The sequence below is a fragment of the Janthinobacterium sp. SUN137 genome (genome assembly GCF_030587265.1).
Taxonomy (GTDB): Bacteria; Pseudomonadota; Gammaproteobacteria; order Burkholderiales; family Burkholderiaceae_D; genus Janthinobacterium; species Janthinobacterium kumbetense.
In genome coordinates this window covers 1-230,686 of sequence record NZ_JAPWHZ010000002.1, presented here as the reverse complement: position 1 = coordinate 230,686, position 230,686 = coordinate 1, and the positions used below count along the sequence as shown (strand labels likewise).

The 230,686-nt window shown below is 64.2% G+C and carries 194 protein-coding genes, 6 tRNA genes and 2 pseudogenes; 70 read left to right on the top strand and 132 right to left on the bottom strand.

Translation table 11 applies throughout. The annotated features are described in order from the left end of the window. Nucleotides 1-100 precede the first annotated feature (100 nt). Complete coding sequence (locus O3298_RS09085) at nucleotides 101-712, top strand: hypothetical protein (protein ID WP_305059072.1); 612 nt, start codon at nucleotides 101-103, stop codon at nucleotides 710-712. Nucleotides 713-1,038: 326 nt separating this feature from the next. After that, nucleotides 1,039-6,081, top strand: coding sequence for a diguanylate cyclase domain-containing protein (locus tag O3298_RS09080; protein ID WP_305059071.1), 5,043 nt, complete (start codon nucleotides 1,039-1,041; stop codon nucleotides 6,079-6,081). A 44-nt stretch (nucleotides 6,082-6,125) separates the two neighbouring features. Here O3298_RS09080 and O3298_RS09075 read toward each other — a convergent pair whose 3' ends face one another. The 17 genes from O3298_RS09075 to O3298_RS08995 form a co-directional block, all read right to left on the bottom strand. Next, nucleotides 6,126-7,625, bottom strand: a complete 1,500-nt coding sequence (locus O3298_RS09075) for a nucleobase:cation symporter-2 family protein (protein ID WP_305059070.1) — start codon at nucleotides 7,623-7,625, stop codon at nucleotides 6,126-6,128. 591 nt (nucleotides 7,626-8,216) lie between these two features. Further along, nucleotides 8,217-8,441 (bottom strand): hypothetical protein, encoded by a 225-nt coding sequence (locus O3298_RS09070; protein ID WP_289914262.1) that lies wholly within the window; start codon nucleotides 8,439-8,441, stop codon nucleotides 8,217-8,219. Nucleotides 8,442-8,524: 83 nt separating this feature from the next. Beyond that, entirely contained in the window at nucleotides 8,525-8,839 is a 315-nt protein-coding gene (locus tag O3298_RS09065; RefSeq protein WP_305059069.1) for a hypothetical protein, read from the bottom strand. 8 nt (nucleotides 8,840-8,847) lie between these two features. Further along, nucleotides 8,848-9,345 (bottom strand): glycoside hydrolase family 19 protein, encoded by a 498-nt coding sequence (locus O3298_RS09060; protein WP_305057499.1) that lies wholly within the window; start codon nucleotides 9,343-9,345, stop codon nucleotides 8,848-8,850. Nucleotides 9,346-9,359: 14 nt separating this feature from the next. Then, nucleotides 9,360-9,788, bottom strand: a complete 429-nt coding sequence (locus O3298_RS09055; RefSeq protein WP_099667445.1) for a hypothetical protein — start codon at nucleotides 9,786-9,788, stop codon at nucleotides 9,360-9,362. A gap of 67 nt (nucleotides 9,789-9,855) precedes the next feature. Beyond that, nucleotides 9,856-11,706: a hypothetical protein gene (locus O3298_RS09050; RefSeq protein ID WP_289914258.1), complete on the bottom strand. Its 1,851-nt coding sequence runs from the start codon at nucleotides 11,704-11,706 to the stop codon at nucleotides 9,856-9,858. Beyond that, complete coding sequence (locus O3298_RS09045) at nucleotides 11,706-12,536, bottom strand: hypothetical protein (RefSeq protein ID WP_305057501.1); 831 nt, start codon at nucleotides 12,534-12,536, stop codon at nucleotides 11,706-11,708. The genes O3298_RS09050 and O3298_RS09045 overlap by 1 nt, the downstream gene beginning before the upstream one ends. 7 nt (nucleotides 12,537-12,543) lie before the next feature. Then, nucleotides 12,544-13,305, bottom strand: coding sequence for a hypothetical protein (locus O3298_RS09040; RefSeq protein WP_289910552.1), 762 nt, complete (start codon nucleotides 13,303-13,305; stop codon nucleotides 12,544-12,546). Then, nucleotides 13,302-13,592, bottom strand: coding sequence for a hypothetical protein (locus tag O3298_RS09035; RefSeq protein WP_289910553.1), 291 nt, complete (start codon nucleotides 13,590-13,592; stop codon nucleotides 13,302-13,304). The genes O3298_RS09040 and O3298_RS09035 overlap by 4 nt, the downstream gene beginning before the upstream one ends. Beyond that, nucleotides 13,580-14,611 carry a hypothetical protein gene (locus tag O3298_RS09030; RefSeq protein ID WP_305059068.1) on the bottom strand — a complete coding sequence of 344 codons (1,032 nt, stop codon included), beginning with the start codon at nucleotides 14,609-14,611 and terminating at the stop codon, nucleotides 13,580-13,582. The genes O3298_RS09035 and O3298_RS09030 overlap by 13 nt, the downstream gene beginning before the upstream one ends. Further along, nucleotides 14,608-16,077, bottom strand: coding sequence for a hypothetical protein (locus tag O3298_RS09025; RefSeq protein WP_305059067.1), 1,470 nt, complete (start codon nucleotides 16,075-16,077; stop codon nucleotides 14,608-14,610). Before O3298_RS09025 ends, O3298_RS09030 begins: the two co-directional genes overlap by 4 nt. After that, nucleotides 16,074-19,361 carry a hypothetical protein gene (locus O3298_RS09020; protein ID WP_305059066.1) on the bottom strand — a complete coding sequence of 1,096 codons (3,288 nt, stop codon included), beginning with the start codon at nucleotides 19,359-19,361 and terminating at the stop codon, nucleotides 16,074-16,076. The genes O3298_RS09025 and O3298_RS09020 overlap by 4 nt, the downstream gene beginning before the upstream one ends. 51 nt (nucleotides 19,362-19,412) lie before the next feature. Next, the gene (locus O3298_RS09015; protein WP_289904549.1) at nucleotides 19,413-19,616 is read right to left on the bottom strand and encodes a hypothetical protein; all 204 of its coding nucleotides are present in this window, start codon (nucleotides 19,614-19,616) and stop codon (nucleotides 19,413-19,415) included. Between the two features lie 140 nt (nucleotides 19,617-19,756). Further along, the gene (locus O3298_RS09010; protein WP_070289666.1) at nucleotides 19,757-20,200 is read right to left on the bottom strand and encodes a hypothetical protein; all 444 of its coding nucleotides are present in this window, start codon (nucleotides 20,198-20,200) and stop codon (nucleotides 19,757-19,759) included. Nucleotides 20,201-20,275: 75 nt separating this feature from the next. Further along, entirely contained in the window at nucleotides 20,276-21,481 is a 1,206-nt protein-coding gene (locus tag O3298_RS09005) for a phage tail tube protein (RefSeq protein WP_099667434.1), read from the bottom strand. Between the two features lie 333 nt (nucleotides 21,482-21,814). Beyond that, nucleotides 21,815-22,357, bottom strand: a complete 543-nt coding sequence (locus O3298_RS09000; RefSeq protein ID WP_289897415.1) for a hypothetical protein — start codon at nucleotides 22,355-22,357, stop codon at nucleotides 21,815-21,817. Nucleotides 22,358-22,381: 24 nt separating this feature from the next. Then, entirely contained in the window at nucleotides 22,382-22,792 is a 411-nt protein-coding gene (locus O3298_RS08995) for a hypothetical protein (protein WP_289897414.1), read from the bottom strand. Between the two features lie 149 nt (nucleotides 22,793-22,941). Between O3298_RS08995 and O3298_RS08990 the strand changes: the two genes are divergently transcribed. Then, the gene (locus tag O3298_RS08990) at nucleotides 22,942-23,655 is read left to right on the top strand and encodes a S24 family peptidase (RefSeq protein WP_289910559.1); all 714 of its coding nucleotides are present in this window, start codon (nucleotides 22,942-22,944) and stop codon (nucleotides 23,653-23,655) included. Between the two features lie 44 nt (nucleotides 23,656-23,699). Here O3298_RS08990 and O3298_RS08985 read toward each other — a convergent pair whose 3' ends face one another. The 7 genes from O3298_RS08985 to O3298_RS08955 form a co-directional block, all read right to left on the bottom strand. After that, a complete protein-coding gene (locus tag O3298_RS08985; RefSeq protein ID WP_305059065.1) occupies nucleotides 23,700-25,586 on the bottom strand; it encodes a propionate--CoA ligase in 1,887 nt (628 codons plus the stop codon). Nucleotides 25,587-25,728: 142 nt separating this feature from the next. Continuing rightward, the gene (gene prpF, locus O3298_RS08980) at nucleotides 25,729-26,934 is read right to left on the bottom strand and encodes a 2-methylaconitate cis-trans isomerase PrpF (protein ID WP_305059064.1); all 1,206 of its coding nucleotides are present in this window, start codon (nucleotides 26,932-26,934) and stop codon (nucleotides 25,729-25,731) included. Nucleotides 26,935-26,995: 61 nt separating this feature from the next. Further along, a complete protein-coding gene (gene acnD / locus O3298_RS08975) occupies nucleotides 26,996-29,590 on the bottom strand; it encodes a Fe/S-dependent 2-methylisocitrate dehydratase AcnD (RefSeq protein WP_305059858.1) in 2,595 nt (864 codons plus the stop codon). Between the two features lie 11 nt (nucleotides 29,591-29,601). Continuing rightward, nucleotides 29,602-30,756, bottom strand: a complete 1,155-nt coding sequence (gene prpC, locus O3298_RS08970; protein ID WP_289914249.1) for a 2-methylcitrate synthase — start codon at nucleotides 30,754-30,756, stop codon at nucleotides 29,602-29,604. A gap of 81 nt (nucleotides 30,757-30,837) precedes the next feature. After that, the gene (gene prpB / locus O3298_RS08965) at nucleotides 30,838-31,725 is read right to left on the bottom strand and encodes a methylisocitrate lyase (RefSeq protein ID WP_034783951.1); all 888 of its coding nucleotides are present in this window, start codon (nucleotides 31,723-31,725) and stop codon (nucleotides 30,838-30,840) included. Nucleotides 31,726-32,090: 365 nt separating this feature from the next. Then, nucleotides 32,091-32,339, bottom strand: a complete 249-nt coding sequence (locus tag O3298_RS08960; protein ID WP_034783948.1) for a hypothetical protein — start codon at nucleotides 32,337-32,339, stop codon at nucleotides 32,091-32,093. A gap of 122 nt (nucleotides 32,340-32,461) precedes the next feature. After that, nucleotides 32,462-32,698, bottom strand: coding sequence for a hypothetical protein (locus tag O3298_RS08955; protein ID WP_099667425.1), 237 nt, complete (start codon nucleotides 32,696-32,698; stop codon nucleotides 32,462-32,464). Nucleotides 32,699-32,875: 177 nt separating this feature from the next. Here O3298_RS08955 and O3298_RS08950 point away from each other — a divergent pair, with 177 nt between their 5' ends. The 4 genes from O3298_RS08950 to O3298_RS08935 all read left to right on the top strand — a co-directional run bounded on the left by O3298_RS08950 (nucleotide 32,876) and on the right by O3298_RS08935 (nucleotide 37,306). Beyond that, on the top strand, nucleotides 32,876-33,733 hold the full coding sequence (locus tag O3298_RS08950) for an MBL fold metallo-hydrolase (RefSeq protein ID WP_305059063.1): 858 nt from the start codon (nucleotides 32,876-32,878) through the stop codon (nucleotides 33,731-33,733). 202 nt (nucleotides 33,734-33,935) lie between these two features. Further along, on the top strand, nucleotides 33,936-34,163 hold the full coding sequence (locus O3298_RS08945) for a hypothetical protein (protein WP_305059062.1): 228 nt from the start codon (nucleotides 33,936-33,938) through the stop codon (nucleotides 34,161-34,163). Between the two features lie 208 nt (nucleotides 34,164-34,371). Continuing rightward, nucleotides 34,372-35,700 carry a hypothetical protein gene (locus tag O3298_RS08940; RefSeq protein WP_305059061.1) on the top strand — a complete coding sequence of 443 codons (1,329 nt, stop codon included), beginning with the start codon at nucleotides 34,372-34,374 and terminating at the stop codon, nucleotides 35,698-35,700. Nucleotides 35,701-35,860: 160 nt separating this feature from the next. Next, complete coding sequence (locus O3298_RS08935) at nucleotides 35,861-37,306, top strand: MFS transporter (RefSeq protein ID WP_305059060.1); 1,446 nt, start codon at nucleotides 35,861-35,863, stop codon at nucleotides 37,304-37,306. Between the two features lie 110 nt (nucleotides 37,307-37,416). Here O3298_RS08935 and O3298_RS08930 read toward each other — a convergent pair whose 3' ends face one another. Together O3298_RS08930 and O3298_RS08925 are read right to left on the bottom strand one after the other, a co-directional pair. Continuing rightward, a complete protein-coding gene (locus tag O3298_RS08930; protein ID WP_289914244.1) occupies nucleotides 37,417-38,322 on the bottom strand; it encodes a LysR family transcriptional regulator in 906 nt (301 codons plus the stop codon). Between the two features lie 56 nt (nucleotides 38,323-38,378). After that, nucleotides 38,379-39,827, bottom strand: coding sequence for a M20/M25/M40 family metallo-hydrolase (locus tag O3298_RS08925; RefSeq protein ID WP_305059059.1), 1,449 nt, complete (start codon nucleotides 39,825-39,827; stop codon nucleotides 38,379-38,381). Between the two features lie 173 nt (nucleotides 39,828-40,000). Between O3298_RS08925 and O3298_RS08920 the strand changes: the two genes are divergently transcribed. The 3 genes from O3298_RS08920 to O3298_RS08910 all read left to right on the top strand — a co-directional run bounded on the left by O3298_RS08920 (nucleotide 40,001) and on the right by O3298_RS08910 (nucleotide 42,204). Then, on the top strand, nucleotides 40,001-40,531 hold the full coding sequence (locus O3298_RS08920) for a GNAT family N-acetyltransferase (RefSeq protein WP_099378762.1): 531 nt from the start codon (nucleotides 40,001-40,003) through the stop codon (nucleotides 40,529-40,531). Nucleotides 40,532-40,651: 120 nt separating this feature from the next. Further along, nucleotides 40,652-41,104: a glycine zipper domain-containing protein gene (locus O3298_RS08915; RefSeq protein ID WP_099667421.1), complete on the top strand. Its 453-nt coding sequence runs from the start codon at nucleotides 40,652-40,654 to the stop codon at nucleotides 41,102-41,104. 149 nt (nucleotides 41,105-41,253) lie between these two features. Beyond that, on the top strand, nucleotides 41,254-42,204 hold the full coding sequence (locus tag O3298_RS08910; protein ID WP_305059058.1) for a PP2C family serine/threonine-protein phosphatase: 951 nt from the start codon (nucleotides 41,254-41,256) through the stop codon (nucleotides 42,202-42,204). On the opposite strand, the gene O3298_RS08905 is transcribed toward O3298_RS08910, so the two are convergent. Next, nucleotides 42,185-42,604 carry a DUF2177 family protein gene (locus tag O3298_RS08905; RefSeq protein ID WP_305059057.1) on the bottom strand — a complete coding sequence of 140 codons (420 nt, stop codon included), beginning with the start codon at nucleotides 42,602-42,604 and terminating at the stop codon, nucleotides 42,185-42,187. The genes O3298_RS08910 and O3298_RS08905 overlap by 20 nt on opposite strands. Nucleotides 42,605-42,950: 346 nt before the next feature. On the opposite strand from O3298_RS08905, the gene O3298_RS08900 reads away from it, so the two are divergent. The 5 genes from O3298_RS08900 to O3298_RS08880 all read left to right on the top strand — a co-directional run bounded on the left by O3298_RS08900 (nucleotide 42,951) and on the right by O3298_RS08880 (nucleotide 49,820). Beyond that, on the top strand, nucleotides 42,951-44,546 hold the full coding sequence (locus tag O3298_RS08900) for an FHA domain-containing protein (RefSeq protein WP_305059056.1): 1,596 nt from the start codon (nucleotides 42,951-42,953) through the stop codon (nucleotides 44,544-44,546). 486 nt (nucleotides 44,547-45,032) lie between these two features. Beyond that, nucleotides 45,033-45,635, top strand: coding sequence for a metal-dependent hydrolase (locus tag O3298_RS08895; RefSeq protein WP_305059055.1), 603 nt, complete (start codon nucleotides 45,033-45,035; stop codon nucleotides 45,633-45,635). Between the two features lie 105 nt (nucleotides 45,636-45,740). Then, nucleotides 45,741-46,259 (top strand): sigma-70 family RNA polymerase sigma factor, encoded by a 519-nt coding sequence (locus O3298_RS08890; RefSeq protein ID WP_289897401.1) that lies wholly within the window; start codon nucleotides 45,741-45,743, stop codon nucleotides 46,257-46,259. Beyond that, on the top strand, nucleotides 46,235-47,227 hold the full coding sequence (locus O3298_RS08885; RefSeq protein ID WP_305059054.1) for a FecR domain-containing protein: 993 nt from the start codon (nucleotides 46,235-46,237) through the stop codon (nucleotides 47,225-47,227). The genes O3298_RS08890 and O3298_RS08885 overlap by 25 nt, the downstream gene beginning before the upstream one ends. A gap of 115 nt (nucleotides 47,228-47,342) precedes the next feature. Continuing rightward, nucleotides 47,343-49,820: a TonB-dependent receptor gene (locus O3298_RS08880; protein WP_305059053.1), complete on the top strand. Its 2,478-nt coding sequence runs from the start codon at nucleotides 47,343-47,345 to the stop codon at nucleotides 49,818-49,820. 7 nt (nucleotides 49,821-49,827) lie between these two features. On the opposite strand, the gene O3298_RS08875 is transcribed toward O3298_RS08880, so the two are convergent. From O3298_RS08875 to O3298_RS08855, 5 genes are all read right to left on the bottom strand, one after another. Continuing rightward, nucleotides 49,828-50,730 (bottom strand): pirin family protein, encoded by a 903-nt coding sequence (locus tag O3298_RS08875; protein WP_305059052.1) that lies wholly within the window; start codon nucleotides 50,728-50,730, stop codon nucleotides 49,828-49,830. After that, on the bottom strand, nucleotides 50,727-51,125 hold the full coding sequence (locus O3298_RS08870; protein ID WP_289910574.1) for an OsmC family protein: 399 nt from the start codon (nucleotides 51,123-51,125) through the stop codon (nucleotides 50,727-50,729). Before O3298_RS08870 ends, O3298_RS08875 begins: the two co-directional genes overlap by 4 nt. Nucleotides 51,126-51,203: 78 nt before the next feature. Then, nucleotides 51,204-51,950 (bottom strand): SIMPL domain-containing protein, encoded by a 747-nt coding sequence (locus tag O3298_RS08865; protein ID WP_305059051.1) that lies wholly within the window; start codon nucleotides 51,948-51,950, stop codon nucleotides 51,204-51,206. A 38-nt stretch (nucleotides 51,951-51,988) separates the two neighbouring features. Beyond that, entirely contained in the window at nucleotides 51,989-54,316 is a 2,328-nt protein-coding gene (locus O3298_RS08860; RefSeq protein WP_305059050.1) for an SUMF1/EgtB/PvdO family nonheme iron enzyme, read from the bottom strand. Nucleotides 54,317-54,335: 19 nt separating this feature from the next. Further along, nucleotides 54,336-56,657 carry a hypothetical protein gene (locus O3298_RS08855; RefSeq protein ID WP_289910577.1) on the bottom strand — a complete coding sequence of 774 codons (2,322 nt, stop codon included), beginning with the start codon at nucleotides 56,655-56,657 and terminating at the stop codon, nucleotides 54,336-54,338. A gap of 322 nt (nucleotides 56,658-56,979) precedes the next feature. Here O3298_RS08855 and O3298_RS08850 point away from each other — a divergent pair, with 322 nt between their 5' ends. The 3 genes from O3298_RS08850 (at nucleotide 56,980) to O3298_RS08840 (ending at nucleotide 59,269) form a co-directional block, all read left to right on the top strand. Further along, nucleotides 56,980-57,216, top strand: a complete 237-nt coding sequence (locus O3298_RS08850) for a hypothetical protein (RefSeq protein ID WP_099667411.1) — start codon at nucleotides 56,980-56,982, stop codon at nucleotides 57,214-57,216. A gap of 199 nt (nucleotides 57,217-57,415) precedes the next feature. Beyond that, nucleotides 57,416-58,114, top strand: a complete 699-nt coding sequence (locus O3298_RS08845) for a YXWGXW repeat-containing protein (protein WP_251348214.1) — start codon at nucleotides 57,416-57,418, stop codon at nucleotides 58,112-58,114. A gap of 126 nt (nucleotides 58,115-58,240) precedes the next feature. Continuing rightward, complete coding sequence (locus O3298_RS08840; protein ID WP_175444840.1) at nucleotides 58,241-59,269, top strand: transporter; 1,029 nt, start codon at nucleotides 58,241-58,243, stop codon at nucleotides 59,267-59,269. Between the two features lie 65 nt (nucleotides 59,270-59,334). Here the strand turns inward: O3298_RS08840 and rnk are convergent, their stop codons facing one another. Then, a complete protein-coding gene (gene rnk / locus O3298_RS08835; protein ID WP_162835757.1) occupies nucleotides 59,335-59,742 on the bottom strand; it encodes a nucleoside diphosphate kinase regulator in 408 nt (135 codons plus the stop codon). A 738-nt stretch (nucleotides 59,743-60,480) separates the two neighbouring features. On the opposite strand from rnk, the gene O3298_RS08830 reads away from it, so the two are divergent. Continuing rightward, nucleotides 60,481-62,373 (top strand): bifunctional diguanylate cyclase/phosphodiesterase, encoded by a 1,893-nt coding sequence (locus O3298_RS08830; RefSeq protein ID WP_305059049.1) that lies wholly within the window; start codon nucleotides 60,481-60,483, stop codon nucleotides 62,371-62,373. 47 nt (nucleotides 62,374-62,420) lie between these two features. Here the strand turns inward: O3298_RS08830 and O3298_RS08825 are convergent, their stop codons facing one another. After that, nucleotides 62,421-64,109 (bottom strand): peptide chain release factor 3, encoded by a 1,689-nt coding sequence (locus O3298_RS08825; protein ID WP_369811518.1) that lies wholly within the window; start codon nucleotides 64,107-64,109, stop codon nucleotides 62,421-62,423. A gap of 174 nt (nucleotides 64,110-64,283) precedes the next feature. Here O3298_RS08825 and O3298_RS08820 point away from each other — a divergent pair, with 174 nt between their 5' ends. Both O3298_RS08820 and O3298_RS08815 read left to right on the top strand, forming a co-directional pair. Continuing rightward, nucleotides 64,284-66,341 carry a methyl-accepting chemotaxis protein gene (locus O3298_RS08820; protein WP_305059048.1) on the top strand — a complete coding sequence of 686 codons (2,058 nt, stop codon included), beginning with the start codon at nucleotides 64,284-64,286 and terminating at the stop codon, nucleotides 66,339-66,341. A gap of 226 nt (nucleotides 66,342-66,567) precedes the next feature. Continuing rightward, the gene (locus O3298_RS08815) at nucleotides 66,568-67,377 is read left to right on the top strand and encodes a Crp/Fnr family transcriptional regulator (RefSeq protein WP_034783188.1); all 810 of its coding nucleotides are present in this window, start codon (nucleotides 66,568-66,570) and stop codon (nucleotides 67,375-67,377) included. Between the two features lie 77 nt (nucleotides 67,378-67,454). Here the strand turns inward: O3298_RS08815 and O3298_RS08810 are convergent, their stop codons facing one another. From O3298_RS08810 to O3298_RS08755, 12 genes are all read right to left on the bottom strand, one after another. Then, a complete protein-coding gene (locus O3298_RS08810; protein ID WP_305059047.1) occupies nucleotides 67,455-68,876 on the bottom strand; it encodes a CHASE3 domain-containing protein in 1,422 nt (473 codons plus the stop codon). Nucleotides 68,877-69,020: 144 nt separating this feature from the next. Then, nucleotides 69,021-69,653: a response regulator transcription factor gene (locus tag O3298_RS08805; RefSeq protein ID WP_034783185.1), complete on the bottom strand. Its 633-nt coding sequence runs from the start codon at nucleotides 69,651-69,653 to the stop codon at nucleotides 69,021-69,023. Between the two features lie 210 nt (nucleotides 69,654-69,863). Beyond that, entirely contained in the window at nucleotides 69,864-70,268 is a 405-nt protein-coding gene (locus O3298_RS08800; RefSeq protein WP_099667408.1) for a MerR family transcriptional regulator, read from the bottom strand. A gap of 10 nt (nucleotides 70,269-70,278) precedes the next feature. Then, nucleotides 70,279-70,626, bottom strand: a complete 348-nt coding sequence (locus O3298_RS08795; protein WP_010399205.1) for an integration host factor subunit alpha — start codon at nucleotides 70,624-70,626, stop codon at nucleotides 70,279-70,281. Nucleotides 70,627-70,796: 170 nt separating this feature from the next. Continuing rightward, on the bottom strand, nucleotides 70,797-73,223 hold the full coding sequence (gene pheT, locus O3298_RS08790; RefSeq protein WP_305059046.1) for a phenylalanine--tRNA ligase subunit beta: 2,427 nt from the start codon (nucleotides 73,221-73,223) through the stop codon (nucleotides 70,797-70,799). A 78-nt stretch (nucleotides 73,224-73,301) separates the two neighbouring features. Next, on the bottom strand, nucleotides 73,302-74,318 hold the full coding sequence (gene pheS / locus O3298_RS08785; protein ID WP_305059045.1) for a phenylalanine--tRNA ligase subunit alpha: 1,017 nt from the start codon (nucleotides 74,316-74,318) through the stop codon (nucleotides 73,302-73,304). Nucleotides 74,319-74,465: 147 nt separating this feature from the next. Then, nucleotides 74,466-74,825: a 50S ribosomal protein L20 gene (gene rplT, locus O3298_RS08780; RefSeq protein WP_010399214.1), complete on the bottom strand. Its 360-nt coding sequence runs from the start codon at nucleotides 74,823-74,825 to the stop codon at nucleotides 74,466-74,468. A 26-nt stretch (nucleotides 74,826-74,851) separates the two neighbouring features. Next, nucleotides 74,852-75,049 (bottom strand): 50S ribosomal protein L35, encoded by a 198-nt coding sequence (rpmI, locus tag O3298_RS08775; RefSeq protein ID WP_038493025.1) that lies wholly within the window; start codon nucleotides 75,047-75,049, stop codon nucleotides 74,852-74,854. A 227-nt stretch (nucleotides 75,050-75,276) separates the two neighbouring features. Beyond that, a complete protein-coding gene (gene infC, locus O3298_RS08770; RefSeq protein WP_205711303.1) occupies nucleotides 75,277-75,837 on the bottom strand; it encodes a translation initiation factor IF-3 in 561 nt (186 codons plus the stop codon). A 12-nt stretch (nucleotides 75,838-75,849) separates the two neighbouring features. Further along, the gene (gene thrS / locus O3298_RS08765; RefSeq protein WP_102294334.1) at nucleotides 75,850-77,757 is read right to left on the bottom strand and encodes a threonine--tRNA ligase; all 1,908 of its coding nucleotides are present in this window, start codon (nucleotides 77,755-77,757) and stop codon (nucleotides 75,850-75,852) included. A 210-nt stretch (nucleotides 77,758-77,967) separates the two neighbouring features. Next, nucleotides 77,968-78,044, bottom strand: a tRNA-Val gene (locus O3298_RS08760). An 89-nt stretch (nucleotides 78,045-78,133) separates the two neighbouring features. Continuing rightward, nucleotides 78,134-78,210, bottom strand: a tRNA-Val gene (locus O3298_RS08755). 137 nt (nucleotides 78,211-78,347) lie between these two features. On the opposite strand from O3298_RS08755, the gene O3298_RS08750 reads away from it, so the two are divergent. Next, entirely contained in the window at nucleotides 78,348-78,812 is a 465-nt protein-coding gene (locus O3298_RS08750) for a hypothetical protein (RefSeq protein ID WP_289910581.1), read from the top strand. Between the two features lie 3 nt (nucleotides 78,813-78,815). On the opposite strand, the gene O3298_RS08745 is transcribed toward O3298_RS08750, so the two are convergent. After that, the gene (locus O3298_RS08745) at nucleotides 78,816-79,928 is read right to left on the bottom strand and encodes an acyltransferase (protein ID WP_305059044.1); all 1,113 of its coding nucleotides are present in this window, start codon (nucleotides 79,926-79,928) and stop codon (nucleotides 78,816-78,818) included. Nucleotides 79,929-80,078: 150 nt separating this feature from the next. Here O3298_RS08745 and O3298_RS08740 point away from each other — a divergent pair, with 150 nt between their 5' ends. Beyond that, entirely contained in the window at nucleotides 80,079-81,041 is a 963-nt protein-coding gene (locus tag O3298_RS08740) for a succinylglutamate desuccinylase/aspartoacylase family protein (RefSeq protein WP_369811517.1), read from the top strand. Nucleotides 81,042-81,202: 161 nt separating this feature from the next. On the opposite strand, the gene O3298_RS08735 is transcribed toward O3298_RS08740, so the two are convergent. Next, the gene (locus tag O3298_RS08735; RefSeq protein WP_305059857.1) at nucleotides 81,203-81,532 is read right to left on the bottom strand and encodes an SMR family transporter; all 330 of its coding nucleotides are present in this window, start codon (nucleotides 81,530-81,532) and stop codon (nucleotides 81,203-81,205) included. A 23-nt stretch (nucleotides 81,533-81,555) separates the two neighbouring features. Further along, complete coding sequence (sugE, locus tag O3298_RS08730; RefSeq protein WP_034783172.1) at nucleotides 81,556-81,876, bottom strand: quaternary ammonium compound efflux SMR transporter SugE; 321 nt, start codon at nucleotides 81,874-81,876, stop codon at nucleotides 81,556-81,558. A gap of 208 nt (nucleotides 81,877-82,084) precedes the next feature. Between sugE and O3298_RS08725 the strand changes: the two genes are divergently transcribed. The 5 genes from O3298_RS08725 (at nucleotide 82,085) to O3298_RS08705 (ending at nucleotide 85,995) form a co-directional block, all read left to right on the top strand. Further along, on the top strand, nucleotides 82,085-82,447 hold the full coding sequence (locus O3298_RS08725) for a DUF1304 domain-containing protein (RefSeq protein WP_077406232.1): 363 nt from the start codon (nucleotides 82,085-82,087) through the stop codon (nucleotides 82,445-82,447). A 158-nt stretch (nucleotides 82,448-82,605) separates the two neighbouring features. After that, entirely contained in the window at nucleotides 82,606-83,181 is a 576-nt protein-coding gene (locus tag O3298_RS08720; RefSeq protein WP_305059043.1) for a hypothetical protein, read from the top strand. 73 nt (nucleotides 83,182-83,254) lie between these two features. Beyond that, the gene (locus O3298_RS08715) at nucleotides 83,255-84,427 is read left to right on the top strand and encodes a helix-turn-helix transcriptional regulator (RefSeq protein ID WP_305059042.1); all 1,173 of its coding nucleotides are present in this window, start codon (nucleotides 83,255-83,257) and stop codon (nucleotides 84,425-84,427) included. Nucleotides 84,428-84,565: 138 nt separating this feature from the next. Beyond that, nucleotides 84,566-84,862, top strand: a complete 297-nt coding sequence (locus O3298_RS08710) for a helix-turn-helix transcriptional regulator (RefSeq protein ID WP_305059041.1) — start codon at nucleotides 84,566-84,568, stop codon at nucleotides 84,860-84,862. Between the two features lie 68 nt (nucleotides 84,863-84,930). Then, complete coding sequence (locus O3298_RS08705; RefSeq protein ID WP_099667401.1) at nucleotides 84,931-85,995, top strand: alkene reductase; 1,065 nt, start codon at nucleotides 84,931-84,933, stop codon at nucleotides 85,993-85,995. Nucleotides 85,996-86,158: 163 nt separating this feature from the next. On the opposite strand, the gene O3298_RS08700 is transcribed toward O3298_RS08705, so the two are convergent. Then, nucleotides 86,159-86,380 carry a hypothetical protein gene (locus O3298_RS08700; RefSeq protein WP_077406246.1) on the bottom strand — a complete coding sequence of 74 codons (222 nt, stop codon included), beginning with the start codon at nucleotides 86,378-86,380 and terminating at the stop codon, nucleotides 86,159-86,161. 249 nt (nucleotides 86,381-86,629) lie between these two features. Between O3298_RS08700 and O3298_RS08695 the strand changes: the two genes are divergently transcribed. Next, the gene (locus O3298_RS08695) at nucleotides 86,630-87,241 is read left to right on the top strand and encodes a 1-acyl-sn-glycerol-3-phosphate acyltransferase (RefSeq protein WP_305059040.1); all 612 of its coding nucleotides are present in this window, start codon (nucleotides 86,630-86,632) and stop codon (nucleotides 87,239-87,241) included. Here O3298_RS08695 and O3298_RS08690 read toward each other — a convergent pair. From O3298_RS08690 to O3298_RS08640, 11 genes are all read right to left on the bottom strand, one after another. Further along, on the bottom strand, nucleotides 87,238-87,798 hold the full coding sequence (locus O3298_RS08690; protein ID WP_305059039.1) for a HupE/UreJ family protein: 561 nt from the start codon (nucleotides 87,796-87,798) through the stop codon (nucleotides 87,238-87,240). The two genes, O3298_RS08695 and O3298_RS08690, sit on opposite strands and share 4 nt — an antisense overlap. Next, nucleotides 87,795-88,433: an urease accessory protein UreG gene (ureG, locus tag O3298_RS08685; protein WP_251348200.1), complete on the bottom strand. Its 639-nt coding sequence runs from the start codon at nucleotides 88,431-88,433 to the stop codon at nucleotides 87,795-87,797. Before ureG ends, O3298_RS08690 begins: the two co-directional genes overlap by 4 nt. Nucleotides 88,434-88,456: 23 nt before the next feature. Then, nucleotides 88,457-89,137, bottom strand: a complete 681-nt coding sequence (locus tag O3298_RS08680) for an urease accessory protein UreF (RefSeq protein WP_305059038.1) — start codon at nucleotides 89,135-89,137, stop codon at nucleotides 88,457-88,459. Beyond that, nucleotides 89,137-89,661, bottom strand: coding sequence for an urease accessory protein UreE (ureE, locus tag O3298_RS08675; protein WP_305059037.1), 525 nt, complete (start codon nucleotides 89,659-89,661; stop codon nucleotides 89,137-89,139). Before ureE ends, O3298_RS08680 begins: the two co-directional genes overlap by 1 nt. Before the next feature lie 13 nt (nucleotides 89,662-89,674). Next, nucleotides 89,675-91,375 (bottom strand): urease subunit alpha, encoded by a 1,701-nt coding sequence (gene ureC, locus O3298_RS08670; protein ID WP_099667397.1) that lies wholly within the window; start codon nucleotides 91,373-91,375, stop codon nucleotides 89,675-89,677. 1 nt (nucleotide 91,376) lies between these two features. Then, nucleotides 91,377-91,706, bottom strand: a complete 330-nt coding sequence (locus O3298_RS08665) for an urease subunit beta (RefSeq protein ID WP_251348197.1) — start codon at nucleotides 91,704-91,706, stop codon at nucleotides 91,377-91,379. 94 nt (nucleotides 91,707-91,800) lie between these two features. Then, nucleotides 91,801-92,103, bottom strand: a complete 303-nt coding sequence (locus O3298_RS08660; RefSeq protein ID WP_034751936.1) for an urease subunit gamma — start codon at nucleotides 92,101-92,103, stop codon at nucleotides 91,801-91,803. A gap of 25 nt (nucleotides 92,104-92,128) precedes the next feature. Then, entirely contained in the window at nucleotides 92,129-92,995 is an 867-nt protein-coding gene (locus O3298_RS08655) for an urease accessory protein UreD (RefSeq protein ID WP_289910591.1), read from the bottom strand. Nucleotides 92,996-93,131: 136 nt separating this feature from the next. Continuing rightward, a complete protein-coding gene (locus O3298_RS08650; RefSeq protein WP_289910592.1) occupies nucleotides 93,132-95,354 on the bottom strand; it encodes an EAL domain-containing protein in 2,223 nt (740 codons plus the stop codon). Between the two features lie 175 nt (nucleotides 95,355-95,529). Beyond that, complete coding sequence (locus O3298_RS08645) at nucleotides 95,530-97,695, bottom strand: HAMP domain-containing sensor histidine kinase (RefSeq protein WP_289910593.1); 2,166 nt, start codon at nucleotides 97,693-97,695, stop codon at nucleotides 95,530-95,532. Continuing rightward, nucleotides 97,692-100,754, bottom strand: coding sequence for a PAS domain-containing hybrid sensor histidine kinase/response regulator (locus O3298_RS08640; protein ID WP_289910594.1), 3,063 nt, complete (start codon nucleotides 100,752-100,754; stop codon nucleotides 97,692-97,694). The genes O3298_RS08645 and O3298_RS08640 overlap by 4 nt, the downstream gene beginning before the upstream one ends. A 260-nt stretch (nucleotides 100,755-101,014) precedes the next feature. Between O3298_RS08640 and O3298_RS08635 the strand changes: the two genes are divergently transcribed. Beyond that, nucleotides 101,015-101,494, top strand: a complete 480-nt coding sequence (locus O3298_RS08635; protein ID WP_289910595.1) for a GNAT family N-acetyltransferase — start codon at nucleotides 101,015-101,017, stop codon at nucleotides 101,492-101,494. Nucleotides 101,495-101,498: 4 nt separating this feature from the next. Here O3298_RS08635 and O3298_RS08630 read toward each other — a convergent pair whose 3' ends face one another. The 6 genes from O3298_RS08630 to O3298_RS08605 all read right to left on the bottom strand — a co-directional run bounded on the left by O3298_RS08630 (nucleotide 101,499) and on the right by O3298_RS08605 (nucleotide 104,999). After that, complete coding sequence (locus O3298_RS08630; RefSeq protein ID WP_289904496.1) at nucleotides 101,499-101,666, bottom strand: hypothetical protein; 168 nt, start codon at nucleotides 101,664-101,666, stop codon at nucleotides 101,499-101,501. Beyond that, complete coding sequence (locus O3298_RS08625; RefSeq protein ID WP_289910596.1) at nucleotides 101,659-102,036, bottom strand: DUF2750 domain-containing protein; 378 nt, start codon at nucleotides 102,034-102,036, stop codon at nucleotides 101,659-101,661. The genes O3298_RS08630 and O3298_RS08625 overlap by 8 nt, the downstream gene beginning before the upstream one ends. After that, nucleotides 102,026-102,310, bottom strand: coding sequence for a hypothetical protein (locus tag O3298_RS08620; protein ID WP_305059036.1), 285 nt, complete (start codon nucleotides 102,308-102,310; stop codon nucleotides 102,026-102,028). The genes O3298_RS08625 and O3298_RS08620 overlap by 11 nt, the downstream gene beginning before the upstream one ends. Before the next feature lies 1 nt (nucleotide 102,311). After that, nucleotides 102,312-102,701: an Imm1 family immunity protein gene (locus tag O3298_RS08615; RefSeq protein ID WP_289910598.1), complete on the bottom strand. Its 390-nt coding sequence runs from the start codon at nucleotides 102,699-102,701 to the stop codon at nucleotides 102,312-102,314. Then, nucleotides 102,698-104,350, bottom strand: a complete 1,653-nt coding sequence (locus tag O3298_RS08610; protein WP_305059035.1) for a SulP family inorganic anion transporter — start codon at nucleotides 104,348-104,350, stop codon at nucleotides 102,698-102,700. Before O3298_RS08610 ends, O3298_RS08615 begins: the two co-directional genes overlap by 4 nt. 67 nt (nucleotides 104,351-104,417) lie before the next feature. Continuing rightward, the gene (locus O3298_RS08605; RefSeq protein ID WP_305059034.1) at nucleotides 104,418-104,999 is read right to left on the bottom strand and encodes a TetR/AcrR family transcriptional regulator; all 582 of its coding nucleotides are present in this window, start codon (nucleotides 104,997-104,999) and stop codon (nucleotides 104,418-104,420) included. A gap of 127 nt (nucleotides 105,000-105,126) precedes the next feature. On the opposite strand from O3298_RS08605, the gene O3298_RS08600 reads away from it, so the two are divergent. Together O3298_RS08600 and O3298_RS08595 are read left to right on the top strand one after the other, a co-directional pair. Further along, nucleotides 105,127-106,116, top strand: a complete 990-nt coding sequence (locus O3298_RS08600; protein ID WP_305059033.1) for an SDR family oxidoreductase — start codon at nucleotides 105,127-105,129, stop codon at nucleotides 106,114-106,116. Between the two features lie 155 nt (nucleotides 106,117-106,271). After that, nucleotides 106,272-108,590, top strand: coding sequence for a PAS domain S-box protein (locus tag O3298_RS08595; protein WP_305059032.1), 2,319 nt, complete (start codon nucleotides 106,272-106,274; stop codon nucleotides 108,588-108,590). Here the strand turns inward: O3298_RS08595 and ligD are convergent. Beyond that, nucleotides 108,574-109,482, bottom strand: a pseudogene (gene ligD / locus O3298_RS08590) (non-homologous end-joining DNA ligase); the annotation flags it as partial. The gene O3298_RS08595 and the pseudogene ligD overlap by 17 nt on opposite strands. A 293-nt stretch (nucleotides 109,483-109,775) precedes the next feature. On the opposite strand from ligD, the gene O3298_RS08585 reads away from it, so the two are divergent. The 6 genes and pseudogenes from O3298_RS08585 to O3298_RS08560 all read left to right on the top strand — a co-directional run bounded on the left by O3298_RS08585 (nucleotide 109,776) and on the right by O3298_RS08560 (nucleotide 113,042). Continuing rightward, a complete protein-coding gene (locus O3298_RS08585) occupies nucleotides 109,776-110,087 on the top strand; it encodes a hypothetical protein (protein WP_099667384.1) in 312 nt (103 codons plus the stop codon). 223 nt (nucleotides 110,088-110,310) lie between these two features. After that, nucleotides 110,311-110,664: a hypothetical protein gene (locus O3298_RS08580; protein WP_305059031.1), complete on the top strand. Its 354-nt coding sequence runs from the start codon at nucleotides 110,311-110,313 to the stop codon at nucleotides 110,662-110,664. Nucleotides 110,665-110,705: 41 nt separating this feature from the next. Continuing rightward, nucleotides 110,706-111,038 carry a hypothetical protein gene (locus tag O3298_RS08575; protein ID WP_289904483.1) on the top strand — a complete coding sequence of 111 codons (333 nt, stop codon included), beginning with the start codon at nucleotides 110,706-110,708 and terminating at the stop codon, nucleotides 111,036-111,038. Beyond that, nucleotides 110,992-112,266, top strand: a pseudogene (locus O3298_RS08570) (serine hydrolase domain-containing protein). The gene O3298_RS08575 and the pseudogene O3298_RS08570 overlap by 47 nt, the downstream one beginning before the upstream one ends. A 115-nt stretch (nucleotides 112,267-112,381) precedes the next feature. After that, entirely contained in the window at nucleotides 112,382-112,720 is a 339-nt protein-coding gene (locus O3298_RS08565; protein ID WP_099667380.1) for a hypothetical protein, read from the top strand. Nucleotides 112,721-112,775: 55 nt separating this feature from the next. Next, nucleotides 112,776-113,042 (top strand): hypothetical protein, encoded by a 267-nt coding sequence (locus tag O3298_RS08560; protein WP_152257397.1) that lies wholly within the window; start codon nucleotides 112,776-112,778, stop codon nucleotides 113,040-113,042. Between the two features lie 55 nt (nucleotides 113,043-113,097). Here the strand turns inward: O3298_RS08560 and O3298_RS08555 are convergent, their stop codons facing one another. From O3298_RS08555 to O3298_RS08530, 6 genes are all read right to left on the bottom strand, one after another. Then, complete coding sequence (locus O3298_RS08555) at nucleotides 113,098-113,574, bottom strand: fasciclin domain-containing protein (protein ID WP_257219082.1); 477 nt, start codon at nucleotides 113,572-113,574, stop codon at nucleotides 113,098-113,100. A 265-nt stretch (nucleotides 113,575-113,839) separates the two neighbouring features. Next, complete coding sequence (locus tag O3298_RS08550; RefSeq protein ID WP_305059856.1) at nucleotides 113,840-115,267, bottom strand: efflux transporter outer membrane subunit; 1,428 nt, start codon at nucleotides 115,265-115,267, stop codon at nucleotides 113,840-113,842. Nucleotides 115,268-115,311: 44 nt separating this feature from the next. After that, nucleotides 115,312-118,512: an efflux RND transporter permease subunit gene (locus O3298_RS08545; RefSeq protein ID WP_099667378.1), complete on the bottom strand. Its 3,201-nt coding sequence runs from the start codon at nucleotides 118,510-118,512 to the stop codon at nucleotides 115,312-115,314. 2 nt (nucleotides 118,513-118,514) lie between these two features. Further along, nucleotides 118,515-119,759 carry an efflux RND transporter periplasmic adaptor subunit gene (locus O3298_RS08540; protein ID WP_289904479.1) on the bottom strand — a complete coding sequence of 415 codons (1,245 nt, stop codon included), beginning with the start codon at nucleotides 119,757-119,759 and terminating at the stop codon, nucleotides 118,515-118,517. A gap of 271 nt (nucleotides 119,760-120,030) precedes the next feature. Further along, the gene (locus O3298_RS08535) at nucleotides 120,031-120,891 is read right to left on the bottom strand and encodes an alpha/beta hydrolase (protein ID WP_251348172.1); all 861 of its coding nucleotides are present in this window, start codon (nucleotides 120,889-120,891) and stop codon (nucleotides 120,031-120,033) included. Further along, on the bottom strand, nucleotides 120,888-121,058 hold the full coding sequence (locus tag O3298_RS08530) for a hypothetical protein (protein WP_171985059.1): 171 nt from the start codon (nucleotides 121,056-121,058) through the stop codon (nucleotides 120,888-120,890). The genes O3298_RS08535 and O3298_RS08530 overlap by 4 nt, the downstream gene beginning before the upstream one ends. Before the next feature lie 190 nt (nucleotides 121,059-121,248). On the opposite strand from O3298_RS08530, the gene O3298_RS08525 reads away from it, so the two are divergent. From O3298_RS08525 to O3298_RS08515, 3 genes are read left to right on the top strand one after another with little or no spacing between them, the layout of a single operon-like run. Next, entirely contained in the window at nucleotides 121,249-122,211 is a 963-nt protein-coding gene (locus O3298_RS08525; protein ID WP_099667375.1) for a LysR family transcriptional regulator, read from the top strand. After that, nucleotides 122,208-123,185 (top strand): D-2-hydroxyacid dehydrogenase, encoded by a 978-nt coding sequence (locus O3298_RS08520; RefSeq protein WP_305059030.1) that lies wholly within the window; start codon nucleotides 122,208-122,210, stop codon nucleotides 123,183-123,185. The genes O3298_RS08525 and O3298_RS08520 overlap by 4 nt, the downstream gene beginning before the upstream one ends. Then, nucleotides 123,182-123,637, top strand: a complete 456-nt coding sequence (locus O3298_RS08515) for a hypothetical protein (protein ID WP_305059029.1) — start codon at nucleotides 123,182-123,184, stop codon at nucleotides 123,635-123,637. The genes O3298_RS08520 and O3298_RS08515 overlap by 4 nt, the downstream gene beginning before the upstream one ends. Nucleotides 123,638-123,640: 3 nt before the next feature. Here the strand turns inward: O3298_RS08515 and O3298_RS08510 are convergent, their stop codons facing one another. The 7 genes from O3298_RS08510 to O3298_RS08480 form a co-directional block, all read right to left on the bottom strand. After that, nucleotides 123,641-124,153 carry a DUF1993 family protein gene (locus O3298_RS08510; RefSeq protein ID WP_305059028.1) on the bottom strand — a complete coding sequence of 171 codons (513 nt, stop codon included), beginning with the start codon at nucleotides 124,151-124,153 and terminating at the stop codon, nucleotides 123,641-123,643. Then, complete coding sequence (locus O3298_RS08505) at nucleotides 124,150-124,626, bottom strand: hypothetical protein (protein ID WP_099667372.1); 477 nt, start codon at nucleotides 124,624-124,626, stop codon at nucleotides 124,150-124,152. Before O3298_RS08505 ends, O3298_RS08510 begins: the two co-directional genes overlap by 4 nt. An 89-nt stretch (nucleotides 124,627-124,715) precedes the next feature. Continuing rightward, a complete protein-coding gene (locus O3298_RS08500) occupies nucleotides 124,716-125,591 on the bottom strand; it encodes a PHB depolymerase family esterase (protein ID WP_305059027.1) in 876 nt (291 codons plus the stop codon). 72 nt (nucleotides 125,592-125,663) lie between these two features. Beyond that, on the bottom strand, nucleotides 125,664-126,887 hold the full coding sequence (locus tag O3298_RS08495; RefSeq protein ID WP_305059026.1) for a HAMP domain-containing sensor histidine kinase: 1,224 nt from the start codon (nucleotides 126,885-126,887) through the stop codon (nucleotides 125,664-125,666). After that, a complete protein-coding gene (locus O3298_RS08490; RefSeq protein ID WP_305059025.1) occupies nucleotides 126,884-127,594 on the bottom strand; it encodes a response regulator transcription factor in 711 nt (236 codons plus the stop codon). The genes O3298_RS08495 and O3298_RS08490 overlap by 4 nt, the downstream gene beginning before the upstream one ends. Next, a complete protein-coding gene (locus tag O3298_RS08485; RefSeq protein ID WP_369811514.1) occupies nucleotides 127,591-128,022 on the bottom strand; it encodes a GNAT family N-acetyltransferase in 432 nt (143 codons plus the stop codon). The genes O3298_RS08490 and O3298_RS08485 overlap by 4 nt, the downstream gene beginning before the upstream one ends. A 174-nt stretch (nucleotides 128,023-128,196) precedes the next feature. Next, a complete protein-coding gene (locus O3298_RS08480; RefSeq protein WP_099667367.1) occupies nucleotides 128,197-128,760 on the bottom strand; it encodes a GNAT family N-acetyltransferase in 564 nt (187 codons plus the stop codon). 139 nt (nucleotides 128,761-128,899) lie between these two features. Here O3298_RS08480 and O3298_RS08475 point away from each other — a divergent pair, with 139 nt between their 5' ends. The 4 genes from O3298_RS08475 to O3298_RS08460 all read left to right on the top strand — a co-directional run bounded on the left by O3298_RS08475 (nucleotide 128,900) and on the right by O3298_RS08460 (nucleotide 132,665). Beyond that, nucleotides 128,900-130,492, top strand: a complete 1,593-nt coding sequence (locus O3298_RS08475) for a sensor domain-containing diguanylate cyclase (protein ID WP_305059023.1) — start codon at nucleotides 128,900-128,902, stop codon at nucleotides 130,490-130,492. Between the two features lie 8 nt (nucleotides 130,493-130,500). Further along, nucleotides 130,501-131,268, top strand: a complete 768-nt coding sequence (locus O3298_RS08470) for a CPBP family intramembrane glutamic endopeptidase (RefSeq protein WP_305059022.1) — start codon at nucleotides 130,501-130,503, stop codon at nucleotides 131,266-131,268. A gap of 41 nt (nucleotides 131,269-131,309) precedes the next feature. Next, nucleotides 131,310-131,966: a hypothetical protein gene (locus O3298_RS08465; protein ID WP_305059021.1), complete on the top strand. Its 657-nt coding sequence runs from the start codon at nucleotides 131,310-131,312 to the stop codon at nucleotides 131,964-131,966. 192 nt (nucleotides 131,967-132,158) lie between these two features. Beyond that, nucleotides 132,159-132,665 (top strand): ATP-binding protein, encoded by a 507-nt coding sequence (locus O3298_RS08460; RefSeq protein WP_305059020.1) that lies wholly within the window; start codon nucleotides 132,159-132,161, stop codon nucleotides 132,663-132,665. Here the strand turns inward: O3298_RS08460 and O3298_RS08455 are convergent. Together O3298_RS08455 and O3298_RS08450 are read right to left on the bottom strand one after the other, a co-directional pair. Beyond that, on the bottom strand, nucleotides 132,662-133,807 hold the full coding sequence (locus O3298_RS08455) for an alpha-hydroxy acid oxidase (RefSeq protein WP_305059019.1): 1,146 nt from the start codon (nucleotides 133,805-133,807) through the stop codon (nucleotides 132,662-132,664). The genes O3298_RS08460 and O3298_RS08455 overlap by 4 nt on opposite strands. Nucleotides 133,808-133,901: 94 nt before the next feature. Further along, nucleotides 133,902-134,858, bottom strand: a complete 957-nt coding sequence (locus tag O3298_RS08450) for a phytanoyl-CoA dioxygenase family protein (RefSeq protein WP_305059018.1) — start codon at nucleotides 134,856-134,858, stop codon at nucleotides 133,902-133,904. Between the two features lie 114 nt (nucleotides 134,859-134,972). On the opposite strand from O3298_RS08450, the gene O3298_RS08445 reads away from it, so the two are divergent. After that, a complete protein-coding gene (locus O3298_RS08445) occupies nucleotides 134,973-135,848 on the top strand; it encodes an AraC family transcriptional regulator (protein ID WP_305059016.1) in 876 nt (291 codons plus the stop codon). Between the two features lie 55 nt (nucleotides 135,849-135,903). On the opposite strand, the gene O3298_RS08440 is transcribed toward O3298_RS08445, so the two are convergent. Beyond that, a tRNA-Arg gene (locus O3298_RS08440) sits at nucleotides 135,904-135,980 on the bottom strand. Nucleotides 135,981-136,250: 270 nt separating this feature from the next. On the opposite strand from O3298_RS08440, the gene O3298_RS08435 reads away from it, so the two are divergent. Continuing rightward, a complete protein-coding gene (locus O3298_RS08435) occupies nucleotides 136,251-138,419 on the top strand; it encodes a hypothetical protein (protein ID WP_305059015.1) in 2,169 nt (722 codons plus the stop codon). Between the two features lie 113 nt (nucleotides 138,420-138,532). Here O3298_RS08435 and O3298_RS08430 read toward each other — a convergent pair. The 3 genes from O3298_RS08430 to O3298_RS08420 all read right to left on the bottom strand — a co-directional run bounded on the left by O3298_RS08430 (nucleotide 138,533) and on the right by O3298_RS08420 (nucleotide 138,922). Further along, nucleotides 138,533-138,609, bottom strand: a tRNA-Arg gene (locus O3298_RS08430). A gap of 77 nt (nucleotides 138,610-138,686) precedes the next feature. Beyond that, nucleotides 138,687-138,763: transfer RNA gene (locus tag O3298_RS08425), tRNA-Arg, on the bottom strand. Nucleotides 138,764-138,845: 82 nt separating this feature from the next. Beyond that, nucleotides 138,846-138,922 (bottom strand) — tRNA-Arg (locus O3298_RS08420). A gap of 427 nt (nucleotides 138,923-139,349) precedes the next feature. Between O3298_RS08420 and O3298_RS08415 the strand changes: the two genes are divergently transcribed. Next, nucleotides 139,350-141,839: an ATP-binding protein gene (locus O3298_RS08415; protein ID WP_305059014.1), complete on the top strand. Its 2,490-nt coding sequence runs from the start codon at nucleotides 139,350-139,352 to the stop codon at nucleotides 141,837-141,839. A gap of 306 nt (nucleotides 141,840-142,145) precedes the next feature. Next, entirely contained in the window at nucleotides 142,146-143,129 is a 984-nt protein-coding gene (locus O3298_RS08410; protein ID WP_077406388.1) for a diguanylate cyclase domain-containing protein, read from the top strand. 73 nt (nucleotides 143,130-143,202) lie between these two features. Here O3298_RS08410 and O3298_RS08405 read toward each other — a convergent pair whose 3' ends face one another. Then, on the bottom strand, nucleotides 143,203-143,598 hold the full coding sequence (locus tag O3298_RS08405) for a hypothetical protein (RefSeq protein WP_077406391.1): 396 nt from the start codon (nucleotides 143,596-143,598) through the stop codon (nucleotides 143,203-143,205). Between the two features lie 282 nt (nucleotides 143,599-143,880). Here O3298_RS08405 and O3298_RS08400 point away from each other — a divergent pair, with 282 nt between their 5' ends. Beyond that, the gene (locus O3298_RS08400) at nucleotides 143,881-144,594 is read left to right on the top strand and encodes a sensor histidine kinase (protein WP_099667356.1); all 714 of its coding nucleotides are present in this window, start codon (nucleotides 143,881-143,883) and stop codon (nucleotides 144,592-144,594) included. Between the two features lie 27 nt (nucleotides 144,595-144,621). Here the strand turns inward: O3298_RS08400 and O3298_RS08395 are convergent, their stop codons facing one another. Then, nucleotides 144,622-145,221 (bottom strand): hypothetical protein, encoded by a 600-nt coding sequence (locus O3298_RS08395; RefSeq protein WP_305059013.1) that lies wholly within the window; start codon nucleotides 145,219-145,221, stop codon nucleotides 144,622-144,624. A gap of 147 nt (nucleotides 145,222-145,368) precedes the next feature. On the opposite strand from O3298_RS08395, the gene O3298_RS08390 reads away from it, so the two are divergent. Further along, on the top strand, nucleotides 145,369-145,884 hold the full coding sequence (locus tag O3298_RS08390) for a DUF6265 family protein (protein WP_305059012.1): 516 nt from the start codon (nucleotides 145,369-145,371) through the stop codon (nucleotides 145,882-145,884). Nucleotides 145,885-145,940: 56 nt separating this feature from the next. On the opposite strand, the gene O3298_RS08385 is transcribed toward O3298_RS08390, so the two are convergent. From O3298_RS08385 to O3298_RS08310, 16 genes are all read right to left on the bottom strand, one after another. Next, a complete protein-coding gene (locus O3298_RS08385) occupies nucleotides 145,941-147,239 on the bottom strand; it encodes an NAD(P)/FAD-dependent oxidoreductase (protein WP_251348150.1) in 1,299 nt (432 codons plus the stop codon). 15 nt (nucleotides 147,240-147,254) lie between these two features. Then, the gene (locus tag O3298_RS08380; RefSeq protein WP_289914187.1) at nucleotides 147,255-147,761 is read right to left on the bottom strand and encodes a hypothetical protein; all 507 of its coding nucleotides are present in this window, start codon (nucleotides 147,759-147,761) and stop codon (nucleotides 147,255-147,257) included. Nucleotides 147,762-147,854: 93 nt separating this feature from the next. Further along, nucleotides 147,855-148,628, bottom strand: coding sequence for a transporter (locus O3298_RS08375; protein WP_305059011.1), 774 nt, complete (start codon nucleotides 148,626-148,628; stop codon nucleotides 147,855-147,857). A gap of 78 nt (nucleotides 148,629-148,706) precedes the next feature. Next, nucleotides 148,707-150,362, bottom strand: coding sequence for a methyl-accepting chemotaxis protein (locus tag O3298_RS08370; RefSeq protein WP_289914186.1), 1,656 nt, complete (start codon nucleotides 150,360-150,362; stop codon nucleotides 148,707-148,709). Nucleotides 150,363-150,558: 196 nt separating this feature from the next. Next, a complete protein-coding gene (locus O3298_RS08365) occupies nucleotides 150,559-151,941 on the bottom strand; it encodes a multicopper oxidase family protein (RefSeq protein WP_305059010.1) in 1,383 nt (460 codons plus the stop codon). Between the two features lie 2 nt (nucleotides 151,942-151,943). Further along, on the bottom strand, nucleotides 151,944-153,302 hold the full coding sequence (locus O3298_RS08360) for a TolC family protein (protein ID WP_305059009.1): 1,359 nt from the start codon (nucleotides 153,300-153,302) through the stop codon (nucleotides 151,944-151,946). Between the two features lies 1 nt (nucleotide 153,303). After that, on the bottom strand, nucleotides 153,304-153,645 hold the full coding sequence (locus tag O3298_RS08355; protein WP_289910635.1) for a hypothetical protein: 342 nt from the start codon (nucleotides 153,643-153,645) through the stop codon (nucleotides 153,304-153,306). Nucleotides 153,646-153,772: 127 nt separating this feature from the next. Next, the gene (locus O3298_RS08350; RefSeq protein WP_305059008.1) at nucleotides 153,773-154,207 is read right to left on the bottom strand and encodes a hypothetical protein; all 435 of its coding nucleotides are present in this window, start codon (nucleotides 154,205-154,207) and stop codon (nucleotides 153,773-153,775) included. A 45-nt stretch (nucleotides 154,208-154,252) separates the two neighbouring features. Next, on the bottom strand, nucleotides 154,253-154,786 hold the full coding sequence (locus O3298_RS08345; protein ID WP_251348143.1) for a hypothetical protein: 534 nt from the start codon (nucleotides 154,784-154,786) through the stop codon (nucleotides 154,253-154,255). Beyond that, complete coding sequence (locus O3298_RS08340; protein WP_306558458.1) at nucleotides 154,786-154,878, bottom strand: DUF2474 family protein; 93 nt, start codon at nucleotides 154,876-154,878, stop codon at nucleotides 154,786-154,788. The genes O3298_RS08345 and O3298_RS08340 overlap by 1 nt, the downstream gene beginning before the upstream one ends. Nucleotides 154,879-154,916: 38 nt before the next feature. Further along, complete coding sequence (cydB, locus tag O3298_RS08335) at nucleotides 154,917-155,924, bottom strand: cytochrome d ubiquinol oxidase subunit II (protein WP_289914182.1); 1,008 nt, start codon at nucleotides 155,922-155,924, stop codon at nucleotides 154,917-154,919. Further along, nucleotides 155,914-157,347, bottom strand: a complete 1,434-nt coding sequence (locus O3298_RS08330; protein ID WP_099667343.1) for a cytochrome ubiquinol oxidase subunit I — start codon at nucleotides 157,345-157,347, stop codon at nucleotides 155,914-155,916. Before O3298_RS08330 ends, cydB begins: the two co-directional genes overlap by 11 nt. Before the next feature lie 154 nt (nucleotides 157,348-157,501). Continuing rightward, nucleotides 157,502-159,052 carry a sensor domain-containing diguanylate cyclase gene (locus tag O3298_RS08325; RefSeq protein ID WP_305059007.1) on the bottom strand — a complete coding sequence of 517 codons (1,551 nt, stop codon included), beginning with the start codon at nucleotides 159,050-159,052 and terminating at the stop codon, nucleotides 157,502-157,504. Nucleotides 159,053-159,228: 176 nt separating this feature from the next. Continuing rightward, on the bottom strand, nucleotides 159,229-159,786 hold the full coding sequence (locus O3298_RS08320; protein ID WP_099667341.1) for an NADPH-dependent FMN reductase: 558 nt from the start codon (nucleotides 159,784-159,786) through the stop codon (nucleotides 159,229-159,231). Nucleotides 159,787-159,874: 88 nt separating this feature from the next. Continuing rightward, nucleotides 159,875-160,984: an alanine racemase gene (alr, locus tag O3298_RS08315; RefSeq protein ID WP_305059006.1), complete on the bottom strand. Its 1,110-nt coding sequence runs from the start codon at nucleotides 160,982-160,984 to the stop codon at nucleotides 159,875-159,877. Between the two features lie 13 nt (nucleotides 160,985-160,997). Continuing rightward, nucleotides 160,998-162,287 carry a D-amino acid dehydrogenase gene (locus O3298_RS08310; protein WP_099667339.1) on the bottom strand — a complete coding sequence of 430 codons (1,290 nt, stop codon included), beginning with the start codon at nucleotides 162,285-162,287 and terminating at the stop codon, nucleotides 160,998-161,000. A 106-nt stretch (nucleotides 162,288-162,393) separates the two neighbouring features. Between O3298_RS08310 and O3298_RS08305 the strand changes: the two genes are divergently transcribed. The 3 genes from O3298_RS08305 (at nucleotide 162,394) to O3298_RS08295 (ending at nucleotide 164,057) form a co-directional block, all read left to right on the top strand. Continuing rightward, nucleotides 162,394-162,894 carry an Lrp/AsnC ligand binding domain-containing protein gene (locus O3298_RS08305; RefSeq protein WP_070222192.1) on the top strand — a complete coding sequence of 167 codons (501 nt, stop codon included), beginning with the start codon at nucleotides 162,394-162,396 and terminating at the stop codon, nucleotides 162,892-162,894. 147 nt (nucleotides 162,895-163,041) lie between these two features. Then, nucleotides 163,042-163,389: a hypothetical protein gene (locus tag O3298_RS08300; RefSeq protein WP_099667338.1), complete on the top strand. Its 348-nt coding sequence runs from the start codon at nucleotides 163,042-163,044 to the stop codon at nucleotides 163,387-163,389. Between the two features lie 101 nt (nucleotides 163,390-163,490). Further along, nucleotides 163,491-164,057, top strand: coding sequence for a carboxymuconolactone decarboxylase family protein (locus tag O3298_RS08295; RefSeq protein ID WP_289897335.1), 567 nt, complete (start codon nucleotides 163,491-163,493; stop codon nucleotides 164,055-164,057). A gap of 22 nt (nucleotides 164,058-164,079) precedes the next feature. Here O3298_RS08295 and O3298_RS08290 read toward each other — a convergent pair whose 3' ends face one another. Next, entirely contained in the window at nucleotides 164,080-165,027 is a 948-nt protein-coding gene (locus O3298_RS08290) for a DMT family transporter (RefSeq protein ID WP_305059005.1), read from the bottom strand. Nucleotides 165,028-165,085: 58 nt separating this feature from the next. Next, nucleotides 165,086-165,850, bottom strand: a complete 765-nt coding sequence (locus O3298_RS08285) for an AraC family transcriptional regulator (protein WP_289914179.1) — start codon at nucleotides 165,848-165,850, stop codon at nucleotides 165,086-165,088. A 154-nt stretch (nucleotides 165,851-166,004) separates the two neighbouring features. Between O3298_RS08285 and O3298_RS08280 the strand changes: the two genes are divergently transcribed. After that, nucleotides 166,005-166,865 (top strand): tetratricopeptide repeat protein, encoded by an 861-nt coding sequence (locus O3298_RS08280; RefSeq protein ID WP_305059004.1) that lies wholly within the window; start codon nucleotides 166,005-166,007, stop codon nucleotides 166,863-166,865. Here the strand turns inward: O3298_RS08280 and O3298_RS08275 are convergent. Next, nucleotides 166,848-167,840, bottom strand: a complete 993-nt coding sequence (locus tag O3298_RS08275; protein ID WP_305057575.1) for a GlxA family transcriptional regulator — start codon at nucleotides 167,838-167,840, stop codon at nucleotides 166,848-166,850. The genes O3298_RS08280 and O3298_RS08275 overlap by 18 nt on opposite strands. 112 nt (nucleotides 167,841-167,952) lie before the next feature. Between O3298_RS08275 and O3298_RS08270 the strand changes: the two genes are divergently transcribed. Beyond that, a complete protein-coding gene (locus O3298_RS08270; RefSeq protein WP_305057576.1) occupies nucleotides 167,953-168,600 on the top strand; it encodes a cysteine hydrolase family protein in 648 nt (215 codons plus the stop codon). Between the two features lie 9 nt (nucleotides 168,601-168,609). Here the strand turns inward: O3298_RS08270 and O3298_RS08265 are convergent, their stop codons facing one another. Beyond that, the gene (locus tag O3298_RS08265) at nucleotides 168,610-169,119 is read right to left on the bottom strand and encodes a hypothetical protein (protein ID WP_289914175.1); all 510 of its coding nucleotides are present in this window, start codon (nucleotides 169,117-169,119) and stop codon (nucleotides 168,610-168,612) included. Between the two features lie 151 nt (nucleotides 169,120-169,270). Here O3298_RS08265 and O3298_RS08260 point away from each other — a divergent pair, with 151 nt between their 5' ends. Continuing rightward, nucleotides 169,271-169,831: a YdcF family protein gene (locus O3298_RS08260; RefSeq protein WP_305057577.1), complete on the top strand. Its 561-nt coding sequence runs from the start codon at nucleotides 169,271-169,273 to the stop codon at nucleotides 169,829-169,831. Nucleotides 169,832-169,850: 19 nt separating this feature from the next. Here the strand turns inward: O3298_RS08260 and glpK are convergent, their stop codons facing one another. The 8 genes from glpK to glpD all read right to left on the bottom strand — a co-directional run bounded on the left by glpK (nucleotide 169,851) and on the right by glpD (nucleotide 179,041). Beyond that, on the bottom strand, nucleotides 169,851-171,344 hold the full coding sequence (gene glpK, locus O3298_RS08255) for a glycerol kinase GlpK (RefSeq protein ID WP_305057578.1): 1,494 nt from the start codon (nucleotides 171,342-171,344) through the stop codon (nucleotides 169,851-169,853). 88 nt (nucleotides 171,345-171,432) lie between these two features. Beyond that, nucleotides 171,433-173,160 (bottom strand): ABC transporter substrate-binding protein, encoded by a 1,728-nt coding sequence (locus tag O3298_RS08250; RefSeq protein WP_034779106.1) that lies wholly within the window; start codon nucleotides 173,158-173,160, stop codon nucleotides 171,433-171,435. A 63-nt stretch (nucleotides 173,161-173,223) separates the two neighbouring features. Further along, nucleotides 173,224-173,526: a DUF2160 domain-containing protein gene (locus O3298_RS08245; RefSeq protein WP_369811512.1), complete on the bottom strand. Its 303-nt coding sequence runs from the start codon at nucleotides 173,524-173,526 to the stop codon at nucleotides 173,224-173,226. Nucleotide 173,527: 1 nt separating this feature from the next. After that, on the bottom strand, nucleotides 173,528-174,334 hold the full coding sequence (locus O3298_RS08240; protein ID WP_369811511.1) for a carbohydrate ABC transporter permease: 807 nt from the start codon (nucleotides 174,332-174,334) through the stop codon (nucleotides 173,528-173,530). Continuing rightward, complete coding sequence (locus O3298_RS08235; RefSeq protein WP_034754965.1) at nucleotides 174,331-175,215, bottom strand: carbohydrate ABC transporter permease; 885 nt, start codon at nucleotides 175,213-175,215, stop codon at nucleotides 174,331-174,333. Before O3298_RS08235 ends, O3298_RS08240 begins: the two co-directional genes overlap by 4 nt. After that, the gene (locus tag O3298_RS08230) at nucleotides 175,215-176,315 is read right to left on the bottom strand and encodes an ABC transporter ATP-binding protein (protein WP_289910655.1); all 1,101 of its coding nucleotides are present in this window, start codon (nucleotides 176,313-176,315) and stop codon (nucleotides 175,215-175,217) included. Before O3298_RS08230 ends, O3298_RS08235 begins: the two co-directional genes overlap by 1 nt. Before the next feature lies 1 nt (nucleotide 176,316). Then, entirely contained in the window at nucleotides 176,317-177,411 is a 1,095-nt protein-coding gene (locus tag O3298_RS08225) for an ABC transporter ATP-binding protein (RefSeq protein WP_305059003.1), read from the bottom strand. A gap of 106 nt (nucleotides 177,412-177,517) precedes the next feature. Next, on the bottom strand, nucleotides 177,518-179,041 hold the full coding sequence (gene glpD, locus O3298_RS08220; protein ID WP_289910658.1) for a glycerol-3-phosphate dehydrogenase: 1,524 nt from the start codon (nucleotides 179,039-179,041) through the stop codon (nucleotides 177,518-177,520). Between the two features lie 225 nt (nucleotides 179,042-179,266). On the opposite strand from glpD, the gene O3298_RS08215 reads away from it, so the two are divergent. The 3 genes from O3298_RS08215 (at nucleotide 179,267) to O3298_RS08205 (ending at nucleotide 181,886) form a co-directional block, all read left to right on the top strand. Beyond that, entirely contained in the window at nucleotides 179,267-180,025 is a 759-nt protein-coding gene (locus tag O3298_RS08215) for a DeoR/GlpR family DNA-binding transcription regulator (protein ID WP_180278743.1), read from the top strand. Between the two features lie 355 nt (nucleotides 180,026-180,380). Continuing rightward, the gene (locus O3298_RS08210) at nucleotides 180,381-180,884 is read left to right on the top strand and encodes a MarR family winged helix-turn-helix transcriptional regulator (RefSeq protein ID WP_077406479.1); all 504 of its coding nucleotides are present in this window, start codon (nucleotides 180,381-180,383) and stop codon (nucleotides 180,882-180,884) included. An 84-nt stretch (nucleotides 180,885-180,968) separates the two neighbouring features. Then, nucleotides 180,969-181,886, top strand: a complete 918-nt coding sequence (locus tag O3298_RS08205) for a pyridoxal-phosphate dependent enzyme (protein WP_289910660.1) — start codon at nucleotides 180,969-180,971, stop codon at nucleotides 181,884-181,886. A gap of 7 nt (nucleotides 181,887-181,893) precedes the next feature. Here O3298_RS08205 and O3298_RS08200 read toward each other — a convergent pair whose 3' ends face one another. The 7 genes from O3298_RS08200 to O3298_RS08170 all read right to left on the bottom strand — a co-directional run bounded on the left by O3298_RS08200 (nucleotide 181,894) and on the right by O3298_RS08170 (nucleotide 192,665). Further along, nucleotides 181,894-183,897 carry a diguanylate cyclase domain-containing protein gene (locus tag O3298_RS08200; RefSeq protein WP_305059002.1) on the bottom strand — a complete coding sequence of 668 codons (2,004 nt, stop codon included), beginning with the start codon at nucleotides 183,895-183,897 and terminating at the stop codon, nucleotides 181,894-181,896. Next, nucleotides 183,894-184,424 carry an adenylyl-sulfate kinase gene (gene cysC / locus O3298_RS08195; protein WP_289910662.1) on the bottom strand — a complete coding sequence of 177 codons (531 nt, stop codon included), beginning with the start codon at nucleotides 184,422-184,424 and terminating at the stop codon, nucleotides 183,894-183,896. The genes O3298_RS08200 and cysC overlap by 4 nt, the downstream gene beginning before the upstream one ends. 62 nt (nucleotides 184,425-184,486) lie before the next feature. After that, nucleotides 184,487-187,156, bottom strand: coding sequence for a nitrate reductase (locus O3298_RS08190; protein ID WP_289910663.1), 2,670 nt, complete (start codon nucleotides 187,154-187,156; stop codon nucleotides 184,487-184,489). Between the two features lie 22 nt (nucleotides 187,157-187,178). Beyond that, complete coding sequence (locus O3298_RS08185) at nucleotides 187,179-188,417, bottom strand: NAD(P)/FAD-dependent oxidoreductase (RefSeq protein ID WP_305059001.1); 1,239 nt, start codon at nucleotides 188,415-188,417, stop codon at nucleotides 187,179-187,181. Beyond that, nucleotides 188,414-188,767 carry a nitrite reductase small subunit NirD gene (nirD, locus tag O3298_RS08180; RefSeq protein ID WP_099667321.1) on the bottom strand — a complete coding sequence of 118 codons (354 nt, stop codon included), beginning with the start codon at nucleotides 188,765-188,767 and terminating at the stop codon, nucleotides 188,414-188,416. Before nirD ends, O3298_RS08185 begins: the two co-directional genes overlap by 4 nt. 12 nt (nucleotides 188,768-188,779) lie before the next feature. After that, nucleotides 188,780-191,344, bottom strand: a complete 2,565-nt coding sequence (gene nirB, locus O3298_RS08175) for a nitrite reductase large subunit NirB (RefSeq protein WP_305059000.1) — start codon at nucleotides 191,342-191,344, stop codon at nucleotides 188,780-188,782. 10 nt (nucleotides 191,345-191,354) lie between these two features. After that, nucleotides 191,355-192,665: an MFS transporter gene (locus tag O3298_RS08170; RefSeq protein ID WP_251348120.1), complete on the bottom strand. Its 1,311-nt coding sequence runs from the start codon at nucleotides 192,663-192,665 to the stop codon at nucleotides 191,355-191,357. A gap of 324 nt (nucleotides 192,666-192,989) precedes the next feature. Here O3298_RS08170 and O3298_RS08165 point away from each other — a divergent pair, with 324 nt between their 5' ends. Continuing rightward, a complete protein-coding gene (locus O3298_RS08165; RefSeq protein WP_305058999.1) occupies nucleotides 192,990-194,702 on the top strand; it encodes a CehA/McbA family metallohydrolase in 1,713 nt (570 codons plus the stop codon). On the opposite strand, the gene O3298_RS08160 is transcribed toward O3298_RS08165, so the two are convergent. After that, nucleotides 194,686-195,618, bottom strand: a complete 933-nt coding sequence (locus O3298_RS08160) for a LysR family transcriptional regulator (protein ID WP_305058998.1) — start codon at nucleotides 195,616-195,618, stop codon at nucleotides 194,686-194,688. The genes O3298_RS08165 and O3298_RS08160 overlap by 17 nt on opposite strands. A 128-nt stretch (nucleotides 195,619-195,746) precedes the next feature. On the opposite strand from O3298_RS08160, the gene O3298_RS08155 reads away from it, so the two are divergent. From O3298_RS08155 to O3298_RS08140, 4 genes are all read left to right on the top strand, one after another. Next, nucleotides 195,747-196,175, top strand: coding sequence for a RidA family protein (locus O3298_RS08155; protein ID WP_289911466.1), 429 nt, complete (start codon nucleotides 195,747-195,749; stop codon nucleotides 196,173-196,175). A 118-nt stretch (nucleotides 196,176-196,293) separates the two neighbouring features. Then, the gene (locus tag O3298_RS08150) at nucleotides 196,294-196,938 is read left to right on the top strand and encodes a DUF4304 domain-containing protein (protein ID WP_305057588.1); all 645 of its coding nucleotides are present in this window, start codon (nucleotides 196,294-196,296) and stop codon (nucleotides 196,936-196,938) included. Between the two features lie 3 nt (nucleotides 196,939-196,941). After that, nucleotides 196,942-197,601: a hypothetical protein gene (locus O3298_RS08145; RefSeq protein WP_305058997.1), complete on the top strand. Its 660-nt coding sequence runs from the start codon at nucleotides 196,942-196,944 to the stop codon at nucleotides 197,599-197,601. Nucleotides 197,602-197,780: 179 nt separating this feature from the next. Continuing rightward, nucleotides 197,781-199,886 (top strand): prolyl oligopeptidase family protein, encoded by a 2,106-nt coding sequence (locus tag O3298_RS08140; RefSeq protein ID WP_305058996.1) that lies wholly within the window; start codon nucleotides 197,781-197,783, stop codon nucleotides 199,884-199,886. 86 nt (nucleotides 199,887-199,972) lie between these two features. Here the strand turns inward: O3298_RS08140 and O3298_RS08135 are convergent, their stop codons facing one another. Further along, nucleotides 199,973-200,596 (bottom strand): glutathione S-transferase family protein, encoded by a 624-nt coding sequence (locus tag O3298_RS08135; protein WP_289914157.1) that lies wholly within the window; start codon nucleotides 200,594-200,596, stop codon nucleotides 199,973-199,975. A 252-nt stretch (nucleotides 200,597-200,848) separates the two neighbouring features. Here O3298_RS08135 and O3298_RS08130 point away from each other — a divergent pair, with 252 nt between their 5' ends. Together O3298_RS08130 and O3298_RS08125 are read left to right on the top strand one after the other, a co-directional pair. After that, on the top strand, nucleotides 200,849-203,542 hold the full coding sequence (locus O3298_RS08130) for a M1 family metallopeptidase (protein ID WP_305058995.1): 2,694 nt from the start codon (nucleotides 200,849-200,851) through the stop codon (nucleotides 203,540-203,542). Next, complete coding sequence (locus O3298_RS08125; protein ID WP_305058994.1) at nucleotides 203,514-203,783, top strand: hypothetical protein; 270 nt, start codon at nucleotides 203,514-203,516, stop codon at nucleotides 203,781-203,783. The genes O3298_RS08130 and O3298_RS08125 overlap by 29 nt, the downstream gene beginning before the upstream one ends. Before the next feature lie 239 nt (nucleotides 203,784-204,022). Here O3298_RS08125 and O3298_RS08120 read toward each other — a convergent pair whose 3' ends face one another. The 3 genes from O3298_RS08120 to O3298_RS08110 are packed head-to-tail and all read right to left on the bottom strand — an operon-like array spanning nucleotide 204,023 to nucleotide 220,126. Further along, nucleotides 204,023-205,117 (bottom strand): OmpA family protein, encoded by a 1,095-nt coding sequence (locus O3298_RS08120; RefSeq protein WP_305058993.1) that lies wholly within the window; start codon nucleotides 205,115-205,117, stop codon nucleotides 204,023-204,025. Nucleotides 205,118-205,125: 8 nt separating this feature from the next. Next, nucleotides 205,126-208,431 (bottom strand): hypothetical protein, encoded by a 3,306-nt coding sequence (locus tag O3298_RS08115; protein ID WP_305058991.1) that lies wholly within the window; start codon nucleotides 208,429-208,431, stop codon nucleotides 205,126-205,128. A 52-nt stretch (nucleotides 208,432-208,483) separates the two neighbouring features. Next, nucleotides 208,484-220,126, bottom strand: a complete 11,643-nt coding sequence (locus O3298_RS08110) for a hypothetical protein (RefSeq protein WP_305058990.1) — start codon at nucleotides 220,124-220,126, stop codon at nucleotides 208,484-208,486. 588 nt (nucleotides 220,127-220,714) lie between these two features. On the opposite strand from O3298_RS08110, the gene O3298_RS08105 reads away from it, so the two are divergent. After that, nucleotides 220,715-221,449 (top strand): YceI family protein, encoded by a 735-nt coding sequence (locus tag O3298_RS08105; RefSeq protein WP_305058989.1) that lies wholly within the window; start codon nucleotides 220,715-220,717, stop codon nucleotides 221,447-221,449. Here O3298_RS08105 and O3298_RS08100 read toward each other — a convergent pair. Further along, complete coding sequence (locus O3298_RS08100; RefSeq protein ID WP_305058988.1) at nucleotides 221,412-222,041, bottom strand: LysE family translocator; 630 nt, start codon at nucleotides 222,039-222,041, stop codon at nucleotides 221,412-221,414. The two genes, O3298_RS08105 and O3298_RS08100, sit on opposite strands and share 38 nt — an antisense overlap. A 156-nt stretch (nucleotides 222,042-222,197) precedes the next feature. On the opposite strand from O3298_RS08100, the gene O3298_RS08095 reads away from it, so the two are divergent. After that, nucleotides 222,198-225,092 (top strand): hybrid sensor histidine kinase/response regulator, encoded by a 2,895-nt coding sequence (locus O3298_RS08095; protein WP_305058987.1) that lies wholly within the window; start codon nucleotides 222,198-222,200, stop codon nucleotides 225,090-225,092. Here O3298_RS08095 and O3298_RS08090 read toward each other — a convergent pair. Then, nucleotides 225,077-225,988: an alpha/beta hydrolase gene (locus O3298_RS08090; protein ID WP_305058986.1), complete on the bottom strand. Its 912-nt coding sequence runs from the start codon at nucleotides 225,986-225,988 to the stop codon at nucleotides 225,077-225,079. The genes O3298_RS08095 and O3298_RS08090 overlap by 16 nt on opposite strands. A gap of 46 nt (nucleotides 225,989-226,034) precedes the next feature. Then, the gene (locus O3298_RS08085) at nucleotides 226,035-229,172 is read right to left on the bottom strand and encodes an FAD/NAD(P)-binding protein (RefSeq protein ID WP_305058985.1); all 3,138 of its coding nucleotides are present in this window, start codon (nucleotides 229,170-229,172) and stop codon (nucleotides 226,035-226,037) included. Between the two features lie 200 nt (nucleotides 229,173-229,372). Here O3298_RS08085 and O3298_RS08080 point away from each other — a divergent pair, with 200 nt between their 5' ends. Continuing rightward, nucleotides 229,373-229,651, top strand: coding sequence for a hypothetical protein (locus O3298_RS08080; protein ID WP_289914148.1), 279 nt, complete (start codon nucleotides 229,373-229,375; stop codon nucleotides 229,649-229,651). Nucleotides 229,652-230,686: the final 1,035 nt, after the last annotated feature.

The following is a 230,686-nucleotide window of genomic DNA, read 5'->3' as shown; positions in this document are numbered from 1 at the left end:
TATTAATAAATGAAAATTTTCGGTGCAATATCTGTAGCCCTCAATGAGGTATGGAGCCCCAGCGCAACATAGGGAAAATCACACTCACTCATGGATTCATATGTCAATTCGTAAATTTCACCGCCTGTCGGCATGTGCCCTGGCGGCCTATATATTGCTGCATATTGTCAATCACCTGATGGCCATTACCGGCGCCCATGCGCACATCGCCTTCATGGAGGCGACACGGCCACTCTATCGAAATGCCGTCGTCGAGCCGGTGCTGTTGGCGTGCGTGCTGTTTCAATGTGGCAGCGGAATATGGATGGTGCTGCGGGGATGGAAAAAACGCTGCGGGTTCGTAGCGTGGCTGCAGGCCGGCTCAGGGATCTATCTGGCCCTGTTCCTGCTTTTTCATGTCGGCGCGGTCCTGTTCGGCCGCGCCGCGCTCAAGCTCGACACCAATTTTTACTATGCCGCAGCCGGTTTTGTGCTGATGCCATATGAATTGTTCTTTGCACCGTATTATTTCTTCGCAGTGTATGCCCTATTCACGCACCTGGGCTGTGCCGCATATTGGCAAGTCGAAGCGCACTCCCGAACGGTGCGCAGACTCGCCGTTGGCGTTCCGGCAGGAGTCGGCCTGGTGGTCGCCCTGCTGATCAACCTGGCGCTGGCAGGCATGCTCCACCCACTCGACATTCCCGCGAAATACCTGACTATTTACCGGTAAGCGGGGCGCGAGCACGCTGAGCCAGAACACGCATGAAAAAAGGAAACCGAACCATTTGCTTGTACGAATTAGCCTGCACATTCTTTTTCCGATGGCGTACAAAGTGCGCCATCATGCTCGTTATCCAGTTTCCACGTTGCGCTGGTGCCGCATCCCCTCATCGCTCCCCCTCAGTGCCTGCCGCCGCTGACGTTTTTACAACAGCCCCCATCGCCCCGCGCCCTCCCCCGCGACTCCCTACTGATATAATACTAACAATCAACTAGTACTCCGAAATGTGCGCCTCAAGGCTCCCGCAACCGTCTGTGTACCGCTAAGCCCAGCCCATGCGCTCCCTTTTCGACCACGAGATCATCAAACAGCTGCACAGCGGTACGCGCTCGCGGGTTTACCGCGCCCGGGCCGCCGATGGCACTGCGCTGATCGTCAAGATGCCGAATCAGCCGTTCCCCTCCTTTCAGCAGCTGGGACAATTCAAGCGGGAATTTGCGATTGCGCGCCGCTGCCGCCATCCGGGCGTGGCGCATCCGCTGGCGCTGCAGCTGCACGGCGGGCGCTGGACGATGATCCTGGAAGATACCGGCGGCCTGGCGCTCGACCAAGTGTTGCGCGCGCAGGTGGCGGGGCGCAGTACTCCGTCGCAGCCCGCATTGACGCTGGACGATTTTTTCGACATCGCGCTGCAACTGTGCGCAGCGCTGGACGAGGTCCATCGTCAGGGCGTGATCCACAAGGACATCAATCCCTCCAATCTGGTGTGGAATGCCGAACGGCGCCTGCTGCAGCTGACCGATTTCGGCATCGCCTGTGAACTGCCCTGCGAAAGCCATGGCATCGTCAATCTCCAGCCCCTGGAAGGCACGCTGCGCTACATGGCGCCGGAGCAGACGGGGCGCATGAACCGGCGGGTCGATTGGCGCGCCGATTTCTATGCGCTCGGCGCCACCTTGTACGAAATGCTGACCTGCCAGGCGCCGTTCGAGACGGGCGACGAGATGGAACTCGTGCATTGCCACATTGCGCGCAGCCCGGACTGGTCGCACCCGGCGCTGGCCAGCTTGCCTGGCCAGCTGCTGCCGATCATCCAGCGGCTGCTGGAAAAAAATGCCGATCAGCGCTACCAGAGCCTGCAAGGCTTGCGCAGCGACCTCGAAGCCTGCCGCGCGAACAAGCCAGCGCAGGCGCTCAAGCTGTCCGACCACGACGGCCGCTTCCTCGTGCCACAAACGCTGCACGGGCGCGAGAATGCCATCGCCACGCTGCTGGCGGCGTTTGAGCGCAGTGCCGCCGGCACCTGCGAGATGCTGCTGGTGGCCGGCCATTCGGGTATCGGCAAGTCGGCGGTCGTCAACGAAGTGCAAAAGCCCATCATCGCCCGGCGCGGCCGCTTCCTGTCCGGCAAATTTGACCAGCTCCAGCGCGACGTGCCGTATGCCTCGCTGATCCAGGCCTTCCAGGGGCTGGTGCGCCAGTTGCTGGACCAGCCAGAAGAAACCCTGCGGCAATGGTCCGAAAAACTGCACGAAGCCCTGGGCAGCGGCGTGGGCGTGATCGTCGAGCTGATTCCCCAACTGGCCTTGATCGTCGGCCCCACCGACCCGCTGCCCGCGGCGCCGCCGGCACAGGCCCAGCTGCGCCTGGACCGCCTCTTCCCCCGCTTCGTCGAAGTCTTCGCCTGCGCCGGGCATCCGCTGGTGCTGTTCCTCGACGACCTGCAATGGGCCGATGCGGCCACGCTGCGGATGATCGAGCTGCTGATGGTCTCCTGCGACAAGAGCTGCATGCTGTTCATCGGCGCGTACCGCGATAATGAAGTGGGCCCCGCGCATCCGCTCAGCGCGCTGCGCGACAAGCTGCTCGCCCGTGACGTGCGCCTGTCGACGCTGTTACTGAGCGCACTGACCGAGCCGCAGGTGGCGCAAATGGTCTCGGCCACCGTGCGCGTGGCGGCGCCTTACTGCGCGCCACTGACCAGCATTTGCTACCGCAAGACGGCCGGCAATCCCTTCTTCCTCAACCAGTTCCTCGCCGCGCTCAACGAGGCGGGCCACCTGCGCTACCGGCCCGCCGACGATTGCTGGGACTGGGACCTGCCCGCGATAGAACAGGCCGGATACGCCGACAACGTGGTCGAGGTACTGCTGGAGAAAATCCGCCGCCTGCCCGGCGTGACGCAGCACCTGCTGCAACTGGCCGCCTCCAGCGGCAACCGCTTCACGCTCGACACGCTCACCCTGGCAGTGGACCGCGCTCCCCGGCAAACGCAGCAAGACCTATGGCCGGCGCTCAGGGCAGGCTTGATCCAGCCGCTCGACGAACGCTATAAATACGTCAATGGCGACACCGCCGCGGGCAACAGCGGCGTCAGTTACCGCTTCCTGCACGACCGGGTGCAGCAGGCAGCCTACCTGGTCGCCGATGCCGGCGCGCGCGCGGCCAACCATCTTCTCATCGGCCGCCTGCTCCTGTTGCATACGCCGCCGGAGCGCCAGGACGAGACGCTGTTCGACATCGTCGAGCAGCTCAACGCCGGCCGCGCGCTGATCGACGAGGCGGGCGAGCGCGTGCATCTGGCGACGCTCAATCTCCAGGCCGGCGTCAAGGCACGGCGCTCCGCCGCGTTCCAGTCGACCCTGGAGCACATGCGCATCGGTCTCGACCTGCTGCCGGCGGAAGCATGGAACGCCCACGCCGGCCTCTGGCTCGAGCTGCAGCTGGGCGCCGCCGAAGCGGCCTACCTGTGTGGCCAGTTCGATGCCGCCGAGACGATCTATCCACTGGTGCGCTCCCATACCTTGAGCCCCTTGCAGCAGGTACGCTGCATTGCCATCCAGGCGCACCAGTATCAGTTGCAGGGCCGCCTGCTCGACGCCATCGCCGTGCAGCGCGACGGCCTGGCGCAGCTGGACATCGACATTCCGCACGAGGTGGCGCGCATGAAGACGCGCTTCGCCGACATTCTCGCCGACATTGGACGGCAGCCCGGCGCGCATGCGCCCGAGACCTTGCTGGCGGCGGCCGACATGTGCGAGCCGGACGCGGTGGCCGCGATGCAGATGATGCAGGGCCTGTGGATGGCCAGCTACTACGCCGGCCAGCAGGATCTCAGCGCGCTGATGGTGGTGTCGATGACGCGCCTGTCCATGCAGCGGGGGACCAGCGATTTCAGCGCTGTCGCGTATGTCGGCTACGCGATGATGCTGGCGCTGTACAGCGGCGACATCGCGCGCGGCTACCACTTCGGCGCGATGGCGATGGCGCTGGCCAGGCGCCGCGCCAACCTGCAGACGCGCACGCTCACGGGGCTGATGTTCGGCGCGCTCTGCAACCACTGGACGCAGCCGCTGCGCAGCTCCGACGCCCTGTACGAGGAAGCGTTTGGCTGGGCGCTGGAAATCGCCGATTTCGTGCAGGTCGGCGTGGTAGCCGCCGTGCGCGCCACCGACCGGATCATCCTCGGCGACTACCTGCCGCACCTGATGCACGACATCGAGCACGACCTGGCGCTGATGCGCGCCAATGGCCAGCAGGCGATGGCCGATTGCTGCGTCGCCGCCGCGGTCCAGCCGATCAAGTGCCTGACGGGCCTCTTGCCGCGCCATGACAGCTACGACGATGCGGCGTTCAGCGAGGCAGGCTTCCTTGCACGGTATGGCGACTCGCACCTGTACCGCGCCTATTTCTTGCAAGGGAAGATCCGCAACGCCTACCTGTTCGACAACGCCGACGCCGAACCGCTGGCCGGCCAGCTCGGCATCGTCACGCAGATCATGCGCGGCCAGGCCAAGGTGGCCGAGTGCAGCTTCTACGCCGCGCTGATCCTGATCCGCGCCTTGCGGCGCGCTCCCGCGCGCACCGATGCGGGCGATCTGTGCGCCGTGATCGGCACGCTGCAAGCGAGTCTCGCCGAGTGGGCCAGGCAAGGCTCGGACAATAGCGCTGCCAAGCACCTGCTGGTGATGGCCGAGATGGCACGCTACCGGGACGATCTGCAGCTTGCCACGCGCCTTTACCAGCAGGCGATCGACGCGGCTGGCCTGGCAGGTTACGTCAACATGCAAGCGCTGGGCAATGAACTGTGCGGCGAATGCTGGTGCGACCAGGGGCAGCCGCGCGTGGCAGCCGTCTTCATCGGAGACGCCATCGCGCATTACGGCCAGTGGGGCGCGGAGGGCAAGGTGGCGCAGCTGCGGGAGCGCCATGCCGCGCTGCTGTCAAGGATGGATGGCCGCGGCACGCAGCGGCATTCCGTCTCCCACACGCACGGCAGTTCCGCGCTCGACCTGGTGTCGCTGCTGAAGGCGGCACAAATCCTGTCGAACGAAGTCGGCCTGCGCAATGTGCTGACACGCCTCATTGCCATCGTGTGCGAAAACGCCGGCGGGCAGGTAGCGCGCCTGCTGCTGCTGTCCGAAGGCAGCTACCAGCTGGAGGCCAATATAGACGGCGATGGCGTCACCGTCCTGCAAGCGCGCCCGCTGGACCTGAACGCCGCCAGCGACCCGCAATTCCCGCTGTCGCTGCTGCGCTACGTCATCCGCACTGGCGCGGAGGTGATCGAAGACTGCATCACGGGCGGTTCTCGCTTTGCCGCCGACCCGTACGTGCAGCTGCACCTGCCGCGCGCCGTCATGTGCCTGCCGATCCGCCACGGCGGCCGGATCGACGGCATCCTATACTTCGAGAACCGGCTGGCCGACGCCTCGTTTACGGAAGAACGCGTCGCATTCCTGCGCATGCTCGGCGCGCAGGCGATGATCTCGATCTCCAGCGCCCGGCTGCATGACAGCCTGGAACGGCGCGTTGCCGAGCGCACCGGGCAACTGGAAGACGCCAACCGCAAGCTGGCGACCCTGTCCATCACCGACGGCCTGACGGGCCTGTCGAACCGGCGCCATTTCGACGACGTGCTGCGCACCGAATGTGCGCGTGCCACGCGCGTCGGCCAGCCGCTTGCCGTCGTCATGCTCGATGTCGACTACTTCAAGCTCTTTAACGACCGCCACGGCCACCAGGCCGGTGACGCATGCCTGATCCGGATCGCGCAGGCGCTGGCGGCCGGCATGCGGCGCGCAGGCGACCTGACGGCGCGTTACGGCGGCGAAGAGTTTTCGATCGTGTTGCCGAACACGGGCGCGGACGAAGCGCGCCAGATCGGCGAAGCGCTGCGGCGCGCCATCGAAGACCTGGGCATCGTCCACGCGAGTACGGAAGCGCAGCAGGTGACGATCAGCGTCGGCATCGCTGTCCAGTCGGCGCCGGGCGCCGCCGATCCGGACGCCCTGTTGCGGCTGGCCGATGCCGCGCTGTACCAGGCCAAGGATGCGGGGCGCAATTGCATGGTGCTGAGGATTCTGCCGCCTGGCTGAGCCGTATGCGGCACCCGCCTTTTTTCATGGCGCGGGGCGGCGATTCACTCGCTGCCATGGGTGTGCTCGCGCGCCTGCTCCCGCGCCTTTTCCTGCGATGCCAAGCCGTTGAAGAACAGATTGAGCAGCACGGCGACGATGGCGGCCAGCAGGATGCCGCTGTGCAGCAGCGGTGACAGGGCCTTCGGCATGTGCTGCGCGTACTGTTCCGCCACCAGCGGCAGCATGCCGAAGCCGATAGCCAGGGCCACGATGAACAGGTTGTTGCGGTTGCTCTTGTAATCGACGCCGGCTAGGATGCGGATGCCGGTGGCGGCGACCATGCCGAACATCACCAGCCCTGCCCCGCCCAGCACGAACGCCGGCACGGCTTCGGCCGTCTGCGCGATCTTCGGAATCACCCCCATGACGAGCAGGATAAGGCCGGCCGCCACGCAGACCCAGCGGCTGCGCACGCCCGTCACCCCCACCAGGCCCACGTTTTGCGAAAACGAGGTGTAGGGAAAGGTATTGAAGATGCCACCGATCAGGGTGCCCAGGCCATCGACGCGCAAGCCGCGGCTGATGTCGTCCTGCGTGATGCGCTTGTCCGTCATCTCTCCCAGCGCCAGAAACATGCCCAAGGACTCAATCATGACGACGATCATCACCAGGCTCATGGTGACGATGGCGACCACGTCGAAGGTCGGCATGCCGAACTGGAACGGCGTGACGATGGCAAAGGCCTTGGCGCCGGCCACTTTGGCGAAATCGGCCTTGCCCAGCGCAAACGACAGGGCCGTGCCGGCAATGATGCCGATCAATACCGCGATATTCGACAGGAAACCGCGGCCATACTTGGCCACCAGTAAGATGACGGCCAGCACGAAGAAGGCGATGCCCATGTTATCCAGCGCCCCGTAGCCGGGATTGGCGATCAGGGGTGCGGGACCGGCTGGCGCGGGCAAGCCGGCCGCCGTGGCGGCAGCGGCCATCTTGAGGAAGGCGGGATCGGCGATTTGCGCCATGGCGGGCGGCCCGCCCATGGTCCAGTTGACGCCCACGCGCATCAGCGACACGCCGATCACGGCGATGATGCTGCCGGTGACCACGGGTGGAAACAGGGCCAGCAGGCGGCTGATGAAGGGAGCGATCAGCATGGAAACGACGCCGGCGCCGATCACGGCGCCAAAGATGCCCGTGATGCCCAGGGCAGGATTGTTGGCCATGGCCAGCATGGGACTGACGGCGGCAAAGGTCACGCCCATCATGACGGGCAGGCGGATGCCGAAGTACTTGCCGATGCCCAGGGACTGGATCAGGGTGACGAGGCCGCAGCAGAACAGGTCGGCACTGATCAATGCCGCCACCTGCTCGGGCGGCAGCTTGAGGGCGCGGCCGACGATCAGCGGCACGGCGATGGCGCCGGCATACATGACGAGCACGTGCTGCAAGCCCAGCGTAAACAGTTTGCCGGCAGGCAGGATTTCATCGACGGGCGATGGCGCGGCAGGCACGGTGCCGGGCACGCTGCGGTGGATGGATTTCAGACGGGGAGTGGCCATTTACGCTCCATTTCCTGGGTTACCGCGGCCCGGATGGACGCAGGTGAAAGGGAAAAGCAAGAGAGAAACGGGACGACAGGAAGACACTGGCGGCGGACGAGGCATACGAAGCTCCTTGGATGGGACGACCAAGGTATGCCATGCACGCATCGTGCCAGGTGGATTGTATACAAGAATCGTGCCGAAAATCGCCAGAGATCAGGCAATTTGACGATGGATGCACCGTTTTCTCGCATGCCGCCACCCGCCTGCACCACAAGGCGGCACAAGGCGGCGGGGCTGGCAGGCCGCGGATTGGGGATGGCGGATGGCGGATGGCTGGAGTTGGAGTTGGAGTTGGAGTTGGAGTTGGAGTTGGAGTTGGAGTTGGAGTTGGAGTTGGCGTTGGCGTTGGGAACTGGAGTCTGAAACTGGAACCTGGCGATTGGTGCTGAGAGCCTATCCCAGTAGAGGCATACATCCCCTGCTGGTGCCTCTCGGAAGTGAAGACTACATTGATCGTCGTGGCGTGGCTCGCCACGCGTCCCCCTCAGCCTTGTCCGCGCTCCTGATGCGCTGCCAGCAGAAGACGCTCCCTGCCGGGATAGGCGCTTAGCCACCGGAGCAGGCATCAAGCAGCGTTTCCAGCTGGCGCACATGGGCGGCACGCAATTGCTCGCGCGCCAGCAAGGCTTGCACTTGCTCGAAGATGCCGTGGGATGGCACCGTCGGCAAGGCGGGAGCGGCGGGACGCGTGGCAATGCATGGCGCGCTGACCGGCCAAGTTTCCAGCTTTGATGCCGGCACCCATGCCGCACAGCCGGTTAATATACTCATCAGCAACAGCGCGGCGGCGCACCTGGCACACCGCCCCCCTGCCGTCCTCCTGGCCCGCCACCCCGCACTCGCACGCGACGGCCTCATGGCATTTCGCTGGCGATCAGCGCCTCGGCGGCACGGCAGGCGTCACCTTCGGGCTGCAGCGCCAGGATGCGCGCCGCTGCAGCTTGGGCGTCTGCCTGCCCGGCCTGCGCCGTGGCTAGCGCCTGCCGCACCCGTGCCGACCGGCGTGCGCCCTCTTCCCGCATCGCATTCAGCGCCTGGGTCTGGCGCCCCAACAGGCCCTGCACCTCCTGCACTTGCGCCGCGCACGCGGCACGGCCAGCTTCGCGGCCCCAGCGCTGGGCGCAAAACACGGCTGCCCCCAACAACAGCAGCATGGCCATAATGCTCAACGACGGCTTCATTCCAGCACCTTGCGCGCTGCTGCATACAAGGCCAGGCGTTCGGCCAGGCCGTTCACGCCGCCGTTGATGCGGCGCGTCACCCTTTCCTGGTCGCCCGCGTCGGCTAGGCGGTTCAAGCCGCGCGATTGCCAGAACCAGCCCGCCGAGCGACACGCGAACATCGTTTGCTCCAGCAACTGCGGCGCCGCCAGCAAGTCCAGGCCCAGCGACACGCCGCATGCCGCATAATTGGCGCGCCCCGTCACCTGCAGCAAGCCGCGCCCCTTGAAGCGCACGCCGTCGCCGGCAATCACATTGCCCAGATCCGCCCTCCCCTCATAAGCCGCGCCGCTGGCCAGCTCGCGCACATAGCGCAGCTGTCCCGATTCGTGGCCCACCTGTGCCAGGAACGCTGCCTGACGCAGCGGCGTATCAATACCGAATTCGGCCATCGCCGCATTCAAGGGCGCCAGAAACAGCATAGCGCGGCGGCCGGCCAACGGCATGATCTGCATCAATTGGGCGCCTGTCACAACATGCCCCGCACATCCTTGACGGTCGCGGCCGCATCGGCCGCCAGTTCGCCGATATCCTTGCCACGCCGTTTGTCGAACCAGCGCACGCAGGCGCCCAGCACCCACCAGGCTGGCAAGCCGGCCGCCACCATCAACGGCGCGGCGATGAACAAAAAACCCGTTGCCGGATCGCCGCCATACAGCCCCGCCACGGTCTTCGCGCTGTCAAACAGGCTGGGCCACCACGACAGCACGGCGGCCACGAGCACGGGGCCGAGAAAGGTGGAAATGATGATGCTGGAACAAAAACGAATGAATGCCTCCTTGGTGGACTGGGGCCACATGAACATGAAGCCCAGCGACGTGGCGGCGGCGCCGGCCAGCACGGGCACGCCAAACAGTTTGATCAATGCGCCGCCGGCGGCGGTGGTTTCGAGGGCCATGATTGCCTTTCAGGTGGTGGAAATGAAAAAACCCGCCGAAGCGGGTTTAAGGTGGACAACTGATTTGCTACACGGCCTTGACCATCACGTAAGCCCTGCCATCGGGCTCGGCCGAGATCACGCGGCCGACTGCATGCAGGTACTGCTTCATGCTGAGATCGTCCTCATGCACGGCGATGCCCTTGATGCCGGCGCCGTCCTGCACCGGCACGATGTAATCACCAGGCTGGGTACCCAGCACGTTGACCGGCACGCGGCCGGCGATGGCGATGCGGTCGACCTTCTGGCGCTCGACTTCCAGCGCCGCGTCGAAGGCGGCCATGGCTTCGGCATCCTGCAGCACGGCGGTGTTGTGGGCGGCCAGTGCGGCGGCGTAGATGGCCTGCTTTGCTGCCCACTCGTCATCAGTGTCGCCGGGTTCGGCTATGACGTCCTCGAATTCCGGTGGCTCAATACCTGGAACTGCCTGCGACGTGACTACATCTGCACGGCGCACGGGCCGGGTCGGCGCTACCCCGGCCTGGGCCGACGGGCGCGGCCCAACCCCATGGCTCCAGGTATCACCGCCCACGAACGACGGGGCCGTTGATTTGATCGAAAACATCACGGCGTCGGCCCACATGTCGGTGACCTTATTCTCCGCGGTGATACCGACAATCTGGCCAGGAGCTACGATGCCGCACATCGAGCTTTTGAAAATATACTCGGCATAATCATTGCCATTTGTGTTCACCGTGCCGGTGACATTAATACTACGGCTTGTCGTACTGTTCTTTCCAACAGTCAATACTGCGGGCGAAAACGACCATCCCGCCTGGCCATTCGACGCAACCACCCATACAGAGGGATTGGCGGCGGCATCGGTGCCAACGTACAAAATCGGATCGCCCTCGGCAGCGCCGCGACTGATGCTATGCTGAAGGCCAGTATTGGTGCTGCCTGCTTTCAGCAAGGGCACATACACTTGGCCATTGCCCTGAAATCTCGCCAAATCTGCGGAAGTTGTATTGGAATTTTTGTCGTATGCCCGGAGAATAAGACGGAACCCCTCCTTCCCAGCCAGGGAGTTTGCACCGCCTGAAACATACCAGACAAACTGTCCAGTCGAGTAGCTGCCGGCAAGCCCGCCTACACCCAGTGAAAGTACGTCATTTACTACGCCCGCTGCCGCCCCTGCAGAGCAGGGTCTAATATACCCGCCCCCCGTAGTCCAATCCCCGAAGAATAACCCGTTGTTGACCTGTACTGCACTGTGCAGGCCTGCGTACGTGCCTGAATTGGATATACCGCGCATGCGCGGTGGATATACAGCAGCATTTCCTGAGTCATAGACAACTGCTCCAGCAGGAGTTGCTGTCACTGATACTGGCTGTGCGTATGTCGTAGTGGTATAGCCCAGCAGACTAAATGATGCCGAACCAAACGTCCCGGCTCGGAAATGCAAGTACACCTCAAAAGTTCCGTTCACTTGCTGAAAAACCTGTATTCGCGCGTTTATCGAAACGGCGCCATTAAACGTCGCATCGTAATAAAAGCCGTTCCGCACACCCAGCATGAGGACGAACGGGGTACTGGCGCTTGCAGCCCAATCGCTGTTGACTACACCATCAATTCGCAGGTGCTGTGCATTGCTGCCGCCGTCAGCTGCAAATGTAGCGATCCGATACCAGATACCCGTCGGGGGATTTTGGCCAACGTAGCTATAACCGTACTTATTGGTTATGCCCACCGCCACAGGAAAGGCCGTTGCAATTGGGATGCCCGGATCAAGCCACGCCGGGCTCATATAGCCATTCGGCCCGCCCAGTGGCGACCGCCCCACTGCTGCAGCATACGACGCCACCACGGCGCCGCGCCCGGCCAGCTCATTCAGGCGCTGGATCGTATCCTTCTGGCCATAGTAGAAAAAGTCACCCATTACATTTCCTCGATTTCGATGTTAGTGGCATATGCCAGGTAATACGGTGTGGTGATGGCGGAATTGCTGGCAATGCGACCATACACCTGATGCGCCTGCTCGAGCTCGCCGTCGTCGCTCTCTGGATAGAGACTGACCAGCAGCGGGCGCGACAAGCCGTTACCGCGCACGATGCGCCACACCTCGGCCCGGTCCAATGGCGTCATATGGTCGAGCGCCAAAGACAACTTGCGGTACAGTGCGCCGCGCGCCACAGTCTGGCCGCCAGCGCCGTCCCGGTTCTGGGTGCTGGTGTCGACCGACATGACACCGGCACCATATGACGCGTTCTGCTCCGGGCTCCAGTAGGGGCCGGCCACCAAGCGCGCCGCCTCGATATAGCCTGCCGGATTGTCCGGATCAGCAAGCTCGATCACCAGTTTCTTGACGCTGACCATCGGCAGCCAGCAGCGCGCATACGTGCCGCCGCCGTAGCTGAAGGCGTTCACACCGAGCGGCAGCGCGCCCCAATCCCACATACCCAGCACAGCGTATTCGCATGCCGATACGATGCCCGTATCGAAATCAGGCACGGCGTCACCTGGCTCGACGTAGCCGCGTACACGGATCGTCGCCGTCGGCGTCAGGTTGCAAAATGGCAGGGCCACGCACCCAATAATCTCGGGCGTGGGCCAGGTAGCGGTGATGGTTAGGGCCAGGCCGAGCGAGCGCAGCACGGAAAACTTGCCTTCTCGCTGCAGATTGGCCGGCCCCAGCGCGTCGGCCTGGCTCGATGCGGTCAGCACAGCCCGGTCGCCGGCGTTGTCGTAGATGATGCGGAGGTTGGTCATGTCAATCCTATTCGTAAAGTGAAGCATCTATGACCGGCAACACCAGGCCGCTGGTATTGCCGTAGGTCTGGTCTTCAAAATAACCATGGGTGTTTCTAGGTGGAACATTGGAATTACTCGTCTCGACCATTCTCGCTTTGACGTTCCCGTCAGTTCGCCGATAACAGGCAAGCCACTCGGTGAAGCGCGCAGACGAGCCTCTAGTACTGTAGGACTCCCTGTTACGCATAATTGACGGCACTAGAAAAGCGGGCTTCCTCGGCAACGATGGCAGTGCCAGGCTTGATTCTGTGCTGCTGACGTTGATTCCTGCCGCAATTTGCTGTATCGCCAAATGCACCTTTCCGCTGTCGAATAGCAAGCGCCCGGAGGTATCCCACAGGCGAGTAGCCATCCGGGCAGTTGATATCTCGACTGGGCTCAATGAGAATACATACGCCTCGGGAAGAACGGGCGGCAACGCAACGGAGGGGGGAAAAAATGCATGAACTCCCGTGTGGACATAGGTAACTCCCGCAAAGCCATACTGATTCTGCGGCCACCACCAGATATTTTCGTCGGAGACTGGCAGCGTCCAGAAGACCATGAATCCCCGACCGTTCGTTGCCGGTAAGACACCGCTATACCCATGCGAAAGAAAGCCGGATTCGCCACCGTCATTCGAAATGATGGGCGTCGGATTAAGTGTCACCTTGCCGATAAACTCGGGCACCAGATTGACGTTGTCGATCAAGCGATGGCCAGCATCCGTGTTGAAAAAGAGGCTCATACGGCAAATACCAATAAAAGAATGGGACCGCCGTTAAAAGTTGCGGGTTGAACGGTAAAAATAAGCTGGGGGTTACCAGCGCCGTCCTGACCAACAACCCAGGTAAAGCTGCCGCCGTGTACTTGGTAGATACGCAGCGCCAGGCCTGCAGCGCCGTAGAAGGTCCGTACCAGCGGATCGCCGACCTTTTGCTCGTGCATGCCCAGGAAGACACCGCCAGCAACAGTGGGTGTGATGACCGGCGTGCCGTCGGTTTTAAAGGTCCAAAGGCCGATCATCGCGGCCACTTCCCACAAGCCATGGCGATGCTGCCATCGGAGTTGTAAAAATACAGCCCAGTTCCTGTCTGGTCGTACCCTTCATTGTTACCGGCAACGCGATTGGGACTCTGGATCAACTGAAAGGAGCCGACAACGCCCGACAGTACGCCGGAGAACTTTGCAACCGGGGGAGCTACCGCAGATCCAGGCGTCACGGTAAGTCCTGGCATCTCAAAATAGCCCGTACTCGACAGCTGAAAAAAACCACCTGGCACATTAATATTGCCAATAAGCAATCCTTTGTCGCTCAAATGAAAGCCGCTGCGGCCGTTGCTGGGCCATCCGTAGTTATTGGTCGGATACCCGGCGCCTCCATGCAGCGTCGCGCTGTAGATATCGCCCGCCGTGACCTTGCCAAGGTCGGCACTGATTGCACTCAACTGACCTACTTTAAGTGCGTTCAGGTACGGTGCTGCCCACTTGGTGGTGCCGCTGGCCGGATTAAAAATGCCATCCGAACGGTACAGCGATTCGCCGGCGCCAAACAGCGGCGGCGAACCCTCCCACACGGTGCCGGCGCCCCAGGTATCAATCGGCGGATAGGATGTTGCCCCCTCCGTGCTGAGCGTCTCCGGCGCGCTGCCCAGGGACAGCAAACTGGTCTTGCTATAGCAGATCCGTGCCGAATTGCCCGTCACGCCGTCGAAGATCTTGCTGACCGTCTGGCTGGCCGTGTAGGTCAGGCCGTCGACCACGATGCTGGCCGTGACCGTCACGCTGTCGCCCACCATACCGGCATACGCCATGCTGGCAACATTACCGACGCGCGTCAGCACGCTGGCGTTGCTGGCGGTGAATGTCACCTGACCCTGCATGTTCACCAGGCCCGCCGTGAAATCGATGCTGGCAGGCGCGGCAATTGTCGTGGCCGCCACCTTGAACGCCTGTGCCGTAGCAGCCAGCAGCAGCACGCGGTCGTTGGCCGGCGCGAAGCGCGGCACGGTATTCATAATCAGCCTGTCGCGTTCCCCCACAATCGCGCTCATGCCAGCACCCCCACCGTCACTCTGCCCGTCAGCCAGAAGCGCGACAGCAGCACCACCACGCCCGGTACGCCATCCTGCAAGCCAAAGCGTTCAGCGCGCAGTTGTACGGGCTGTCCCAGTTCCAGCATCATCATCTCGGGTTCTCCATCGAATTCGTAAATGGTGCGCGGCACCTTGTTCAAGGCCAGGCGCCGCTGCGCTTCCGCACGGGCGTCGGCCCGCGTCTTCAGGCACGTATCGATCTGCACCGGGTCGTCGCTCAGGCGATAACGCGTGCGCACCGCTGCGTCGACGGCCGTCTCCGTCAGCCATTCCGTGGCGTACAAATCCGCATGCGCGGGCGGAATGCTGGTCGTCAGGTTCGCCTGCAGCGTGTAGTTGCGGTCGAAGCCAATCTTCACGGCGGCCGTCACGGGCACACGCTGCGCGGGACGCAAGGAGCGCTCGCGCATCTGTTCCGGACCGATTTCCACCGGCACGCCGGCGGCCGGTAGCGCGATCTGCACCAGGCGCAGCTGGCCGGTGCGCGACATGATCGCCTGAGCGCCCACGCTGGCCGCCAGTTGCTGGATGGCTTGCGCCTGGTTCGTGCGGTCCGCAACATACAAGCCCACCGGCTGCGGGTGGGCCGCATCGAAAGCGGCCAGGTTGACCAAATCCAGGTCGTCCGGGGTAAAACGGTCGGCCGCCTTGCCATAGGCTGTGGCGATGCGCTGCACCAGCGGGGCGATGCGCGGCGCATAGCCACCGCCCTTGTCGCCCTGCACGCTGGCCGTGATCGTGGTGGAAAACGGATCCGTGGTCAGGTTGAAGCGTCCCGCCTGGTCATTCAAGGCCACGGCGATCGGCTTGCCATTGGTGCGCACCTCGAACGTCGATTCGACCGCGCCGAAAAAACCGTACTCCAGGGTGGCCGGATTGGTCAGCAAGGGCGCCACGTTATGGCACTCGCCAAACGGCATCGGCAGGATGGTGTCCTTGTTGGGCGTCGTGCCGCCCAGCTTCGCCTCGGTGATCGGCGTATTCAGGCGCTGCAGCTTGTCGCGCAGTACCAGGTTGACCGACTCGCGCCCCGCACTGGCCACGTCGGCGATGATGCCGTCGAAGACCAGCTGGAAGTCGGCGCGCGGCCAGGAAGGATCGCCGGCCCAGGCCTTGATCGGCCGGTTCATCCAGACGTCGTCCAGCCAGCCATCGAGCGCGCCATCGGCGTTATCGAGTTCGATATCGCCGCCCGACAGCCCCGCCTCGCCGGACAGGCTGACCTGTTCCGTGAAGGCCAGGCCACCCTTGGCCAGCGGCAGGTACGCGGTATTCGCCGGCACCTCAACCGGCCCGGTGACGTAGGGCCGGGAGGCGATATACCGCGTCACCTCGCTGCCGTCCACATTCACTTGCGCCTCGATCAGCACCATGCGGATGGCCGACGGGCTTTGCAGCCAATCCTGAAATTGCGCATCGGTCATGCGTATTCTCCTTTCACTGCATTGGCCCAGGCGGATGCCCGGGACGATTTGTCCACGCCATCGACCACCGTCTTGGCGGCGTTGGCGTTCGATTCAAAGGTGGCCTGGATGGTGGCGCCCGTCTGCGCCCGCTGGTCGGCGCGCAAGCCTTCCAATTCGGCTCGCATGGCCTGGTTGTCTTCGCGCAGGCCGCGGATTTCGGCCACCAGTACGTCGGAACCAACGTTCGCGGCCGACGAGTAGCGCACGGGGTCGAAGACTGCCGCCGCGACCGGGGTTGTCATCGCCGCCAGTGCAGCGATCACGGGTGGATTGCTGAACTGGACGCCAAGATCTGCCGCACCGCCCATCGCTGCCCGCAAGCCGGCAATGGCTTGCGCCACCGTCAGCACGCTGTCATTGATCTTGATCAATCCCGATACCTGAGCATTGAGCGCATCGAGGCTGGCCTGCTGCACATCGACCTGTTCGGCAGCCCATTTCAACGCTTCCTTGTTCGCTTCCACCACGCGGGCATAATCCGCCGCATAACGGGCATCGGAGGCGTTGACCACCTGCGATGCCGTCAAAAACGCCTGTTCGGCGGCGGACAAACCCGATTGCGCCGTCGAATCGCCCGCATTCGCAGCCGCCAGGGTTTTCTCGAACTGGGCCCGTGCTTCCGCATACTTCTGCTCCGGCGTCAGCGTCGACTGGGCGCCCAACGCCATGCTGGCATTGAGCCCGTTCAAGGTCGTCACCCACGATTTCGATTTCTCCAGCGCCGACTTGGCCGCCGCCGATTCCGTTTCATACGCCTTGGCCAGCGCATCCTTCGCGCTGGTTACCGCCTTCACGGCCTGGATCTGGTCGAACAGCCCCCGATTCGCTTCAGCGACGCTGGCGCGCTGGGCAGCCAGCAACTGCGCTTCGCTTTGCGTCAGCTGGTTCAACTGCTGTTGCAAGTCGCGCCGTTCGCTGGCGATGTCGCTGGCCGTCTTGCTCACTGCGGCCAGCTCGCCCGTGGCGGCACTAAGGTCGGCGGCATAGTCGGCAGCGGTCTTGAACGGCTCGGCAAGGGCCAACAGGGATGCGTACAGCTCCGCAGCTCCATCCTGGCCCGTTGCCACGCCATCGGCAGCCGACAGGACGGCAGCCTTGAAGCCATCCATCGTCGTCACTCCAGCCAGGCCCAGTTTGCCCATGGCTTCATTGACCGACCTGGTAATCGGCGCCAGACGTTCCGCCTCGGTCAGGAAGTTTTCCACGAAAAAACCCGTACCACTTGTCAGTTTGTCGATTCCACCAGCCGCGTCGATCAGATGTTCGCTCAACTTCACGGCGCCCAGGCCTGTCGTATTGAACGACTTGCCCAGTACGGCCAGCACATCCGTCACTTGCATGTAGTCATTCGCAACGCGCGCCAAGGTTTCCAGATAACCCTCGCCAACCTTCTGGTACTGTTCCAGGCCACCCACACCAAACTTGGCCATATCGTCGCCCAGCTTGGAGAATGCGGCTTCCAGCGCTTTCTGAATCTCGTCACCCTTCAGGTCTTTCAACGAGATCTTGCCCAGATCGACCACGAAGGACTTCAACCGTGCGTTGAATGCATCACCGCCCATTCCCAGCATGCCGGCCGCCGCCTTGACGGTGTCGGACAGGCCGAGAATGACTTTGCTGAATTGATCGTTCGCTTCGCGGTCGAGACCATTCAATGCCGTACGTTTCTTGTCACGGGAAAACCAGCCACCCGACGTCTTCGTATCCGTGTACTGACTGGCCGATACGCCTCCCGCCTGAATGCCGTCCAGCGTAGCCTTGTTCAACATCAGGCCCGTGTCGATCGTCGTCGTTTTACCGCCGAAGATAGAGCCAAGGATGCCGCCCGTGATTTTTCCTACCAAGCCCCCCGTCAGCTTATCGAGTGTCAGGCCAATGACGCCGCCCGTGATGGCAACGCCAAGTGCGGAAGAGCCAAACGTCGCCGCACTGCCCTTGGTATCCGGCGCCATGGCGCCCGTCACGCCGGAATTGCGCACCAACAGTCCCCCCAAGCCACCTATGCCCGCCACCACCTGGCGCAGCGAGTAAGCCATCGAGGCGGAGTACGCGAGCCCGAGTCCGGAGTTTTTCTCCATGATTTCCAGCGAATTCGCGATCGAATTACTCTTTGCGCTGCTGTCGCCCAATACCGTGCCCGTGCCGGTTGCCGCCTGCCTGTCCTTGGCAGTGGTATCGCCACCACCGCCGCCGGAAACGGCGACGCCGATGGCCATCAGCATGCCGGCCACCATGGCGAATGCGCCGATATTGGCTGGAAATGGCGCAGCCAGCGAAGCGGCAAGGGCCGACGTTCCGTAGGCGCTGGACTTGGCAGCTTCCGCGGCAGCCACCGGAGCGACAGATGCAGCAGTACTTGTAACTTCCGCAGTCGTCGCTGCTGTTTTCGCCGTCGTCACCAGGGTGATATTCGTCAGCTTTTCAAACAGCGACTTGGCATTCATGGCAAATTCATAGGCACGGAAGCCTTTTTCCACCTTTTCCATGAGTTCATAGCCGGCCGACTTCTCTTTGAAAAAGCCTTTCGCGGCAGTCGCCATGTCGTGATACTGCTTGACCGTGGCCCTTTTCTTGTTTTCCTGCGCCTTTTCCTGCCCTTTTTCGGACGGATCTTCCTTCACTTCCTTGGCGAAGTTAAAATCGATATCGTCCTGCGCCTTCCTGAAGCCCAGCAAGGCAGTGGTCATTTTTCCGATGGTGCCGCCGACCTTGCCAAACGCGCGCTCCAGCTTTTCACCGAACGTCTTGGCAAATTCACCCGCCTCCTTCCATTCCGCCTCGCTATATTTGCGTGCAGGGGCTGCCGGAGTTGCCGGTGCTGCCTTTGCCTTGGCATCGGCGGCCTCTTTGCCTGCCGTATCCAGCTTGTCCTGGCGCTGCTCTTCAATCGCAAAAGCGCCATATTTGGCGCCTGCGCCTGCGGTGGCGGCGCTCCCCGCGGCACGGAAAGCCGCCAGCCGCGTATAGGCATTGCCCAGGCCATTGACCACCTTGAAGGCATCGGCCAGCGACTTCGCCTCGCCGGCATTCCATGTCCCCAGGGCCTTCGAGGCGGCGGTGGCATCGCGTGCCTGCTCCGCCAGGGCGCGCAGCAACAGCGCCGACGATTCCGCCTCCGTATTGCTCGCCTTCATGCCCTCGGCCGCAGCCAGGCTGGCCTCGCTGATTGCTTTCAGTACCTGCGCGGTGTCGGTCGCCTTCGTCAAGTCAATGACAAGTTTTAATTCTGTTATCTCTGGCATGATTGGCCCATAAAAAAAGCCGCGCATGGCGGCCGGGTTGAAAAATTCGGGTCAGCCCGCCGCATGCTGGTGCGATAGGAACAGCGCGTCGAGCTGGTCCAGCAACTGGTGCTCGAACGGTTCGATGGCGATGCCGTGGCGCGCCTGCCAGGCGAGGATTTCCGTGCTGGCGATGGGGTTGACGGCCATGCCGTTCTGGCGCTTGCGGTTCAATTGCGCGAACCACTCCCACACGTGGGTCAGTTCGAACGGCATGGGTGGCACCGCCTCCTCGGGCGGCGCGCGGTACAGCGGATGGCGCCGGGCCGCGTCGATATGCTCGCCCTTGGCATGCCCATCGGCCGCCCTCGCGCCGCGCTCGAACTGGTGCCCGGCGTAGCGCAGCAGGCTGGCCGTCAGAGTTTCAAAAAATTCGACTCGTTTTCCAGCGCCGTGGTGACCTTTTCCTGCCAGGTCGGGTATTTTTCAAAGGCCGCTTCCAGCAGTGCAGCATCGAGCGGCACGGGCGCACCGTTGCTTGTGAAACCGTACCAGCCCGTGACCACGGCCAGCGCCAGGCGCTTCTGGTTGCCGTCGATGGCTTGCACCAGCAATTCCGCGCCTTCGTCGGTGGAGGCGTCGATGGCCGTCTTGCGACGCGCCGATTTTTTATAGCCTTCGGCGCGCACGGCGTTGTTGGCCAGGCGATATTGCTCGCTGTTCTTGCCGACGATGGTCAGGCCGGCCACCGCTTCGCCATCCGCGTCGAAGATGACGGGCACGTCGAAGGTGACGGGAGTGGCAGCCGCGTGGATATTGCCGATGTCGAAACCTGCCTGGATTTTTTGTGCGTTGTTCATGTGTGCTGCTTTCTTGATCAAGGTGAAAAGTAAAAAGGCCGCCATCACGACGGCCCCGGTGCAAGCGTCAGCCGCTTACAGCGCGCTGTCCTGGATGCTCAAGGTGGTCGCCTCGTGCTGCGCGTCGGCGCCCTTGTAGCGCAGGACGTCGAAGGCGCAGGTGACGATCTTGTTCTTCTCGCCGTCGTCGATCTTGGCCGAGGTGATCTTGATGCGGCCCATGGCCAGTGCCAGCACGTCGGCGGTCGGCGCCGTGCCCGACGCCATGGCGTAGGCCAGCGGGATTTCCGTCTCGGACTTGAAGTAGTCGAGGTAGGTGGCATCCTGCAGCAGCACCGTGAACTGGCCCGAACCCATCACCTTGCCGCGCGAGGCAGCCGTGGCGTACTTCGAGCCAATCACCGGGTCGACCTTGACCTGGCCGTCCAGCGAGACGGACATGCCGGTGCAGATCTGCGACGGGATGCCGTTCACCGACAGCATCGCCGTGGCGCCCGAGAATTTACCGGTGCCCGGCGCGGCCAGCGGCGTGGGGAAGTACGGCACGGCCGTGGTCGGGCCTTCCGCCTTGCCCATCAGGGTGAAGTCCAGGCTGGTGATCCCGTTCGGCTGCACGGCGATGTCCATCTTGCTGACCAGCTGGTCGACAAAGCTGCGGTGCACGCCGATCTTCGGGTCCTGCACTTCAGCCGTGAACCAGTCGGTGGTGTGGCCCGTCAACGGGGTGAAACTGCGCTTGCCGACCGCCGCCACGCCGACCGAGTCCCCGGCCGCCTTGACGATCATGGCCGAGCCGTCCATGAACTGGCCATTCAGGTTGGTGGCCGTCACCGACGTGACGAAGAAATTCTTCGCGTTGTTGGCGGCCGCCGGCGCCGTCATGCCGGTGATGCGCACGACGCTGCCGGCGCGGAAACCTTCCGCCAGCCAGGAACCGGCGCTGCGCGTCAGGCCCGTGGCGGCAGCGGCGATCGTGGTTTGCGCGGCAGCCACGCCGCCTGCCGTAAAGTCGCGGCGCAGCAGCGCAGCCATCAGCGGCGCATACGTGCCGCACGCCGCTTCGGCCTTGATGGCGCCCGTGGTGCGGAAGTTACCGAGGCGGGTATCGCCCTGCTGCTGGCTGGCGTCGATTTCGGCGCTTGCGTATTTGTCCGCTTCCGTGTCGAAAGTGGCCGTGACGCGGGGATAAATCTGGCCGCCGCCAGCGGCAGCCTTGCTGCCTTCGGCGCTTTGTTTGCTGATAACGATCAAGCTGTCGATACCGTTTGCTGTCGATGCCATAGTTATAAAACCTTTCGTGGGATGAAAACCGCCGGGGCGGCCTTGTGGAAGAAACTGAAAAATGGAAGGTGAAACGAAAAAGCCCGCACGCGGTGAGGCGGCGGGCTGGCGTCCGGATGGCGCGGGGCCATGCCGGACGGAAGGTGGGCGAAGGGGCCATGAAGGCCGTTCGCTGCGCTGATTTCCCCTATCGGTGTCGCGCCGAAAGCGCGTCTATTACGAGTGGAGAAGCATGTGATGTACTGCGGGTGCTAGCTGTGTTGCCGTTGCTGCGTGATCGAGACTCTATTGTAGGGGCGTTTTTTTCAGCGCCAGGCATATTGCAAAAAAATTTCAGTGACCGAGGCGGCGCATGGCGCGGGCACCGTGCGACTGGAAGATGGCTTCCAGTTCGCTGACCATATCCTTGATGCGTTCGAGCTCGAAGCCGCCGGAGCAGCTGATGGCCGCTTCGCCGGCACCGCGGCAAGCCTGGCAGACGAGCGGCGCGCCGGCCTGCATGGCAGCGACGACGCCCGTGCCGTGGCAGACCTTGCATTTGCTGTCGAGCCAATGCGCGAGCGACGCTTCGGCCACGCGGCGATACAAGGTGTTGGCCGCCTGCGCATCCCAGGCCGTCTGCGCCTTGACCCAGCGCCGCGCGCGGCCCTTCTGCGTCACGGCCGCCGTCCAGGCGCGCAGCAATTGGGCCAGGTTGCCCGCATTGCCTTCGAACAGGCGGCTGACGGTGCCGTCCGCGTATTTGACGCGGCACAGCAAGGCGCCCATGTCGCCGGCCAGCGCCGCGGCCGCGATCACGTCCAGGTCGTGGTGGACGGCATCGTCGCGCAGGTTCTGCGACGACAGCGATGCGATGAATTTTTCTGCAAACCCCATGATTTCTCCTCGTTGATTCTTGTTTCAGTTACCCGCCGGGCCAAACAGGGCCGCCACCAGCGGATCGCGGCGCGCCGCGCCGCGCGCCCAGCTGGCCGTGCGGCGCACTTGCGGCGGCAATTCGGCCCAGCCATCGACGTCGTCGTCCTGCTCCCCCAGCGCGTACAGGGCGGGCCGCTGGCGCCCCGGCTCCGTGCAATGGCGCTGCGCCAGGTGGATCTGTCCCAGGCCGCACATGTGGCGCAGATAGCGGCTCATGGTGCCAGCATCGAGTCCCAGCAAGGCGGACAACTGCGCCGCGCTGGCCTGGCCCTGCTCGCGGATGTACTGCGCGATGCGGGCGATATGCAGCTGCGACTTCTTGCTGCGTCCCTGTAATTGGCGCCCCTGCCGTGGCGCCGCCCTGCTTTCAACCAACTGACTGCTGTTCAACATCTGCCTGACCTCCCGTGGTGCTGCCCGCCGGCAAACGCTGTAGTGCGTTTGCGACAGGCAACGAATGGACTTTATCAATCGCTAATGTTAAAGTCAAGCATTTGGTAATTTATCAAACGGTAAATTTCAGGTTTAATGTGGAGATGAATATGTATCAATACAGACGCGACCGCCTGCTGGCCCTGATCCGCGAGCACTACGACAACACGCGCAAGAAGATTTCCGACGTCAGCGGCTGGAGCGAGGCGCGCATCTCGCAAATCCTCTCGCCCACCTACCGCGAGGGACGCGCCTTCAGCGAAAAGATCGCGCGCAAACTGGAAGCGGACCTGCAACTGGACAGCATGTATTTCGACCAGGGCGCGGCGCCCGATCAGGCGGCGCTGACGGCACGCGCGCTGGCCGGCGTGCAGCCGGTGGTCGTGGAAGATGGCGAAGATGAACGCTTTTACCCGATCCGCAAGGTGAAACTGCGCCTGTCGGCCGGCATCACGGGCTTTGCCATCGAACCGGAAACGCACGACGGCAGCACCATCAGCGTGCCGCGCAGCTGGGTCGAGCGCAATGGCTACCACCCGGAAAAACTGGTGGCGATCAAGGTCAAGGGCGAGAGCATGGAACCGGCCCTGTACGAGGACGACGTGGTGATCATCAATACGGCCGACAACCGGCCGGCCGATGGCATCGTGTTTGCCATCAATTACGAAGGCGAACCGGTGGTCAAGCGCATGGCGCGCGATATCGGCGAATGGTGGCTGACGTCGGACAACCCGGACCAGCGCAAATACCACCGCAAGCTGTGCCGCGGCAATGAATGCCTGATCGTGGGCAGGGTCGTGCGCAAGGAAAGCGACCGGATTTGAAAGCGAAGTTTATCAAACGATAAACTTCGCTCGCGACATGCCGCTTACGCCAGCGCCGCCTGGATCTGCTGCAGCGATGCCGGATCGTCCATCGACGTCAGGTCGCCCGGGCTGCGGCCTTCGCAGATGGCCTGGATCGAGCGGCGCAGCAGCTTGCCCGAGCGCGTCTTCGGCAGTTGCGGCACGAACAGCACGCGGGCCGGCCGCGCCACGGCGCCCAGCTGGCGGTCGACGACGGCCATCACTTCGCGCTCCAGCACCGCTTTCGCCTCGACACTGTCGAAGCCCTGCGGGTCCTTCAGGATCACGAAAGCCATCGCCACCTGGCCTTTGAGCTTGTCTTCCACGCCCACCACCGCCACTTCCGACACGTTCGGATGGCTGGTGATGCTTTCCTCGATTTCGCGCGTGCCCAGGCGGTGGCCGGCCACGTTGATCACGTCGTCGGTGCGGCCCAAAATGAAGTAATAGCCATCCGCGTCGCGCACGCCCCAGTCGAAGGTGGAATACACTTGCCGTTCGCTGAAGGTGGACCAGTAGGTGTCGACGAAGCGCGCGTCGTCGCCGTACACCGTCTGCATGCAGCCGGGCGGCAGCGGGCCTTCCAGCACCAGCACGCCCTTCTCGTTGGCGCCGCACTCCTCGCCCGTCGCCTCGTTGAGCAGCTTGACCTGGTAACCGTACATGGCCAGGCCGGGGCTGCCCAGGCGCGTGGGCGTGTTGGCAACACCCTTGGCCACCGAGAGGATCGGCCAGCCCGTCTCCGTCTGCCAGTAGTTGTCGATGATGTCCACTTTCAGTTCGTCGGCGATCCATTGCGACGTGGTTTCATCGAGCGGCTCGCCCGCCAGGTACAGCGCCTTCAATGACGACAGGTCGTATTTGCGCATCAGTTCCACCGGGTGCTTGCGCAGCACGCGGATGGCCGTCGGCGCCGAGAACATGCGCGTGACCTTGTATTTTTCGACGATGCTCCACCAGATGCCCGCATCGGGACAGATGGGCAAACCCTCGTACAGGATGGTGGCCATGCCGGCGATCAGCGGGCCATACACGATGTAGGAATGACCCACCACCCAGCCGATATCCGAGGTGGCAAAGAAGGTTTCGCCGGGCTTGCCGCAAAATGTGTACTGCATCGACGACGCCAGCGCCACCGCATAGCCGCCCACGTCGCGCTGCACGCCCTTCGGCTTGCCCGTCGTGCCCGAGGTGTAGAGCACATACGACGGTTCGTTCGATTCGAGCCAGGTGACGGGCACCTGCGCATCCAGGTGCTGCTCGCGCAGGGCAGCGTAATCGACGTCCCGGCCCGGCGTCAGTTCCATCGGCACCAGTTGGCGGTCGACCAGCAGCACCCGCTGCGGCTTGTGCGCGGCGATGCGGATGGCTTCGTCGAGCAGCGGTTTGTAGGCAATCGCCTTGCCATTGCGCGAACCGGCATCGGCGGAAAACACCAATTTGGGCTGCGCATCGTCGATGCGGCTGGCCAGGCTATTGGCGGCAAAGCCGCCGAACACCACGGAATGCACGGCGCCGATGCGCGTGCAAGCGAGCATGGCGAACGCCGCCTCGGCGATCATCGGCATGTAGATCAGGACGCGGTCGCCCTTGACCACGCCCAGCGACAGCAGGATGGCGGCGCAGCGCTCCACTTCGCGCTGCAGTTCGCGAAAGCTGTAGCTGCGCTCGGTATTCGTTTCGGTGGAAATGGCGATCAGCGCGGCCGCATCGCCCTGGCTGCCCACCCAGCGGTCGACGGCGTTGTGGCACAAATTGGTGGTGCCGCCGACAAACCACTTGGCGAACGGCGGGCGGGAATAATCGAGCACTTGCGAAAACGGGGCATGCCAGGCTATCTTGTCCGCTTCCTCGCGCCAGAAAACGTCAGGCGTGTCGATCGAGCGTTGATAAAATGCTGCGAAATTCATGTCTCCTCCGGTAGGCTTGCAATCTGTTGTAGTTGCTGCTCGTTCCTGTTCTGGTGATCTGTTCGCGCAAGCACCCTCCGCTCCGTGCCGCCACTTGCAGGCCAGGTATCGGCCGGACCAGTTGCGGTCCGGCCTGGGCGGGTTATGCGCTAAAGGCGTCGCCGGGAATGCGCACAGCCCCTTCCATCAGCACGCGCGCGCTGCGGCTCATGATGGCCTTGGTGACGCTCCACACGCCATCGACGAGCGCCGCTTCCGCGCCCACCATCAGGGTGCCGGACGGGTGGCCGAAGCGCACCGAGTTACGGAGACCGCCACCGGCCGCCAGGTTGACCAGGGTGCCGGGAATGGCTGCCGCCGTGCCGATGGCGACAGCGGCCGTGCCCATCATGGCATGATGTAATTTACCCATCGACATGGCGCGCACCAGCAAGTCGATCTCGCCCGCTGCCACCTGCTTGCCGCTGGACGAGACATAGCCGGCAGGCCTGGCGACAAATGCCACTTTCGGCGTGTGCTGGCGTTTCGCCGCTTCATCGAGATGCGCGATGAGTCCCATGCGCAAGGCGCCATGCGCGCGGATGGTTTCGAAGCGGGCCAGGGCCACCGGATCGCCATTGATGGCGTCCTGCAGTTCCGTGCCCGTGTAGCCGATGGCGTCCGCATCGACAAAAATCGTCGGGATGCCGGCGTTGATCATCGTGACCTTTAAAACACCGATGCCGGGTACCTCCAGGTCATCGACAAGGTTGCCGGTAGGAAACATGGCCGAGCTGGCCCCATCGCCGCCCTCCTCGTCTGCCGCCGGATCGAGGAATTCCAGTTTCACTTCGGCGGCCGGGAAAGTCACGCCATCGAGTTCGAAGTCGCCCGTTTCCTGCACTTCGCCATGCGTCATGGGCACGTGGGCGATGATGGTCTTGCCGATATTGGCTTGCCAGATGCGCACCGTGGCGATGCCGTTTTGCGGCACGCGGGCGGCATCCACCAGGCCGCTGGCGATGGCAAACGAGCCGACGGCGGCCGACAGGTTGCCGCAATTGCCGCTCCAGTCGACGAATGGCTTGTCGATGGAGACCTGGCCGAACAGGTAGTCGACGTCGTGGTCAAGCTTGGCGCTTTTTGCCAGGATCACCGTCTTGCTGGTGCTGGACGTGGCGCCGCCCATGCCGTCGATCTGCTTGCCGTAGGGGTCGGGGCTGCCGATCACGCGCAGCAGCAGCGCATCGCGCGCGGCGCCCGGCACTTGCGCGCTGGCGGGCAAATCCTGCAGGCGGAAGAACACGCCCTTGCTGGTGCCGCCGCGCATGTAGGTGGCGGGGATTTTGATTTGGGGTACGTGGGTCATAGGGTTTCCTGAAAAGCCGGGCAGCGCGCGCCTGCGCGCCACCCGGTGAATGACGAACTGCTTACGCTGCCTTGGTCGACTCGAGGAAATCCTGCGCGAATCGCTGAAGAACGCCGCCCGCCTCGTAGATCGACACCTCTTCCGCCGTATCGAGGCGGCAGGTGACGGGCACTTCGACCGTTTCGCCGTTCTTGCGGTGGATCAGCAAGGTCAAGGTGGAACGCGGCGTGCGCTCGCCGACGACGTCATAGGTTTCGCTGCCGTCCAGGCCCAGGGTCTTGCGGTTCACGCCAGCCAAAAATTCCAGCGGCAAGACGCCCATGCCCACCAGGTTGGTACGGTGAATGCGTTCGAAACCTTCGGCCACGATGGCTTCCACACCGGCCAGGCGCACGCCCTTGGCGGCCCAGTCGCGCGAGGAGCCCTGGCCATAGTCGGCGCCGGCGATGATGATCAATGGCTGCTTGCGCTCCATGTACACCTCGATGGCTTCCCACATGCGCGAGATTTTGCCTTCCGGCTCGATGCGCGTGAGCGAACCGGCTTTCACTTTGCCATCCTCGATGACCATCTCGTTCTTCAGGGTCGGGTTGGCAAACGTGGCGCGCTGCGCCGTCAGATGGTCGCCCCGGTGCGTGGCGTAGGAATTGAAGTCTTCCTCGGGCAAGCCCATTTTCGCCAGGTATTCCCCGGCCGCGCTATCGAGCATGATGGCGTTCGACGGCGACAGGTGGTCGGTGGTGATGTTGTCGCCCAGGACGGCCAGCGGACGCATGCCTTTCAAGGGGCGCGCGCCAGCCAGCGCGCCTTCCCAGTACGGCGGACGGCGGATGTATGTCGTCTGCGGACGCCAGTCGTACAGGGGGCTGACCTTGATGCCGTCGTCCGCCTGCGCGGCAAACATCGGAATGTACACCTTGCGGAACTGCTCCGGCTTGACGCTGGAAGCGACGATGGCGTCGATTTCCTCGTCCGACGGCCAGATATCCTTGAGCAGAATCGGCTTGCCATCCGCATCATGGCCCAGCACATCCTTCTCGATGTCGAAGCGGATGGTGCCGGCGATCGCGTATGCCACCACCAGCGGCGGCGAGGCAAGGAACGCCTGTTTCGCGTACGGATGGATGCGGCCGTCGAAGTTGCGGTTGCCCGACAAGACGGCCGTGGCGTAAAGGTCGCGCGACACCACTTCGTCCTGGATCACGGGGTCGAGCGCGCCCGACATGCCGTTGCACGAGGTACAAGCGAATGCCACCACACCGAAGCCCAATGTTTCAAGCTCCGGCATCAGGCCCGCTTCCTGAAGGTACAGTTCCACGGTCTTTGAGCCAGGCGCCAGCGACGATTTCACCCATGGCTTGCGGGTCAAACCGAGGCGGTTCGCATTGCGCGCGATCAAACCGGCGGCGATCATGTTGCGCGGGTTGTTCGTGTTGGTGCAGCTGGTGATGGCGGCGATGATGACGGCGCCGTCCGGCATCTTGCCCGGTTCGTTTTCCACCACGCCGGAAATCCCGCGCGCGGCCAGCTCCGACGTCGGCACGCGGTTGTGCGGATTCGACGGACCGGCGATATTGCGCACGACGGACGACAGGTCGAAGCTCAAGACGCGCTCGTACTGCGCGTCCACCAGGCTGTCGGCCCACAGGCCCGTCTCTTTGGCGTACAGCTCCACCAGTTTCACCAGTTCGTCGTCGCGGCCCGTCAATTTCAGGTACTTGATGGTTTGCGCGTCGATGTAGAACATGGCGGCCGTGGCGCCAAACTCCGGCGCCATGTTGGAAATCGTGGCACGGTCGCCCAGGGTCAGGTGCGCAGCGCCTTCGCCAAAGAATTCCAGGTAGGACGAGACGACCTTCTGCTTGCGCAGGAACTCCGTCAGCGCCAGCACCGTGTCGGTGGCCGTGATGCCCGGCTGCGGTTTACCCGTCAGCTTGACGCCGATGATATCCGGCAGGCGCATCCACGAGGCGCGGCCCAGCATCACGCTTTCCGCTTCCAGGCCGCCCACGCCGATGGCGATCACGCCCAGCGCATCGACCATCGGCGTGTGCGAATCCGTGCCCACCAGCGTATCGGGATAGGCTACACCATTTTGCACCTGGATCACGGGCGACATGCGCTCAAGATTGATCTGGTGCAAGATGCCGTTGCCCGGCGGAATCACATCGACGTTCTTGAAGGCCTTCTTGGTCCAGTCGATGAAGTCGAAACGGTCTTCGTTGCGGCGGTCTTCGATGGCGCGGTTCTTGGCGAAGGCGTCGGGGTCGAAACCGCCGCATTCGACGGCCAGCGAGTGGTCGACCACCAGCTGCGTCGGCACGACGGGGTTGACGAGGGCCGGGTCGCCACCCTGGGCCGCGATGGCGTCGCGCAAGCCGGCCAGGTCGACCAGGGCCGTCTGGCCCAGGATGTCATGGCAGACGACGCGCGCGGGGAACCACGGGAAGTCCAGGTCGCGGCGGCGTTCGATGAATTGGCTCAGCGAAGCGTTCAGGGTCGCCGGGTCGCAGCGGCGCACGAGGTTTTCCGCCAGCACGCGCGAGGTGTAGGGCAAGGTGGCGTAGGCGCCTGGCTGGATCGCATCGACGGCGGCACGCGTGTCGAAGTAGTCTAGCTGGGTGCCCGGCAAGGATTTGCGGTGCAAGGTGTTCATGTTGGTGCTCATTATTTACGGTCCTTGATCGGGACGAATTCCAGGTCTTCCGGACCCACGTAGTTGGCGCTCGGGCGGATGATCTTGTTGTCGATACGCTGCTCGATGATGTGGGCAGCCCAACCCGAGGTACGCGAGATGACGAACAGCGGCGTAAACATCGCCGTCGGCACGCCCATCATGTGGTACGACACGGCCGAGAACCAGTCCAGGTTCGGGAACATGTTCTTGATTTCCCACATGACCGATTCCAGGCGCTCGGCGATGTCGAACATTTTCGTGGAACCGGCTTCCTGCGACAGCGAACGGGCCACTTCCTTGATGACTTTATTGCGCGGATCCGAAATCGTGTAGACGGGGTGGCCGAAGCCGATCACCACTTCCTTGTTGGCCACGCGCTCGCGGATGTCCGCTTCCGCTTCATCGGCGTTGTCGTAGCGTTTCTGGATATCCAGCGCCACTTCGTTCGCGCCGCCGTGTTTCGGACCGCGCAGCGCGCCGATGGCGCCCGTGATGGCGGAATGGATGTCCGAGCCCGTGCCGGCGATCACCCGGCTGGTGAAGGTCGAGGCGTTGAATTCGTGTTCCGCGTACAGGATCAGCGACGTGTGCATGGCTTTTTCCCACGACGCCGATGGTTTTTCGCCGTGCAGCAGGTGCAGGAAGTGGCCGCCGATCGAGTCGTCGTCCGTTTCCACTTCGATGCGCTTGCCGTTATGGCTGTAGTGGTACCAGTACAGCAGCATGGAGCCGAACGACGCCATCAGACGGTCGGCGATGTCGCGCGCGCCCGGCGCGTTATGGTCGTCTTTTTCCGGCAGGGTGCAGCCCAGCACGGACACGCCCGTGCGCATCACGTCCATCGGGTGGGCGGCGGCCGGCAGCGCTTCCAGCGCCAGTTTCACTGCCGACGGCAAGCCGCGCAGGGACTTCAATTTGGCCTTGTAGCCTTTCAGTTCAGCGGCGGTCGGCAGCTTGCCGTGCACCAGCAGGTAGGCGATTTCCTCGAACTCGCAGCTGTCGGCCACGTCCAGGATGTCATAGCCGCGGTAATGCAAATCGTTGCCGGTCTTGCCGACCGAGCACAGCGCCGTATTGCCGGCGGTGACGCCGGACAAGGCGACGGATTTTTTAGGCTTGAAAGTGGCGGCTTGCGGTGCGTTCATTGATTTCTCCAAAAATTGACTAGTCTCGGTTGCATCACTGCGGGGCCGGCGTGCGGCCCCTGCTTCTTTACTTTTCTTTACTTATTTCTTTTGCGCGGCGAACAGCGCATCGAGCTTTTGCTCGAAATCGTGGTAATTGATCGATTCATACAGCTCCATGCGCGTCTGCATGGTGTCGACGACGTTCTTTTGCGTGCCGTCGCGGCGCAGCGCCTGATAGACGTTTTCCGCCGCCTTGTTCATGGCGCGGAAGGCCGACAGCGGATATAGCGCCAGGCCCACGTGGGCGCTGCGCAGTTCGTCCAGGGTGAACAGCGGCGTGGAACCGAATTCCGTGATGTTGGCCAAAATCGGCACGTTGACGGCCTTGGCGAACGTGGCGTACATGTCCAGGTCCGTGATGGCTTCCGGGAAGATCATGTCGGCACCCGCTTCGACGCAGGCGACGGCGCGTTCCAGCGCCGCTTCCAGGCCATCGACGGCCAGCGCATCGGTGCGCGCCATGATGACGAAGTTCGGGTCCGTGCGCGCATCGACGGCCGCCTTGATGCGGTCGACCATTTCTTCCTTGCTCACGATTTCCTTGCCCGGACGGTGACCGCAGCGCTTGGCGCCCACCTGGTCTTCGATGTGCAGGCCGGCCGCGCCGAACTTGATCATCGATTTCACCGTACGCGCCACGTTGAAGGCGGACGAACCGAAGCCCGTGTCGGCGTCGACCAGCAGCGGCAGGTCGCACACGTCGGTGATGCGGCGGATGTCGGTCAGCACGTCGTCCAGGCTGGAAATACCCAGGTCCGGCAAGCCCAGCGAGCCGGCCGCGACGCCGCCGCCGGACAGATAGATGGCTTTATAGCCGGCGCGCTTGGCCAGCAAGGCGTGGTTGGCGTTGATGGCGCCGACGACTTGCAACGGGGATTCTTCCTGGACGGCCTTGCGGAATGCGGCACCTGCGGAGTATTGAGTCATGTGTTCACCTTATGGGTTTCGGATGGTCCCGAATGTTTCACGGAGTGGCTATGAACATCAGTATTGCAAATGCCGTGCCAGGCCGGCGCGGCGCGGCGAACAACACGTGACGGCAGAGTGAAAACAGGGGACAAGGGGCCAGCCAGCACTGCTCCTGGGCTGTCACGCCAGGGAACAACGATGTCACGTTTGTCCCGTACGATGTTTCATTATCGTTTCATAATTTCATTTTGAAACATAACATTGAAACATGCAACAGCGCTGGCTGAAAAGATGGGGGCAGGCACACGCGCCGCCGGTAGCGCGCAAAAAAAACAGCCGGCGGATGCCGGCTGCGGGAACACGATGACTGAAAGAGTAGAGAACTAGGCCAGCCGCACCAGCGGGTTGGCGATGATGTTGTCGATCTGGCGCACGGCTTCTTCGCAGGCGGCGGCAATGGCGCCCTCCTCGTCGTCGCGCACGAATTGCATGGTCGAGCCTTCGAATACTTCCAGGCCTTCGGCCGTGGCGCGCTCGATGTCGCAACTGGCCGACCATTTGCCGTCGGTGGTGGGCACGGCCAAGGGAACGATTTCCCAGCCTTTATAGTGAATTTTAGAACTGCTATCCATGGGTGCCTCCTTCGTGACTGACTCAATAGTGGAAATCGTAGCATGAAGCGCGGCTGGCAGCGACGTGTTTCACGCGCCAGCCGTAGTCAGGCTCACTTTCGGGCTAAACGATTTACGCTGGCTCAAGGGCGCAGCAGATTATCGACTTCCGTCCTGGCCACTTGCAGGCCCGCCGTGCAAGCCGTTTCGGGGGCCGCGTAGCCGCCCAGGGTGCGGCTGCGCGTGATCGCCTGCGCTTCCGGCTCGCCTTCGCGCTGCAGGCGGTAGGTAAAATCCCATAAATCGTCGTTATCCTTTTGCGGGGTCACGGAAATCGTAAAACCGCGGTACTGTTCGCTGCGTGCAGTGATATCGTTCATGAATTCCTCCTTGGAAGAATGAGGTTACCATGCTGCAAGCGCCGGGGTGCGCACGGCTGTGACGGCCGCATGCCTGCCCCCTTATCTGTTTTCCGCATGTTAAATGTGAATTTGCAGCATTTTTTTAGCGAACTCTGGCGATATAATGCCATTCCCTGTCCGTCCCTTGCCGCCGTGATGACTCCACAAATCCAAGCTTTCTTCGACCCTGCCACCGCCACCGTCACCTATATCGTGTATGAGGCCGATGGCCGGGACTGCGCCATCATCGATTCCGTGCTCGACTACGATCCCAAGGCGGGCCGCACCTCGACCACCTCGGCCGACAAGGTAATCGCCTTCGTGCGCGAACACGGCTTGCAGTGCCGCTGGCTGCTGGAAACCCATGCGCATGCGGATCACCTGTCCGCCGCGCCCTACCTGCAGCAGCAGCTGGGCGGCGACGTGGCCATCGGCGCCGCCATCCAGACGGTGCAGCAGGCGTTCGCCGCCGTCTACCACCAGGGTGCGGCCAAGGCCGACGGCTCGCAGTTCGACCAGCTGTTCGCGCCCGACCAGGTATTCCATATCGGCGCATTGGAAGTGCGCGCGCTGCACGTGCCCGGCCACACGCCGGCCGACCTGGCATACCAGATCGGCGACGCCGTGTTTGTCGGCGACACCCTGTTCATGCCGGACGTGGGCTCGGCCCGCTGCGACTTTCCCGGCGGCTCCGCTGCACTGCTGTACCGTTCCGCGCAGCGTTTGCTGTCGCTGCCGCCGCAGACGCGGCTGTTCATGTGCCACGACTACCCGCCCAACGGCCGCGCGCCGCGCTGGGAAGTGACGGTGGCCGAACAGCGCGCCGGCAACATCCACTTGCGCGACGGCATCACGGAAGAACAATTCGTGGCCATGCGCACGAGCCGCGACGCCACCCTGGACATGCCGACATTGATCTTGCCCGCCATCCAGGTCAACATCAACGCGGGCAAGCTGCCCGAGCCGGAAGACAATGGCGTGCGCTACCTCAAAATACCGCTGAACGCGATCTGATTTCCCCGGCATTCCCCGCCCGCCGCGCCTCCTTTCTTGACACCACGCAAGTCCCACCTCAGGCAATCCGCATACAGTGCAGATTGCCTGAGTTCGCTTGGGCGTCGCTTTTCATCTTTAACGTTGACGGAGCGCCCGCATGTCGCCCGACCCTACGCTAGCTGGCAATTGCATCCTGCTCGCCGAAGCCTAAGGCACGACCTTGTTCAGCCATGCGCTGCTCCAGGCCGTCACGCGCCTGCCCCGTCCCGGCATCGTCATCTTCGTGCATGGCGTCAATTCCGATGGCGAATGGTATGAGCAAGCCGAACAAGGGCTGTGCGCCGGCCTGAATGCGCGTCTGAAGCGCCGCGACGAGTTTCTGGCGATCCCGGGCCCGGCGGCCGGACAGATGCAGGCCCGCCACCTAAGCGCGCGAATTGACGGATGACGGTTTCCTCAATCCCAAGCGCAACGCCACTACCTTCCTGCATCCACCAACTTTGCGCCGAGGACTGACGCTACATAAGTTCATTGCCACGCCGCGCCAGCGACTGGCCCGGGCCTTCGCCACGTTTCTCTGCGTCATTTTCCTGACATGTTGGTCCATCTGGTCGGGCTATGCCGATCACCAGCATGTCCATTCACCTGGAGACTTCATGAAACAGTTCCTCGCGCTGCCCACGCTCGCCGCCTTCTCCATGTTTGCGCTATTGACAGCCTGCGCCGTGAAGCCGGCGCAGAAAGAAGACGGTCTCCCAACAACCACTGTCCAAGCTCCCTTCCGGGCACAGGTCGTGGGCCTGCAGTGGCTCAACCCTCTGCAACGACGCGACTATCCCACCGAGTGGCAACTGCTCTGGACGCTTGGCCTGGCCAAACCCAACAAGAATGACGATATGGTCAGGACGGATCCCAGGGGTTTCAGTACCTTGCAGGCAGTCGCCCCCATTGCCCACGATATCAATGGAAGGGAAACGTTCAAGGGCTATCACCATAAATATCTACTCGAACTCATGACCAATTTTCACGATATCTATTTTTCCAGCCCCACCTACTTCTACCACGTCTACCCCAAGGATCAAAAACAGAACTGGCGCGAACTGGCAGGCATCCGCGTGGAATATGCCCTGCCTGACGGAAAATTCGATCTGGCAGAAGTTCATCAAACAATAAAAGATGAAATTATCAGCAACTTCGAAATCGGCAACCCCCACTTCCCCACCCTCTGGACCCGCGCCACCCCGCCCGACGTGCGCATCACCCTGGGCGGCAACAACGCGGGTTTTACCTCCCTGAAAGCCGCGCTGGCCTACCTGGAAGCGCATCCGAAGGAAACCGTGTGGGTGATGAATTGGGATGCGCCGAGCCGGCCGAAGACCATGCAGATCAATGAAAACCTGGCGCTGCTGGTGCTGGCCAGCCCCGATTACAAGACGGAGCGCGCGGCGCTGGCGTGGATAGCTTATCCGGCCACGCGCAAGGTGGCCGATTTTGAAGCGGGCAAGGACAAGCCGCCGCGCGCCGTGCAGGCGTGGCAGGCCGTGTTTGCCGAAGCGTCGCGCCATGGCGGCAGGACGGAAGAAGACATCGGCTACGTCATCCACGATGCCAATAAAACCCTGCCCTCGTCATCCGACCGTCTGGGCCAGCTGGCGCAAGCGCTGACCCTGGAAGTATCGGGATTCGACTTCCTGCCGCAGACCTTCAATACGCCGGCCCTGCTGGGGGAAATGGGCGCAGGCACGGCGCTGACCAATGTCGCCCTGGGTATCGCCCATGCGAACCACGTCGGCAAGCCCGTGCTGGTGGCGGGCACCAGCGATCCTGACGGCGTCACGGGCGTGCTGGTCTTGCCGCCAGCCACGGTACGGCCCATCGCCCACGACAAGCCGTGGTTCCGAGCGCGCGGCGAAAACAATGCGTATTTGCCGTGGTGGGGCATCCGGCATGACACGGCGGACAGTTTGCAGGGTTACTCGAAATAAAGTCCAAGTACTGGCCGCCGGCTCGCAGCGACCTTCCCGGCGGCCCGGCCGCGCCGCATACATGGCGTCCAACGCAACAACACAATGCAAATGATGCGCCTTCCGCCATACCAGATCCCTCGATACCATGTAATGACCCCATTCGAGGATCAGCCACGCCATGCATGCACCGTCAAAACCCGCTCCACCCAACCAGCAGGCGTCCCAGGCCGGCAACGCCACGATGCCCGTGCGCGGCGCGCTGGCCAGCCTGTCCCTGGCGATGCTGCTGCCCGCGCTGGGCACCAGCATCGCCAACGTCGGCCTGCCCGACATGGCCCGGGCCCTGCAGGCTCCGTTCCAGGATGTGCAATGGATCGTGCTCGCCTATCTGCTGGCCATCACCGCCCTGATCGTCAGCGTGGGGCGCCTCGGCGACACGGTCGGCCGGCGCCGCCTGCTGCTGGCCGGCATCGCGCTGTTTGCCCTAGCTTCCATCCTGTGCGCGCTGGCGCCCACCCTGTGGCTGCTGGTTGCCGCGCGCGCCCTGCAAGGCCTGGGCGCGTCCGTCATGATGGCGCTGACCATGGCCCTGGTCGGCAGCACCGTCCCCAAGGCCAGGACGGGCAGCGCCATGGGCCTGCTCGGCACCATGTCCGCCGTCGGCACCACGCTGGGCCCCGCGCTGGGCGGCCTGCTGATCGCGCGCTTCGGCTGGCAAGCCATTTTCCTCGTCAACGTGCCGCTGGCCGGCCTGGCGCTGCTGCTGGCCTGGCGCTGCCTGCCGGCGGACCAGCGCGACGCGCACGCCAAACGACCGCTGTTCGACCACCGCGGCACCGTGCTGCTGGCGCTGACCCTGGCCGCCTATGCGCTGGCCATGACCCTGGGCCGCGGCCATTTCGGCGTGCGCAACGCGGCGCTGCTGCTGGCCGCCTGCGTCGGCGCCATCCTGTTCGTCCGGGTCGAGCTGAAGGCGCCGGCGCCGCTGATACGCCTGGCCATGCTGCGCGCGCCCATGCTCAGCGCCGGCCTGGCGACCAGCATGCTGGTCGCGACGGTGATGATGTCCACCCTGGTAGTCGGCCCCTTCTACCTGGCGCGCGGCCTGGGTTTGGGCACGGCCGTTACCGGCATGGTGCTGGCGGCGGGGCCGCTGGTGGCGGCGTTCTGCGGCGTGCCATCCGGCTGGCTGGTGGACCGCTACGGCGCGCAGCGCATGGGCGGCGTTGGCCTGTGCGGCGCGGCCGGCGCCTGCCTGGCGCTGGCCCTCCTGCCCGCCAGCCTGGGCATTCCCGGCTACGTCGCGCCGATCATGCTGCTCACGGCCAGCTATGCGCTGTTCCAGGCAGCCAACAATACGGCCGTCATGGGCGATATCGTTGCCGAGCAGCGCGGCGTCATTTCCGGCATGCTCAATCTGTCGCGCAATCTGGGACTCGTCACGGGCGCCTCCGTGATGGGCGCCGTCTTCGCTGCCGGCGCCGGCGATATCGCCAGCGCCCGGCCAGCCGCCATGATCGGCGGCATGCACGCCGCCTTTGGCGTGGCCAGCGCGCTGATACTCGCCGCGCTGGTCATTTTCGTGCTTGGCCGCACCCTGAACAAAACTGGAGACTCCGCATGATACGCACCCGTGCAATCCCATCCCTGCCTGTCCCTCTGTTGCTGCTGGCCCTGGCCTGCGGCGCCACCCTGTCCGGCTGCTGCTGGCCCTGAGCTGGCGCGCCGGAGGCGTCAGCCGGCATTGATCCGGGCCGCGCAAGCGTCGACCACGCAACCGCGCAGCCAGCGGTGAGCGGGGTCGGCATCCATGCGCGGATGCCACATCAGCGACACAGTCAGGTCGGGCATACGCAGCGGCAGCGCAAAGCTGAACATGCCGGCGCGCAGATTGCCCGTATGCCGTTCCGGCACAGTGGCGATCAGGTCGGAGCCGGCGGCCAGCGCCAGCGCCGCCGTGAAGCCGCCGACGATGCTGGCGATCGTGCGCTGCAATCCCAGCGCGGCCAGCGCGTCGTCCATCGGCCCCGTTTCCTGGTCGCGCCGCGCCACCAGCACATGCCGGCCGGCCGCATAGCGCTCGGCGCTGATGTCGCCCTGCGCCAGCGGATGGCCGCTGCGCACCACGCCCACGAAACGGTCGCCGAACAGCCTGCGCGTGCGCACTTCCGGGCTGGTGAGGCTGCCGATCACGCCCGTTTCCAGGTCGATGCTGCCCTCGCGCAGCTGCACGCTTTCGCGGTCGGGCTTTTGCACGAAGCGAAGACGCACGCCTGGCGCTTGCGCGCCGATATGCGCGAGCAGCGCCGGGCCGAAATTTTCCACGAAACCGTCGCTCGAACGCAGCGTAAACGTTTGCGCCAGCTGGCGCGGATCCAGCTGCTGCGCCGGTCCCAGCACGGCCAACACTTCGCCCAGCAGGGGGGCGACTCTTGCGCGCAGCTCCAGCGCGCGCGGCGTGGGCACCAGTTCACGGCCGGCGCGCACCAGCAGCGGATCGCCCGTGGTCTCGCGCAGGCGCGCCAGGGCGCGGCTCATGGCCGATGGACTCAAACGCAAGCGCCGCGCCGCGCGCGTGACGCTGCCTTCGGCCAGCAGGACATCGAGGGTGATCAGCAGGTTCAGATCGGGTAGCGACATGGTGTTTACCTTGGCATACATTGGTGGCGCCAAGTTGCCGGCGCCACCACTGGCGCTTACTCGCCCTGCTCCGGCGCGCGGCCGATCTCGCCGTCGATATTGGCCAGGAACCAGGCCAGCGACGACATCAGCGCCACGTTGCGCTTCAGGTTTTCCGGGTCGACCTTGTCCAGCGTGTCGGCCGCCGTGTGGTGGTAGTGAAAGTAACTGTGGCTGTCCACCAGCGGCTCGAAACTCGGTACGCCGCCCGTTTCCAGGCGGTGCAAGTCGCCCGTGCCCAGCGCGTCGCGGCGCGTGAAGGCGTGCGCGCCCATCGGCAACAGGGCCGCGCGCAGGGGCGCGAACAGTTTTTCCGACTTCGGCCCCACGCTGGCGAGGATGCCGAACGGGCGGCCGGCGCCGCTATCCATCTCGATGGCCGCGTACTGCTTGCCCAGCGCCTGCTTGTGGGCCTCGAAGTAGGCCTGGCCGCCGCGCCCGCCGTTTTCCTCGTTCATCCAGGCGATCACGCGGATGGTGCGGCGCGGACGGTAGTCGAGCTTTTTCAGGGTTTCCACCACGCCCATGGCTGCCACGACGCCGGCGCCGTCGTCGTGCGCGCCCGTCGCCAGGTCCCAGGAATCGAGGTGGCCCGAAACCACCACCACTTCGTCGGCCTTGTCCGTGCCCGGCCAGTCGGCGATGACGTTGTAGCTGTCCGCTTCCGGCAGGTTTTGCGGCGTCAGCGTCAGGTGCATTTTCAGAGGGCCGCGCGCGGCCAGGCGGCCCATCAGCAAGGCGTCTTCCACGGTGACGGCGGCGGCGGGAATGCGTTTATTCTCGTCCAGGCCCGTGGCGCCCGCGTGCGGGATGCGGAAATCGGCGCCGCCCACCGAGCGCACCAGCGCGGCAGCCGCGCCCAGGTCGGCCGCAGCCTTCGGCCCGAGGAAGCGCGCGTGCGAACCCTGGCCATAGGTGACGCCGGCCAGGCCGCGCTCGGCCATCTCCTGGTCGAACGGCGTGTCGATCAGGACGATGGCGCCCTTCACTTCCGCCACGCGGGCCTTGAGCTCATCCAGGCTCCTGACGATGATCACGGGCGCCGTCAGGCCGGCGGCCGGCGTGGCGCCGGAGCCGCCCAGGGCGGTGAGCACCACGCGCTGCGACACGCCTTGCGGACGCCCCGCGTAATCGACGATTTCCGCCGTTTCCACGCCGCGCACCCAGTGCGGCACTTTCACGGGCTGCAAGGTGACGGTCGCGCCCAGCCGGCGCATGGTGTCGGCCACCTGCTGCACGGCGGCGGCCGCGCCGGCGGAACCGGACAGGCGCGGGCCGATCAGATCCGTCATGTCGGCCAGGCGGGCGTACGCCCAGTCGCTTTGCAGCGCGGTGTCGCGCACCTGCGCCAGCGCTTGCGGCGCATTGCCCGGCGCGGCGGCAAAGGCGCCGGCGCTGACGATGCAGCCAAGGGCAAGGGATATGGCGGAACGGCGCAATGGCGCGCCAGTCAGGATGCTATGCATGTGTTCAAATCCAGTCAACGAGGTCGAAGCGGGTACGCCGTGGCCATGGGCAAGGCGCGACTTTTTCTACGATAGCGTATTTATTCTGTCATTGCAGCAACTTTTACGGGATCGATTGCCTCGCCCCCCAGAGTCGATTACCATCAGAATCGTGATCGCTACCGGAAACCGCCATGCTCAAGGGAACACTCTGTACCGTCCGGCATTTGCAGGCCGCCGACCTGAATACCTATATTTCCCTCGTCAACGACCTGCCCTCGCGCGGCGAGTTTTTCTCGATGCAATTCAAGTCGCCCGAGGCCATGCGGCGCGACTTCCTGCAATCGGGCTTCGTGACCGAGGACAGCGAATTGTTCCTCATCGAAGACCACGCCCAGCACATCATCGGCACGATCACGCACTTCAAGAGCCGCACGCCAGCCTCGCGCGAGATCGGCTACCGCCTGTTCGACCGGCAGCGGGATGGACGCGGCTACATCAGCGAAGCGACGCGCCTGCTGGTCGACTACCTGTTCAACGCCTATCCGTATCACCGGCTGGAACTGCTGATGGACCCGCTGAACATCGGTTCCGAGCGCATCGCGCAAAAGAACGGCTTTACCCAGGAAGGCTTGCTGCGCCAAGCCTTCTTTATCAATGGCGTGATGCGCGATGTCAAAATGTACAGCCTGCTGCGTCCGGAATGGCAGGCGCGCCTGCGCTGACTTGTTACGGCCGGGGCAGGATTGTAATAAGTTGTATTAGACATGGAACACGGTTGCGACAGCAGATATAGTCCAGTCCATGCAGATCATTGTGATCTCGCCGGAATGGAAGGAAATGCCATGTTGAACAAGAAACTCCTGGGTGCGGTAATGGTAGCGGCAGTGGCTGTGTCTTCGGCCGCAGTCGCCGGTGACCGCGACTTCAATACCGTTGCAGGCGCCGTTGTCGGAGCGGCCATTGGCAACAGCACCGGCGGCCGCAATGGCGCGATCGTCGGTGGCGTGCTGGGCGCGGCCGTCGGCAACAGCATCAGCACGAATGACCGTTATTACGACCGTGGCGGCTATCGCGGCGGCTACCGCGAAACCTATTATGCGCCGGCGCCGCAGCCCGTGTACTACGCCCCTGCCCCGCAGCCCGTGTATTACGCGCCGCCACCGCGCTACTACGGCCCGCCGGCTGTCGTCTACGTGCAACCGGGCCGCGGCTACTACCGCGACCATGGCCGCCGCGACTACTATGACCGCGGAGACTACCATGACCATGGCCGCGGCTGGGGCCATCGCCGTTAAGCAGCGCCCTGTACTTGCTCCATGAAAAACCTGCGCCAGCCTGCTGCCGCAGGTTTTTTTGCGTGAAAGGCAAGGTATCGCCCCTGCACAATATCGGCTAAGCTGTGTCCTATGATCAACATTGCTGGCCGCCTGGACCGCACCGACCGATGCATTTAATCAAAGACGAGCTCGACTTCGGCCCCTGGCTCGACGCCGCCGCTGGCACCAGCGTGGGCGCCGGCCCCCTGCCGCGCCGCGAAAACCAGGACAACTTCCTGCTGATCGATGCCAGCGGCCACGCCGTCTGCCTGTCGCGGCAGGCGCCGTTCCACTGCCAGGTACCGGGCTGGCCGCGCGGCCACGTGCGCGCGGCCGTGCTCGACGGCATGGGCGGCCACGGCCACGGACGCGAAGCGGCGGAAGCGGCCGTGCAAGGCTTGCTGGCCATGCCCACCTGCCTTGACACGGCCAGCCTGGCCGCCAGGCTCGACGCGCTGCACACGCGGCTGCAGGACAGTTTTGCCGAGGCAGCGCCAGCCCAGGCGCGTCCGCCCGGCACCACCCTGACCCTGCTGGAAGTGCCGCCCGGCGAAGCGCCGCTGCTGTATCACGTGGGCGATTCGCGTCTGTACGAAATTGCCGACGGGACAGCCAGCATCCTCACTGTGGACCACGTGCCGGCCACCGTGTACGCCATGCGCGGCGCGCTCGACGAGGCGCGCTGGCGGGCCGCCGTGCACGGCGAACACCACCCGCAAATCTCGCAGGCATTCATTTTAGGCAACGCCATCGGCGACAGCTTACAACTCGACAAGCCCTTGCGCGGCCTCGATGCGGCCATCTTGCCGCCCTTCCTGGCGCACCTGGGCGACCGCCGCGTGCTGCGCGTGCGCCCCGGCGCCCACTATCTGCTGGCCAGCGACGGCTTCTGGGCCTGCGAGGACCCGCTGGCCCTCACGGCCCGCTGGCCCGCCTTGTGCGCTGGCAAGACTGCGGCACAAGCCGTCTGCGCCCTGTTCGACGATTTCCTCTCGCATCCGCCCAAAGGCTTGCATAGCGACAACATTACCGTGCTGGCGCTGCGCTTCGATGCGGAATTCACCGCCCCAGCCGGCTAGCGGCCAGGTAGCCGGCCGTCGCCGACACGGACGACAGCACGGCGCCCCAGGCCATGTCGATCGCCGTCAAGGCCAGCGGCCAGTCGCGCAAGGTCGCATAGTTGCTCAAATCATAGGTACCATAGGCCAGCAGGCCCAGCAGCGCGCCCAGCACTGCCGCCGTGCGCCCGCGGCGCGCGCGCAAGCCCGGCAAAATGGCGAAAACCAGCAATCCCGCCACGTACAGCAGATAAAACAGCGTCGCCGGCGCCCAGCGGGGAGACTCCGCCAGCAGCGGCCCCAGCGCTGCGGCGTACACCGGCTTCATCAGCACCGCCAGCCACAGGGCGTCGAGGGCCAGGAATACGCACAGGGTGGCGCCATAGGCTATGGCAAGCTGGAGCGGGCGTTGGGCAGGCATGGTCGTCTTTCGAAGTCAGGCGGCATCGGGGGAACGGCTGTGCCAGCATAATACAAAACGCCTTCCAGCTCTTGCCGCAGGCATCACCATGCGCGACCGGCGTCCACACGCATGGCTGGAAAACCTGTTTCATACAATATCAAAATAACATATCCAGAAAGATATAAAATGTGTTTCTGGGCAATAGTTTCCATGACATGTATTGCAAGGTGTGACCAGGGACATGAATTTGGACAAAAAGAGCGCATTCCGCTGCCGTGAAAGTTGCCAAGCAAGCGCAAAAGCGCGTAAGCTCTCATGTATAACAGAGGGCAAAATGTCCCCGCTCGATTCGAGTCAGAATGTCATGAAAAAATGCAGCAACCCGGAGCACCCGCACTGTACGTTCTGGGTCTTGCCTGGGGAAACAGTCTGCGCGGGCAACCACCCGCAAGCGACGACCGCCCCCAGCAGCTACGACCTGTTGACCGCACTGCGCAGCGCCCGTTCCGAGCCATCGGCAACGGCGCTTCCGCACGCCCCTGCTGCTGACGCTGCTACCGCACCGCTGACGGGCGCAGCCGCGCCAGCGCAGCCCACCCGCATTGCCGCAGCGATGCCGGCTTCCACGCCAGCGGCGTCGCCTGCTGCCACCGCTGCCGCCCACCCCGCCTACCAGCCCGTGCAAGCCCACCTGCACATCAGCGGCTTCGATCCCCGCGCGGCAGGCGGACGGCAAACCCTGAAGATGGAATTGCGCGGCATGAGCGCCGCCTGCGCGCCGCAGCTGACCTTGCGCCTGCGCTCGGACCTGATCCCGCGCGGTGCCGTCCAGCATGATTTCGTGCGCACCACGCGCGGCGACTGGCGTCCCGTGTTTGTCGAGTTTTCCTCACGCAACAAGGAACACGGGCAATACCAGATCGAAGTCGAAGTGCACAGCCACGTCGATGGCGCCGTGGCGCAGAAATGGGTGTGCACCTTCGTCATCCTCGTGCCGCGCCGCGACGCCACCCTGACGGAAATCCACCAGATCTTCCTCAGCACCCACAAAAACGTGCGCGTGATGGCCGACGACGCCTCGATCGCCCGCGTGACGGGCGGCGACGGCTGCAACCTCGACGTGACGGCGCGCAATGCCGGCATCGCCCACGTGGATCTGTCTGCGCCGCAGGGCAAGATCGACATGGGTTTTACCACCATCGCCTGGGACGAGGAATTGATCGAAGTCGACCTGCCCGCCGCCAGCCACTGCCATCCGCACCCGAGCCAGGCCGCCTGCCTCGTCAATGCGGCGCCGGAAGCGGGCGAACAGCGCCAGATCCGCCTGTTCGCGCTGGAAGAATGCATGCTGGGGCGTTTTGAGCTGGTGGACCCGGAAGCCGATGTGCTGCTCAGCCATTTCAGCCCCGACGGCCAGGACAACAATGGCTTGACGCGCCGCCTGTCGGGCCGCCACGCCATCATCCGGCGCGGCCAGCAAGGCTTTGAAATCGAGGATGTGTCGCGCTACGGCGTGCTGCTCGATGGCGTGTGGCCCGGCAAGCACAAGCCCGTCGCCCTGCGTCTGGGCATGCGCATCGAATTGTCTGCCAGCATCAAGGGCATCGTCGTACTCAGCGTCACGGCCCTGCTCGCGCACGGCGTGATCCTGCACCGCATCGACCACGGCGCCCGTGCCGAGTGTTTTTACCTGCTGCTGCCGGAAGCCCAGCCTTCGCCGGCCAGCCACCTTGCCACGCCGCAAGCCAGCTGCCTGCCCGTGCTATTCCACCGCAACGGCGGTTTCTGGCACCTGGACACGGCCAGCGGCAAGGAAACCGCGCTGGCGCCCGCCACCGCACTCGACAAGCTCAGCGGCTTCGCGCGGCACAACCGCTTCGCCAGCGAACCGTATCCGGAATGCTGGATCATCCGCACCGAAGGCGCCGCCCTGTGCGATAGCACCATGCAAACTGCCTGATACAACGCCTCCCGCCACCTGACCGCTAGCGTCTGAAAAATGGTCAGAGCAAGGCGCGCTGCCGAAGACAGTACGAATGTACGGCAAGGCAGTGCAACGCAGCTATGGCCTTTTTTCGGACGCTAGCGCGGCACCAGCACGAGAAAAATCATCGACAGGCCGAGTATGAACACCGCTTCCAGCGTGAACACGATGGCGGGAATCTGTAATTCGCGTGGGATTTTCATGGCGAAACCTCTTCAAAACGCAGGACTGCTTTCAGCATAGCGCGCCCTGCGCCGATTGCATTGCCATCTACACAACACACTTGACCGGCCGGCATGAGTTGCCGAGTTCGCTGGCCAGGTTATTCCGACACACAATTTAACAATTCAATCGCAGATATTCTGCAAATAGCCCCCATTCCCGCCCTTACATACTGTATATTCATCCAGTTAATATTTCCCTGCACTTCACACAGCGCCCGCACGGTGTTTTACATTTCCTATGGCTTCCAACAAAGCGCATCACGCGACCGGTTGGGCTGCCGGCGTGATCGCCGCGGCCCTGGTCGCGCACGCTGGCGCCGGCGGCCCCTATCAAGTGCTGAGCATGCTCGCCTTTGTCATGGGCGCGCTGGGCGGCACGGCGCCGGACTGGCTGGAAGTGGCCTGGTGGGCGCGCACGCACCGGCTGTGGATCACGCACCGCACGTGGACGCACTGGGGCCTGGCCTGGATCGCCCTGCTCGTCTACACGTGGATGCAATTGCCGCACCACCTGTGGGCGCCGCCCCTGTTCGGCTTTGCGGCCGGCGGCATCATGCATTTGCTGGCCGACTGGCCCAATCCGCTGGGCGTGCCGTGGATCTTCCGCCGCCACTCGTTGCGCTGGTGGAAAAGCGGCCGCCACGACATCATCGTCATCATCGCCGCCTGGCTGGCCGCCACCGTCGTGGCCGACCACGTGTTTTTTGACGGCATCCACCTGCGCCGCACCATGCTGGCGCTTGAGGACCTGCTGCACTGGTCCGCTGGGGCACTGCAGACGGCCTGGGCAAATCTGCAACAATGGCAGCTGCGCTGGCGCCTGGGCGGCAACGCCAATTGACGCCGGCGGCGTGGCAATGTGATAATGAGTATCATTCTCAAACAGCCCAGCCAGCCGGCGCCCCGCGTTCCGTCAGCCCAGCCCTTCCCTTGCCTGGAGAACGCAGTGAGCACCGTCAGTCCCGTCCATGCCAACCACCTGAGCACCCTGTACAGCGAGCACCACGGCTGGCTGTATGGCTGGCTGCGCGGCAAGCTGGGCAACCGCGCCGAAGCGGCCGACCTGGCGCAGGACACCTTTTTGCGCCTGCTGGGCAAGCGCGAGGTGGCACCGCTGGCGCCCCTGCGCGAGCCGCGCGGCTACCTGGCGACGATCGCGCGCGGCTTGCTGATCGACCGCTACCGCCGCCAGGCGCTGGAGCAGGCCTACCTGGAAGCGCTGGCGCAGCAAGCCGAGCCAGCATCGATGTGCGCCGAAACGCACGCCATCATCATCGAAACCCTGCTCGCCGTCGACCGCCTGCTCGACGGCCTGGGAGCGCGCACGCGGACCATCTTCCTGCTGGCGCAAATCGAAGAACTCAGCTACGTGGACATCAGCCGGCGCCTCGGCATCTCGCTGCCGACCGTGAAAAAACACCTGGTGCGCGCCTACACGGAATGCCTGATGCTGGCGGCCGCCTGATGTTCGGCCCCGCGACCTCACCTTCCGCCCCCATCGCCCGCAAGGTGCTGGCCGCCGCCGCCCACTGGCATGTGGAGCTCCAGTGCGGCAGCGCCGACCCGGCCGACGTGCAGGCATGGCGCGACGCCAGCGCCGAGCATGAACGGGCCTGGGATCTGCTGCGGCGCATGGACGGCCAGCTGGGCGCGATACCTGCAGCGCTGGCGATGCCGGCGCTGCAGGCGGCGCAGCAGCGCCGGCGCGCGGCCGCCAAGATACTCGCCCTGCTGGTGGCGGCCGGCGGCGGCATCGTGCTGGGCCAGGCGGGCTTGCAATCCGGCCCATGGCAAGCCCTGACGGCGTCCCTGCGCACGGCGCCGGGCCAGCGCCGCCACGTGACGCTGGCCGATGGCGGGCGCCTGGAGATGAATACGGCCAGCGCCCTGGATGTTGCTTACAGCGCCACGCACCGCCGCATCCGCCTGCACCGTGGCGAAATCATGATCACGACGGCGCCCGACCCGCGCCCCTTCCTCGTCGACACGCCGCACGGCGTGATCCGCGCGCTGGGCACGCGCTTCGGCATACGCTGCGACGACGATGGCAGCACCGTCAGCGTCTTCGAGCACGCCGTGGAAGTGCGCTGCGCGGCGCGCCCGGACGCCGTGCGCCGCCTGGAAGCGGGGCAGCAGCTGCGCTTCGGCGCCACCGGCGCGGATGCGGTATTGAGCACGCCCGCGCACCAGGACAGCTGGCTGCGCAGCATGCTGGTGGCCGCCGACTGGCCGCTGCAACAGCTGGTGGCGGAGCTGGCGCGCTACCGGCGCGGGCGTCTCGCCTGCGACGCCGCCGTGGCGCGGCGCCCCGTCACGGGCACCTACCGCCTCGACGATATCGACGCCGTACTGGAAAGCCTGTGCGCCTCGCACGGGCTGCAAGTGACGTACTTCACGCGCTACTGGGCCACGGTATCGGCCCGGCCAGCATAACTATTTTCAGTTTTTTTGCGTTTGGGGTTGGTGTTTCGATGCGCTGCTTCGGCTTGACAAGTAAGAAGCCGATTCATTGGCCATTTTCCTATCCCTCTGAGCAGAAAGACCGAGCATGCAGCTGACCACCCCCGTTCTCCATCCCGCCGCGCGCGCCATCCGCCTGGCCGTCCTCGCCATGGCTTGCGCCGCCCCCGCCGCCTTCCTCGCCGCTCCCGCGCTGGCGCAAGGCCAGGCCGCCGCCCCGCAAGCCCAAGCCTATGCCGTGCCGGCCGGTCCGCTGGCCACGGCATTGAATGACTTTGCCGTCGCCGCCGGCGTCAGCCTGTCGACCGATCCCGCGCAGACGCGGGGCCTGCGCTCGCCCGGCGTGCACGGCAGCGTTGGCGTGGCCCAGGGCTTTGCCCAGGTACTGGCCGGCAGCGGCCTGGAAGCGGTGCAGCTGCCGAACGGCGCCTATGTGCTGCGCCAGGCGGCCACGTCCTCCGCATCGGCAGCCGGCACGGAAAAGACCATGGCGCCCGTGACGGTCAGCGCCAGCATGGAACGCGATCCGGTCAGTGAGCACAGCAACTCGTACGCGGCGCGCGCCGTCACCGTCGGCAAGGGCGTGCAGACCCTGCGCGAAATTCCCCAGTCCGTCAGCGTCGTCACGCGCCAGAAGATGGACGACCAGAACCTCAACAACATCGACGCCGTGCTGGCCAACACCACCGGCATCACCATGTACGACAGCCCCATGGGCGGGCGCTATGTGTATTCGCGCGGCTTCATGGTGGAAACGTACCAGTTTGACGGCGTCAACCGCGCCATGTACTACCCGCAGGCGAACAGCTTCACCAGCAATACGGCCATGCTGGACCGGGTGGAAATCGTGCGCGGCGCCACGGGCCTGCTGCAGGGCACGGGCTCGCCCGGCGCGGCCATCAACATGGTGCGCAAGCGCCCGCTGGCGGAAAAGCAGATGCAGCTGGCGCTGGGCGCGGGCCGCTGGAACGATGTGCGCGGCGAGGTGGACGTCACCGGTCCCTTGAACGAAGCGGGCAGCATCCGCGGCCGCGCCGTGGCCGCGCACGAGCAGCGCGATTACTTTTATGACGTGGCCGACAGCCGCACGGACGTGCTGTATGGCGTGCTGGAATTCGACCTGGCGCCGGGCAGCAAGCTGACGACGGGCGCCAGCTACGAAAAACTGCACGCGACGCCGTTCTTTTCCGGCATGCCGCGCTACCGCGATGGCAGCGACCCGCACCTGCCCCGTTCCACCTTCCTGGGCGCCGACTGGAACCGCTGGAATAGCAAGCAGACGGCCGTCTTCGCCGAATTCGAGCACCGCTTCGACGCCGACTGGCTGTTCAAGGCCAGCGCCAACTACACGCGCGAGCGGCATGACGTGAAATACATGTTCAGCCAGGGCGCGATCGATCCCGCCACCCTGGCCGGCATGATGATGTACGGCGGCGTGTTCGACTACGGCAGCACCAACAAGGGCATCGACCTGTCGCTCGATGGCAAGTTCAACGCCTTCGGCCGGCGCCACGGCTTCAGCGCCGGCATCAGCACGAACCGCCTGGAAAGCGACAGCGATTACAGCCTGGCCCTGCTGCAGCAGCCGAACAACCCGCTGCAGCCGAACCACGGCGTGGCCGAACCCAGCGACGCCTGGTTCCGTGCAAACAGCTACCGCGGCGATCCCAGCGTGACGAGCATGACGCAGACGGGCGCCTACGGCGTGGCCCGTTTCAGCGTCAGCGATCCGCTCACCGTGGTGGCCGGCGCGCGCGTGTCGAACTACAAGTCGAGCAGCGTGTACCGCGACACGGGCGAAGTGTATATCGACCCCTACCGTGAAAACGGCGTCGTCACGCCGTATGGCGGCGTGATCTACGCATTCGACCCGCGCTGGTCCGGCTATGCCAGCATCTCCGACATCTTCCAGCCGCAGAACCAGCGCACGGCCGATGGCGCCCTGCTCGACCCGCTCAAGGGCCGCAACCTGGAAGTGGGCGTGAAAGGCGAACTGTTCGACGGCAAGGTGAATACCTCGCTGGCGCTGTTCCGCATTGAGCAGCGCAACCGCGCGGAACTCGACCTGGTGAATACCTGCTCGTCCGGCACGGAATGCTATTTCTCGACGGGCAAGGTGCGCAGCGAAGGCGTCGATGCGGAAATCAGCGGCGAGGTGGCGCCGGGCTGGCAACTGTTCGCCGGCTATACCCTGAACAACTTCAAGTACCTGGAGCAGACGTCGAATGCGGGCGTGATGTTCGCCAGCACCTACTCGCCGCGCCACATGCTGCGCGCGTGGAGCGACTACCGCCTGCCCGGCGCCCTGCAGAAGTGGAGCGTGGGCGGCGGCGTGAACTTCCAGACGGAGAGCTCGCGCACCACGCGCGACGTGAAGGTGGCGCAAGGCGCGTACGCCTTGTGGAGCGCGCGCGCCGCCTACCAGATCGACCGTAACTGGACGGCGTCGCTGTCCGTGACGAACGTGCTCGACAAACGCTACTACCAGACGGTGAGCGCACCTGCGTGGGGCAATTTCTACGGCGAGCCGCGCAAGGCGCAACTGACCTTGCGCGCGCGTTTCTAAGGGGGACTCAGGTCGCCGGGCGCAGGGGCGCCTTCGGCAACGGGATGAATTCCGTCTCGCCCGGCACCTGTCCCATGCGCTGGGCGCTCCAGTCGTCGGCTGCCTGCAACAGGCGCTCCTTGCTCGACGAGACGAAATTCCAGAACAGGAAGCGGTGGCCGTCCAGCGGCTCGCCGCCGATGACGACGAACTGCACCGGGCCGCTGCCCGCCGTCACCACCGGTACGGCGCCCGCTCGCACGGCGCCCGCTTCCAGCAAGGCCATGGTGTGCGGCACCAGCGCCACGCCATCGAGCAGCACGTCCCCGCTGATCGGGTAAATCGCCGCTTCCGCCGGCAAGCCGTCCAGCCGCAGCTCCTTGCCTGCCTCCAGCGCCACGTCCAGGTACAGCGTCTGCATGTAGGTGCGCACGGGCGAAGTCTGGCCAAACGCGGTGCCGATCAAGACCTTCACCACGGCGCCATCGAGCGGCACGACGGGAATGTCGGCCTGCGGCGTGTGCGTGAAACTCGGTTCGTCTTCCTCGTGCGCCTTCGGCAGCGCCGCCCACAGTTGCAAGCCGTGCGTGCGGTGCGGCTGGCCCGCCAGGTCGTGCGGCGTGCGTTCCGAATGCACGATGCCGCGCCCGGCCGTCATCCAGTTGATGGCGCCCGGTTCGATGCGCTGGTACGAACCGATGCTGTCGCGGTGGTCGATCGCGCCCTCGAACAGATAGGTGACGGTGGCCAGGCCGATGTGCGGGTGGGGACGCACGTCGTGGTTGGCGTCGGGCGCCACGTCGATGGGGCCGAAATGGTCAAAGAAAATGAAGGGGCCGACGGCCTGTTTTACTGCCGAAGGCAGCAGGCGCCGCACGACAAAGCCGCCGCCCAGGTCTTTTTCGTGGCTTTTCAGGATGGCCGCGCTCATGCCAGCACCGTCGTCACTTCGGTGGTCACCGCCGTCATCAATTTATGCAGCGGGCATTTGCCGGCCGCGGCCAGCAATTCCTCGCGCTGCACATCCGTCAGCTCACCCGTCAGGTGCAGGGTGGCGGCCAGGCGGTACACGCCCCTGCGCTCTTCGCTGGCATCGCGCTCGGTCGACACTTCCACGTGTTCCAGCGGGATGCCCTTGTGTTTGGCGTACCAGACGACGGTGAGCGCCTTGCAGGCCGACAGGGCCGCGTCATACAGGTCGTGCGGCGACGGGCCGGCATCGCCGCCCCCTTCCGCCACCGAAGCGTCGGCGGAAATGATGTGGTCGCGCACGTGCACGATGTGGCGCATGGGTTGCGACTGGTCGCGGATGGCTTTGATGGTCATGGCGTTCCTTGGTGCGTTTGGAAAGCCACAATTTACACCGTTTGCCCGCTTTGCGCAGCCTGCGCCCCTGCTACCTGGTCATTTGATACGGAACAGGGCGTCGACCGTCTGCGCCATTTTGAGGCTGGTGACCATCAGCATGTCGTCGGGATTTTGCCGCTGGCGGCTATTCGCGCGGTTGTAGCGGTCGGACGGCACCAGGCCCACGGCATTGCCCAGGTTTTTCAGCTGGTCAGACGAGATGCCGGCCACGGCGCCCGCGCGCTTGCCGAAGCCGCGCGCCATGGCATCGGCCTTGCGCTGCGCGTCCTTGACGGCTTCGCCCACCAGTTCCTCTTCCAGGCGGATGCGCTCCGTGGCGCCGAAGGTGACGGCAAACGCATCGAGGTTGGGCATGGCCAGCAGCGGACGCATGACGGCGGGCCATTTCGACAAATCCGCCACGTTGACATGCACGCTCGCCTTGATCAGGTATTGCGGATTGGCCGGGTCCTGTTCCGCGCCCTTGCGGATTTCCTTGCGCACGTCGCGCACCTCGATGCCGGCGGCCGCCTCGGGCAAGCCCTGCTCCACCAGCAGCGCCCTGATTTCCGCGATGCGCGTCTGGACCAGCGCGGTGGCCACGTCCGGCGCCGGGTCGAAGACGCTGACGTCGAAGTCGATCTCGCCCAGATCCGGCATGACCAAGCTGTACGCCGTGCCCGTCGCATGGATGAAGGGATAGGAGGGAAAATCGCCGGCCAGGGCGGCGATGGGCAGGCAGGCGAACACGATGGACAGCAGGCGGCGTTTGAACACGGACACTCCGGCACGGTTAAGGTGCATGAAGTATCCGTCAAGATAATCAATATGGCAATCCCGGCCTACCCGGCCTGGTCCAGCGTGCGCGCCACCCGGAAGCCCACGATGTCGTTCGACAGCACGGTGGAAAAGCCGTTGCGCAGGGCCGAGCGCAGATAGCGCGGGTGATACAGCCAGGAGCCGCCGCGCAGGATGCGCCGGCTGCTGTCGCTGCCCTCTTCCCACGCGCTGCCGTCGACGGGCGCGCCCTCGTAATTGTCGTGCACCACGTCCTGCACCCATTCCCACACATTGCCGTGCATGTCGAACAGGCCCCAGGAATTCGGCGCAAAGGTACCCAGGGGCGTGGTGCCGCCCCGGTACACCCCGCGCGGGCCGCCGTTGTACACGTACAAGCCGTCGTAATTGGCTTGCTCGGTGCTGATGGTGTCGCCCACGTTGAACGCCGTGCGCGTGCCGGCGCGGCACGCGTATTCCCATTCCGCTTCGCTGGGCAGGCGGTACTGCCGGCCCGTGCGCTCGCACAGCCACGCCAGGTACAACTGCGCGTCATTCCAGCTCACGCCGACCACCGGGTGCTGGTCGTTCTGCACGAAGCCGGGATTATCCCAGTCCGTTTCCGACCCGCCCGCCCATCCCGTCGCCTTGACGAAGGCGCGCCATTCGCCCACGCTGACGGGGTGCCGGGCCAGCGCGAACGGGCGCTCGATGCCGACCCAGTGCTGCGGCGTTTCGCGGTCCAGCCATGACTGCTGCGAACCGGCCTGGATGGCCGCCTTGTGCTCCGTCTCGTGCGCGCCCATCTGGAAGCGGCCGCTGGGAATGAGCACCAGTTCCGGCCCCTGTCCCGAGCCATCGAGCCAATCATCGCGCAAGATGCCTTCGGCATTGGCCACCGGTTCCGCGTGTTCCGGCTCCAGTTCCGGCGCCGGCGCGGATGCCGGCGCTGGGATGGCGGCGGTCGCGGCGCGGCTGGCCTCTTCGCGGCGCGCGCGTTCCTGCTCGGCCCGATACGCCGCCTCCGCCTTGGCGACGATGGCCTTGCGCTGCAATTCCTGGTGTTCCTGCAAGGCCGTGGCGGCATCGGCTTCGCGGCGCGCGCGCAGCTGGCCGCGCAGCGCTTCCTTGCGCAGCTTGCGCGCCTCTTCCGCTTCGAAATGGCGCTGCGCCTCCTGCTCGCGGCGCAGTTTATCCTGCCGCTGCTTTTCCAGCGCGGCCGCCTGGATTTCCGCCTTGCGGCGCTGGTCCAGTTCTTCCTGGCGCGCACGCGCCTCCCTGAGCGCCGCTTCGCGGGCCTGTTCCGCCGCCAGCGCCGCCTGCTGCTGTTGCTCTGCCAGGCGCGCCTGCTGCTGGCGCGCCTGTTCCGCCAGTTCTTCGGGCGACGGCCCGGCAGCCCGCTCCAGCCCTTCGAGCAAGGCTTGCACGGATAGCGGCCGCAATTCCGCCGTCAGCGAAAAACCGTTCTGCAGCACTTGCCACTGCTGCGCGTTGAGCGCCTGCGGCGCGGACGGCAGGTGGCTGGCGCTGCGCATGTCGTCGAACGGCATGCGCCCTTCCAGCATCTGGTAGATCATCACGGCCACGGCATACACGTCCAGGCGCGGGCTGGGCTGGCGCTGGTTGGCGCCGGCCTCGGGCGCCCGGTAGCCGTGCGTGCCCGCATTCGGCATCTCCAGCGCCAGGCTGCTGTCCGCATTGCGCACGCGCGACGCGATGCCGTAGTCGAGCAATTTGACATCGCCCTTCGCCGTCAGGAAGACATTGCCCGGCTTGATATCGCGGTGCACCAGCTTGTGCTTCTCCCACGCATACGCCAGGGCTTCGGCCACCGGGTGCAGCAGCTGCTGCACGGCGGCCAGCGGCAGCGCGCCCTGGCGGCCCAGATAGTGTTCGAGGTCTTCGCCATCGAGGCATTCCATGATGATGAAATAGCTGGCCGTGGCCGGGTCCTGCGCCCACTCGTAGACGCGCACGATGTTTTCATGCGCGAGTTTTCTCGCCTGGGTCGCTTCCTCGATCAGCAGTTTCGCGTGCGTGGCGCTTTGCGTCAGCTGCGGCGGCAAGATCTTCAGCGCCACCATTTCGCTGCTGCCCAGCTCCGCGTGCGTGGCCAGGTCGGTGGCTTGCCACACCTGCCCCATGCCGCCCGTGCCGATCAGGCGTTCGAGCCGGTAGCGGCGGTTTTGCGGGCCGATTTCCTGGCCCGTCATGAAGCCCAGCTCCGTCCCCTGGCGCACGGGCAGCGGCGCGGCCACGGGTGCGGCGCCGGGCGGCGCGTACTCGGCGTCGAGGATGGCGTTCTTGCGGCGTTCAAATTCCTGCTCGCTGAGCAGCCCGTCGTCGTGGAGGGCGCGCAGTTCCCGCAGTTTGTCTCGTGCTTTTTGCATCATCTGGGGTGAAACGCTTCCATCAAGGCTGCAGGGCGACGCCGCAGGCGGCGCAGAATTTATCTTCCGGATGGCCCGCGCGCTGCGCATGGCCGTTCTTGCAGCGGGCCGGCGCAGCGGCGCCCGGTCCGCCACTTGGCTGCAGCGCCTGCGCCACGGCCACGCCCAGCTGCGCCTGCGCCGACAGGCCATGCGCGTGCGCCGCGTTCTGCAGGTTGAGCAAGTCCAGCTGCTGGCGCCGTTCGCGTTCCGCCTGGCCTTCCTGGTAGCTGCGCTCCTGCGCCGCGCTGTCCTGCGCCATGCGCAGTGCCTCGGCAGGAGAAACGCTGTTCTCGGCCGCCGCCAGCGCCGCCAGCGCGTGGATCTGCTCGGCGCTCATGCCCGCCTGCAGCTGCACTTTCAGCACCTGCGCCAGCGCGGCCGCGTTCTGTCCGGCGGCCATGGCCACCTTGCCCGTGTCGCTCAGGGAGCCGATTTTCTCGATGCGGTCGATGTCGATGCGCGCCAGTTCGGCCGCATGCGCCTGCTGCGCCAGCAGGGCTTCGTACTCGCCCTTCCAGCGCGCGTAATCACTTTCGCGCTGCTGCGCCATGGCCAGCAAGTCGCGCTGCCATTGCGCTTCCTGTTCCAGCTGGCGCAGTTGCTGGCGCTGTTCCTCGATGGCCAGCGCGTCGAGCTGTGCCAGCTGCGCTTGCTGCTGCAGCTGGCGCGCGTGCACGCCGTCGGCCTCGATGGTGCGCAGCAGCTTTTCCTGCTGCGCGATGGCGTCTTCGCGCGCGCCGCCGCGCCGCAGCGCTGCCACTTTTCCCGCGATTTCCGCCGCCTGCACCTGGGCCGCTTCATCCTTGTGCGCCTCGGCGCGCAGCAATTCGCGCTGGCGCGCCAGCTGCATCTGCTCTTCCCACTCCTGCACCCGCTCCGCCTCGCGCTTGCGCGCCGCATTCGCCAGCATCAGGCCCTGCCAGGCGGCCTGGTGCTGCTCCGCCTCCAGCTGCGCTTCGCGCTGGGCCGCATCCGCTTCCGCCTGGCGCAGGCGCGCCAGTTGGGTGCGGCGCCCCGTTTCGTCATCGATCAGCAGCGCGCTTTCCACCTGCTGCGCGATCGACTGCAAGTGCACCTGATGCGTAAAGCGCTGCTGCGCCAGCTGGATCTGTTCGCGCCCATGCAGCTGCGACAATTCCAGCTCGCTGCGCATCTTGATGGCGGCCAGCGCCCGCACGTGTTCCCAGCTGGCCGTTTCGTCGGCGCGCTGCGCGCCCTTCTGCGCCAGTTCCTGTTCCAGCTCGCCCAGCGCCAGCGCGGCGCCATGGTCGAGCGCCTGGCGCCGCGATTTCGCTTCCAGGATGCGGCCATACAGGTCGATCTGGCGCCCGCGCAGCGCCTGCAGGCGCTCCGCTTCCTGGTGGCTCAGCTCCGCCTTTTCCACCGTCGCATCCTGCGTCAGTTCGGCGCGGCGGTGCGCATGGCGCGCCGCCAGTTCCTCGCGGCGGATGCGCTGCCACTCTTCCTCGTCATACAGCTGGTCGAGCTGCTTCATGCGTTCCAGGCTGTGCTGCTCGAGTTCCTGCGCCGGCAAGCCGCCCAGCCACAGGGTGCCGATGCTGGCGCCAGCGTCGCCTTCGCGCTTGTCGTGGCGCAGCGCCAGGGTTTCCACGCGCGCCACGGCCAGGCCGCTGGGCGCCAGGCGCTGCGTCAAGGCCGATTGCAGGCGCTCGTTCAATTCCGGGCGCAGGTCCGCATTCGCGTCCATCTCGCCCAGCGCGCGGCTGCCGATGAATTCCAGCGCGATCTGGCGCACGGATGGCAGCAGCAAGGCGTGCAGGTGGGCGCGGGTGACGGCGCCCGGCGCGCGCATGAACTGGCGCGCGAACGCGTCGGGCTGGCCCAGGGCGATGTCCACGCGCAGGGACGCGGCGACGTTCAGCAACTCCGTGCTGGCCAGGCCGGGCAAGTCGAATTCCAGGCTGACGGCGTCGGCGCGCGCGATCAGCACTTCGGCCGGACGCGCCGGCAGCAGCGCGGGCAGGCGCGCAAAGAAGGCAGCGCTGTCGTAGTCGCCGGCCGGTATCAAGGTGAAAGCGTCCGATTGCACGATCCAGGCGCGCGACTCGGCCGGTACCTGCAGGCGGCGCGCCGCGCTGCCGAACAGCGAGGACAGTTCGCGCACGCCGAAGAACAGGGCCAGTTGCCCATCAGCAAGATGCCATTGATTGGCATGCAGCACCGCGTCGCTGTCGGGTGCCCCCAGCGACAAGCCGCATTGCGCGCAATAGCCGGCGGCAGCGCCGTTCTTGTGCTCGCAGCGCGGGCAGCGGGCGCCGCCAAAACCAAACAATTGGAACATGTGTGACTCCTGATGATATTTTTATCCACGCGACGGGGCCGCCATGTCGATTCTAGCAGGACAGCTGGCCCTGCACTTGCCGCGCGCGGCAGTGTGCAGCGTCAAATAATGCCACGCGGCAATTACATTCATATGCCCGGATACAGGGCAATTTAGGCCTCAATTCAAGCAGTCGGCTTGCCAGCCCCGTGCGCAGGCATTTCAGCGCCGTTTTTTTGCAGGCCATCCCGCCAAAACCACGGCTGGTCGCATCCGCATGGCGCAGCGGCCCGCGCCTGGCTACAGTGCATGCATACCCACCCGCCACCCGAAAGGAAACATCATGAAAGCCTTGAAAAACATGGAAGCCATCTTCACCGTCGCCGTCGCCATCGCCTGCGGTGCCAGCTATGCCAGCTTCATGCAGCCATCGGCCGCCAAGGCCGCCGATGTGGCGCAAGCGGGCGCCATCCCCGTCGTGGTGGTCAGCGCCAAGCGCCTGACGGAACAGGAAAAGAAAATCTCGCTGATCGAGGAGCGGCAAGCCTTGCTGGGCAACGCCAGCGCCAGCACTCTGTGAGCCGCCGATGCTGACACCACGCCGCCTGGCGCACTGCGGACAGTCGCCGCGCCAGGCCGCCATAGGCATCTGATTTGTATCCGCAACGGATACACGGACACACAGCATTGTGTCAATTGTAATAAGTTGAATCAAAGGCGAAAAATCGCCGGCAAGCGCCTATAGTCCATTTCACGCAATCACCGAAATGGAGCAACCCATGAAACCCATCACACTCTACGCAGCAGCCATGCTTGCCATCAGCGCCGCGGCTTTCCTGCCCGCGCAGGCCATGGCCCAGAATCAGCTCGGCGTCAGCATTGTCGTCGGCAACGCCCCGCCTCCGCCACGGTTTGAAAGCGTGCCAGCGCCGCGCGCCGGCTATGTCTGGGCACCCGGCTACTGGAACTGGGATGGCCAGCGCCATGTCTGGAACAATGGCGAATGGCTGCGCGAACGGGGCGGCAACCAGTACCGCCGCGCCGCCTGGATACAGGAAAACAACCGCTGGCGCCTGGACCGTGGCGGCTGGGTCGCCGCGCAAGTGCAGCCCGTGCGCTACGACGAGATCCGCATCGCCCCGCCGCCACCGCGCCGCGAAGCCATCCCGCGCGCCCGCCACGGCTACATCTGGGCGCCCGGCCACTGGGAATGGCGCAGCCAGCGCTACGCCTGGACGCCAGGCGTATGGATCGCCGAACGCCCCGGCTATGCGTATGCGCCGCCCGCCTGGAACCAGCGCGACGGCCGCTGGCAGATGGAGCAAGGCCGCTGGTCGCCACGCGGCCCGAACGGCGACCGCGACCGCGACGGCATCCCCAACCGCTATGACCGCGACAATGGCAACCGCCACGACCGCGACCATGACGGCGTGCCGAACCGCGACGACCGGCGTCCGGACAACCCGAACCGCAGCTAATACTCGGCTGTAGTCAGCACCAAGTCGCACCAAGGCCACCCCTCGCGGTGGCCTTGTCATTTTCCCGACACATCCGTGTATTAAAATCGCGCGACGATCAATCACACTGCACGAGAAAGATTCACGATGGCGATGGAAACTGCCGGTTTTACCTACGGCTCGGACACCTCGGGCCTGGTCTGGGGCTTCCTGTTTGGCCGCGAGGCGCAGCCGCTGGCGCTCGACTCGACGGCCGCCCTGGCCTGGCTGGCCGATGGCGCGGCGCGCCCGGCGCAGGAATTCGTCTGGCTGCATTTCAACCTGTCGCATGCGGCCAGCGAAAAATGGCTGATGACGCACACGCAGCTGGCCGACGAATTCTATGAAACCCTGCACCAGGGCTCACGCTCGACGCGCATCGAACAGGCGGAAAACACCCTGATCGCCGTGGTCAACGATGTGGTGCACAATTTTTCGTTCGAGGCATCTGACATTTCCACCATGTGGGCCAGCGTGGCGCAAAACCTCGTCATCACGGCGCGCCGCGCGCCGCTGCAGTCGATCGAACGCCTGCGCCAGGCCGTCATCAAGAACCACGAGCCGATCCGCTCGTCGGTGGAGCTGCTGATCCACCTGCTGCGCGATCAGGCGGACGTGCTGGTCAACATCGTGCGCGACGCCGTGGCGCGGGTCGACGATATCGAAGACCACTTGCTGGCCGGGCGCCTGGTGCCGAAACGCGAAGATCTGGGCGCCATGCGGCGCGTGCTGGTGCGGCTGCAGCGCCTGCTGGCGCCGGAACCGGCCGCCCTGTTCCGCCTGCTGCAACGGCCGCCCGCGTGGGTGTCGGAGCTGGACAGCCTGGAATTGCGCCAGTCGACAGAGGAATTTTCGGTGGTCCTCAGCGATATGTCTTCGCTACAAGAACGCATCAAGCTGCTGCAGGAAGAGATTGCCGCCAGCGTCAACGAGGAAAACAGCCGCAGCCTGTTCGTGCTGACCATCGTCACCGTGCTGGCCTTGCCGATCAACATCATCGCCGGCATGCTGGGCATGAATGTGGGGGGAATTCCGCTGGCCCAGCATCCGCAAGGCTTCTGGATCATCGTCGCCATCATCGTCACGTTCACGGTGGTGGCGGGATGGCTGGTGGTGCGCGTGCAGAGGAACAGTTAGCTCCGCTCCCGGCACGGCCTGGCAAGCGAACGGCGGGCGCCGTCCGCCATTACTGCTGGCTACGCTTAGCGGTGGTACTCGCCAGCCCGTTCAGGCTGGTAAACGATTTCCTCGATCTTGACCTTCACCACGCCGCCCGGCATGGGCCAGGCGATGCTGTCGCCCACGGACAGGCCCAGCAGCGCGCTGCCGACGGGCGCCAGCACGGAAATGCGGTCGGCCTGGCCTTCCACATCCTTCGGATACACGAGCGTCAGGCAGAATTCCTCCTTGTTTTCCACCGTGAAGCGCACGGTGGAATTCATCGTCACGACGGTCGGGGGAATCTCTTGCGGTTCGAGCACCTCGGCGCGGCCCAGTTCGTCGAGCAAGGCAGCCTTGTCCGGCGACAGATTATTACCCAAGGCATACAACAACGCTTCCAGTCGTTCCAGGTCTTGTGACGACAAAATAATTTTTGGTTTTTTTTCCAAGATATCCTCACTATTGATCATTAGGGCGACGTCCGGTTTTGCTGGCGGCAGCTTGCCTGGCCGCGGCAGACAAAACAAACAGCATCAGGACGTCCATCATCTGCGGATTATGGACGAACTCGCGGAGCAAGGCCATAGCGTTCTCGCATTCTTCATTAAAATTTATTAAAATCAATGACTTGCAATGGCCTATGCAGGCAAAAAGTTAATCCGCGCGCGATGCCGGGGCCATTGAAGTTATTCTTGATGGCATTTTGTTTATTGTCAGCATGTTTTTAAAGGAAAAAAACAGCCGGCAAAAAAAGGATTAAAATTCAGCTTGGATTATTATTAGAAAGACACGCCCCACCTTTTCCGCCTGACTTGTCGCCTAAGTAGGTCGTGGGAAATTATTGTGAAGTTATGACGAACAGAACCGGATGCGCTGCAAGGCGCCCGTTGCGACGCAGTGCAGGCACTGCTAGCAGCGGGTAACGCCGCAGAGCGCCGGTTATCGAGGTCAGAAATCACAATAATTTATTACGACCTACTTAGCCTGCTGCCACCGGCCTGTGGCATGCAGACAAAATTGCCGCGCGCCCTGTACTTTCACGCTGCAAAATGACAATATGTCGGCCTTAACAACACGTCGAGAGTTCCGGCTCACTTCGGTTTTCATCAGACTGGAACGTAAAGTATGGCTGGGCGAGGCGGGATCACACGGGGCGGCGGCAAGCGGGGCCGGCAGGAGAAAGCGTCATGATGGCGCCATTGATGCTGCCGTCGGCGCAATTGCGCGGCGACCGCATAGCCAGGCTGAACTTGCTGGCCGCGGCGGCCATGCTAGCCATGGCCAGCCTGCTGTTGATCCTCTTCCAGTTGTTTTCCCTCCAGGCATCCTTCCAGCGCACGCTGCGCATCCAGGCCGACATGCTGGCGCCTGCCGCCACGCAGGCCATGCGCCAGGATAATCGTCTTGCAGCGCAACAACTCCTCACTCCCCTCGCCGCCGCCCCGCATATCCGGCAAGCACTGCTTTACAGCCCCTATGGCACGCCGTTTGCCCGCTACGCGCGCAGCGGCAGCGATACCGCGCCCACGGCGCCGCGCAACGGCCTGCAGATCGATTACCTGGACGGCAGCGCTGCCATCCTGACGGCCTTGCCCGGCGGCGGCGCGCTGTACCTGCGCGCCAGCCTGGCGCCGCTGTACGCCAGCCTGGCGCAATTTGCCGCCTTCACCCTGCTGGTCTGCCTGTGCGCGTTCGGCCTGACCTTCCTGATGGTGCGCCGCACGCGCACCGCCGCCCTGCATGCGGAGCGCCATTTGCACTACCTGGCCCACGTCGACCCGGTCACGCAGCTGCCGAACCGCCATGAATTCAACGATGCGCTGGCCTATGCGCTGGCGCGCGCCGACCGCCAGGACAGCAGCGTGGGCCTGCTGCTGCTGGACCTGGACAACTTCAAGATCGTCAACGACACGCTGGGCCACCACTGCGGCGACCAGCTGCTCAAGCTCGTGTCCGAGCGCCTGGTGGCCATCCTGCGCGGCACCGACATCATCTGCCGCATCGGCGGCGACGAATTCGTCGTCATCGTGGAACCGGCCGACGACGCCTCGGAGATGGCCAGCGTGGCGCGCAAGATCCTCGCCGTGCTGGCCGCGCCGTTCGCCCTCGAAGGCCACCAGCTGTACGTCAGCGCCAGCATCGGCGTGAGCCTGTATCCGTTCGACGCGCAGGACGTGGCCACCCTGACGCGCAATGCCGATACGGCCATGTACCACGCCAAGCACCAGGGCAAGAACCGCTACGCCGTGTTCAAGGCCGAAATGGAGTTACGCGCCCAGCGCCGCCTGCGCATGGAAGCGAACCTGCGCCGCGCCCTGCAGAACGAGGAACTGTATTTGCACTACCAGCCGCAGATCGACTTGCGCAGCGGGCGCATCGTCGGCGTGGAAGCGCTGATACGCTGGCATTGCCGCGACATGGGCCAGCTGAGTCCCGCCGAATTCATCCCCGTGGCCGAGGAAAGCGGCATCATCGTCGACCTGGGACGCTGGGTGCTGCAAAGCGCCTGCCGCCAGGCAGCCGCCTGGTGCAAGGCGGGTCTGCTCGATTCACTGGAACACGTGGCCGTCAACCTGTCGGCTTGCCAGGCACGCGATCCGGGCCTGATGGACGATATCCGCGCCATCCTGGACGAAACGCAGCTGCCGCATGGCTTGCTGGAGCTGGAAATCACGGAAGGCGTCCTGATGGACAATGTCCACGCCAACGTGGAATTGATGCGGCGCCTGCAGGAAACGGGCATCCACCTGTCGATCGACGATTTCGGCACCGGCTATTCCTCGATGTCGTACTTGAAACGCCTGCCCATCGACCAGCTGAAGATCGACCGCAGCTTCGTGCACGACCTGCCCGGCGAGGGCGAAGCCATCGTCACTGCCATCATCGCCATGGCGCACAGCCTGCACCTGAAAGTGGTGGCCGAAGGGGTGGAAACGCTGCAGCAGGTGGAGTTCTTGCGCAAAGCGGGCTGCGACAACGTGCAGGGCTTCTTCTTCGCCCGCCCGATGACGGCGGCGCAACTGACGGCATTGCTGCTGGAACGGCGCGACTGGAGTACGCGCACGATCCTGCCGGCGTAAAAAAGGCAGAACCAGTGGTTCTGCCCCTCGTCGCTACCTCAGAGTCATCAGGCCAGCTTGGCCGAATGCTCGCGCGTGGCGTGGAATGTCAGCTTCGGCCAGCGCTCTTCCGTCAGGCGCAGGTTCACGCCGGATGTCGCCAGGTAGGCCATGTTGCCGGCCGCATCGTAGGCCACGTTGTGGCCCAGCGCATTTTCGAAATCCTGCAGGATGCGCTTGTCGTCGCAGCTGACCCAGCGGGCGCTGCTGATGCTGGTGCCTTCGAACACGGCGTCCACGCCATACTCGTTGAGCAAACGGCTGGCCACCACTTCGAACTGCAGCACGCCGACGGCGCCCAGTACCAGCTCGCCGCCCTGCACCGGCTTGAAGACCTGCACCGCGCCCTCTTCGCCCAGCTGCTGCAAGCCCTTGTGCAACTGCTTGATTTTCAAGGGATTACGGATGCGCACCGAGCGGAAGAAGTCCGGCGCGAAGTACGGGATGCCCGTAAAGGTCAGCATCTCGCCTTCGGAAAAACTGTCGCCGATCTGCATGTTGCCATGGTTCGGCAAGCCGATGATGTCGCCCGCGTACGCTTCTTCCACCTGTTCGCGCGAGGAAGCCATGAAGGTCACCACGTTCGACACCTTGATCTCGCGCCCCAGGCGCAAGTGCTTGACCTTCATGCCGCGCTCGAAACGTCCCGAGCACACGCGCAGGAAGGCGATGCGGTCGCGGTGGGCCGGGTCCATGTTGGCCTGGATCTTGAAGACGAAACCGGTAAATGGCTGCTCGGACGGCGCCACCGAACGCACGGTCGCGTCGCGCTCGCGCGGCGCCGGCGCCCAGTCGACCAGCGCGGACAGGATCTCGCGCACGCCGAAGTTGTTGATGGCCGAACCGAAGAACACGGGCGTCTGCACGCCGGAGAGGAATTCTTCCAGGTTGAACGGGTTCGACGCGCCGTGCACCAGTTCCACTTCCATGCGCAATTGATCCATCTCAAGCGGGAACATCTCCTGCAGGCGCGGGTTGTCGATGCCCTTGATGATTTCGAAGGCGCCGTCGGCCTTCTCTTCACCGGCCTTGAACAGCATGATCTCGTCGTTCAGCAGGTGGTACACGCCGCGGAAGTTCTTGCCCATGCCGATAGGCCAGGTGACGGGCGCGCACTGGATCTTCAGCACCGATTCCAGTTCGTCGAGCAGGTCCAGCGGATCGCGCGTCTCGCGGTCCATCTTGTTCATGAAGGTGACGATCGGCGTATTGCGCATGCGGCACACGGCCAGCAGCTTGATCGTCTGCGCTTCCACGCCCTTGGCCGCATCGATCACCATCAGCGCCGAGTCGACCGCCGTCAGCACGCGGTAGGTATCTTCCGAGAAGTCCTGGTGGCCCGGGGTGTCGAGCAGGTTGACGACGTGGTCGCGGAATTCGAACTGCATCACCGAGGAAGCGACGGAAATGCCGCGCTGCTTCTCGATCTCCATCCAGTCCGACGTCGCGTGGCGGCCCGATTTACGCGCCTTGACGGTACCGGCCATCTGGATCGCGCCCGAGAACAGCAGCAGTTTTTCCGTCAGGGTGGTTTTACCCGCATCCGGGTGGGAAATGATGCCGAAGGTGCGGCGGCGCTGCACTTCGCGCGCGATCACGGCCGGCGCCTTGCTGCTCACCGGCGCTGCGGCGTTGTCCGCGCTGTCGCTGGAATCGGGGGTGTTGATGTCGTTCTCGTTGGCCATATTGGTGACCATAATATGGCCCTCGCAAAAAACCCTCGATTTTACAGAAGGATCGGCCTTCCGTGTGAACTGCTTCACTCTGGCGAACGGCAAAACTGACCGCATCGCGGCGCACTTCATCAAGGGGTCACAATCCGCAGGCAACATTGCACTGCAGAAATGTTGTCACCCTACCCTGGAAACCCGATGAAAATGCTCCTCACCCCCGCCATCCGCCTCATGCAGCGCTTGCGCCTGCTGCCCAAATTCATGCTTGTCTGCCTGGTCTTCCTGCTGCCGCTGGCGCTGGCGACCACCCTGCTGATCTCGGAACTGGGCAAGTCGCTGGCCCAGGCGCAGGATGCGCAGCGGGGCGTGGCCTATGTGCGCCAGTTGCAGGAAGGCACGCGGCTGCTGCAACAGCGGCGCGGCCTCGAGCACTTGCGCCTGAGCGGCAAGGCGGGCATGGACAACACGGCCCTGAATGCGCGCATCACGGCCGCGCTGGCCGCCCTGGCGCACTTGCCGGCGGGCGCCGGCCTGCCCCAGGCGGCCGAACTGACGAAGCAGTGGCAAGCCCTGCTGGGACGCCAGGCGGGCCTCGCGGCGCGCGACAGCTACGCGGCGCACACGGCGCTGCTGCGCCAGGCGGCCAAGCTGGGCCAGTTGGTGGCCGACCGCTCGCACCTGAGTCTGGACCCGGACGCGGGCGCCAACCACCTGAGCGCCGCCTTCACCGCCACCCTGCCCGACCTGGCCGAGAGCCTGTCCGACATCGGCGGGCGCGGCGCCGCCTACATCGACACGGGCCTGTTCGAGGCGAATGAAGATCAACTGGTCAACGCCAACGCCCTGATCGCGCGCCACGAACTGGAACGCCTGCCGGCCCGCTTCGACGAAATCATCGCGGCCAAGCCGGAATTGCGCGCCAGCCTGCAGCCGGCCCTGAAAGCCGTGCCGGCCGCGCTGGCCTTCCTCGAACGCACGAAGAATGAAGTGACGAACTCCTACGACCAGACGTCGGGCGCGCAATTCCACGCGGCCGGCATGCAAGCCATCGACGCCCTGCACGCGCTGTCCGGCGCCTCCGCCTCCGCGCTGGACGACCTGCTGGCGCAGCGCATCGCCCGCGACGAGGCGCGCCGCGCCCTGATCCTGGCGGCCATGCTGCTGGTGCTGCTGGCCGCCGCCTACCTGTGCGCGGGCTTTTATGCCGCCTTCGCGCGCGACGTGCAGCAATTGCGCGTGGCCGTGGGCGCCGCGGCGGCAGGCGACCTGTCGCAGCGCATCACCTCGCAGGCGCACGACGAAATCGGCGACCTGGTGCGCGACTTCGGCGCCATGACGCATGGCCTGGCCACCCTGGTGCAGGAAATCCGCGGCGGCGCGGCCGTCATCGCGGCCGCCGGCGCCGATATCGCCCAAGGCAACGCCGCCCTGTCCGGCCACACGGCCACGCAAGCGGACGCGCTGGGCGCCACCGTGGACTCGATGCGCGAGCTGACGGCCACCGTGGGCCGCAACGAAGCCCACGTAGGACAGGGACGCACCCTGGTGGCGTCGGCGGCCGAAGTGGCCCTGCGCGGCGGCGAGACCGTCAGCGCCGTGGTCGAGACCATGGCCTCGATCAAGGCCAGCTCGCACAAGATCGTCGACATCATCGGCGTGATCAACGGCATCGCCTTCCAGACGAATATCCTCGCCCTGAACGCGGCCGTGGAAGCGGCGCGCGCGGGCGAACAGGGGCGCGGCTTTGCCGTCGTGGCGTCCGAAGTGCGCAGCCTGGCGCAGCGTTCCAGCGAGGCGGCGCAGCAAATCAAACGCCTGATCGGCGACTCCGTGGCCACCGTGGACGCGGGCGGCGACCTGGTCAACGCGGCCGGCAGCACCATGCGGCAAGTCGTCGATGCAGTGCAGCAAGTGTCCGTCGTCATCGGGCGCATCAGCAGCGCGGGCGCCGAGCAGAATGGCGAAATCGCCCGCATCAACGGCGCGCTGGCGCAAATCGACGACATGACGCGCCAGAATGCGAGCCTGGTCAACGAGGCGCGCGCCGGTTCGCAGCGCCTGCACCAGGAAGGCGAGGCGCTGACGCAGGCCGTCAGCCGCTTCCGCCTGGGAGAACACGAGGCGCCAAACGTGCGCCAGACACCCGCCGCAACCGTGCGCGACGGCTTGCCCAGCGTGCGTCCGGCCGGCCTGTGGAGCGCCAACAAGCCGCGCGTCATATCACAAAATCGCGCAGAACGGCGCAAGGCTAGCTAGTCAAAAGTGTGCACGTAGGACAAGGACTACAATTTCGCCTCAAAAGAGACTACAAAGTGGCGACTGCTAATCTTATGTTCGCCACTTACATAAGCTTTTAAAGTAGCTACATCGCGATCTGCACCGCGCGGTCGAAAAAAAACGCTGTTCCCAGAGGGATGCGGCAACTTTTTTGACCAGCAACGCGGCAGTCGCACTCCGATGTAAAAAGCCTGTGAGGAATACTATGAGCCATACTCAACTTATCGCCCCGGTCCAGAAGAACCAGTTGCTGCCGCGCGCCATGCCGGCGGCCGGTCGGGAAATCAAGCTTGCGTCGCGGGTTAGCCTCAGCAGTGCCCAACAGAATGAATTGCTGGCCGCCCTGCCGCGCGCCGCGCTCGAATCGCTGTTCGAAGACCTGGAACTGGTGGAACTGCCTTTCGGCAAGGAATTGTATGCCTACGGCAATAACCTGGAATACAGCTACTTCCCCACCACCGCCATCATTTCCTTGCTGTATGTCATGGAAGACGGCGCGACGACGGAAATCGCCGTCGTCGGCCATGAAGGCGTGGCCGGTGCCTCGCTGCTGGCAGGCGAGCGCGCCATGTGCACGGCCGTCGTGCAAAGTGCCGGCTACGGCTACCGCCTGAAAACGCAAAGCTTGCGCGACGCCTTCAACCAGGGCGGCGCCCTGCCCCAGTTGCTGATGCGCTACACCAACGCCCTGTTTGCGCAAATGGCGCAGAACGCCGTCGGCGGCCGTCACAGCTCGATCGAGCAAAAGCTGTGCCGCTGGCTGCTGGACCGCCTGGACCGTTCGCCATCGAACGAATTGAAGGTGACGCAAGAGTTGATTTCGATCATGCTGGGCGTGCGCCGCGAAAGCATCACGGCCGCCGCCGGCAAGCTGCAGGAAGAAGGCTTGATCCACTATCGTCGCGGCAATATCACGGTGCTGGACCGCGCCGGCCTGGAATGCTATGCGGGCGAATGCTACAAGGTGGCCAAGACGGAATACGACCGCTTGCTGCGCGACGTATCACGCTGCTGATCCGCTGCTGATCAGGCAAGACAGATAAAAAAATGGCCGGGCTGCATGCCCGGCCATTTTTCTTGCATCAACGTCCATTACGCTTCGGCATCCGCATCGATGTCTTCCGGCTCCGGCGTCAGCGGCAGCGGCAGCGGAATCACGGCTTCCACACACGTGCCCTTGCCTTCCGGCCCCTGGCGCACGGTGAGTGTGCCACCCAGCAACAAGGCCCGCTCGCGCATGCCCAGCAAGCCGTGCGACATGGGTTTTTGCAGCGCATCTTCCGTGATGCCGATACCGTCGTCGATCACGCGCAACACCAGGCCGTGCTCATTGCGCTTCAAGGTCACGCTGACCATGCCGGCGCGCGCATATTTCAGGATATTGGTCAGCGATTCCTGCACGATACGGAACAGGGCAATCGTCAGGGTGGCTTCGCGGTTGTCGATATTGATGGCCACGTCCGTTTCGCAGCGCACGGAACTCATGCGCGCAAAATCCTCGCAATAACTTTCGATGGCGGCGCACAGGCCCAGATTGTCCAGCAGGCTGGGGCGCAGGTCTTCGACGATGCGGCGCTTCAATTCCACCGTTTCCAGCAAGGTGGCCTTGGCGCGGCGCAATTGTGCGGCCAGTTCCGGCTGCGTGTGCGCCAGTTGCTGCGTGACGGCGCCCAGGTCCATGCTGATCGACGTCAGGTTGGCGCCCAGCTCATCGTGCAATTCGCGCGCCAGGCGCGCCTTTTCCACTTCATTGACACTGATCAAATGGCGCGACAGCACGGATAACTGCTCCGTACGCTTGCTGACCGTCGATTCCAGGGTGTCGTTGGCATTTTGCAGCGCATACTCGACGGCCGCGCGATTCTGGAAACTGCGCCGCACCAGCTGGTAAAACATGATCAGCACGAGAATGGCCAGGGCATTGATGCCGATGCCGAGCAGCACGGCTTTCTGGTACTCATGGTAAAAGGCGGCGCTGCCGGACGACAACGCTTCATTCTGTTCGCGCGTCATGATCACCACTTGCAGGCGGATCTCGTCCATGGTGGCGCGGTCATCGGTCACGCGGGAAATGTTGACGATCTCGGCCAGCCCGCCCTGCTTGTAGACATCGATCGACTGTTGCAACATCGACATCTTGCGACGGATCAAGCTTTTCAGCTGGCCCAGGTTTTTCAGCTGGGTAGGACTACCCGCGAGCAAGGTTTGCAGCTCGTTGAATTCGTTTTCGATTTCCGTGGTCGCCGTCTTCGACGGCCCCAGATAGGTTTCGGAGCCGGAAATGAAGTAGCCGCGCAAGCTGCTTTCCGCATCGAGCACGAGCACGTTCAAATACTGCAGGCGGTCCGCCACGCGGGCGCTCTGGCTGAGCAAGGCGTTCGTGCCCTTCAGCGACTGCAGATTATGATAGAGACTGAAACCATTGAGTACAAGCAGCAAGGCGCAAGTCACGCACAGGATCGTCTTGTAGAGGGGCAGGCGGTGATTCGGGGCCGGTTCAGCGGTGAAATACATCCTGATGTGCATCCTTAGCAAGGTTCGGCGCGGGAAAAAGCGCCGGCGCCGGCCAATTATAGTCCTCGCCACAAACTGCTGCACTGCACAAGTCGTGCCGGCTGGCTGGCTGAGCGATCATGTTTCCATGATCGCACCGCAGCGCTAGTCAAGCAAATTGTTTTTCATTGCGTAATAGGTCAAGTCGCTGTTGGATTGCAAGCCCATTTTTTCCATGATGCGCGTACGGTAAGTACTCACCGTCTTGATGCTCAGCGACAAGGCGACACCGATATCGGACACGGTGGCGCCGCGCGCCAGGCGCAGGAAGACCTGGAATTCGCGGTCCGACAATTCCGTGTGCAAAGCGGCATTCGTATCGCGGTCGAACGATTGCGCCAGCAATTCGCCGACGGTGGAGCTGACATAGCGGCGCCCCTGGAACACGGTGCGCACGGCCGTCATCAGCTCGTCGGCTTCGCATTCCTTGTTCAGATAGCCATTCGCGCCCATCTTGAACAGGTTCAACGCGTATTGCTGCGCGGGATAGCCGCTGAGTATCAGCACGGGCAATTCCGGCTGGCCCTGGCGGATCGTGCGCAGGGTATCGATGCCGCTCTGATCGGGCATGGCTATATCGAGCAGCAATACATCGCAAATTTCGCGGCGGGCGATATCGAGCGCTTCGCGCCCCGTACCGGCTTCCGCCACCACACTGAAATCGCTCGACGACGAAAAAATCTGTTTGAATCCAGCTCGTACTATTTGGTGATCATCACAAATGGCAACGCGTATCATTGTTTCCCCTTAAATTTTCCTGGCCTGGGAAAGACTACCGGAACCTGAACGCTGCTCCGGTTCAGCGTCACTAACAAAAACGCAACATTAACATTATATTCAAAATATGGCGCGCCGTACGGTAGCGTCAGCGCCAAGGCCGAGCGCCCATGCAGTATAGTCAACTTAGTCAACTGCTACCGGACAACCCCACCTATATTGGTACAAATCTTATTTTAGCAAGTTTAAAATCGCAATTAATTCATTGCGTATCCACACGCGGTCCAGCGGCGCTTCCTGCGGCGCGACGGGCACGGCCGGCAGCACTGGCAGCTCGTCGGCGATGGCATGCGAAGCGCCACGACTGTCGAGCTTGTTGCGGGCACCGCTGATGGTAAAGCCCTGCTCGTACAGCAATTCGCGGATGCGGCGTATCAACAGCACCTCATGGTGCTGATAATAACGGCGGTTGCCACGTCGTTTGACCGGCTTGAGCTGGGAAAACTCCTGCTCCCAGTAGCGCAATACATGCGGTTTGACGCCGCACAATTCGCTCACCTCGCCGATCGTGAAATAGCGTTTCGCCGGAATGGGCGGCAAGGCGATCAACTCGGTTTTACTGATGCGCTCGTTCATCGCCACTCACTCAGGCAGCACGTGCCAGCGGACTGGTCTCTTCGACCATGCTTTTCAGCTTCTGGCTCGCATGGAAGGTCACGACGCGGCGCGCCGTGATGGGAATCTCTTCGCCCGTCTTCGGATTGCGGCCCGGCCGCTGCGGCTTGTCGCGCAACTGGAAATTGCCGAAACCGGACAGCTTGACGGCCTCGCCCCGTTCGAGCGCATTGCGGATCTCGTCGAAAAAGGTCTCGACCATATCCTTCGCTTCGCGCTTGTTCAGGCCCACTTGCTCGAACAACAGTTCGGCCAGTTCCGCCTTGGTCAAGGTGGGTAAATCTTTTTCCGCTTCCTGGCGCACTTTGGCAACCAGCATGGCCCGATGCAGATCTGCGGCCAGTGCGGACTGCAGTACGGCGGAATCAACGTCGCTGTTATTAATTTTCCTGCCCTGCCTTTTCTGTGCGCCCGAGCCCGCCACATGGCAAGCTCGTCTACGGTTGACGACGGAAAGGCCGTCACGCAAGGCGACGGCCAGTCCGGTAATTACGAACGCAGTTTCGCGTCGTGGCCCTGCTTGGCCGCATCGACCAGGACAGCCATCAGGCCATCGACGACATCGTCTTGCAGGGTGTTTTGAGTATCTTGCAAGCTAATCCGGAAAGCAAGGCTTTTTTCATCCGCTTCCAGACCTTTTCCACGATATTCATCAAATAAAACAATGGCTTGCACGATACGCGCTGCCGGGCTCGACTTGGCGGCGGCGTGGAAGCTGTCGAGCAGATCCTGCACGGCCACCGATTGCTTGACGACCACGGCCAGGTCGCGGCTGGCGCCAGGGAATTTCGAGATTTCCTGGTACACGGGCACGACTCGTTGCGTCAGCGCAGCGGCGTCGACTTCGAACAGCACAGGCGCCAGCGGCAAGTCATACTTTTGCATCCAGCGCGGGTGCAATTCGCCGATGAAACCGATGACCTTGCCATCGAGCTCCACGTTGGCCGAACGGCCCGGATGCAGGGCAGGATGCTCCGCCTTGCTGAAACGCAAGACCAGCGGCGCAAACAGCGCTTCCAGGTCCGCCTTCACGTCGAAGAAGTCGACCGTGCGCGCAGCCTGGCCCCATTGCTCGTCGGCCACCGCGCCGTAGGCCATGGCCGCCACGCGCTTCGGCTGTGCGTAACCGGCCACCGACAGGGGACCGTTTTCCACGCTGTCGTCGCGCTGGTAGATGGCGCCCACTTCGAAGATGCGCACGCGGTTCGTCTTGCGGTTCAGGTTATAACGCACATTGGCGATCAGGCTGCCAATCAGCGAGGAGCGCATCACGCTCATCTGGCTGGCGATCGGGTTCTGCAATTTGATCGGATTCGTGTTGCCCGAGAAATCGCGCTCCCATGCCGTATCGACAAAGCTCATGTTAACCACTTCCTGGAAGCCCAGGTCGGCCAGCTCATGACGTACCGCAAACAAGGAGCGGGTATTTTCTGGTGCAATCTGCATCACGTTCGCTGCCACGGGCGGCAAGGTCGGGATGTTTTCAAAGCCGTACACGCGCGCCACTTCCTCGATCAAGTCTTCCTCGATCTCGATGTCGAAACGGTAGCTGGGCGAGGTCACGGAAAACACGCCGTCCGCCAGGGTGAATGGCAGGGCCAGGCGCGTGAAGATATCGGCGATCAGCTCATCGGTGAGCGGCACGCCGATGACTTTTTGCGCGCGCGCCGTGCGCATCGACACAGGCTGGCGTTGCGGCAAGTTCACCACGTGGTCGTCGACGGGGCCGACGGTCGTGGCCGGCGTGCCACAGATTTCCACGATCAGGGCCGTGATGCGCTCGATGTGCTCGACGGTGGTGGCGAAATCGACGCCGCGCTCGAAGCGGTGCGCCGCATCGGTCGAGAAATTCAAGCGGCGGGCGCGGCCTTGAATGGCGTTCGGCCACCAGAAAGCCGCTTCCAGGTAAATGCTGTCCGTATCGTCCGATACGGAGCTAGCGTCGCCGCCCATGATGCCGGCCAAGGATTCGATTTCCTGCTCATCGGCAATGACGCCGAGCCACTCGTCGACGGCGATGGTGTTGCCATTCAACAGCTTGACGGATTCGCCCACCTTGCCCCAACGCACGTCGAGGCTGCCGTGGATCTTTGCCAGGTCAAACACGTGGCTGGGACGGCCCAGTTCCAGCATGACATAGTTGGAAATGTCGACCAAGGCCGACAGCGGACGCTGGCCGCTGCGCTCGAGGCGCTGCTTCATCCAGTCCGGCGTGGCGGCACGGGCGTTCAAGCCGCGGATGACGCGGCCCGTGAAACGGCCGCACAGGTCCGGCGCGCTGACTTTCACTGGCAACACTTCATCGCTGGTGACAGGCACGGTGCGGAACTGCGGCGCATTCAGGGGCACGCCCGTCAAGGCCGACACTTCGCGCGCCACGCCCAGCACGGACAGGCAGTCCGCCTTGTTCGGCGTCAACTTGATGGTGAATTTCAAGTCGTTGAGCGCAAAGTAATCGCGGAAATTCTGGCCGATCGGCGCGTCGTCCGGCAATTCCAGCAAGCCGGCGTTTTCTTCCGACAATTTCAATTCGCGCGCGGAGCACAGCATGCCTTGCGACTCGACGCCGCGCAGCTGGCCTACCTTGATTTCAAACGGCTTGCCATCGGCGCCAGGCGGCAGCACGGCGCCGGCCATGGCGCACACGACTTTCAAGCCAGGGCGCACGTTCGGCGCGCCGCAAACGATGTTGAGCATGGTGCCCGTGCCGACGTCGACCTGGCACACATTCAGGCGGTCCGCGTTCGGATGTTTTTCCATCTCCAGGACCAGGCCCACCACCACGTTCGAGAACGGGGGCGCGACAGGATCGACGTCCTCGACTTCGAGACCGGACATGGTCAGCAGATGGGCCAGTTCGTCCGAAGTCATCTTCGGATCGACCATGGTACGGAGCCAGTTTTCGGAAAATTGCATAATCAAGCCTTCAAAGGGTCAAAGCTCACAGCGCGAGCGCACAGGCGCTCAAGCGCCATGAATCAAACGGAACAATGCTTAGTTGAACTGCTTCAGGAAACGCAAGTCGCCCTCATAGAACAGGCGCAGGTCGTTGATGCCGTAGCGCAACATCGTCAAGCGTTCCAGGCCGGAGCCGAAAGCAAAACCGATGAATTTCTCGGGATCGAGGCCGAAGTTCTTCACCACGGTCGGATGCACCTGGCCGGCGCCCGACACTTCCAGCCAGCGGCCTTTCAGCGGGCCCGAATCGAAGGCGATGTCGATCTCGGCCGACGGTTCCGTAAACGGGAAGTACGACGGGCGGAAGCGCACTTGCAAGTCGTCCGTCTCGAAGAATGCCTTGACGAAGTTCAGGTACACGCCCTTCAGGTCGGCAAAGCTGATGTCTTCGGCGATCCACAGGCCTTCGACCTGGTGGAACATCGGCGAATGGGTGGCGTCGCTGTCGACGCGGTAGGTGCGGCCCGGCGCGATGACCTTGATCGGCGGCGTGTGCGTGCGCGCATAGCGCACCTGCATCGGGCTCGTGTGCGTGCGCAGCAGCAAGGGCTTGCCATCGGTATCGTTGCCGTCGATGTAGAAAGTGTCTTGCATGGAACGGGCTGGATGGTTTTCCGGGCTGTTGAGCGCCGTGAAGTTGGTCCAGTCGTTCTCGATTTCGGGGCCGTCGGCCACGTCGAAACCGATGGAGCGGAAGATTTCCTCGACACGCTCCCACGTGCGCATCACGGGATGGATGCCGCCGGGCATGCGGCCACGGCCTGGCAGGGTCACGTCGATCGCTTCGGCGTTCAGGCGGCCTTGCATCTGGGCATCGGCCAGTGCATCACGGCGCGCCGTCAGCGCGTCCTCGATCTGCACTTTGACGGCGTTGATCAAGGCGCCTTGCGCCTTGCGCGCGTCCGGGTCCAGCTTGCCCAGGCCCTTCATCATTTCAGTAATCTGGCCAGTCTTGCCCAGGTAGCGGGCTTTGGCGTTTTCAAGTGCGGCAGCGTCTGCGGCGGCGATAAAGTCAGCCTGGGCCGAGACGACGAGTTCTTCTAGGGAGTTCATGCGGCATTTCCTGTTTTGGACATCAATTCTGGACTCAGTTATCTAAAATCCAACAATCAAAAACGGAAACGGGGCATAAGGTGTTAAAACCCCTGCCCCGCTCTTTATGACGTCACCCTACGGATGACGTTGTGCAATGACCGATGCTTACGCAGCGATTTTTGCTTTAACTGCGTTGACAATCGCAGCGAATGCTGGCTTGTCCATCACAGCCATATCGGCCAGGACTTTACGGTCCAGTTCGATATTTGCTTTTTTCAAGCCGTTCATGAATACGCTGTACGTTACGCCATGCTCACGGGAAGCGGCGTTGATACGGGCGATCCACAGGCGGCGGAAAACGCGCTTCTTGTTGCGGCGATCGCGGTAAGCGTATTGGCCAGCGCGCATAACTGCTTGCTTGGCAACACGGTATACACGGCTGCGGCGACCACGGTAGCCTTTAGCTTGAACAAGAATCTTCTTATGACGGGCACGAGCTGTAACCCCACGTTTTACTCTAGGCATAGTAACTCCTTAAATTGAGTGTGAGATTAAGCAGTCGGCATCATGCGCATGACGGATGTGACATCCGATGCGTTGATGTTACGGGTACCGCGCAACTGACGTTTGTTTTTGGTGGTTTTCTTGGTCAGGATGTGGCGTTTGAACGCGTGACCCGACTTGACTGTTCCACCTGGACGCACGCGAAAACGTTTTTTCGCGGAGCTTTTGGTCTTCATTTTAGGCATAGCAATCTGTCCTCTTACGGACAGCTCCATTTATAACAGGATTGCAGGTGGCAACACGACGCTGCGCTTAGATGCCTGCTTTCACATGTTGTGCAGCGGATGCGAGTCCACTACAGTTCACGCGGCCCGGACATTGCTGACCGGGCCGCGCAAATTCTGCCTGGGGTTTGACACCGCGCCAATGCCGGCGCGAGCAGTTTCCACCCACAGTAAAACGCTATTGTATCTTACTTCTTCTTCTTAGGCGAAAGAACCATGATCATTTGGCGGCCTTCCATCTTCGGGAACTGCTCGACCTGGCCGTACGGCTCCAGATCGGCTTTCAGACGTTCCAGCATGCGGAAGCCAATATCCTGATGCGCCATCTCACGACCGCGGAAACGCAAGGTGATCTTGGTTTTATCGCCATCTTCGAGGAACTTGATGAGATTACGCAACTTGATATTGTAGTCACCATCATCAGTCCCCGGACGGAATTTGACTTCCTTCACGAGGATGATCTTTTGCTTCAATTTGGCTTCGTGAGCTTTCTTTTGCTCCGAATACTTAAATTTGCCGTAGTCCATCAAACGGCACACCGGTGGCTGCGCGGTAGGCGCAATTTCCACCAGGTCGACGTTTGCCTCTTCCGCCAGGCGGAAGGCTTCAGCCAAACTTACGATACCGAGTGGCTCGTTATCGACCCCGCTTAAACGCATTTCAGGGGCAGTGATTTCGCCATTGATGCGATGTGACTTGTCAGTAGCTATTGTAATTTCCTTTAAAAATCTTGTAAGACGGTCGTGCAGCGAGTTTCCTCGTCAGGCCTTGGTGTCGACTTCATGTTTGAGTCGCTCAATCAGGGCATCGACGGACATGACGCCCAGATCGACATTGCCCCGCGCCCGCACGGCCACTGTATTCGCATCCCGCTCTTTGTCGCCAATCACTAAGATGTAAGGCAATTTTTGTACGGAATGTTCACGTATTTTATAGGTAATCTTCTCGTTACGCAAATCAGCCTGTACGCGCAGCCCCGCTTTGCGCAGTTTTGTTGTTACTTCTTGTACATAATCAGCTTGAGCGTCGGAAATATTCAACACCGACACTTGCACTGGCGACAACCACAGCGGCATGGCGCCCGCATAGTGTTCGATCAGGATGCCGATGAAACGTTCCAGCGAACCGACGATCGCGCGGTGCAGCATGATGGGCACCTGGCGCGTGTTATCCACGGCCACATATTCGGCGCCCAGGCGACCCGGCATCGACGGATCGATCTGCACGGTGCCCACTTGCCATGCGCGGCCCAGGCTGTCTTTCAGGTGGTATTCGATCTTCGGACCATAGAATGCACCCTCGCCCGGCAATTCCGTCCACTCCACGCCGCAGGCGCGCAGGGCCGAACGCAGGGATTCCTCGGCGAAATCCCACGACTCTTCCGTACCGATGCGGTTATCCGGGCGCAGCGCCAGTTTCACGTCGATATTCGTAAAGCCGAAAGCCGTGTACACATCCATCGCCTGCTGGTGGAACGCCGTCACTTCTCCGGCGATCTGCTCTTCCAGGCAGAAAATGTGGCCATCGTCCTGCGTAAAGCCGCGCACGCGCATCATGCCGTGCAAGGCGCCCGACGGTTCGTTGCGGTGGCATTGGCCGAATTCGCCGTAGCGCAATGGCAAGTCGCGGTAGCTGCGCATGCCATTGTTGAAAATCTGGATATGGCCAGGGCAATTCATCGGTTTCAGCGCATAGGCGCGGTTTTCCGATTCCGTGATGAACATGTTTTCACGGTAATTATCCCAGTGACCGGTTTTTTCCCACAGGCCACGGTCGAGGATTTGCGGCGCCTTGACTTCCTGGTAACCGTTGACCTGGTACACATTGCGCATGTATTGCTCGACTTGCTGCCAGATCGACCAGCCCTTCGGGTGCCAGAAGATCAGGCCTGGCGCTTCTTCCTGGAAATGGAAGAAATCGAGCTGTTTACCCAGCTTGCGGTGGTCGCGCTTTTCCGCCTCTTCCAGGTTGTGCAGATACAGTTCCTGATCCTCCTTCTTGGCCCAGGCCGTGCCGTAGATACGCTGCAGCATCTCGTTTTTCGAGTCGCCGCGCCAGTAGGCGCCGGCCAGCTTCATCAGCTTGAAGACTTTCAGCTTGCCCGTCGATGGCACGTGGGGGCCGCGGCACAAGTCCGTGAACTTGCCTTCGGAATACAGCGACACTTCCTGGTCGGCCGGGATCGAACCAATCAATTCAGCCTTGTAGGCTTCGCCGATGCCCTTGAAGTATTCGATGGCTTCGTCGCGCGCGACAACCTTGCGCGTGACTTGCTCATCCTTCTTGGCCAGTTCCGCCATTTTCTTTTCGATCGCGACCAGGTCTTCCGGCGTGAACGGGCGCTTGTAGGCGAAGTCATAGTAAAAACCGTTATCGATCACGGGACCGATGGTCACTTGCGCTTCCGGGAACAATTCCTTGACGGCATACGCCAGCAAGTGGGCCGTCGAGTGGCGGATCACTTCCAGGCCATCGGCGTCCTTGTCCGTCACAATCGCCAGTTCCGCATCTTGCTCGATCAGATAGGAAGTATCGACCAGCTTGCCATCGACCTTGCCGGCCAGGGCAGCCTTGGCCAGGCCGGTACCAATATTGGCCGCAACCTGGGCCACGGTGACCGGGCCGTCAAATTGACGGGCGGAACCATCGGGAAGTCGGATTGTAAGCATATTGATCTCCATATCGGCGCTGGCGCCAGGTAAAACTGCAATGTGATGGGTAAATAACTGAAAGGAAAACGCAGACGCAAAAAAACGCGGACTAGCCGCGTTTTTCACTTTCTTGAGACAAAGGAAACCCGTTCGACTAGCGTCACTCCCAAAGCTTGGTAGTAGTTCGCGGTGTCATAACCGGTTTTACCTTTCTCTCTAACTGCATTCTGGTGGGCGGTGAGGAATTCGAATCCCCGACCCCTTGGATGTCGACCAAGTATTCTAACCAGCTGAACTAACCGCCCGTAAAACTTTTGTTGATCATTGTATTTCAAATGACCGCTTGCGGCTTGCGCCAGCTTAAAACTCTTGAAAACTGCTTACTACTAAATTCTGGTGGGCGGTGAGGAATTCGAATCCCCGACCCCTTGGATGTCGACCAAGTATTCTAACCAGCTGAACTAACCGCCCCGAAGACCAGCATTATAGAGAGGCTTTCCCAGAATGACAAGGGCTCTTTTACAGGAAACTTTAATCATTTCTCGGGGCGTCAGCCCCCTTTATATAGAGAGGGCCCGGCGCACGCGGAATGCCGCTAGAATCGCGGCATGAACTCCACCCTATTCGCCTGGCTGAAAACCCTGAGCCGCATCTGCGGTTTTGAAACGGCCGACTCTTTCCCGCCCGGCCACCCATATGCGCGCACGCGCTGGGAAGCCGCGTATTTCGATATCGCCTCCGACGTAAAACCCGACGAGATGGAACGGCGCCTCTGCGCAGCCATCGCCAACACGCCGAGCGTCTTCGCCTACATCACCAATCCCACGCCGCGCATGCAGCGCGCGCTGCTGAACGTGATCCACGACCGGCTGCGGCGCCAGCCCGGCGCGGGCGCCACGGACCTGGTCTTGTTATTGATCAATGCCTACGCCAGCGAGCACATCATGGAAGCCGTGCCTGGCCTGCGCGCCCTGATCTTCAACACTGCACATGAAGAGACGAACCTGCGCGTGCATGCCATCCTGGAACTGCTGGTGGGCACGCCGCGGGGACTGGACGTGATCGACATGTAATCGTCACGCGTGATTGGCAGGCACATAGCGCGCCCGCAATCGCATGAACGGCGTTTCCACCAATCTATATAAGAGCCAGCCCGTGACGATGCTGACAGCGATACTGACCAGTATTGCGGTGAGGCCATCCGGCCCGTGGCCAAAGTCTTGCAACAAGGGCCGCAGCAGAATGCACAGCTGCTTGTGCAGCAGGTAGATCGCATACGACCACAGGGCCAGGCTGGCCGCGCCCGGCACGCGCAATTGATACAAAGCACTGGCAGGACTCAGCGCGGCGATCAGCAATAAGGTAAAACTGGCGGCCAGGGCCGGATAGCCGAACACCGTCACCCAATAACCATAGTGATCGGCGACGAACACGTAAAACATCAGCGCCGTGCCAAAGATTCCCGCCAGCAAGGTGCGATTGCCATAAGACGTCAGGCGCAGCCAGGCGCCAGGGTGGTAGTTTTTCAGCAGCGCCAGCGCCACGCCCGCCACCAGCTCGTCGAAACGGCACCACGACGCGTAATAAATGTATTTGTAATAGCCGAGGCCGCCTCGCGGCACGTGCACGTATTCATCCCACAGATAAGCACGCAGCAGCATGCCGACGATAAAGCTGGCGGCCACGGCCACCCACGCCCACAGCAGGGACTTGCGGCAAGCCGCGATCGCCAGCGCCACGGCCGGCAGCAGCACGTAGAACTGCTCTTCCACGCACAAGGACCACGCATGGGAAAACGCCGTGCCCGGCGTCAGATTGATGTTTTGCGTAAACGTCAGGAATTTCCACAGGGGAAGTAGCGCGCTATCGCCGCGAAACGCGGGCCACAAATAATACAGGGCCAGCACGGCATAGAAACTGGGCAAGGTGCGCAGGAAGCGCCGCGCATAGAAGTGCGGCAAGGAAAAGCCTTGCTCGCTGCGCAAGGCCGCAAAGATCTGGTTGCCGATCAGGTAGCCGCTGAGGGCAAAGAACAGGTCCACGCCCGTCCAGCCGATTTCTCCCCAGAAACCAAACGCCCCGCCCTCGCTGACGAACAACGAATAATGGTTCATGAAGACCAGCACGATGGCCAGCGCGCGCAAGGTGTCGAGGCCGTACAGGCGGGAAGGATGGGACGTACTGGTCATGGAATCGGCAAGGGAAAACAACATTGGCGCCGATCATGCCATGCCGGGATGGGCGATGGGTACATTCCTGGCGACATTTTTACGGGTGCCTGCCGCGAATCCCGCTAAAATATGCCGACCCCGCTTTCCCTTCCCTGATACCAATAGGATATGTCCAGCATGAGCAGCGCACTCCACTTCAAGTCCATCAACTACACGGGCCAGGGCAGCGGCCCGCGCCTGATCGTCACCGGCGCCGTGCACGGCAATGAAACCTGCGGCACCAAGGGCATCCACCGCGTGATGGCTGAACTCGACAGCGGCGCCCTGTCCATCGTGGCCGGCAGCGTCACGTTCGTGCCCATCACCAACCCGCTCGCTTACGCCAAGGGCGTGCGCAGCGGCGACCGCAACCTGAACCGCAACCTGTTCCCGAACGACAATCCGCAAGATTTCGAAGACCGCATCGCCAATTGGCTGTGTCCGCTGCTGGGCCAGCATGACGTGCTGCTCGACTTGCACTCGTTCAATGCCGACAGCCAACCCTTCGTCATGGTGGGACCGCGCAACAACGACGGCCCGCTGCAACCTTTTAAACATGAAGAAAAGGAACGCGCGCTGGCGCGCCGCCTGGGCGTGCGCCGCTTCGTCGACGGCTGGCTGCATGCGTATGGCCAGGGCGTGCAGCGCCGCCTGGGCAATAGCGACCAGGTAGGCCTGGTCTTGCGCTACGGCGTGGGCACGACGGAATACATGCGCTCGACGGGCGGTTACGCCCTCACCCTGGAATGCGGCCAGCATGCGGACCCGGCCGCGCCGGATGTCGCTTACCGCGCCATCATGAACACCTTGGCTTTCCTCGGTTTCATTGACGCGCCGCAACCGGAAGCCATCGCCGACGCCGACATGGAAGCGCTGAACATGGTCGTCGTGCACGACAAGCTGCATGCAAGCGACCGTTTCATCAAGACCTGGTCCAGCTTTGACAAGGTCAAACAGGGCGAGCAGATCGGCGTGCGCGCGGACGGCACGCCCGTGACGGCCGAATTCGACGCCTATATCCTGTTCCCGGACGTCAATGCGGCAGCCAATGCGGAGTGGTATTACCTGGCGCGGGTTGCCAGCAGCTTTTGATTAGAGCCTATTCCAGTAGGGAGCGTCATCTGCTGGTAGTTCATCAGGAGCGCGGACAAGGCGTGAGGAGGACGCGTGGCGAGCCACGCGACGACGATCAACGCAGTCCCCGCTTCTGAGGGGCGCCAGCAGGGGATGTATTCATCTACTGGGATAGGCTCTTAGTGCCCGACCGACTTGGAGAACAAGTTAATGACGAGCACGCCGGCAATGATCAGCCCCAGGCCGATCAGGGCCGGCGTGTCCAGGCTTTGCTTGAACCAGAACCAGCCGACGGCGGAAATGAGCACGATGCCCACGCCCGACCAGATTGCGTACACGATGCCGGTGGGAATGACCTTCAAGGTCAGGGACAGGCACCAGAAAGCGATGCTGTAGCCAAGCACGGTGATGACGCTGGGCCACGAGCGGCTGAAGCCCTCGGACGCCTTCAAGGCGCTGGTGGCGATCACTTCGGCGATGATGGCGATGGCAAGGTAGAAATATGTCATGGCGAGGCTCATGCTGGCGTCCTTTATTGGGGGCTGAGCAATTTCAAGCCCAGGATGCCCGACACGATCAGGGCGATGCAGGCGATACGCGCGGCGCTGGCCGGCTCGCCCAGCACCATGATGCCGAAGATGGCCGTGCCGACGGTGCCAATGCCCGTCCAGATGGCGTACGCAGTGCCCAGCGGCAAGGTGCGCAAGGCCAGGCCCAGCATCACCACGCTGCCCAGCATGGAAATAGCCGTCAGCACGGATGGCACGAGGCGGGTAAAGCCGGCACTGTATTTGAGGCCGATGGCCCAGCCGATTTCCAGCAAACCAGCCAATACCAAAATAATCCACGCCATCGTACTCTCCTGAGGCGGCAGGGTCGTCCCCGCCATGCAGCCCCGTCATCGAGCGGGGTCGTCCCCACAGGAGCAAAAGGAAAAGTATACCATCGGGTGAAAAGGCTTGCCGCCAGCACATTTTTCTAGTGCGGCCGCTCCAATCGAAAGTTGCCAAAAAACATGCTGATGGCCGCATAATTGCCGCATCCATTCACTCTCGGGAACAATGATGCTACTTCTGGCCCAAATCCTTACCGCCCTCATCCTGCTGCTGCACGTGTATATCGTGCTGCTGGAAACCGTGCTGTTCGATGCGCGTGGACGCAAGGTGTTTGGCCTGTCGAAGGAAAAAGCGGAGATCGTGCGTCCCGCCATGTCGAACCAGGGTTGCTACAACGGTTTTCTCGTCGCGGCGCTGGCGCTGGGCTTTTTTCACCCGGACGCGGCCATCGCCCATGCATTTACCGTGTTCGGCCTGGCGTGCATCGCCGTGGCCGGCGCATGGGGCGCGGCCACCGTCATGACGCGCATCCTCTACCTGCAGACGGTGCCTGCCGTCATCGCCTTGCTGCTGTTCCACTTCGCCTGATCCCCGCCGGGGCGGCCAGCCGGCCGCCCTACCCCACTCCGTGCCGCCGGCGCATACCCCAAATGGGTGATGTTTCCAAAAAACATGCCCGATACAATTCCTTGTAGCAAAGATACCACCAGACACATGGTGGCAAGTCACCGTCCACAGGGAAAATCATGCAAGCACATCCAACCACCTTTGCCGTCACTTTGCTCGGCTGCCTCATGCTGTCCGCCTGCGGTGGCGGCGGCAGCGCCGACAGCGGCTCGGGCGGCGGCTCCACCAGCGCCAGCGGCGGCACCTCGTCCACCTGCCAGTACAACAATCTGATCGGCGATACGGAACGCAAGCAGGCCAGCGCCTGCGGCATCCAGGTATCGGGCAACTACGCCCAGGCCGATTCCGGCTACGACAGCGTGATCGCCGCCTGCAAGCAGGGCGAAAAGGCCAAGGCGGATACCTACTACAGCGGCACGTACCAGAAAATGGTCGACTACGCGCGCTCCGTGAGCAAGGAACTCGGCTGCGGGCAAAACAACGGCACCACCTTGCCCAACAACACCGTGGCCAGCAACTACAATTTCTGTGTCAAAAGCACCACCGTCAATGGTAAGCTCAGCTATGAAGGCGCTTGCTACGGCCCCGTCAAATCCGGCGAAGGGGGCTGCGGCAGCGGTTATAACTATGTGAGCCAGTACGCCAGCCTCAGCACGTGCACTTCCGGCGGAAAAAGCTGGCTGGAATCGCGCTAGGGAAGCCGGGCGGCCGCTGCCAAGGCCGCCCGCGCCATGCCTTGTCCACCGCTTGCCGCCATGAGGATCGCCAATGACGCCATCGCTCGCTGTCGCCAGCCAGGCACTGATTACCCTGATCTATGAAGCGGCCACACAACATATCCAATGGCAAGATTTCCTTGCCGCCTTTGCACGCCAGCTGAAATCGCACGCGGGTTTGATCTGGGCCAATGATTTCAGCAACCGCTCGGTCGACGTCCAGCTGCCTGGCAGCGGCCTGTCCGCCACCTATGGCTTCGAAACAGATGCCATGGCCAGCTTTGCCAGCTATTACGGCGCGCGCAATGTCTGGCTGGAAGACGCCACCCTGCACCACGAAGGTGCCGTCGTCACCGGCTCCATGCTGTTTCCCGACCATTGCCTGAAGAAAACCGAATACTGGACGGACTGGCTGCGCCCGCAAGACATCTTTTATACGGCGGCGGCCATCGTCGAATTGCGCGCCGAGCGCTCCACCAACGTCACCGTGGTGCGCCGCGAACGGGCGGGCGCCTACGAGGCGGGCGAGCTGGCGCTGATCCGCAGCCTGATGCCGCATTTGCAGGCGGCCTTTGCCCTGCAGCGCAAGCTGCGCCGGCTGGAAGTGCTGTCCCGGAGTTCCACCCAGGTGCTGGAATTGCTGCCGTTTGGCGTGCTGCTGCTCGACGCCACGTCGCAATTGCTGTACGCCAACGAGCGGGCGCTGGCCATGACGGCTGCGACGCGGCTGCTGCAGTTGCGTGAAGGCGCCCCCCTGTATTGCCCGCGAGAAGCGGACAACGGCGCGCTGCGGCGCATGCTGCATGAGGCGGCGCAAACGGGCACGACGGCGGCAGGCGGCCCCGGCGGCGTGCTCAACCTGAGCGGCTTGACGGGAGAACAGCTGCGCCTGCGCGTCACGCCCCTGCCCTCCTGGCACAGTCCTTTCGGCTCGGCCAGCGCCATCGCCGTCTTTCTCAGCGACAGCAGCGACCTGATCACCTCCCTGGCCGCCACCCTGCGCAATTTCTATGGCATGACGGTGGCCGAGGCGCGCCTGACGGAAGCGCTCGTCAATGGCTATTCCCTGCAGGAATACGCCGAACGCCAGCGCATTTCCATCCACACGGCGCGCACGCAGATCAAGAGCGCCACCGCCAAGGCCGGCGCCCAGCGCCAGGTGGACCTGGTGCGCATCGTGTTGACGGGCCCGGCCGTGCTGCAGCGCAATCCCCTTCCCGCCTGAATCCGTTCAAAAACGCGCGCCGCCAGCACGCTTTTCATTTATATCGTAAGATATATATCGTAAAACAGCGATATTAGAATTGAACAACTACGATATATACATCGTTGAAAAGCGAATTGTATGTTCAGGAGAAACAATATGGATATCGACGCCATCCACAAGGCGCTGGCCAATCCGGTGCGCCGGCAGATTTTGCAATGGCTCAAGGAGCCGGAACAGCATTTCCAGGAGCAGGACCACCCGCTGCACCTGGGCGTGTGCGCCGGCCTGATCGACCGCCGCCTGAACCTGTCGCAATCGACGGTCTCGGCGCACCTGGCCAGCTTGCAAAAGGCGGGCCTGATTTCCGCAACCAAGGTGGGCCAATGGAGTTTCTTCAGCCGCAACGAAGCCACCATCCAGGCCTTTCTCAATCACATGCAGCAAGGTTTGTAAGCACAGCTTTCATCTCGATCACTCTGTCTCAACGCCGCTCGAGCGGCCCCAACAAGGAAATGATAATCATGGCAACTTTATTCGACCCCATCACCATTGGCAGTCTGCAACTGAAAAACCGCATCATCATGGCGCCGCTGACGCGTTCGCGCGCCGGCAATCCGGGCCGCGTGCCCAATGCCCTGATGGCCGAGTACTACACGCAGCGCGCCTCGGCCGGCATGATCATCTCGGAAGCGACGGCCGTCACGCCGCAGGGCGTGGGCTACGCCGACACGCCGGGCATCTGGTCCGAGGAACAGGTGGAAGGCTGGAAACACATCACCCGGGCCGTGCATGACGCTGGCGGCCTGATCGTGCTGCAGCTGTGGCATGTGGGCCGCATTTCCGCCCCAGTCTTCCTCGATGGCGACTTGCCCGTGGCGCCCAGCGCCGTCAAGCCGGCCGGCCACGTCAGCCTGGTACGTCCGAAACAGGAATTCGTCACGCCGCGCGCGCTCGATACGGAAGAAATTCCCGGCATCGTGGCAGCCTACCGCCTGGGCGCCGAAAATGCGAAAAAAGCGGGTTTCGATGGCGTGGAAATCCATGGCGCCAATGGTTATTTGCTCGACCAGTTCCTGCAAGACAGCACCAACTTGCGCACCGACAACTACGGCGGTTCGATTGAAAACCGCGCCCGTTTGATGCTGGAAGTCACGGACGCGTGCATCGAAGTCTGGGGCGCCGACAAGGTGGGCATGCACCTGGCGCCGCGCCGCGACGCGCACGACATGGGCGACTCGGACCCGCGCGCCACCTTCGGCTACGTGGCACGCGAGCTGGGCAAGCGCGGCATCGCTTTCATCTGCGCCCGCGAAGCGCTGGGCGAAGACCGCCTGGGCCCGTATCTGAAGCAGGAGTTCGGCGGCGTGTACATCGCCAACGAGAAAATGGACAAGGCGGCGGCCGAAGCCCTGCTGGCCAAGGGCGAAGCCGATGCCGTCGCCTTTGGCCTGTGGTTCATCGCCAACCCCGACCTGCCCACCCGCCTGCACAGCGACGCGCCCTTGAATCCGCTGAACCCGGACACCCTGTACGCGCCGGACGCTGCCGGCTACACGGACTACCCGGCGCTGGCGGCACAAGCCTGAACGGCAAGCTGAGCGGCACCCTGAAAGCCCCCTGAGCGGCACTGCGCAGCCCATTCCCCCTGGCGGCGGACGCGACGATACCAACGCACTGACTGCGTGACGATCGCCGCGTCCGCCGCTTTTTTCGCTTCTTTATTGACGCCGCCGCGCCGTTCCCTCACCTTCAGCGCCATCGGCGCCGTGCCGGCCGGGCCGGGCGACGCGCCTGCACGCTGCTGAAGACGCGGCGTATTACCTCGACCGGTACCGCGTGCTCGCGCAAATACGCTGTCGCCACCGTCCGCCCCAGTGCGTGGTGAAAAGCAACGCCCCGCTCGACGAGCTCGGCCATCACTTTGTCCGTTCGCACATTCTCCCCATTCACCTCGTCGATGCTGTTTTTCATGCCATGGCTCCCTGTCGGGTGGATCAACACTGCATGAAGTTTTGACCACATTGTGCGCATTTAGTGCCCGACACGCAGGTCAAGCATCGTTAAAATAGCAGCAGCAGCGGCCCCGACACCGCATGAATAGCGGCCTCGGCTGCTTGTCGCCATCGCCAGCCCCGTATAGAATGCCTGCGCAGAATTTTGCTTCAAGGAAAATGGCCACCAGCGCCATCCCATTAAGAACAGTGTCACTGAAGGGTATCAATGGACGATTTATTTGTACAAACGGGCGACTTGCCGACCTGGCACCAGCGTTGCGCGCTGCGCGTGCTGCACCTGTTTGGCTGGCGCATGCGCTTCCGTCCCCTGCCGGGGCCGCGCGGCATCGCCGTCGTCTACCCGCACACGTCCAACTGGGATTTCATGGTGGGCCTGTTTGGCAAATGGGCGCTGTCCTTGCCTTTCCGCTGGCTGGCCAAGGATTCCCTGTTCCGCGGCCCCATGGGCAAGGTGCTGCGCTACCTGGGCGGCGAACCCGTCGACCGCAGCACCACCAGCGGCACCATCGGCCGCCAGGCCGAGCGCATGCTGGCCGCCGACTGGTACTGGCTGGCCATCACGCCGGAAGCGACGCGCAGCTACCGTCCGAACTGGAAAAGCGGCTTTTATCACCTGGCCGTGGCTGCCAAGGTACCGCTATTGCTGGTGTACATCGACTACCCGAACAAGGTGCTGGGCGTCGTCGACCATTTATATTTGACGGGCGACAAGGATGCCGACATGGCCGCCATCGCCGCCGTGTATGCGGGCCACCAGGGCTTGCACCCGGAAAAGGCGGCGCCCATCGTGCTGTCGGAGCGCCGTCCCGGTTCTTAATTCAGTCCCATCAACACCACGCCGGCGGCCGTCAAGGCTACGCCGGCCACGCGCAACATGCGCTCGGCCAATACCTGGCCGAGGAAACGTCCCGCACCCAGCAAGACAGCCGAGGCCAGCATGAAGCCGCACGCGGCCGAGGCGGCCGGCAATTCCTGGCCATGCGCATTGCCATGCGCCAAGGCAAACACGCCCACCAGGCCCATGCCGAGCCAGTTCGGCAAGGCCAGCGCCAGCGCGATGGCCAGCCCCACCAGCGCCACCGTGGCGGCGATGCCCGTTTCCAGCCCCGGCACCGTCAATCCGACCATGCCGGCCAGCGCGCCCAGCAGCAGCATGCCGAGAAAAGTGGCGGGCTGTGCCAGGCCGCCGCGCTGCTGGCCGCCCCAGATACCCACGCCCAGCATGGCAAGCAAATGGTCGATGCCCGTGAATGGATGGGCGAAACCGGCCAGGAAGCCGGCGTTCTCGCCATGACCGGGATGGGCCATGGCAGGCAAGGCCAGCAGGCACAGCGCCGCCACGGTGGCCGTTTTCTTCATCAGTCTTGCGCTCATTGCAGCTCCTTGCCTGGTTGATCGAGCAAACCTTGCTCGCGGATAAAATCGATAACGACCTGCACGCCGTCGCCGCTGCGCAGGTTGGTAAACACGAAGGGACGCTCGCCGCGCATGCGCCTGGCGTCCTGCGCCATGATGTCCAGGTTGGCGCCCACGTAGGGCGCCAGATCCGTCTTGTTGATGATCAGCAAATCGGAACGCGTGATGCCGGGCCCGCCCTTGCGCGGGATCTTTTCGCCGCCAGCCACGTCGATCACGTAAATCGTCAAGTCCGACAGTTCCGGGCTGAAGGTGGCCGCCAGGTTATCGCCGCCCGATTCGACCAGGATCAAGTCGAGATTCGGAAAGTCTGCTTGCATGCGCGCGATGGCTTCCAGGTTGATCGACGCATCTTCGCGGATGGCCGTGTGCGGGCAGCCGCCCGTTTCCACACCCATCAGGCGCTCGGCCGGCAAGGCATCGGCGCGCAGCAGGATTTCCATGTCTTCCTTGGTATAGATGTCGTTCGTGATGACGGCCATGTCGTAGCGCTCGCGCATGCCCTTGCACAGCATTTCGCACAGGGCCGTCTTGCCCGAGCCGACGGGGCCGCCGATGCCGACGCGCAGGGGGTTTGAGGTAATCGATGTCATGTTGTAGTCTCTCGTGGTAGTGTTCAGGAGCGGTACAGCCGGCTGTACTGCACTTCGTGCCGCATCGACAGCAGCGACAGGCCAGGCGCCCAGTTGCCCATCTCGTCGTCTTGCAAGGTTTGCGCCGTGAAGGCCGCCGCTTCCAGGTCCGGCCGCAGCGACAGCAGCAATCGCTGGCCCGCCACCTGCCCCAGCGGCACGGATTTCACGCAGACAAGCACCTGGTTTTCCGCCCACGCGAACAGCATGGCCAGCAACGCTTCTTCGCGCGGAATGGCCAGCGCCGCCACGGCGCAGGCATACGCGGTGGGCAGGGCCACTTCGGGCTGGCCCTGCAGCATGTCGATCAAGACGCCGTCGGCCACGCCCAGTTCGGCCAGCAATTTGGTCAGCGAATATCCCATCTGGATGGTTTCGGCGCGAAATTCCGCCGTGTCGCGCGAAGCGATGAATCGCTCGCTCCAGCGCTGCACGGCGTGCAGATCCTGCGCTTCGAAGGCTTGCATCAAGCGCCAGCACAGGGGCGCCTCCCAGCGCGCCACCACCTGCGCCAGATGCTGGGCGATCCATTCGCGCGCCGTGGCCGCATCCGTCACCAGGTTTGACTCCAGCGCCGCTTCCAGCCCCTGCGAATAGCTGTAGGCGCCGATCGGCAAGGCCGGGCTGGCGAACTGCAGCAAATGCAGCAGGGCAGACGCCTGCATCAGACGGTGCCTGGCAGATCGCCGGGGCGGTGGATTTTCTGCCGCAGCGGCACGGGCGCCAGCAAATGCTGGCCATGGCCGTCGTGGTGGCCATGGCCGCCGCCATACGCGCCCGCCTCGGGCTCGAACGGCGCGCTTTCTTCCGTCACAGTCGCTTGCAAGCCTTCCAGCATCTCCTTGAGCACCACGTCCTTGCGGATGCGCAAAAAGCCGTCGCCCACCTGCGCCTGCGTGTGGCGGTTCCCCAGGTGGAAGGCGCAGCGCAGCAGGGTATGCGCATCCGCGCACTGCACCAGATAGGTCGGTTCGCGCGCGGCGACGATCTGCACCACCTGGCCATCCGGCCCCGTCATGCGTTCGCCGTCGCGCAGCACCGTGCCGCGCACGGTGAACACGGCGACATCCTCGCCATTCGACAGCACGGCGCGCAGCCGGCATTTTTCACGCTGGTCGTAGGGCAGCACCAGTTGGGCAACGGCGGCGCGATGATCGTCTGCCGTCAGTTTGGTATGCAAAGTGAGCATGCTTGTCTCCCGCCTAAAATAGAAAATAGCGCTGCGCCATGGGCAGCACAGCGGCCGCCTCGCACACGAGCAGCTGGCCGTCGGCGCGCACGGCATAGGTTTCCGGGTCCACTTCCATGTGCGGCGTGGCGCTGTTGTGGACCATGTCGTGCTTGCGCAAGCCGCGCATGTTCTTCACGGCGATGACGGATTTATTCAGTTTGAGCTGGTGGCCGATATCGAGCTCGTAGGCCGCCTGCGAGACAAACGTAAACGACTTTTTCAGGCCGCCGCCGAAGGCGCCGAACATCATGCGGTAGTGCACGGGCTGGGGCGTGGGAATCGAGGCGTTCGGGTCGCCCATCTGCGCGGCCGCGATCATGCCGCCTTTTAAGATCATCGATGGCTTGACGCCGAAGAAGGCCGGCTTCCACAGCACGATGTCGGCGATCTTGCCCGCCTCGATCGAGCCCACCACGTGCGAAATGCCATGCGTGATGGCCGGGTTGATCGTGTACTTGGCGATATAGCGCTTGGCGCGGAAATTGTCGCTGCGCGCCGTGTCGGGCGCCAGCGCGCCCCGCTGCACCTTCATCTTGTGCGCCGTCTGCCAGGTGCGCATGATCACTTCGCCGACCCGCCCCATGGCTTGCGAGTCGGACGACATCATCGAGATGGCGCCGATATCGTGCAGGATGTCTTCGGCGGCGATGGTTTCGCGGCGGATGCGCGACTCGGCGAACGCCACGTCTTCGGCGATGGCCGGGTCCAGGTGGTGGCACACCATCAGCATGTCCAGGTGCTCGTCGAGCGTGTTGACGGTGAACGGGCGCGTGGGGTTGGTCGACGAGGGCAGCACGTTGGCTTGCCCGACGGCGGCGATGATGTCGGGCGCATGGCCGCCGCCCGCCCCTTCCGTGTGAAACGTGTGGATGGTGCGGTCCTTGAAGGCCGCCAAGGTGTGTTCCAGGAAGCCGCCCTCGTTGAGGGTATCGCTGTGCAGCGCCACCTGGATATCCATGCGGTCGGCCACGGACAGGCAATTGTCGATGGCGGCCGGCGTGCTGCCCCAGTCTTCGTGCAGTTTCAAGCCGATGGCGCCCGCGCGCACCTGCTCTTCCAGGGGCAGCGGCAAGCTGACGTTCCCTTTTCCCATGAAGCCCAGGTTCATCGGGAAGGCGTCGGCGGCGGCCAGCATGGCGTGCAGATGCCACGGCCCCGGCGTGCAGGTGGTGGCGGCCGTGCCCACGGCCGGCCCCGTGCCGCCGCCCAGCATGGTGGTCACGCCGCTCATCAGCGCTTCCTCGATCTGCTGCGGGCAGATGAAGTGGATGTGCGTGTCGACGCCGCCGGCCGTGACGATCATGCCTTCGCCGGCGATGATTTCCGTCGCACCGCCGATGGGGAGCGTGACGCCGGGCTGGATGTCGGGATTGCCCGCCTTGCCGATGCCGAAGATCAGGCCGTTTTTCAAGCCGATATCCGCCTTCACGATGCCCCAGTGGTCGAGGATGACGGCATTCGTGATGACGGTGTCCATCACCTCGGCCGCGCAGCGCTGCGACTGGCCCATGCCGTCGCGGATCACCTTGCCGCCGCCGAATTTCACCTCTTCGCCGTAGATCGCGTAGTCATGCTCGATCTCGATGAACAGTTCCGTGTCGGCCAGGCGGATGCGGTCGCCCTTGGTGGGGCCGAACATTTCGGCATACGCGCTGCGGGGAATGCTGGCCATCTCAATCCTTTCCCGGTGGAGTGTCTTGCAGTTCACCCATCACTGCGCCATTGAAGCCGTAGACCTTGCGTTCGCCCGCCAGCGCCACCAGTTCCACCGTGCGCTGCTGGCCCGGTTCGAAGCGCACGGCCGTGCCGGCCGTGATATTGAGGCGCATGCCATAGGCGCGCCAGCGCTCGAAGGCCAGCGCCGGGTTGACTTCGAAAAAGTGGAAATGCGAGCCCACCTGGATCGGCCGGTCACCCCGGTTGGCCACCACCACGGTAGCCGTGGCGCGGCCCGCATTCAGGCTGATTTCGCCTTCTTCCAATTTGTATTCGCCTGGGGTCATGATATTTTCCTTCGTCAAAGCGCTCTACGCTGGCCGGCGGATCGCCGGCGCCACACAGGCACGGCGCGGATGGCGCCCTGCCATGCAATCAAAACTACGGTATCGGGTGGTGCACGGTCACCAGCTTGCTGCCATCGGGGAAGGTCGCTTCCACCTGGATATCGGGGATCATCTCGGCGATGCCGTCCATGACGTCGGCGCGCGACAGAATCTTCGTACCGTCCGACATCAGCTGCGCCACCGACTTGCCGTCGCGCGCGCCTTCCATGATGGCGGCACTGATCAGGGCCACCGCTTCCGGATAATTGAGCTTCAAGCCGCGCGCCAGGCGCCGTTCGGCCAGCAGCGCGGCCGTAAAAATGAGCAGCTTGTCTTTTTCGCGGGGAGTCAGGTCCATGGTTTTCCTTGCGTTTCTTTCCTGATTAAGTATTCCAGATGCGGGGCACGACGGCGTCGCGTCCCAGCATGGCGGGACGCAGCAGCTGCCAGGCGGCCAGCATGATGCGGCGCGCCGCCTCGCTGTCGCCGCACAGCAGGCGCACCACCACCAGCGCTTTCATGTGCGTGGCGCCAAACGCGGCGCCGGCCGGCACGGCGATCTCGCGCACGGCCGCCAGCACGGCGGGAGCAACGGGCATGCCGACGGCGATCAGGGTGGCGCACACCGTGTGGCCCCCCAGTCCCAGCGGGCTGACCATCAGGGCGCCGCCGGCGGCCAGCACGCCCTGCTCCCACCACAGCAGCTTGCCGCCGCGGCGTATCTGCACCTGCTGGCTGATGCTGCCCGTGTTGAACATTTCGCCCGAGGCGCTGCGGCCCAGGCAGACGATGTCGCAGCCGATGTAGCGGGCGTCCGGCGCCAGTTCCACCTCGTGGCGCAGGCGCACGCAAGCCTGGTCAAAGAAGATGCTTTCCTGCGGCAGCCACTCGATGGCGGCGCCGCTGCCGGCGCGCAGCACGAGGTGCTGGCCCGAGACATGGCCGTTCGCGCGGTACCACTTGGCGGCGCCCGGCGACGTGAGCAAGGCGTGCGCGCCCTCGCCCACCGTGGCGTCGACGGCCAGCTGGTCGCCGCCCACCACGCCGCCGGGCGGATGGATGATGATGGCGTGGCAGACGGCATCGCCTTCCGGATACAGGGGCTTTTGCACGCGCAGGGGGCCGCTGTGCGTGCGCTCGACGAGACGGCTGACGCCATCGTGCAGCGCAAAGCCCAGGCGCAAATGCGCCTGCCAGGCGCTGTGCGCGCTGGCGGCAGAAGGCGTTGCGAAATGTGGGCTATCTGGCATGCACTGCAATCGTGTAAATAACGATCTACAAAGCAGGATGCATGCCAGCGTCAGAGGGAAGAAACGTGAGAATCATGCACCGCATTGCGGCGCCCGCACCATATCAGTGCAGTTATCGTGCAGGCGCGGGGTGTGCTTATGCCGACACGGCTGCCGACGCCACCGTCAGCACACGCCGTTCGCGCAGCAGCGCCGTGAAGGCTTCCGCGGCCAGGGGGCGGCTGAAATAATAGCCCTGCATTTCGTCGCAGCCGTGTTCCGTCAAAAAATCCACCTGCTCGCGCGTTTCCACGCCTTCGGCGATGACGCGCATGTCCAGGTTATGCGCCAGCGAAATGACGGAACGGGCGATGGCCGCATCGCTGCTGCTGGTGGTGACGTCGTCGACGAACGATTTGTCGATCTTCAGCACGTCGATGGGGAAGCGTTTCAGGTAGCCGAGGCTGGAATAGCCGGTGCCGAAGTCGTCGAGCGAAATGCCCACGCCGATATCCTTCAGGCGCGTGAGGGCCGCCACCGCCTTGTCCGGGTCGCCCATCACCGTGCTTTCCGTGATTTCGATGCCCAGGCAGGCGGGCGCGATGGCGTATTTGCGCAAGGCCGCCTCGACGAACGGCACCGTGCGGTCTTGCGCGAACTGCTTGCCGGACAGGTTGACGGCCACCTTGATGCTGCCCAGGCCCGCGTCGTGCCAGGCGCGGATTTGCGCGCAGACGCTTTCGAGCACCCATTCGCCGATGGCCGTGATCGAGCCATATTCCTCGGCCAGCGCGATGAACAGGCCGGGCGGCACCTTGCCCAGCACCGGGTTATCCCAGCGCAGCAAGGCTTCCGCACCCAGCAAGGCGCCCGTGCGCAAGCACATCTGCGGCTGGTAGTGCACTTCGAATTCATCGCGGCCGATGGCGCCGCGCAGCTGCTGCTGCATCGCCAGGCGGGCGCGGATGTCGCTGCCCATGCGCTCCGTGAAGAAGGCGTAATGGTCGCGCCCCATTTCCTTGGCGCGCACGAGGGCCGTGTCGGCGTGGCGCAGCACGTCGTCGAGGCTGTCGCCGTCGGCCGGACACATGGCGATGCCGATGCTGGTCGTCAGCGCCAGGCGCTCGCCATCGACGCTGAGTTCCTCGCGCAAGCCGGCCAGGATAGTTTGCGCCAGCGCAAGCGTGCGCCCCAGCAGGGCATCGTCCTGCAGCAGGATCTGGAATTCGTCGCCGCCCTGGCGCACCACCGTGTCGCCTTCGCGCACGCAGCCGGACAGGAAACGCGCCACCACTTGCAGCGCCTTGTCGCCCACGGCCTGGCCGTGCGAATCGTTGATGTTCTTGAAGCGGTCCAGGTCCAGGCACATCAGCACCACCTGCTGGCCGTCGCGCAGAGCGTTCGCGCGCGCCTGTTCGAAGCGCTCGCGCAGCAGAACGCGGTTCGGCAAGCCCGTCAACGCGTCGTGGTAGGAGAGGAAATCGATCAGATGCTGCTCGGCCTTGCGCTCGCTGATGTCGAGGAAGACGCCGATGTAGTTGACGACGGCGCCGTCGGGCCCGTGCACGGTGGAGACGCTGAGCAGGCAGGGATAGGTGTCGCCGCTCCTGCGCCGCGTCTGCACCTCGCCCGACCAGCAGCCGCTGCTGCGCAAGCCCTGGCGCAGGGCCAGCAGCACCGCCTCGCCCGTGTATTCGGCGTGCAGGCGCAAAATGTCCGTGCCCACCACTTCCTGCGCCGCGTAGCCGGTGATGCGCGTAAAGGCGGGATTGGCCGTGACGATAACGCCGGCCGGATCGGTGATCAGGATGGCGTCCTGCGTCGCTTCGAAGACCTGGCCCGACAGGCGCAGCAATTCTTCATTGGCGCGGCGGATCTGCACTTCGCGCGCCAAGGTGCTGGCCACCTGCTCCAGTTCGGCCGTGCGTTCGGCCACGCGCCGTTCCAGGTTGGCGCGCTCCTGCGCCAGCTGCAGCTGCGCCCGCGCCAGGCGCACGTGGGCGTCCGTGCGGGCCAGGATTTCCTCGGCCTGGAAGGGTTTGGCGATGAAATCGACGGCACCCAGCGCGAAGCCGCGCACCTTGTCGTCCGTGTCGTACTGGGCCGACAGGAAGATCACCGGCACCTGGCGCAGGGACGGTATCTCCTTCAGGCGGCGGCACACTTCAAAGCCGTCGAGGCCGGGCATGCGCACGTCGAGCAGGATCAGCTCGGGCGGGCGCGCCTGGGCCGTCCACAGGGCCAGTTCGCCGTTCGGCGCCTGGCGCACCGCATAGCCGGCGCCGCCCAGCAAATCGCTCAACAGCTTCAGCGAAGCCGGCGTATCTTCAACGATCAGTACTTCGCCCTTCGAATTCACTTCCGAAAAATCGCGGTGCATGTAGCAGTTCTCTCAGCTTTGGATGAGGCGCGGCGATCCGTTGCCGCGCTGGACAAGACATTTCTTTGCGATGAACTACGTACTATCATCATAATCTTTATTGCAATTTAGCACCATCCATCGGCGGCACTTAGTCCGTCTTTTCAGCGAATCCGATGTTGTCAGCCCACACTTTTCAAGCGTGCGCCAGCGCGCCCTCATTCTCCAGCAAGTCGCACAGCTGACGGTATTGATGCTGGTCAAGCATCGCCTGCAGCGGCGCCAGCACGGGCGCGGCCGCCGGCGGCAAGGCGCCCAGCAACAGTGCCACCCTGGCCAGGTTCAATTCGCGCAGCGCCACCAGCAAGGCGGCGCGCTCTTCCCCGGCCAGCAGCAGCAAGTCTTGCGCCCGCAATGCCGGCGGCGCCTCGGGCGCCGGCGCCACGGGCAGCGGCACGGGCGCCGCCACGGGTGCCTCGGCCGCCTGCGCGGGTATGCTGAAACGGAAGGTGGCGCCCTGCCCCGGCATGGATTCCACCGTCAGTTCGCCTTTCATCAATTGCACGAATTCGCGCGAGATGGCCAAGCCCAGGCCCGTGCCATCCTTCGGTCCCGCGCTGTCGGCCTGCACGAAGGGCTCGAAGATGCGCTGCTGGTCTTCCGGGGCGATGCCGATGCCCGTGTCGCTGACGGCGAACGACAGGCGCCACGTGGCGTCATCGCGCCGCTCGCCGCGCACGCGCAAGGCGACCTCGCCGCCGCCGGCAAACTTGACGGCGTTCGACATCAGGTTCAGCAGCACCTGGCGCAAACGCGTCGCGTCGAGCAGCACGGCCGCCGGCACGTCGGCGCAATCGAGGCGCAAGGCCAGCCCCTGCTGCTCGGCGCGCATGCCCAGCATGTCCATCACTTCCTGCAGCAGGGGCGCCAGCGCCACCACGACCGTCTGCGCGTGCAGGCGCCCCGCCTCGCCCTTCGACAGTTCGAGGATTTCATTGATCAACGTCAATAAGTGATTGCCGGAGCGGTGGATGATGGCCAGGTTGCGCTTTTCATCGTCCTGCATGTTCGGCGAGGCGGCCATCAGGCGCGAAAAGCCGATCACGGAATTCAAGGGCGTGCGCAGTTCGTGGCTCATGTTCGCCAGGAAGGTGCTCTTGGCGCGGTTCGCCGCCTGCGCCTGGCTGACGGCCACCGACAGGGCGCTCGTGCGCTCGGCCACCAGTTCTTCCAGGTGATGGCGGTGGCGCAGCAGTTCCAGTTCGGCCTCGCGGTGCGCCGTGATGTCGTAGTTCGAACCCACCAGGCGCATGGGCCGCCCCTGCCCGTCGCGGAAGATCACGGCATCGGCCTTGATGTAGCGGATGGCGCCATCGGGCCACAGGATGCGGTACTCGTGCGTGAAGGCCTGGCCGGCGCCCAGCGCGGCGCGCAGGGCCTCCTTGGCGGCCGGCACGTCGTCCGGCATCAGCGCCGCGCGCCAGATCGCCGCCGGCGCCATGGTGCTGTCCGCATCGGCCTTGAACTGCGCATACATCTGCTCGTCCCACTGCAAGGCATCGTTGATGACATTCCAGTCCCAGATGCCGATGCTGGCCGCGCCGGTGGCCATCTGCACGCGCTCCTCGCTGCGCTGCAAGGCGCGGTAGCGGCTGTCGAGCAGCGCCACCATGTCGCGGATGGAACGGTACAGCGTGCGCAGCTCGCCCAGGAACCACGCTTTCGGCGGCGTGCCGGCCGCTTCGCTCTGCCCTGCCTGGACGCCGGCCGCATACTGGCCGATCGCCTTCAAGGGCTTGAGCATCAGACACCACATGAGCAGCCAGATGCTGGCCACCAGGATCACGTCGAGCGCCACGATCATGGCACCGATGCCCAGCGCGCGTTGCCGCAGCTGCGCGTGCAGCAGGGCCGGCGTCGCATACACGGCCACATTGCCGATGACTTGCCCGCCCATCGTCACGGGGCGCCGCTGCACCAGCCAGCCGGGTTCCGCGGACAGCGAGGAAAAACTGCCGATGGCGCCGGCCGCGGTGCGGCGCAGCACCAGCGCTTCCTTGCCGATGCCCGGCGTCAGGGAGCTGGCCACCAGATCGCGCTTGCCCAGCGTGCTGCGCATGATGGCCTGCATCTGCTTTTCATCGAGATTCCACAAGGGCAGTTCGATGGCCACGGCCAGCTGGTCCGCGCTCAGGGCCAGGCTGCGGTGCAGCTGCTGCCAGCGCTGCTCGCGTTCGGACTGGTAAAACAGCACGGCAAACACCAGCAGCAGCGCGGTGACGACAAAGGTCAGCGCCACGCTGACGGCCAGCACGATGGAGACGCCGCCCAGGCGCGCGCCCTTGGATGCGTGAACCGTCATGCGTCTTCGCCCTGCGGTTCGCTGGCCAGCTGCGCCAGCAAGGCGCACAGCGGCTGGTACTGATGCTGTTCCAGCATGGCGGCGATGTGCGCGGCCAGCTGCGGCAGGCTGGTCGCCACGCCGGCCAGCACGATGGCGCTGCGCCGCAAATCGAGGGCCCGAACGGATTCGAGCAGCGCCTGCCGTTCGGCCGCGCCCAGCTGGCCCAGCGCCTGCTGCAGGTCGAAGGCGGCCGCCGGCACGCGCGGCGGCGCGGCGGCGGTGCGCTGGAAGCGCACGCCCAGTTGCTGCTCCAGCATGGCGAACAGGTGTTCCTGTTCGATCGGCTTGCGCAGGAAGCCGTCGGCGCCGGCGGCCAGCGCCTCCTGCTTTTCTTCCTCGAAGGCGGAGGCGGTCATGATCACCAGGCGCGGCTGCACCAGCGCCGGCTGTGCGCGCAGCCAGCGCGTCAGCGCCAGGCCGTCCATGTCCGGCATGCGCCAGTCGCTGAGCACGATGTCGTAGCGCTGCGCCGCCAGCATGGCTTGCGCCTGCACGCCGCCCGCCGCCTCCTGCAGCTGGAAGCCCAGCGGCGCCAGCAAGCCGGCCAGCAGCTTGCGGCAGTTGTCGTCATCGTCGACCAGCAGCACCGTGCGCCCGCGCTGGCCCGCCGGCAGGCGCGCCACGCGGCCCGGCGCCAGCGGCGCGGCGGCAGGGCACTGCACGCAGGGGGCGCGCAAGTCGAAGTGGAACACGGAGCCGGCCCCCAAGGTCGACTCGACGCGCAGCTCGCCGCCCATCAGGCGCACGAATTCGCGTGAAATGGTCAGCCCCAGTCCCGTGCCGGCCTGCGCCACGGCGCTGTCGGCCTGCACGAACGGTTCGAAGATGCGTTCCAGGTCCTCTTGCGCGATGCCGCTGCCCGTATCGCGCACGGCAAACGCCAGCGCCACTTGCCCATCCTTGTCTGCCTGGCAGGCCAGCGACAGGGTCACGCTGCCCTGCTCGATGAACTTGAGCGCATTCGACAGCAAATTGAGCAGCACCTGGCGCAGCTTGGCGCCGTCGAGGCGCACCAGCGGCGGCACGCCGGAACGCTCCAGCCGCAGCGCGATGCCCTGGTCGCCGGAGCGCATGCGCACCATCTCGAGCACCTCGTCGAGCAAGCCGTTCAAGTCCACGGGCCCCGCTTGCAGCTGCATGCGGCCCGCCTCGATTTTCGACAATTCCAGAATATCGTTGATCAAGGTCAACAAATGATGGCCGGCGCGGTTGATGATGGCCAGGTTATGCTTTTCTTCCTCGAACATGCTGCTCGAATCGGCCATCATCTGCGAAAAGCCGATCACGGAATTCAAGGGCGTGCGCAATTCGTGGCTCATGTTGGCCAGGAAGACGCTTTTCGCGCGGTTCGCCGATTCGGCCTCGGTGACGGCCACCGACAGGGCCGCCGTGCGTTGCTGCACCAGCTCTTCTAGGTGGTCGCGGTAGCCGAGCAGTTCCTGCTCGCTGTGCTTGCGCTCGGAAATGTCGACGATGCCGCTGCGCACCAGGCGCCGCCCTTCCATCGGCAAGCGCACCAGCCGCACTTCGCAGGGAAAGATGCTGCCGTCGGCGCGCCGCACATTGCGCTCGACCAGGATGGGTTCCCCCAGCATGGCGCGGCGCAGATGCTCTTCCATCATCAGTCCCAGCGGCAGGCCATCGGGCTGCTCGCCCGTGTACAGGTCGAACGGCCCGCGCGCCAGCAGCGCCTCGCGCGACATCCCCAGCATGCGCTGCGCGCTGCTGTTGGCGTCGATGAAGCGGTCCAGGTCCAGGTCATACACGACGATGGCTTCGGGCGCATGCTCGACGAGGATGCGGAAGCGCTGCTCGCTTTCGCGCGCATCGCTCTCGGCGCGGCGCAGGCGGCGGCGCTGCAGCAGCAAGGCGCTCAGCATGCACGCCATGGCGAGAAATACGGCGCCGGCCGACAGCACGGCGACGCGGTGCTCGTGCCACAGCTGCGGCGGACGGTTGAAGAACAGGGTGTGCGGCGGCAGCCGGCTGATATCGGCATCCCAGCGCTGCAGCTGTTCCCAGTCATACATGGGCACCGGATGCGCCGGCGGCAGCAAGGCGCCCGGCGCGGCAGGCGCCTTGCCGGCCAACACGGCCAGCGACATCTGCGCCACCTGCTGCGCGGCCCGCTCGATGTGCAGGATGGAGCCGCCCAGGATACCCTTGCCGACCGTCGCGTTATACATGCCAAAGGCGGGCACATTGGCCAGCCGCGCCAGCTGGGCGGCAAACTGCACCGGCGTGGCGATATTGCCGTCCACGTCGCGGTTGACATTGCCCGCCACCAGCAGCGTATCGGCGGGCAAGCGCGCCACGGCCGCGCGCATCTGTTCCAGGGTCAGGTCATCGAGGTAGCGCATGGTCACCTTGCCCTGCCACGCCTGCGCCGCCTGCTGCATGTTGCGCTTCAGGGCCTGGTCGGCCTCGCTGGCGCCGACGGCCATGACGATGGTCTTGGTCTCCGGGAACAGCGCCATGGCTTGCGCCAGCGTGCCGGCAAAATCGACGTTCGCCTTTTGCTGCCAGATGGAAGACGGACTGCCGGCCGGCAAGGCCTTGCCCGAGGTATTGATCGCCAGCACGGGCACGCCGCGCGCCAGCGGCGCCAGGTCCGACAGCAACAAATCGAGCGCCGGCTGCTGCATGGCGATGATCAGGTCGGCCTTGCGGCCCATCATCTTGGTGTATCTTAAAAGCAACAAATCGCGCATCTCATTGCGCAGCGCCGGGTCGCCCTGGGTATTCAGGTTCAGGTGCTCGACCATGATGTCTTCGCTGGCCAGGCCCGCGGCGGCCATGGCGGCCACATAGGTGCGCGTGTACGATTCCACGCCGGCGCGGCCGTAATCGTAAGCGTTGAGAAACAGCACGCGCTGCCCCTGGTGCAGCGCCGCCGAGGCCGGCGTCGCGGCCGGCACGGCGGCAGGGGCCGCGGCAACACAGCATACCAGCAGCAATGCGCAGCCACAGCGGCGCACCGCTGCCCTGCCCAGCCCGCCGCCAGGCAACTCACGCATCCTTCGCCATGCCCATGCTCACCCCCGCCTGTCACCATGTTTCAACTATGCGCTGACTGCTCAGCCACCGACACTTACAAAAACATGATAACGTCAACTGCAGGGGCAAGTCTATTCCTTAGGGCAATCTTTTGGTGATTGCCATGTCTTTCTATATGACCCAGGCGCCGCCGGTCATCTGCTGGCTGAGCGCGGCATGAACTCTTGCTGGCGCCATGCAAGCCATTGCGCTAGCATGGTCTTTTGCCCGGAAAGCGTCCATGACCATCACCCTGCGCCCCGCCCTTGATTCCGACATCGACGCCCTGTGGGCCCTGCGCACGGTGGCCGTGCGCGTCAGTTGCGCCACGCATTATGCGCCGGAGCAAATTACTGCGTGGACGGCTACGCCTGTGCCGCCGGCGTATGCCGCCATGCTGGCCGCGGGTGGCGGCGTCGTGGCGATGCAGGGAGAAGCCATTGCCGGCTACGCCATGCTCGATGCGGACAAGCAGGAAGTGGAGGCAGTGTTCGTCGATCCGGCGCGTGCGGGACTCGGCATCGGCAAGCGGCTGCTGGCGGCGCTGGAGCAGCTGGCGCGCGGGCACGACATCACATGCCTGCACCTGTCCGCGTCGCTGAACGCCGTACCGTTTTACCGGGCCGCAGGGTTTATTTCCTTGCGCGAGGAAGCGTATGCGCACCCCAGCGGCATCAGCCTGGCCAGCGTGGCGATGGAAAAGGCGCTGGCGGCCGCCTGAGCCTTCAGTCCTGGCCGGCTTCGGACTCGGCCAGGCATTGCTGCAGTTTCGCGATCAGCGCGCGCACTTCATCGCCGCCCAGGTCCAGCGGGTCGCCTTGCGCGCCGACGGCGATCAGGCAGATGGCCGAGCCGTCATACCAGGCGTCCAGGCGCTCTTCCTGATTATTCATATTGTCTGGCTTCCTCTCGCAGGTCGGCCAGCAAGTCGCCCGGCGCCGCGATGCTGGCGCTGCCTTGCGGCACGGGAAACACGAAAGCCAACTGTTTATTCTCCGCCATGCCGGGCAGCCATTTAGCCAGAAAATCATCGAGCCCGATGGCGCGCGCCTGGAAATGTTCCCAGTCGCCGCTGGCGCACGCTTGCGCGAATGCCGCTTCCGGCCAGAACGGTATCGCCACCTTGCCGTCAAGCTGCGCCGTGGCCCAGCCGTCATGGTGCAAACCCCACACTTCTTGCGTATCGGCCACCTTGCGCACAAAGTAGGCATGACGCTCGGCGGACGGCAGCCCCGCCACCTGCTTGAACTTGTCAGGATGCATGCTCGCCTCCTGCCTCGTCCCATACCCGCAGCTGCGGCGTGCACCAGCCCGTCACCATGTCGAGGGCGTCCAGTATCACGTCTTCCAGCGGCCCTTCCTGAGCGCCGTCCTCCATAGACGGGCGCAGTTCCTGCAGCAAGCCGGCCACTTGCGCCGCCGTCACGCCGCCGGCCTTGTAGCGCAGCAGGATGGCGTGCAGCGTCAATAACCCCGCCCTGGCGTCCAGCGCGGCCAGCAAGTCCTTGTCGATGTCGGCGATGATGGTTTGCGGCATGTCAATCGGCCTCCCACGCGATGGCGGCCGGCCGCGCGCCGCCTGTCCTGAAAAACGCAGCGAAGGCGTGCTGGCATTCTTCCACCTCCACGCACCACGCTTCCGGATACTCGTCCACCTGGCCATTGGCCAGCAGGTAGCTGCAGGCGCCGTCCGCCTCCTCGTCGCCCAGCGAGTGAAAACTCAGGTCGTCCTGTCCCGACAGATACATCAGCCAGGCATTTCCGCCATTGCGCAGCATGCACAGGGCCGGGCCCTGTTCCGCATCCGTGGCCAGGGTCAGCCACAGTTCGCACTGGGCCAGCGCGCGCGCCTCCTGCAGCGCCTGTTCCAGCGCAGCGATGGTGTCAACGGCGCGCGGTTCGCCATGCAGATTCAATTCCATCGTCATGCCGGTTCTCCACTCTTTTTCCCGCTCAAATCGTTCGTCGCCAGGGCCGTGCTCAGGTACAGCTTGCCGCTCAAGTCTTTCAATAAACTGCTCTGGCGCAGGCGGTCCATCACGGGGCCCTTCACTTCGGCCAGGTTCAGGCTGATGCCGCGCTTGGCCAGCGCGCTGTTGAGTTCGATCAAGCCCAGCAAGGCCGTGCTGTCGATCTGGTTGACGGCTGACAACACCAGCACCAGGTGGCGCGCCGTCGGGTGGCCGCGCAATTCGTCTTCCACCCTCTCCGTCACGGCCTCGACATTGCCGAAGAACAAGCCCGCATCTATGCGCAACAGCAAGACGTCCGGCAGAGTTTGCGCTTCATAGCGCTCCACGTTGCGGAAGTGCTCACTGTTCGGGATACGCCCCAGCACGGCGATGTGCGGGCGGCTGGCGCGCCAGATCAGGGTGCCCATCGACAACAGCACGCCGATCACCACGCCTGCTTCCACGCCCAGCACCAGCACGCCGGCCGTCGTCGCCAGCAGGGCCAGCGCATCGCTGCGGTCGTAGCGCCACGACAGTTTCAAGGTATCCCAGTCCAGCAGGCTGGACACGGCGAAGATGATGGTGGCCGCCAGCACGGGCAGCGGCAGCAGGGCCAGCCAGCCCGTGGGCGCCACCAGCGCCAGCGCCAGCAAGCCGGCAGTGATGATGCTGGCCAGCGGCGTGTTCGCGCCCGCCTGGAAATTGACGGCCGAGCGCGAAATCGACCCCGTGACGGGGAAGCCGCCCGACAGCGCGCTGGCCACGTTGGCCGCTCCCAGGCCCAGCAGTTCGCGGTTGGTATGCAGTTTTTCGCCCCGCTTTTGCGCCAGGGTCTGGGCGGCGGACATGCTCATCAGGAAGATGATGAAGGCGATCAAGAGCGCTGGCGACAGCAAAGTGCGCCAATGGGCGCCGGAGGTGGCCAGGTTCAGGCCCGGCAAGCCGCTGGGCACGTGGCCCGTCGTCTGCACGCCCATCGCTTCCAGGCCGCCATAGGCGACGAGCGCGATGCCGGCCAGCACCAGCGCCATCGGCGCCAGGCGCGCGCCCACGTCGGCCGCCACCTGGTTCAGGCCGCAGCGCCGCAGCAGGCGCGACGCGTACCGCTTGGCCAGCCACAGGAACAGCAGGCCGGACAATCCAAGTACCAGGCTGGGCGCATGCCAGTGGGGAAGCGTCGCCCCCAGCAAGGGCGTGATCTGCCCCCAGATGATCAATATCGCGGCGCCATTGCTGAAACCGCTGATCACGGGGCGCGACAGGAAACTGGCCATGAAGCCCAGGCGCAGCACGCCGCACAGCAGCAGGACGAGGCCGCTGATGAAGGCCAGCTGGGCGGCCAGCACGATATACAGGGAGGAACCGGGGTCGGCCAGCGGCGCCAGGGCGGCGGCCGTCATCAGGGAAACGATGGCCATGGGGCCCACCGATTGCGTCATGCTGCTGCCGAACAGGGCGTACAGCACGGGCGGCAAAATGCTGGCGTAGATGCCCACCACGGGCGGCAAGCCGGCCACCAGCGCGTAAGCCATGCCTTGCGGCACCATCATCATGGCGACCACGATACCGGCGGTGATGTCTCCGGCCAACAGAGGACGCCGGTATTGCCTGAGCCAGAGCAGCATGAATGATCCCGAAATCTGAAAACCGAAGCCTATCATGCGACGAGGCCGGCTGACAGGGGGCACGGGATCAGTCTTGCAGCAATTGCGCCTTCACGGCGTCGAGGATTTCCGCCGACAGGGACTCGTCATCGACGGAACGGGCCAGCACCATGGCGCCCACCATGGCGGCAAACGTGGCGATGGCCTGCTGGCGTCGCCGCTCCTGCGTGCAATCCGGCGCGCCGTCGGGCAGCAAGCCCTGCAGCAAGGCGAACTGCTGCTGCGTGGCCTGGGTAAACGCGGGACGCGCGCCGGGCGACATGCGCGCCACGTCGACGCCCATGGCTGCCGCCGGGCAGCCGCCGCCGGGCTGGTCGCGGTGTTTCGGGGTGAGGTAGTTGTCGATAATCGCCGGCAGCGCCCGCTGCGGGTCGCTGGCGACCTTGGCCCGCCAACCTTCCAGCGACTTATTCAGCGCATGCTGGCACGCCTCGATCATCAAGTCTTCCTTGGACGCGAAATGGCCATAGAAGCCGCCATGCGTGAGGCCCGCATTCTTCATCAGGTCGGCCACGCCGATGCCGTCATAGCCCTTTTCGCGGAACAACCTTGCCGCCACCTCCACGATGCGCTCGCGGTTCAGCGCCGCCTGCTCCCTGCTCACTTTCATGCTGCCCTCCCACATTTATGTCAACCATCATATAACTTTGCGCCCGTTTGCGCCACTCTGTTAGCAAGCGCACCGTGCGATGCGGGTGCCGCGCCGATACTGGATAGTCGTTTCCAGGGAGGCCAGCATGAACGAGAACAAGGATCAGTCTGCCGGCAATTTGCAGCGCAGCATCCAGCAGGAGCAAGATCAGAAAGATAAACAGCCCGATGCCGCCAGGCAAGACAAACGCGACAGCAAATCCCCTGTGCAGACGGGGAGCCGCAGCCAGCCGGCGCCTCCCCTGCCCGCCCAGCACCTGGACAAGCCGGGCGTCGAAGGGCAGATGCAGCTGAAACCCCGTTTCCTGGCCCCCGACTACTGCGGCAGCGGCAAGCTGGCCGGCATGGTGGCCATCGTCACGGGCGGCGATTCGGGCATCGGCCGCGCCGTGGCCGTGCTGTATGCGCGCGAAGGGGCCGATGTCGCCATCATTTACCTGAACGAGCACGCGGACGCCCACGAAACGAAGCGCTACGTGGAAGCGGAAGGCCAGAGTTGCCTGTTGATTGCCGGCGACGTGCGCGACCAGGGCTTTTGCCAGCAAGCCGTCAGCCAGGTATTGGACAAGTTCAGCCATATCGACGTGCTGGTCAATAACGCCGCCTTCCAGGAACACGCCGAATCGCTGCTGGAGCTGAGCGAGGAACGCTTCGACCTCACCATGAAAACCAATGTCTACGGCTACTTTCACATGGCCAAGGCCGTGCTGCCCCACTTGCAGCGCGGTGCGTCCATCATCAATACGGGCTCCGTGACGGGCTTGCATGGCTCGAAGCACTTGCTCGACTATTCCACCACCAAGGGCGCCATCCACGCATTTACCATGGCGCTGGCCGGCAATTTGCTGGACAAGGGCATCCGCGTCAACGCCATCGCACCCGGCCCCGTGTGGACGCCGCTCAACCCGGCCGACAAGTCGCCCGAGGACATCCGGCAATTCGGCGCGGACACGGACATGCGCCGCCCGGCCCAGCCCGAGGAACTGTCGCCCGCCTACGTCTTCCTGGCCTCGCCCGCCTGCTCCAGCTACATCAGCGGCATCGTCCTGCCCGTCACCGGCAGCGCAGGGGATTGAGCGATGGCGCACGGGAACTTGCGCAAGACGGCCTGAACCATGCACCCGCTGCGGGCGCATCGCCAGGAAGATAAATGCATTGACTTTGAGCAGGCTTCTCGCTACGTTATGCACACAGCCTGCCACCCGGCAAGCCCTGTCATGCGTACGGAAAAATGGATGCCGAGTTAGATCAGCTTATCCTCAGCGGCGCCCCTGGCGGCGTTGTCATCACGAACGAAGACCATGTCGTCGTACGCTGGACGGCCGGGGCGCAGCGCATTTTCGGCTATGCCAGCGACGAAACGCTGGGCCGCACGCTGTGGGAACTGATCTCGCTGCCGGGACAGGACGAGGCAGGCCAGCTGATCGCCGAACAGCTGGCCCTGCACGGCAGCTACGACCGCGAATCGCTGCGGCGGCGCAAGGATGGCGAGCTCATCTACGTCGACGTGGCTTGCCAGGCCGCACAAGCCGCGCCGGACGGCCCCCGCTACCTGATTTCCACCATGAAGGACACGACCTTGCTGAAGGCGGCGCGCGACGCCCAGTTCGTCGACGTGCGCTACCGCGTGCTGTTCGAATCGACGCCGGACAGCGTCATCATGGTCAATGCGACGGGCGCCATCGTGCTGGCCAACCAGCAGGCGCAGCACCTGTTCGGCTACGAAGAAGGCGAATTGAGCGGCAGGCAAATCGATAGCCTGCTGCCGCAGCGCCTGCGCCATGCCCACGTGGGGCACCGCGCGCGCTATTTCGACCAGCCGCGCACGCGCACCATGGGCGCCGACCTGGAATTGCTGGGCTTGCGCAAGGACAACGTCGAATTCCCCGTGGAAATCAGCCTCTCGCCCATCCAGACGGAAATCGGCACCTTCGTCATCAGCGCCATCCGCGATGTCAGCGACCGCCGCCGGGCCGAGCAAAAGTTCCGCGGCTTGCTCGAATCGGCGCCGGACGCCATCGTCATCGTCAACGGCGATGGCGAGATCGTGCTCGTCAACTCGCAAACGGAACGCCTGTTCGGCTACTCGCGCGCGGAGTTGCTCGGGCGCAATGTGGAAGTGCTGATCCCGGCCCGCTACGCGACCGACCATCCGCGCCACCGCCAGGCCTTTTCCACGGCGCCGCGCGCCCGCTCCATGGGCGCGGGCCTGGAACTGTACGGCTTGCGCCGCGACGGCACCGAATTTCCCGTCGAAATCAGCCTGTCGCCGCTGGAAACGGAGGAAGGCATGCTGGTCTCGTCGGCCATCCGCGACATCACGGAACGCAAGCGCATCGAGCGCACGCTGAACGAACAGAAAATCGAGCTGGAACGGGCCAGCCAGGCGAAGGACCGCTTTCTCACCAGCATGTCGCATGAATTGCGCACGCCGCTGAACGCCATCCTCGGCTTCGCCCAGCTGCTGGCCAATGAAGCCCTGCCCGCGACCGCGCTGCAAAAGCGCACCTTCGTGCAAAACATCGTCACCTCGGGCCGCCACCTGCTCACCCTGATCAATGAAATCCTCGACCTGGCGAAGATCGAATCAGGCAGTCTGAGCCTGTCGATGGAAGCGGTGACGCTGCCCGCGCTGATCGAGGAAATGCGCGTGATGGTGGAAGAACAGGCGCAGCAGCGCCAGATTCACCTGGTGTTTCCAGCCTGCGAGGCGCTGACGCTCAGGGCCGACCATACGCGCCTCAAGCAAGTGCTGCTGAACCTGCTGTCAAACGCCATCAAGTACAACCGTCCGGCCGGCAAGGTGGAGCTGGAAGTCTCGCAGCCCGAGGCGCAACGCGTGCGCATCGCCATCCGCGACACGGGCAAGGGATTGGACGACGCGCAGATGGCCGAGCTGTTCCAGCCGTTTAACCGCCTGGGACAGGAGGCGGGCAGCGAGGAAGGCACGGGCATTGGCCTGGTCGTCACCAAGCGCCTGGTGGAGCTAATGGGCGGCAACATGGGCGTGCACAGCTGCCTCGGCGTGGGCAGCGTGTTCTGGATCGAACTCGATACGATGGCTGCGCCGCCCGCCGGGCAGGCGGAAACGGAATGCCTGCCCGTAGCCGCCGGCGATGCCGTCGACGCCGGGGACGATGCCGGCGGCCAGGCGCTGCTGCTGTACGTGGAAGACAATCCGGCCAGCCTGCGCCTGGTGGAAGACATCGTCAGCTTCCTGCCCCACCTGCGCTTGATCTCGGCCACCGACGCCCGCCAGGGCATCGCGCTGGCGCTGGAACGCCGCCCCGACGTGATCTTGATGGATATCAACCTGCCCGGCATGAATGGCAACCAGGCGCAGCGCATCCTGCGCAACGATACGCGCACGGCACACATCCCCGTCATCGCCTTGACGGCGAATGCCATGAAGGGCGATATCCGGCATGGCCTGGCCGCGGGCTTTTTCCGCTACCTGACCAAGCCCGTCGAGATCACCCTGCTCAACGCGGCCATCGAGGAAGCGCTGCAGCTGGCGCGCGCCGTCCTGCCGTTCAGGCAAGAGGACTGAAGGCCAGCTTTTTCATCGCCGCATCGAGGCCCTTCGCGCTGCGCGCATAGCCATTCCACGGCGCGTTGCCCAGGTCGAGGCGGCTGTGGACATTGCCCACGTTCCATTGATCGCCCGCTTTCAGCTGGTCGAGCTCCTCCCAGGCCAGCGGCACGGAAATGCCCAGCCCGGAACGCGTGCGGGCCGACCAGGCGCACACGGTGGTGGCACCCCGGCCATTGCGCAAATAATCGATGAAAATCTTGCCGACCCGGTTGGCGGGGCCGCTCTTGACGACAAACCGCGCCGGGATGTGCTGCGCCATGTGCGCCACGATGGCTTGCGAAAACGCCTTCACCGTCTCCCAGTCGTGTTGCGGGCGGATCGGCACGACCACGTGCAAGCCCTTGCCGCCGCTGGTTTTCAGGAACGCGGGCAAGCCCAGCTGCGTCAAAAAGGCCCGCAGCAGCACGGCCGCTTCCCGGATGGCGGGCCAGGCCACGCCCTTGCCCGGGTCCAGGTCGAACACCAGGCGGTTCGGCGTGTCGTAGGCGCTTGCCAGTGCATTTTGCGTGTGGAATTCCACCACATTCCACTGCGCCGCCGCCAGCAAGCCTTGCAGGCTGGCCACTGCCAGCATGGGCGGGTGTCCGGGGTCCAGCCGGGCATCGAGCTGTTTGACGCCGGGCATGGCCGACGACTCCGCATGTTTCTGGAAGAACAGCTCGCCGCCCACGCCGGCCGGCGCGCGCACGAGCGACACGGGCCGGCCGCGCAGGTGCACGAGCATCAGCTTGCCCACCAGCGCGTAGTAGCGCACCAGGTCGATCTTCCTGGCGCCGCTGTCCCTGTCGATCACCCGGTCCGCATGGCTGACCCTGAAACTGGCCGGCAAGGCGCCGTCCGGCGTGGATGTGTTCTGCATCGTCTTCTCCCTGTCGATCGGGCCGCCGCCGGTGACGAATTCCTGGCGCAGCCCGCATTTGAGCTTGACACCGTCCCCGGAACGGCGCGTGGCCTTGAGTCTAGGCCGCCGCGGCACCTGGCGCGGTACGCCAGCTAACAGAGCACCTGCCCCGGCAAATGTAAGTGTTTGTAATTAGATCAAATCGTTGTCAACGCGATTGCCGTGCGGCGCGTTTTTGGCTCAGTGACAGGGGAAATGCATCTCCTGAACTACAACCCCACTTCTCGAGGAACTGCACCATGAAAAAAGTAATCGCTACTCTGATCGCCGGCTTGTTCGCTACCGCAGCCTTTGCTCAAACGCCAGCCGTGCCTGCCAAGGCCGAAGCCAAGCACACCAAGGAAGTGGCAAAAGCGGAAGCCAAGGAAACCAAAGCCGTAGTCAAAGCCGATGCGAAAGAAGCAGTCGTCGCCGCCGATGCCAAGGCCGATGTCGCCAGCGCCAAGGCCGACGCAGCCGCCACCAAGGCAAAAGCCCATCACAAAGCGAAAAAAGCCAAAGCCAAGGCTGACGAAGCCAAGACTGAAGCGACCGCAGCAGCAGCCAAGTAAGTCCCTCCGCGCATTTTCAGCGCCACACAAAAAGACAGCTTCGGCTGTCTTTTTTGCATTTTCATGCCGCCTTCATCAATGAACGTCGCTTAAATCACCTGATTGTAAGAAAGTGTAAACAAGGTCAACCATAACCTTTCGGGGCGCGTTTTCTGCTCAGTGACACGGGAATCATCCCGGCACCAACAGACATACCAGACAAACCACCACAGAGGACTGCACCATGAAAAAAGCAATTGTTACCCTGATCGCCGGCCTGTTCGCTACCGCAGCCTTTGCCCAAACCCCTGCCGCCCCGGCAGCGTCGGTCCCCGCCAAAGTGGAAGCGGCGCACACCAAGGCTGTCGTCAAAGCCGACGCCAAGGAAGCGCAAGCCGTCGTGAAAGCGGATGCAAAAGAAGCGAAAGCCGTCGTCGCCGCGAAAACGGAAGTGGCCAGCGCAAAAACGGAAGCAACGTCCACCAAAGCCAAGGCGCACCACAAAGCCAAGAAAACCAAGGCCAAGGCCGACGCAAAACTGGCTTCGGCCACCGCTGCAGCGCCAGCATCTGTACCAGCGCCAGCAGCCGCCAAGTAATCATCGACACACCATCACTTACCACTTGCCAGGAAAATAAAATGAAAAAAGTTATCGCTACCCTCATCGCCGGCCTGTTCGCTACCGCAGCCTTCGCCCAAACCCCTGCCGCCCCGGCAGCGTCGGTTCCCGCCAAGGCGGAAGCGGCCCACACGAAAGCCGTCGCCAAGGCAGAAGCCAAGGAAACCAAGGCTGTCGTGAAAGCCGACGCCAAGGAAGCGGTCGTCGCAGCCGATGCGAAAGCCGATGTCGCCAGCGCCAAGGCCGACGCCAAAGCCACCAAGGCCAAGGCCCATCACAAGGCAGGCAAAGCCAAGGTAAAAGCGGATGCGGCAAAAGCGGACGCCGCAGTTGCTGCCACACCGGCAAAGTAAGCCGAATGTAGCCACGGGAGCGCATCCGCCGGGTCTGCGCTTGCGTGGCCACTTCGCGTACCAGGGACAGCTTCGGCTGTCCCTTTTGCATGGTGCTCGTCCGACGCGCCTTCACGCAAACTTCATCGAACAGGCCAGCATGCGCGCGACAAAACGGCGCAATTGGGCGACACTGGCAATCCGACCATCGCCACGAAAGCTGTCCATGCGCCGCCTGCCGTTTTCACTATTGAGTGCCCTCCTCCTGTCATGCCCTGTCCTGGCGCAGGACAGCGCCCCCGCCACCCTCGATCAAGTCCTGCAAGCCCAGGACGGCGACAGCCATGACGACTTGCGCGCCGTCGTCGTGCTGCGCGACGGGGCCATCGTCGCCGAGCGCTATTACAACGGCGAGACGGCCGACACCCTGCACGACATCCGCTCGGCCGGCAAGAGCATCACCGCGCTGCTGGTGGGTGCAGCCGTGGCGCGCGGCCAGCTGGCGACAACAAAAACGGTGGGCGGCTACTGGCCCGAAGTCGCTGCCAGCCCGGCGGGCAAGATCGTCCTCGACGACTTGCTGACCATGCGTTCGGGCCTGGCCGCCTTCGATGAAGACGAACACTCGCCCGGCAATGAAGACAAGCTCGATTAAGCGCCCGACCCCGCCGCCTTCGTGCGCGGCGTGCCGGCCGCAACAAAGCCGGGCAGCATCTACCGCTACAACTCGCTGGGTTCGTACATTGCCGGGCGCGTGGTGGAAAACGCCAGCGGCGCCGACCTGGAAGACTACGCCGCCAAGGCGCTGTTCGCGCCGCTGGGCATCACGCGCTGGAACTGGGGCCGCGACGTGGCACGCCACCCTAAAGGCCAGGGCAACCTGTCGCTGCGCGCGCGCGACACGGCAAAAATCGGCCAGATGGTGCTGGACGACGGCGTATTTGACGGCAAGAGGGTGATCGACGCCGCCTGGCTCAAGGCAGCGCTGGCGCCGCGCGTGGCCATCGGCGCCGTCGACCGCTATGCCGACAGCTACGGCTATTTCTGGTACGCGAAGACGCAGGACGTGGCCGGGAAAAAGATCGCCGTGCATTTCGCCTCGGGCAATGGCGGCAACAAGATCTACGTGATACCGGCGCGCCGCATGGTGGTGAGCATCGCATCGAGCGCCTACGGCAAGGGCTACGGGCAGCGCCGTTCGGAAGACATCCTGAAAGCCATTTTGGCCGCGGATGCCACGCAGATGTAAGCGATTGTAATGGCCGTCAACGCAAGCGTCCGGGGGCGCGTTTTATGCTCAGTGACACGGGAATCATCCCGGCACCAACAGACATACCAGACAAACCACCACTGAGGACTGCACCATGAAAAAAGTAATCGCTACCCTGATCGCCGGCCTGTTCGCAACCGCTGCCTTTGCTCAAACGCCAGCAGCCCCCGCAGCCTCGGTTCCCGCCAAAGTGGAAGCTGCCCACACCAAGGCCGTCGTCAAGGCTGACGCCAAGGAAGCGCAAGCCGTCGTGAAAGCGGACGCCAAGGAAGCGAAAGCTGTCGTCGCCGCCAAAACGGAAGTCGCCAGCGCAAAAACGGAAGCTGCCACCACCAAGGCCAAGGCGCATCACACTGCGAAAAAAACCAAGGCCAAGGCAGATGCCAAACTGGCGTCGGCCACCGCTGAAGCAGCGCCTGCAGCAAGCAAGTAATCCCGTCCATCAGCACCCGATTTTCATTCGCACCATTACCTTATAGGATTTCATCATGAAAAAAGTTATCGCCACCCTGATCGCCAGCCTGTTCGCCACCGCCGCTTTCGCCCAGACGCCAGCCGCACCTGCAGCACCGGCCGCTCCAGCAGCTTCCGCCGCCGCCGTCGCACCGGCAGCCAAGGCTGAAGCGCCAGCCGCCGTCAAACCGGCCGCGCACAAGAAAGCCAAGCATCACAAGGCGAAAAAAGCAGCACCGGCAACGCCAGCAGCTCCGGCCGCAGCGGCAGCTTCCGCACCAGCAGCAGCGCCAGCCAAGTAATCGGTGCCATGCAGGCAAAAAAGACAGGGTTTTCCCTGTCTTTTTTTTCGTCCGTTTATTTTGGCATCAGCACCGTGTCAATGACATTGATCACGCCATTCGATTGATACACATCATAGGTGCTGATGTTGGCGCTGTTACCGCCCTCGTCCATCACGACGATGTTGTGCATGCCGTTCATGGCGAACATCAGCTTGCCCCCGCTGGCCGTGGGCAGGGTCGCCTTACCGTCATGCATCTTGATCTCCTTCGCCAGCGCCTTGAAGTCGTATTTGCCCGGTACCACGTGGTAGGTGAGGATTTTCGTCAGGGTCGCCTTGTTTTCCGGTTTCACCAGGGTGTCGACGGTGCCTGCCGGCAGCTTGCCAAACGCCGCATTCGTCGGCGCGAACACGGTGAACGGGCCCTTGCCTTTCAAGGTATCGACCAGGCCGGCCGCCTTGACGGCAGCGACCAGGGTCGTGTGGTCGGCCGAATTGACGGCGTTGTCGACGATGTCCTTGCTCGGGTACATGCTCTGGCCGCCCACCATGGTCGTCATGTCGGCGGCAAACGGGGCGCTGGCGGCCAGCAGGGAAGTAAAGGCGGTGACAAACAGTGCTGCGGGAATAAAGGTGCGCATGATGGTATCTCCTGGATGACTGCATTTGCGTGATTGCAGGAGTACTTACGCGGCCTTGCCGCAAACGGATTCAACTCGCTGAAAACAAAAAAACGGCGCCGTGCAAGCGCACGACGCCGTTTTGACGATGTTTTCCTTGCCGCGGGCCGGGCATGCCAACCCGCGGTGCCGGAAATCAGTTAGCCGCCACCTGCGGCTCCGTCTCGCCCCAGCCGCCGCCCAGGGCGCGGATCAGCGCCACCGTGGTGACGGCGCGGTTGCCGCGCAATTGCACGGCATTGCGCTCGATGGCCGCCAGGTTGCGCTGCGCGTCCAGCAGATCGAGGTAGCTGGAACGGCCCGCGTCATACAGCTTTTGCGCCAGGTCGGCCGAGCGGCGCGCCGAGACGACGGCTTCATCGATCTGCTGCGTCTGGCCCGACAGGATGCGCAGGCCGGCCAGGTTGTCTTCCACCTCGGCGAACGCCACCAGCACGCTCTGGCGATACGTCGCCACCGACTCTTCCAGCTGCGCTTCGCTGCGGCTCACGGCAGCCTTGTTGCGGCCACCGTCGATGATCGGCATCGACATCAGGGCGCCCAGCAGCCAGGAGCGGCTGCTCCACTTGAAGATGTCCGAGAAGGTATCGGACGCACCGCCACCGGAAGCGTTCAAGGTCAACGCGGGGAACATGGCCGATTTCGCCACGCCGATGCGCGCATTCGACGCTTCCATGGTGCGCTGCGCCGACGCGATGTCCGGACGGCGTTCCAGCAGGGACGACGGCATGCCGGCCGGGATCACGGGCAGGAAGCCGCTGTCCTGCAGCGGGTTGACGGTCGCCGTGAAGCTGGCGGCCGGTTTACCCAGCAGGACGGCCAGCGCATGTTCGCTGGTCGCGCGCTGGCGCTGCAGGCCGATGGCTTCGGCGCGCGTGGTCGACAGCTCCGTGCGGGCACGGGACAAATCGAATTCGCCGATGTCGCCCAGGTCATAGCGGCGCTGGTTCACATGCACGCTTTCCTCGCGCAGGCGCACCGTCTGGGCCAGTGTCGCCAGTTCCGCATCCGTGGCGCGCAGCTGGAAGTAGGTTTGCGCCACGTCGGCCTGCAAGGACAGCAGCACCGAGCGGTAAGTCGCTTCCACGGCCAGCGCATCGCTGCGCGAGGCGCTGACATTCGATGCCACCCGGCCGAACAGGTCGACTTCGTAGCTGGCCGTCAGATTCGCCTGGTAGACATTCGTGGCCGCCACCGGCGCGCCGTTCGGCAAGCCGAGCGACACGGCGGAGGCGCGGTTGCGCTGGCCGCCCACGTTCACGCCCACTTGCGGGATGCGGTCCGCTTCGGCGATGCCGGCAATCGCCCTCGCCTGCTTGACGCGGGCGGCGGCGACGGCCAGGTTGGCATTGGCCTGCGTGGCTTCGTTGATCAGGCTTGTGAGGGCCGGATCATTGAAGGCCAGCCACCATTCGCCGCGCGCCTGGCGCTCGGCCGGCACGCCCTGCTTCCAGCGCGTGCCGTCGGCCGCCGTCTGCACTTCCTTGAACGCCGTCGGCGTCTCGATCTGCGGCTGCTTGAACTCCGGCGCCGCGCAGGCGGCCAGCAGCACGGCTGCGGCCATGGCGGTCAGCACAGGCTTGACGCGCCAGATGATTTCCTTGGTTTTCAATATATATCTCCTTCCAGGTTCAATGCTGGCGCGGCGGCAGGCTTGGCGGCAGCATCGGCTGGTTTTTTCTCAAAACGCTGCGCCAGGGTGCGCAGCAGTACATAGAACACGGGCGTCAGGAACAGTCCGAAGAAGGTCACGCCCAGCATGCCGGCGAAGACCGCCACGCCCATCGCATGGCGCATTTCCGAACCGGCGCCGTGCGAGAACACGAGGGGCACCACGCCCATGATGAAGGCGATCGACGTCATCAGGATCGGACGCAGACGCAGGCGGCACGCTTCCAGCGCCGCTTGCACGACGGTGCGGCCATGCTCTTCCAGTTCGCGGGCAAATTCCACGATCAGAATCGCATTCTTCGACGCCAGCCCCACCAGCACGAACAGCGCGATCTGAGTAAACACGTTGTTGTCGCCACCCGTCAATTTGACGCCCAGCAAGGCGCACAGGATGGACATCGGCACGATCAAAATCACGGCCAGCGGCAGGGTCCAGCTTTCATACTGGGCGGCGAGCACGAGGAACACCAGCAGCACGCACAGCGGGAAGACGTAGATCATTGTATTGCCGGACAAGATGTCCTGGTAGGTCAGCTCCGTCCACTCATACGAAATCCCCTGCGGCAGCACTTCCTTGGCGATGCGTTCCAGCGCGGCTTGCGCCTGGCCGCTCGACACGCCAGGGGCGGCGCCGCCGTTGAAATCGGCTGCGGCATACGCGTTGTAGCGCTGTACGCGGTCCGGACCATAGCTATCCTTGACGCGCATCAACGACGACAGCGGGATCATTTCGCCTTTGTCATTACGCACTTTCAGCTGCGCGATATCCTGGGCATGCGAACGGAACGCGGCATCGGCTTGCACGCGCACCTGGTAGGTGCGGCCAAACTGGTTGAAGTCGTTCACGTACAGCGAACCGAGGTTGATCTGCAAGGTCTGGTAAATCGTTTGCAGCTGCACGCCCATCTGCTTGGCTTTCACGCGGTCGACGTCGGCGAACAGCTGCGGCACGTTGATCTGGTAGCCCGAGAACACGCCCGCCAGTTCCGGCGTCTGGTACGCTTTCGCGGCCAGCGACTGGGTGGCGTTGTACAGCGCGTCGTAACCGAGGTTGCCGCGGTCTTCGATCATCATCTTGAAGCCGCCGATGGTGCCCAGGCCGTTGACGGGCGGCGGCGGGAAGACCATGATGAAGGCGTCCTGGATGCCGCCCAGGCGCTTGTTGATCTCGGCCGCGATGGCGCCGCCCGACAATTCCTTGCTGCTGCGCTCATCGAACGGTTTCAGGGTGGCGAACACGATACCGGCGTTCGGCGCATTGGTAAAGTCGTTGATCGACAGGCCGGGGAAGGCGATGGTCGATTCGACGCCAGGCACCGACTTGATGACGTCGGACATGCGGCGCACGACATCTTCCGTGCGGTCCAGCGAAGCGGCGTCAGGCAATTGCGCAAAGCCCACCAGGTATTGCTTGTCCTGCGCCGGCACGAAGCCGGCCGGCACGGACTTGAAGGTGAAGATGGCGGCAACGACCAGCAGCGCATACACACCCAGCGACGCGCTCTTGCGGCCCAACACGCCCTTCACGCCCGCTTCATAGCGGTGCGAAGCGCGGCCGAAGAAGCGGTTGAACCAGGCGAAGAAGCGGCCGAAGACCATGTCCATGCCGCGCGTCAGCGCGTCTTTCGGCGCATCGTGCGGTTTCAGCAGCGCGGCCGACAGGGCTGGCGCCAGGGTCAGCGAGCTGAAAGCGGAAATCACGGTCGAAATGGCGATCGTCAGCGCGAACTGGCGGTAAAACTCGCCGGACAAGCCTGGCACGAAGGCGATCGGCACGAACACGGCGCACAGCACCAGGGCGATGGCGACGATAGGACCGCTCACCTCTTTCATGGCCTGGATGGTGGCGTCGCGCGGCGACAAGCCTTCCTCGATATTGCGCTCGACGTTTTCCACCACCACGATGGCGTCATCGACGACGATACCGATGGCCAGCACGAGGCCGAACAGCGACAGCGTGTTGATCGAGAAGCCAAAGCCCAGCATCACGGCAAAGGTACCGACAATCGACACGGGAACGGCCAGCAGCGGAATGATCGAGGCGCGCCAGGTTTGCAGGAAGATGATCACCACCAGCACCACCAGGGCGATGGCTTCCAGCAAGGTATGGATCACGGCTTCGATGGACGAGCGCACGAACTGCGTGGGGTCGTACTCGATGCGGTATTCCACGCCTTGCGGGAAGTCTTTCTTCAGTTCGTCCATCTTGGCGCGCACGTCGGACGACAATTGCAGCGCGTTGGCGTTCGGCGCTTCGAAAATACCCATGCCGACGGCAGGATTATTGTTCAGCAGCGAACGCAGCGAGTAGCTGTTGGCGCCCATTTCCACGCGCGCCACGTCCTTCAGGTGCGTGACGGCGCCGTCGGCATTCGTGCGCACGATGATGGCGCCGAATTCCTCGGGCGTCTGCAGACGGCCCTGGGTATTGACGGTCAGCTGGAAGTCCGAGTTTTTCGCCGGCGAAGCGCCGATGACACCGGCAGCCACCTGCACGTTCTGCTCGCGGATGGCGTCGACGACGTCATTGGCCGTCATGCCGCGCGCCGCTACCTTTTGCGGGTCGAGCCAGATGCGCATGGCATAGTCGCCGGCGCCGAAGATCTGGATGTCGCCCATACCGGGCAGACGTGCCAGTTGGTCCTTGACGTTCAGCACCGCGTAGTTACGCAGATACATGTCGTCATAGCGCTTGTTCGGCGAGACCAGGTGCACCACCATGGTCAGATTCGGCGACGATTTGACGGTCGTCACGCCGATCTGGCGCACTTCCTCGGGCAGGCGCGGCAAGGCGCGCTGCACGCGGTTCTGCACCTGCGTCTCGGCCTGCTCGACGTTGGTGCCGATCTTGAAGGTCACGGTCAGCATCATCGCGCCATCGGACGTGTTTTGCGAGGACATGTAGAGCATGTTCTCGACGCCGTTGATCTGCTCTTCGAGCGGCGCGGCCACGGTTTCGGCGATCACTTTCGGGTTGGCGCCCGGGTATTGCGCGCGCACCACCACGGATGGCGGCACGACGTCGGGATATTCGGAGATGGGCAGGCCGAAAATCGACAGCAGCCCGGCCACGAATATGACAATCGACAGCACCGCCGCGAAAATCGGCTTGTCGATGAAAAAGCGGGAAAAATTCATGTTTATTCCTTGGAAGTCGATGCTGCTTTCGCGGCGATCTTGGCGTCTTTTACTTCAGGTTTTGCGGGAGCGACAGGCGCGGTCGGGTCGAAATCCATGGCCACCATCTGCGGCGTCACGGGTGCGCCTGGACGCACGCGCTGCAAGCCGTTGACGACGATCTTTTCGCCCGCCTTCAGGCCTTCGCGCACCACGCGCAAGCCGTCCGAATTCGGGCCCAGCTTGACGGCGCGGTATTCGGCCTTGTTGTCGGCGCCCACCACGTACACATATTTGCGGCTTTGATCCGTGCCGACGGCGCGGTCGCTGATCAACAGCGCCGTGCTTTGCGCCTGCGGGCCGTTGCCGCCGTCGAGCTGGATGCGCGCGAACAGGCCCGGCACCAGCTGGCGCTCGGCGTTGGCGAAGGTGGCGCGCATGCGCACGCTGCCCGTGGCCGGGTCGAGCTGGTTGTCGACGAATTCCAGCTTGCCTTCATGCGGGAAGCCCGTTTCGTTGGCCAGGCCCACCTTGACGGTGACGGGCGTGCCCTTTTGCGCCGTGCCGGCCACGCGCAGATACGTATCTTCATCGCCGTCGAAGCTGGCGTAGATGCGGTCCGTCGACACCACGGAAGTGAGGATGGCGGAAGCGTCGATCAGGTTGCCGACGGTGATTTCCGCCTTGCTGACGCGGCCGCTGATCGGAGCCTGCACCTGCGTGTACGACAGGTTCAGCCTGGCCGCTTCATATGCGGCTTGCGCCGAGCGGGCATTCGCGTCCAGCTCTTTCAAGCCCGATGCCTTTTCATCGAATTCGCGCTGGGCGATGGCTTTTTCGGCCAGCAGCTTTTCAGCACGCGACAGTTCCAGCTTGGCCAGTTCCGCCTTGGCGCGGGCGGAGGCGGCCGTGCCTTCGGCGCGCGACACTTCGGCCTGGAATGGGCGCGGGTCGATGACGAACAGCACGTCGCCTTTTTTGACTTCGCTGCCCGGCTTGAAGTTGACGGCCGTGATGAAGCCGCCGACCCGCGAGCGGATTTCCACGCGCTCGATCGCTTCCAGGCGGCCCGAGAATTCCTGCGTTTCCGTGATCTGTTTTTCCACCACGGCGGCGGCCGAGATGGGCGGGCCGCCGGCCGCTGGCGCGTCGGGCACCTTGCTATTGGCCGAATCGCAGCCGGCCAGGCTCACGGCCACCAGACCTGCCAGCGCGAGCGAGGCAGCCAGGGGCTTCAGCAGAGTGGAAAATTGTTGAACGTTTTTCATTTTATTTCCCTGTTTTATGAAAATTTCTAATGGTATGGGCGGCAGGAAGCAACCCAACTGAAAAAGTGAATGGTGGTGCCATGGCGCCCGACGGCGCTCGATCAAAGGTAAACAGGCCGCCAGCTGCTTAAAAGCGGACGGGGACGACGAAGCTGGCTGTGCGAACGCACAACTCAGGCAGGAAGGGAACTACACTGCGTAGTGTAGCAACCAAAACTCAAAAAGTAAACTGATTAGTGTAAGTTTTTTTGCGGTGCCGCGGATGGCGGCGTCATGACTCGGGCTCCTGCCCCAGTCCGGCGACGAAACTGCTAATTTCGCTCAATACCTGTACCTTGCACGCGCACTCATTGCGGGCGGTGGCGTCTTGCAGTGGCGCGGCGGCCATGCGCCGCACGGTCGTCTTGATGCCGCAGGCGATCAATTTGCTGCCGTATTGTTCAGCCTCGTCGCGCAATGGGTCGTCTTCGCTGGACAAGATCAAGGCTGGCGGCAGGTTCTTCAGGCGGCTCGACTGCAATGGCGACGCGTACGGGTGGGTACGGTCAGCGGCATTCGGCAGGTAGCCGCGGTAGGCGGCGGCGCACTGGTCCGCCACTTCCGCCAGGTCGGGACAGGTCGGCAAGGAGCGCATCGAGCAGGTCGACAGGCCGGGGTCGAGCATGGGCATGATCAGCACCTGGCCCGCGAGGGGCGGTCCGCCCCGGTCGCGCGACATCATCGCGCATACGGCGGCCAGGTTGGCGCCCGCCTCGATGCCCGACACCACCATCTGCTTGCCCGTCCAGCCCAGCTTGGACTTGTTCTTTTTTGCCCACAGCAGCACGGCATGCGCGTCTTCCACGGCGGCGGGAAATGGCCGCACGCGGGCCAAGGTGTAGTTCGCGGCCAGCACCACGTGGTCGGGATTGCTCAGCACGAGGCAGCGCAGGAAGTCGTCCGCGTCGTCCAGGTCGCCGTCGACAAAGCCGCCGCCATGGAAGAAAACCATCAGGTTCGGCTGCTTGGCGCCCGGCACGCCGGCCGTGTAGACCCGCGCGCCGAGCGCATCCTGCGCGCCCTGCACCTGGATGTCGCGTATCTTCAGAGCCTGGCCAGGCGCCAGTTCGGCCGCGGTGTCGGCAAAGCTCATTGCGCCACCACCGGCGGCACCGCAGCATCGAGCACCGTGTCGTTCAGGCACAACAGGGCGACGCCGCCCACTTCATGGGTCAGGGCGCTATAACCGCTGGCTTCGCTTTGCGCCGCCATCGAGTATGCATCCGTCGATACCATCGCGGCCAGAGCGAGCGAGCTCATAGCGAGAGCAAGCACTGCAAAGATTCCATTCCGATGACCCATGATTTTTCTCCTGTGAACTTCCTGCGGCAATCACATTTATGCTGCAGTACAACAACTATAGACTTGATCTACAATCTGATAAAGAGTGCAATGACGAATTGATTGTTCAGGATTATGAATAATCAAGCATAAAGTGATAAGGAATCAAGTGAACAAGCTGCAAGCCATGGAAGTTTTCATCCAAGTCGTCGATGCGGGCGGCTTTACGCGCGCGGCGGAAAACATGCAGCTGCCGAAAGCCACCGTCTCGACCCTGATCCAGTCGCTGGAAGCGAGCCTGTCGGTTAAGTTGCTCAACCGCACCACGCGCCACGTCAGCATCACATCCGATGGCGCCGCCTATTACGAGCGCTGCGTGCGCATCCTGTCGGACGTGCGCGAGGCGGAGGAATCGCTGTCGCGCACGCGGCTGAGCCCTAGCGGGCGGCTGCGCGTGGATGCGCCCACGGCCCTGGCCAGCGAACTGATCATCCCCGCCCTGCCCGACTTCTTTGCCCGCTACCCGGACATCTCGCTGGAACTGGGCTGCAGCGACCGCCCCGTCGACCTGATCGAGGAAGGCGTCGATTGCGCCGTGCGCGGCGGCGAATTGGGCGACCTGAACCTGATCGCGCGCCGGGTCGGCGTGCTGCACTTCATGACGTGCGCCTCGCCCGGCTACCTGGCACAGCACGGCACGCCGCTGCATCCGGACGACCTGGCGCAGCACCGGGGCGTGAATTTTTTCTCCGCCAAGACCGGTAAAACCTTCGATTGGGATTTCACGCGCGCCGGCGACCGCATCCAGATCGCCATGCCCAGCCATATCGCCCTGAACGACTCGAATGCCTACACGGCCGCCGGACTGGCGGGCCTGGGCATCGTGCAAATGACGCATTTCATGCTTGCGCCCCTGATAGAACAAGGCAAAATGGTGGAATTGCTCAGCGAATGGGAATCCGACCCGCTGCCCATCCACGTGATCTATCCGCCCAACCGCCATCTGTCGGCCAAGGTGCGCGTGTTTGTCGAATGGGTCGCCGACATGTTTACCAACCACCCGGCCACGCAACTGAAAGGCAAGAGCAGCCTTCCCAGCGCGCGCGCCACCCAGACCGAGGCCCAGCCATGACCGCAGCAAGCACATCGCCGCACCCGCACCGCATCGTCTTTCTCGACCGCGACAACCTGATCGCCACCGTGCGCCCGCCCGCCTTCGCCCACAGCTGGGAAGAACATGCGCACACCAGGGGCAGCGAACAGACGGTGGCTCGCCTGCAAGGCGCCACCATTGCCATCACGAACAAGGTGCCGCTGCGCGCGGCCGAGCTGGCGCAATTGCCGGACCTGCAAATGATCGCCGTGGCCGCCACGGGCACGGATATCCTCGACCTGGCCGCCTGCCGCGAGCGGGGCATCGTCGTGTCGAATATCCGCGACTATGCGCGCGCCACCGTGCCAGAACACACGCTGGCCCTGATGCTGGCCCTGCGCCGCCAGCTGGTCGCCTACCGTGCGGACGTGGAAGCGGGCCTGTGGCAGGCGTCCGACCGCTTCTGCCTGTTCGGCCACCCGATCCGCGACCTGGCCGGCAGCCGCCTGGGTTTGCTGGGCTATGGTGCGCTGGGCAAGTCCGTGGCCCAGCTGGGCCGCGCCTTCGGCATGCAGGTGATCGTGCACAACCGTTCGCCCATCAATGAAGATGGCGTGAAGGAAGTGGGCTTCGACGAATTGCTGGCCAGTTCCGACGTGCTGAGCCTGCACCTGCCGCTGACGGACAAGACACGCAACATCATCGGAGCAAAGGAACTGGCGCGCATGCAGCCGACCTCGCTATTGATCAATACGGCGCGGGGCGGCCTCGTCGATGAAGCGGCGCTGGCGGAGGCCTTGAAAAACGGCGTGATCGCCGGCGCCGGTTTCGACGTGCTATCGAAGGAGCCGCCTCCGCCCGACAACCCGCTGCTCAATTTGCGCCTGCCCAACTTCATCCTCACGCCGCACACGGCCTGGGCCAGCGGCGAAGCCATGCAAAAGCTGGCCGACATTTTGATCGGCAACGTGGAAGCGTTCGAACGGGGTACACCGACGAACGTGGTGGCATGAGCCTGTTAAACGAGTTGGATGAACTGCTGTGCAGCGACGACGATGAATACGACCGCCTCGACCTGTTTCTCGAGGCGGACGAGCTGATCGGGCAACTGCAGTCCGCCGACGTGCCTGCGCTGCTGGCCCTGTGGCAGACGCGCAGCCCGTGCTGGCAGCAGCGTTTCACGCAAGCAAGCAGCAACATCGACGGCGCCGTCCTGCGCGCCCTGCTGGCCGGTTTGCTGAAAATCAAGGAGGCCACCCACGGCGTGCTTGAATTGATGTCGCGCCTGCCGCCCGTCGCCGACAACTCCGCCCTCAGCGACGCCCTGCTCGCCTACGCCGAGCAAGCCTGGCATGCGGACCCGGCACGGCGGCGGCAAATCCAAATCAGTTGCTGGAGCTGCGGGCTGTCGGGCCGGCTGTTGAAGCGGCTGGGGCTGGCGTCGTGGAAAGACGCGGGCTTATAGGAACTACGGCGCGGCAGGCCGCTCGAAGGAAAACCCCGGCGCATACGCGTGATAGCCATCGAAATCGCCCTTGCCGATGGCCGCGCCGGCGCTGCGCGCAATCGCATACGCCATGCTGAAGTGAAAATAGAAATTCGGCAGTATGTACAGGTGCAAGAATTCATCGGCCGGCAGCGCGATGTCGGTGAAGCCGGCGCGGTCGCGGCAGATGCGGTCTGGCGGCCCGTCAAAACGCTCCACGGGAATGTCCTTGAGGTAGCGCATGGTGTGTGCGATCTGTTCCTGCAGGCTGGCGGCGGCGCTGAAATCGGCCACGACCAGCCCCGCCAGCGGACAGCAGCCGCGCAGGGAAAAGCTCACGGCCGCGCGCACTTGCTGGGCAAATGGCAGCATGTCCGGGTGCAGGCGCGCCGCCAGCATGTGCGGCGCGGTGCCGGTCTTGTCCAGCATGGCGGAAAGCTGCGCCAGGGAACGGCAAAAGATGGCGGCCGGGTGGATGGGCATCACGCCTGTCATGCCGAGCCTCCTGCCGCCGCATCGTGCGCCACGGCCTGCTTCAGCACGCGGATCAGGCGGCGTTCATGGCGGCCCACGGCGGCCCAGTCCCAGGCATCGGTCTGGCCAAAGTCCGGGTAAAGGGGCTGCCATTTTTCCGCGCGCTTTTGCGAATTGGCGCTCACATGCGAGGCCAGTCCCTTGCCGCTGGACAGGCGCAGGTAGACGCGGATGACGCCCCAGCCTTCGCACACGTAACGGTAGGTGAGGCCGCCGCACTTGGCCGGGTCGAGGGCGATACGGCGCGGGGCAAAGTGCCCGGCCATGTCCGGGTAATGCACGGCCAGGAGCACCTCGCCGGCCCCTTCGGCCTCCAGCCTGGCCGCATACGCGCACAGCTCGGCAGGCGAGTGGAAATACAGCGTTTCCCGTTCCATCTGCGAATACGCCTGCGCCACGGCCGCGCCGGGCTTGGCAAAGATTGCCGCGGCCATGGCCGCGATGCCTGCTGTTGATAATGCCACTGTGCCTGCCTTTCCCGTTGCTTGATGGTTACGCCATGCGCCGCCATCCTAGCATGGCGTCAACGGCGATGGCGGCTGAAAAACTCCCACATCACCTCATTCGCATCGATGGCGCGCGTGGTCTTGCCGATGGGCAGGCCGACGTTGAAGGCATCGGAGCCCGGCCACGTGTGGCCGCCCTCCTTGACGGTGATCAAGGCCACGCTGACGCCAGCGGCGCCCTGCTCCAGCCAGCTCACTTGCGTGGCGTCGCCCGCGGGGCCAGGAAGCAGGCGCGGCTGCGGCCTGGCGCCTTCGATGCCGTTGTGCTGGCGCCAGTAATCGAACGTATCCTCGGCCGACAGATAGCTGGCGGCCTTGCCCTCGAGCAGCACGACCTTGTCGGCCGTGCCCTGTATCAGCAGCATGCCGACCTTGTCCGCCTTCCGGTGATGCTGCCGTACCGGTTCCGGCATGGGCGCCCCCACCGAGGCGACGGCGGCGAACTGTTGCGGGAGCTCGGCCGCCAGGCGCAGGGCAAAGAAACCGCCGCGCGACAATCCCGTGGCATACACGCGCTGCTCATCGATGCGGTAATCCTGTTTGAGTTTGCTCAACATCGCTTGCGTAAAGCCGACGTCGTCCGTGCCCGCCAGGTAATCCATGCCGAAGCCCACGTTCCAATCCTGCTTGATACCTTGTGGATACACAACGATGAACTGGTGCCGCTCGGCCGTCTTGTTCATCTGCGTGTACAGCATTTGTTCCGCCATGCTCATGCCGCCGCCATGGAAATTGAAGACGACGGGAAAGGTCTTTTGAGGCTGGCTTTGATACGCAGCCGGCGTGTAGACGATATAGCGGCGTTTTTCATCCTTGAGCTGGAGCGATTGCACCTGGGCCAGCACGGGCATGGACAGGCAGGACAGGATGAACAGGATGATGGCGATTTTCATGGGCTTCCCTTCAAGTAAAAGAGCAGCCAGCATATGCAAGGGCAGGTGAAATCGCGGTGAAATCCGCCGACTTTATTGCGCCCGGGCCGGATGGATGGCGACACGGAACCGCGTCGCGCCCGGATGGAAAACAATGTCCCAGTGCATGGCTTTTGCCAGGCGCAGCAGCAGGTCCTGACCATGCGCGAAACCGTGGATGCGTGGCGCTTGCCCCGGCTGCACGGTATTCTGGATGCTCAGACAACCTTGCGCAAACGCAATACTGATGCGGCAATCGGGGCCGCCATGGAACAGCGCATTCGCCAGGCAATTATTCAGGAGCAACATGACCAGCTGCGGGTTGCCGACCGCCTCCAGCCGCTCCGGCAAGTCCAGGGTCAGCAGGCTGGCATCCCAAGGGTGTTCGTCGAGCAGGCGCAGCAGGCATTGCTCGATGCAGCCGCGCAATTCGACCACGTCGCCCGGCAGTTGCTCGGCCCGCGCCAGCGCGAACAGCACGTCGATGGTGGCGCGCATCTCATCCGTGGATTGCCGCAGCTGCGCCTGCTCCTGCTTGCCCAGCGGCGGCGCATAGTCCAGCGCCAGGGTGTTGTGCATCAAGGTCAGCGGTGTGCGCAATTCATGGCTGACGTCGCGGGTAAAAGCCTGTTCACGCCGCAACACCGCCTGCAATTCCGCAAAGGTGGTTTCCAGGCGGCGCGCCAGGAAACCGATCTCGTCGGGGCGGTCGCGCTCGCTGAAATGGACGGCGCCGCCGGGCGCGAGCCGGCGCGCTTCCTGGGCTAATCTCTGCAAGGGCAGCACGAGGCGCCGCGCCAGCCAGTACGCCAGCAGCAAGGCCAGCCCGATCAGCGCCAGCGCCACGCCAGCCACGACGCCGCCCACTTCCCGCGCCAGGCGCGAGACCACCAGCACGGGCGCCACGTCGGCCAGCAGGTATGCGCGCTGCGGCTTGCCAGCGCCAACGATATCGAGCGCCAGCACGTGATAATGCTGGCCCGTCGTCGTAAACACTTCCCCACGCGGGGCGGACGGCGGCACTTGCGCACGCACCGCTTGAGGCAAGTCAAGGTAACTGCCATAAACCGTGATGAGGTCGCTGCCAGAAGGCGTAAGCTTGTAGTGCTGCTGCCAGCGCATGCTGACGGCCGCCGCTTCGCGCTCGAGCAGGCGCTGCACCAGCATATCTTCCGTGACATACGCAATCACCAGCGCCAGGCCCGTGTAGCATAAACACAGCAGGACGGTGAAGCCGGCCAGGGCGGCGAACAGGCGCTGCCGGATCGACTTGCTCATGGCGATGCCGCAACGTCGAAGGCCAGGCGGTAGCCCAGCTGCGGTATGGTCACCAGCATGCCCGCCGCGCCAGCCCCGCCAAGCAACTCCAGCTGCTTGCGCAGCGCGTAGATGTGCGATTTGAGGGCGTCGCTGTCGGGCGGCTGGCTGCCCCACAGCTGCTGCAGCAAGGCCGAGCGCGAGACGGCGTGCGGGTATTCGCGGCACAGCAGCAACAGAATTTTAAAACCCGTCTGCGTCAATGGCAGCGGTGCGTCGCCATACAGGGCGCGCCCTGCGCGCGTCTGCAAGGTGAACGGTCCCACGCGCATTTCCTGGTGCACGTGCAACTGCTGCCGGCGCGCCAGCGCTTCGCAGCGCAAGGCCACTTCGCGCAAGTCGAACGGCTTGGTCAAATAATCGTCGGCGCCGTCGCGAAAACCGCGCGCCTTGTCTTCGTACGCGTCGCGCGCCGTCAGCATCAAAATCGGCACATTGCTGGGCGCGGCCGCCTTGATGGCGCGGCACACTTGCAAACCATCCATGTCGGGCAAGTTCAGGTCCAGCAGCACCACGTCATAGCTGTTGCGCGTGGCCAATTGCACGGCCAGCGCACCCGTGCCCGCATGGTCCGTCTGCCAGCGCAAGCCGTCGAGGAAATCGAGCACCTGGCGCGCGATGGCCAGGTGGTCTTCCACCAGCAGGATACTCAGGGGAAGTTTGTTCATCGCACGCCGGCAATGCGCGCATACAGCCAGAAATTGCCGGATCTTCCGCGAATTTGCCGATAGCAGCGCAGATAGCCTTCCCGCTCGAAAACGCAGCGTTCGAGCACGCGCATCGACCGTCCATTGCTTTCCAGCACGGTTGCCTGGATACGCAGGAAGCCGAGGCGCTGGAAGCCCCAATCCACGACAGCGTTCACGACGGACGTGGCCACGCCCTGCCCCCACACGGCAGGGGCAAGGTCGTAGGCGATTTCAGCCGTGCGGTGCTGCGGGGAAATGGCATTGAAGCCGACCGTGCCCACCAGCCGGCCCCCGTCGCGCAGCACGACGGCCAGCCGTATGGACGACGATGGCTGGGCCGATGCATAGTCATCGAAATTGGCCTGCAGATCGTCGGCGCACTGCAAGTTCCAGCTCGTGTGCTCCACGACGGCAGGGTCGGCCAGGTAGGCATACCAGGCAGGCGGACGCGTCGCTGCGTTCCAGCTGGCGCAAGGTCACCAGCGGGTGGCCTGAAGCGGGTAAATCGACAGCGATCATCGCCTGGCATCCTCCTCAGCTGCGGCCTGGCGATCGCCGGAACGCGCCGCCAACCTGTCCGCTCACGCGGCGCCCTTGCGCCGCGCTTCCCACTCGCGGCGCAGCAAGCCATACAGCGCCGAGTCGCTGACCTGGCCACCGACGATCCAGCGTTCAGGCAGAAAACCTTCCTTGTTGAAACCTTGGCGTTCCAGGGCGCTGGCCGAACCGGCGTTGTGCGGGTCGATATCGGCTTCCAGGCGGTTCAGGTCGCGCTCGATGAAGGCGAATTCCAGCAGCGCCGACAGCGCTTCGTGCATATAGCCCTTGCCCCAGTACGGGCGGCCCAGCGCGTAGCCGATCTCGGCGCGGCGGTTCTGGCGGTGCTCGGAAAACAGGCTGCAGCTGCCCAGGTATTCGCCCGTCGCCTTCAGCTCGACGGCGAAGCGGAAAAATTCCTCTTTCTCGAAAGCGGCGATGTCCTCGGCAATCTGGCGCGTGGCGCGGCCCGTGTCTTCCCAGGGCGGTTCGCTGAAATAGCGCATCACTTCGGGATCGGAATGCATGGCGAACTGCGCCGCCTCATCCGATGGTTGCGGCTTGCGCAGGATCAATCGTTCAGTAGTGATGGTCTTGCTGTAGGTCATGGCTCTCCAGTCTGGCGGCAAACGGATGAAGGCTTATTATTCCATGCAACTATAACGATGTGGCAATTTTGTACGCCTGCTTTTAATGTAGTATGGCAATATTTCCACCATATCATTGATGCAACTTCATGATTCGCCTATGGATGCAGTAAAGGATGCAACAAACAAGGACGCGGCGGGCACCCTGCCGGCGCAGCCCGAGGTCTTGAGCAAGCACAAGCGGCCAGTGATCGTCTGGGCCAGCATCGCCTTCTTCTGCATGTGCGCCATGCTGCTGGGCATGACCATCTGGATCGTCTGGTCTTCGCGCGAAGTCCGCCTGCGCGAGAGCAGCGCGGCGACGGAGAACATGGCGCGCGCCCTTGCCACGCAAGCCTACATGGAACTGGAAGTCGCCGATGTCATGCTGGAAGATATCGTCGAACACATCCGCAACGAAGGCAATAACGACGCCACGGGCGAGCGCTTGCAATCGCACCTGCAGCAGTTGTCGAGGAATATCGTGGAAATTGCCGGTGTCTTCATTCTTGACAGCCAGGGGGACTGGCTGGCCACCTCGTCCGGCGCCAGGCAGGACGGCAACAACGCCGACCGCGACTATTTCACCTATCACAAGACGCATGCGCAACTGGGCAGCCGCATCAGTGCACCCGTGCGCAGCAAATCCAGCGGGCAATGGGTCTTGCCCGTGTCGCGCCGGGTGGAGTTGGCGGACGGTTCCTTTGCCGGCGTGGTGCTGGTCACCCTGGGGCTCGCCTCCTTCGAACGCATCTACGATAGCCTCAACCTTGGCAACACGGGCACGGCATTCTTTGCCCTCGACGACGGCACGCTGATTTACCGGCGGCCGTTCCAGCCCAATGTCATCGGCATGGATATTTCGTCGGGCGCACTCTTGCGCGCCTACCGCGAAAAAGGACCTGTCGGCACGGCCATGATGACGGCGAAGGTGGACGAAATCGAACGGCTGTACAGCTATCGCCACCTGGAACGCTTTCCCGTCATCGTGGCGGCGGGGCTGTCGAAGGAAGACGTCTTCGCCGAGTGGCAACGGCTGAGCATGCAAATCGTGCTGGCGTCGCTGGCGGCGGGAGCGGCGCTGATCTACCTGTTCCGCAAGTTGATGCGGCAGATTGCCGTACGCGACCGCATCGAAGCCAGCCTGCGCCTGGCCACGGCGGAGCTGCGGCACGCGAATGCGGACCTGGCGGCGCGGGCGTCGCAAGACGGCTTGACGGGACTGGCCAACCGCCGCTGTTTCGACGAGACGCTGGCACAGGAATTGAAGCGCGCCCAGCGCAGCGGCCATGCCATATCGCTGATCATGCTCGACGTGGATTTCTTCAAGAAATTCAACGACCAGTATGGCCACGTGGCGGGCGACGAGTGCCTGCAGGCAGTTGCCGGCGCCGTGGCCCGCAGCGTCGGCCGGACCGAAGACCTGGCGGCACGCTATGGCGGCGAAGAGTTCGCCGTGATCATGCCCGCCACCAACGCTGCGGGCGCGCTGGACGTGGCGGAAGCCATCCGCTCGGGCGTGGAAGCCTTGCAGATTGCCCATGCGGCCAGCGCGAACGGCGTCGTGACCGTCAGCCTGGGCGCGGCCACGCTGCAGCCCGCACGGGAGCGCTGCAGCGACAGCAGCGAGCTGATACGCCAGGCCGACGCCTTGCTGTACCAGTCGAAAAATACGGGCCGCAACCGCGTCAGCAGCGGCGGACCAGCAGCATGACGCCGCCCATGTCAGGGAAAAGAATCGCCCTCACCATGCCGGTCACCCTCATCGCACTGGCCATCTGGCTGGGCTTGAGCCTGGGCGGCCGCTGGCTGGAAGCGGCCGGCTACGCCTTGCCGGGCGCCGCCGTCACCGGCCGCATCGGCCTGTCGTGGGCGCTGGCCGCCCTGTTCGCGCTGGCGCTTCTGCTGGCCTCAAGCCAGCGCCGCGCGGCGGGCCTGTGCGCGCCGCAGCCATGGAAAACGCTGTGGCTCGTCTCGCCGCCCCTGCTGTATGCGCTGCTGATGCTGTTGCTGGCCTGGGCCGGCGGCTGGCCGCAGCCGCGCGTGCTGCTGATCGTCGCTTGCAATGCGGCCCTGGTGGCCGTTTCGGAAGAACTGATGTTCCGCGCCATCTTGCTGCAAGGCATGCTGGAGCGCTACGCCGTCTGGCCCGCCGTCCTTATGTCCTCGGCACTGTTCGGCCTGGCCCATACGGCCAACGGCCTGGCCACGGGCGACGTCAGCGGCGCCTTGTGGCAAGCCGTGGCCGCCACCCTGCAAGGCGTCGGCTACGCGGCCATCCGCCTGCGCACCCGCTCCATCTGGCCCATGGTGCTCGTGCATGGCTTGTGGGACTACGCGCTGGTAACGGCCACCTTGCCCAACCCGGCCGAAGACGGCGCGTCGATCCTGCCGTATATCGCCCTGCTGGCCGTGCTGCCCCTGTGCCTGTACGGCGTCTACCTGCTGCGCCCCAGCCAGCGCGCCGCCTTGTCGCAAGTGCAACTATAATATTGCGACACAATTTTCCATCCATTTGCCGAGGAAGCTGCATGGCGTTTTTTTCACGTGATTACGAAGTATTCCTGCTGCTGGCCGCGCCCGCTGCGGCGCCGCTGTGGGATGCGGCGCAATGGACGTCGTTCGCCGCCAGCCTCGATGGCCTCATGGCGCAAGCGCGGACGAGGGGTAAGCCCGGCGTGCGCAGCCATCAATACAATCCCAAGGGCAAGCCGATTTCCTTTGGCCGCCTGGGCTGGGACGACAAGTCGCACGCGAAGTGGACGCATACGCCGGAAACACGCGACGCCCGCTTCATGAGCCTGGAAGCGTGGGCGCCCACCTGGACCATTTGCGAAAAGGACGACCAGGCGCCCGATGTGTTCCTCGCCCTGGCCAATGAGTCGCTGCTGGGACTGGCAGACAAACCCTTGCAATTTGGCCAGCGCCTGGTGTGCGCCATCGCCACGGACATGGGTCCGGAAGCGGCCGCCGCCTTGCGGCACGCCTTGACGCAGCTGGCGGCGCAGCAAGACGCCGTCGTCTTCGCCCACACGCAACGCCAGTGGGGTAGCGCCTCGCCATACGGCGGTTTCACGGGCGCCATCCAGGATATGCTGATCGGCGGCCTGTTCCAGCACGACGACCCGCATGCGCAGCCGCTCGATGCGGCCGCGTTCCGCGAGCCGTGGACGCGCCTGGACAATTGACAGCGCCCGCCATTCCATGGCATCGTTCAGTCATGCAATCGCCATTCCCGCCCCTGCCATCGATTATTGCCACCATTCGACCGATGGTGGCTTGGCAGGACTGAGATTGCCAAAGCCGCCCGGGAGGCGGCTTTGATTTGCAGCAACAGATCAAGACGTCTCGCAGGCAATATTTCTTTCTAGCGAGCGACCATGTCCCCTACCTCCAGCACCACCGCTTCCCCCACCCTGCACCTCGTGTGCGGCAAGATTGCCTCGGGCAAATCCACCCTGACCGCCCGCCTTGCGGCGGCGCCGCACACCGTGCGCATCAGCGAAGACAGCTTGCTGGCGCAGCTGTATCCGGGCCAGATCGCCAGCCTGGCCGACTACGCGGCTTGCGCGGCGCGGCTGCGCGCGGCCATCGCCCCCTTGTGCCTGCAGATGCTGCAGGCGGGCGTGTCCGTCGTCCTCGATTTCCCCGCGAATACGCCGGCCAGCCGCGCCTGGATGCGCGACCTGTTCCAGCAGGCGGGCACGCCGCACGTGCTGCATTACCTCGACGTGACGGATGAGGAATGCAAGGCGCGCTTGCGCCAGCGCAATGCCAGCGGGCTGCACCCGTTTTCCACCAGCGACGCGCAATTTGATGACATCACGCGCCACTTCGTGCCGCCCCAGGCATCGGAAGGTTTTGAAATCGTGCGGATTGCCGCTTAAAACGTTCCCGGCAGCAGGATTTTCTTGTCCACCTGCTGCAGGTCGCGCAAGCCGCAAAAGGCCATCGTCAAATCCAGTTCGTTGCGGATGATGTCCAGGCATTTGGTGACGCCCGGCCCGCCCATGGCGCCCAGGCCGTACAGGAACGGGCGGCCGATGTACACGCCCCTGGCGCCCAGGGCCACGGCCTTGATCACGTCCTGGCCGGAGCGAATGCCGCCATCCATGTGCACTTCGATCTGGCTGCCGACGGCGTCGACGATGGCCGGCAAGGCTTCGATCGACGATTGCGCGCCATCGAGCTGGCGTCCGCCGTGGTTCGAGACGATCAGCGCATCGGCGCCGCTTTCCACGGCCAGGCGCGCGTCTTCCGGGTCCATGATGCCCTTGATGATGAGTTTTCCACCCCAGCGCTGCTTGATCCATTCCACGTCCGCCCACGACAGGCTCAGGTCGAACTGCTGCTGCGTCCAGGCCGACAGGGACGACATGTCCGACACGGACGTGGCGTGGCCGACGATGTTGCCGAAGCCGCGCCGTTTCGTGCCCAGCATGCCCGCCACCCACCGCGGCTTGCTGGCCATGTTGAGGATGTTGGGGATGGTGAGTTTCGGCGGCGCCGACAGGCCGTTGCGCAAGTCCTTGTGGCGCTGGCCCAGCACCTGCAAGTCCAGCGTCAATACCAGCGCGCCGCACTTGGCGGCCTTGGCGCGGTCGATCAGGCGGTTGATGAATTCGCGGTCTTTCATCACGTACAGCTGGAACCAGAACGGTTTTGTCGTGTTCGCCGCCACGTCCTCGATCGAGCAGATGCTCATGGTCGACAGGGTAAACGGCACGCCGAAGCGCTCGGCCGCCTGGGCCGCGAGGATTTCGCCATCCGCATGCTGCATGCCCGTCAAGCCCGTGGGCGACAGGGCTACCGGCATCGACACGTGCTGGCCCACCATGGTCGAAGCCAGGCTGCGGTTTTCCAGGTTGACGGCCACGCGCTGGCGGAATTTGATCTTGGCGAAATCGCTGTTGTTGGCGCGGTACGTCGATTCCGTCCAGGAACCGGAATCGGCGTAGTCGTAAAACATGCGCGGCACCCGTTTCTGGGCCAGCACGCGCAAGTCTTCGATGCAGGTGATGATACTCATGCGTTTCCTCGGTCGATGGCAAGTCAAGCCATGATCGTGCATTTGCCGGCAATTGTCTATCCGGCAGGCAATGCCATCGGACGCGGCGCCACGCTTACCAGCCGCGCGCGCCGAGGATCTTCTCGCCCAGCGCTGTCAGCTGCGCCTGCGGATAGCGCAGCTGTTCCTTTTCCTCGGGGTCGCCAGGGAATGCATAGCCTTGCGGCGCGCTGCGCTCGCGCCAGCTTTGCACGCGCCAGTCGCGCAGGGCTTGATTGTCTTCCTGGGCTGGCGTGAAGGAAATGTATTGCGCCAGGCGCACTTGGTCCGTCGATGTGTTCGGGCGGATGCCGTGCGCCAGCAGGCTGTTGAAGATCAACAACTCCCCTTTCTTCATGGCGATGAATTCCATCGGATACGGCACCGTCGCCAGATCCGGCTGCCACGGGTTGCGGTCTTGCGGCACGGTCTTGCGCCACGCCAGCAAGTTGTTGAACAATTCCGGATAGCATTGAAAGCCGCCGCTGTCGGGCGAAGTGTCGGACAGGGCCAGCACGCCCTGCACGTTGACGGGCAGCGGGTCGAGCGTGGTGTCGGCATCCCAGTGGATGAAGCCGCCGAACTTGCGCTTGCCATTGTTCGGCGTATTCAGGTTGGCGCGGTCGATGGTCACCCACAGATCCTGACGGTCCCAGATGTCGACAAAGGCGTCGTACACGCGCTGGGTCTGGCGGTTATCCCACAGGGTCTGGTTGTGATAGGCCTCGACCATGCCGGAACCGTTGAGCTCTTTCATCGCGTGGTCGCGCAGCTGGTCCCGATTCCAGGTGGAGGGGTCGTGCTGGTCGAGTCCCTGGAATTCCCACAGGAAATCGGTCGTGCGGCGCACCTGTTCCGGCGTCACGGCATCCTTGACGATGACGTAACCGTAGGTTTGCCAGTGCAGGAAATCGCTGTCGGACAGCACGCGCAGGGGCAACTGTTTTTGTATGTCGCGCAACTGGGTTTGTTCCGTGTAAGCCACGGATGGATTGCCGGGACGGTCTTCGCCGTACTGATATCGGTTTTGCATCGCTGTCTCCTGTGTTGGTGTGGACAGATTGTGCTCCGGCAGTGCCGCATAAAATGCGTGCGCAGCAACCAAAACTGATACTATCCTGACCATCACCCTCTTTAAAACGTCACAATGACGCCTTTATTTGAACAAGTCACGATTCCGACGGGCCACTCCTGGGGCTTGCTGTGGCGCGAACTCGATGCGATTCCCTTCCTCTGGCATTACCACCCGCAATTCGAGCTGACCCTGACGGTCAATGCGCGGGGGCAACGCTATATCGGCGACCACCTGGGCGATTTCGAACCGGGCGACTTGGTGCTGCTGGGGCCGAATTTGCCGCACACGTGGTCGGCCAGCGAGCGCATCGACAGCGCGCAGCCGATGCTGGCCGTCGTCGTGTGGTTTTCGCTGGAATGGGTGGAGCAGCTGGCGGCCTGTTTTCCTGAGTTGCACGGCGTGCGGCAACTGGCGCGCCGCGCCGGCCCTGCTCTGCATTTTTCGCCGGCAACGAGCGCACGCAGCGCAGAGAAACTGCTGCAATTGAATGCGCTGCCCGTGCCGCAGCGCCTGCCGCTGCTGCTCGACGTGCTGCTGGACCTGGCTGGCGATGGCGGTGCGCAGCCGCTGGCCTCGGAAGCGCTGGCGCCGATGCATGCCGATGGCCAGCAAAAGCGCATGGAAATCGTGTTTGACTTCATGCACGCGCATTTCCGGGAAGAGATTGCACTGGAAACGCTGGCGCAGCGGGCGGCCCTGTCGCTGGGCGCCTTCCACCGCTGTTTCAAGCGCCACGCGCATTGCACGCCCGGCGAGTACCTGGCGCGGCTGCGCATCGGCCGCGCCTGCCAACAGCTGATCGAAAGCAATCTGGCCATCGCCGTCATCGCGCAAGAGGCGGGCTACCGCAACCTCGCGCATTTCAACCGCCAGTTCCGCGCCGCCAGGCAGGTGACGCCGCGCGCGTTTCGCCAGCAATACCGGCGCGGCGCCACAGGCGCAGCGTAAATCCATTCGGAAACGAAAAAGGGGATCAGATTTTACAATCTGACCCCCAATATTCTGGTGCGGCTGGCAGGAATTGAACCCACGACCCCTTGGTTCGTAGCCAAGTACTCTATCCAGCTGAGCTACAGCCGCCTAAGACAAGATTATAGCAGGGCTTTGCAGAATGGCAAAGCCGTGGCGGCGATATTTCACAATTGGCGGCCACTCCTGTCTTGTGGCGGCACACGCACGCCGTAGTCTTGCTCATTTCATCACATTTCTTTTCAGACTGCGGCGCGAAACCGACAGCTTTGTTACTTGTTGCTCATTATTAATGCATCCAAGAAAAATAAATTGCAATTCATGGAAAACTTTGAGAATGTTTACTAGCAGTAATTTTAATAAAAATACTAAGGGGATACCATGAAGAAGAACTTGCACAAATTATTGCCTCTGGCTGCCGCCTGTGCCGCCACCCTCATGCTGGCCGCGTGCGGCGGCGGCAGCAGCACCCCCGCCGACCCGGTCGCACCCGTTGCGCCCATCCCTCCTGTCGTGCCCGTTGTACCGCCGCCAGCCACGACGCTCAGCGGCACCGCCGCCGTCGGCGCACCCGTCGCGGGCAGCGTGATTGCCATCGATAGCAAGGGCAAAGTATCCGTGGCGGTCAGTACCGGCGCCGGCGGGGCATACACGCTCGACGTGGGCGGCATGACGGCGCCCTTTCTCCTCAGCATCACCGGCACGGCCGGCGGCAAGCAAGTGACCATGAATTCCATCGCCACGGCAGCGGGACAAACCGTCAATATCACGCCGCTGACCGACCTGATCGTTTCCACGGCGTCGGGCCAGCCCGGCGGCGCCGCCCTGGCCAGCGTTTGCGCGCCCGTCGCCAATGCTGTCCCAGCCGCCTGCACTGCGGCGCTGGCCAGTGCCGCGACCCAGCAACGGCTAGATGCGGCCATCGCCGCAGTCGTCGCCATGATCAAACCGATTAACACCAGCAACACCAATCCGCTGACGGGCGCCTTTGTTGCCAACGGCACGGGCATGGATGCCGTGCTGGACCAGATTCTCGTCGCGCCCGCGGAAGCGCAAGGCGCCATGGCGACGGTCACCCTGATTGCCACCAACAGCACGCTGGGCAGCGTGACCTTACCTGCCGCCGCCGGCGGCACCGCCACCATCCCCGCAGCGACGCCGCCATCGGATGCCGACTTGCTCAAGGCGAACGCCGCGGCCAGCGTCTTGCCGGAAATCCGCGCCTGCATGGCCTCGCTCAGCGCCCTGTATCCGAAGACGGGCTTCGTCGCGCCGTCGACGGCGGCCGTGTCGCCGTTCATCGACAGCTCCTTCAATATGGGGATGGGTGTGGGCCAGGCGGAAATCGTGTCGGCCCTGACCAGCACCGACCAGGCCGCTCATGCCGGGCTGACCATCGAAGCGCTGGGCTTGGCCAGCGTCAACATGCAACCGTTAAGCACGGATGAAATCGCCACGCTGACGTCGTCGAGCAGCACTTCGACATCGCGCGTCGCCGACTTCATCAACAATCGCCTGGGCGCCGGGGCGACAGCCATCGGCTTCACCGCAGGCAAGCCGAGCAGCGCTTGGGTACAGTTGCGCATAGGAACAGATGCGGGCATGCTCAACTGGAAGCTGGTCAAGACGAGCGATACCAGCGCCTGTGCCGGCGGCTGGAAGCTGGCCGGCAGCGGCCACCTGGACATGCACATGAATGCGCGCATCCAGCGCAGCCTCGACAGTGCTGGCGCGGCCACCTTTGCGCGCGAATGGGCCGCGCACGTCGAGCTCGACACCGTGCTGCAGGACAATCCGGCCATCAACAAGATCGACGTGCGGGGACCGGGCCTGACGACATTCGGCGACTTCCAGACACCGGGCACGGCCGGCAGCAAATTGCAGCTGATCCTGCCAGCCACGGGCTACACCCACATGCGGATTGCCGACAGCAATGGCGCTGCCAGCGCTTTCTACAATAACGCGGAAGCGATCCAGAGCTGCCAGGACCTGGCCAGCCTGCCCGCCGGCACGCCGGGCCTGGGCGCCGGCACGGCCTGCATCGACGAGACGAAAGTGGCGCCGGGCAAGGTGTATGTCTGGACCCTGAAGACAGCGAACGGCCCCGTCAGCGCCTTCCCGTTCCAGATCAATGCCGTGCCCCTGTCGAAAGCGTTTGCGCGGGCAAACCAGGCCAGCCTGTTCGCCACGATCACCAGCATCACGCCGGCGAAACTGTCGTCCATCCCGGCCGCCACCCTGCTCGATGGGGCGGTGACCTTCAATTACACGCAGTCCGCCACCTACGGATCGAAAATGGACAATTGCGGCCTGTACCTGTTCAATGGCGCCACGCCCGTGCTGAACGCGGAACAAAATGCTGTTGGGCAAGAAACCGCGTGCACCTTCACGACTTCGGGATTGAATAGCCTGGCGTCGAATGTGGCGGACCCGGCGCAATCGGGCAGCTCGCTGTTCAAGTTCACCGGCCCCGTGACGAATGGCGGGCTGTGGGTGACCACCATCGTCCTGGGCAACCAGGCGTCCTCGGGCCAGCCGTATCCGAATTGATGGGATATTGGCGCAACTGCGGCAGGCCGCGCCATCGGCGGCCCGCTGCAATTGCGCCGGACGAAAAAAAACCCGGAAAGCGAACTTTCCGGGTTTTTCTTTACTGCAAATACTGGTGCGGCTGGCAGGAATTGAACCCACGACCCCTTGGTTCGTAGCCAAGTACTCTATCCAGCTGAGCTACAGCCGCAAACTCTGACACACTTCGCCGGACGGCGCGAAGCTTGAAACTTTCATCAGCACGGGAAAACCCGATGCTGGCAATACTGGTGCGGCTGGCAGGAATTGAACCCACGACCCCTTGGTTCGTAGCCAAGTACTCTATCCAGCTGAGCTACAGCCGCAAAACTTCTACAACATTCCATTAACAACATGGAGGTGAAACTTGTTACAACAAAACCAGGCAAAGTCTGATTTTCAGTATTCTGGTGCGGCTGGCAGGAATTGAACCCACGACCCCTTGGTTCGTAGCCAAGTACTCTATCCAGCTGAGCTACAGCCGCGCAGGCAAACATTATAGCGTATTCATTTCGCTTTGAAAAGTTCGATTTTTCAATCGCTTAGCTGATTTTGCAGAATACCGCCCCGCATGATCGACTACCTTTTCACTGCTAAAAAGCTGACGCCTTTTTATCGATGGACACTTCTGCTTTCACAGGAGCTTCTAGCGAATCGAGAAGTTGCTGTCTCGAAAGAAGCGGGATTATAGGGACTGCTTTCCAGCCTGTCCAGTGCTATCTGCAGGCAACGCGCAAGCGTGCGGTGGCGCTGCGCCGCTTGGGGCTACAATACCAGCCAGACAGGGGCGCTTGTGCCTCCCCTCATTCATGGCGCGGGCATTGACCATCATGACCCATTTAACTGAGCTTAGCGGCGGCGGCCCGGCGGGGCAAGAGCCCGTGCGGCAGACTCACTGTTGCAGGATTTCCGATGGCCAAGCCTGACCGCACGCAAGATCTGCTGCCCCCATCAGCGCCGCTGAGCCTCTCCGGCGAGCGCCTGGCAAACTTAATGGAAAGCATCACCGATGGCTTTTGCCTGCTCGACCGCGACTGGACCATCCGCTATATCAATACGCGCGGCGCCGACATGCTCGCACCGCAGCGTCCGCCCGGCGCCAGCCTGGCAGGCAGCAGCCTGTGGCAAGCCTGCCCCGCCCTGCAGGGGACGGAACTGGAAGTGCAATACCGGCGCGCCATGGCGCAGCAGCACAGCAGCAGCTTTGAACTGCTGTACCGGCCGCTGGGGCGCTGGCTGGAAGTGCGCATCTTCCCTTCCAGCGATGGCTTGACCACGTACATCCAGGATATCAGCCAGCGCAAGGAGGCCGAGGAAAGCTTGCGCCACAGCGAGGAAGACTTGCGCGCGCTGGCCAATTCCATCCCGCAACTGGCCTGGATCGCCAGCTTCGACGGCACCATTGCCTGGTACAACCAGCGCTGGCACGACTACACGGGCACCAGCGCCGAACAGATGGCGGGCGACGGCTGGAGCATCGCCTATCACGCGCAGCATTTGCCGCCCATGCTGCACGCGTGGAAGGCCGCCTTGCGCGACGGCACGCCCTTCGAAATGGAATTTCCCATCCGCGGCGCCGACGGCCAGTACCGCTGGTTCCTGACGCGCGCCAATCCCGTGCGCGACCGGGGCGGCCAGCTGCTGCGCTGGTTTGGCACGAGCACCGACGTCGACCAGGTCAAGCGCGCGCAGGAAGCCTTGCGCGATGAAACGCGCGTGCTCGAATTGCTCAACAATACAGGGGCGGCCCTGGCCGGCACCCTCGACTTGCCCGCCCTGCTGCAGGAAACCGTCGATGCGGCCACGCGCATCAGCGGCGCGCGCTTCGGCGCCTTCTATTATGACGATGCGGGCGAGATCCCCGACAGCGCCGCGCCCCTGCCCTCGGCGCGCGCCGTCAACGGCATCAGCCTGCGCCAGGCCGAAGCCATCGCCACCGAACTGCGCCAGGGGCCGGCCATGCGCCAGAACGACTTGCTGGCCGCGCCCGATGCCAGCGCCGACGGCGCGCCGCCGCTGCGCAGCTGCCTGAGCCTGCCCGTCAGCTCCCGCTCGGGCCTGTTGCTGGGGCGCTTGCTGCTCGGCCATCCGCAAGCGGGCATGTTCAGCGCGCGCAGCGAACGCATCGTCTCGGCCATCGCGGCCCAGGCCGCCGTCGCGCTCGACAATACGCGCCTGTACGCGGCCGCCACGCGCGCCGCCGAAGAGCGCAAGGTACTGCTCGACAGCGAACGCGAGGCGCGCGCCGAAGCCGAGCGCACGAACCAGCTGAAAGACGATTTTCTCGCCACCCTGTCGCATGAACTGCGCACGCCCCTGTCGGCCATCCTCGGCTGGGCCCAGGTGCTGCGGCGCGGCACGCGCGACCAGGCCGACCTGCACCGCGGCCTGCAAAGCATCGAACGCAATGCGCGTGCGCAGGCGCAGCTGATCGAGGACTTGCTCGACATGAGCCGCATCACCTCCGACAAGGTATTGCTCGACCTGCAAACCCTGGCGCCCGCCAGCATCATCGCCTCGGCCATCGAAACCCTGCGCCCGGCGGCCGACGCCAAGCACATCGCCATCCACTGCAACATCGCCAGCGATGCGGGCACCATCACGGGCGACCCCAGCCGTATCCAGCAAGTGATCTGGAACCTGCTGTCGAATGCCCTGAAGTTCACGCCGCAAGGGGGGCGGGTCGATATCGGCGTGCGCCGCGAGGCGTCGCGCCTGTCCATCACGGTGGCCGACAACGGCGTCGGCATCAAGAAGGATTTCCTGCCGCACGTGTTCGACCGCTTCCGCCAGGCCGATGCCTCCACCACGCGCCGGCACGGCGGCCTGGGGCTGGGATTGGCGATCGTCAAGCACCTGGTGGAGCAGCATGGCGGCACGGTCACCGTCAGCAGCGCCGGCGACATGCAGGGCGCCAGCTTTACCGTGCGCCTGCCGCTGGGCACGCCGGCCGCCGCGCGCCAGGCGGGCAGCGGCCCGCCCTCCAACGATGACTTGCGCGGCGTCAAGGTGCTGCTGGTCGATGACGACGCCGACGCGCGCGAACTGACGGAACGCATCTTGCGCGACAACAATGCCGAAGTGCACGGCGCCGGCGGCGTGGCGCAAGCGCTGCAATTGCTGGAGCAGGTGCGCCCGGATGTGCTGGTCAGCGACATCGGCATGCCCTACGCCGACGGTTTCGACTTGCTGGCGCAAGTGCGCGCGCACGCCGCCCCGGAGTTGGCCCGGCTGCCCGCACTGGCGCTGACGGCGTTTGCGCAACCGCAAGATCGCCAGCGGGCGCTCGACAGCGGCTTCCAGGCCTGGATCTCGAAGCCGCTCGACCCGGCCGGACTGGTGGCGGCCGTGGCGCAGCTGGCCGCTGCGCGCCCTGGACGGGAGCGCAAAACATCATCTTAAAAAGATGATGCAAAGAAATAAATAGTGCAGTACAAAATGACTATTTTCATGGGTTAGCCTTCCTACTTTCAGACGCGGCACTGTCCTACAAGCAACTAAGCTGAAGTTTGCTACACTGAAATGCAGAAGCACACCTGCACGGCAGGCTGGAAGCGGCGACCTTGGCCGGGGAGAACGGCAGAAGCGAGTTCATGCGCAGTTGTGCGCCCTATCTTGTTGCAAGGCGCTACTATCTTTTCCACCGCCGTCAGCCCATCATCTGCGGTAGAAGCCAGCGTTGCATAGACCGTATAACCGAGACCTTACATGCCCAGCCAAGATGAGATTTTGAAAGCCAAAATTTTGGTCGTCGACGATTCACCCGACAATGTCGACCTGATGCTGGAAATCCTGCGCGATGCCGGCTATACCAACGTCACGGCCACCATGCGTCCGGCACAGGTTTGCCCCCTGCACCGGGAGCATTGCTACGACTTGATCTTGCTCGACCTGCAAATGCCGGAACTCAATGGTTTCCAGGTTATGAAAGGCTTGAAAGAAATCGAACATGGCGGCTACCTGCCCGTGCTGGCCCTCACGGCGCAACCGAGTTTCAAGATCGCCGCCCTGGAAGCGGGCGCGCGCGACTTCATCAGCAAGCCCTTCGACCTGATGGAAGTGCACAAGCGCATCCACAACATGCTGGAAGTGCGCCTGCTGTACAAGGAACTGGCGCAATACAGCAAGCAGCAGCAGGAACTGGCGCTGCACGATCCGCTGACGGGCTTGCCGAACCGGCGCCTGCTGGAAGACCGCATCGAGCATACGCTGCAGCAATCGGCCCGCAGCCGCGGCAAGTCGGCCATCCTGTACCTGGACCTGGACGGCTTCAAGGCCATCAACGACAGTTACGGCCACGGCTATGGCGACGAGATCCTGAAAATGGTGGCGGCCCGCCTGGTGGGCGCGTCGCGCAAGGAAGACACGGTGGCGCGCATCGGCGGCGATGAATTCGTCATCGTGCTGGGCAACCTGGCCGGCAAGGGCGACGCGCGCGAACCGGCCGCCAAGCTGATCGAAGTCATTTCCGAGCCGTATTTCATCAACGACCTGACCCTGCGCCTGTCGACCAGCATCGGCATCGCCATCTACCCGGACGACGCCAGCACCGTCGAATCCCTGCTCGGCGCGGCCGACACGGCCCTGTATGAAGCCAAGCGCGCCGGCAAGAACCGCTTTTGCTGCACGCCGCACGAAGTGATCGCGGCGCAGGTCAACATGCAGAAAAGCAGCATCCCGTCGATCGCCTGACGGTGACGCCGCGCGGCGCGTAAAAAAAACGGCGGGCCTCGCGGCCAGCCGGTTTTTTCATGTCCTGCAGGCTTTATTTCTTGCCAGCCGTCACTTCATGCTGGCCCGCATGCTGGTGGTCCGTTTGCGCATTGACGGTGTCGGGCGACACTTCGATGCGCGTGATGCCCGCATCGACGGAGATCGGGTCGCTGGCGGGGAAGGTCATTTCCACGGCGTCGTCGAGCAATTCTTCCTTGGCCCGCTCTTCGCCGCTCATGCCCTCCTCATCGGCCAGGATGGCCAGCGCGCTGGCCCATTTGACGAAGTTGAGGTTGGACAATTCGCGCACGGTGGTCACGCCAAACGCCTGCTGCAAGGCCTTGGCGTCTTTTGCGCTGACGCCGCGCAGGGCGCTGATGGGCGCATTGACGATGTCGCGGAAGCTTTTGTCGAGGTATTCCTTGTCGACGATGGTATCGATATTCATGGCATGTCCTTTCGTTTCGGTAAGCGGGCCAGTGCTGCATGGGGGAGGCACGGCCCCACTATGGCAGCGTAGCGCGCCCCGGTATGTGCGCAGCCGTACGTAACGACGGGAACGGTGGCTGATGGCGCAAACGATAATATTGCCTATCACATAAAAGTGATGGAAGGAGATTAAAATTGCCGAAAAGACAGAAATTTTTCATCCATGCGCCCCGCGATGAAATCCTCATGTATGATCCACAACTTGAATTTGGTCCTCACCTTTCACCATTCACGGGGCGCTATGTCCGCACAAACAGATCCGAACAAGGAAGCGTCCCAGGCCGATGCGGAACGCGCCGCCGACCTCAGCGAATTGCTCGGCCATGTCAACACCAGCTGGGACAATGAACGGCGCGCCCTGTCGCGCCAGCTGCACGACAGCCTCGGCTCCTCGCTGACGGCGCTCACCATGCACCTGTCGCTGCTGACGCAAAAGATGCCGCAGGAAGCCGCCTTGCTCGACCGCGCGGCAACGATGAAGCAATTGCTGCTGAATGTGATCGAGACCAACCGCCAGATGCAGATGAAGCTGTGGAACGACAAGCTCGAGTTTCTCGGCGTAAATGTCGCGCTGGGTGAGCTGGCTGCGCAATTTGCCGAACAGCACAAGATCACCGTGCGCTGCAGCCTGCCCGAAGATGAATTGATTTGCCCGCGCAACGTGGGCGTGGCCCTGCTGCGCACCCTGGAAGAAGCGCTCGGCAACATCGCCGCGCACGCCCACGCCACGCAGGTGGACATCATCATCGACGACAATGACGAGGCGCTGATGATGACGGTCAAGGATAACGGCAGCGGCTTGCCGGCCAACGAGCCCGTCGAAATGAGCAAGCACGGCCTGCGCTCCGTGCGCGAGCGCGTGCATTACCTGGGCGGCACCCTGAGCCTGACGGCCAATCCGCAAGGCGGCACGGCCCTGACCGTCGTCTTGCCGCGCATTACGCCAAAAGAATAATTTCCCGCAGCGGGCGCCCTGCCCGCCTCAACGGGGCAGCGGCATGCCCTCTTCCGGCAACAGCAGTTGCGCCCCCAGCACATCGCGGCGCGTGCCATGCCCGGCCAGGCTGGTGCGATCGCCTTCCAGCACCTGCAAGAAATGTCCAACACGCAACACATCCGTCAGTTGGGCCGCCAGGGCGGCATCGGCCGGGGAACCCGCCTGCCGCCATCCCAGCACCAGCAGGGTTTGCCAAATGTCGGGCAATGCCGTGCGCCAGCCGGCCGAGGCGAGAAAGACGCCGGCCGGCTGCTCCAGCGCTGCACTGGCCCGCGCCAGCAAGTCCTCGCGCGCCAGCTCGCCGGGCCAGCCGTCAAGCTCGGCACGCCACAGGGGAAACGTGGCCAGCGGCGCCGGCAACGCGTCCAGGCTGCTGATGAAGCGGGACTTGCCATAGCCATCCGTGCGGAAACGCACGACTTGCCGCAGGCTTTCCCCGGCATCCCCCCTGGCCCTGCAGGCCAGCAGCAGCTGGTAAAAATCGAGCTGCTCCGGGTCCAGGCCCAGGCTTTTCAAGCTGATGTAGCGGTCGTCGAACTGGCCCGGCCTGGCGGCGCCGCGCGGCTGCGTGGAAGTATCGTGCATGATTGTCCTTGGCGTGATGGTGGTGACGGTCGGCATCTTTCCCGAGTATAAAGTGTTTGCCGTGTGCAGCCCAGCATCGGCTACACTGGGCAGGCGCGCCGCCGGCGTGCCCCAGTGACCGCTAACATCGCAACGACAGGAGATGGCATGCAACGACTCGCAACGACCTTGCTGGCAGCGCTGCTGGCCATGGGCGCCGCCCAGGCCGCCGACAATACCGTGCCGCCGCCGGAAACCGTGGACAAGCTGGCCTGGCTGGCCGGCTGCTGGAATGTCGACGGCGCCGAACCCGGTTCCGGCGAACAATGGAGCACGGCCGCCGGCGGCACCATCCTCGGCACCAGCCGCACCGTCAAGGGCGGCAAGACGACGGCCTTTGAATTCGTGCAGATCCGCCTCACGGAACCGGGCCAGCTGGCCTACATCGTGCAGCCGTCGGGGCAGCCGCCCGTCACCTTCAACCTGCTGCGCCAGGACAAGCCGAACGAATTCATCTTCGCCAACCTGGACAATGACTTTCCGAGCCGCATCATCTACCGCCACGACAGCGAGCGCATCTTGCATGCCAGCATCGTCGGCACCTTGAAGGGCAAATTCACCACCATCGACTTTCCCATGACGCGGGGCCGTTGCGAAGCGGCGCCTGCCGCGCGCGGCAAATAAAAAGGGGCCGCAAGGCCCCTTGTTTGATCCGGCGCAAACCGTTTACTGCAGCGCGATCAGTGCAGCTTGACTTGCGGCGTGCTGCGCTTGATCAGGAAGCGGCCCATGGCCATGACGGCCGTGCGCACGCTGCCCAGCACGGCATTGTGGTGCATCAGGTGCAGGCTCACATACATCATGCGCGCAACAAAGCCTTCGACGAACCAGCTCAGGCCCTTCAGCGAACCCATCAGGGTACCCACCGAGGTGGTGCGGCCGAAGGACACGAGCGAACCGTAGTCCAGGTATTCGTACGGCTTGGTTTGCGGCGGCTTGCCCTTGGCTTGCAGCAGGAACGTTTTCAGCAGGTAATCGGCTTGCTGATGGGCAGCCTGGGCGCGCGGCGGCACCAGCTTGCCATCCGGCCCCATGCAGGCGGCGCAGTCGCCCAGCGCAAAGATATTCGCATGGCCCTGCACGTTGAGCATGCCCGTCACTTCCAACTGGCCGGCGCGGTTGGTCGGCAAGCCCAGGGTGGACAGGAATTCCGGCGCGCGGATGCCGGCGGCCCACACGCAGATGTCGGCCGCATAGCTGGTGCCGCTGGCCACCGTCACCTTGTCGGCTTCGATGGTGGTGACGCGCGTATCGGTCACCACGGTGATGCCGTGCTGGTGCAGCAATTTCGAGGCGGCGATGGAGACGCGCTCGGGCAGCGGCGCCAGGATGCGCGGCGCCCCTTCCAGCAGAGTGATGCGCACATCCTTGATGGCGTTGAGATTCTGGAAACCATACGCGGCATACACGCCGCTCGCTTCGCGCAATTCGGCCGCCAGTTCCACGCCCGTGGCGCCGCCGCCGATGATGACGATGTCGACGCCGGGATGGCCCGCGTCGCCCTGGCGCTGCTCGGCCATGGCCAGCAGTTTCAGCAGGGTCAGCCGGAAACGCTCGGCGTCTTCCGTGGCATTCAGGGAAATCGTGTTTTCCTGGGCGCCGGGCACGCCGAAGTAATTCGAGGTGCTGCCCACGGCCAGCACCAGCTGGTCGTAGCTGACAGTGCGTTGCGGCAAGAGTTGCTCATCCTTGTCCGTGGCGATGGCACCCACGGTAAGGCTGTTCGACGCGGCGTCGAGTGCGATCAGGGGGCCATAGACATAGGTGAAACCATTGTCATGCGCCAGCATCTGGTATGACAGGCCCTCTTGATGAATGTCCAGGGTGCCGGCCGCCACTTCATGCAGCGACGGCTTCCAGATATGGTACAGGCGGCTGTCGACCAGGGTGACCTGGCCGGCGCCGAGCTTGCGGCTGAGTTTACAGGCCAGCTCCAGGCCGCCTGCACCTCCCCCTACGATAACGATTTTACTATGCAAAGATCCTCCTGCTTGTTAATCCCTGTGCCCGTTGCCGTTGCCATTGCCATGACCGTTGCCATGGCCCTTGCCTGGCTTGTCATCATGCTTGTCGCGCTTGCCTTCATGTTTATCGCGCTTGTCATCATGCTTGTCATAGTGGCCGCGATCACGGTCATGGTCCCGGTAGTCGGGACGGCCATGGTCGCCATGCTGCTGGCGGTAACGGGGCACATATTGGTTGTTATACCAACTATCTTGGACGAAATATACCTCTTGGTTACAGGCATTATACTTGCGGCAGTGCTTGGACCAGTGTTTCGCATGGCCGGGCGGCACGCGCAAATAGATGGGGCGCGCCGAATAGTATTGCGGGCGCTGCACGATGACGGGCTGGGCATAGATCAATTGCGGCGCTGGATAGTCGCCTATGTCGATGCGTCCGTAAAAGCCCGGCTGGCCGACGGTGACGGAGACGCCCACCTGGGCGACGGCAGCGGTAGCGGCCGACAGCAAGACGGCGGCAAGAATCAGGGTTTTCATGGGGACACTCCTTTTATCAGTTATGCCGCAATTGTAGACCTTGTGCAACCAACTGTTTGTTCGCAAGGACACATAAGGATTGCCGTGGCAATCTCACCACAGCTTACCCAAAGGCACGACCACGCCGCTGAACAGCGACCAGTCCGGCGACGCCGCCGTCAAGCCGCGCGCCATGCCGATATCGAAGGCCAGCCGCGGCGTGGGACTGTAGGTGGCGGCCAGCAAGAGCTGCGCCGTGGCCGGCGCGCCGCGCAAGCGCGTGCCCGACACTTCCGCCGTGGCGCCCCAGCGCTCGCTGACGGGTGTGGAAAAGGAGGTCGCCCAGCCCGTTTGCACCCTGCCGGTATGCGGGTCGGCTGCGCCCAGGCGCGTGGCGTTCAGGTTGGCGTCCATGTGCACGGCGCCCAGGTCGCGGCTGAAAATGCCGTTCAGCGACACGTCGCTCTTGCCGCTGCCGATGCTGTCCTTGGCCGTGGGCAACTTCCAGCCCAGTTCCAGGCCCAGCGCCGTGGCGCTGTCGAGCAAAAAGGCGCGCTTGAGCACGACCGTCGTGTCGCCCACGCCCGTTTCGCGGCGCCCCGTGTCGTCGCGCGCGCGCACGAAGCCCTCGCCTTCGAGCAACACGCCCCATTCCGGGCTGAACGCCAGTTTGAACGTGTACGGCAGGCTGGCGCGGCGCGTGCCGTCCGTTTTCGACAGCAGGCCGCCCGCCTCGAATTCCAGCTGGCCCGGCACGGGCAGCTGGGCGGGACTGGCCACGGAAGGCCGGTACGGCAGCACGGGATCGCCCTCCTGCGCCTGCGCCAGCGGCGGCAGGGAGAGCAATAACACGGAGAAACACAACAGCGGCAGGGAAGAAGACGGCATGGGAAACCCGGAAGTGGCAAACGCGCAATAACGACAGCCTACCACCGCCGCGCCGATTGCGCCCGGACCCGCCCCATTTCAGGCCAGGCGCCGCACGCCCTGCCTGGCGGCCGGCACCGGCCGGCGCAGCGGCGTGACATTGCTGGACGCCGGCACGGCCATCTGTTGCGCCTGTGCATGCAGGCGGAACACGCCCACCAGTTCCGTCAGGGTCTGCGCCTGGTCCTGCAGCGATTCGGCGGCCGCGGCCGCCTCTTCCACCAGGGCCGCGTTTTGCTGCGTCACCTGATCCATCTGCAGCACGGCCTGGTTGACTTGCTCGATGCCGGCGCTTTGCTCGGCGCTGGCGGCTGTGATTTCCTGCATGATGTCGGCCACCTGGCGCACGCTGGTGACCACTTCATCCATCGTCTTGCCCGCGTCATGCACGAGTCTGGAGCCGATTTCCACCTGCTCGACGGAGTCGCCGATCAGAATCTTGATTTCCTTGGCGGCACTGGCCGAGCGTTGCGCCAGGTTGCGCACTTCGGACGCGACGACGGCAAATCCGCGCCCCTCCTCGCCCGCCCTGGCCGCTTCCACGGCCGCGTTCAAGGCCAGGATGTTCGTCTGGAAGGCGATGCTGTCGATGACGCTGATGATGTCGACGATCTTGCGCGACGACGCGTTGATCGATTCCATCGTCTGCACCACCTGCCCCACCACGGCGCCGCCCTTGCCCGCCACGTCGGACGCGGCGCCGGCCAGCGCATTGGCCTGGCGCGCATTGTCCGCATTCTGCCGCACGGCCGACGTCAGCTCTTCCATCGACGACGCCGTTTCTTCCAGCGAACTGGCCTGCTCTTCCGTGCGGGACGACAAGTCGAGGTTACCCTGGGCAATTTCGCCCGAGGCCGTGTTGATGGTGTCCGTACCCGAGCGCACCTGGCTGACGATGCCCACCAGCTTGTCGCGCATGGTTTTCATGGCAAACAGCAGGCTGGCGCTGTCGTGGCTGGCCGTACGGATATCGACGGTGAGGTCGCCCTCGGCGATGGCGCCGGCGATCTTGACGGCATACGCCGGTTCGCCACCGAGCTGGCGCGTCAGTCCGCGCGTGATCAGCGCCCCCAGCGCCAGGCCCGCCGCCACGCTGCCCAGCACCAGCGCAATCATGAAGCTGCGGCTGGCCTGGTACACGCCGGACGCCTGCTCGGAAGCGGCCTTGGCGCGCTCTTCCTTCTGCTGCGACAGCTTGTCCAGCACGCCGTCGAGTTCATCGGCATGCTGGCGCGTCTTGTTGAGCAGTTCAGTCAGTTGCGCGCTGCGCTGGGCCAGCGGTTCGGCTGCCGCCAGGGTCAGCGCCTGCTGCATGGTGGCGATATATTCCGCTTCGACGGCGGCGAAGCGCGCAAACAGTTCCTTGGCGGCCGGCGTGACGAACAGCGGCTCCGCCTTGGCAAGGTAACTTTTATTCAAGTCGAGGAATTTGGCGATGTCGGCCTGGCGCGTGGCGCGCTCCTCGGCGGTCGTGGCCAGCAAGAAGTTGCTGCGCGCGCGGCCCACCTTGATCAAGGCGATGTTGGCTTCCTTGATGTACGACAAGCCCAACAGTTCATGGTTGTACATCTGCCCCGCCATGGTATCGATCTTGCCCATGTTGAAGATGCCGATGCCGGCCACGATGGCCCCCATCAGCGCGACGCAAAAGAATGCCGCCAGCAAGCGCGTTCCCACCTTCATCCGGTTCAACATGATTTCTCCCATAGACTGGCCGATACTCGATGCAACTGGAGCGTACTGGCTTGAATATAAAGAAAAAACACGGAAAAAAATGCTCGGATTGTCACCAAACAACAATTCCTTGATTTATAGCAACATGCAAAACGGCTTGCCATGCTAGGCAAGCCGTTCGGGCATGGGCTTGGCGCCCCTCCGTTAATGGCCCGCGTTAATGGCCCGCGTGTGCGCCAGGTTTGCGCACAGTCATCTCGACGCTCCCCTTGGCCGGCAGCTTGCCCGTACCCTGGCCGCGCACGGGTTCCGGCAAGGCGCCCGTCCATTCATAGGCCACGCTGCCGGCCGGGTGCTTGTACCAGCCCGGATCGCGGTAGTCGCCGGTTTTTTGATCCTTGCGCACCTTGACCGTGGTAAACATGCCGCCCATGCCGATGGCGCCGAAGGGGCCGTCGCCCGCCATCATCGGCAAGGTATTGTCGGGAATCGGCATCTGCATCTCGCCCATATCGGCCATGCCCCGTTCGCCCATCACCATGTAGCCGGGCACGAGCTGGTTGATCTTCGCCGCCACGCCCTGGTGGTCGACGCCGATCATGGTGGGCACGTCGTGTCCCATGGCATTCATCGTGTGGTGCGACTTGTGGCAGTGGAAAGCCCAGTCGCCGAGGTCCGTGGCCGTGAATTCCACGGCCCGCATCTGGCCCACGGCCACGTCCGTCGTCACTTCGGGCCAGCGCGATTCGGGGCGCGTCCAGCCGCCATCCGTGCCCGTCACCTCGAATTCATGGCCATGCATGTGGATCGGGTGGTTCGTCATGGTCAGATTGCCCACGCGCACGCGCACCTTGTCGCCCTGGCGCACGACCATGGGGTCGATGCCGGGGAAGACGCGGCTATTGAAGGTGAACAGATTGAAATCCGTCATGGTCATGATCTTCGGCGTGTAGCTGCCGGGATCGATGTCGTAGTTGCTCAGCAAGAAGACGAAATCGCGGTCCACCTTCATGAAATTCGGGTCTTTCGGGTGCGTGACCCAGAAACCCATCATGCCCATGGCCATCTGCGTCATTTCATCCGCGTGCGGGTGGTACATGAAGGTGCCGGGCCGCTTGGCGACGAATTCATAGACGAAGGTCTTGCCAGGAGGAATGCCCGGCTGGGTCAGGCCCGTGACGCCGTCCATGCCGTTGGGCAAGCGCTGGCCATGCCAGTGCACGCTCGTGTGTTCGGGCAACTTGTTGGTGACGAAAATGCGCACGCGGTCGCCCTCCACCACTTCGATGGTGGGACCGGGCGACTGGCCGTTGTAGCCCCATAGATTGGCCATCATGCCGGGCGCCAGTTCGCGCACGACGGGTTCGGCAACGAGGTGGAATTCCTTGACGTTGTTGTTCATGCGCCAGGGCAAGGACCAGCCATTCAGGGTGACGACGGGGTTGTACGGCCGCCCGTTCGGCGGCGGTGGCGGCGCCTTGGTGTCCGCGCCGGCCATGCTGACGGCTTCCGGCAGCGATGCCGCGCCCACGCGGCTCACCGCTGCCGCACTCAGGGCGACCGCGCCCGCATTCATGAAAAAGTTTCTACGTGTAATCATCATTATTCCTTGTTGGCAGGGCCGCTGCCATTGATGGCGCCTTGCAGTTCAGTTTGCGCAATCCAGAAATCGCGCTGGGTGTCGATGGCGCCGTTGACGCTGGCAACTTGCTCACGCGCATCGGCCAGCAGTTCGAAGACGCTGGCCAGCATGCCGTTGTAACGCAGCAATACTTCATGCGAAATCGTCTTGCGCAGCGGCACGACTTCATCGCGGTAGTGGCGCGCCAGGTCATAGGCCGTGCGGTAGCTGGAATACGCCTCGCGCACTTCCGAGCGGGCCCGTACTGCCGTGCCCGCCGTGCGCTGCAGCGACTGCTCATACAAGGCTTGCGCCTTCGCATTGCGCGCCGAGCCCCAGTCGAACAGGGGCAGCTCCAGCGACACTTCGTAGCCGTTTTCACGGGGCGCCTCGCTCGTGCTCTTGTTGGTGTAGCCCACGTCGAGCACGTTGATGAAACCCGTCACCTTGGACAGGCCCAGCGCGCTGGCCGTCGCATGCGCGTCGAGTTTACTCATCTGCACGTCGAGGCGCTGCTCCATGGCTTGCGCCTCGATATTGCCCGCCTCGGCTGGCTTGGCCGGCAAATCGGGCAAGCGCGACGGCAAAGTGAACGTCGTCTGCTTGCCCCACAGGCCCAGCAAGCGCGTCAGGTGCTCGCGCGTGGCCGTGGCCTGGTGGCGCGCGCGGGCCAGGTCGCCGACGGCGTCCGCGTAAAACACTTGCTGGCGCGCCTGGTCGAGGCGGCTCCAGTTGCCCGCCTGCTGCAAGCGCGTGGCCAGTTCGGCGCCCGCCTCGGCCGACAGCAGCGCCCGCTGCATGAACTGTTCCGTCTGCACGGCAGCCACCGCGTTGAAGTAGGCGCGGCGCGTATCCGACGCCAGTTGCACGGCGCTGCCGGCCGCTTGCAGCTTGGCTTGCTCGAAACGGCCCCGTTCGATGTTCACGCGCATCGGCATGGTCAGCAAGCCGGCCAGGTCGAAGCTGACGCCGCGGTCGATTTCATTGCCGTGACTGCCATGCGAGCGGCCGAACGACAGGCCGGGATTGCGCAAGCGCCCCGCCTGCACCAGGTCCGCCTCGGACGCGCCCAGCTCGGCCAGCGCCACTTTCATGCTGTGGTTGTTCATCAGGGCGATGCGCACGGCGCCATCCGCGTCCAGGGGCTGGGCCAGCAAGGCCGCCAGTTTTTCCTCGCCGCCCTTGTCGGCCAGCGCCTCGGGCGCGCCCGTGCGGGCGTCAGCCAGCGCGGACACGGCCTGCATGCCGCCATCGGCGCTGAAGCTGGCGCAGCCGCTGAGCAGCAGGACGGCCGCCAGCGCCAGCGGCGTGAGGCAAGTTGATTTGGTGAAACGTGGCATGTCAGTGTCCTTCGTGCTGATGTTGCGGGGCCGGCTGGGCATCGGGCTTGGGGCTGGGCTTATCCATCGGCATCGTGTGGCCCTTCATGGCATGGCCTTCCATCTTGTGGCCTTCCATCTTCATCATGCCCATGTGGCCGCCGGCCTTGCCGACCTTGTCGTTGACGGCGCGCCAGGCCTGGTCGGGCGTGGCATCTTCCTCGGCGGCGGGACGGTAGCCGGCGAAGGCGGAGCGGTAAGTGGTGGCCGGCACGGAGGCTTGCGCCTCTTGCGGGGCGGGCTGTGACTGCGCTGCGGCGGCCAGCGGCAGCACAGCCAGCGCAAAGCTGAACAGGTATTTCATGGTATTCCTTGAAGAACAGGGTATGGCGCGGCGGGCGCGCGACTGGAACGCTGGCGCGGCCGGAACACGGTGCACGATACAAGCTGCAGGGACGTGCGACGGCGGCACCGCCAGGTTCAACGGGCGGTCAGGCGGAGCGCGTGCTTCTCGGGGGACGTTCGGGACCGGACGGGATATGCCCGGCGAACAGGGAATCGGGCGCCAGCGCCGGGGGCGGCGCGCGCAGGGTCAGGGCATGCAGGGGCGGCATGCCGGGCGGCGCCGCGGCGCCCACGGTGCAGGCGCCATGGTTGCTGCAATCGTGGCCATGGTGCATGGCGCCGCCATCGTCCATGGCCATTTTCATCGGCTGGTCCGCCATCCGCATGTCAGCCATGTCGGCCATGTCGGCCATGTCGTGGCACTGGGGCGTTGGCAGCGCCTCGACGGCGACCGTGACCACCGCCGCCAGCTCGTCCACGCAGCAGCTGCGCATGGCCGACGCAAAGCCCTGCATGGGCAGCGTGACGGCCAGCAGCCAGAGCAGCGAGCGGGCGAGAAAGCGGGAAAAGGCACGGTTCATGACACCACTATAAACCTTCCCACATGAGGAAGGTCAAGTCCCTATTCACGCTCGCCGGCCATGCGTCAGCCAGATCACGTACACGCCGTAATAGCCCTGCCCTTCGAAGATGACCTGGCCATCGGCAAACGACACGGTCTGCACTTGATTGACGGTGAAGTACGCGCGGCCGTCCGCCGCCTCGACATCGCCCCAGTAGCGTGCGTGCAGGGGCCGGTAGCCGCTGGCGCGCCCGATCGCATCCATCACATCGCCGATCATGAAGTCGAGCAGCATCCCGGCCAGCAGCGGCCGGTGGCCCGCCAGCATGGCCGTGATGTCGGGATAGCCGGCATGCATCAACTCGGGCAAGTCGCTTTCCTCGTACTGCAAATCGTCTTCGCGGCAAGTCTGGAGAAAACTGTTGAACGGCTCGTCGAGCAAGCCCGCCAGCGCCGTTTCCGGCACGCTCAGGCGGAACGGATGCAGCGGCAGCGCGCTGTGCTGGCCGTAATTGAGTCCGCGGCAGCCGAGGAAGGCCAGCGGATGGCGCCGGCCGCCGACCTCGCAGCGGATGCCGGATGCTTGTCCGTCCGCCATCAGCTGCCCATCCCCGCCGCCCGCATCAGCAGGCGCATCGCCCAGGCCGCCAAGCCCAGGGTCGCCACGCTGGCCAGCCAGAGGCCGGCCATCCAGGCCAGTCGTTTCCACCATGTCTGTTGTCCTTGCATCAGTGATAGCCATCTTCCGGCAGGACTTTGCCACGAAACACATAATATGACCACACCGTATACATCAGGATCACGGGAATGATGAACAGCGCGCCCACCAGCGTAAAGCCCTGGCTTTGCGGCGGCGACGACGCTTCCCAGATCGAGACCGATGGCGGGATGATGTGCGGCCACACGCTGATGCCCAGGCCCGTGTAGCCGAGGAAGACGAGCGCCAGCGTGCACAGGAACGGCGCCGCCTGCCGCCCCTGCCGCAGGGAGCGCAGCAGCAGCCAGCCCGCGCCCAGTACCAGCAGCGGCACGGGCAAAAACCAGAACAATTGCGGCAGCGCAAACCAGCGCGCGGCGATGGCCGGATCGACCAGCGGCGTCCAGACGCTGATGACGGCGATCACGCCCAGCAGCAGCCAGACGAGCACGCGCGTGAGGCGCACGGCGCGCGCCTGCAGGCGGCCCTGCGTCTTCATGATCAGCCAGGTGCTGCCCAGCAAGGCATACGCCGCCACCAGCCCGGCGCCCGTGAACAGGGAAAACGGCGTGAGCCAGTCCAGCGCGCCGCCCGCATAGCTGCGGTTGACCACCGGCATGCCCTGGATGTAGGCGCCCAGAGTCACGCCCTGGAAGAAGGCGGCCGCCACAGAGCCGGCGATGAAGGCCTTGTCCCACACGTGGCGCTCGTGCTCGCGCGCCTTGAAGCGGAATTCGAAGGCCACGCCGCGGAAGATCAGGCCCATCAGCATGAAGCTGAGCGGCAGATAGCAGGCGCTGAGCACGACGGAATACGCGAGCGGAAAGGCCGCCAGCATGCCGGCGCCGCCCAGCACCAGCCAGGTTTCATTGCCATCCCAGACGGGCGCCACCGTATTCATCATCACGTCGCGCTCGCTCTTGTCCTGGAAAAACGGATACAGGATGCCGATGCCCAGGTCGAAACCATCCATCACGACGTACATCATGATGCTGAACAGGATAATAATGGCCCACAGTAGTGGCAGATCAATGCCCATGCGAATGTCCTCCTTGCGCTTGCTCTTCCAGATGCGCGGCCGACATCGGCCGTGCAGGCGTGCGTTCCTGGCCGGGGCCGCCATGCTCGACGCTCTCCCCTTCGTGCGGCTGCGGCCCCACCCGGATCAGGCGCAGCAGGTAGCCGATGCCCGTGCCGAACACGGCAAAATAGATGACGATGAACAACAGCAAGGTGATGCCCAGCTGCGTGGCGCCGTGGGCCGAGACGGCATCCTCCGTGCGCAGCAAGCCGTACACGGTCCACGGCTGGCGGCCGATTTCCGTCGTGTACCAGCCGGCCAGCATGGCCACCAGTCCGCTCGGTCCCATCCACAGGGCGCAGCGCAGGAACAGGCGCGAACGCCACAAGGTATTGCGCCAGCGCAACCATGCGCTCCAGATGCCCAGCGCGATCATCAGCATGCCCAGCCCCGCCATCAGGCGGAACGACCAGAATACGACGGCGGAAGGGGGCCGGTCGCGCGGCGCGAATTCCTTCAGGGCGGGAATCGTGCCATTCCAGTCGTGTGCGAGGATCAGGCCGCCCAAACGGGGGATTTCCACCTTGTACAAGGTTTCTTCGCGCGCCATGTCGGGCCAGCCGAACAGGATCAGCGGCGTGCCTTCGTTGCCCGTGTTTTCCCAGTGGCCTTCCATGGCGGCCAGCTTGGCCGGCTGGTGCTCGAGGGTATTCAAGCCGTGCACGTCGCCGATGACGGCCTGGATGGGCGCGACGACCAGCAGCATGGACAAGCCCATGGTCATCATCTTGCGGATGGCCGCGTTGTCGTTGCCACGCAGCAAATGCCAGGCGGCCGACGCCACCACCAGCAAGGCCGTGGCGAGGAAGGCGGCCACGCTCATGTGCAGCAGGCGGTACGGAAACGAGGGATTGAAGATGACAGCCAGCCAGTCCACGGGTACAACGCGCCCGTCGATGATTTCATGGCCCTGCGGCGTCTGCATCCAGCTGTTCGAGGCGATGATCCACGTGGCCGAGATCAAGGTGCCCAGCGCCACCATGGCCGTGGCGAACATGTGCAGGCCGGGCCCCACGCGGTGCCAGCCGAACAGCATCACGCCGAGGAAGCCCGCTTCCAGGAAGAAGGCCGTCAGCACTTCATAGGCCAGCAGCGGCCCCGTGATGCTGCCCGCGTAATCGGAAAAGAAACTCCAGTTGGTGCCGAACTGGTAAGCCATGACGAGGCCGGAAACGACGCCCATGCCGAAGTTGACGGCGAAGATCTTCGACCAGAAATGGTACAGGTCGCGGTACACGCCGTCCTGCGTGCGCAGCCACGCCGCTTCCAGCACCGTCAGGTAACTGGCCAGGCCGATCGTGATTGCAGGAAAAATGATGTGGAACGAGATGGTGAAGCCGAACTGGACGCGCGCCAGTTCCAGTGCCGTAAGCCCTAACATGTGTTGCCTTCCCGACGTGTGACGTCTGTTTTACCCAGGCCTCCACTCTAGGCTTTCCGGGTAAAACATAACAGACTCAGAAACGGGAGAAAACATAGGATCAGTTTGACGTTTGCCGAATGACAAGATCAAACCGCTCCAACGGAAAACCGCGTCAGGCGGGCTCCGTGATGCCCACGCAATTGCGGCCGTTTTCCTTGGCCACGTACAGGGCCGCATCGGCGGCGCGCAGCACGGCGTCCGTGCTGCCCGCTTCCTGTTCCGACGACACGACGCCCAGCGATATCGTGACCAGGCCCGCGCCGGGAATCACGGCGGCGGCCACCTTGGCGCGCAAGCGCTCGGCCACCTGCATGGCCACGTCGAGGTCGGCATCGGGCAGCAGCATGATGAATTCATCGCCGCCATTGCGGCACAGCACGTCGGCATCGCGCGAACAGGCGCGCATCAGCTGCGCCAGTCGCAGGATGACTTCGTCGCCCACGGCATGGCCCCAGCGGTCGTTGACTTGCTTGAAATGGTCGATGTCGATGGCGATGACGGAAAACGGCCGCGCCTGCGCCTGCCACGCTTCCAGCGCCGCCGCCATGCCGCGCCGGTTCGACAGGCCCGTCAGCGGGTCCGTCTGCACGTCGGTCTTCAACTTGCCGATCTTGTTCTGCAACAATGCCAAGCCTTTCAGCAAGGCTTTCTTGATTTGCGCCGCCTCCACGTACCACGAGCGGATGGCGGCGATGTGCTCGGCCGTTCCGGGCGCATCCATGCGCCGCGCGCCTTCGGCCAGCTGCACCAGGGGCCGTGAAATCAGGCTGGCCAGCCACCAGATGAATGGCAGGCTCAGCAAGGCGATGGGCAGCGAGTGCCATACCGTGTTCGCCATCAGCTGGTTCAGCGGGGCCAGGGTCATGGCCGTCGGGCGCTGCGCCACGATGCCCCAGCCCGTCGACGGCATGATGGCGTAGCCGGCCAGCATGTCCACGCCCAGGCTGTTGTTCATGCGCCGGTTGCCGCCGCCCTGCTGGGCGATGATGGCGTCGATGACGTCATTGCTGCCGGCCACGTCGCCCAGGCGGTCGGGGTCCGGGTGGTACAGCAGGCGCCGGTTCTGGTCGACCACGTACAGGTAGGAGCCGTCGCGGTAGTAATGCTGGCCCAGCATGGTGTACAGGATGTTTTTCTGTTTCAGGTAAATGCTGCCGCCCACGTAGCCCAGGTAGCGGCCATCCTTGCCCAGGATGGGATGCGAAATGAACACGACCAGGTTGCCGGCCGACGACATGTACGGCTGCGTCACCAGCGGGCGCCGCTCGCGCAGCGCCTGGATGGCGCCGGCCGAATCGAGCGTGCGGTTTTTCAGGGCCAGGGTTTCCGGCGACACGCCCAGCACCTTGCCCTGGGCATCGACGATGAGCACGGAATTGAAACTGTTCGTTTGCAGACGCAGGCGTTGCGCCTCGTCCGTCAGCCATTGCTCGTCGCCCATGCGCGAAGGCAGGCCGCCCGCGCTGTAGGCCAGCTGCTGACGCGCCGATTGCAGGAAATCCTCGGCCGTGCTGGCCAGCTTGCTGGCATACGCGTGGTTCGCTTCCAGGGTGGTATCGATCAGCAGCTGGCGCTGCACGCTGTAGCTGGCGTAGAAGGTATTGGCCAGGGACACCAGGGCGCTGGTAAAGGCCACGAGCACGATCAAGCGGCGCAAATTCATGCGCAGAACAGGTTTAGTCCACATGGGGTCGACAAGAAATGGGATGGTCGGGAAAGTATTGCGCTAAAGAAAGGGCGCATTATACCGAGACACCCGTGCCAATATTGAAATCTTGGCATCAATGGTCAAAGAATGTGTACAAGCGGCAACGCCAAGCGTTGCCGCCTTGACATGCATCAAGCGTGGATGGCGTGTTTACGGACCCAGTCCACGTAGCGCTGCATCCAGCCCTGGAAGAAACCCAGGCTGGCCGGACCGATGCCGCCATGCTCGTCGAACAGGCCTTCCTTGGCCTGGATAAACATTTCAGGCTGTCCCAGCAGCGGCACGTCCAGGTAGGCGAGCACATTGCGCAAATGCTGCTGCGCCAGGGCCGTGCCCGTGGCGCCGACGGAAACGCCGAGCACGGCGCCCGGCTTGCCGCCCCACACGCTCTGGCCGTATGGACGCGAGCCCTGGTCGAGGGCGTTTTTCAGCACGCCGGGAATCGAGCGGTTGTATTCGGGGGTGAGAAACAGCAAGGCTTGCGATGCGGAAATTTCCGATTTCAGGCGCAGCACCTGCTCGGACTGCGCGCCATCGTCATCCTGGTCGTACAGCGGCAAGTCGCCGATTTCGATGTGCTTGAAGGAAAACTCGGGCGGCGCCAGCTTGATGATGGCGTCGGCCAGCTTGCGGTTGAAGGAATCCTTGCGCAAGCTGCCGACGATGATAGCAACGTTATATTGACTCATATATATCCCCGATGATGGTGAAAAAATAGCCCTGGAGTGAACTTCACTGCAGGACTATCTTGCCACACAATCATCGGGTTTGCGCTGCCTAGCGTGCCAAGCCCTGGTACTCGCGGTAATAGCGCCCGCCCAGGTTGGTCAGCACCTCGTAGCCGATGGTATTGGCCATGGCCGCCACGGCGTCGACCGGGTGTTCGGCGCAGATCAGGTCGACCAGGCTGCCCGGCGCGACGCGGTCGCCGGCGATGGCGCTCACGTCGAGGGTGATGGAATCCATCGAGATGGCGCCGATCTGCGGCACTTTCACGCCGTCGACGATGGCCAGGCCCTGGTTGCTCATGCTGCGCAGCCAGCCATCGGCGTAGCCGACGGACACCGTCGCCACCTGGCGCGGCTCGCTGGCCGTGTAGCGGCGGCTGTAACCCACGTGGTCGCCGGCGGCAATCGTGCGCGTCTGCAAGACCTTGCCTTGCAGGCGCACGACCGAGCGCAGGGGATTCGGTTCCCCGCCCTGCGGCCCGATGCCGTACAGGGCCGCGCCCGGGCGCACCAGGTCGAAGTGGTAGTCGGGCGACAAAAAGATGCCCGATGAATTGGCCAGGCTGGCGCGGTACTGCGGCAAACGGGCGCGGATGGCGATGAAACGGGTCAGCTGCTCGCCATTCATGGGGTTGCTCCGTTCGTCGGCGCAGGCCAGGTGGCTCATCAGGTAGCGCACCTTGATGCCGTCAAGAAAGTGCGGGTCCAGCAGCCAGGCGTCGATTTCCTGCGGCGACAAACCCATGCGCGACATGCCCGTATCGACCTGCACGATGGCATCCAGGGTGCTGCCCAGCGCTTTTGCATGCGCGCGCCAGCCCGCCACCTGCGGCTCGCTGTTGAGCACGGGCGTCAAGCCATGGGCCGTGAATTCGCCTTCCGTGCCGACGGGCGGGCCGTGCAGCACGAAGATGGACGCGTCCGGCGCCACGTGCGGGCGCAGGCTGATGCCCTCTTCCAGGTGCGCCACGAAGAAATGGCGGCAACCTTCCTCATACAGGGCCGCGCCCACTTGCGCGGCGCCCAGGCCATACGCGTCGGATTTGACGACGGCCGAACAGGCGGCCGGGTGCGCCTTGTCGCGCAGCAAGCGGTAGTTGGCGCGCACGGCATCGAGGTCCACCGTCAGGATGGCGCCGCTACGCTCTTTCGGAGGCATACTGGCCCCCATCTCAAGCCACCGCGTGCTGCAGTTTGCCATTGCCCTGCGCGCCGCTGTAGCGGCTGACGGACAGGTCGTCGGCCAGGATGGCCGGCTTTTTCGACGACATCAGGTCCGCCAGCAATTGCGCGGAACCGCAGGACATGGTCCAGCCTAGGGTGCCGTGGCCCGTGTTCAGGAACAGATTGCGCAACGGCGTGCGGCCGACGATCGGCGTGCCGTCCGGCGTCATCGGGCGCAAGCCCGTCCAGAAGGTAGCCTCGGCCGTGTTGCCGCCGCCGGGGAACAGGTCGTTGACGACCATTTCCAGCGTTTCGCGGCGGCGCGGGTTCAGGTTCAGGTTGTAGCCGGCGATTTCCGCCATGCCGCCCACGCGGATGCGGTCGTCGAAACGCGTGACGGCGATCTTGTAGGTTTCATCGAGGATGGTCGACACGGGCGCCTTGGCCGCGTTAACGATAGGCACGGTGATCGAATAGCCCTTCAATGGATACACGGGAATGTCCAGCAGCGGCTTCATGAAGCCCGTCGAGTAGGAACCGAGCGCCACGACATAGGAATCGGCCTTGACGATTTCCGCGCCACATTGCACGCCAGCAATTTCGTCGCCCTGTGTCAGCAAGGCATCGATGGACACGCCATAACGGAACTTCACGCCCAGCGCCTCGGCCATCTCGGACAGGCGGGTGGTAAACAGCTGGCAATCGCCCGTTTCATCGTTGGGCAGGCGCAAGCCGCCGAACAGTTTATCCTTGACCGCTTCCAGGGCCGGCTCGGCGCGCGACAGTTCGTTGCGCTGCAGCACTTCGTACGGCACGCCCGCGTCTTTCAATACTTCGATATCCTTGGCGGCGTCGTTGTATTGTTTTTCGGTGCGGAACAATTGCATCGTGCCTTGCTGGCGGCCTTCATACGTGATGCCGGCCTCGGCGCGCAGCACCTTGAAGCAGTCGCGGCTGTATTCAGCCAGGCGCACCATGCGTTCCTTGTTTACGGCATACGCTTCCGGTGTGCAATTACGCAACATCTGCCACATCCATTTGAGCTGGGCGGCGCTGCCGTCGAGCGAGATGGCCAGGGGCGCGTGGCGCTGCATCATCCACTTCACGGCCTTCAGGGGAATGCCGGGCGCAGCCCATGGCGAAGCGTAGCCGGGCGAGATTTGCCCCGCATTCGCGAAGCTGGTTTCCAGTGCCGGGCCCGGCTGGCGGTCGATGACGGTCACCTCATGTCCTGCCTTGGCCAGATAGTAAGCACTGGTGACGCCGATGACGCCGCTACCCAGAATCACAATACGCATAGTTTCCTCATTATATTTTTTTAGGCTGACGCCAGATTAACCGCTATCATATTGGGAAAGAGCCAGTATTTGTTCACGTATAAATCGAGATATTCAGCAATAAATCATGAGAATCCTTAAAGAATCGGCACGTGGCCTCGACAAGCTGGATCGCCACATCCTGCGCATCCTGCAACAGGATGGCCGCATCTCGATGAAAGACCTGGGCGAACAGGTGGGATTGTCCATCACGCCCTGCATCGAGCGGGTCAAGCGCATGGAGCGTGACGGCGTCATCACGGGCTACCACGCCAAGGTGAACCCGGCCGCGCTGGGCGCCAAGCTGCTCGTCTTTGTAGAGATTACGCTGAATCAAAAATCCGCGTCCGCCTTCGAGCAATTCCGCCGCGAAGTGCTGCAGATTCCCGAAGTGCAGGAATGCCACCTGGTGTCGGGCGACTTCGATTACCTGATCAAGGCGCGCATCCATGAAATGGCCGAGTACCGCAAGCTGCTGGGCGACATGCTGCTGCAGTTGCCGGGCGCCGCGCAATCGAAGAGCTATGTGGTGATGGAAGAAATCAAGGAAACCCTGGCGCTGTCGACCGACGTGCTGCAAAATCGCTGAAGGTACCGCCAGCCGGTACCGACAGCATCAAATTTTGCACCTTTGTATAATCTTGTAGCACATTCGCGGCGACACAAGCACACTCCCTCCTGACATCACGCCCGTCCCCTCTGAGATTGGAAGCAGTGATGCACACTGGGAGTCCATATGAACACATTGATAAAACTGGCAGCTTCCTGCCTCGCGGGCCTGGCCGTGGCCATGTGCACCGCCAGTGAATACAAGGTCAACCGTGCGCCGGACAATGGCGCCATCTATCAAAACATCAAGGTCGGCAAGACCACCCGCCTCGACCTCGACGCGGCCCTGGGCAACGCCACCGTCGTCAGCTTCGATCCCGGCTATGAAGTCTGGGTCTACAAGAACCAGCTGAAAACGCCCAGCGTGACGCGCCTGATCCCCCTGCTGGGCGAAAAAGGCACGCGCGAAGTGGCCGTCATGTTCGACCAGGCCGGCATCGTCAAGAAATTCCGCATCCACGAGCCGCGCAGGTAGGCGCAGGCCGCGCACGTGTGCGACAGCGTAAGGCAGCCGCCAGCCAGATGGCTATACTGGCTGCTGGCTCCCGCCGCCCACCTACCCTGCAAGGAGTTTCCATGCGCCTGCCCCTGATCGCTCCGAAAGACCTGACACAAGAACAACAGCCGCTGTACGACGATATGCGCAAAGGCATCACCAGCAATTTCAACGATTTCATCGCCGTGCGCGAAGATGGCGCCCTGATGGGGCCGTGGAATCCGTGGCTGCACGAACCGGCCATCGGCAAGGCGATCTGGAACCTGACCCTGGCCATGACGGCCAACGCCACGCTGCCCGACAAGGTGCGCCAGATTGCCATCCTGGTGGTTGGCGCGCGCTACAACGCCGCCTATGAAATCTACGCCCACATCGCCGTCGCGGAGCGCGAAGGCATGCCTGCCGAGCGCCTCGCCACGCTGGTAGCGGACGTCAAGCCGCTCGACCTGGACAAGCAGGAAAGCGTGGCCTACGACCTGGCCTACGCGCTCAGCCGTGGCGGCACGCTGCCGGAGCCGCTGTACCGCCTGGCGCTGGCCACCTTCGGCCAGCACGGCATCAACGAGCTGATCTACCTCGTGGGCCTGTACGCACTGGTATCGACGACGCTGAACGGCTTCAACGTGCCGGTGCCGGAACGCGACTGAAGGGCCTGGCCCGCGCCGCGCCTTATGCCGCCCGGGCCGTCGCCGCGCTGGCCGCCCGCTGCGGCCGGTGCGCCACCGCGCAAGCCAGCGCGCCCGCCAGCAGCAGCGCCGTCGCCGCAGATTCCGCCGCGGTGGGCCAGCGCCGCTCCCACGCATAGCCGTACAACAGGGCAAACAGGAATTCAAAGACGATCATCTGCCCCATCAAGGTCAGCGGCAGCACGCGGCTGGCGTAATTCCACAAGCCGTTGCCGACGACTGAACACAGCAGCGCCACACCCGTGACGAGGCCGGCGAACTGCAGCCATGCCGTGCCGCCATGCGCGGCCGGTGCCGCAAGCGCGACGGGAATCGCCAGCAGCAATGCAGCGGCGCCCGTCACCACGCCCGTCAGCAGATTCCACTCCTGCGCCGACACCGCGCGCAAGCGCCCCAGCCAGCGGCTGTTGCCGACGGCATACACCGTCCACGACAGCAGCGCCGCCAGCGCGCACAACAGTCCCAGCAGCGATGCATGGCCGGGATGCGCGAGCGACTGCCAGCTGATGCACAACAAGCCGGCACCGCTGAGCAGCAACGAAGGGAGCAGCTTGCGCAGCGGCACGGCATCGTGGTCGCGGCTGCCGACCACGGTGACGACCAGCGGCAGCAGGCCGATCACCATCGACGTCATGGCCACCCCGCCCGTCTGCACGGCGCTGGCCAGCAGCACGTAATAGATGATGTTGCCGGTCAGGCTGAGCCAGATCAAGCCCCGCCATTCGCGCCAGCCCAGGCTGCGCAGCAGGCGCCGCCACGACGGCGCGACCAGCACGGCCGCAATCAGGCCGTAGGCCAGGTAGCGGCCCACCGACAATTCCAGCGGCTGGAACGCGGGCAGCAGCGCCGGCGCCAGGAACACAAGGCCCCACAGTGCGCCCGCAGCGATACCGGCCAGCATGCCCAGGCGGGTCTTATTCTTTTGCAACATATTCAATCTCCCGAAAAGGAGATTGTGGCCGCTGCGGCGCGCCCGTTCTTGGCGCCATCTACTGCGTTTTTGACCGGTTCTCGCGACGTTGGCGCCGGTAAGCGGCTGGCGTGGCGTCGATGCTGTCGCGCATGGCCCGCGTCAGCGCGCTCTGCTCGGAAAAGCCGGCCGCCAGCGCGATCTCGGCAATGCTGGCGTCGCTGGCGGTGAGCAAGTCGCAGGCCCGCCCTATCCGCTGCTGCTGTAGCCAGGCATGCGGACTGGTATCCATTTCTTCGCGGAACAGTGCATGCAGGCGACTGACGCTGAGGTTGGCAAAGCGCGCCATCGATGCCGTCGACCAGGGCAAGCCAGGCTCGGCCTGCACGCGCGCCAGCAGCGCGGCCAGCCGCGAGCGCGCCTGCGGCGCGGTCTGCAGCAAGGTGTCCAGCAGCAGCGGTGTCCAGCCCTGGATGACGGCCGGCGTCAGCGCCTGCTGCCCGGCCATGATGCCCAGGTATTCGATCAGCTTGCGGGCACCCGGCCCCAGCGCCGCATACGGCCGCTCCAGCAGGCGGCCCCAGCTGCCCTGCTCCACGGCCGCCGCATCCACGTCGAGAATGATCGAGTGGTTGGCAACCCGGCTATGCTGTGCGTGCCAGGTATTGGCCGGGATCACCACGCCCTGCTGCGCATCCACCTTGCCCTGCTTGCCGTCGATATCCAGCAGCAACTGGCCGTGCAGGGGCAGCACCAGCTGCACGAAGTCATGCCGGTTCGGCGCGCCGATTTCCGCGTAGCTACGAAAGCTGAGGTCGATGGCAGGATGGGGGGTGCTGGACATGGGGGCCGGCCTGGGCGAAGAAGCAATTATTTTATCAGCACGGCGATTATCAGCACGGCAATGCCCCAGGCCTGGCGTACCGCCACACGCTCCGACGGTGCGTGCCAGTGGCGCCCGCTTGCTCTACACTGGCGTTTTTTCCTCTGCCACTTCCATGCTACTACCTGCACAACTCGCCCACATCTCGGTGGAACAAGACTGGCAACACAGCGCACCCTACCCGCCGCTCGGCTTCAATCCCTTCTTCGAAGGCGCGCTGGGCAATGGCGACACGTTCGGCCTGTACTGGCCCATCGGCCGCGAAGCATCCGAACCGATCGTCGTCGAAACGTGGCATGACGAATGGCGCTTGCAGCCGAATTTTTCCAGCCTGGCGGCGTTTTTGCAAGCCCTCGCGGCAGCGGAAGACGAGTATGTCGCCGCGCCAACGCTGGACGACGACCCCGCTTCGCCGCGCGCCGCCTTCCTGGCGGCCAAGGAGCATATCTCCCAGCGCAACCCGGACGCGGCCATCGCGCTGCTGGAAGCGGCGCTCGCCCTCCTGCCCGAATACACGGATGCGCTGGCGCTGCTGCACGGCCAGTATGTGCGCGCGGGAAGAATCGATGAGGCCGTCAAGGTGGCGATCCAGGCCATCATTTCGCCCCCCTCGTTCGGCGGCCCGCCCTTGAAATCCTTGCAATGGCTGCGCACGCAGCCGGTGCCGGAAGGGGAAATCGACCCCATCTGGCGTGCCTGCGGACAGCTGTCGTTCAACTTCGGCGGCAGCAAGGACAATGCGGATTACCCCATGCTGCTGGCCGCCATCGACACGTATCTTGAGCAAGGCAATTACCGCTGCGCCTCGACCTTGATGCAAACCTATTCGGAACTGATGAGCGCGGAAACCGTGTCCTTCCAGGAGCGCCATGCCTTCGAGCCGGCCGCCTTCATCGCGCGGCAAATCGCCGTCAGCGCACTGCTACCCCAGGGCAGCCGGGACCCGGCGCTGCTCTGGTCAAGCGAGCTGGCCTAGCTGCTGCCGGAACAGCTTGCGGTACGCCGAAGGCGACGTCTGCAGGTTCGCCCGAAAGTGCTGGCGCAAGGACAGGGCCGTGCCGAAGCCGGCCTCCTGCGCCACGACGTCGATCGAGGCCCCGCTCTTTTCCAGCAAGCCTTGCGCATGCGCAAGACGCTGGTTCAGCAGCCACTGCTTGAACGACGTGCCCGTCGCCTGGCGGAAATGGCGCGTGAAGTTGCGCCGGCTCATGGCGGCCCGTTCGGCCAGCGCGTCGATGCTGTGGGGTATGCCCAGATTGGCCGTCACGCAAGCCAGCACCTCGGCAAAGCGCCCTTCGCTGCCGGACACGGGCAGCGGGCGCTCGATGAATTGCGCCTGCCCGCCCTGGCGGTGCGGCGCCACCAGCAGCCGGCGCGCCACCCGGTTGGCCACCTCGGCGCCCGCCAGCTGGCGCAGCAGATACAGGCAGCAATCGAGGCCGGCCGCCACGCCGGCCGACGTCAGCACGCCGCCATCGTCCACGTACAGCACTTCCCGATCCACCCTGACCCTAGGATAGCGGGCTGCCAGCCGCTCCGCCATGCCCCAGTGCGTGGCTGCGCACTTGCCCTCCAACAAGCCCGCCTGCGCCAGGGGAAACGCACCCAGGCACAGCCCCACCATGCGCGCGCCGCGCCGGCTGGCAGCCTGCAGCGCCGCGACCAGGGGCGGCGGCGCATCGCGGCAATCGTCGTGCCAGGCCGGCATGATGACAATATCGGCCCCTTCCAGCCCTTCCAGACCGAACTCGGGCGTGATGCCGAAGCCGGCCGCCGTGCGCAAGGGCACGGGATCGGCGGCGCACACGCGCACGTGGAAAGGCGGCAGGTCGGCCTCGTCCGTCTGGGCGCCAAACACGAGGCAAGGCACGGACAAGTGGAATGGCGTCATGCCGTCGAAGGCGATCACGGCCACGCTCAAGGGGGAGGAAGGTGCAGGAACGGTAGGCATGGCCCGATTTTATCGTACATAGGCCTTCGGGCCACTTTTTATTTGCGGCGCGCGGCTTGAAAATGGCGCTATCGAGGAAGTCCATCCTCTTTCAACCGTTCCAGGAGAAACCATGTCCACCCACGCTTCCACCGCCCCGCGCCGCGCCCTGCTCGTCATCGACGTGCAAAATGAATACTTTACGGGCGACATGCCCATCGAATATCCATCCGTCGATATTTCCCTGCCCAACATCGTCACCGCCATGGCTGCTGCCCGCGCCGCCGGCGTGCCCGTGATCGTCGTCCAGCACGATGCGCCGGAAGCCTCTCCCATCTTTGCCAAGGGCAGCGACGGCTGGCAGCTGCATCCGCAAGTGGCCGCCTTTACCGCCGACCACCGCATCAACAAGGTCATGGGCAGCGCCTTCGCGGGCACGGACTTGCAGGCCTGGCTGGGCAGCCACGGCATCGACACCCTGACGGTGGTCGGCTACATGACGCACAATTGCGATGCCGCCACGATCTTCCACGCCGCGCACGACGGCCTGCAAGTCGAGTTCCTACAGGACGCCACCGGCACCCTGCCCTACAGCAACGCGGGCGGCACGGCCAGCGCCGAAGAAATCCACCGCGTGTTCAGCGCCGTGTTCCACTCGAATTTCGCCGCCGTCGTCAGCACGCAGGACTGGCTCGCTGCCGTGCGCGAAGGCAAGCCGCTGGAAAAGGACAATATTTATCTGTCGAACCAGCGCGCACGGAAAGCGGCCAGCGCCGCCTAAGTACGGAGATTAAAAGCGCCGGTGCCCGTCATCGGCGTCGCAGCGGCCGCTGAACTTGATCAAGCCATCGACCGTGATCACGCCGCTGCGGCGGTTGATCACGAGGGTAGGACGATTCAAGGCGTTCAGCTGGAAACGACCGCGGATTTCATCGTGACCGACGACCAGATCCATCACGTCCCACCAGCCATCGTTGCTGTCGGCATGAATCGGTGGAATCAGTTGCTTCGGCAAGCGGATTTGCGCCGCGCTGCCGTGAATGGAAACATTCACGGCCGTATCGAAATTGCTCTTGCCCGTCTCCAGCGTGGATTTCTGCACATACTTGTGCCTGTCGTTGTCCCACTCCATGCCGGAACGGTTTTCCATGGTGATCTTTTCCGCCTCGCCATAGCAAACGAGCTGGATATCGTCGCCGCGCCCGGCGGACCCGGAGCGGTCATACTGGTTCGACGGGTCGGACTGGCCCGCCTGCGCGGCGAAGGCCATGGCGATCAGGATGCTGGATACGGCTGTCATGCGGTTCTCCAATGCAGAGGGGTGGCACACAGGGTTGCCATATAACCAAGCTTAGCATAGACGAATATCCCCCTGCGCCGGCTTGAGAACGCGCAAGTCATCCGCCATCTGCTACAGTCGCGCTCACGAAAAACCTGCTGGATGCATAGCGATGCGAACAATACGATGGACCGCCCTGCTGGCGCTGATCACTTTCCTGCTGGCCACCGCCGCCCTGGTGCTGGCCGGACTCAACGACAAGCTGGCGCCCGCCGACGTGATCGTCGTGCCCGGCAATACGATCCTGCCTGACGGCACGCCCAGCCCCCGCCTGCAGGCACGGCTCGACGTGGCGCTCCAGCAATTCCAGGCACACCGGGCGCCCCGCATCCTCGTCAGCGGGGCAACGGGCAAGGAAGGTTTTGACGAGGCCGCATCGATGGCCCGCTACCTGCAGTCGCGCGGCGTGCCAGCCAGCGCCATCATTGAGGATAATCAAGGCTGGACCACGGAGGCCACGGCACGCAATACGGCTACGCTAATGCGCGAGCACGGCTGGAGCACGGCCATGGTGGCCACGCAATACTTCCACGTGCCCCGCTTCCGGCTGGCTTTGGAGCGCAGCGGCATCGCCGTCAGCGGCCAGGTGCACGCCCCTTATTTCGAGCTGCGCGACCTGTATTCCGTGCCGCGCGAAACGGTGGGCTATGCCGTGTATTACGCGCGGCCCTGATCCCGGCTGATTCCCTGACTCACTCGCTCCAGTCGCGCGACCGTTCGACGGCACGCTGCCACTTGTGCAGCCGTGTCAGGCGTTCGTCGGCCGCCATGGCCGGTTCGAAGCGGCGCCCCACCTGCCACTGGGCGGCGATTTCTTCCTGCGAGTCCCAGAAACCCACGGCCAGGCCCGCCAGGTAGGCGGCGCCCAGGGCCGTCGTTTCCGTCACTACAGGACGCACCACGGGCACATTCAAGATGTCGGCCTGGAACTGCATCAGCATGTCGTTGCGGGCCGCGCCGCCGTCCACACGCAGCTCGGATAGCGCGATGCCCGCATCGTCCTGCATGGCGGACAGCACATCCACGTTCTGGTACGCCACGCCTTCGAGCGCCGCGCGCGCGATGTGCGCCTTGCCCGTGCCGCGCGTGATGCCGATCAGGGTGCCGCGCGCATACGGGTCCCAGTATGGCGCGCCCAGGCCCGCGAACGCGGGCACGAAGACGAGGCCGCCCGAATCGGGCACGCTGGTGGCCAAGGCTTCCACTTCGGACGAGTCGCGGATGATGCCGATGCCGTCGCGCATCCATTGCACGGCCGCGCCCGCGATAAAGGCGCTGCCTTCGAGCAAATAGTCAGTTCTATCCGATCCTGGGCCCAGGCTCCAGCCCACCGTCGTCAACAACCGATTTTTCGAAGGCAAGGGGCGCTTGCCCACGTTCATCAGCATGAAGCAACCCGTGCCGTAGGTATTCTTCGCCATGCCCGGTTTCAAACACGCCTGGCCGAACGTGGCGGCCTGCTGGTCGCCAGCGATGCCGGCGATAGGCACGGACACGCCCAGCAAGTTGGCATGCGTGTGCGCCGCCACGCCGCTCGATGGCACGACGTCGGGCAGCAGGGAGGCGGGAATGTCGAGCAGCGCCAGCAAGTCCGTATCCCACTGCAAGGTATGGATATTGAACAGCATGGTGCGCGCCGCGTTGCTCGTGTCCGTCAAGTGGGCGCCGCTCATCTTGTAGATCAGCCAGCTGTCGACGGTGCCGAAGGCCAGCTCTCCCCGTTCGGCGCGCGCGCGGGCGCCGGGAACGTTGTCGAGCAGCCATTTCAACTTGGTGGCGGAAAAATAGGCATCCAGCACGAGACCCGTCTTGCGCTGGATCACGTCCGCCTGGCCCTGCTCGACCAGTTGCTCGCAGTAAGCGGCGTTTCTGCGGTCTTGCCAGACGATGGCGTTGGCGACGGGCGCGCCCGTGGCGCGGTCCCACAGCACCGTCGTTTCGCGCTGGTTGGTCACGCCGATGGCGGCCACGTCGGATGCTGCCACGCCGCTGTCGCGCAACACCTGCTGCAGTACGGCCTCTTGCGAGGCCCAGATGTCGTTCGCGTCATGCTCGACCCAGCCCGGCTGGGGAAAAATCTGGCGAAACTCGCGCTGCGCGCTGGCGTGCGGCCGGCCCGCATGGTCGAACAGGATGGCGCGCGAACTGGTGGTGCCCTGATCTAAAGCAAGTATGTATTTGGTCATTGTCTGGTGGTGCGAAAATCGGGTAAAAACAGGCACGGAGCCGATTCGCTCCGTGCCCTCGGGACAGCCCCGGCAGAAGCTTACACGACTACCTTACCTTGCCTTCTTTCCAAGCCTGCAATAATTTATCGTAGGCAATCGTTTCACCCTTCGGCTTTTCATTCGCCAGCTTTTTCCATGGGGCATGCTGGTCCGACAGATACTGGTTCGGATCGACCTTCGGATTGAGCTTGGGCGCGCACGCCTTCATGCCGGCCCGCTGCAATCGCGCCATGACCTGGTCCATTTCCTCGGCCAGGTTATCCATGGCAGCCTGCGGCGTTTTTTCCGCCGTAATCGCCGTGGCCACGTTCTTCCACCACAGCTGCGCCAGCTTCGGATAGTCGGGCACGTTGTTGCCGGTCGGCGTCCACGCCACGCGGGCGGGGCTGCGGTAGAACTCGATCAAGCCGCCGTACTCGTTCGCGTGCTTCGTAAAATAATCGTGGCGGATGTCGGAATCGCGAATAAAAGTCAGGCCGACGATGGATTTCTTCAGCGACACGGTTTTCGACGTGACGAATTGCGCGTACAGCCAGGCGGCGGCCTTGCGGTCGTCCGGCGTGGACTTGAACAGGAACCAGGAACCGACGTCCTGGTAGCCGTTCTGCATGCCCTCTTTCCAGTACGGGCCATGCGGCGACGGCGCCATGCGCCATTTCGGCGTGCCGTCCTTATTGACCACTGGCAAACCCGGTTTCGTCATGCCGGCCGTAAATGCCGTGTACCAGAAGATTTGCTGGGCGATTTCACCCTGCGCCGGCACGGGGCCCGATTCCGAAAAATTCATGCCGTTCGCCTGCGGCGGCGCGTATTTCTTCATCCAGTCGATGTATTTCGTCAGCGCAAACACGGCCGCCGGCGAATTGGTGGCGCCGCCGCGCGACATCGAGGCGCCCACGGGTGTGCACTTGTCGGCCGCTACCTTGATACCCCACTCGTCGACCGGCATGCCGTTCGGAATGCCCTTGTCGGCCGCGCCAGCCATCGACAGCCACGCATCGGTGAAGCGCCAGCCCAGCGAAGGGTCTTTCTTGCCGTAATCCATGTGGCCATAGACTTTCTTGCCATCCAGTTCCTTCACGTCATTCGTGAAGAAATCGGCGATGTCTTCATACGCGGACCAGTTCTGCGGCACGCCCAGCTCGTAGCCGTACTTGGCCTTGAACTTGGCTTGCAAATCCTTGCGCGCGAACCAGTCGGCGCGGAACCAGTACAGGTTGGCGAATTGCTGGTCGGGCAATTGATACACCTTGCCGTCCGGCGCCGTCGTAAAGCTGATGCCGATAAAATCCTTCAAGTCCAGGCCCGGATTCGTGAATTCCTTGCCCTTGGCGGCCATGTAGTCGGACAAGGGTTCCACGGCGCCATAGCGGTAGTGGGTGCCGATCAGGTCGGAATCGGAAATCCAGCCGTCATAGATACTCTTGCCGGACTGCATGGACGTTTGCAGCTTTTCCACCACGTCGCCTTCCTGGATGATGTCGTGGCGCACCTTGATGCCCGTGATTTCCTCGAAGGCCTTGGCCAGGGTCTTCGATTCGTAGACGTGGGTGTCGATGGTTTCCGAGACCACGGAAATTTCCTTGATGCCCTTGGCTTTCAGCTTGGCCGCCGCATCGATGAACCATTTCATTTCAGCAAGCTGTTGCTGCTTGCTCAGGCTGGATGGCTGGAATTCCTTGTCGATCCAGGTTTGCGCCTGCTTGGCGTCCGCCAGGGCCGCATTCGACACGAGCATGGCCGCAGCCGCGAAGACCGTGAACTTCAATTTCATCGTGAATCTCCTTTTTAGTTGTCATCCGGCCTGCGGTGGCGGGCCGGTATTCTCATCTACGACTTATCCCCAACGCATTACCACCAACAACACTACAAAACTGATGCCAGCCCCGATGGCCTGCTGCATTTCCGTGAACCCCGCCCACGCCAGGTTCACGTAGGCGGCCGTCAACAGCCCGATGAACAAACGGTCGCCGCGCGTGGTCGGCATGGGCAGGAAACCCTTGCGTTCGATGCTGGGCGAACGGATTTGCCACACCGTCATGCCGGCCAGCATCAAGCCGATGCAAATGAAGAAGATGGCCACTTCCGGCGTCCAGGCCATCCAGCCGAACAGGCTGGCTGTGCTATCGGTATTTTCCATGTCACACCCTCCCCATCGCGAAACCCTTGGCTATGTAATGCCGCACGAACCAGATCACCAGCGCGCCGGGCACGATGGTCAGCACGCCGGCCGCCGCCAGCACGCCCCAGTCCATGCCGGCCGCCGACACGGTGCGCGTCATGGTGGCGGCAATCGGCTTGGCATTGACGGACGTCAAGGTGCGCGCCAATAACAGTTCCACCCAGCTGAACATGAAACAGAAGAACGCCGTCACGCCCACGCCAGACTTGATCATCGGCAAGAAGATGCGGATGAAGAAGCGGGGAAAGCTGTAGCCGTCGATATACGCCGTCTCGTCGATTTCCTTCGGCACGCCGGACATGAAGCCTTCCAAAATCCACACTGCCAGCGGCACGTTGAAGACCATGTGCGCCAGCGCCACGGCCAGATGCGTATCCATCAGGCCCACCGTCGAATACAGCTGGAAGAACGGGACGAGGAAGACGGCGGGCGGCGTCATGCGGTTGGTCAAGAGCCAGAAGAACAAATGCTTGTCGCCGACAAAGTTGTAGCGCGAGAAAGCATACGCGGCCGGCAAGGCCACCGTGACGGACATCACCATGTTCAAGGCCACATAAATCATGGAATTGATGTAGCCGCTGTACCAGGACCGGTCCGTAAAAATCGTGTGGTAGTTGGCGAACGTCAATTGCTGGGGCCACAGGCTCAGTACGCCGACGATTTCCTCGTTGGTCTTGAGCGACATATTGAGCATCCAGTAGATGGGCAGCAAGGAGCCCAGCAGGAAGACGGTCAGGATGGCGCTGCTCATTTTCTTGTGCATCATTTCTGGTCTCCCGTGCCGACGCGCTGCATCCACGTGTACAGCACAAAGCAGAACAGCAGGATGATGAGGAAATAGATCAGGGAAAACGCGGACGCCGGCCCCAGGTCGAACTGGCCCACGGCCTTTTGCGTCAGATACTGCGACAAAAAGGTGGTCGCATTGCCGGGACCGCCGCCCGTCAGCACGAACGGTTCCGTGTAGATCATGAAACTGTCCATGAAGCGCAGCAAGACGGCGATCATCAGCACATTGCGCAGTTTCGGCAGCTGGATGTAGCGGAACACGGCCAGGCGCGAAGCGCCGTCGATGCGCGCCGCCTGGTAATACGCGTCGGGAATGGCGCGCAAGCCCGCATAGCACAGCAGCACCACCAGCGGCGTCCAGTGCCAGATATCCATCACCATCACCGTCAGCCACGCGTCGAGCGAGTTGCCGTTGTAATTGTAATCAAAACCCAATTGATTCAAGGTATAGCCCATCAGGCCGATGTCGCCGCGGCCAAAGATTTGCCAGATGGTGCCCACCACGTTCCAGGGGATCAGCAAGGGCAGCGCGATGAGCACCAGCGCCAGCGACGCCTTCCAGCCATCGGCCGGCATGCACAGGGCAATCAAGATGCCCAGCGGAATCTGGATCGCCAGCACGGAGCCGGAAAACAGCAGCTGGCGCAGCAAGGCGCTGTGCAAGTCGCCATCCAGCATGACCATGCGGAACCACTCGGTGCCCACGAAGACCTTTTGCGTGGGGCTCAGAATATCCTGCACGGAATAGTTCACCACCGTCATCAGGGGCAGGATGGCGGAAAAGGCCACGCACAGCAGCACGGGCAAGATCAATAGCCAGGCGCGGCGGTTGTTATCGGTTTTACCGTTATGTATCATCAGGCCACCCGCTTATCGTTGACATAGAACAAAGTGCGTTGCGGCGGGAAGCGCAGCCGCACGGCATTCCCGGCCACCGCGTCGATGGTGCGCAGCTTGGCCGCCACCGTCGCGCCGCCCAGCTGGAATTCCGCCAGGTAATGCGTACCCATGTTGCGCACGGCCGTGACCGTGGCGTCCAGGCAATGGTCGCCCCCCTCTTCTCCCGGATACGCCTTGACGCACTCGACGAATTCGGGCCGCACGCCCACCGTGATTTTCCCTTGCGCACCCGACAGCGCTGCACGTGCGGCGGCGGACACGGCCAGCGCCTGCCCCGCCACGCGCACGCCACCATCGTCCAAGGTGCAATCGAGCAAATTCATGCCCGGATTGCCGATGAAATAGCCGACGAACGTGTGTTCCGGTTCCTCGAACAGCGCTTGCGCGCTGCCCGTCTGCACTACCTCGCCCTGCGTCATGACGACCACCTGGTCGGCAAAGGTCAAGGCTTCCACCTGGTCGTGCGTGACGTAGATCAAGGATAACTTCAGTTCGTGGTGGATTTCCTTGAGTTTTCGGCGCAGCAGCCATTTCAGGTGCGGATCGATCACCGTCAGCGGTTCGTCGAACAGCACGGCCGCCACGTCCGGGCGCACGAGACCGCGGCCCAGCGAAATCTTTTGCTTGGCGTCCACGGACAAGCCGCTGGCGCGCAATTTCAAGTCGCCCGTCAATTCCAGCATCTGCGCCACCTGCTGCACGCGCTTTTTGACTTCCGTCTCTTTCCAGCCGCGATTGCGCAACGGAAACGCCAGGTTGTCGTGCACGGTCATGGTGTCGTAGATGACGGGAAACTGGAACACTTGCGCGATATTCCGCGCCTCGGTCGGCAGCTGCGTCACATCCTTGCCGTCGAACAGCACCTTGCCATGCGACGGTTTCACGAGGCCGGAAATGATATTGAGCAAGGTCGTCTTGCCGCAGCCGGACGGCCCCAGCAAGGCATACGCGCCGCCGTCATGCCATTCCATGCTCATGGGCCGCAGCGCATAGTCGCTTGGCGCCGTCGGGTTCGGTTTATAGGCGTGCGCCAGGTCCACCAGTTCGATGCGCGCCATGTCAAGCTCCTCCTTGTTCTGGAGCAAACAGCAACCCGCCGTCTTGCGCGAAGATCAGCAAGGCGTGCGGCTGGCAATACACGGTGCAGGCGCTGCCGATCTCCAGGTTGTGCACGCCGCCCAGCTGCGCCACCAGGGCCAGCTCGCCGCGGCGCGCATGCACATAGGTTTCCGAGCCGCTGATTTCCGCCAGATCCACCTGCGCCGCGATGGGCACGTCGCCATCGAACTGGGGAGACAGATGCAGGCTGTGCGCGCGCACGCCGAGGATCACCTCCGTGCGGTCGCCCAGGCGGGCGCGCTGCGCGCCGCTCAGGTGGATGGCCAGGCCGTCGGCCGCCTGCGCCACGCCGTGCGCATCCACGCGCGCGGGGATCAGGTTGATGGGCGGGTCGCTGAAGGTGCGCGCCACATCGATGGAATTGGGGGCGTTGAAGACGTCCAGGGTCGGCCCCTGCTGCAGCAGGCGGCCCTCGTGCAGCACGGCCACGTGGCCGCCCAGCTGCAGCGCTTCCAGCGGTTCCGTGGTGGCGTACACGACCGTCGTGCTGCCGCCGGAAAACAGTTCCGTCAATTCGCGGCGCAATTCCTCGCGCAATTTATAGTCGAGGTTGACGAGCGGCTCGTCGAGCAGCAGCAAGGATGCATCCTTGATCAGCGCGCGCCCCAGCGCCGTGCGCTGCTGCTGGCCGCCGGACAATTCTCCGGGCGTGCGCTGCAGATACGGCGTGATGTGCAGGCGCTCGGCCAGCGCGAGCACTTTCGTGCGGATCTGTTCCTCGGGTTCCTTGCGCAAGCGCAAAGGCGAAGCGATATTGTCGTAGACGGTGAAGGCCGGATAGTTGATGAATTGCTGGTACACCATGGCCAGGTTGCGTTTGCTGACGGGCACGCCCGTCACGTCGATGCCATCGGCCGTCACCGTGCCCCCGCTGGGCTTGTCCAGGCCCGCCATCACGCGCATCAGGGTCGTCTTGCCGGCACGCGTGGTGCCCAGCAAGACGTTGATGGCGCCCGGCACGAGGGCCAGCGACATCGGATATAAAAAGTCGTCAGCCCCCTGCTTCCTGCTGATCTTGTCCAGTACCAGTTGCACGCGCTTCTCCTCCAGTGATGGTTTCTTGTTCTTCGCCGCACCCTCTGCGGGGCGCGGTCGCCAACGTGTGCTGCTTACGGCTGCTGCTTACGGCAAAAGGTGCTGCTTATGACAAAGGATGCTGCAACAGCCAGGCGTCGAGCGTGTCCGCTGTGTCGCGCGGCAGGTGCAGGCCCAGCTTGGAGCGCCGCCACAGGATGTCGGCCGCGCTGACGGCCCATTCATGGCGCCGCACATAATCGACTTCCGCCGCGTACAGGCCGGCGGCAATTTCCTCGCCCATGGCCGCCACGTCCCTGCGCCCGGCGAGCAGCGCGTGGATGCGCGTGCCGTAGGCGCGTGCATAGCGCGCCACCAGCGCCGCCGGCAGCCACGCGTACTCGCGCTGCAAGCCTTGCACGAACTGGCCGAACTCGCGCACGGACCGGTTCTGCGGCGTGCTGCCGAACACGTCGCCGCCGGGCAGGCAGGCGCTGGCTGTCCAGGCCGGCAGCGTATTGCCCAGCAAGGGTGCCAGCATGTCCATGGCTTCCTCGGCCAGCTTGCGGAAGGTGGTGATCTTGCCGCCGAAAACGCTGAGCAGCGGCGCACCTTCCTGGTCCAGCTCGAAGCGGTAATCGCGCGTGACGGCCTTGGCGTCGGCCGCCGCATCTTCCACCAGCGGGCGCACGCCCGCATACGTCCAGACCACGTCGGCCGGCGAGATTGGCTTGCTGAAATAGTAACTGGAAAGCTCGCACAAGTAACGAATTTCCTCGTCATCGATTTCCACCTTGCCGGTGTCGCCGTGATAGTCTAGGTCGGTAGTGCCGATCAGGGTGAAATCGTGCTCATACGGAATGGCAAACACGATGCGCCCGTCCGGATGCTGGAAGATGTAGGCATGATCATGCTCGAACAGGCGCTTGACGACGATATGGCTCCCCTTGATCAGGCGCAAATGCCGGCCCTGTCCACCGGGCGCGGCCTGCTGCAGGAACTCGGCCGTCCACGGCCCGGCAGCATTGACGATGCTGCGCGCGCGCACCGTGCTCTGCCGCCCGCTGGCGTGCTGCAAGGTGGCCAGCCAGGCAGCGTCCCCGCCCGCACCGTCGCGTGACAGGGCCGTGCAGCGCGTCTGCGTCAGCACCTGCGCGCCCTTGTCCGCCGCGTCGATGGCATTCAGGACCACCAGGCGCGCATCGTCGACCCAGCCGTCGGAATACACGAAGCCCCGCTTGAACTCGGGTTTCAACGGTGTGCCAGCCGCGTGACGGGTCAAGTCGATGCCGCTGGAGGCAGGCAGGATTTCCCGCTTCGCCAGCATGTCGTAGAGAAACAGGCCGGCGCGTATCAGCCAGGCCGGGCGCTGGCCCTTGGCGTGCGGCATGACGAAGCGCAGCGGCCACATGATGTGCGGCGCCGAGCGCAGCAGTACTTCGCGCTCGATCAGCGCCTTGCGCACGAGGCCGAATTCATAGTATTCGAGGTAGCGCAGGCCGCCGTGTATCAGCTTGGTGGACGCGGACGAGGTGTGCGCGGCCAGGTCGTCCTTTTCGCACAGCAGCACGGACAGGCCCCGTCCGGCCGCGTCGCGCGCGATGCCGGCGCCATTGATGCCGCCGCCGACCACCAGCACGTCGTATGCCATCGCTGTCTCCATACCTTGCTGTGCTGCGGCCATCGGGACTCCGTGTCTGTCGGGGAAAGGGCGGCGAGGAAAGACTAGGCATCGCCGGCGACTGTCGTTAAGATCACCATCTAGTAATACGCATGCAATATGAATAAGATACGCCAGAATGCGAACTCATAGCAACATATTTTCATCACTATTTGTTCGTTTCTGTTCGTTTTTGATTTTTAAAGAGACAAGCCCATGATTTTGAATCCCCGCCAGCGCCGCCTGCTCGAAGTGGTGCGCCAGAAGGTCACCATGTCCGTCGAGGAGCTGGCCCAGCAATTGGGCGTGACGCCGCAAACCGTGCGCCGCGACGTCAAGCAGATGGAAGAAGCGCGCCTGCTGGCCCGCTACCACGGCGGGGTCGGCTTGCCCTCGTCCGTGGAAAACATCGATTACAGCCAGCGGCAAGTGTTCAACAGCGAGGCCAAGCGGCGCATCGCCGCCGCCGTCGCCGCGCAAGTGCCGCACGGCTGCTCGCTGCTGATCAATATCGGCACGACGACCGAGGAAGTGGCGCGCGCGCTGGGCCGGCACACGGGCTTGCACGTGGTGACGAACAACCTGAACGTGGCCGCCATCCTGGCCGACAACGCCGCCTGCGAAGTCATCGTGGCCGGCGGCGTGGTGCGCGGGCGCGACCGCGGCATCGTGGGCGAAGCCACCATCGACTTCATCCGCCAGTTCAAGGTCGACATCGGCATCATCGGCATTTCCAGCATTGACGAGGATGGCAGCCTGCGCGACTTCGACGCGCGCGAAGTGAAGGTGGCGCAAGCCATCATCGAGCAGTCGCGCGAAGTATGGCTGGTGGCCGACCAGCACAAATTCGGCCGCAAGGCGCTGGTGCGGCTGGCCGACCTGGCGCAAGTCGATATCTTGTTTACGGATGCGCCGCCGCCGCCCCGCTTTGCCGAAGTACTGCGCGAAGCGGGCGTGAAGGTGGTGCTGGCCTGAGCGGGCCGCATTTCTGCATCAAAACCTCGCACTGTCGCGCGGGCAATACGTCGTATGTGGGCAAGCACACGGAATGATATGAAATATTTATCAATTCGGCAAAAATCCTGTTACCATTGATGCAACATGAGTTATTTTTTTAATCTTCCTCTCTGGCAATACGATTATTCGCTTGATATTGTTTTTTATCTATCCAGAGCAAGAAAAAAGGAAAAACTCTTTGCCGGTAAGTGATTTCCTGTGAAAACAGTGTTAGAAATACCTCAAGCACGATGATTGTTCCCAAACAAACCACTCGACAGCAAGCGTGAAGGCCTTAACCATGCCGGCAACGCCGCCCAGTGAAGGAAAAGAAATGAGCCATAATTTTGAAACGGCCGCCATGCCGCAAGCCGCCCATCCCAACAGCGTCCCCGTCAGCGAGCTGGAAGCCCATCTCGGTTACTGGCTGCGTTTCGTCTCCAACCACGTTTCCCACAGCTTCCAGAAAAAAGCCGAGGCCAATGGCGTGACGGTCTCCGAATGGGTGGTGCTGCGCGAAATGTTCCGCCTGGGCTGCACCTCGCCCACGGTGCTGGCGCAAGTGTCCGGCATGAGCAAGGGCGCCGTATCGAAACTGATCGACCGCCTGGAAAGCAAGGGCATGGTCAGCAAATCGATCCTGCTGGCCGACCGCCGCCAGCATTCGATCGAACTGACCACGGAAGGCGAGGCGCTGGTGCCCGTGCTGGCCGGGATGGCCGACCAGAACGACGAGGAATTCTTCGGCAAGCTGCCGCGCCAGCTGCGCGACGACCTGCTCGAAGCGATGAAGGAAGTGGCGCGCACGCACCAGCTCAAGAACGCCCCGCTGAACTAGCAGCAGTCATGTATCAGCAAGGGTGACGCGGTGGCGCGGGCGCTTCGGCTATGATGCTGGCCTGACCGTTTACCAGGAACCCGCATGGCCCTGCACATCGAAACTCCCTTGCTCAACTCGCGCGCCCTGAGCCTGCACAGCGAACGCGCCATCTGGCTCAAGCTCGAAGCCTTGCAGCCGCCCGGCTCCTTCAAGATCCGCGGCATCGGCCTCGCCTGCGAAGAATACGCGCGGCGCGGCGCCAGCCGTTTCATCTCCTCTTCCGGCGGCAATGCCGGCATCGCCGTCGCCTATGCGGGACGCCAGCTGGGCATCCCCGTCATCGTCGTCGTGCCGGAAACGACCAGCGAACGGGCCAGGGCCCTGATCGCGCAGGAAGGCGCCGAAGTCATCGTGCACGGCGCCGCGTGGCAGGAAGCGAATGCGCTGGCGCAGTCGATGCTCACGCCGCAAGACGCCTTTTTGCATCCGTTCGACGACCCGCTGCTGTGGCAGGGCCACGCCGGCATGATCGATGAAGTGGCTCGCGCGGGCCTGAAGCCGGACGCCGTGGTGCTGTCGGTGGGCGGCGGCGGCCTGCTGGCCGGCGTGGCCGAAGGATTGCAACGCAATGGCTGGGATGACGTGGCCCTGGTGGCCGTGGAAACGCAAGGCGCCGCGTCGCTGGCGGCGGCCGTGGCCGCGCACGAACACGTGGCCCTGCCGGCCGTGAGCAGCATCGCCACGTCGCTGGCCGCGCGCCAGGTCTGCGCGCAAGCGTTTGCCATCAGCCAGACGCGCCCGCTGCACAGCGTGGTGGTGTCGGACCGGGCCGCCGTCGACGCCTGCCAGCGCTTCATCACCGACCAGCGCCTGGTGGTGGAGCCGGCCTGCGGCGCCGCATTGGCGGCCGTCTACGGCAAGGCGCCGGAACTGGCGCCCTACCGCAAGGTGCTCGTCATCGTGTGCGGCGGCGTGACGGCCACCACGCAGCAGCTCGACCACTGGAGCACCACCCTGTAAGTAAAACCTACGGCGCCGCCTCGAGCAGCGCCACGCCGTCGCGGCCCTGCCCCTTGGCGACATACAGGGCCTGGTCGGCCAGGTCCAGCAACTGCGCCGGCGTCAGCGCGCCTTCGCGGAAGATGGCGATGCCGATGCTGGTCGTCACCGGCAGCGGGCCGCCGGCCAGCTCGAAGGGCTGGCGGATGGCGTCGATGATCTTGGCGCCGACCTGGCGCACTTCCGCCGCGCCGTTCACGCCTTCGAGAATGATCACGAATTCATCGCCGGCCAGGCGCGCCACCAGATCGCTGGCGCGCACGCTGCGCACCAGGCGCGCGGCGAATTCCTTCAACACCTCGTCACCCGCCTTGTGTCCCAGGCTGTCGTTGATGGCCTTGAAACGGTCGATATCGAGATAGGCCAGCGCCATCGGCGCGCGCGCGGCCCGCGTGCGCTGCATGCTTAGCGCCAGCTGCTCGTCGAAGCGGCGCCGGTTGGCGATGCCCGTCAGGGTATCGGTGGCGGCGGCAGACTGCAGCGCCGTATGCACCGCCTTGGTCTTGGTGATTTCGTGGATCAGGCCATACACGCCTTCCACGGCGCCGCTCTCGCCCACGTCGGGCACGTAACTGGTCTGGAAGGCGCGCGGGCCGGCCTCCCCTTCGCCGCCGATGGTAAATTCATATTCAACCTCCTCGCCCGCAAAAGCGCGCCGCAGGTAGGCTTCGCGCAATTGATACGCCTCTTCGCCGAGCACGTCGCGGATCGACTGCATCAGGCTTTCCCGCTGCGACCTGCCGAACCATTTTTCAAACGTGGCGTTGATGAACTGGTAGCGGTGCTCGCGGTCGATATACACGATCACCACGGGCACATGGTCCGTCAGCAGTTTCAGGCGCCGCTCGCTGCCGCGCGTCTGCGCCTCGGCGATTTCGCGCTCGGCCACCAGCGAGTAAAAGTCGCGGCTCAAGTCGCCGATCTCGTCGCGCCGCTCGATTTGCAGCACGTCGATGCCCAGGCGATGACGGCGGATCTCATGCACCTGGTGGCGCAAGCGCGCCAAAGGCTGCAACAGGCGCAGCACCACGCGCCAGCCGGCCAGGCCCGCCAGCGCGGCCAGCAGCACTGCGGCCAGCAGGATCTTGCTGCGGATGGCGTGCAGCGGCGCGAACGCGTCGCTCATGGGATAGACGGAAGCCAGTATCCAGTCCGTCGAGGCGATGCGGTGGTAGGCAAACAGGGCATCGACGCCTTGCGAGGTGGTGCCCGTCAGCCAGCCCTCGAAACCCTGCATGGCGCGCCGCGTCGGTACGCTGATGGGGCCATGCGCTTCGATATGCTGCATGATGCGCGACTTGTCGGGATGCTCGACGATCACGCCTGCGCTGGTCATGATGTACAGGTAGCCGCCCGGACCCGGCTTGAGCGAGCCGAGACGGCCCAGGAAATCGGGCTGGCGCAGGTTCACGCTGGCCGCCAGCACATAGCGCACGCCACCCTGCGCGTCGAACACGGGCTGGGTCACCACGACGATGGGCATGCCGGAAATGCTGCCGTTGAGCGGCGCGGAAATCACCGAGCGCCGCGTCGCCAGCGTCTGTTCGAAGTATGGACGGCCCTTGACGCTCAGCCCCGCCTGCGGCTTGAAGGGACTCACGCTGGCCAGGACAACGCCGTCGATGCCGACCACGCCGGCCGAATAAAACTCCTTGCCCAGCACCGTTTGCGCGGCCAGGAAGCGCTGCAGGCTGGCGCCGTCGTGCGCGCCGCCGGCCGCCAGGCTGTCCGCCATCGCGCGCAGCACATTGCGCTTCGCGTCGAGTTCTTCATCGATGAAGACGGCGGCGCTGGACAGCGATACGTACTGCTGGCGCCCCGTCACGTCGCGCATGCCGCGCTCGGCCACGGCCAGGGTGGCCAGCGCCAGCGAGGCGACCGCGCCCAGCACGAGCAGGAAGACGACCACGCTCATGCGCGCCTTCAGGCTGGCGGGCACGTGCCGGCGCAGCCATTTGCGCCAGGTCGTCACGGCCGCTGCTGCAAATGCCGGCACAGACGCCCGACCGACTCTTCCAGCGCCAGGGCGCCCGTGTCGAGGGTCAGCGCGGCCGCCAGCGGCGCTTCGTAGGGGGCGGACACGCCCGTGAATTCGGCGATCTGCCCCGCGCGCGCCTTCGCGTACAGGCCCTTGACGTCGCGCGCCTCGCACACGGCCAGCGGGGTGCTGACGTGGACTTCGATGAAATGCGCCGTGCCGATGATGGCGGCGGCCATGGCCCGGTCGGCGCGGCTGGGCGAAATGAAGGCGGCGATGACGGTCAGGTCCGCGCCGTTCATCAGGCGCGCCACTTCGGCCACGCGGCGGATGTTTTCATGCCGGTCTTCGGGCGTAAAACCCAGGTCGCGGTTCAAGCCATGGCGCAGCTGGTCGCCGTCGAGCACCGCCACGGCGCGGCCCTGCGCCTTCAGCGCCTGCGCCAGCGACAGGGCGATACTGGTCTTGCCGGCGCCGCTCAAGCCCGTCAGCCAGACCGTCGGGTGTTGTACTGCTGTCATCACACTGCCTCTCTGTTATAGAGCTGGCAATATAACAAAGCCGTGCCGGAAAGGACAGATTTTCAGGCCGCGCTGCGCGCCTCAAGCAGCAACTGTCGTATCTCCGGTACGCAGGAGCCGCAATTGCCGCCCGCCTTGACGCAGGCCGTCACCTGCGCCGTCGTCGTCAGCTTCTGTTCCACGATGGCCGCGCATATGGTGTTGCGCCCCACGCCAAAGCACGAACACACGGTGGGACCGGCGTCCATGCCCTTGCCGATGGGCTGGCCCAGCAGCACGCCGGCGCGATCAAGCGCATCCATTTGCGCGTGCGCAAACAGGCCAGCCAGCCAGCTGCGCGACGGCAGGTCGGGCCGCGGCGAGACATACACGCATTGCGCGATGCGCCCCTCGTCCAGGTGCACGGCGCGGTACACGCCCGCGCTGGCATCCGCATAATCGAGCCAGTCGGCATGCTCGTCCGTCACGCCCAGCAGCGCGCGCGCCCAGGCGCCCAGGTCCTCGATGCGCTGGCGGCCGGCCAGTTCGTAGCGCAGGAATTGCTCGCCCTGGATGCGCGTCCAGTGCGCCACGCCGCCCAGGTTCAAGGGCGTGCGGCTCAGGACAAACGCATGCCAGTGCACGCGGAATTGCTCGATGCGCACGGGCGTGTGCTTGAATTCCGGTTCGCCCGAGACGGGATCGACGACGGGATTGACGACGGCGCCCACGCGCGCGTCGGACGCATTCGCGTCGCTCCAGTGGATGGGCACGAAGACCTGGCCGCGCGCGATGCCGCCGCCATGCACGACGCGCGCCACCATCGCGCCCCAGGCGCTGGAGACGCGCGCCAGTTCGCCTTCGCGCACGCTGTACAGCAGCGCATCCTGCGGGTGGAGGTCGATGAAGGCTTCGGCGATATGCCCCGACAGTTTCGCTGCCTTGCCCGTGCGCGTCATCGTATGCCACTGGTCGCGCACCCGGCCCGTGTTCAGGATGAGCGGATAGTCTTCGTCGGGCATGTTACGCGGCGCGCGCGGCACCGTGGGCACGAAACGCGCGCGCCCGTCCGCATGCGCGAAACGGCCGTCGCCGAACAGGCGCGCCTGGCCCTGCGGCCACTGCTGCGGCGCCAGGGCGTCATAGCGCGCCGCATCCAGGCCGGCCAGGTGGCCCAGGTTGAACAGGCGCGCCGTTTCTCCCGCGTTGCGGAAGGCGGACAGGCGCGCGTGTTCGTCGAAAATGGCCTGCGGCGACGCGAAATCGAAGCCGGCATGGCCCATGCGCCGCGCCACGTCACACAGCACGTCCCAGTCGGCGCGCGCTTCGCCGGGCGCCGGCAGAAACGCCCGCTGGCGCGAGATGCGGCGCTCCGAATTGGTCACCGTGCCATCCTTTTCGCCCCAGCCCAGGGCTGGCAGCAGCACGTCGGCATGGACGTTCGTATCCGAGCCTGCGCTGATGTCCGACACCACCACCAGTTCGCACTTGGCCAGCGCGCGGCGCACCTGGTCCGCGTCCGGCATGCTGACCAGCGGATTGGTGGCGATGATCCACACGGCTTTCACTTTACCCGCCTCGATCGCGTGGAACAGTTCCACGGCCTTCAGGCCAGGCTTGCTTGCCATGCGCGGCGAGTCCCAGAAGGTTTGTACGGCCTCGCGGTGCAGCGGCTTGTCCAGCTCCAGGTGCGCGGCCAGCATGTTGGCTAGGCCGCCCACTTCGCGCCCGCCCATGGCGTTCGGCTGGCCCGTGAGGGAAAACGGCCCCATGCCGGGCTGGCCGATGCGTCCCGTCGCCAGATGGCAGTTGATGATGCTGTTGACCTTGTCCGTGCCGCTCGATGACTGGTTCACGCCCTGGGAAAACGCGGTGACGACCTTGCGCGTGGTGGCAAACGCCTGGTAAAACGCCAGCAAGGCGTGCGGGTCGACCTTGCAGATGGCCGCCACCTGCAAGGGGTCGCCGCAATCCACGTGGGCGGCCGCCAGCGCGTCGTCGAGGCCCGCACTGTGCTGCGTGACGAAAGCGTCGTCGATCGCACCTTCCCGCGCCAGATAGCACAGCAAGCCGTTGAACAGCCACACGTCGGTGCCCGGTTTCACGGGCAGGTGCAAGTCGGCCAGCTCGCAGGTGGCCGTGCGGCGCGGGTCGATCACCACCAGTTTCATGTGCGGCCGGGTTTCGCGGATGCGGGCGATGCGCTGGAACAGGATCGGGTGGCACCAGGCCGTGTTCGAGCCCACCAGCACCACCATGTCGGCCAGTTCCAGGTCGTCATAGCAGCCCGGTACGATATCCTCGCCGAACGCGCGCTTGTGGCCCGCCACGGCCGACGACATGCACAGGCGCGAATTGGTGTCGATATTCGCGCTGCCCACATAGCCCTTCATGAATTTATTGGCAACATAATAATCTTCCGTCAGCAGCTGGCCCGAGACATACAGGGCCACCGCGTCGGGGCCGTGCTCGGCGATGATGGCGCGCAGGCCGCCGGCCACCTGGTCCAGCGCGGCGTCCCAGGAGGCGCGCTGCAGCACGCCGTCGACGCGCACCTGCGGCTGCAGCAAACGGTTCTCCAGGTCCAGGGTGTCGCCCAGCGCCGAGCCTTTCACGCACAGGCGGCCCTGGTTGGCCGGGTGGGCCGTATCGCCGGCGATGCGGATGGCGCCGTCGGGCAGGCGTGTCGCTTCCACGCCGCAGCCGACGCCGCAGTACGGGCAAGTGGTTTTCACGGGCGTGCAGCTAGTCATGAAAGTATCCTGTTGGTCGCTGTCAGGCGGCCTGGGCGCACAGCGCCTGGCCAAACAATAAATGGGCGCGCAGCTTGCTGATGTCGCGGCGCTGCTGGATCAAGTCGAAATACCAGGGACCGTCCTGCACGTCGCCATACAGCACGGCGCCGGCCAGGCGGCTGCCCTGCACCACCAGGCGCTTGTAGACGCCGCGGCGCGGATCGCGCAGCACCAGGTCTTCGCTGCCTTCGCCGCCGATGATGTCGCCGGCCGAATACAGGTCGATGCCCGTCACTTTCAATTTGGTGGCGCTGGCCTGCTGCACGTAGCGGCGGTGGCCCGCGCCGGCCAGGTGCGCGCCGCACACGCGCGCCTGTTCCCAGATGGGCGCCACCAGGCCGAAGGTGGCGCGCCGGTGCTGCACGCATTCGCCCACGGCGTACACGCGCGGGTCATAGCTTTGCAGGCAATCGTCGACGACGATGGCCCGCTCGCAGTGCAGGCCGGCCGCTTGCGCCAGGGCGATGTTGGGCCGCACGCCGGCCGTCATCACCACCAGGTCGGCGGGAATGCTGCTGCCGTCCGCAAACTGCACGCCTTCCACGCGGGTGCTGCCCAGAATGGAGGATGTTTGCGCCTGCATCAGGAAACGCAGGCCGCGCGCTTCCAGCGCCGTCTTCAGCAGCATCGAGGCGGGCGCGTCCAGCTGCTGGTTCATCAGGGCGCCGCTCATGTGCACCACCGTGACGTCCATGCCCTGGCGCTGCAAGCCGTTGGCCGCTTCCAGCCCCAGCAAGCCGCCGCCGATGACCACCGCGTGGCGGTGCTGGCGCGCCGCCTGCAGCATGGTGTCGACGTCGCTGATATCGCGAAAGCCGATCACGCCGGGCAGCGCGTGGCCCGGCACGGGCACGATGAAGGGCGTGGAACCGGTGGCCAGCAGCAGGCGGTCATAGGCAACCGTGATGCCGGACAGCGACTGCACGGTGCGCGCCTGGCGGTCGATGCGCACGACGGGGTCGCCCGCGTGCAGGGTGATGCCGTTGTGCGCATACCAGTCGCGCGTATGCAGCATGATGTCGTCCACCGACTTTTCGCCGGCCAGCACGGGCGACAGCAGGATGCGGTTGTAATTGCCGTGCGGCTCGGCGCCAAACACGGTGATGTCGTACAGGTCCGGCGCGAGTTTCAAGAGCTCCTCGACCGTGCGCATGCCGGCCATGCCGTTGCCGACGACGATCAGCGAGGGACGCGCAGTGGCCCTGACTGGCGGATTCACAGGGCCACCCACACCATGTCCGCAAACACGCGCGCCGGCCAGGCGGCGACCGAGTGTTCCGGCGCTTCGATGCACTCGCCGCTGGCCAGGTCGAAATGCTGCTTGTAGATGGGCGAGGCGACGACGACGCGCTCCCCGATACTGCCCACGAGGCCCCGCGACAGCACGGAAGCGCCCGCGTTCGGGTCGATATTGTCGATGGCGTACACGCGCGGCGCGGCATCGCCGACGCGGAACACGGCCACGTGGCGCCCATTGAGCAAGGCGCACACGCCCGTGTCGGGCACGATGTCGGTCAAGGGGCAGATGGCCACCCAGTTGTCGGCGGTGGCGCCGGAAAGTTCATTCATCGCATTCATGGCTCAAGCCTCCACGGCAAGGATGGGGATCACGGTGCCGCGGCGTTCGTCAAGCGTGGCAGGCCGGATCTGGCCCCGCTCTTCGACGAACACCACGTTTTCATCGTTCTTTTCGCTGTTGACGAAATGGCGGAAGCGCTGCCGCACGGCGGGGTCCGTGACGGCTGCCTGCCACTCGCACGCATAGGTGTCGACCACGTGCTGCATGTCCGCCTCCAGTTCGTGGGCGATGCCCAGGCGGTCGGCCACGACGACGGACTTCAGGTAGTCGAGACCCCCTTCCAGGTTGTCGCGCCACACGCTGGTGCGCTGCAGGCGGTCGGCCGTGCGCACGTAAAACATCAGGAAGCGGTCGACGTAGCGCACCAGGGTGGCTTCGTCGAGATCGGACGCCAGCAATTCCGCATGGCGCGGTTTCATGCCGCCATTGCCGCATACGTACAGATTCCAGCCCTTTTCCGTGGCGATCAGGCCGATATCCTTGCCTTGCGCCTCGGCGCATTCGCGCGTGCAGCCGGAAACGCCGAACTTGATCTTGTGCGGCGTGCGCAAGCCCTTGTAGCGGTTTTCCAGCTGGATGGCAAAGCCCACGCTGTCGGCCACGCCGTAGCGGCACCAGGTGGAGCCGACGCACGATTTGACCGTGCGCAAGGATTTGCCGTAGGCGTGGCCCGACTCGAAGCCGGCCGCGATCAGTTCTTCCCAGATGGCTGGCAACTGGTCGACGCGCGCGCCGAACAGGTCGACCCGCTGGCCGCCCGTGATTTTCGTGTAGAGACCGTATTTTTTCGCCACCATGCCCACGGCGATCAAGCCGTCGGCCGTCACTTCGCCGCCCGGCATGCGCGGCACGACGGAATAGGTGCCATCCTTCTGGATATTGCCAAGGAAATAATCGTTACTGTCCTGCAAGCTGGCGTGCACGGGAGAGAGCACGAAATCGTTCCAGCAAGAGGCCAGGATATTCGCCGCCACGGGCTTGCACACGTCGCACCCCAAACCCTGGCCATGCGCGCCCAGGAGCGCGCCGAAGCTGCGGATCTTGCCCACGCGCACCAAGTGGTGCAGCTCCTGGCGCGAGTACGCAAAGTGTTCGCACACGTGGTTGTTGACTGCCAGGCCCTGCTTTTGCATTTCCGCCTTCATGATCTGCGTCACGAGCGGCACGCAGCCGCCGCAAGCCGTCCCCGCTTTCGTGCAGCTTTTCAAAGCGCCGATGGTGGTGGCGCCCCCGGCGACGGCCGCGCACAGCGCGCCTTTCGACACGTCGTTGCACGAGCAGATTTGCGCCGATTCGGGCAAGGCGTCCACGCCCAGGCCAATCTTTTGCTGGCCGTCCGCCTGCGGCAGGATCAGGAATTCGGGCGATGCCGGCAGCTCTATCTTGTTGAGCATCATCTGCAGCAAGGTGCCGTATTCGCTGGCGTCGCCCACCATCACGCCGCCCAGCAGGTACTTGCCGCAATCGGAAACGACGATCTTCTTGTAGATCTGCTTGCGCTCGTCCATGAACTGGTAGGAGCGGCTGCCCGGCGCATTGCCGTGCGGGTCGCCCAGGCTGGCCACGTCCACGCCCATCAATTTGAGCTTGGTGCTCATGTCGGCGCCCTTGAACGACGCTTCGCCCGCTTCTCCTTCCTCCTCCTGCAGCACATGGCGCGCCGCGATGCGCGCCATTTCATAGCCGGGCGCCACCAAGCCGAACACCAGACCGCCCCACAGCGCGCATTCGCCGATGGCATAAATGTCCGGGTCGGAGGTGACGCAGCTGTCGTCGATGGCGATGCCGCCGCGTGGCCCCACGTCCAGGCCGCAGGCGCGCGCCAGTTCGTCGCGGGGGCGGATGCCGGCCGAGAAGACGATCATGTCCGCTTCCAGGTGGCTGCCGTCGGCGAACTGCATGCGGTGCGTGGCCGCCTCGCCGTCGACGATGGCCAGGGTATTTTTTTGCGTGTGCACGGTCACGCCCAGTTCCTCGATCTTGCGGCGCAGGACGCGCGCGCCGCCCTCGTCCACCTGCACGGCCATCAGGCGCGGCGCGAATTCCACCACATGGGTGTCGAGCTTCAGGTCGCGCAGGGCCTTCGCGCATTCGAGGCCCAGCAGGCCGCCGCCGATCACCACGCCGGTGCGGGACTGGGCGCCCCAGGCCAGCATGGCTTCCAGGTCTTCGATGGTGCGGTAGACGAAGCAGCCGTCGCGCTCCTTGCCCGGCAGCGGCGGCACGAACGGCGTCGAGCCGGTGGCAAACACGAGTTTGTCGTAGATCAAGACTTCGCCCGTGCTGGCCGTGACGGTTTTCGCGGCGCGGTCGATGGACACGGCCCGCGCATTGAGCTTCAGGACGACGTTGCCCTTGTCGAAGAAGCCGGGCGCCACCAAGGAGAGGTCGTCGGCCGATTTGCCGCTGAAAAATTCAGACAGGTGCACCCTGTCGTAGGCGGGGCGCGGCTCTTCGCACAGCACGGTGACGTGCAGGTGCGGCGCGTTTTCCAGGGCCAGGCGTTCGAGGAATTTATGCCCGACCATGCCATGGCCAAGGACGACGATGTTCAAGGGGTGGTTCATTGCTGTCTCCTCAGGCCGCGGCCATGTTCGGTTCGGCCGCTTCGCGGGTAAAGCGCACGGCGATGGCGCACAGGGCCGAGATCACCACCAGCGCGCTGAGGATGATCAAGGTCTGGCGGATATCGCCCGTGCCCTTCATCAGGAAACCGGCCGCCACGGCGCCCACATTGCCGCCCGCGCCGATGATGCCGGCCACGCCGCCCAGCGCGCGGCTGTCGATGAAGGGCACCAGCGCATAGGTCGCGCCGCACGCCATGTGGGTGAACAGGCCGAAGACCAGCATGGCGATGACGGCGTACGTGACGCTGTCGACCTTGGCAAACCACAGCAAGCCCACGCCTTCGCCTATCATCAGCATGAACAGCAGGGTCACGCGGCTGTTCAAATTGCCGCGCAGGGCCAATTTATCCGACATCCAGCCGCCCAAAGCCCGGGCAAACAGGGCCAGCAAGCCGAAGCTGCCGGCGGCCAGTCCCGCCGATTTCAAGGACAGGCCGAAATGGTCGACGTAGTACACGGCGGCGATGTTGTGGATGAAGATTTCGATGCCGAAGCAGGCGCCGTAGGTGACGAACAGCAGCCACACGCGATAATTGCTGCTGGCGGCCTTGAAGCTGTCCCAGCCACCGGCCGGAGCATGTCCGGCCTTTCCACCCTCAATAGCCACGCCAGCGGCGCGCAAGTCCGCGTAATTACCTTCCGGGCAATCCTGCGTATAGCGCCAGTAGAGGGCAGCCATCACCAGCATCAGCACGCCCGGCACCAGCAGCGCAATGCGCCAGCCCAGCGATTCGGATACGCCCAGCATCAGCACGGCGCCCAGCAGCAAGGGCATCAGCGCCTGTGCCGCGCCGCCGCCCGCATTGCCCCAGCCGGCGGCAGCCGCATTCGCCGTGCCCACCACGCGGGGCGCAAACATCACGGAGGTGTGATATTGCGTAATGACAAAGCTGGCGCCGACGGCGCCGATGCCCAGGCGGAAGAACAGGAAGCTTTCATAGCTTTGCGACGCGGCCACGCCCAGCACGGGGATGGCGCCCAGCAGCAGCAAACCCGTGTAGGTCTTGCGCGGGCCGTAGCGGTCGCACAAGGGCCCCACGATCAGGCGCACGAGGATGGTGATGGCGACGGCCGCGATATTGATATTTGCCACTTGCGCCAAGGAAAGGCCGAACTCGCCCTTGATGACAGGCATCAGGGGTGCGCAGGCGAACCAGGCGAAGAAACACACGAAAAATGCCATCCACGTCAGGTGGAATGCGCGCATGGGCGGCGTGGCAAGGGAGAAGAGCGCGATGCGCGTTGCTTTTTGGCTGGCCATGATGGTTCCCGAAGTATCCCGTTGATAAAACAAAACGGCGCCCGCCCCCGCCGATCAAAAAAATCAGCCTGGGCGGACGCCGTTGTCCATGTGGTCCGTCGTTGGACCGTTGTGCGTTTATTCAGGGGATCGCCGTTGATCCGTATCTCTTGTGTAGCAAGCGCCGTGCCAGCTTTTTCAGGGGTACGCGGCACCATTTGCACTGGCTTTGCGCCAGATCATGGCCAATCACGGTGCAAGCACGCCACTTGCTGGTGCATGCGGGAACCGGCACGTAGCAACTCTTGTCTAACTTACCATCTGAAGCAGTTGCGGGAGGCCACGATGCTCAAGACACTGCGCCGCTGGCGGCCACCCTGGTCGCCCTGGCCGCCGTGGCTCGCTTGCGTGTGTGCCGGCGTGTTGCTCATAACGTGGAGCAACAGCGCCGCCGCGCAAGAGCCGAAGGAGCACAGCGAACTCGACGGCACTGTCGTCGCGCCCTTCCGCGCCGCGCTCGGTGCACGGACAACGCAGGCGCGCACCTTTCTGGTCCGCCTCGCCTATCCCGACGCGGGGCGCGCGCATGCGGTGCGCTGGACCTTGACACTGTCCGGCCCGGGGCCGCAAGGCGCCGTGCTGCGGCACTGGTCGGGCACGGAACAGGTAGGGGCCGGCGGCCAGAGCGTCGCCTTGCCCTGGGATGGCCGCGCCGACGCCGATGCGCGCGCACGGCGCGTGCCGGTCCCGGACGGTTTATATGAACTGCGCCTGCTGGCCGTGGCCGTGGCCGATGCCGGCACGCCGCAGGAAGCGCAGGTGGAACAGCAATGGCACATCCAGGTGCAGCGGGGGGCCGGCGCGCCGCCCAGGGTACCCGCCTTCCAGGCGGGCTTGCAGCAACTGCCCAGCCTGGATGGCCAGCTAGCGTACCGCATCGTCTACGCCAACCTGCACAGCCAGACGCGCCACAGCGACGGCGGCGCGGCGCTCGATGCCTGTCATGGCGCGCAGGAACCGCAAACGGCGCCCTTCGGCCCCATCGATGCCTACAAGTATGCGCAGCAACATGGACTCGACGCCCTGTTGACATCCGAGCACAACCATATGTATGACGGTTCCGATGGCACCAACGCCGCTGCCATCCCTGCCGAAGCGACAGCCCTGTACCAGACGGGGCTGGCCGAAGCGGCCGCGTATACGGCCGCCCATCCCGGCTTCCTGGCCCTGTACGGCATGGAATGGGGCGTCATCAACAAGGGCGGCCACTTGAACATCTTCAATAGCGACCAGTTGCTGGGCTGGGAAAGGAATGCCCTGGGCGAGCTGCTGGCCGACGTGGAAACGCCGAAAAGCGATTACGCTGGCCTGTACGCGCTGATGCGCGAACGGGGCTGGATCGGGCAGTTCAACCACCCTGCCTATGCGGGCCAGTTTGTCGTCGATGGCCAGCCGCTGGGCTACACGCCGGATGGCGACGCGGCCATGGTGTTGTGCGAAGTCATGAACACGTCCGCTTTTTCCACCAACGACGAGGAAACGGAAACGCGGCGCAGCAATTACGAGGCGGCCTGCAACCGAGCCCTGGCGGCCGGCTATCACGTGGCCTTCAGCAGCAACCAGGACAACCACTGCGCCAACTGGGGAGCGGCTTACGGCAACCGCACGGCCGTGCTGGTGGCCAGCCCGGCCGCTGGCACGCCCGTGTCACGCGACGGCTTCCTCGAAGCGCTGCGCGCGCGCCGCGTGTTTGCCACCATGGACAAGCACGCGCAACTGCTGTTCACGGCCAACGGCAAGCTGATGGGCGAGCGCTTCGACAACCACGGTCCCTTGCACCTGGCCATCAGCTTCAGCAACAGCGCCGGGCGGCAAGCGGCCGCCGTCGCCATTTTCCACGGCGTGCCGGGAAGCAATGGATCCGTCACACAGGTATCGGACCAGGCCGAACTCACCCTCACGCCCGCGCCCGGCCCCCATTTCTATTACGCGCGGCTGACGCAGGACGACGGCAATATCGTCTGGTCGGCGCCCGTGTGGGTCAATCAGTTGCCGTGACGGTGACAGCGGGGGCGGAATGCCGAGCCATCAGTTCGGCGACCCAGTCGATGAAGACGCGCAGTTTCTTGCTGACATGGCGGTTCGGCGGATAGGCGAGATAGAGCGGCATGGCGTCGACCGTCCATGCGGGGAACAGCGGCAGCAGCTCGCCCCTGGCCACGTGCGGCTGCGCCATATACTCGGGCAGCCACAGCACGCCCAGCCCCGCCACCCCAGCCGCCAGGTAGGCGTTGCCGTCGTCGATCGACAGCACGTACTGGCCATGGATCTTCACGCTCTTGCCCTCGCGGTGCATCACGTACGGAAAGCCGTTGCCGCTGCGTCCCCAGCGAAAGCGCACGATGCGGTGCGCGCTGTCCTGCAAGTCCAGCGGATGCAAGGGCGTGCCCACCCGTTGCAGGTAGGCAGGCGCCGCATACACGCCCAGCGGCAAGTCGGCGAGCTTGCGCGCCATCAGCGACTGATCGGTGATGTCACCGCCGCGTATCACGCAATCGACATTGTCGCCGATCACGTCGACCATGCGGTCGCTGGCGCCCATGTCGAGCACAATATCGGGATACCGCGCATGAAACCCGGGCAGCGCCGGCACCAGCAGCAAAGCGGCGAGCGGACTGGGCACGTCCACGCGCAACTGGCCCCGCGGCAAGGCAGCGGCATGCGGCAAGCTCGTTTCGATTTCTTCCAGGGTGTCGAGCACCTGCACGATGCGCTCGTAGTAGACGGCGCCATCGGCCGTCACATTGACCTTGCGCGTGGTGCGGTTCAGCAACTTCAGGCGCAGCCGTGCCTCGAGCTGCTGCACCAGCTGCGTCACCGTCGTGCGGCTCATATGCAAGGTCGCGGCCGCCCGCGTAAAACTGCCCGTCTCGACCACCCGCACGAATGCCCGCATCGTATCCAACTTGTCCATCCACACCTCCGCCACCCGATTGTTTGGATTATACAAACAGTGCAGACGATTCTGGCCGCTTTATCAGCAGGCTGGCAGCAGATAAAGTGTTCTCCAGGCAGCAACTTCGCTGCATCGACAAAGGAAAGCTGATGAAACGCGACGTCGTATTCCCTCCGGGCCGCCAAGCCCTGTATGAGCAGAACCGCTATTCGCCCGCCGTGCGCGCCAACGGCCTGCTGTTCGTGTCGGGACAGGTCGGCAGCCGCGAAGACGGTTCGCCCGAACCCGGGCTCGAAGCCCAGGTCCGGCGCGCCTTCGACAACCTGAATGCCATCTTGCAAGCGGCCGGCTGCTCGTTCGACGACGTGCAGGACGTGACCATCTTTATCGTCGACCCGCAGGCCAACTTCCAGCGCATCTGGGATATCGTGCAAGCCGGTTACTGGGGCGAAGCTCCCCACCCCACCGTCACGGCCGTTGGCGTGACGTGGCTGTATGGTTTCCAGTTCGAGATCAAGGTAGTGGCCAGGCTGCCTGGCCAGCACACAGCCCCCGGAAGCGCGCAGGAAAAATAGCGGCAGGTTTTCCCCTCGCACGATTGCCCGCCGCAAGGTGCGCTGGCGCTGATCTATGGCAACATGGCAGCGCCGTTTTGACCGCAGGCGGCGCAACCGACGAATGCCAGGAAACGGAATGAAGCCAAAAGCGCTGATCATCGCCAATATTGAAGCGTTCTTGCTGGAGCCGCTGACGGCAGCGGGCTTCAAGTTCTCGCCAAGCCAGCTGACCTTCAAGCGCGCGCGGAACGAATTCGTCCAGGCCATCCATTTCCAGGCCAACCGCCATAATGAAGAGCATGTCTGTGTGGCATTCTGGAGCCACTATCAGGTTTCATCCAGATCCTACACCTCATGGCACAAGGCGCGTTACGCTCACGAACCTGCCAACAATATCGTTGGTGATGTGGCCGACTGGGATATCAGAAACTGGCAATTCCCTGTCATCGATGGCAAGGAGGACAAGGAACACCAGCTCGTCGATCCGTCCCATCGGACAACAGTTATGGCCTGCCTGCGGGACAATCTGCTGGAGTTGGCCATTCCCTGGCTCGACCACCGGTCCAACTGGGAAAATGCGGCCCTGGCCCTGGTCGAAGCGCAAGGCTCGCATGCCAGGGCCTACGATTATTATCTGATGGCCGGCAAGCAGGAAAAAGCCTTGTGGGCCTTGCACGAAGGTATTGCCTACTGGGAAAGAAACCCCAAGGCATCTTATCCGCAAGAAAAAGAGGAGATCGCTTTGCGTATGGAACACTACTTCAATGCGACACCAATCTGAACTATGACAGAGATCATTTGTCCCTACGATGGCGACTGCGGGCGCCACTTCGCCCCCAGCGCAATGGATGCCCCGGATGGCGCGTTCTTAACAACGGCCATCGCCAAAAAGATGACGTTCATGTTCCTGCACTGTCCCGCATGTGCAAGGATGTTCCAGTTCAATCCGGTCGCCTGGACAGCGCAGGCTTGCGAGACGGCTGCGCCCAAGGCCGCCAAAGTCGCGAAGAAAAACGGCAAGCAGCTGGAAAAGTTGCTGGCCAGGGAACAAGTAATCGTGCCCCAGGCCTATCTCGCGCACCTCCGCAGCGCAAAGTCACTACCCGGCGTGGCGATTTTCAAGGATGAAGAGCCCTTCACCTTGTACAGCCTGGACGCGCTGTGCCAGGACGTTGATGTGGATGGAACCAGGTACCTGGCAGTCAGGCAACTGGCCGGCTTTGGGCAGGCCCTGGCGCAAGCGGCGGGAACGGGGTCGAAGCAGGCAGCACCGTTCAGCCTTGCCGAACTGGCGGATTGCCTGGCCATCGGCGAGGAAAACACGCGCATCCTGTTCATCGACAGCCGCGACAACGAGGCATTATGGATTTATCACTGCGACGGCGGCGATGTCGAACCGACGCAGCTCACCTTGACCTCGCTGATCGGGCCTGGCATATGCTGAAAGGCGCGACACGCCGCAGATTCTGCGGCCTGCGTCCATTCCAGCAAACAATATTGGAAAAGCATGCTATTTTTTAAGTAGTCGCCCATAGACACTGGTTCCTTACAGCAATCCATGGCACCATGGCTGCGCCGTTTTGCCTGCAACGCGGCCTCCATCGGACCAACCAGGAACCCTACATGTCGTCATATCGCATTCTCGCCAGCAGCATGCTGCTCGGCCTGGCCGCAGCGGGCATCGCCCATGCACAAGCCCCCGCGCCCGCCGCCGCCAACACCGATCCCCACCTGTGGCTGGAAGAAGTCCTCGGCGACAAGCCGCTGGCCTGGGTCAAGCAGCACAATGCCGTCACCACCAAGGAATTGGAAGCCCAGCCCGGCTTTTCGGCCCTGCAGGCGCGCCTGAAAACCATCCTCAATTCCAAGGAACGCATTCCCTACGTCAGCAAGGAAGGCGAGTATTACTACAACTTCTGGCGCGACGCCCAGCACGTGCGCGGCATCTGGCGCCGCACCACGCTGGCGCAGTACCAGCAGGCCGAACCCGCGTGGGAAACCGTGATCGACCTCGACCAGCTGGCCGCCGGCGAGAGTGAAAACTGGGTCTGGGGCGGCGCTTCCTGCCTGTATCCGAAGGGCGAACGCTGCCTCATTTCCCTGTCGCGCGGCGGCGGCGACGCCAAGGTGGTGCGCGAATACGACGTGGCCAAGCGCGCCTTCGTCGACGGCGGCTTCACCCTGCCCGAAGCGAAGGGCAGCGCCAGCTGGATCGACCAGGACACCCTGTTCGTCTCCACGGATTTCGGCCCCGGCTCGATGACCAGCTCCGGCTACCCGCGCATCATCAAGCAGTGGCAGCGCGGCACGCCGCTGGCGCAGGCGCAAACGCTGTATGAAGCCAAAGCCGACGACCTGAGCGCGGGCGCCTACAAGGATTTCACGCCCGGCCACGAACACCAGTTCATCGAGCGGCAAATCGATTTCTACAGCGGCGAAATGTTCCTGCGCGACGGCGCCGAGCTGAAGAAAGTGCCGAAACCGGACGACGCGACGGCCTTCACCGTGCGCGACCAGCTGGTCATCACCCTGCGCTCGGACTGGAAAGTCAATGGCAAGACCTATGCGCAAGGCTCATTGCTGGCGACCGACTTCAAGTCCTTCATGCAGGGCAAGCAGGTGCTGGAAGTGCTGTACGCGCCCACGGCCACGTCTTCGCTGGACAATGTCACGGCGACGAAATCGGCCATCCTCGTCACTACCCTGGACAAGGTCAAGAACCGCCTGACGGAACTGCGCCACGTGAACGGCAAGTGGCAGCGCCGCGCCGTCGATGCGCCAAAGCTGGGCACCCTGGCCGTCAGCGCGCTCGATCCCGTCGACTCGGACCAGTACTTCCTGACGGTGACCGACTTCCTCAACCCCACCACCCTGTACCTGGCCACGGCGCAAAGCGACAAGCGCACAAAGATCAAGTCGCTGCCCGCCTACTACGACGCGGCGCCGTACAAGGTGGAGCAGTTCGAATCGACGTCGAAGGATGGCACGAAGGTGCCGTATTTCGCCATCATGGGCAAGAAGACGAAATTCGACGGCAGCAACCCCACCGTGCTGTATGGCTACGGCGGCTTCGAAGTGTCGCTGAAACCGAGCTACAGCGGCACCACGGGCGTGGCGTGGCTGGAAAAAGGCGGCGTGTATGTGCTGGCCAATATCCGCGGCGGCGGCGAATTCGGCCCCCGCTGGCACCAGGCGGCGCTGAAGGAAAACCGCCAGCGCGCGTATGACGATTTCATCTCGGTGGCGCAGGATTTGATCCAGCGCAAGGTCACCAGTCCGCGCCACCTGGGCATCATGGGCGGCAGCAATGGCGGCCTGCTGACGGGCGCCGTGCTGGTGCAGCGTCCCGACCTGTTCAACGCCGTCGTCAGCCAGGTGCCGCTGCTCGACATGCGCCGCTATAACAAGATGCTGGCGGGCGCCTCGTGGATGGGAGAGTATGGCGACCCGGACGTGCCGGAACAATGGGCGTACATCAGCAAGTACTCGCCGTACCAGAACGTCTTCAAGGACAAGAAATATCCGCGCGTGCTGTTTACCACCTCGACGCGCGACGACCGGGTCCACCCTGGCCATGCGCGCAAGATGGTGGCGAAGATGGAAGAGCAAGGCCACGACGTGCTGTACTGGGAAAACACGGAAGGCGGCCATGCGGGCGCCGCCAATAACGACCAGCAGGCGCTGATGTGGGCGCTGACCTACACCTTCCTGCTGGAGCAGCTGAAGTAAGGAACTCGAAGTCAACCCGGCCTGACGGCCCCCGCAAGACAGAACGCCTGCACCGGATCTTCCGGCGCAGGCGTTTTTTCATGGGCCTACTTCGCCTGCGCGCTGGGGCGTTCGGCGATGCGGTCGCGGTAAGCCTGCAGGTGCTGCAAGCCTTCCGCGCCGGGACGGTACTTCATCAGGCCGCGCGCAAATTCCAGCGCGCAGAAGGCCGTGATGTCGGCAATGGTGAAGCGCTCGCCGGCGATGTACGGCTGCTGCGCCAGCACCTGGTCCAGCCACTGCGCCATCTCGCGCAGCTTGCCCGCCTGCGCCGTGGCGAAATCGGGAAACTGCGGGTTTTCCAGCGCCACCAGGGCCGGATGGCCATGGCGCACCCAGTTGGCGGCGGCGCTGAACAAATGCAGTTCCACGCGGCGGTCGGCCATTTCGATGAACGCGCGCTCCTCGAAACCTTCGCCCATCAGGTTCGGCTGCGGCTGCAAGCCTTCCAGGTAAGTGCAGATGGCGCGCGTCTCGGTCAGCACGCGCCCGTCCGCCAATTCCAGCACGGGCACGCGGCCCAGCGGGTTTTTCGCCAGGAAGGCGGGATCGCGGTGCTGGCCCGCCATCAGGTCGAGCGCCACTTCCTCGATGCCGGCGATGCCTTTTTCGGCGATGAACATGGTGACGCGGCGTGGATTCGGCGTGCGGGGGCTGATATACAGTTTCATGTGCAAGTCTCGTCTCGTTAGGGTGGTTGACAATCAGGTGCGGCACCGGCCTGTGGCAAGGCGGTCAGGCGCCCATCATACCAGCGCACCGTGATGGTGCGGCGCTCCCGGCGCGTTGACTTTGCCCCCGTTTCCACTTAGATTGCTGTACGGGAACGCTGGCTTCCAGTTCCAGCGATGTCCCCCAACCGCCATCAACGCTCGCAGCCTACCCGGCTGGCGGGCGTTTTACCCATGAACGAAGGGCATACCATGCATCGCACACCGACTCCGCGTTTCCGCCGCAGCCAACTGGCCGCCGCCGTCCTGGCCCTGGCCGCCGTCGCCGCCTTTACCCCGGGCCACGCCGCACCCGCCGCCAAATACGCCTCGGCCAGCCACTCTCCTGGCACCACCACGCAGCTGCCGCGCGGCGTCACGCCCTTGCACTACATCCTGTCGATCACGCCGGACGCCGCCGCCTCCACCTTCAAGGGCGCAGCCGCCATCAAGGTGGCCGTCGACACGCCGACGGCCAGCATCACTTTCAATGCCCTGAACCTGGCGTTTGCCGCCGCCGCCATCGAAGGCGCGGGCGGCAGCAAGCAGATGACGCGCAAGATCGATATCGACGCGGAAAAGCAGACGGCCACCGTGCATTTCGCCGAGCCGCTGGCCAAGGGCGAGTACCTGTTGCGCATCGACTACACCGGCAAGATCGGCACGCAGGCCACGGGACTGTTCTCGCTCGACTACGACACGCCGCAAGGACGCCAGCGCGCGCTGTACACGCAGTTCGAGAATTCGGACGCGCGCAGCATGCTGCCGTCGTGGGATGAACCGGACTACAAGGCCACCTTCGCGCTGGACGTGGTCGTCCCGAGCAGCCAGATGGCCATCGGCAACATGCCGATCGCCAGCAGCGAAGAACTGGGCAATGGCATGAAGCACGTGTATTTCGCCACCACGCCGCGCATGTCGACGTATTTGCTGTTCTTCGGCCTGGGCGACTTCGAACGGGCGACAAAAATGGCCGACGGCACGGAATTGGGCGTCATCACGAAGAAGGGCGCGCTGGCGCAAAGCCGCTTCGCGCTCGACGAGTCGGCCGCCCTGCTGCGCGAATACAACGATTATTTCGGCGTGCGCTACCCGTTGCCCAAGCTCGACAACATCGCCGCGCCGGGCCGCAGCCAGTTCTTCGGCGCCATGGAAAACTGGGGCGCCGTGTTCACCTTCGAATACGGCTTGCTGCTCGACCCGGCCATCTCGACCCAGTCGGACAAGGAAAACATCTACACCACCCTGTCGCATGAAATGGCGCACCAGTGGTTCGGCGACCTGGTCACCATGCGCTGGTGGGACGACCTGTGGCTCAACGAAGGCTTTGCCTCGTGGATGGAAAGCCGCACCACGGAGCGTTTGCACCCGGAATGGAACACGGCCCTGTCCAACGTGGGCGGGCGCGAATCGGCCATGAGCCAGGATGCGCTGCGCACCACGCATCCGGTGGTGCAGCGCATCGCCACCGTGGAACAGGCCAGCCAGGCCTTCGACGGCATCACCTACCAGAAGGGCAAGGCCGTGATCAGCATGCTCGAAGCGTACGTGGGCGCCGACACGTGGCGCACGGCCGTGCGCAGCTACATGCGCAAGCATGCGTATGGCAATACGGTATCCAACGACCTGTGGCGCGAAGTCGACGCGGCCGCGGGCAAGCCTGTCAGCGCCATCGCCCATGATTTCACCCTGCAGCCGGGCGTGCCGATGATCACCGTGGGCGACGCCGTGTGCAGGAAGGGCAATACGCGCGTGACCCTGACGCAGACGGAATTTTCCAAGGACCAGCCGGACAAGAAACCGCTGTCGTGGAAAGTGCCCGTCATCGCGTCGACGGTCGGCAACGGCAAGCTGGCCCGCGTGCTGGTCAAGAATGGCAAGGCCACCCTGAACGTGCCCGGTTGCGGCGCCCTGCTGGTGAACGCGGGCCAGAGCGGCTACTACCGCACCCTGTACGCGCCGGCCGGCACGCACGCGCTGGCGGGCAGCTTCGCGCGCCTGGCGCCGATCGACCAGCTGGGCTTGCTGGCGGACAGCCAGTCGCTGGGCATGGCGGGCTTGCAAGACCCGGCCGCTTTCCTGGAACTGGTGAAGGCCACGCCCCTGTCGGCCGACCCGCAAGTGCTGGGCCGCGTGGCCGGCTCGCTGAACGGCCTGTATGAACAGTATGCGGGCGACACGGCGCGCCAGCAGGCTTTCGCCCGCTTTGCCATGGCGCGCCTGGCGCCGATGATGGCGCAGACGGGCTGGGAAGCGCGCGCGGGCGAAGCATCGAGCGTGGCGACCCTGCGCGGCCGCCTGATTGCCATCCTCGGCGACATGGGCGAGCCCGGCGTGATCGCGGAAGCGCGCCGCCGCTACGCGGCCAGCGAACAGGATCCGTCCGCCATGCCCGCGCCGCTGCGCCGCACCATCCTGGGCGTCGTGGCCCAGCATGCGGACGCCGCCACCTGGGAACAGCTGCACGCCAGGGCGCAGCAGGAAAAGACGCCGCTGGTCAAGAACCAGCTGTACGACTTGCTGGCCTCGACCGACGACGCGGCCCTGGCGCAGCGCGCGCTGGCGCTGGCGCTGACGGATGAACCGGGCGTGACCAACAGCCCGGCCATGATTTCGCGCGTGTCGCGCAGGCATCCGGAACTGGCCTTCGACTTCGCGCTGGCCCACCTGGAGCAAGTCAATGCGCGCATCGACGCCAGTTCGCGCAGCCGCTACTTCCCGCGTCTGGCCGCCGGTTCGGCGCAGCCGGAAATGATCGCCAAACTGGAAGCCTATGCGCAAGCGAACCTGCCGGCCAGCGCGCGCGGCGACGCCGACAGTTCCGTGGCCGGCATCAAGTACCGTATCAAGGTGCGTACCGAGCGCCTGCCGGCCGTCGATGCATGGCTGGCCAAGCAAACGGGTTAAGCGCCCGCGCCCGGCGCCGCAGTATGGCGGCGCCGGGCATTTTCCGGCCCTGCACGAAAATCCGGGCAAAAAAAACCGGCTTCGCAAGTCGCGGCAGCCGGTTGAAACGCTGTTTCAGAGCGCAGGGATAAAACGGAAAACACATGAAAAAGTGGAAATCGTGCCGGTCATTGAGGTGTCCGGCAACCTTGCGCCCGGGGTTTCCGTGCGCCATGTATCCACTATGCCAGCCCTTCACTAAGTCAGGCTTAGGACTTCATTAAAGCCCCTTCATTTTCCCGCTTTCACCCTGCATGCCTTGCCATCGCAGCAATTTCACGCTGCGCCGGCCTGTCTGGTGCCGATGGTTGAGCTCACCGGCTAAGCTGTTGAGTCATGCCTGCATCCTATCGCTCCCGGAACGTAGTGATTTGCGCACCGCATGCTGTGTGCCAACAAAAGCATCATAACAGCGGCATATGACCGCCTTATGACGTAGCGCTAAGGTGCGCCGCCCTCCTTTGCGGAACTCTTGATACCCGTCAACTCGATCTCCACGCGGCGGTTCGGCTGCAGACAGGCGATCAGGGCCGCGCCCGGCGCCACCTTCTCGCAAGCGGCGACGGGTTCCGCCTTGCCCTTGCCATACGCGCTGATGACATTGGCGATGCCCTGTTCGCGCAGCAACTGTTTCACCGTCAGGGCGCGCCGCTCCGACAAGGCCTGGTTATAGCTGTCCGAACCCAGGCGGTCCGTGTGTCCTGTCACGGACAGCGTATCGATCTGCACATAGCCCTGCTTCAGGCGCGCCGCCAGGTCGCGGATTTTCTCGATGCCCTGCGGCAGCACGTCGGCCGCGCCCGCCTTGTCGAAGCGGAACAGGGCGTCCATGTCCAGGGTGATGCGTTCATGCTCGATACGCGGCGGCAAGATGTCCGGCGGCGTTACCCGCTTCGGCTGCTCGGCAGGACAGGATGCCGCGGCGGACTGGGCGGCCGCCTGCGCATCCTCGGCCAGTTGCACGTACGGGTTCGCGTGGCGCCAGCCCTGCTGCTTGTATTCATTGCCCGCATGCGCCAGCTCCACTTCGCCGCACGCCACCTTTTGCGCGGCGCAGGCAAAGCCGGGCGAGGCACGCAGCTTGCTGAAGCCGGCCCACAGGTCGTCGCGCAAGCGCGTGGCGTCGTTCACCAGCGGCGTCGCATCGCCGGGATTGGGCGTGCTGCCGTCTTCCAGCGCGGCAACAATCTTCGCCGATTCCTGCAGCGCCTGCAGGGGAAAGGCCGAGCGGTCGTTGCGCGTGTATTCGTGGAACGATACGTCGAGCCAGCATTGCGCCTTGGACAGGTAATAGTCGCCCACGCGCACGCCGCCGTCGTTGAGCTTCTTGATGCGCTCCTGCAGCAGCAGGTACGCCTGCTGGTCGGCAGAGACGGCCTGGTCGCTGATGCGCAGTTGCGGCATGGCCAGCGGCGCCGCCGGCAGGGTCGGCGTGGCCGCCTGGGCCGGGCCCATGGCCAGCAGGCCGGCCAGCGGCAGCAGTTTCATCGTCGTGGTCATCATCGGTGTCATCGTCGGTATCAGTGAGGAAGTCATGGTAGCTTTCATGGCCGGGCCAGGGTACGGTTGATGGTGGCGTCTTTGCCTTTGAACAAGTTTTCATCGAATTTGAAGCGCAGGCGCAAATAGGGGCCGCGGGCCGTGTAGTCGGCGCCCGTCAGGTCGCGGTCGGAAAAGCCCGACCAGTTGTGGCCGGCCGACAGCCACAGGTTTTGCGCCAGCAGATAGCCCACTTCGACGCCGTTGGCCCACTGGCGGCTGCCCCCTTGCGGGCTGCCCATCACGGCCGCCAGCACGCCGATGTCCCAGTTCTTGCTGATGTCGTACACGGTGCGCCCGGAAAACAGCCACGCCGTGTATTTCTCTTGCCCGGCGGGCAGGTTCCTGTCGTTATTGTGCTTGGCGGCAACCCTGCCCGTGAACCACCACGGACGGCTGGGGTGGTAATCGAGGTGCGTGGAAACGATATGCGCGCGGTAATTGTCGCCATCGATCTGCGACTGGTCGCGCACCGTCTTGTACTCATAGCGGGCCAGGCCGTTGAAACGGTTGTCGTCGACGGGGCGCCACGCAAAGCCCAGTTGCGCCCGGTCCTGCAGCACGTTGCCCACGGGCGCGCCGCTGGCGTCGTCGTTGTTGCGCGTGTACAGCAGGTAGTTGCGTGCAAGCAAAGTCCAGTCGCGGCTCAGCTTGCGCGCCCAGGCGATGGTATTGAGCCATTGATCCTGGCGCTGGTTGCCCGGCGCGATGTCGCTGTCGAACAGGCGCCGGTACTCGAGCTTGACGGAACCGCGCCACAGGGGATTGACGGCATAGTCGAAGCCCGCCGCCACGGCCACAGCTTGCTGTTGCTGGCCGTTCATGACTTTCAGGTATTCCACATTCGTGTTCGCCGCCAGCCCTTCGCCCAGGTTCCACGTGTTGCGCAAGCCGGACGCCAGCTGCAAGTCGCGCTGGTTGCTGAGGCTGTAATCCATGGCGTCGCGCATGCGGTACTCGCCGAACACGGTGCCGCCCGGCATGTAGCCCGTATCCGCGCCGGCGACAAAGCTGGTGCTGCGGTCGGCCGGATTGAGCGAGTACGCGGACGCCAGCCCCGTCTGGTTTTCATAGCGCGCATACAGCCGGCTGCGTTCGGCCAGCTGGTATTGCGCACCCAGGCCGTAGCGGTGCTGGTCCGCGTCGGCGATGCTTTTTTCCACGTCGCCATTCAGGGTCCAGCGGTCCGTGGCCTTGTATTGCGCGCCCAGGCGCACGGTGGTGGCGTCCAGCGGCACCGTCGCGCCCGCGCCCACGCCGGGATTGATCGGAGCAAACGTGGTGATGCTGCCGCCCGTGACGGGGTCGATGGCCGTGTTCGCCGTGCCGTTGCCGAAGAAGCCGCCCGTGGGATTCAAGCCCGTGCCCAGCGGCGACGTGTTCGGCGCGATGCCGGCCGTCGACGGCATGCCGCCGCTCTCCTTCATGTGCTGCACGGACACATCGAGCAGCCAGCGCTCGCTGGCATTCCACGCCACGCCCAGGCGCTGCGCATCGCGGCGGGCATCCGTACTGCGCTCGTCGCTACGGATGGCCTCGCCATACACGGTGACGGCGGGACTGAGCTTGTAGCCCGCTTTCAGCCCCGCTTCGCCCCGCCCGCCCGTGATGCCGGCCGCCGTGTTATTGAAATCCTGGTCGGAACGGTTCCAGAACGCTTTCGCTTCCAGCTTCTCATCCTTGTGCTGCAACTCGACCCGCGCCGCATTGCCGCTGACTTCATCGCGCAACTCGCCCGCCTGGCCCGACGGCGTCGTGTAGATGCTGCCGCCCGCGCTGTAGCTGGTGGACGTGGTGCGCGCCACCTCGACCACCAGCAGGCTGTGCTCGCCCAGGCGCACACCCGCGTTGACACTATGCAATTTGTACGGCGACAAGGGATTCCTGTCTTCCACGGCCGAGCCGCCGAGCGAGACCATCTTGCCCAGCTGCACTTGCCCATCCACGCCCACGGTCCAGAATTTCTCGCCGCCTTGATCTACCTCATAACTGATGCGTATCGATTGCGGGTCGCCATTCGGCGTCAGCGCGGGGATCGCCTGCTTGAACAGGATGCGCCCGCTGAACGGCTCGAAGCTGTAATCCTCGAAGCGGCGCAACTGCGTCGCCTGCACGATATTGCCGTTCTGATTCTTGTCGCGCACGACGATCTCGATCTTTTCCGAGTTTTCGATGGCGTTGTTGTTGCGCACGGCGAACGGCCCCGAGGTGCCGTTCGCCCGGTATTCCTCGACCACCTGCTTCAGGCTATCGTTGATGGCAAACGCATTCGCGACGATGCCATCCTGTTCATAGTGGCCGCGGCCGCCCGTGGCCGTGCGGTTGTACTGGCCCAGTTTTCTCTGCTGCAAGTTCGCCACGGCGCCGCCGCCCGTCATCTGGCTGAAGCCGTCTCCCGTGGCAAAGTCGCCGTACAGCACATAGCTTTTTTGCCGGTCGATGCGCACATATAAACGGTCGCTGGAGCGGGCGTCGAAATTGCGCACGGAACTGTCACCGTACACGGGATAAAACTCTTCCGGATTGACATCGCGCAAGAGGCGCGCGCGCGTATCCTTGTCCGAATCGTAGGCGGCCGTCAGCAAGGCGTCGCCTCGGATGGTTCCCTTCAAAAACATCGCCGCGCGGCCCGCCACGTTGGCCTTGCCATTATTAAAAGCGCGGCTCCAGCGCTGGATGTCGCGCTCGAAACCGTCATTGAAGCGCGACGGCGAAATGTCGCTGCTCGACAGGCTGCGCTTGCTGATGATGCCGTCGATCAAGCCCACGGCCAGCATGTCGCGCAATTCCGGCAAGAAACTGATCGTGCCCTGCGCCGCCACACTGCCGGCCGACACGCGCAGCAACACGTCCTGCGGCGTGGCGGGAGCCAGCAGGCTGAACGTCGCCACGCCGTTTTCCACCGCCAGCTGCGTGCCGGGCGTGACCTTGTCGGCGTCGCGCCGTTCCGGACCCAGTTCATCGGTGCGGGCGCCGGGCAACAGGATGCGCCCGGCGCTGGCCTCGATGGTCAGCAATGCCTTGCCCGCCAGGGGCTGGCCCTGCTCGTCAAACAGGCTCACCGTCACCTTGACGGGACTCTGGCCATCGGCCGGCACGCCATTCCCGTCCGTCTCGACGGCGATGCGCGCCACGCCCCGGTTGATGGCGTAATCGGTGGCGCCCACCTTGCCGGCAAGGAAGGATGGCGCCGCCACGGCGGAGCTTGCCGCATGGTCCGGCAAGGGCAGTTGCGCCAGGCTGGCCGCCGGCAAGGCCAGCAGGGCCAGCGCGGCCGCCATGCGCCGGGGCGCGGGGAGAGTTCTCTTCATGGCTTGTTTCTCTTTAGCAGCATTGGCAAGCGGCAAGTAAGGTGGCAGGGGCTTATTGCACATGGCTGCCTCCTGCGGCTGGCGCGGCGGCGGGTACGCGCGGTGCGACGACAGGCTGGTTGGCGCTGTCCGTTGCCTGGGCCGGCGCGGCGGCCGGCTGGCTGCTGAAGCTCAAGCCCCCTCCCTTGCCGCCCTCCCTTTCCACGCTGCGCACCTCGCCCTGCGCGCGGCGCGCCTTGACTTGCTCGAGCACGGGATTCGAGCACGAACCTTCGATGAAGTCGGCGCGCAGCAGCTCGCCGTTCTTGGTATCGAGGAACAGGCTGTGTGGATCGCCCAGGTTGCGGTTCGACGCTTCCATCATGCGGCTGGCGCGCGGCAAGGTCGCACCGTCGACCTTGATGACATGGCTGTTCGGCGTGATGCCGCAATAGCTGTACTTGCCTTCCACGTCCGTGGTGAAGTTCGTGCCATCCTCCATGTACAGCCGCACGCCCGGGATGCCCAGTTCCTCGCCGTCCTGCACGTGGTTGTTGTTGCAGTCCACAAACACCTTGCCGGCGATGCAGGCATCCGTCGTGAACACGCCGCCCGTCACCTTCACTTTCGCGCGCGCCTCGTTCGAGGGCGGGCCGTTGGTGGTCGTTGCCTGGGCGCGGTTGATGCCGTCGCCCTGCAGCGAACCGACGCCCACGCGCAGGCGGTAGCGGAAGCTGGCGCTGGCGTTCGGGGCCAGCGATTCCAGCTTGAAGCTCAGCTGGGGACCGGGCTTGCCGGAAGGATCGGGCTGCAGCACATTGTTGCGCGTGGTGGTGCCGTCGATGTAGCGGAAGCCGGCCGGCAGTTTATCGAGCACGCTGACGCCGAACGCCGTCGCCAGGCCCGTGTTCTTCACCTCGATCGTGTATTGCAGGCTGTCACCGATCTCGGCCTGGGTCTTGTTGACGCTCTTGCTGATCAACAACATCGGCTTGTCCTTCGTGTTGAACACGACGGGCGTAAAGCTGGGCGGCGTGGCGCCTGGCGTGGCCGGCAGCAGCAAGGTGTCGGCCGAACTGGCCAGGGCCAGCACGCTGGCCGGCGCCACCGGCGTGCTGATCCCGCCGGCGCCGCTGTAGCTGTGGCCGATGTTGCGCCCGCTTCCATCCGTGCCCAGCATGGTGCTCGCATACACCTGGTTCAATTGCGGCACGGTGGGAATCGCCGCCACGCTGCCGAAGTCGACCAGTACCGTGAAGACGATGTTGCAGCTTTCCTGCGGCTGCAAGTCGCCCTGGCCGCTCAGCAAGCCAAACACGGTGACGCCGTTGAAGTCGGCATTCGCCGCGCAAGCCGTGGCGCCGGCGGGCCGCGCCGTGACGGCCAGGCTGCCCGGCTTGAAGGTGACGTTCGTGGCCGTGGGGAAGACGGCCTTCAGGTTTTCCGCCACCTGCACCATGGTCGAGGTCGGGTAACCGGCAGGATAGCGGTTGGCCGCCTGCACGGTGTAGCTGATCTCGAACTTGCTGGCATCGACCTGCTGTTGCGCCGACACGGCCTTGATGACATCGACCACTTGCCGCAGCAACACCACGGGCGTGGGCGTGTCTTCGCCCGTGAAGGCGACGCCGCCCACGGTATCCGAGGCATTGCCGTTGCGGTTGGGGTCGACCTTGTCCGCCAGCGCGGCCACCTCCGCCGCCGTGGCCACGGCGCCCGCATGGCTGCCGCCATTGTTGGACGCATCGAACACGAGGCTGCCCGCGGGCGGCGTATACGTGGGGTTGGCGGCGATCGCGCCTGCCGCCGGGGCGGGCGGCACACTGATGGCGCCGCCTCCGTTGGCGACATTGCCGCCCAGCGCGCTGGCAAACACGCTGTTGTTGTACTGCGGCAAGGTCGTCTCCTGCACCGTGATTTCCACGGTGAAAGTAATGACGCTCAACTCGCCCTCGCCCAAGGCCGCATCACCATTGAGCAAACGCAAGTCGCTGCCGCCGCAACCGCCCGTAAAGCCCGGATTGACGGCCAGCTGCCGGCTGCCGCCAATGGCGGGCGCGGCAGGCGGCGCGACGATGCGGCACGCGACCGGTTCGGGGAAGGCGGCGCGCAGGCTGTCGAGCGCCTGCACATTCTGCGCCGCGCCCTTGCCCACGTTGCGGATCACCACCGTGTACGGCACGGTGAAGACCTTGGCCGACAGCTGGGTCACCTTGCCCACGCCCAGCGCCGCGCCGATGGCGGGATTCGCCACGTCCGTGACGGCCGTGCAATCGGATGCCTGCGCGCAGCGCGGCAAGTCGGGACCGGTGGGCACAATGGTATTGCTCAGGGTGCCGCTGGCCGCCACTTTCGCGCTCACCGTGACGGCGGCCACGGCGTTCGGCGCCAGGCCGGCCGGCACCGTGCAGACGAGTTTATTCGCCGCCAGCGGCGCGCACGTGGTCGGTGCGGCAGGCGTGACGACGATCTCCGCCAGGCTGGCAGCCAGGTCGTCCGTCAAGGTGATGGCCGCCGTGGTGGCGCCGCTGCCGCTGTTGGTGGCCGTGATGGTCCAGCTGACGGTGTCGCCGATGCTGGCATTGGCCTTGTTCGCCACTTTCTTGACCATCACGCTGGGGCTGGTGACGTTGGTGGTGGTCTGGCAATCGGCCGGAGACAGGCACAGCGGCGCATCGGGCCCGGACGGCACGACGCGGTTGAGCGCCGCGCCCGCCTGGGTGACGGTCGCCGACACTTCCACGCTGGCTTCGCCGCCATTGCCGATCAGGCCGGCAGGCACGCTGCAAGTGAGCACATTGCCGGCCACGGGCGCGCAAGTGGCGCGCACGGGCGTGAGCACCACATTCGCCAGGCCGGCCGGCAAGGTGTCGACCAGGGTCATGACGGCGCGCGTGGGGCCGGTGCCCGTATTGCTGGCCGTGATGGTCCACACGACGGTGTCGCCCACATTGGCGCTGGCGCGGTTGACGCTTTTCCGCACCGCTACCTTGGGTCCCGTCAGCACGACGCTCGATTCGCAGCTGTTCGCCTGCGCGCAAGCCGGATTGTCGGGTCCGCTCGGCATGACGCGGTTCGACAGCACGCCTTCCAGCGTGCCCGTGGCCGTCACGCGCACGCTGCGCGTGCCATTGCCGATAGCCAATTGACCAGCAGCAATGCTGCAGCTTTGCACGCTGTTCGCCACCCAGTTCGCCAGCGGCGGGCACGTCACGCCCGCATCGGCGTTGACCGCCAGCACCGTCAGGTTCGGCGGCAGGATGTCCGCCAGGGTCACCACGCCCAGGTTGGCCACGCCGCCGCTGTTGATGGCGGTAATGGTCCAGATGATGCTGTCGCCCACGTTGGCATTGCCGACGTGGGCCGTCTTGCTGACGCGAATCACGGGACCAGGCATGGTCACCGTGGCCGTGTTCGGCAAGTCGTACTGCACTTCCGTCGAGCTGGTGGCGATGATGCTGACGATGGTCGACACATTGCTGGCTGGCTGGATATACGACAGGCCAAAGCTGTGCAGTTCGTTGGCCGCCAGGCTGGCGGGCAAGCCCGTCACCGTCAGCATGCCGCTGACGGCGTCATAGCTGCCGGCCGCGCCGTTCAGGGTCACGCCCATCAGGCCTTGCGCCAGTTTCAGGCTGTACGTCACGTTCTCGGCCGTGCCGGGACCCACATTGCTGTAGCTGACGATGCCGTTGATCTGGTCGCCGGCGCTGGTGGTGCCGGGGAAACCGTTCAGGGTGGTGGTCACGTCGACCAGCAGCTTGATGGCCGTGGTGGTGGTGGTGCAGTCCGCCGCCTGCGCACAGACAGGATTGTCCGGGCCGCTTGGCAACACCGTGTTCTGCAACACGCCGGCCGCGCTGGCCGTGGCCCGCAGCACCACTTGCGCCTGTCCGCCCGGCGCCAGGCCGGCCGTCACGCTGCACGTGACAATATTGCCTGCCACGGGCGCGCAGGTGGCCAGTTGCGTGGACAGCACTTGCACGCCGCTGACGCCCGCTGGCAGGTTGTCGGTCAGCACGATGGCGGACTTGGTCGCGCCCGTGCCGCCATTGCTGGCGGTAATGGTCCAGGTCAGCAAGTCGCCCACGCTGACACTGCTCTTGTCGACGCTCTTGCGCACCGTCACTTGCGGCGCGACGAGGGTCGTCGTGGCTTGGCAGGCGCTGGCCGTATCGCAGGCAGGGTTGTCGCCGCCGCTGGGCACGACGCGATTCGACAGGCTGCCGCCCACCGAACCCCGGCCCGTGATGACGACCTTGCGGCTGCCATTGCCGGCTGCCAATTGACCTGCCGCAATCGTGCACGACTGCACGCTGCCTGCCGTCCAGCTGGCGGCCGGCGGACAGCTCACGCCTCCATCGGGCGTCACGCCGAGCACGACGATATTGGCGGGCAGCACGTCGGCGATGACGACGGCGTTTTGATTCGGCAAGTTGCCCGTGTTCGTCGCCGTGATGCTCCAGGTCAGGATATCACCGACGGCCGCGTTCACCTTGTCGACCGTCTTGCTGGCGCGAATCACAGGGCCGGGCAAGTTCGTCGTCGCCGTATTCGGCAAGTCGTTGACGATTTCCGTGGAACTGGTCCCCACCACGCTGGTGATGCGCGAGCTGTTGCTGGCCGGCTGGGTGTAGAACAGGTTGAAACTGGCGCTCTGCCCCGCGATCAGGGTGGCCGGCAAGCCGCTCAGCACGTACATACCCGTAGCGCTGTTGTAGACGCCGCTGATGCCGGGCGCGCCGCTGACGGGGCTGAGCGAGACGCCGCTCAAGCCCGCTTCCAGTTGCAGGCTGTAAGTCACCGTTTCCGCCACGCCCGGCCCCACGTTGGCAAACGTCACCACGCCGCGGATGGCGTCGCCCGCATTGCTGCTGGCGGGAAAGCCGTTCAGGGTGGTGGTCACGTCGACCAGCAGTTTCGACACCACCGTGGTGGTCTGGCAATCGCCGGGCACGGCACAGACGGGGTTGTCCGGCCCGCCCGGCAGCAGCGCATTGACGAGGCTGCCCGACAGGGTCGCCGTGGCGCTCAGCTTGACGGTGGCGGCGCTGCCGGCGGCCAGGCCGGCCGGCACGCTGCAGTTGACGACATTGCCCGCTGGCGCGGCGCAGGTGACGGGCGCCACCGGCGTCACCAGCACGTTCGCCAGGCCCGCAGGCAGGGTATCGGCCAGGGTGGCGATGGCCGTGCTCGGTCCCGTGCCGGTATTGCGCAAGGTCAAGGTCCACGTCAGGGTATCGCCCACGTTGGCCGCCGTCTTGTCGACCGTCTTGCTGGCGTGCAGCAGCGGCGAACTGACGGTGCTGGTGGTGCTGCAATCGCCCGCCTGCAGGCAGACGGGGTTATCCGTGCCGCTGGCGCTGACGCCATTCACCAGGCTGCCAGCGGCGGCGGCGCGCGCCGTCACTTGCAGCGTGGCATTGCCGCCGGCAGCCAGGCCGGCCGGCACGCTGCACGTGAGAACATTGCCGGCCAGCGGCGCGCAGGTGACGGGCGCGGCGGGCGTGACGACGATATTCGCCAGGCCGGCCGGCAAGGTGTCGGTGAGGGTGACGACGGCCGTGCTGGCCCCCGTGCCGCTATTGGCCAGGGTGACCGTCCACGTCAGGCTGTCGCCGATATTCAGAGCCAGCTTGTCGACGCTCTTGCTCAGCGCCAGGCTGGGGCTGGTGATGGTGGTCTGCGTCTGGCAGCTGTTGGCCTGGAAGCAGGCTGGATTGTCCGGACCGCTCGGCATGACCTGGTTGGCCAGGTTGCCGCCCGCGCTGGCCTTGCCGGTCAGCACGATCTGGCGCTGGCCGTTGCCGGCCGCCAACTGGCCGATGGCCACGCTGCAGCTCTGGCTGCTGTTGGCCACCCAGCTGGCCAGCGGCGGACAGGTGACGCCGCTGTCGGGCGAAACATTCGTCACGACGATATTGGCTGGCAGCAAGTCCGTCAGGATCACGGCGCCCTGGTTGGCCAGGCTGCCCGTGTTGCTGGCCGTAATCGTCCAGATAATTTCCTCGCCGACATTCGCCACGGCCTTGTTGGCCGTCTTGCTGACGCGAATGATAGAGCCAGGCATGGTGACGGTGGCCACGTTGGGCTGGTCGTTCGGCACTTCCACCGATGTCGTGGCAATACGGCTGACCACGGTCGACAGGTTGCTGGCAGGCTGGATGTAGCTGAGCTGGAAGCTGAAGCCCTGCCCCGCCGCCAGGGTGGCCGGCACGCCGCTGAAGGTCACCAGGCCGGAGCCGCCGTTGTAGCTGCCCGTCACGCCGCCGAGGTTGACGCCGGCCAGGCCGGGCGCCAGTTGCAGGCTGTACGTCACGCCTTCGGCCGGGCCGGGGCCGATATTGCTGAAATTGACGGTGCCCGCTATCGTGTCGCCCGCATGTGTGCTGCCGGGAAAGCCGTTCAGGGTGGTGGTCACGTCGACCAGCAGTTTCACGGCCGTGCTGGTGGTGCTGCAATCGCCGGGCTGCTGGCAGACGGGATTATCAAGACCGCTCGGCACCACCGTATTGACATAGGCGCCGGCCGCATTGGCCACGCCCTTGACGACGATATTGAGCGTGGCGCCCGCCGCCATGCCGGCGGGAATGGAACACACGAGCTGGTTGCCGCTCGGCACCGCGCACGTGGCGGGCGACGCGGGCAACACTTGCCACAGGGTCAGGTTGGCCGGCAAGGTGTCCGTCAGGGTGACGATGCCCATGGTCGCGCCCGTGCCCGTATTGGCCACGGCTATCGTCCACGTCAGCGCCTCGCCCACGTTGATATTGCTCTTGTCGACGGTTTTACGCACGGCCACTTGCGGGCTGAGGATGGTGGTGGTCGTCTGGCACGAAGCGGCCTGGGCGCAGGCGGGATTGTCTGGCCCGCTCGGCAGCACTTTATTGCCCAGGCTGCCTCCAGCCGTGCCCCTGGCCGTGATGGTGATGCTGCGGCTGCCATTCACGGCGGCCAGCTGGCCTGGCGCGACGGTACACGCTTGCGCGCTGTTGGCCAGCCAGCTGGCCAGCGGCGGACAGCTGACGCCCGCGCCCGGCGTGACGGACAACACCGCCACGTTGGCGGGCAGGATGTCGGTCAGGGTCAGCACGCCCAGGTTGGCCAGGCTGCCCGTGTTCGTGGCCGTGATGGTCCAGGTGATCGTCTCGCCCACGTTGGCCGTCGTCTTGTCGGCCAGTTTCGTCACGCGGATGATGGGGCCGGGCACGGTTGCCGTGGCCGTGTTCGGCAAGTGGTTCGCCACTTCTACCGAGGTGGTGGCGATGCTCGACGTCACCATCGACAGGTTGTCGGCCGGCTGCGTGTAGCTGACGTTGAAACTGGTGCTCTGGCCATTCGCCAGGCCCACGGGCAAGCCGCTGAGGGTGACGACGCCCGTGGCGGAATTGTAGCTGCCAACGGCGCCCGTCAGGGTGACATTGCTCAAGCCGGGCGTCAGTTGCAGGGTGTACGTGACGCCTTCGGCGGGGCCCGGTCCCACGTTGGCGTAGGTGACGGTGCCGGAAATCATGTCGCCCGCCAGGGTATTCGGCGGGAAATTGTTCAGGGTGGTGGTGACGTCGACCAGCAGCTTGACCACCGTGGTGGTGGTGCCGCAATCGCCGGGCAGCACGCAGGCGGGAGTGTCGGGGCCCGATGGCAGCACGCTGTTGACGGCGGCGCCAGCCACGGTGACCGTGGCGCTGACGACGATTTTCGCCGAGGCGCCGGGGGCCAGGCCGGCCGGCACGCTGCATGCGAGGTTCTGGCCCGCCACGGGCGCGCAGGTGGCAGGCGCCTGCGGGCTGACGACGACGTTAGCCAGGCCGGCCGGCAAGGTGTCGGCCAAGGTGACGGCGCCCGTGCTGGCGCCCGTGCCGCTATTGCTCACCGTCAAGGTCCACGTGAGCGTGTCGCCCACGTTGATGCTGGCCTTGTCGACGGTCTTCTTCACGGCCACGTTCGGCCTGGTGACGGTGGTGGTGGTCTGGCAATCGCCCGGCGTGGCGCAGGCAGGATTGTCGACGCCGCCGGGCACGAGGCTGTTGGCCACCGTGCCGGCCGCATTCGCCACGGCCTTGATGGTCACCGTTGCCTGCATGCCGCTGGCCAGGCCAGGCGGCACCGTGCACGTCAACGTGGTGCCGGCGGGCACGCCGCAACTGGCGGGCGCCACCGGCAGGATCTGCAGCGCGCCCACGTTGGCGGGCAAGGTGTCGGTCAGGGTGATCGGGCCATTCGTGGGGCCGCTGCCGCTGTTGATGGCTTTCAGGGTCCACGTGATGGTGTCGCCGAGGTTGACGGTGGTCCTGTCGACGCCTTTCGTCACGGCCACGCTGGGGCTGGTCACCGTGCTGGTGGTGGCGCAGGCGGCAGGCGTGGCGCAGGCCGGGTTGTCGGCGCCGGACGGCACGACGCTGTTGGCATACGTTCCCGCCGCCGCAGGCTGGGCCGTGACGGTGAAACCGGCCACGCCGCCATTCGCGGCCAGGCCGGCCGGCACCGTGCACGTGAGGGTATTGCCCACCGGCGCGGCGCAGGTGGCGCTGCCGACCAGCGCCACGTTCACGCCCGTCAGGTTGGCCGGCAAGGTGTCGGTCAGCGTGATGGGCGCGGTGCTCGCGCCATCGCCGCTATTGGTCGCCGTGACGCTCCAGGTCAGGGTGGCGCCGATATTGATGCTGGCGTGGTCGACGGTTTTCGTCACCGCCACCTTGGGGCTGGTGATCGCAGTGACCGTACTGCAATTTTCCGCCGTGGCGCAGGATGGATTATCGGGGCCGGCCGGCATGATGCGGTTGGCCAGGCTGCCACCCGCCGTCGCATGCGCCGTGATAGTGACGCTACGGCTGCCGTTCAGGGCCGCCAGCTGGCCGGCGGCGATGGTGCACGTCTGGGTGCTCGACGCCACCCAGGCCGCCAGCGGCGGGCAGGTCACCCCGGGCGCCGCCACCACGTTCGTCACCACAAGGTTGGGCGGCAGCAGATCGGCCAGGCTCACGATGCCCTGGTTGGCGATATTGCCCGTATTGCTGGCCGTGATCGTCCACGTGATGTTTTCGCCCACGTTGGCAGTCAGCTTGTCGGCCACCTTGGTGACGCGCACGTTCGGCCCCGGCACCATCACGGTGGCCGTATTCGGCAAGTCGTTGGCCACTTCGACCGAAGAGGTGCCGACCACGCTGGTGACAAACGAGGTGTTCGTGGGCGGCTGCGTATAGCTGAGATTGAAGGTGACGCCCTGCCCGGCCGCCAGGTTCGGCGGCAGGCCCGACAGGACGATGAAACCCGTGCCCGCGTTGTACACACCCGTCACGCCGCCGACGGACACGCCCGTCAAGCCAGGCGGCAATTGCAGCGTGTATGTGACGTTTTCCGCCGCGCCCGGTCCCATGTTGCGGTAGGTAACCGTGCCGCTGATGGCATCGCCCGCATTCGTCGAACCGGGAAAGCCGTTCAGGGTGGTGGTGACGTCCACCAGCGCCTTGCTGACCACGGTGGTGGTCTGGCAGGCGCCGGCCGTGGCGCAGCTGGCGCCATTGCCGCCGGACGGCGCCACGCTGTTGATGAAACTGCCCGCCGCCGTCGGCACGCCAGTGAGGCTGACCTGGGCGCTGGCGCCCGGCGCCAGGCCGGCCGGCACGGTGCAGCTGAGCGTATTGCCGGCCAGCGGCGCGCAGGTGGCGGGCGCCGTGGGCGTGATGACGATGCCGGCCAGGTTGGCCGGCAAGGTATCGGTCAGGGTCAGGATGGCCGTGGTGGCGCCCGTGCCGGTATTGTTCGCCGTCAAGGTCCACTGCACGGTGTCGCCGATGAAGGCGCTGGTCTTGTCGACGCTTTTTTGCACGCGCACGAGCGGGCTGACGATGCCCAGGGTGTCGCTGTCGACGTTGTTCGCGGGAATCGGGTCCAGCGTGCTTGCGCCGGCCGTGGTGGTGATCGTCAGGCTGCCGCTGGCGGGCAGGTTGAAGGTGGAACTGCAATTGATGCGCGAGCCGGGAATGAAGGGCGACACGGGCGCGCTGCAGGTGGCCGTGGCGCCGGCGGGCAAGCCGCTCATCACGCAGGTGGGCGCGGCCGCGCTGTCGGGGCCGTTGTTCGTGCACACGCCCGTCACCGTCACGGGCGAACCGGCATTGTAGGGACCGGCCGGCACCGTCGTGACGGCTTGCATGTCCGCCTGCAGGCGGCGGTTGCTGATGGTACAGGCGACGGGCGCCTCGGGCATGGTGAAGTTGCCCGCGTTGGCCGCGCCGCTGGAAATGACGGCGGCCGTATCTGTGCGCACGCAACTGTAGCCGCTCTGGTACTGAGCCAGCACGGTGGCCGTGCCCGCGGTTTCCGCAAACGTCGCGAGGTTGCCCACGCGCACCACGGCGCTGGCCGTGGCGCCGTTGCCGCCCTGCACGCCCGCCGTGCCGTTGGCATTCATGATGAACAGGCCGCTGTCGCCGGCCGGCGCCAGCACCTTGAGCACCGTCAAGGTATTCGTCCTGACCGTGGCCGTGGTGCTGCTGCTGTTGTTGCTCAGATCGCTATCCGTTTCGTTGGGCGAAACGGTCACGTTGGCCGTATTCACGATGCTGGCGGCGTCGCCCGGCGTGGCCGTGACCGTCACCGTCAGATAGGCACCCGCGGTGGGATCGCTGACGGCACCATTCACGGGCAGGTTGCCCATGGTTATGCTCACGTTGTTGCTGCCCGAACCCGAGGTTTTCGTGCCGCAGGAAGCGCTGCCGCTGGCGGCGCAGGTCCAGCTGACATTGCTCAGGCTGGCCGGCAGCACGTCGCTGAAGGTGGCGCCCGTGCTGAGGGCCGGGCCGCGGTTCCACACCTTCATGGTGTAGCTCAGGGGCTTGCCGACGGAAAACTGCGCCGGTCCCACCTTGCTGACGGCCAGGTCCGTCTTGCTATTGGTACAGTCGGCATAGGAACTGGCCAGGCTGGGGTCGCGCAATTGCGCAGCGGGAATAATTTCCGTCACATTGTCGGGACGCGTCCAGCGCATGTGCAGATAATTGATGCCGCCCACGTTATTCCACAGGACGCGGGCCAGATAACAGCCGCCGGGCGTGGCGCTATTGAAATTGCCGGCCAAATTCTGGAAATCCGTTTCATTATTCGAATATTCAGCCACGCTGCCCACGGCCACGTTGTACACGGTATTGCGGTAATTGGTCGAATATTGGGTCGAGAAATCCACCTTCACGTCGTCATCGTGCGCGACGCTGAATTTGTAATTGCCCGCCTGGGGAAATACCACCAGCGTGTACATCACGCGGCCCATGATCCAGGCCCGGCAGGCGGCCGACGTTTGCTGCGTATCGAAGTTGCATAACTGCCCGGGATTGGCGGTCGTGCCATTGGCCCAGTCCAGCTGCGCCGACGTCCCCGTGCGCGCCGCGTTGGCGGCGGGATTGGCGGCCAGCGCCGCCAGGCTGGCGAGCCGGCCCGTGCTGCCCGCGTTGAAGCCGTTGTTGTAATTGGGCGCGGGCGGATTGGCCGGCACCCGCTCGATGCCGCGGTAATCCTCCCACAACACCTGTGCGGCGGCGGGCGCGGCGGCGCCCAGCAGCAGGGAAGCGAGCGCCAGCGGCGCAACATGACACTTGGAAAAATGAGGCAGGCGGGCGCGGCAGGCAAGCGCGGCCAGCATCCCCATATAGCGCCCGGCGAACGAAAAAGCTGCGTGGCGGCCGGAACGGCCTGCCGTTTCCTGGTGTGTTTTGATCATGTTGTTCGCTAAGAAATGTACCGCTGCAAGATGCAGACAAATATAAAAATGACATTTATTTGTCACGATTATATGAACAAGTAACACTTCAAGCGTACGACAACAGTGGTTTTTTTGTTTCCAACAATGAAATTAAATTATCTCGTTGATATTTCGCAACACATTCATCGAATTCATCGTGTAGACACGCCGACATTCTATTTTTACCGCATACTGATTAGCTCGGCATTATATTTAAATTATCATTTACATAATCATGCGAAACTATCAAACGCGTAGTTTGTTTTTCAAAAGAAACTATTAATGCTAATTAACAGCATTAATTCGAATACGCCTTTTCCCGGCATGCGCGGCAATCCCGTCATTCGATTTTGCACCGCCGCATATTCATTTTCTGGCGCCTGCTGTTAATACCAATTCCATTGCATTTACGTCCATTTCCCTGCAAGACAGGGCATGCGGCTGAAGGAATTGGTCTTGCAAAACGGCCGCGCATGCGTCGCGGCTATCGCACCGGTGCCCGGATCGCTTACTATCGCCCCATCGCGCCCTGCGCCACCGCCATCCCTTTGCCAGGAGTCCTCATTGATGCCCCACGCCCCTCGCCGCCTGCTGCTGGCCTGCGCCTGCGCCTTGCTCGCGGCCTGCAGCCCGTTCACCCCGCCGCCCGCCGCCTCACTCCCGGCCGCGCCGGCAGCGGCGCCAGCCATGCAGGCGCCGCCCTGGCAACAGCCGGGCGTGCGCATCCTGCACATCGCCCCGCAGGAATCCCTGCTGACCATCACCGTGCGGCGCGGCGGCGCGCTGGCGCGGCTCGGGCATGACCACGTGGTGGCCAGCCGCAGCCTGCAGGGCGTGGTGGCGCCCGCGCCGGGACGCGCGCACTTCCGCTTCCGGCTCGACGAGATGAGTGTGGATGAAGCCGGCCTGCGCCAGGCGGCCGGCTTGACGACGACGCCGTCGGCCGACGCCATCGCCGGCACGCGCCACAACATGCTGGTGCGCGTGCTCGAGGCGGAACGCTATCCGTGGGTGAACATCGAGGCGCGCCGCACGGGTGACAAGGAAGTGCTCGAGGCCGACATCACCCTGCATGGCGTGACGCGCACGCTGCAGTTGCCGGTGCGGATTGAGGAAACGGCCGATGGCCGCCAGCTGCAGGCCAGCGGCAGCCTGCTCTTGAAACAGAGCGACTTCGGCATCGTGCCCTTCGCCGTCCTGGGCGGCGCCATGGCCGTGCAGGATCAGATGGAACTGGCGTTTCGCATTACCGCCAGGCAAGAGCTCAACGCGCCAGGATCAGGCGCAAGCCCAGGCCGATGAAGATGGTGCCGGCCACGCGATCGAGCCACAGGCCGGCGCGCGGACGGCGGTTCAGCCAGTGTCCGACGGCGCCGGAAAAATAGCCGAGCAGGCCGAACAGCACGCAAGCCTGCGCCGTGAAGACGAGTCCCAGCTGCGCCGTCTGCCAGCTGGCATTGCCCTGGCCCGCGATGATGAACTGCGGCAGGAACGACAGGAAAAACAGCACGACTTTCGGATTGATACTGTTGGCAAACAAGCCCTTGCCGAACAGGCGCAGCAGCGATTCGTCCGGCAAGGCCGCCGCGCCATCGACCTTGGCGCCGCCGCGGCTGCGCAAGGCGCCGATGCCCAGCCACACCAGGTATAGCCCGCCGGCCACTTTCAGCGCGGTAAAGGCCGTGGGCGAGGCGGCCAGCAGGGCCGACACGCCGATGGTCGCCAGCACGGTGTGCGTGAGGCAGCCAAGGGCGCAGCCCAGGCCGAACGCCATGCCCTGGCGGCGCCCGCGCGACATGCCCACGCCCAGCACCATCAGGTTGTCGGGGCCGGGACTGGCGGTAATGAGGACGGCGGCGGCCAGGAAGGCCAGGAACTGGTCGGGACTGAGCATGAATATCTCGCGGGCAAAGGCGCCATGATACCGGAGCGGGCGTCATGCCGGCAGGACATGAAATTGCCCGTATGCCAGCAAGAGTCGATTAAAATGGGCACTCCACAGCAAACGGCGTTGCCGCCGCTTCCCGCGCGACCATCACCAAACCCATCGATGCCAGCCCACCCGCCCCTTTCCCGCCACCGCGCTTCCAGCTCCCGCGTCTGCGCCTGGCTATGCGGCTGGCCGCTCCTGTTCGGCCTGCTGATCGGCCTGCTGGGCCTGGCGGGTGGGGCGCAGGCGGCGCCCTTGCCCCTGAGCAAGCAAGGCATCCAGCACCTGGGCAACGGTGGGCAACTGTTTCTCGCCGGAAATGACGCCGCGCCCGCCGATGCGGCCGCCCTGCCCGCCTGGCTGGCGCACCAGCGCCCGGCCAGCCAGGTCGACCTGTTCGGCGGCGCCTACTGGCTGCACGCGCAGGTGCGCAACGACAGCGGCGAAACGGCCTGGGTCATCGACCCGAACGACACCCTGATCGACCTGGTCGACGTGTACGTGTATGGCCCCGGGCCGCAGGCGCCGCCGCAGACCTTGCTGACGGGCTACCAGCGTCCGCACGAGTATTTGTTGCACTACGGCAGGAACGTGCAACTGGCGCCCGGCGCCACGTATGACATCCTGATCCGCTTTTCCAGCCCCTATTACGCGCGCGCGCCGCTGTTCGGCGTGCAGACGCAGCAGGATTACCGCAAGCTGGTGGGCAAGGAAAACTTCCTCATGGTGGCGTCCATCGGCGCCCTGCTGGCGCTGGGCCTGTTCAATTTCTTCATCTTTTCCATCACCCTGGAAAAAGCCTCGGCCTATTACGCGCTGTACGTGCTGACCTATGGCCTGGCCTGGGCCATGACCTTCCACGTCTTTGCCGACCTGTTCGACTGGCGCCTGCTGCAGCTGCACTACGTACCGTTTTTCCTGCTGCCCGTCTTCAGCACCCTGTTCTACACGCATTTCCTGCGCCTGCGCGATTACTCGCCCCTGCTGCACAGCATCAGCAAGATCAACCTGGTGCTGCCCTTGCTGCTGTTGCCCAGCTGCTTCTTCGCCCTGTCGTATGCGCACACGCTGGCCACCATCGTCATCAGCATCTGGATGCTGCTGGCGCTCGTCTGCGGCATCGTCGTCTGGTGCCGCGGCTACCAGCCGGCGCGCTTCTTCGTGCTGGCCTTCGTCGCCCTGATGCTGCCCGGCTTCCTGATCCTGCCGGCCAACCTGGGCCTGATGCCGGCCATGGTGGCCAACGCCCAGCTGGTGACCCTGCTCGGCGGCACGCTCGACGGCTTGCTGCTGGCCTTTGCCCTGGCCGACCAGATCCGCCTGCTGCGCAACAACCTGGAACAGCGCGTGCAGGAGCGCACCCTGGCGCTCACCCTCAGCAACGACGCCCTGCTGAAAGCCAAGGAGCACGCGGAAGTGGTCAGCCGCCACCGCATCGATTTTCTGTCCGCCATGAGCCACGACATCCGCACGCCGCTGGCCGGCGTGATCGGCATGCTGAAATTCGCCCTGCGCGACCAGTCCGTCAAAGGCCGCACGCAGGAATACCTGCGCATAGGCCTGCACAATGGCGTGTCGCTGTTGACCATTCTCAATGACATCCTCGATTTCTCGAAGATCGACGCCGGCAAGCTGACCCTGGAAACCGTGGACTTCGATCTGCTGGCCCTGATCGGCGACGCGGCCGGCATCGTGCAGGGCCAGGCCGACGCCAAGAGCCTGCTGCTGCGCCGCGAACTGGCGCTGGACTTGCCGCGCTACGTGCGCGCCGACCCCACGCGCCTGCGGCAAATCCTCATCAACCTGCTGGGCAATGCGCTGAAATTCACGGCGAATGGCGAAGTGCTGCTGGAAGTGCGGCTCGCCCGCACCCCGCCGCGCCGCGACGGCCGCAGCGAGATCGAATTCATCATCAGCGACACGGGCCCCGGCATCGACGCGGACACCTTGCCGCGCCTGTTCCAGAAATTCGAGCAGGCCGACCATTCCACTACGCGGCGCTACGGCGGCACGGGCCTGGGCCTGGCCATCTGCAAGGAGCTGGTCGAACTGATGAACGGCACGATCGGCGTGGAAAGCCGCATCGGCATCGGCTCACGCTTCCATTTCACCTTGCCGCTGACGCCAGGCAGCGCGCCGGCGGCCGACGCGCGCCGGCCGGCACGCCACGCGCGCCACGCCTGCCGCCTGCGCATCCTGTGCGCCGAAGACGTGCGCACCAACCAGATCATCATCGGCACCCTGCTCGAAAGCATGGGGCATGCCGTGACCATCGTGGAAAACGGCGAACAGGCGCTGCGCGCGCTGGGTGCGGGCGCCTACGATTGCGTGCTGATGGATGGCCGCATGCCGCTGATGGATGGCGAACAGGCGGCGCGCCTGATCCGCGACGGCGGCAACGCCGAATTCCCCATTCCCGACGCGCAGATCCCCATCCTCGCGCTGACGGCCAACGCCAGCGAACATGACCGGCAACGCTATCTGGCCGCCGGCATGGACGACTTCCTCAGCAAGCCCGTCGACGAAGCGCTGCTGTTCGAGAAAATCGACGCCCTCATCGACCTGCTGCTGGCGCGCGGCCACGCGCTGCCGCCTGCCGCGCCCATCGAGGACGACAGCCTGGCGCGCCAGTTCGGCCTGGACGAGGCCAACACGGCGCAGGCGGAGACGCCGGCCGACCCCATGACGGCGCCCGTGCACATTTTGCCGCTGGCCGGCCTGTCGCCGCAGCATTTGCAGCGCATCGCGCAAGCGTTCCTGACGGAAGCGCCGCGGCGCCTGGACCTGGCTTGCCACGCCGTGCGCGATGGCAACGCCAGCGCCGCCGCCGCCGCCTTCCACGCCCTGAAGGGCAGCGCCGGCTACCTGAGCCGCCCCACCCTGCACGGCCTGTGCCACCAGATGGAAACCCTGGCCTCGAACGGCCAGCTCGATAACGTGGAACAGTTCCTGCCGCAGTTGCAGGAGGCGCTGAGCGTGGCGCGGCGCGACCTGGAAACTCAGCCCGCCGGCTGAGCCATCCAGCCGTGCGCTTGCAGCCACGCCAGCAACAGCCGTGGCCAGGCGGCCGGCTCGCTGCCCGGCTTGCCCAGGCCCCAGCCATGGCCGCCGTGCTGGAACAAATGCACTTCGACGGGCACGCCCGCGCGGCGCAGGGCGGCCGCCATCAGCCGGCTGTTCTCGGGCGGCGCAATCGGGTCATCGAGCGCCTGCGCAATGAACATGGGCGGCGTGCGCGCATCGACGTGCAATTCCACCGACAGCGCGTCGCGCGCCGCCTGCGCGGGGCGACGTCCCAGCAACTGCTTTTTCGCATGCGTCGTGTCGAATGGCGCTTGCATGGTCAGCACGGGGTACAGCAGCACGGCAAAGTCGGGGCGCGCAGAGACGGCATCGACCGCATCGACGGGCGCGTAGCGGGCCGCGTCGGCCTGCACGGCCGTCATGCCGGTCAGGTGCGCGCCGGCAGAAAATCCCAGCATGCCGATGCGCGCCGGGTCGATGCCCCACTCGGCCGCGCGCGCACGGATCACGCGCATGGCGCACTGGCCATCCTGGAACGGCGCGCTGACGCCTCCGCCCTCCTGCGGCAGGCGGTACACGAGTTCAAACGCCGTGATACCTTGCGCCTGCAGCCAGCGGGCGGTGGGGCCGCTCTCCTTGCCCGCCTCGATATGCGCATAGCCGCCGCCGCTGACCAGGAGCATGGCGATGCCGTTCGGCTGCGCCGGGCGGTGGGCGATCAGATACGGTTGTTCGACCTGCGTGATGGATCCCTTGGCGCTGTCGCGCTGCGGGCCCGGCGCCGCGCCACCGGGCGGCGCGCCGGGCCACAGCACGATCGCGCCGGGCGGCGCGGCGACCGCGTGCAGGTTGATACAGATCAGAAACAACAGCAGCAGGCGTTGCATGATTCGCTCGCGCAGGGAACAATGAAACGCCATCATAGCGAAATAACTAAAAATCCGTCTCGCCCTGGATCACGGCCGGATACCCCGTCATGGCGCGCGACGTCTGCATGCCCGCCATCACGGCCGCTTCCACGCAGCCCGCGTTGATGCCCGTCTTGATCCAGTCGCCCGTGAGGAACAAATTGGAAAAGCCTGACTGGTCGGCGGCCAGCCGGTACTGCGTGCTGTTCACCACCGACATCACATAGCGCTCGGACGGGTCGACGTTGGCGCGCCAGTACTGGCTGTCGAAACGGGCCGCGCCCGTGGCCGCCTTGGCGTCGACCAGCCATTGCCATGGAAACGCGCCCGGCCCGCCCGCCTCCGGCCACAGGGCGCCGATCTCGTGCTCCAGCTGGTGCAGCGCACCCTGCTTCGCCCTGGCCGCGCAGCGGGCCGGGAAATCCGTGTCGGTGACGGGAGGATAGCTGTCGACAGGGAAGGCGCTGCAAAAGTAGGAGACGTTTTTCGGCGCCAGTCCCGCCGGCCAATCCTCGTGCGCCAACAATTGATCCATCGGCGCCCACGTGTCGTACGGCTCCGTGAAGGCCGACAGCACCGGCTGCTGGCCCTTCGGTTGCGTGGTCCAGCCCATCTGACGCAAATCCTTGTTGAGCCATACCTGATAGGCCTGCGTGGCCACGGTTTTCACCTTGTCGGCCGCCAGTTGCAGGGCCGGGCTTTGCGCCAGCAGTTGCGGACACAGGGCGGGCAGCGAGCCGATGGAAATGCCGAACACCACCTTGTCGAAGTCGACGCCCTTCTTCAATACCGTGGCGGGCAGCGCGCGGCCGAACGCTTGCTGGTACTGCTGCGGCCAGTCGCTCCAGTACGATTCCAGGTTGACGTCCTGCGCTTGCAGCAGCGCCGCCTGCGCCGCTTCGATCTGCGCATAATCGGGGGCGCTGGGCCAGCACGCCAGGCCTTTCACGTCGACCAGCGGCGCATAGCCGGCGGCGGGGTCCTTCAATTGCACCTGCTCGGTGATGCGGATGCTGTCGATGTCGCCCGCGCCCGGCACCAGTTCTTCCACGCGCTGGAAGAACTTGAATTCCACGCCCCTTTTTTTCAACACTTGGTACAGCGGCGTGAAGATCGTGTCGCCCATGCCGGCCTGCATCTTGAACATGATGCCGCCCTTGTAGGCCAGGCCGATGCGCGCCATCGCCCGCAACAGCGTCCCCGCCTCGATGTTCGGCTTCGCGAAATCGCCGCTTTCATACGCGAACACCAGGTCATAGAAGCCGCGCACGGGCGCCGAGTTGACGCTGGACTGCTCGTCGCCGCCATGCTTGCGCAGCCAGTCGCGCAAGTCGATATCGTTGATGACGTCGAAGCCGTTCTTGAACACGCCATCCTGGAACATGCCCTTCATGACCGTGATGCCCAGGTCCAGGCAAATGAACAGGCGGCGCAATTCATCGTCGCCATCGATCAGGGCGCGGTAGCGCAGGCGCAGCCAGGCGCGGATGCCGTTCAGGGTGCTGGCCAGCAGCTGGTGGCGGGCCTGGTCATGGCGCGTGGAGTCCGGCGCCAGGTCGGCCACCAGCGCCGCCAGCGCGCCCACGGACAGGCCCACGTCCAGTCCCAGCTCATCGGCCTGCCCCACCACTTCATCGGCCAGGCGGCGCAGCCAGCCCGGCCACACGCCCTCGCCTTGCGATGCGCTGGCGCGCACGATGCGCGCATCGGCGTCCGCCACCTGCCGGATCTGGCGTATCCACTGCTCGATCCAGCCCACCATGGCGACGGCCATCTGCCACAGGGTGATGTCTTCGCCGCCCTCGCCCGGCTCGCCCGGCAAGGTGGGAAAGACGATGGACCAGTTGCGCCACTTGCCCTTGACGTCTTCCGACAGGGCCACGTAATCGTGCTGCTTGAAAGCGTCGCGCCAGGTGGCCAGCGGCGCGCCGGGCGGACGGTCCAGGCTCGCATACGCTTCCTTGATCATCTTGAAAGCGTTCGCGTAGAAGCCGAACCAGATGTGCAGGCCGTGCTCCTCGATGCGCTGGCCCGCTTGCGCATTGCGTCCGCTGGCGCCCTTGCCGCCCAGGCGCCAGCCCAGCTGGTACACGGTGATGGCGTGCCGGTTTTGCCAGCCCGGCTGGTTCGTCAGATAGTACGCCGTGGTCATGGCCGCCACGCCGCCGCCGAGGATGGCGATCTTTTCCGGCGCGATGCGGGAATTGTCGACCAGTTCCTCGCCCGGCATGGCCGTGAAGTCGAAATTCACCTGGAACGGCAAGATCGCCGCCTGCGGCCCCAGTTTCAGGCCCAGGGTCTGGTCCAGCGGGAAGCTGTCGAAGGCGTGCAGCGTGCATTCGTATTCGTAGCCGAGCAGGCGCGCGCTGTGCAGGCGGTTGATCTCGGCCGGCGCGGCCACCAGGGCCTGGTACACGGCTTTCACGCCCGCGCTGTCGGGGAATTGCTTGAGGAAAATCTGGTCGATGCGGGGATTGCGCAGCAGCGACAAAACATCGGCCCAGCCGGCCTGGTCCATGTCAAAGAAATCGGGGATGGACAGGAAAATCTGGAACGCCTGCTCGATGAGTTCCAGGAAACTGTTGATGGGCTTGTGCTGCCCCGTCTGCACGGTGGCGTTGACTTCCAGCAAAGGGTGCAGTGCCAGTTTTGTTTCCGGCGAAAAATGCTGGAAACCCTTGGCGGCCACGGAGCAGCGCAGCGGCTCGCTGCCGGCGGCGGGGATCTCGTAGTCGCACAGATACTTCGGGTAGCCGAACAGTTCGCGCCCGTTGATCAGGGCCATGGCGTCATCGACGAAGATATGGCACGGATACCAGTAGATATGCGCGAGCTTGCCGGCGGCATCCATCTGGCCGACCATGATCCAGGTGACGATATCGACTTCCGTGATCCAGCCCTTGGCCTGGTCGACGGGGTTGGCGGAATCCGCATGGTTGACGCGCGTAAACGTCAACATCACATACGGCGACAGGGCTTTCAGGGTCATCTTGCTGCCCGCCACCTGGTTCAGGGTGGTATTCACGGTCGCCTGCAGCTTCGCCAGGTCGCCCCGGACGAAATAGCCGTACATTTCCGACTGTTTCAATTGCAGCGGCGAGTGCATCATCACCGAACCGCCCTGATAGATATACGAAGGTCTTGCCGAAGGTATCGCCGTCATTGCCCTGCCCCCCTTAAGTTTCATTCAAACAAGATTTCCACAGTGTATTTGAGAAATATCAATGAATGATATGAAATAAATTAAAGGATTTGCCAAGATGCATAGGCTCGGTCGGGAGGAGGCAGGACAGGCGGAAGGCAAGCGCTGGCCATCGGGTGTAGGATGGATCATCCGTGCAAAGCAGGCGAGCTGATCCAGAAATGATTACTACCGACTACGTATCCACTTATTCAGGCAACCGTTTTTATCCCTTGCGCCCGCATATCGACAAGGTCGCCATCGAAGACATCGCCCACGGCCTCGCTTACCAGTGCCGCTTCAATGGACAGACGCAAGTGTTCTACTCGGTCGCCCAGCACAGCCTGATCGTCGCCGAACTGGTGCCGCCCCCCTTGCGCCTGGCCGCCCTGATGCACGATGCGGCCGAATTATCCACCCATGCAGATTTGATACTAAGCATTCATTCTTTTGCTTGCTAAACATTCTTTCACTCGCTACCATTCCTCTAGGGAAGAACTGATTTACTCAATGGGCACGGCTCCCGGCGGTTCGCTAACCTATAGCAATAGCAGTCCCCTTTCACATGCCATCGACATACAAAGGTGCTTTTCCGCCCTTGAATACACCGCCAAAAAGAAGCTGACTCAGTGCGGCCTTGTCCTTGCCGAGTTTGACGACGTGACATGCGTAGCTGTTCATGTCGTTCGCTTTCGCCAACCTGGCGTCGGTTGGCCAGCAGTGGCTTTACGATCATTGAATTCCGTAGTCCGTCCTGATTGCAGAAACGCGTGAAGCATCCCCTCAAGTCGACCGAAAATGCACCTGTTCGACTCGTCGTGCTGCAGTTCAGCTCGCAAGACCTAGCCGAAAAGCGAATTGATCAGTATTTCCTTAATGTTATGATTTTTAATTTCATTGACGATAAGATGTGACGAAAGTGCGCAGAAACAAGGAATACAACACAGCCAGTCCTGTCGAGCATGGGTGACGCTGTATCGGTGTGATTCTCGGCACACTCACTCAACGGATTTTTAATCTGGGACACTGGCAGGCCGTTGAAAAATCATTCGGTGATGGGAAATATAAAAAATCCAAGCTCCACATAAAATTTCAGCACAAAAACGAAATTCTTATCTATTTACACAGCAATCTTCGTGCATGAATAGTCAGCTTTTGAAGTTTTATGGAATGAAATTTCTTTTCTCAGTAAAATTAAATAGCAAGCCATTAAATTCGAGTAGGCAAACGAATTTTATGACAGCAATCCCCAAAAATACGACCGCGTTTAAAAATAGAATTTTCCAAGCTCAGATTTTTGAAGGTGCTGAATGAAGGCATCCCGTTTTACCTATAGCTAGATCATCGTCATCCTCAAGCCAGCCGAAGGAGGTTTGTAGTGGTCAACCCATCCCGGACACTACGTTAAGTTTTTCTTCGGCGACGGCCGGTGCCAGTCCCTGGTTGAACTGATGTGGTCGTATCCAGTTATACCGGTGCATCAGGTAGTGGCTGAT

Coding starts and splice junctions, on each gene's coding strand:
- O3298_RS08825 (WP_369811518.1), bottom strand. CDS start 64,109: ATGGTCACCAATATGGCCAACGAGAACGACATCAACACCCCCGATTCC.
- O3298_RS08795 (WP_010399205.1), bottom strand. CDS start 70,626: ATGCTGGTTGCCAAAGTGCGCCAGGAAGCGGAAAAAGATTTACCCACC.
- O3298_RS08690 (WP_305059039.1), bottom strand. CDS start 87,798: ATGAGCGCAAGACTGATGAAGAAAACGGCCACCGTGGCGGCGCTGTGC.
- O3298_RS08105 (WP_305058989.1), top strand. CDS start 220,715: ATGCCCCACGCCCCTCGCCGCCTGCTGCTGGCCTGCGCCTGCGCCTTG.
- glpD (WP_289910658.1), bottom strand. CDS start 179,041: ATGGCATACGACGTGCTGGTGGTCGGCGGCGGCATCAATGGCGCCGGC.
- O3298_RS08620 (WP_305059036.1), bottom strand. CDS start 102,310: ATGCCGCAAACCATCATCGCCGACATCGACAAGGACTTGCTGGCCGCG.
- ureE (WP_305059037.1), bottom strand. CDS start 89,661: ATGCTCACTTTGCATACCAAACTGACGGCAGACGATCATCGCGCCGCC.
- O3298_RS08235 (WP_034754965.1), bottom strand. CDS start 175,215: ATGATACATAACGGTAAAACCGATAACAACCGCCGCGCCTGGCTATTG.
- O3298_RS09000 (WP_289897415.1), bottom strand. CDS start 22,357: ATGGGGTTTGCAGAAAAATTCATCGCATCGCTGTCGTCGCAGAACCTG.
- O3298_RS08090 (WP_305058986.1), bottom strand. CDS start 225,988: ATGCAACGCCTGCTGCTGTTGTTTCTGATCTGTATCAACCTGCACGCG.
- O3298_RS08370 (WP_289914186.1), bottom strand. CDS start 150,362: ATGTTGAACCGGATGAAGGTGGGAACGCGCTTGCTGGCGGCATTCTTT.
- O3298_RS08395 (WP_305059013.1), bottom strand. CDS start 145,221: ATGCACGATACTTCCACGCAGCCGCGCGGCGCCGCCAGGCCGGGCCAG.
- O3298_RS08875 (WP_305059052.1), bottom strand. CDS start 50,730: ATGAGCGCGGCCATCCTGAAAAGCCACGAAAAAGACCTGGGCGGCGGC.
- O3298_RS08960 (WP_034783948.1), bottom strand. CDS start 32,339: ATGGATAGCAGTTCTAAAATTCACTATAAAGGCTGGGAAATCGTTCCC.
- ureC (WP_099667397.1), bottom strand. CDS start 91,375: ATGGCCAGCATTCCCCGCAGCGCGTATGCCGAAATGTTCGGCCCCACC.
- O3298_RS08550 (WP_305059856.1), bottom strand. CDS start 115,267: ATGGCCGCAGCCGTGCTGCTGGCCGCCTGCGCGGCGCCGGAGTTCAAG.
- O3298_RS08400 (WP_099667356.1), top strand. CDS start 143,881: ATGTCCGCACAAACAGATCCGAACAAGGAAGCGTCCCAGGCCGATGCG.
- O3298_RS08125 (WP_305058994.1), top strand. CDS start 203,514: ATGCATGGCTGGCCAAGCAAACGGGTTAAGCGCCCGCGCCCGGCGCCG.
- O3298_RS08845 (WP_251348214.1), top strand. CDS start 57,416: ATGAAACCCATCACACTCTACGCAGCAGCCATGCTTGCCATCAGCGCC.
- O3298_RS08615 (WP_289910598.1), bottom strand. CDS start 102,701: ATGACGATGGAATTGAATCTGCATGGCGAACCGCGCGCCGTTGACACC.
- prpF (WP_305059064.1), bottom strand. CDS start 26,934: ATGACCCACGTACCCCAAATCAAAATCCCCGCCACCTACATGCGCGGC.
- O3298_RS08150 (WP_305057588.1), top strand. CDS start 196,294: ATGAAGCCAAAAGCGCTGATCATCGCCAATATTGAAGCGTTCTTGCTG.
- O3298_RS08715 (WP_305059042.1), top strand. CDS start 83,255: ATGACGCCATCGCTCGCTGTCGCCAGCCAGGCACTGATTACCCTGATC.
- O3298_RS08325 (WP_305059007.1), bottom strand. CDS start 159,052: ATGAATTTGCGCCGCTTGATCGTGCTCGTGGCCTTTACCAGCGCCCTG.
- O3298_RS08680 (WP_305059038.1), bottom strand. CDS start 89,137: ATGCAGGCGTCTGCCCTGCTGCATTTGCTGCAGTTCGCCAGCCCGGCC.
- O3298_RS08265 (WP_289914175.1), bottom strand. CDS start 169,119: ATGACAGCCGTATCCAGCATCCTGATCGCCATGGCCTTCGCCGCGCAG.
- O3298_RS08935 (WP_305059060.1), top strand. CDS start 35,861: ATGCATGCACCGTCAAAACCCGCTCCACCCAACCAGCAGGCGTCCCAG.
- O3298_RS08910 (WP_305059058.1), top strand. CDS start 41,254: ATGCATTTAATCAAAGACGAGCTCGACTTCGGCCCCTGGCTCGACGCC.
- pheT (WP_305059046.1), bottom strand. CDS start 73,223: ATGCAATTTTCCGAAAACTGGCTCCGTACCATGGTCGATCCGAAGATG.
- O3298_RS08120 (WP_305058993.1), bottom strand. CDS start 205,117: ATGACTTCCTCACTGATACCGACGATGACACCGATGATGACCACGACG.
- O3298_RS08215 (WP_180278743.1), top strand. CDS start 179,267: ATGATTTTGAATCCCCGCCAGCGCCGCCTGCTCGAAGTGGTGCGCCAG.
- O3298_RS08270 (WP_305057576.1), top strand. CDS start 167,953: ATGTCCACCCACGCTTCCACCGCCCCGCGCCGCGCCCTGCTCGTCATC.
- O3298_RS08375 (WP_305059011.1), bottom strand. CDS start 148,628: ATGCCGTCTTCTTCCCTGCCGCTGTTGTGTTTCTCCGTGTTATTGCTC.
- O3298_RS08915 (WP_099667421.1), top strand. CDS start 40,652: ATGTTGAACAAGAAACTCCTGGGTGCGGTAATGGTAGCGGCAGTGGCT.
- O3298_RS08530 (WP_171985059.1), bottom strand. CDS start 121,058: ATGAGCTCGCTCGCTCTGGCCGCGATGGTATCGACGGATGCATACTCG.
- O3298_RS08855 (WP_289910577.1), bottom strand. CDS start 56,657: ATGTTCCAATTGTTTGGTTTTGGCGGCGCCCGCTGCCCGCGCTGCGAG.
- O3298_RS08445 (WP_305059016.1), top strand. CDS start 134,973: ATGACGCCTTTATTTGAACAAGTCACGATTCCGACGGGCCACTCCTGG.
- O3298_RS09025 (WP_305059067.1), bottom strand. CDS start 16,077: ATGACCGATGCGCAATTTCAGGATTGGCTGCAAAGCCCGTCGGCCATC.
- O3298_RS08110 (WP_305058990.1), bottom strand. CDS start 220,126: ATGATCAAAACACACCAGGAAACGGCAGGCCGTTCCGGCCGCCACGCA.
- O3298_RS08100 (WP_305058988.1), bottom strand. CDS start 222,041: ATGCTCAGTCCCGACCAGTTCCTGGCCTTCCTGGCCGCCGCCGTCCTC.
- O3298_RS08850 (WP_099667411.1), top strand. CDS start 56,980: ATGAAAGCCTTGAAAAACATGGAAGCCATCTTCACCGTCGCCGTCGCC.
- alr (WP_305059006.1), bottom strand. CDS start 160,984: ATGCCTCCGAAAGAGCGTAGCGGCGCCATCCTGACGGTGGACCTCGAT.
- O3298_RS08625 (WP_289910596.1), bottom strand. CDS start 102,036: ATGCATCCTGACAAGTTCAAGCAGGTGGCGGGGCTGCCGTCCGCCGAG.
- O3298_RS08920 (WP_099378762.1), top strand. CDS start 40,001: ATGCTCAAGGGAACACTCTGTACCGTCCGGCATTTGCAGGCCGCCGAC.
- O3298_RS09020 (WP_305059066.1), bottom strand. CDS start 19,361: ATGCCAGAGATAACAGAATTAAAACTTGTCATTGACTTGACGAAGGCG.
- O3298_RS08505 (WP_099667372.1), bottom strand. CDS start 124,626: ATGGCCGCGGCAATCTTTGCCAAGCCCGGCGCGGCCGTGGCGCAGGCG.
- O3298_RS08145 (WP_305058997.1), top strand. CDS start 196,942: ATGACAGAGATCATTTGTCCCTACGATGGCGACTGCGGGCGCCACTTC.
- rpmI (WP_038493025.1), bottom strand. CDS start 75,049: ATGCCTAAAATGAAGACCAAAAGCTCCGCGAAAAAACGTTTTCGCGTG.
- O3298_RS08510 (WP_305059028.1), bottom strand. CDS start 124,153: ATGACAGGCGTGATGCCCATCCACCCGGCCGCCATCTTTTGCCGTTCC.
- O3298_RS08410 (WP_077406388.1), top strand. CDS start 142,146: ATGCCCAGCCAAGATGAGATTTTGAAAGCCAAAATTTTGGTCGTCGAC.
- O3298_RS08275 (WP_305057575.1), bottom strand. CDS start 167,840: ATGCCTACCGTTCCTGCACCTTCCTCCCCCTTGAGCGTGGCCGTGATC.
- O3298_RS08560 (WP_152257397.1), top strand. CDS start 112,776: ATGAAAAAAGTTATCGCCACCCTGATCGCCAGCCTGTTCGCCACCGCC.
- O3298_RS09030 (WP_305059068.1), bottom strand. CDS start 14,611: ATGAGCGCGATTGTGGGGGAACGCGACAGGCTGATTATGAATACCGTG.
- O3298_RS09060 (WP_305057499.1), bottom strand. CDS start 9,345: ATGCAGATCATGCCGTTGGCCGGCCGCCGCGCTATGCTGTTTCTGGCG.
- O3298_RS08740 (WP_369811517.1), top strand. CDS start 80,079: ATGTCCAGCATGAGCAGCGCACTCCACTTCAAGTCCATCAACTACACG.
- O3298_RS08135 (WP_289914157.1), bottom strand. CDS start 200,596: ATGAAACTGTATATCAGCCCCCGCACGCCGAATCCACGCCGCGTCACC.
- cydB (WP_289914182.1), bottom strand. CDS start 155,924: ATGGGCATTGATCTGCCACTACTGTGGGCCATTATTATCCTGTTCAGC.
- O3298_RS09085 (WP_305059072.1), top strand. CDS start 101: ATGTCAATTCGTAAATTTCACCGCCTGTCGGCATGTGCCCTGGCGGCC.
- O3298_RS08520 (WP_305059030.1), top strand. CDS start 122,208: ATGACCGCAGCAAGCACATCGCCGCACCCGCACCGCATCGTCTTTCTC.
- O3298_RS08925 (WP_305059059.1), bottom strand. CDS start 39,827: ATGCATAGCATCCTGACTGGCGCGCCATTGCGCCGTTCCGCCATATCC.
- O3298_RS08465 (WP_305059021.1), top strand. CDS start 131,310: ATGGCGTTTTTTTCACGTGATTACGAAGTATTCCTGCTGCTGGCCGCG.
- O3298_RS08115 (WP_305058991.1), bottom strand. CDS start 208,431: ATGAAGAGAACTCTCCCCGCGCCCCGGCGCATGGCGGCCGCGCTGGCC.
- O3298_RS08495 (WP_305059026.1), bottom strand. CDS start 126,887: ATGAGCAAGTCGATCCGGCAGCGCCTGTTCGCCGCCCTGGCCGGCTTC.
- O3298_RS08995 (WP_289897414.1), bottom strand. CDS start 22,792: ATGTTGAACAGCAGTCAGTTGGTTGAAAGCAGGGCGGCGCCACGGCAG.
- O3298_RS08865 (WP_305059051.1), bottom strand. CDS start 51,950: ATGCACCTTAACCGTGCCGGAGTGTCCGTGTTCAAACGCCGCCTGCTG.
- O3298_RS08380 (WP_289914187.1), bottom strand. CDS start 147,761: ATGAAAACCCTGATTCTTGCCGCCGTCTTGCTGTCGGCCGCTACCGCT.
- O3298_RS08345 (WP_251348143.1), bottom strand. CDS start 154,786: ATGGCGGACGGACAAGCATCCGGCATCCGCTGCGAGGTCGGCGGCCGG.
- rplT (WP_010399214.1), bottom strand. CDS start 74,825: ATGCCTAGAGTAAAACGTGGGGTTACAGCTCGTGCCCGTCATAAGAAG.
- O3298_RS09045 (WP_305057501.1), bottom strand. CDS start 12,536: ATGACCAACCTCCGCATCATCTACGACAACGCCGGCGACCGGGCTGTG.
- O3298_RS08640 (WP_289910594.1), bottom strand. CDS start 100,754: ATGCGTGAGTTGCCTGGCGGCGGGCTGGGCAGGGCAGCGGTGCGCCGC.
- O3298_RS08930 (WP_289914244.1), bottom strand. CDS start 38,322: ATGTCGCTACCCGATCTGAACCTGCTGATCACCCTCGATGTCCTGCTG.
- O3298_RS09075 (WP_305059070.1), bottom strand. CDS start 7,625: ATGGCCACTCCCCGTCTGAAATCCATCCACCGCAGCGTGCCCGGCACC.
- O3298_RS08415 (WP_305059014.1), top strand. CDS start 139,350: ATGGCCAAGCCTGACCGCACGCAAGATCTGCTGCCCCCATCAGCGCCG.
- prpB (WP_034783951.1), bottom strand. CDS start 31,725: ATGACTCAATACTCCGCAGGTGCCGCATTCCGCAAGGCCGTCCAGGAA.
- O3298_RS08600 (WP_305059033.1), top strand. CDS start 105,127: ATGAACGAGAACAAGGATCAGTCTGCCGGCAATTTGCAGCGCAGCATC.
- O3298_RS08475 (WP_305059023.1), top strand. CDS start 128,900: ATGGATGCAGTAAAGGATGCAACAAACAAGGACGCGGCGGGCACCCTG.
- O3298_RS08860 (WP_305059050.1), bottom strand. CDS start 54,316: ATGATGCAAAAAGCACGAGACAAACTGCGGGAACTGCGCGCCCTCCAC.
- glpK (WP_305057578.1), bottom strand. CDS start 171,344: ATGACCAAATACATACTTGCTTTAGATCAGGGCACCACCAGTTCGCGC.
- O3298_RS08095 (WP_305058987.1), top strand. CDS start 222,198: ATGCCAGCCCACCCGCCCCTTTCCCGCCACCGCGCTTCCAGCTCCCGC.
- O3298_RS08645 (WP_289910593.1), bottom strand. CDS start 97,695: ATGACGGTTCACGCATCCAAGGGCGCGCGCCTGGGCGGCGTCTCCATC.
- O3298_RS08330 (WP_099667343.1), bottom strand. CDS start 157,347: ATGTTAGGGCTTACGGCACTGGAACTGGCGCGCGTCCAGTTCGGCTTC.
- O3298_RS08285 (WP_289914179.1), bottom strand. CDS start 165,850: ATGTCCAGCACCCCCCATCCTGCCATCGACCTCAGCTTTCGTAGCTAC.
- O3298_RS09005 (WP_099667434.1), bottom strand. CDS start 21,481: ATGGCATCGACAGCAAACGGTATCGACAGCTTGATCGTTATCAGCAAA.
- thrS (WP_102294334.1), bottom strand. CDS start 77,757: ATGCTTACAATCCGACTTCCCGATGGTTCCGCCCGTCAATTTGACGGC.
- O3298_RS08230 (WP_289910655.1), bottom strand. CDS start 176,315: ATGGCGCGCATCGAACTGGTGGACCTGGCGCACGCCTATAAACCGAAC.
- O3298_RS08575 (WP_289904483.1), top strand. CDS start 110,706: ATGAAAAAAGTTATCGCTACCCTCATCGCCGGCCTGTTCGCTACCGCA.
- O3298_RS08810 (WP_305059047.1), bottom strand. CDS start 68,876: ATGTATTTCACCGCTGAACCGGCCCCGAATCACCGCCTGCCCCTCTAC.
- O3298_RS08280 (WP_305059004.1), top strand. CDS start 166,005: ATGCTACTACCTGCACAACTCGCCCACATCTCGGTGGAACAAGACTGG.
- O3298_RS08360 (WP_305059009.1), bottom strand. CDS start 153,302: ATGCCACGTTTCACCAAATCAACTTGCCTCACGCCGCTGGCGCTGGCG.
- sugE (WP_034783172.1), bottom strand. CDS start 81,876: ATGGCGTGGATTATTTTGGTATTGGCTGGTTTGCTGGAAATCGGCTGG.
- O3298_RS08435 (WP_305059015.1), top strand. CDS start 136,251: ATGAAGAAGAACTTGCACAAATTATTGCCTCTGGCTGCCGCCTGTGCC.
- O3298_RS08140 (WP_305058996.1), top strand. CDS start 197,781: ATGTCGTCATATCGCATTCTCGCCAGCAGCATGCTGCTCGGCCTGGCC.
- O3298_RS08705 (WP_099667401.1), top strand. CDS start 84,931: ATGGCAACTTTATTCGACCCCATCACCATTGGCAGTCTGCAACTGAAA.
- O3298_RS08710 (WP_305059041.1), top strand. CDS start 84,566: ATGGATATCGACGCCATCCACAAGGCGCTGGCCAATCCGGTGCGCCGG.
- O3298_RS08355 (WP_289910635.1), bottom strand. CDS start 153,645: ATGAAATACCTGTTCAGCTTTGCGCTGGCTGTGCTGCCGCTGGCCGCC.
- O3298_RS08990 (WP_289910559.1), top strand. CDS start 22,942: ATGTATCAATACAGACGCGACCGCCTGCTGGCCCTGATCCGCGAGCAC.
- O3298_RS08830 (WP_305059049.1), top strand. CDS start 60,481: ATGATGGCGCCATTGATGCTGCCGTCGGCGCAATTGCGCGGCGACCGC.
- O3298_RS08460 (WP_305059020.1), top strand. CDS start 132,159: ATGTCCCCTACCTCCAGCACCACCGCTTCCCCCACCCTGCACCTCGTG.
- O3298_RS08805 (WP_034783185.1), bottom strand. CDS start 69,653: ATGATACGCGTTGCCATTTGTGATGATCACCAAATAGTACGAGCTGGA.
- O3298_RS08480 (WP_099667367.1), bottom strand. CDS start 128,760: ATGACCTACAGCAAGACCATCACTACTGAACGATTGATCCTGCGCAAG.
- O3298_RS08655 (WP_289910591.1), bottom strand. CDS start 92,995: ATGCCAGATAGCCCACATTTCGCAACGCCTTCTGCCGCCAGCGCGCAC.
- O3298_RS08455 (WP_305059019.1), bottom strand. CDS start 133,807: ATGAGTATCATCACCTGCATCGAAGACTTGCGCGTGCTGGCCCAGAAA.
- O3298_RS08160 (WP_305058998.1), bottom strand. CDS start 195,618: ATGGACAAGTTGGATACGATGCGGGCATTCGTGCGGGTGGTCGAGACG.
- cysC (WP_289910662.1), bottom strand. CDS start 184,424: ATGACAGCAGTACAACACCCGACGGTCTGGCTGACGGGCTTGAGCGGC.
- O3298_RS08700 (WP_077406246.1), bottom strand. CDS start 86,380: ATGAAAAACAGCATCGACGAGGTGAATGGGGAGAATGTGCGAACGGAC.
- O3298_RS09050 (WP_289914258.1), bottom strand. CDS start 11,706: ATGGGTGACTTTTTCTACTATGGCCAGAAGGATACGATCCAGCGCCTG.
- O3298_RS08635 (WP_289910595.1), top strand. CDS start 101,015: ATGACCATCACCCTGCGCCCCGCCCTTGATTCCGACATCGACGCCCTG.
- O3298_RS08300 (WP_099667338.1), top strand. CDS start 163,042: ATGAACACATTGATAAAACTGGCAGCTTCCTGCCTCGCGGGCCTGGCC.
- O3298_RS08660 (WP_034751936.1), bottom strand. CDS start 92,103: ATGGACCTGACTCCCCGCGAAAAAGACAAGCTGCTCATTTTTACGGCC.
- O3298_RS08820 (WP_305059048.1), top strand. CDS start 64,284: ATGAAAATGCTCCTCACCCCCGCCATCCGCCTCATGCAGCGCTTGCGC.
- O3298_RS09015 (WP_289904549.1), bottom strand. CDS start 19,616: ATGCCGTTCGAACTGACCCACGTGTGGGAGTGGTTCGCGCAATTGAAC.
- O3298_RS08745 (WP_305059044.1), bottom strand. CDS start 79,928: ATGACCAGTACGTCCCATCCTTCCCGCCTGTACGGCCTCGACACCTTG.
- O3298_RS08610 (WP_305059035.1), bottom strand. CDS start 104,350: ATGCTGCTCTGGCTCAGGCAATACCGGCGTCCTCTGTTGGCCGGAGAC.
- O3298_RS08720 (WP_305059043.1), top strand. CDS start 82,606: ATGCAAGCACATCCAACCACCTTTGCCGTCACTTTGCTCGGCTGCCTC.
- O3298_RS08555 (WP_257219082.1), bottom strand. CDS start 113,574: ATGGTGGGCGGCCAGAGCATGTACCCGAGCAAGGACATCGTCGACAAC.
- O3298_RS08545 (WP_099667378.1), bottom strand. CDS start 118,512: ATGAATTTTTCCCGCTTTTTCATCGACAAGCCGATTTTCGCGGCGGTG.
- prpC (WP_289914249.1), bottom strand. CDS start 30,756: ATGAACGCACCGCAAGCCGCCACTTTCAAGCCTAAAAAATCCGTCGCC.
- O3298_RS08390 (WP_305059012.1), top strand. CDS start 145,369: ATGCAACGACTCGCAACGACCTTGCTGGCAGCGCTGCTGGCCATGGGC.
- O3298_RS08630 (WP_289904496.1), bottom strand. CDS start 101,666: ATGAATAATCAGGAAGAGCGCCTGGACGCCTGGTATGACGGCTCGGCC.
- O3298_RS08405 (WP_077406391.1), bottom strand. CDS start 143,598: ATGAATATCGATACCATCGTCGACAAGGAATACCTCGACAAAAGCTTC.
- nirB (WP_305059000.1), bottom strand. CDS start 191,344: ATGAACCACCCCTTGAACATCGTCGTCCTTGGCCATGGCATGGTCGGG.
- O3298_RS08240 (WP_369811511.1), bottom strand. CDS start 174,334: ATGATGCACAAGAAAATGAGCAGCGCCATCCTGACCGTCTTCCTGCTG.
- O3298_RS08815 (WP_034783188.1), top strand. CDS start 66,568: ATGAGCCATACTCAACTTATCGCCCCGGTCCAGAAGAACCAGTTGCTG.
- pheS (WP_305059045.1), bottom strand. CDS start 74,318: ATGAACTCCCTAGAAGAACTCGTCGTCTCGGCCCAGGCTGACTTTATC.
- O3298_RS08450 (WP_305059018.1), bottom strand. CDS start 134,858: ATGCAAAACCGATATCAGTACGGCGAAGACCGTCCCGGCAATCCATCC.
- O3298_RS08880 (WP_305059053.1), top strand. CDS start 47,343: ATGCAGCTGACCACCCCCGTTCTCCATCCCGCCGCGCGCGCCATCCGC.
- O3298_RS08310 (WP_099667339.1), bottom strand. CDS start 162,287: ATGCGTATTGTGATTCTGGGTAGCGGCGTCATCGGCGTCACCAGTGCT.
- O3298_RS08515 (WP_305059029.1), top strand. CDS start 123,182: ATGAGCCTGTTAAACGAGTTGGATGAACTGCTGTGCAGCGACGACGAT.
- O3298_RS08250 (WP_034779106.1), bottom strand. CDS start 173,160: ATGAAATTGAAGTTCACGGTCTTCGCGGCTGCGGCCATGCTCGTGTCG.
- O3298_RS08305 (WP_070222192.1), top strand. CDS start 162,394: ATGAGAATCCTTAAAGAATCGGCACGTGGCCTCGACAAGCTGGATCGC.
- nirD (WP_099667321.1), bottom strand. CDS start 188,767: ATGAATGAACTTTCCGGCGCCACCGCCGACAACTGGGTGGCCATCTGC.
- ureG (WP_251348200.1), bottom strand. CDS start 88,433: ATGACATCGATTACCTCAAACCCCCTGCGCGTCGGCATCGGCGGCCCC.
- O3298_RS08165 (WP_305058999.1), top strand. CDS start 192,990: ATGCTCAAGACACTGCGCCGCTGGCGGCCACCCTGGTCGCCCTGGCCG.
- O3298_RS08840 (WP_175444840.1), top strand. CDS start 58,241: ATGGCGATGGAAACTGCCGGTTTTACCTACGGCTCGGACACCTCGGGC.
- O3298_RS08290 (WP_305059005.1), bottom strand. CDS start 165,027: ATGTTGCAAAAGAATAAGACCCGCCTGGGCATGCTGGCCGGTATCGCT.
- O3298_RS08885 (WP_305059054.1), top strand. CDS start 46,235: ATGCCTGATGCTGGCGGCCGCCTGATGTTCGGCCCCGCGACCTCACCT.
- O3298_RS08535 (WP_251348172.1), bottom strand. CDS start 120,891: ATGAGCTTTGCCGACACCGCGGCCGAACTGGCGCCTGGCCAGGCTCTG.
- O3298_RS08905 (WP_305059057.1), bottom strand. CDS start 42,604: ATGCCTGCCCAACGCCCGCTCCAGCTTGCCATAGCCTATGGCGCCACC.
- O3298_RS08750 (WP_289910581.1), top strand. CDS start 78,348: ATGAACTCCACCCTATTCGCCTGGCTGAAAACCCTGAGCCGCATCTGC.
- acnD (WP_305059858.1), bottom strand. CDS start 29,590: ATGAACACCTTGCACCGCAAATCCTTGCCGGGCACCCAGCTAGACTAC.
- O3298_RS08565 (WP_099667380.1), top strand. CDS start 112,382: ATGAAAAAAGTAATCGCTACCCTGATCGCCGGCCTGTTCGCAACCGCT.
- O3298_RS08080 (WP_289914148.1), top strand. CDS start 229,373: ATGATTACTACCGACTACGTATCCACTTATTCAGGCAACCGTTTTTAT.
- O3298_RS08205 (WP_289910660.1), top strand. CDS start 180,969: ATGGCCCTGCACATCGAAACTCCCTTGCTCAACTCGCGCGCCCTGAGC.
- O3298_RS08580 (WP_305059031.1), top strand. CDS start 110,311: ATGAAAAAAGCAATTGTTACCCTGATCGCCGGCCTGTTCGCTACCGCA.
- O3298_RS08320 (WP_099667341.1), bottom strand. CDS start 159,786: ATGAGTCAATATAACGTTGCTATCATCGTCGGCAGCTTGCGCAAGGAT.
- O3298_RS08650 (WP_289910592.1), bottom strand. CDS start 95,354: ATGCACCGCGATTTTTCGGAAGTGAATTCGAAGGGCGAAGTACTGATC.
- O3298_RS08190 (WP_289910663.1), bottom strand. CDS start 187,156: ATGACTAGCTGCACGCCCGTGAAAACCACTTGCCCGTACTGCGGCGTC.
- O3298_RS08605 (WP_305059034.1), bottom strand. CDS start 104,999: ATGAAAGTGAGCAGGGAGCAGGCGGCGCTGAACCGCGAGCGCATCGTG.
- O3298_RS09010 (WP_070289666.1), bottom strand. CDS start 20,200: ATGAACAACGCACAAAAAATCCAGGCAGGTTTCGACATCGGCAATATC.
- O3298_RS08595 (WP_305059032.1), top strand. CDS start 106,272: ATGGATGCCGAGTTAGATCAGCTTATCCTCAGCGGCGCCCCTGGCGGC.
- O3298_RS08365 (WP_305059010.1), bottom strand. CDS start 151,941: ATGATTACACGTAGAAACTTTTTCATGAATGCGGGCGCGGTCGCCCTG.
- O3298_RS08350 (WP_305059008.1), bottom strand. CDS start 154,207: ATGAACCGTGCCTTTTCCCGCTTTCTCGCCCGCTCGCTGCTCTGGCTG.
- O3298_RS08895 (WP_305059055.1), top strand. CDS start 45,033: ATGGCTTCCAACAAAGCGCATCACGCGACCGGTTGGGCTGCCGGCGTG.
- O3298_RS08245 (WP_369811512.1), bottom strand. CDS start 173,526: ATGGAAAATACCGATAGCACAGCCAGCCTGTTCGGCTGGATGGCCTGG.
- O3298_RS08500 (WP_305059027.1), bottom strand. CDS start 125,591: ATGAAAATCGCCATCATCCTGTTCATCCTGTCCTGCCTGTCCATGCCC.
- O3298_RS08725 (WP_077406232.1), top strand. CDS start 82,085: ATGATGCTACTTCTGGCCCAAATCCTTACCGCCCTCATCCTGCTGCTG.
- O3298_RS08870 (WP_289910574.1), bottom strand. CDS start 51,125: ATGACCATCAAAGCCATCCGCGACCAGTCGCAACCCATGCGCCACATC.
- O3298_RS08295 (WP_289897335.1), top strand. CDS start 163,491: ATGCGCCTGCCCCTGATCGCTCCGAAAGACCTGACACAAGAACAACAG.
- O3298_RS08985 (WP_305059065.1), bottom strand. CDS start 25,586: ATGAATTTCGCAGCATTTTATCAACGCTCGATCGACACGCCTGACGTT.
- O3298_RS08085 (WP_305058985.1), bottom strand. CDS start 229,172: ATGACGGCGATACCTTCGGCAAGACCTTCGTATATCTATCAGGGCGGT.
- O3298_RS09070 (WP_289914262.1), bottom strand. CDS start 8,441: ATGAGTATATTAACCGGCTGTGCGGCATGGGTGCCGGCATCAAAGCTG.
- O3298_RS08940 (WP_305059061.1), top strand. CDS start 34,372: ATGAAACAGTTCCTCGCGCTGCCCACGCTCGCCGCCTTCTCCATGTTT.
- O3298_RS08340 (WP_306558458.1), bottom strand. CDS start 154,878: ATGGCCGGCCTCTGGCTGGCCAGCGTGGCGACCCTGGGCTTGGCGGCC.
- O3298_RS08800 (WP_099667408.1), bottom strand. CDS start 70,268: ATGAACGAGCGCATCAGTAAAACCGAGTTGATCGCCTTGCCGCCCATT.
- O3298_RS08540 (WP_289904479.1), bottom strand. CDS start 119,759: ATGAAAAACGTTCAACAATTTTCCACTCTGCTGAAGCCCCTGGCTGCC.
- O3298_RS08950 (WP_305059063.1), top strand. CDS start 32,876: ATGACTCCACAAATCCAAGCTTTCTTCGACCCTGCCACCGCCACCGTC.
- O3298_RS08490 (WP_305059025.1), bottom strand. CDS start 127,594: ATGAACAAACTTCCCCTGAGTATCCTGCTGGTGGAAGACCACCTGGCC.
- O3298_RS08260 (WP_305057577.1), top strand. CDS start 169,271: ATGCGAACAATACGATGGACCGCCCTGCTGGCGCTGATCACTTTCCTG.
- O3298_RS09055 (WP_099667445.1), bottom strand. CDS start 9,788: ATGGCCCTCGAAACCACCGCCGCCGGCGGCGCATTGATCAAACTGTTT.
- O3298_RS08210 (WP_077406479.1), top strand. CDS start 180,381: ATGAGCCATAATTTTGAAACGGCCGCCATGCCGCAAGCCGCCCATCCC.
- O3298_RS08585 (WP_099667384.1), top strand. CDS start 109,776: ATGAAAAAAGTAATCGCTACTCTGATCGCCGGCTTGTTCGCTACCGCA.
- O3298_RS08130 (WP_305058995.1), top strand. CDS start 200,849: ATGCATCGCACACCGACTCCGCGTTTCCGCCGCAGCCAACTGGCCGCC.
- O3298_RS09040 (WP_289910552.1), bottom strand. CDS start 13,305: ATGAGCCTCTTTTTCAACACGGATGCTGGCCATCGCTTGATCGACAAC.
- O3298_RS08470 (WP_305059022.1), top strand. CDS start 130,501: ATGTCAGGGAAAAGAATCGCCCTCACCATGCCGGTCACCCTCATCGCA.
- O3298_RS09080 (WP_305059071.1), top strand. CDS start 1,039: ATGCGCTCCCTTTTCGACCACGAGATCATCAAACAGCTGCACAGCGGT.
- O3298_RS08900 (WP_305059056.1), top strand. CDS start 42,951: ATGAAAAAATGCAGCAACCCGGAGCACCCGCACTGTACGTTCTGGGTC.
- O3298_RS08665 (WP_251348197.1), bottom strand. CDS start 91,706: ATGACCCCAGGCGAATACAAATTGGAAGAAGGCGAAATCAGCCTGAAT.
- O3298_RS08695 (WP_305059040.1), top strand. CDS start 86,630: ATGGACGATTTATTTGTACAAACGGGCGACTTGCCGACCTGGCACCAG.
- O3298_RS08170 (WP_251348120.1), bottom strand. CDS start 192,665: ATGGCCAGCCAAAAAGCAACGCGCATCGCGCTCTTCTCCCTTGCCACG.
- O3298_RS08955 (WP_099667425.1), bottom strand. CDS start 32,698: ATGAACGATATCACTGCACGCAGCGAACAGTACCGCGGTTTTACGATT.
- O3298_RS08735 (WP_305059857.1), bottom strand. CDS start 81,532: ATGACATATTTCTACCTTGCCATCGCCATCATCGCCGAAGTGATCGCC.